This window comes from Parasutterella secunda, assembly GCF_023336895.1.
Classification (GTDB): domain Bacteria; phylum Pseudomonadota; class Gammaproteobacteria; order Burkholderiales; family Burkholderiaceae_F; genus Aphodousia; species Aphodousia faecalis.
In genome coordinates this window covers 115,344-346,029 of sequence record NZ_JAMBLT010000001.1, presented here as the reverse complement: position 1 = coordinate 346,029, position 230,686 = coordinate 115,344, and the positions used below count along the sequence as shown (strand labels likewise).

Genomic DNA, 230,686 nt, shown 5'->3' with positions numbered 1-230,686 from the left:
GAGTGCGATGCCGACGAGAATCAATAATTTTTGTACGAGTCCTCTCGTATAAACAGCGACGGCTCCAACGCACACCATGGTGATGATAGCGATGCAAGCGTTAAACGTACCGGTTCCCACACTCTTGCAGGCTGTTGGAGCAAGATTTAAACCGATGACGGCTACCACAGCGCCAGTGACAACCGGAGGCATCAGTTTTTCAATCCACTTAACTCCGGTTGACATAACAATGAGCCCCACAAGGGCATAAATGAGACCGCAAGCAATAATCCCGCCTAAGGCGACACCAATGTTTGCATTCAATCCCGAACCTGCCGTATAGCCTGTTGCAGCAATGACAACACCGATAAAGGCAAAACTAGAGCCTAAATAACTCGGAACATGGCCGCCGACAATGAAAAAGAAAATAAGTGTGCCGATACCGCTCATTAAAATGGCGACATTTGGGTCAAAACCCATTAGCAAAGGGGCCAAGATGGTTGAGCCGAACATGGCTACTACGTGCTGAGCACCCAACGCGAGCGTTTGTCCGGTGGGTAATCGTTCATCGGGTGCGATAATGCCGTCTTTTTTTAATTTCCATTGCGGGAAATAACTCATTTTTCATGCTCCAGAAATTATTTCGAGCATTTTAACGCCAGATAGTTTGGGCCAGGGAAAATTAATGAAATTAGGTACAATAACCCCCTTAATTGTTGACTTTATTCGTTGAATTGTCGAAAGAATTTTAAAAAATGGCCACTTTAGATACCCAATTGGCAAGGGATGTGAAAAAGCGTCGTACTTTTGCCATTATTGCTCACCCGGATGCGGGTAAAACGACATTGACTGAAAAGTTACTGCTTTTCGGCGGAGCTATTCAAATGGCTGGTGCTGTTAAAGGAAGAAAGGCAGCCCGTCATGCCACCAGTGACTGGATGGAGGTCGAACAGCAGCGTGGTATTTCTGTGACTAGTTCTGTAATGCAGTTTGAGTATGACGGTCATGTCATTAATTTGCTGGATACCCCGGGGCATGAAGACTTTTCGGAAGATACGTATCGGGTGCTGACAGCGGTGGATGCCGCTGTGATGGTTATTGATGCTGCCAAAGGCGTAGAAGCTCAAACAATCAAGTTGCTGGAAGTGTGCCGTCTGCGCAATACCCCGATTATCACCTTCATCAATAAGATGGACCGAGAAGTTAGAGACCCGATTGATCTGCTCAGTGAAATCGAGGAAATTCTCAAACTCGAATGTGTTCCTATTACTTGGCCTATTGGAATGGGAAAGACATTCCGTGGAGTATTCTCTTTAACAAAAGATCACTTGGTTCGTTTTACGCCCGGTGAAGACCGCTTGTCTGGTAACGAGGAACTTATCGAGGGGTTGGATAATCCTAGACTCGATGAGCTCTTCCCAATGGAAATGGGTTATGTGCGTGAAAGCATCGAGTTGATCAAAGGTGTCAGCAACCCGTTTGATATTGAAAAGTTTCTTGCGGGTGAACAAAGCCCCGTCTTTTTCGGTTCCGGTGTGAATAACTTCGGTGTGAAAGATGTTCTGGAAGCCTTGGTTCAGTGGGCTCCGGAGCCTCAACCTCGTGATGGTGGTGTCCGCTTGGTGGAACCTACAGAAAAACCGTTTACGGGGTTTGTTTTCAAGATTCAGGCCAACATGGACCCGAAACATCGAGACCGCATTGCTTTTTTCCGAGTATGTTCAGGCCGCTACACGCCGGGCATGAAAGTTAAGCATTTGCGAGAAGATCGGGAAATGAAGATTCCCAATGCTTTGACCTTTATGGCCAATGACCGCGTAACCATGACAGATGCGGTGGCGGGTGACATTATTGGGATCTATAACCATGGTCAGCTTCATATTGGGGATACGCTGACGGAAGGGGAAAAGTTAGGCTTTACGGGTATCCCGTATTTTGCTCCGGAATTGTTCCGTTCGGCTAGACCGAAGGATCCGTTTAAGGCTAAGCAACTGCATAAAGGCTTGAAAGAGTTGGGCGAAGAGGGAGCTATTCAGGTATTTGAAAACGACTTGGGACACCTTTTCCTTGGCGCGGTTGGATTCTTGCAATTTGAAATTGTTGCACAGCGTTTGGCAACAGAATACAAGGTAGATGCTTTGTATGAAAATACGGACGTCTCGACCGCTCGATGGTTGTCATTTCCCGATGAACTAACGCAAAAACAGTTTATGGATGAACAGGCCTCCAGGCTTGCTCGTGATGCAGACGGTAATTTGGTGTATTTAGCGACATCTATTTACAACCTGCAAACCACTCAGAAGCACTGGCCCCAAGTTCAGTTCCATACGACTCGGGAAAAGAATCAGTCCTTCGCCTAATTTTGATATCGGCCGCATTAGCGGCCGATGTCAAAATAGGAGTATTAAAGTCCCGTTCTAAGCTTCCAATGTTTAGAACTTCCCAAGACATTCAAAGCGACCGTTCGTCCGGTTTTTTGAATGCTTTGCTGCAGGTATAGATTGGTATCGCTAGGCTCTTGTTCAATAAAAGGCTTATTGGCATAGAGCTGGTAATTTTTCCGAACGATTCTAGGCGTAATGTTAGGCATGATGACATTACAGCCGTGTAAGATACCTTTTTCTCGACCGTTTTCTTCTAGAGCGTGCAAAGCCGTAGCGGCTGCGATATTAATATCAGGAATAACAAGCCGTGTAGTAGCGATCATATTAAGAGAAAGTCGCATTAATGCTTTTTCTTCCATCATACCTTCGCCCAACATATCACCGCCTTCGCTAGTGATATAGGGCCCCATTCCGATCATATCCAGGTCTAATTTTTGGAACGTACGTATATCTTGACAGAGGTCTTGCAATGTTTGCCCAGGGATGCCAATCATGACACCTGAGCCAACTTGATAGCCTGCACGGCGCAGATCTGCCAATGCTTGATAGCGTCTCTGAAGCGCTTTTTCGCGTCCCGGAGCGTGATGCAGGTGATCGAATAATTTGGGGTTGGATGTTTCAAATCGCAGTAGATAACGTAAGCCAATAGGATTTCCACTCGCTTGAGCCCATTGCTTGTAAACCTCAAAGCTCTGCTCACCTAAAGAAAGAGTAATTCCGAGACCATTGGGTAATTCAGGGCTAACCGTTTTCTCGTGAATAGTTTTTAAAACATCTGTGACGAAAGCGATAAATTTGGGATCCCGACGCTCGCCCGATTGCAGACAGATTGAACCGTAGTGGTTGGTGGCCGCCCAAAGAGCCGCATTGACAATCGTCTCTTTATCTAGCTCATAACGGGGGACAGCATGATTGGATTTACGTATCCCACAGTAACGGCAGTCCAGCGTACAGATATTGGAAAATTCAATAAGTCCCCGATAGTAAACATTGTTGCCAACCGTATGAGTTGCTCTGTCATAGGCGGCTTGTCGCAAAATTTCCGCTTCCGTTGGGTCAGTTATTGCCAGTAAACGAACAATATCCTCGTCGGAAAATTCAGTTTGTTTAACGATCTCGGTGATGCTTTTCATGAATATGATCCTTAGAGCGTTTTCAATGCTTGGTCGAAGGCAGCTTTAGCATCGGGATGACAAGCCAACACCCGCGGCAACACCCCTTGTAAATAGGAAATCGTGACTCCATAGTTTGTCATGGGAACACCTTGCGCTTTGGCTTGGCGCAAACGAGCTAACATGTGCCGGCGCGTAACAATGCAGCCTCCACACTGAATGATGACTTTGTAAGGCGTCAAATCCGTGGGAAAATCCTTACCAACAGCAATGTCAATATTTAAATCGCCAAAAGTTTTTCTTAACCAATTGGGGATTTTTACCCGACCGATATCATCTTTTAACGGATGATGCGAGCATGTTTCAGCAATTAAAACTTTGTCCCCCGGTTTCAACTTTGTCAGTGCCGCGGCACCAATGGCCATTTCTAAAAGATCACTTTTTGAATAAGCCATTTGGATAGAAAAAGTTGTAACGGGAATAGGTTCGGGAACTTCCTTTACAACACGTAAAACAACTTGGCTGTCTGTGACAACTAGCTGAGGAGGCTGCTTAAGCTCGTTAAGCGTTTCGGTAATTCGATCTTCCTTGATGACAAAGCATTTGGCGCCGGCATCAAGCAACTCGCGAATGGCTTGTACTTGAGGCAGGATTAAACGTCCTTTCGGAGCTCCGGTGTCAATCGGTGTAACCAGTAAAACCGTGTCTCCTGCCTTTGCCAATTCTCCCATTAGGGGGCGGTCCGGTTCGGTTTTTTCCAATACTGTCTGAATGATGGCATCACGCAAATCGGAAATACCTTCACGATTGGCGGCGCTGGTTTCTATGACTTTATAACCTCGAGAGCGAAGAGCCTGTACGTGTTCTTTAGTGGGTTTGCACAGATCGGTCTTATTAAAAACAACAATGGTGGGAGTGCCGTTATTTAAAGTTTTTTTCAGAATATTTTCTTCGTGACTTCCCCAAGTTCCCGCTTCGCAAACAACAATGGCGATATCCATCCATTCCAAAACAGACAGACTTTTCTCCACGCGAGCCAGTCCCAGATCCCCCTCATCATCGATACCGGCCGTGTCCATGAAAACAACTGGCCCAATGGGAGACAATTCAAAGGCTTTTTCAACCGGATCGGTTGTTGTTCCAGCAACGCTGCTCACAATAGAAATATTTTGGTTGGCTAGGGCGTTAATAAGGGAGGATTTCCCGGCATTTCGTTTTCCAAATAAGCCAAAGTGCAGGCGAAGGCCTTTCGGGGTTTCCATGCGGCTGGTTGCCATGATATTGATTCCTAATAAGCAAAAAGGGACTCGCCTAATGATAGCGAATCCCTTTTAATCAGACGTGTATCAAAAAGATACTTTTGTACAAATTATTTTTCGAGATTTGTACGAATAACGTCCTTTTCAAGCCACTTCGGAGAGTGGTGTTCGGCAGCTTCGTAAGAGATCGTGCCTTCGCCCGGACCCCAAATGCCCTTGAAATGTTCCCAAGAGAGCAAAGCCAAGGGGATGTGGGCACACACAACCATCAACGAGCAGATGATGGAACCCCAAACATGGAAGATATACATCCACCAGAAGGCGCCTTTCGGAATCGCAGGAGCGAAGTAGAAAAGCATCCAACCGGTAACGGCGAGGCCATACATCATGAAGAAGAAAATGAGATAGCTCATCTTTTGGCCGCCGTTGTAACGACCTTGCGGCGGAACTTCAACCGGACCGAACGGGATCTTGAAGAAACGACGCGGGTAACCGCCGAAATTGCGGAACCACTTGATCGTATCCATATCCCAAGTCAACAAGGCATTCAACGTCGCAGCGAAACGATGCGGAGCGAACACCAAGTAACCGATCAAGTTAAAGGTATACACAACGGCAATCCAGATGTGCCAAATCATCAAATTGTTAGCGGTTTCATCGGAGAGGTTGCAGAAATAGACAGCCGCGCCGGTGAACAGCAATGCAAACCACGTCACCGCATTAACAGCGTGGAATACTTTGTCAGCGGGGTGGAATCGTAAGATACGTTCAGCCATTAGTGTTTACCTCCCAAAGCCGCTAATTGCGTACGCGGATAGTAGCGGGTATGCAACAGGTGGTGAGCCAATTCACCGGTGGCCGGTTGCGTGTGCATGTCAGCATAAAAACGCAACACAGACTTGTTCTGGTGAGAACAGGTAAGGCCATTTTCTTGGCAAATCTTGTCATCACGGTACAAGCCGGCTTGACGAGCTTTAATAACGTCAGAGCGACGTTGGATGAGGTCAACAACGGCGTAGCCCGTGACACCAATTGCCAAAGCCGTCACACCGACAACTTTCAAAAAGCCGCGGCGACCGAGCATAGCAACGGTTTGTCGTTCGGTATATTCATACTTGCGCATTTATTGTCTCCATCCAATTAAATTTGCACAGGAACGGGCAACGTGGGGTTTAGCCATGTTGCACTGTCAGTGCGAACCGGTTGACCACCGCCATTGACGCAGCCGCCAGGGCAGTTCATCACTTCGATGAAGTGATAACGGTTCTTGTCTTCCTTGATGCGACGCAAAACACCTTCGAGGCCTTGCAAAGCACCATTGACGACGCAAACGCGGACTTCGAACACCTTGCCGCCCAATTTCTTGATGGGCACAGGAATCGTTGCTTCCACAACTGCATCGGTATGACCACGGACGATCTTAATATCCGGATCCTTCAATTCTTCGCCAGCCAACACAAAGTAAGCCGTACGCAAAGCAGCTTCCATCACACCGCCGGAGGCACCGAAGATGGTACCGGCACCGGTGTAGATTTCCATCGTGCTGCGTTCACGAGTCTTCGGCATTTCCAACGGATTGATGCCTTTACGACGGAAAATTTCAGCAATTTCGCGAGCCGTCACAACAGCATCGACGTCTTGGAAAGAGGGGGTGTTAGCCGGGATCTTGCCGGTTTCAACCAAGTGATGCCAGGCGGCATTCATTTCCGGACGGGCAGCTTCAAAGATCTTGGCGGTGCAAGGTGTCACAGCTACGACATAAATGTCGCGGGGATCTTTCTTCCAAACGTATTCAGCAGCCCAGGTCTTAGCAACCGGACCACCCATCTGAATCGGGCTCTTAGCCGTAGACAAGTGGGGCAGCAAGCCCGGGTGGAACGTTTCAACGTTCTTAACCCAAGCAGGGCAGCAGCTCGTGAAATGCGGGAAGGGGTGCTTGGCAGCTTCTTCGAGTTCAGGGCCGCGTTCGCCCAAGACCCAATAACGGATCTTGTTGATGAACTCAAAACCTTCTTCCATGATGGTTTGGTCAGCCGATTGGTTCACGTCATAGGTGGTGAAGCCGGCCTTTTCCAAAGCGTTCACGAATTGTTCGGTGACCAATTCACCGGCCTTAGCGCCGAATTCTTCACCGACGGAAACACGAACGGCAGGAGACGGGTGAGCAACTACGAGCTTGTTGGGGTCATCGAGCATCTTCATGACTTCATCAACAAAGCTCATTTGTTCGATCGCGTTGAAGGGGCAAGCGATCAAGCATTGGCCGCAGGCCAAGCAAGCGTCTTCACGGATGGAGTGGACAACACCCAGACCACCGGAGATGGCGTGCACCGGGCAAACTTTACGGCATGTGTCGCAACCAACGCAGTTGTCCTTGTTGATCTTGATCACACCGCGCAATTCACCGCGACGGAGGTTGCCAACGTATTCAGGTCCGTTTTCTCCGTGCGCATTGGGCGGCGGAGTAAACGTATTGACCATAATCGTTTTGGACATGTTTAAATCTCTCCCAAGATTTACTAAAAATGGAATCTCTGAGTGGCAAGTGCCTTGTGCACAGGTCCTCTTGAAACTCAGGGATTGTACGTACAATTCCTGTCGTCATAGGCACGCCTTGGTCCCGGCATACCATCCGACAACGGTGGAACTATAAAGAATTTTTACAAAAAATAATAAAAAAATAGGTAAAAAATTACTACCCCATAAGAGGTAGAAATCTCTTATTACATGTCGATGCTTGACAGAGGTTTGCGCAATTCAGCGCGTACGTTATCCATACCGGAGTAAAAAGCTTTCATCATTACAAGCCCTAAGAACTTGCCGGCATCGGTCACGATAAGATTGTCCGGATTGCTCGGATTTTCTTTGATGGCGCCTGCCAGTTTAAGCCCCAGCATTTCCTTAAAGAGCGCCTTATCCAAATCAACGCCGTGCACATCACGGAAATATTTGCGGGACAGACGCGCTGCAAAAAGTCCCAGCAACAGGCGATACTGTAAAACAGAGTGCTTATCGAAGCGTTTTCGTCTTTCTACGCCCATTTTGCCTTGGCTGATTCTTTCGTTGTAGCGGCGAAGGCTGAATGTGTTGACGTATAAAGAGTCTCCAAGGAAGCTAAAGGCGCCGGAACCTAAACCCAGATATTCATCATGGTCAACGACATACTCATCGAAACCTTCATCGTGAGAGCGGCCGAAGGTCCAGGATGTCAGCTGATTGTAGTTTTTGCCTAACGTATCCAGGATGATGCGGTACTGTGCAGCAAGATCGGCGCTCGGAGCAGCGATGGTGTTGCGGACGCTGGCTTTGGTTTGCGTGGTAACCATCAAAGGATAGGTCGTAATTTGACGAGGATTTAACTTCATCAGCAAGTCCACATCGCGCTGAAGAATTTCCTCGGTTTGTCCTCTGAACCCGAAAATCATGTCAACATTCATGATCGGGAAGAGTTCCTGAGCGGCCTGAATGCGTTCGAAAATTTGTTCACCGCTGCCAAACTTTTCGTAGCGGTCGATCATTTTAAGGATATTGTCATCAAAACTTTGAACGCCGACCGACATACGGTCCACAAGTCCCTTCAAATGTTTGAAGCTTTCAGTGGCAAGGTGTGCAGGATCTGTTTCGCAGGAAACTTCTTTCATGGACGGAAAGAGCTTGCGCGCCAGTTCAATAGTTTTAATGAGCTCATCCTCGAGAATGGTTGTTGTACCGCCGCCGATATACATAGACGTGAAGTCATACCCCATATCACGGGCCATCTGCATTTCTTTGCGCAGACTTACAAAATACTCACGAGCTTTGTATTCTTTAAAAATAAAGCGGTGAAAAGTGCAATAAGAACACAACGTATGGCAAAACGGAATATGGGCATACATCATGTACTGATGACCTTCCTGCGGAGCAGGATGCCGATCCAATATGGTCGGCTCCACATTGAGTTCTCGGTCAATGTAGTACTTCATGATGCGGTCGGTTAATCCGATCATCCAATCCGGTAATAATTTGTCGTGTTCAGCCATAGTGTTGTTCTTCTAATATCAAGTGCGAAAGGTCGTATTTTAGCGATGACCTGCGTAAAGTGCTTGAATTTGCGGAGCAAATTTTTCCGCTAATACCTTTCGTTTGAGTTTGAGCGTCGGGGTCATAAGGCCGTTTTCAATCGTCCAGGGCTCCAGCGTCATATGAACATTTCGAGGCAAAGCGTACTGCGGGAAATCTTTCACTGCGGTCTTAATGCGTTTGAGCACCGCATTGCGGGTCACAGTAGCCAGGAGACTTTCCGGATCATTCGGGTCTAAATCCAAAGTGGCCGCCAGTTTGCCCCATTCCTCTTTATTCAAGACAACAATAGTTGAAATAAAGGGACGATTTTCACCGATTACGTAAGCTTGGTCAAAAAGAGGATCAATTTCAATCGCCAATTCCAAATCGGCAGGTGGCACTTTTTCGCCAGTGCTTGTAACAATAATTTCCTTGATTCGACCAACGATTCGCAAAAAGCCCTCATGGTCAAATTCTCCGACGTCTCCGGTCTTTAACCAACCGTCATCGGTGAAGGCCTCGCGAGTGGCTTGTGGACGATTCCAGTATCCCTTCATGATAGAAGGTGATTTAACCTGAATTTCGTTTTCTTCACCCAAGCGAACATTCGTTTCGGGTAACGGTTTGCCGACTGTGCTTGGGTGATTGTAGGTAAGAGAATTACCAGCGATGATGGGGCTGGATTCTGTCATTCCGTAGCCCTGAATGATAGGCAGACCTAATCCGCAGAAGGCCTTGGCGACTTTAGCGTTGAGTGCAGCACCACCACTGATGGCGATTCGAAGTTGTCCTCCGAATTGATTCAAAAGTGTCTTTGAAACCAATCGTTCAAGAATCGGCCAAATGATGGGATCAAGTACGGTTATGCCGCCTTTTTGAGCGGGCAGTCCGTATTTCTTACAAAAACGTCTCCATCCGACATCAACTGCCCAATTAAATAAGAATCGAACAAAGCCGGATTCACGAGCTAATTTAGCTTGTACTTTTGCAAAAATACGTTCATAAATTCGGGGAACCGAGATGATGACATTCGGACGAATGATGCGGAAATCTTCCGCTAACTGTTGAATCGACCGTGTAAATACAATCGTGCAACCCATGCCCAACGCAAGGTAGTAGCCAGCCATGCGCTCGAAAGTATGCGAAAGCGGTAAAAAGGATAAAAACACATCTCCGGGTTTGGGAGAAACGGTTTTGAGTGTGTTAATGACGTTGCTGACGACATTTTTGTGTGTCAGCATCACGCCTTTCGGGCGACCGGTTGTGCCAGACGTATAAACAATGGCCGCTAGGTCATCTTCGGTCGGGGGTTCCGGCAATTGCTCAACACCATGCCCGGTCGCAAGCCATGATTCCAAATCCCAGTGTTGCACCCCATCTTGACGAATATCAGGTGCAGACTCTTCAGTGAAAATCACATTGCGCAGATCAGGCATGACCGTATGAGTGAGATAAATGGCATCCCAACGGCTCTGACGATTAGTCACCAAAACGGAGGCTTGACTATCGGCAATGATGAATGCACTGGATCCTGCGGTGTCAATCGCGTGCAAAGGAACAGGGACGTAACCGTTGGCAAGTACCGCCTGGTCGCAGCAAATAGCGTCCACACCATTGGGCAATAATATGGCTACTCGATCACCGTGTTTTAGTCCCATTTTGCTAAAAGCTCGGCGCCACTGTTGAATACGTTCGTCTAAATCTCGATAGGAAATCCGTTCCCACGTATTTGAACGACGGTCAAATTGCCTGAGCGCTTCTGTATGAGGCGCAATTTTTGCTCGCGCCGGAACAAATTGATCAAGTGTCTTGAGTTGACAGAGAGATTTAAATCGAATTTCAGTGGAATCAATAGCCACGATTGACCTCAAAAACAATAAGTTTCTTAACCCGCTTATTGTAAGACGAAAGCCCTTTTTTAGGGGCCTTCGATTTAGAGCAATCAGTTTTTGATTTTGTAGGCTTTTTAAAGCCAAACACTTCCTATGTAACCAGGGATGTTTGGAGATTTTCAATTTTGCAGAGGGTTATTTGAAACACTTCGAGGATAGTTCCGAGATCCATAGCATCAAAAGAAAACGATCACAAAACTTTGAATTCCAGAATACAGAACACGAGGAGGTCGTTTTTTGGAATTTGATCCTTAATCAGACGAAAACGAAGACTATTTTGCTCAACAGAATCTAATGATTAATCTGTAGTACCAGTTGTGACAATCTGTTCGTGATTAGTGGCGGCAATTTCAGAGCACAGATTTTGCCTCTCTTTCAAACAGTGAATGGAGAGCATAAAGGTATGTCCCTTTAAATGCGGCTTCCCAATAAATTGCCAAATGGCTTTCTCAATTGAACATCAATACCAGCAGTAGGCACCTCAAGTACGATAACGGCGCTTTTTGTACAAATGCTTGTGCGCCATGTCACGTCTTTTCATGCCGCCGGAAAATAGGCGGCACGGAGCCTGTCTCTTTTCGCTCAGCTAAAGACTGTTCAATAAATCTTCATTATTTGTCAGAGATAAACTATCAAAAATAAACTTAGATATTTTTTATAAATGAGATAGGTTATTACTTAGTACTTTCGATAAAAGTTCTTTTATTTTCAAGTTCTTCCCAACGTTGGTAGCCCTGATTAATTTGCGCTTCTAAGTTTTGAAGGAGCTCCGTTTGTTCTTTAATCTCTTGGGCGTTATGGTTGGTGTAATAGTCAGGAGCGTTCATTGACGAAATTAACTCGTCTCGCTCGGCTTCCAACTGCATCAGGTGTTCAGGCAAGGTCTCCAATTCCTTATTTTCTTTGTAGCTTAATTTGATTTTGGTCTGTTTAGGCTTTTTCGATACAACTTTGTCAACGGTCTCAGCCTTTTTAACTACTGACTCTATTTTGGGTTTGTAGTGTTGCCAATCCGAGTAGCCGCCAACATATTCTCGCCAAAGACCATTGCCTTCGGGAGCTAAAACTTCCGTTACAACATTGTCCAGAAATCTTCGATCATGACTGACAAGAATCAGAGTGCCGGGATAGTTTTGGAGTGTTTGCTCAAGTAACTCCAAGGAATCGATATCCAGATCGTTAGTCGGTTCGTCTAACACAAGCAAATTGGCTGGCAGAGCGAATAATCGAGCGAGAAGCAGACGGTTGCGTTCGCCTCCGGATAAATTGGAAACCGGAACATTGGCTCTTCTTGGCGGAAAGAGAAAATCGCCAAGGTAGGCCATGATGTGTTTCTTTGAGCCGCCCACTTCAATCCACTCACTACCCGGTGAAATGGTTTCAGCCACGGTTTTATTGGGATCTAATTGGGCTCGCAGTTGGTCAAAATAAGCGATTTGCAGGTTGGTTCCCAGTTTGATTGTTCCGCTGTCAGGCTGACGTTTCCCCAAAATAAGAGAAATCAAAGTACTTTTACCAACGCCGTTGTGACCGACTAAACCTAAACGGTCTCCTCTCAATAACCTGAAATTCAAATCTTTGACAATGACTTTATCGCCAAAAGCCAAGCTGACCTTTTCCAACTCAGCCACAATCTTGCCGCTTTTCATGCCGGCATCAATATTGAGATTGATTTGTCCCAAACGATCTCGTCTGGCGGCACGTTCTTCACGCAAGCGCTCCAGTCGCCTTACCCGACCTTCGTTTCTGGTTCTTCGCGCTTCAATCCCTTTTCGTATCCAGACTTCTTCCTGAGCCCAAAACTTATCAAATTTTCTGCGAGCAATATCTTCAGCTGCCAGTTCCTGTTCTTTTCGGTTTTCATACGCTTCAAAATTTCCAGGGTAACTTCTGAGAACCCCTCGATCCAACTCAATAATGCGGGTGCTGACAGAGTCCAAGAATGCTCTGTCATGGGTGATCACCATTAAAGATTTAGAGCCTCGATATTCTGATTTAATTAATTCTTCCAGAATCAAAATGGCATCAATATCCAAATGATTGGTCGGTTCATCCAAAAGAAGGAGATCTTTGTTTTGGGTAAAAGCGAGTGCTAAAGCGGCGCGTTTTTTCTCTCCTCCGCTGGCTCCCTGCAGGGGTCTGTCACCGTCAAGTTCAAAACGATGTAAGTACTCATCAAGCCGTGCAATTTGTCGCCACTTTATCTGCTCATCATTTTCTTCGTTAAGTTTTCCACGCAAAATGAGAGATTCTCTGAGTGTATTGGCTTCAGGTAAAAAGGGTTCCTGCTCAACATAGGCAATTCCCAGTCCATCCATGACCGTTTTAGAGCCATCATCAAGTTTGTCTGCTCCGGCGATAACGCGCAAAAGAGAGCTTTTTCCCGTGCCATTGCGTCCGATGACACCAATTCTCTCACCGTCCATCACGGTGAGGTTGGCGTGATCCAAAAGAGGCTGATCGCCGAAAGCTAATTCGGCGTCCTGAAGTGTCAACAAGGTAGTCATAAATGATTTATGGGCGTTGTAGAGGTTGGGCAAGTTGCTCAGCAGTTAGCGTTTCAATTTTCCCATTTAAAATCATGGCAGGCTGGGCAATACGTTCAACATTGGCTGTTAGTCCTTGTCTGAACGATAACGTGCCCGTCGTTCCATCCATATGGATGTCCGGTTGCCATTTCATCCAAACGCAAGCTAAACGATAGGCATCAACACCAAAAGCAAAAAGTCTGCGTTCAAGTAAAGAGGCGGGCGGATTAACACCAAAACTAGCCTTGAAATCAGCGTCGTTGTAACGAACAATCAAAGGTGAGTCGACAAAACCGGCGTTTTGAAGGTCATAGGTCAGCGAAGCTGTAACGCTTTGCTCCGGATTGCCGGGATTAATCATGCTTGTGCCCCATACTCGTGTTGTTCGTGGAAGGCGGGGCTTTACGAGAGCCGCTGTTCGAGCGTCCATGACCAAAAAAGCGGCCTGATAAGGGGCTTCTTCAAATTCGACTTTTGCTCTGTATTGTGACATCAAACGTTCATTGCGCAACTTTACGCGTTGATAGCCATAAGGATCTTCAGTCGCATCCGGCAACTTTTCTAGAGTCGGTTTGGGAATAGAGCTGTTTTCGATGCTGTAAAACTTGGATTGAGCCATGAGCTCTTCAGTTAGTGTCTGCCGAGTAAAGGGGATATTGGCTGCCTGTAATTGTTTGGCATACGTATCGGCGATTCGGTGCTCCAGCGGAGAGTCTGCTTCAAAAATAGCGACACTGGGAATGACGCCATCGGTACCGATGGGAAGAGCTTTAATGGCGATGGATGTGATTTGTTTAGCCTCTTCTTCTTGTGAAAGAGAGTAATTCATCATCAATTCCGGTGAAGAGACGCCATTTTGCGGCAAATTTAATGAAACGACCGGAAGCGGCAAAAACGGCAAAAGAGAAATTTCATTGACATCATCGCGACTCACTGGTCCTATCGCTGCTACTGCACCCATCAAAGCGGCATCCTGCAAGTGAGATAAGGCGCTTTGCCCCGCTTTTCTCGGCAACAGGATGATTTCATACGGAGAGGATTGTTGCGAATTCTCGGCCTTGATACCGTTGACAATTGAATTGGCAAAGACGGTTAGAGGATTATCAACTTGCGGCATTAATACGGCAATCTTCAACTTTTGTTCTGAGGTTGTGGGCACAAAGCCTGATTCAGAAACAGCAAAAGAGACAGCTTGTTGAGCTGAGCTCAGCGAACTAAAGCTCGCTACAATAGCCAAACAAAGAAAACGGATAATAGAACGAGTTCTCACGATGCAATCCAAATCTAATCAATGGTCGGAACAATTATTAATGCAAATGGCTGGTCTCGAGTCACAGACCCTTCCTGACTCCACATTGTATGTTGTGGGTCTTCCGATAGGAAATGCCGCCGATATTACTCTCAGGGCACTGTGGGTACTCGCTGGCGCAGATATTATCGCAGCCGAAGATACACGAGAAACCAAAAAACTTTTAGAGCGATTTTCTATTTCTGTTCCGACTGTAAGTGTTCGGGAACACAATGAAATTGCTCAGTCCCATATGATAATTGAACGACTGCAAAAGGGCGAAAAAGTAGCTATGGTGACGGATGCGGGAACACCGGCGGTTTCAGATCCGGGAGCCAGACTCGTTCGAGAAGTGATTAAACATGGGTTCCGCGTCATTCCGATTCCCGGAGCAAGCGCTGTTATTACTGCTTTGTCAGCGGCAGGTTTAGAGCCTGCAGGTTTCCATTTTGTGGGTTTCTTGCCACCACAAACCAAGGCCAGACATGAGGCATTGAGTTCTCTTGTCGGACAATCGGATAGTTTTGTTTTATATGAAGCGCCTCACCGAATTAAAGATGTTCTCAATGATTTAGGAGAACTGGCACAACCTGAAAGGCGTATTGTTGTGGCAAGAGAGTTGACTAAAAAATTTGAAACCTTCTCTGTGATGCCAGCCAAAGAACTTTGTGCATGGTCGCAACATCATGAACCGAGGGGCGAATATGTGATTTTGGTTGATGTCGCGCCTCAGTCCGAAGCCTTTCAACTTAACGAAAAGGATAAAAAATGGATCCGTGCGCTGGCTTCGGCAATGTCAGCATCCAAAGCCGCTGCAACAGCGGCCAAAATCGTCGGCAGCACACGTGATGAAATCTATCGCTGGCTTTTGTCCGAAAAGGAAAATGCCTAGAGTTCCTCAACAGATTTGTCTTTCAAAGCATCCGGGATCAGTGCTTTGAAGTCGTAGATGGATTTATCCATCAAATGAGAAGGGGCTACGCGAGTCATACTCATAAGAATGTTGTAGATTCTGCTGTCGTATTTTTGATCCCATTCACGCATCAGAGCCTTGATTTCTGCCCGTTTTTTATTTTCAATTTTCCGACAAATTTCTTTAGAAATAATCGGGTAGTCACGGTACTTGATCCAACGTTCGATTTCATATTCCCGAACATAGGCTAGCGGTCGAATGATGACATTTTGGCCGTCATCACTTCTTAAAATGGGAGGCATTCCTTTGAGTCTTCCACCGTAAAACATGTTTAGCAGCAATGTGCTGACGATGTCATCCATGTGGTGACCCAGTGCGATTTTTGTAACCCCAAGTTCTTTAGCAACTCGATAAATAATCCCCCGACGAAGGCGTGAACAGACTGAACAGACATTTCTTCCTTCCGGTATGACGCGCTTGACAATTGACCACGTGTCTTGATCTTCGATATGGTAGGGCACACCAATCTTTTCCAGATAGTTGGGAATAACCTCTTTGGGAAAGTTCGGCAGATGTTGATCAACATTTAGGGCGATTAATTCAAAAGGAACAGGAGCCCTTTTTTGAAGTTTCATCAAAACGTCAAGCAACACGTAACTGTCTTTGCCGCCGGACATGCAAACCATGACTTTGTCGCCGCCTTCAATCATGCCAAATTCTGCGATAGCTTTTCCGGCCAAGCGCATGATGCGTTTTTCATTCTTTTTTTCAGCGACAGATTTTTTGGTCTTTTTTTCTTCATCGACAAACGTATTCAAGTCATTTTCAATGACAATGGCATTGTCTTCGATGATGGGGATAATTTTTTTATCAGTCATGTCGAGTCCTGAAGATTTCTACTGCAGCACTTTTTACATCGGGATAGGCTTGGGTTTTCTCACTTCTAACGAGAACGGCCAACACAAGCGGGTTATTTAAAAGTTTATTTGCAATCTTGTCAATTAGAGTTTCTTGTAGACAAATGTGACCGTTTTGCAGAACCGCGTCAATGGTCTGAATCACTTCATCATAGTTGTATGCATTGTCCAACTGATCTTTTTCGTTTTCTGTCTGCACAAACACTTCGACATTGATAATGACGGGTTGTTTGCCATGCATTTCATGTTCATACGCCCCTATCGAGATATTTTTTTGAATATCTTTGATGACGATATGACGACAAGTTTTAAGCAATGGATCTGTGTACCAACACATCTCAGTTGCACTCCTCAATTGCAAGTAATCGTGCTTGATGTATAGCCTCTCCTATCTTGGATTTATCCGAACAGGAGGCCGCAATTTGTGCGTAGTCTATATGCTTGATTCGATCAAAGGCGTTTTGCCAAACATCAATTTTTAAGTCATAGACAATTTGAGCCAAATGCAAAACGTGATTTAATCTTTCCGGTCTTCTCACCGCATCGCACATTTCAATGAGTTTCAAAACACTTTCAGAATCTGTCTTAGCGAAACAACCTTTGAGTTTATTCCAAAGGTTAATCAAATCAATGAGTTCGGCCGGTGGTTTCAATCGAGTGATAAAAGCTTTTATCTGTGCGGGATTGTCTTCGCAATGGGTCAGTAATGCAAATTTTTCCGATTCCGGAATATCAGCGTTTTGATCCAAACGATCCAAAATATTTTGGCTGATAGGTAAATCGAAGAAAAAACGTTTCCATAATCCACAGGAACGTAAAACAGTCACGAATTGAGATGGTGATTTTTCTTTTAATGTTTTTCGCATTTCAAGAAACACTCGTTCTGCAACCAAGCTGTCAGCCTCACCATTGGCTACCATTTCATTGAGCAATTGTTGTGTTTCTGTAGCGATACTGAACTCCGGCAACTTAGCCTTGAAGCGAGCGATCCGCAATATGCGGACGGGATCTTCTTTAAAAGCCTCGGACACATGCCGCAATGTTTTTGTCCGGATGTCGGTAAGGCCACCGTAAGGATCTATCAATGTTTTACCATCAAGCGCCATGGCATTAATCGTCAGATCTCTTCTCTTAAGATCCTCTTCAAGCGTGACGTCCTTGGATGCGTGAAACGTAAAGCCGTGATATCCCGGAGCTACTTTTCTTTCTGTGCGGGCCAGCGCGTATTCTTCGTGTGTCTGGGGATGTAAAAATACTGGGAAATCTTTTCCGACCGGCAGAAAGCCTCTATCCAATAAATCCTGAGCGGTAGCGCCGACAACAACCCAATCTCGATCTCCTTTCGTTTCGGGATAACCGAGTTCCTGAGTCAAATACAAATCGCGGACATAACCGCCAACAAGATAAATATGCATAACTAAATTTTTTCTTCAGTGGTAGTGTCTGCCTTGGGATCTATTTCACCAAGCCATCGTCTAAATGAGGTGATTTTTTGATCTTGTTCATAGGCGTATTCAACCGTATTGGCCAGTACATTTTGCACGTAGTAGCGTGTTTCCGTAAAGGGGATGGTTTCGATAAAGATGGCCCCTTCGGAGACTTGCAGTAAAGATTGTTGCCAGCGGCTGGCTCGATTGGGCCCCGCATTGTATCCGGCTGTAGCAAGAATAAGCTTATTGTCCAAGCGATTTAGCAAAGAACGAAGGTACGAAGTTCCAAAATAGATGTTGGTTTCAATCTCGTAAATTTTTTCAGGCTTGAAGTCCTCGATTTCCAATTGTTTGGCGATCCATTTTGCTGTAGCGGGCATGATTTGCATCAGGCCGTTGGCGCCGACATTGGATTTGGCCGCAGCGATAAAGCGAGATTCTTGACGCATGAGCCCGTATACCCAGTTATCATCAATTTCGGCTTTTTCCGCGAATTCCTCGATTTCATCTTCAAAGGGGCGAGGGTAAAGCAACTCGTGTTCGAGCGGATAATGCTCTGCGACTTTAATGGCGGTATTAATAGCGCGGTGCAAAAGAGAATGCTTTTCAGCCCATTGTGCGGCAGCCAATAGTTCTGGAGCGTTCATTGTACGGATTCCCCATTGCCACTCTCTATTTCCTTCGACAAAAAGTCCTATGTCATAAAAGTATTTTGCTCTCTGCAGGCTGGGATTTTTACCCATGGAATCGATTGCTTCAGGTGTAGCCTCAACCGTTTCGTTGCCTGAGTAGTAAAAGGATTGCCCCAGTGCTTCTGAAGCCAATTTACCGTAAAAGGTTCTCTTGGTAGAAATGCTTTGCCAATATTGTGGAGCCTGTTCCGGGTGACCGATTTCAACTAACGCGCGTCCTCGCCAATAGGCCCAATTTTCTTGTTTGGCCATATTGGCCGGCATGTTTGCAATAAAGTGATTGAGTTTTTTCCAGTCCCTAATTCTCAGTGCCGCTCTGGCTTGCCATTGAATGCAGTCACTGGGCAACGCACTGTATGGACCTGAACAAACGGATTGTCCGCCTTTGGCGTACCACTGAAGTGCGTTCGGGTTGTGATTGATGGCTCCCACGTAGCCTAATCGTCCCCATAAAGCGCTTTTTTCTGCCTTATTGAGCTTACCGTTTAGGGAATTGGCTACGCGAACTGACTGATCGATGTCAACGGATGTTAGACGATAGGCGGCAATCAGCCGAACATGTTTGTTTTGAGTAGCCAATTTGTTACGGTAGGTTCGATACCATTTGGCGGGGCTATTAAACGCTAATCGCGAAGCTCGTGCCGGCAGACGTTTTTTCTGAATAAGTGTGTTTAAAACACTTCTTGCCTCTGAGATTCGGCCTTGCTGGATTAGGATTACGAGACGTGTAAAAGCGGTAGAAGGAACTTTCTTAATTAAGGCACTTGAAACCTTTCGGCAAATATTATTGCCCTTGTATTGGGGAGCGTTGATAATTGAAAGCGCTTCATTAGCCAAATTTTTCGAAATAGTTTTTCTGCTTGAAATGGTGTGATACAGATCCCAACAGACAATATTGGGGTCGGATTTGTTCCATAGCAATTGCTTGCGCTCGGAATTAAATGTTTTCCATTGGTTGTGCTCGTTCCAATAAGAGGCCATGACCAGTAACCAATCGGTTCTAAGCTGCTCGGCAATGTAGTCATTTTTGTGTTTGATGAGGAAATTTTGAATCTCGTTTTGGGTGTTTAGGTCCTTTGGCTGCTGTCGAGCTTGAGACAATAAAAACCATGCCTGAACATAGTCAATAAGGGGAAACTCTTCGTCAAAATACTGTGTTGGATTTTTAAAAAGATGAATTTTTTGTTTTTCAAAAGCTTCACGGAAAAAAAGAAACTTTTCCGAGTCGTTAGCTTCTTGTAAGAACGAAATAAGTTCAACGTTATTTTCCGGTTTTGGTGACTTTAAAATTTTTGCACTGTCAATGGAATCAACCGGTTGGGCAAGAACTGCTGATTGGCACACAAAAAGACTACCCAATAAAAATATTGAGTGTCGGATGACTGTCAGGTAACGGGTCAAAATTGTTTTAAACTGCATAAACGATACTTTAATCAAAAACGAACTGATCAGTCATGTTTGAAAAATCTTTTTTCAGAAAAGAGTGTCTAAGAAAGCGTCGTGACATGGATTTAAGGGATGAAACTGAGAAAATCAGCGTTTATCTTTACTCTTTTTTCAAACAAAACCGTTACGACTGTGTAGGGCTGTATTATCCAATTAAGAATGAAATTGATATCCGGTCGGTTCTGCTTGAGTTGCAAAGTGAAGGCGCGATTAAAACATTGGCGCTCCCCAGGATTTTAAATAATGACATGACCTTTGCATCTTGGCGGTTTGGTCAAAGTTTATCTCCGGATCAATACGGAATCCCTGCCCCTTTAGCCTCTGAGGTTGTTTGTCCTCAGTGTTTGTTAATTCCTTGTGTTGCTGTCGACCTCGATGGGTACAGATTGGGATACGGTGGGGGATGGTACGATCGGATGCTCAGCAGTCAGCATTTTGAATTAACCATAGGGGTTGTGCCGGCTTCCTTTATTTGTAAGACTTTTGTGCACGAAACCCATGACAGAGCGTTATCCGGTTGGGTATGTGAAAACGGCTTCACGTGGGTGGTGAAGCCGTCTTGCAGATAGAGAGCTAGTTAGTAGCGGTATGCATCGCTCTTATAAGGACCTTCCTTCGGAACGCCGATATAGGCGGCTTGTTCATCGGTCAGCTCAGACAATTGAGCGTTGAAGTTTTTAAGTTGCAGACGAGCCACTTTTTCATCCAAAATCTTCGGCAAAACATAAACGCCCACCGGATATTTATCTGTGTTGGTAAAGAGCTCAATTTGAGCCAACGTTTGATTGGCAAAAGAGCTCGACATCACATAACTCGGGTGACCTGTGGCGCAACCTAGGTTCACGAGGCGGCCTTCTGCTAACAAAATAATCTTGTTACCGGAGGGCAGAACAATGTGATCAACTTGTGGTTTGATATTTTCCCACTTGTATTGGCGCATGCTGGCGACATCAATTTCACTGTCGAAGTGTCCGATATTACAAACGATGGCTTCGTTTTTCATTCGGATCATGTGATCGTGCGTGATCACGTTGATATTGCCGGTGGCTGTTACGAAAATATCGGCCTTATCAGCAGCCCAATCCATCGTTACAACACGATAGCCTTCCATGGCCGCTTGAAGTGCACAGATAGGATCAACTTCAACGACCCAAACTTGGGCAGCCAGTGCGCGAAGTGCTTGAGCACAACCCTTGCCCACATCGCCGTAGCCGACAACGACTGCCACTTTGCCGGCGATCATGACGTCTGTTGCACGCTTAATGCCATCAACGAGTGATTCACGGCAACCGTAGAGGTTGTCGAACTTGGATTTCGTAACAGAATCATTGACGTTCATAGCGGGAAAACGCAACGTGCCTTTGGCAGCCATTTGATACAAACGGTGCACGCCGGTGGTCGTTTCTTCGCTCACACCTTTAATGTGGACAATACGTTTGGAATACCAATGCGGATCCTCTTTTAGATGGCGATCGATAGCGGCAAAAAGAGCGGTTTCTTCATCACTCTTCGGATGTTCAATGACAGAATGATCCTCTTCTGCTTGAGCGCCTAAGTGCAAAAGCAATGTGGCATCACCACCATCGTCTAAAATCATATTGGAGTAACCGCCGTCATCCCATTCCATGATCTTATGGGTGTATTCCCAATAATCGTTTACGCTCTCACCTTTAACGGCAAAAACAGGAACGCCATCGGCTGCAATAGCAGCGGCAGCATGATCTTGAGTTGAGAAAATGTTGCAACTGGCCCAACGAACTTGAGCACCCAATGCCACCAGTGTTTCAATTAAAACGGCGGTTTGGATCGTCATGTGAAGGGAACCGGAAATGCGCGCTCCTTTTAAGGGTTGGGCGGCTGCATATTCTTCACGAATAGCCATCAATCCGGGCATTTCCGTTTCAGCGATTTGAATTTCTTTTCTGCCCCAGTCGGCCAAGCCGATGTCGGCAATAATGTAAGGCGTACTCATCAAAAAGTCTCCAACTTTAAAGTATTTACGTTGTGTGAGCGCCGTTAGGATTTGTCTCAAGCCTGGGAGCTATCAGTGTTGATAGTCTCGCAACGCTCCTTGAGAAAAACAACAGGGAAAGCCTTTTAAAGGCCTTCTCCCTTAATTGTTACTGTGCATTCTTTTTTTGTTTTTCTTCTTCAGCGGATCGAATGGCACATAAGGCGGTTTGAATTTCTTCACGGCTCACACCGGGGCAAAGCTGCACGCATTTCACCGTAACGCTTTCACCATCTTTGATAACCGCTATGACAGAAGAGTCATCACAAAGACCCGAGCATTTCAGAGAGGCAACCACGCGACCGCAGTCTTTACCGCTATCGAAAGCGACACTCTGCAAAAGTTCTTTACCCGAGGCACTCGTCAGCTTAAAGTAGAACTTGCCGTCTTTCTCGCGATATTGTTTAAAAACAGGTAAAGAAACTTTTTTCTTTTCGGTGGTTTTACGCTGCATTTCACCAAAATGAGCGAAATTTCTGAGTCCGACGGCTTGCCGAACCTTCTGCATAAAGGGAACCGCAATTTCACGGGCTTTACGAGCACCTTCCTGCAAAATGGCTTCGATTTGTTCCGGATGCTTCATTAGCTCTTCATATTTGGTGCGCATCGGGCCAATTTCGGATTCTATTTTTTCAAAAAGTTCTTGCTTGGCCTCGCCCCACCCGAGACCTTCTTTAAGGCGTGAGCAGAATTCTTCGTATTCTTCAGGTGTGGAGAAGGCTTCATAGATGGCGGTCAAGGATGTTGACGCCGGATCCTTCGGCTCGCCGGGAAGTTTTGAGTCTGTTTTAATTCCTGCAATGGCTTCTTTCAACGCTTTGCTGCCGCCTTCAAAGAGAGGAATAACGTTGTTATAGCTCTTACTCATTTTCCGACCGTCAAGCCCGGGGAGTACTTCGTGCGTTTCATCTACGACAGCTTCCGGCATAACGAAGAAGGGGTGATCTTCTGTGGCGTACAGATAATTAAAGCGCGTTGCAACGTCACGAGCCATTTCCAAGTGTTGGATTTGATCCTTGCCGACGGGAACTTTGTGAGCATTGAACATCAAAATATCGGCTGCCATCAAAATGGGGTAGCTGTAAAGTCCCATAGAAATACCGGCGTCAGGGTCTTCTGCATTTTCTACATTGGCTTCCAATGCAGCTTTGTATGCATGAGCTCGGTTCATTTGACCTTTGGACGTAACACAGGTGAGCATCCAACTCAGTTGCGGGATTTCAGGAATGTCACTTTGGCGATAAAAAATGACGTGTGAAGGATCTAAACCAGCGGCCAACCAAGTCGCGGCAATCTGAAGACGGGAGCGTTCAATTCGATCCGGATCCTGGCACTTGATGAGCGCGTGCAGGTCTGCCATGAAGAAAAAGCTTTGAACGTCCTTATTGTGACTAGCTTGAATGGCCGGACGTATAGCACCGACGTAGTTGCCGATGTGTAACGTGCCGGTCGTATTGATTCCTGTTAATACTCGAGTGGTCATTTTTATCCCAAATACAGAGAAATTTAAAATCTCTAGATTGTATGGCTCTGTTTGGCAAAGGTCAAAAGCCATCAATAAGCAAAAGAAAAAAGAGTTCCCAAAACGTTTAACGAAAGTTAAACTGAAATCAGTACGCTATTGGGAGGACTGAACAATGTCAATGGAAAACAAAATGCTCCAAATCGCTCAGGAGCGCTACACGACAAAACATTACAGTGGAAAACAAATTCCACGGGAACAATTCAATGAATTGTTAGAGATCCTACGCTTAGCTCCTTCATCGGTGAATGCTCAATCCTGGAAATTTATTGTTGCCAGCAGTAAAGAAGCCAAGGATAGGATTATGGAAGGCTTTTTAGACTTTAACCGGGAAAGAATAGCGAAGGCCAGCGACATTATTGTTTTCGCTGTTCCTGAAAAAGTTTCAGAAGAGCACTTGCAAAAGGTACTTAATAAAGAGATTGCCGATGGTCGTTATGCAAAAGAGTCTGTAATTGAGGGCTTGGATGCAGGGCGCCGGCATTTTGTAGGGCTGCACAGTCATTCTGTCTCAGATACTTTAGCTTGGGAAACAGCTCAAGCCTACATTGCCTTGGGATTTATCCTTTTTGCTTCTGCTGGTATGGGAATTGATTCGACAGCTTTGGAAGGGGCTGATTTTGACAAGCTCGATGAGATATTAGGTTTACGCAAACGCGGTCTGAGAAGTGTTGTGGCTGTGAGTCTCGGGTATAGATCTGAAGATGACAGCAATGCCAAACGACCCAAATCACGTTTAAGCAAAGAAGATCTATTTGAAGAGATTTAAAAAATTGCCTCAATCTGTTATTGGATTGAGGCAATTTTCATTAGTGTGTGAAATGATTAGAAGGCTTCAGCCTTTAGTAGTTCGGCTTTGTCGGTACGTTCCCAGGTAAATTCGGGTTCTTCTCGACCGAAGTGACCGTAGGCGGCCGTCTTGGAATAGATAGGACGAAGCAAATCTAACATTTGGATAATGCCGCGCGGGCGTAAGTCAAAGTGACGACGGACTAATTCAGCGATCTTATCATCAGCGATCTTACCGGTACCGAATGTACGAACCGTCACATTGATAGGTTGAGCCACGCCGATTGCATAAGATACTTGTACTTGGCAGCGTGACGCAAGGCCGGCTGCGACAATATTTTTAGCCACGTAACGGCATGCATAAGCGGCAGAGCGGTCCACCTTGGAGGGATCCTTGCCTGAGAAAGCGCCGCCGCCGTGCGGGCAAGCACCGCCGTATGTGTCCACAATAATCTTTCGACCGGTTAAGCCGCAGTCGCCTTGAGGACCGCCTACGACAAAGCGTCCCGTCGGGTTGATTAAAAAGCGAGTGTTTTTAAGCCACTCTTGAGGCAGAACAGGCTTAATAATGTGTTCGATAACGGCTTCGATGAATTCGGGCTTCATTTTGTTGCCGTCGCTCATACGAGGATGATGCTGGGTGGACAAAACGACGGTGTCAATGGCAACAGGTTTGCCGTTTTCATAGCGAAGCGTTACTTGGCTCTTTGCATCCGGGCGCAAGAAGTCAAGTGTGCCGTTGCGGCGGACGATAGATTGTTGTTGAACCAAGCGATGAGCGTAGTAAATAGCTGCAGGCATCAAAGTCGGCGTTTCATCGCAGGCATAACCGAACATTAAGCCTTGGTCTCCGGCGCCTTGTTCAAGGTAATCGTCGCTTGCACGATCAACACCTTGAGCAATGTCGTTGGATTGTTTGTCGTAACCGACTAAAACTGAGCAACCCTTGTGATCAATGCCGTATTCCGAGTTGTCATAGCCAATGCGTTTTAATGTTTCACGAGCAATGTCGATATAGTCCACATTGGCTTGAGTGGTAATTTCACCGGCCAAAACGACCAAGCCGGTGTTGCAAAGTGTCTCAGCAGCCACACGACTATAAGGGTCTTGAGCCAAAATGGCATCAAGAATGGCATCGGAAATTTGGTCTGCAACCTTATCCGGATGGCCTTCAGAGACCGATTCGGAAGTAAATAAATAAGAATCCATGGTGCTACATTCCTTTTGAAGTGAGATCCTGTGGAACGAGCGTCCACCGCGGAGAGATCCGGAATGCGGCTGACGCTTTAGCGGTATTTGTGACACGCCCCGCAAGTTGTCCTTAACTCGGCGTGATCCGATATGCTACTCTCGCTGATGGAAAAATCAAGTCTGTTTCCCGAAAAGTTTGGCAAAATCCTTCTCATGGAATTCTTAATCTATTTAATCTCACGTTTGCCCCTTAACTTTTTACGTTCTGTCGGGCGGTTGGTCGGTACGCTTATTTATCGGTTTGATAGCGCTTACCGAGAGGAAATTCGCCGTAATCTGTCAAGAGCCGGGATTTATTCTCCCGAAATGGCTCGAGTTGTGGCACGTGAACAGGGCGCTCAGGCTGTAGAAGCGCCTTGGGTGTGGGGGAGAAGCCGTCAAGAGGTCCTTGCTAAATGCACAATAGATGATGAATCTATTCCACTTTTAGAGGAAGCACTGGGAAGCGGGCGTCCTATTGTCTTTTTGACTCCTCATATTGGTTGCTACGAAGTAGGACCCATGATGATTGCCGAGCGCTGGCTTAAAGGCACAGATCGTCAGTTCGCAATTCTTTATCGAGTTCCTAGGAAAAGCTACTTGCGCAATATTGTTGGACAGGGGCGCGTCTCGGAAAATATTGTCCCCGCTAGCGCAGATCTCAAGGGTGTTCGTCAAATTCTTAGAATCATGAAATCTGGGGGAATTGCCGGTGTATTGCCCGACCAGGTGCCTTCTCACGGCGAAGGCGTCTGGGTTCCAGTATTTGGTGAAAAGGCTTATACCATGACTTTTCCTTTGAAGTTGGCAAAACAGTTCAAAGCACAAGTGATCATGGCGAGGATGCAAAGAGAGAGCGAAGGTTGGAGTATGCACGTTGAAAATTGGGATTATTCTCTCACCGGAGATGAAAAGCAGGATGCTGCAGCGATGAATTGTTTGATTGAAAAGACGATATTATCTTGTCCAGAACAGTATTTATGGTCATATAAGCGTTATAAATGTCCCCGTGGAGTCCAACGTGAACAATAAGAGAGAAGAATGCAGCCGATTTTGAATTTTTTTACTCACATTTGGTTAGCCGTCGTTGACATGATGGCCAATTGGTCACCTTCTTCCAGAGCAAAGGCAGCAAGGGTTGTGGCTTGGCTTTTTTGGCATGTTGTGCCTAAGCGAAGAAAGGTGGCATTGACCAATCTGAAATTGTGTTTCCCGGATTGGAGTGAAAGTAAACGGGAACAGGTCGCTAAGCAATGTTTTTTCAGATTAGCCAGAGCGGCTTTGGATCATAGCGTTTTGTGGAAAGGAAGTGCCGAGCAGGTTCGGCAATTTGTTCGCTTTGATGATGGTGTCATTGAAAGAATTACGAATACAGAAAATCGTCCTTTAATCGTAATCGCCCCGCATTTTGCCGGACTTGATGCGAGCGGGATTGCTCTTAACCTTTACGTTAGAGGTGTTTCCTTATATCAGCGTCAGACCAATCCTGTTTGGGATAAGGCGGCTTTTGACGGTAGAAAACGTTTCAGTAATCCTATTTTGATTGCCAAGGGAACTCATCACGATTTGCGTCCGATTATTCGCGCGATGCGAGATGGTTTCCCGTTTTACTACTTGCCGGATATGGATCACGGCAAGCGAAATAGCATTTTTGTTCCTTTTTTCGGTATTCCTGCGGCCACGCTTCCGATGGCTTCAAGATTGGCCAAACTCACTAAAGCAAAGGTCATCATGCTTGTGGCCGAAATGACAGAAACAGGCTATCAGGTGCATTCAACAGATCTTTGGGATAATTTTCCGACGGAAGATTATGAAGCCGATACATTGAGAGTGACACAAGTACTGCAAGAGTGGATTAGAAAATATCCGGATCAGTATATGTGGACTCATAGGCGCTTTAAAACTCGCCCGGAGGGGGAAGGTTCTTTATATCAATAACGAGATTGAAATGACAGATTTAATTTTAAAAAAGGGAAAGGAGCGTTCGCTTTTGCGTCGTCATCCGTGGGTTTACGATACCGCGGTTCAAAAGTTGACGGGAAAAGCGGTTAGCGGAGACACGGTTCGAGTCTGTTCTTATGACGGGCGTTTTTTGGCCTGGGCTGCGTACTCTAAGGATTCCACTCTGAGAGCTCGTTGCTGGTCATTTGACGAAAGTGAGCAGATTGATGCTTTGTGGATAGAGAAGAAAATAAAAAAAGCGTTGATCGCAAGACAATCCCTTTTTGCAAGAACAAGCGCGGTGCGGGTGATATTTGGAGAGGCAGATCAATTGCCGGGATTGGTCGTTGACCGTTACGGAGATTGGTTTGTGACGCAATTTCAGGCAGCAGGCGTTGAGGCATTTCGAGATGTTATTGCTGATGTCTTGATGAGTGTTCCGGGAATAAAGGGAATTTTTGATCGCTCTGATGCTGCCACCCGACACAGAGAGGGATTGGCTGAACGAGTAGAACTTCTACGTGGACAAGAACCACCTCAAGAAATTGAAGTGGTTGAAGACGGCGTCCGATATGGTGTTGACGTTCGGAAAGGGCACAAGACAGGTTTTTATATTGATCAACGAGAAAATCGTTTTTTGGCCCAGCGCTTGGCTCGTGAGTTTAAAGCTCGTACGGGGCGAGGCATGAGGGCTTTGAACTGTTTCTGCTACACCGGTGGTTTTTCGCTTGCATTATTGGCTGGAGGAGCCGATGAAGTGATATCAGTGGATTCTTCTGCGGAGGCACTCGCGATGGCTGCTCGTAATGCTGCTCGAAATGGTTTCGATGACAGCAAAGCAAAGTGGGTACAGGCCGATGTATTTGAATATCTGAGAAAGGCTCGCGAGGCTGGTGAAACGTTTGATTTAGTTATTCTTGATCCACCGAAGTTCGCATCAAGTCATAGGCATATTGATCGTGCCGCCAGAGCCTACAAGGACATTAACCTCAATGGACTTCGGTTAGTTACGCCCGGGGGAGACTTGTTGACGTTTTCCTGTTCTGGAGCAATGGACGTGGATTTATTCCAGAAAGTCATTGCTGGAGCGGTTATCGATTCAAAACGCGAAGCCTGGATGATTGCCAGACTGGGGGCAGGAGCGGATCACCCCTTAATGATGACTTGTCCTGAAGGCGAATATTTGAAAGGACTACAATTAACGCTTCGTTAATTAAGCGACCGAAAAGCCGCACTTTGAAAAATGAGTTAGAGGCTGAAAATGGATGTAATGGATATGGTTCCTCAAATTCCGGTGACAATTCTCACGGGTTTTCTTGGGGCGGGTAAAACAACATTGTTGAACCGTATTTTGCGTGAAGATCATGGGCACAAGATTGCTGTGATTGAAAACGAATTCGGTGAGGAAGATGTTGACAGCACGCTGCTAGTGCAAACGGATAAAGAACAAATTGTTCAGATGAGTAACGGTTGTATCTGCTGCACAATCAGAGGCGATTTATCTCGGGTTTTAACAAATCTTCGTCACCGTCGGGATAAAGGGGAAATTGCATTCGACCGTGTGATTATTGAAACAACGGGGGTGGCCAACCCAGGTCCTGTTGCTCAAACATTCTTTATGGATGATGCGGTTGCTGCGTTTTACCGTTTGGACGGGGTTGTTACGGTTGTGGATGCCAAGCACGGTAACGACACCTTGGATAAGGAGTTAGAAGCTCAGGCTCAGGTCGGATTTGCCGATAGGATATTTTTGACAAAGACTGATTTGGTGACTCCCGAAGAGACAAAAGCGATCAGAGCCAGACTTCGTGCGATGAACCCGCGTGCTCCGATTAAAGAGGCTCACATGGGCGAGGTGGCTATCAGTGAAGTTCTGGACATTGAAGGATTTAATCTCAATACGGTGTTGGATATTGATCCTGAATTCTTAACGGACACCGGTCACCATCATCACCATGGTGACGAAATTGGCTCGTTTGTCTTTACTTCATACACTGCTTTTGATCCGTTCCGTCTGGAGCGTTTTTGGGGAACCATTACACAGGTGTATGGTCCTGATCTTTTGCGCTACAAGGGAGTTCTTTATCTAGAGGGGACTGATCACAAAATGATCACTCAAGGGGTTCATATGCTAGTAGCGGCAGACTTGGGTCCCAAATGGGCTGCTGATGAAAAGCCGATGAGCAAAATTGTTTTCATCGGACGAAATCTACCGGAGCAAGCCATTATTACGGGTTTGGAAACGTGTCTAGTTGATGCTCCGTAGGTTTATGAAAAATTTGACAAATTATCAGAATTAAGACACAATTTGCCCTCCTTCTTGGAGGGCGTTTTATTGCCCAGACTTTTGAGTTTTAACAACAAGTTTTGGGTCATAATTTCGTTTATACTCCGAAGAGTTTTTTGATGTAACAAAGACGGTGCTGGGTGAAAGTTCAGTACTGTGATTGAAGATATATGGCCACGAAAAAGAAGTTGTTGACAGAGCAAGAATTGCTCGCGATGTCCGAAGATGATTACATGAATGATCGTCAATTGGCGTTCTTCCGTCATCGTTTGGAGGAAATGGAAAAAGAATTGCGCAGCAATGCCGGTCAGACGACTGAACATTTACGGGAAACGACAGTCGTGCCTGATCCCGCAGATCGAGCAACAATTGAAGAAGAGCATGCTTTGGAATTACGTACACGAGATCGTGAACGCAAGCTCTTAAAGAAAGTCCAAGCAGCTATTCAGCGAATTGATAATGGTGAATACGGTTGGTGTGAAGAAACCGGTGAACCGATCGGTGTAGCCCGTTTGTTGGCTCGTCCGACGGCGACGCTTTCCTTGGAAGCTCAAATGCGTCGAGAAATTCGCCAAAAAATGTACGGCGATTGATATTTAAAGTCGACTTTATCGTCTAAGTCTTTAGCTATTAAAAATCGCGGGCGTTTTGCGCCCGCGTTTTCTATTACTGAAGGGGCTGTAGCAAACTATGCACGAAAATTAGCTGGGAGCGTCCTTCAGCTTTTTGTAGCAAAGAGTGTCCTTGCTTCAGTTCCTTTTGAACGGATTCAGGTACACCAACCAATCCCAAAGGATTGAACCAATCTCCAAAATTTTCACGAATCATTGATCCAAAATCGGGCTTGGAGTCAATTAAATAAACGGCGCCAGCATTAGTATCCATTTTCGCTAATGAGCGCGCTAAGGAAAGAGCATCCCCGAAGTTTCCGATTTGATCCACTAATTGACGAGATTGAGCCTGTGTTCCGGTCCACACTCGTCCTTGTGCAACCGATTGCACGTATTGAGTGGACAATTTTCTTGATTGAGCAACAACGTTGATGAAATTGGAATAAGTTCTTGCCACCGACTGAGTCAAAATACTTTCCATACGAGGATCCATCGGTTGACTTAGCCGTTCAGCATTAGCTAGCCATGTGGTTGTCACCGCTGCTTGGCCGATTTTTGCCAGTTGCAAAGTGCGCTCAAAAGTAGGTGCCAGCCCAAAAACACCGATTGATCCGGTTACCGTGGCCTCAGAGGCCAACACACGAGAGCCTCCCATGCTGATCCAATAGCCACCCGATGCGGCCATATCCCCCATGCTTACGACAACAGGTTTAACAGCTTTGGTTCTTTCCAGAGCGTGTCGAATCAGTTCACTGGCTACAGCGGAACCTCCCGGAGAATTGACTCGCAAGACAAGTGCCTTAATGTTTTTATTCTCTCTGGCCCGATCAATAAGTTTAACCAGTGACTCCGCCCCCATGACGCCGGCTTGTGATTCGCCTTCCTGAATTTCTCCCTCGGCAATGACAACGGCAATTTCACCGCTTTGGGTGTTGAGCCGAGCGGCATAATCGGCGTAACTGACAAGATTAGCTTCCCCTTTTTGCTTCAGTCCCAGTTTATTTTCGATGGTTTTGATCATTTGATCGAAGGTCTGCGTGCCGTCGATGAGATTGGCATTTAATGCCGTCGTCGCTAAATCACCGTTAGCATTTTGCAGTCTTGTCGGTAGTGTTTCAATGTACTGTGTTATTGAACCGGGCATCAGACCCCGAGAATTTTCAATCTCTCTTGCAAGCGTTTTCCAGACATCATCAAGCCAAAAGCGCTCGCTTTCGATCCATTCTTTGGAAGGTTTGTTGGCAATGAAACTTTCAGGGAAACTCTTGTAAGCGCCAGCCTTGAATACGTGAACATTCACTCCCAGCGCTTTTAAAAGATCACCATAGTACAGACGATTGGAGGCGAGGCCTTTTACAAAAACTTCTCCCATCGGGTGCATATAGATTTCATTGGCGTGGGCAACAATAGCGTATTGTGCTTGTGAAAAGTTGGTTCCCCAAGCCCAGATTGGTTTACCGCTTACCTTGTAGCGATCCAAAGCTTTACCAATTTCAATAGTGGAGGCTAATCCCACTTTATCCAGACCATCAAGCTTTAATAACACACCGGAAACTAAAGGATCTTTTGCCGCTTTATCAATCGTGGCCAATAATTCGTGCAGAGACACGGAGGAATTGGCCGGAGCCAGTGCTAGCGGCAACGCAGCTTCATTGGTTGGCGACTCTTTCACTGTTCCTTGCAAATCCAACAGTAAGATTGAATTAGGTTGAATTTGGGGGGTGTGGAAAAAGGAAAAAAGTCCTGCGACAAGAACAACAATGACAATCAGCTCCAAAACATAGAGCAGGGTTTTGTTGAAATATTTCAGGCAAGTAGCAACGAAGTGAAAAGCTTTGCCAATCCAGCGAAAGATAAACAAAATAACCTCGAATAATAGAGTGATGGCTAATTATAGGGATTCAAAAAAATTGGTCGCCTATGTTTTTGCTTTTTAGGTGTTGGTGAAACCAAGATTTTTTTGATATCACGAATATGAGAGATAAAGGCATCAACATAAGGAATAGGTCGAATGACTTCGAGTCCATGATGATGCCAACCTTTGCAAAGAACCGTTTGAATTCCTACGGTTTTCGCGACTTTAAGATTGTTCAGATTATCGTCTACTAGGCAGCACTCATGAGGTTTTACATGGTGGCAAGCCAATACATTTTTGAGCATTTTCGCAGAGGGTTTGGGACGCCAGTGTCCAAAGACTTTCATGTCTTCGGCTCGGTATTGATCGACGAAACAACTACTTAAATTAAGCCGTTCTAACACTTGATCAACAAAAGAGTTAGGGGCGTTGGTAAAGAGGATTCGTTGCCCCTTTAAAGACATAATGGCTTCGCGCATTCTGCCTTGAGTGTGAATGCTTGAGGTATCAACTTTATGTGTTGCAGTCAAAAAATCGTGGGGATCAATTCCATGATGCAGCCAAAGGCCGTAGTAGGTTACTCCGTATTTTCGCCAATAATACTTTCGCAACTCGTTGGCTTGTTCCGATGTTAGTCCGAGTCTTTCAACAATGTAGGCATCCATCAGAACATGGATGTCATGAAACATACCGGCAGAGGCTGAGTAGAGGGTGTCGTCCATGTCCAGAAGCCAAAGTTTCGGCTTTGTGATCTTTCCACCGGAGGGACAAAACTTGAATATGCTCATCGTCGAAAAGAGCGCCTGTTGGCGCTCTGTTAAAGTTAGCGGTCTTCGGCAACCCGGATTGCGGTCACCATTCGTTCGGCGTCTTCATCAGACAGCCAAGGAACCCAGCAGTAGATCGGAGATGGTTCACCAGCCAAAACAGCCAGCATATGACCTAAATCCGTTAACGATTCCGCCCCTTTAATGCCTAATGCATACTCGGACATTTCAGCCGTCGGCAATTTCAGGGAAATACGATTGCCGAAATGATCCCGAACTTCTTTAGGCAAGACACGAGGATCCGGCCACTGGGTCGCCAAAATGAGGTGATAACCCGTGCTCCAACCTTTATTGGAAATCGCGTTCAAGGCTCTCAAAAGTTTTTCTTTGAAGTCATCATCAATCATCCAGACAGCCACTTCATCAATGATGACAAAAGTGCGTAAAAGACGCTTTTTGAGTCCCAATACTTTATTGCACTCTTCCAGAGTTTTGACTCCCAAGGTCTCGAAAAGCCGTTCGTGGGCCTCAATGGATTTGGTAATGCCATCTAGATAGCTTTTCGCCGTTTCAATGTTGGTTTCCACACGCATGCGGTGCAGACCTTTCAGGCTTTCAAAAGCCCAACCACCATTGGGATCGAACACTTTAATGGCGGCCAAGTCAGGAGTGTTGGTAATGGCAATGTCTAAAATCAAGTTTCGCAGGAAAGAGCTTTTACCACTGCCAGTCATCCCTGTCACTAAGGTGTAAGGGGCGTGGGCAGCAAATCCTTCAAAAGCAGATTCAAAGTTGAGGTAAAATGGCTCGTCTTTATCAGCAGTGCGGCCCAATACAAAAGAATAGTTTCCACCATAGGCATTACGATTGACCTGACGTTCACGCCAGACACTCCACATACTGTCACTGCCTTCATTGGCGTGCTTTTCGATTAATGCCTCAATGGCGGCGGAATAACGAAAACTGTTTTTATTAAGCATACATTGATCCTTAAAAAACGGATACCTCTGTACTTATATTAATCACTTTTGAGGCAGAGAAACGTTTCATAAATCAATTTTTCTTTTTTAATGTCACAAGCGTAATTTCACTGGGGATGCCTAAACGGATGGGGAAGCCATACCAAAGTCCAGTTCCGCGGTTGACATAAAGGAGCATATCGCCGATCTGATATTTATCTTTTACAAAACCTTTATTAATAATTTGAGCAAGCCAGTGCATGCCGAAAATTTGTCCGCCATGCGTATGACCGGCCAATTGCAGTGCAATTGGGTATTTGGCGTAATCTCGGCTGTATTTAACTTGATGAGACAGCAAAATGGAGACGGTTCCTTCGGGTATCCCACTCATGGCTTTTTTAATATCCGGATACTCACGGTGATAGCGGGCGGCCATGGGGTCGGTAATACCGACAATGGCAAGTTTGGCTCCATTAACGTCAAGAATTCGGTGACTGTTATGCAGTACAGTCATATTTAATGTGGGATAAGTGGCCATCCAGGCGTCATAATCCACATAGTGTTCATGGTTGCCTTCAACTGCGAAAACACCATATGGGGCGTGAAGTTCTTTAAGCGGTGAAACGTCTTGCAGTCTTGCTTCTGTTTTACCGTCAACAATGTCACCGGTGACAGCAACCATATCCGGTTTCAAAGCATTTGTTCTTTCAACAACCTTAACCAGCCGGCTTCGGTCAAGCAGGGGACTGGCGTGAGTGTCGGATAATTGAGCAATCGTAAAACCGTCCAGCGAATCAGGCAGATTTTTAATCGGAACGTCTAAACGGTAAATCGGCGGTTGAGACAGGGCGCTGTAACTGCCAAATGCGGCGATTAACATGGCTATGCTCAGTAAACTCACCGCCGTTGTTGTTGGGTGGGGAAGTTTAGTTTTGCGGACTAAACGGTAAATGAGTCCCACAAAGTCTTTGGCAAAAGCAGCCAAAACCAGTAGTAACTGGGTCGAAAATAACCAACAATACAAAACGATCCCTAAATGGGGAACTCGGTCATCATAGCCGACAAAAAAAGAACGACAAAACGCGGGATATTGGCAGGAAATAAGAATTAAAAAGAGCAAAACTCCGCGAATTGCCCAATGCAGGCGAGTCTTGTGAAACAAGCTCACGTACATATATAAGGCGAAAAAAATCGGAATGACATGAATGAGTACTTGTTGCATGTTGTTCTTTTTCCTCTTTTATTGCCGGTTACTTTTTAGTTTGTCCCTCCGTTTTTTTTGGATTTTCTTTCGTTACCTCTGGCTTTTTCTCAAAACCGGTAATGTATTTTTCTCCTTTGAGAATCTTGACAGCCTGCTGCAATTGGAAGTCCTTATCATCACCAAAGAAATAGCGTAATTCCGGTTGCTTGGCGTCATCGAGTTGTTTTTCACTTTCTTCTTTCTGTTTTTTCTGGAAAGCTTTTTTCTCTTCTTCACTCTTTAGGTGATGTGCAAGATCAGCTTCTCGAATATTGAAAGTCGCGTAATTGCCTTCGGCGGTATCAGCGATTTCAATATCGGGAGTAATACCCTTAGCTTGAATTGACCGACCGTTAGGGGTGTAGTAACGCGATGTTGTCAGTTTGATGCCCGTTGTGGCTTCGCCTCCATCCAAGGGTCTTAAAGGTAAAACAGTTTGAACGCTACCCTTGCCGAAAGACTGTTGGCCAATAATTTTGGCACGCTTATGATCTTGCAAGGCGCCCGAGACGATTTCGCTGGCACTGGCGCTGGCCGCGTTAATCAGGACCACCATGGGTACGGTCTTGGCTTCCTTGGGGACTTTTGCAACCCAGTCACTAGAGGGGCTTTGATCGAAATTAAGGTAGTCTGACGGTCTGGTGAGGAAGCTTCGGTTTGCTTCGGCTGTGCGTCCTTTTGTGCTAACGACAACTTTATCTTTATCAATAAAAGTTGATACAACACCGACAGCGGCATTAAGTAAGCCACCGGGGTCATTTCTTAGGTCTAAAACCAACCCCTTAAGATGATTCTTTTTATTCAGATCAATAAGGTATTTAGCAAGGTCATCGGCCGTATGTTCTTGGAATTGTGAGATACGGATGTAGGCGATGCCATCCTTTAGTTCCTTCATTTTCACCGACTGGACTTTAATAATGTCACGCGTGATGGTGAAGTTCAGCGGCTTATCCACTCCTTTTCGAGCAATGACGAGTTTAATTTTTGTTTTGGGTTTACCGCGCATGAGTTTGACGTTTTCAGAAAGCGTCATCGCTCGGGTCGCCTGTTCATCAATCTTGACAATAATGTCACCGGCTCGAATTCCTGCCCGGGCGGCAGGTGTGTCATCGATAGGAGCGATGACCAAGACACCAGAAGCATCCATCGTGACTTCAAGGCCAAGTCCGCCGAATTCACCTTCGGTTCCCTCTTTCATTTCCTCAAACGCTTCTTTGTCCAAATAAGCAGAGTGAGGATCAAGCCCTGAGAGCATACCAGCCAATGCATTTTCCAATAACTGGCGGTCACCGGTCTGCTTTTCATCGACATAAAAAGCTTTTACAGCCGCATAGACATCGGTAAATTGACGAATTTCCTGTAAAGGTAAAGGAGCTTTAGCGTTTTGAGCGTTTGTTTCAGCTGCCAAAAGAGCAGGAGTAAAACAAAGCGCCAAAGAAGCTGCAATTACTTTTTTACGTAAGGGAGATGAAAATATTGTCATGTTTTTCTTTTAATCTTTACCAATCCACGGCAGGGGATTGAAGGGTTGTCCGTTTCTGCGAAGTTCAAAATATAGGCCTGGGCGCTCTTCTCCGCCAGTGTTGCCGACGGAGGCAATCGTTTCGCCGCGCGTGACCTTATCGCCAACACTCTTGTAAAGGGATTCGTTATTTGCGTAAATGGAGAGATAACCGTCACCGTGGTCAACAATAATCAAATTGCCGAAACCACGAAGCCAATCAGAGAACACAACCTGACCATTCGCACAAGCCAAAACGTCACTGCCTTGGCGAGCTTGAATCATCAAACCTCTCCACGTTGTGCTCTTACCGGAAACATTCGCTCGAGCTTGTCCATAGCGTCCTGTGATTTTACCCAACGCCGGCATTAACAATTTGCCTTTTTGTTTAGCAAATACGCCGGAAGGAGTCTTTCCTCCAACGGATACTTTTCCGCTGGCCGGTTGTTTCTTGCGAGCCTGCTGAGCCCTGCGTTCTGCTTCTGCTTTGCGTTGGGCCAGCACTTTGTCAATATTGGCAACCAATTGTCCTAATCGTTGCTGATCTCGCTCCAACTTATCAATGGAGGCTCGTTGCTCGGAAATTTGTTTTTTCAGTTTCTCCAAAGTCTGTTTACGAGTTTGTTGTTCTCGCATCAGTTGCTCACGGCCTTTTTTTTCATTGGCTTCAATGTTCGCGAGCTCTTTGCGTTTGCTTTGCGTTTCCTCGGAGACTGAGTGAATACCGGCCTGTTGTTTGGACAGTTGATTGACGGCCTGTTGCTGAGCACGAGCAAAATACTGAAGGGAAGCGGCGTCTCGGGCTACTTCATGGGGATTATTTCCGGCAATTAATGTTTGCCAAGACTGACGCCGGGAATTCAGAAATTGGGCACGGGCAATCGCTCGACTTTGCTTTTCTGCGCTAGTCAATTGTCCGCTCACAGATAGCTCTTGTTCTCGCAATTCTTTTAGCCGTTTTTCAACTCGTGTACGTTCAGTGCTTAATTCACGAAGACGGCGATTGGCTTTTGAAATGGCCTCTTCACTGGCAGCTAAGGCATCACTTGCCTCATTTTGACTGGCTTCAGCTTGGGACAACTGTTTCTTTAAGGAACCGAGTTGCTCTTGCAAAGACTTCTGTTGACTTTGCAGTTCATTGCGGCGTTTTTCACTGACTTCGTCTGTACTTTTGGCAGCCGTTTTTTTAGTGGCTGTTTTTGAGTTGTTTTTTTGAGCAACTGTACGTTTTGTAGTGGTTTTAGCGGAAGAGCGCGTCGTTTTCTTGGCGTTAGTTTTTTTCTGAGTCGTTTGAGCATACACCTCTCCCACCCCGCAGTATTGACTTAGCGGGGAAACGCTCAGACAGAGCAAAGCGCTCGCTAGACCGAGCGCTTTTAAAAATACGCCTAAAGGACGCGCAATCAATCTCACTTCTTCGCTTTACCTTGAGCCGCAACAGCTGCCATTGCGGCTTCAATTTCCGCCTGATTACCGAGATAGTAGTGACGGATAGGTTTCATATTGTCGTCGAACTCGTAGACGATCGGTCGAGCAGTCGGAATATTCAAGTGAACGATATCCTCATCGCTGATATTGTCAATGTACTTGATCAAAGCGCGAAGAGAATTGCCGTGAGCAGCGATCAGTACGCGCTTTCCTGAACGAATCGTCGGTTCAATTTCTTCCTTCCAATACGGAATAACACGGGCAACGGTATCTTTTAGACATTCAGTAGCCGGGATTTCTTCCGGCTTCAAACTTGCGTAACGGGGATCTCTGCCTGCCCAACGTTCATCATCGGGAGAAAGGGGATTGGGCGGAATAGCGTACGCGCGACGCCAGATCAAAACTTGATCATCGCCGTATTTGGCAGCCGTTTCAGCTTTATTTAGGCCTTGAAGTGCACCGTAATGTCTTTCGTTTAAGCGCCATGAGTTTTTAACCGGCAGATACATACGATCCATGGCATCCAAAGCGATCCATAACGTACGGATGGCACGACGTAACACGCTTGTATAGGCGATATCAAAATCATAGCCTTCGGCTTTTAACAATTCTCCGGCTTTGCGGGCCTCTTCGCGTCCTTTTTCTGTCAGGTCAACGTCGGTCCAACCCGTAAAACGGTTTTCCAAATTCCACTGGCTTTCGCCGTGTCGCATCAGTACGAGCTTAAACATAGGATCAATCTCTATAAAAATGAGAAATGGGAAGTTAACCCCACAATTTTAAAAGAAAAGGCCAATTCGGAGAATCGCCAATGCACAAAAAGTTGTAATTTGTTGTACTATCCCAAATCAAGATGCGATTGGGCTTTTTGTGACCGACCGCTTTTTCTTTGACTGATCAGTAGCGAGAACATCGTGTTTGAATTTTTACTTGACAATATTGTGTTGGTGGCCGTGATTTTGGTATCCGGCGCCTTTTTGCTCGAACCCGTTATTCGTAAGCGTAGCATGGGTCCCAGTCTTAGCAACGAAGAGGCTATCGACTACATTAACAAGAAGAACGCCTTCGTGTTGGATGTGCGTGCCACGAAAGATTTTAAGCGTGGAGCCATTGCCAATTCAAAGAGCATCCCTATGGAAGGTTTTGAAGGGCGCATCAATGAAGTTCCGAATGATCGACCGGTCATCGTGGTCGATACCGTGACATCGTCGAGCCAAAAGGCAGCAAAGATTTTGCGTGCCAAGGGCTATAAAGATGTTTTTGTCCTTGAAGGCGGTATTAAAGGTTGGGTAGACGCCAAGTTGCCCTTTACCCGCTAGAGATCAATTTAACTGAAACACCGAAAGGATTTAAAAATGGCTGAAGAAAACAACAGTGTTGCCCAGCAAGATCAACAACAAGACGCTTCTGCTAATGCGTTCCAACTTGAACGCTGCTACATGAAGGATGCTTCTTTGGAAATGCCGCATGCTCCGGAAGTTTTTGTGACTCCTCTTCAACAACAACCGACGGTTGACATGCAGTTTGAAGTTAGTTTAAAGAAGCTTGATGATGCGCATCGTGAAGTAACGGTTCGTGCCACAGTGACGATCAAGGCTGCAGAAAATGTCATGTTGATTGCCGAAGTCAAACAAGCCGGTATTTTCCAAATTCGCGGCTTTACGGATGAACAAATGGCTCACATCGGTAATGTTATTTGCCCGACCATTGTTTACCCGTATTTGCGTGCCAATGTTGCTGACTTGATTACCCGTACGACAATGGCTCCGGTTAACTTGCCGGAAATGAATTTTGAAATGTTGTATCAACAACGTTTGGCTCAAGCAGCAGTCGCTGCCGATCAAGCAAAGGCTGAACAACAAAACTAATTCGGATTCATACAGACCGTTGAAGGGGAGAAGACATCAGCAAAGGTGCTGAGAAGCTTTTCCCCTTTTTTGTTTTATGACAATGAAAAACGTTACAGAAGCTCCGCAACTTTCCAGCCGTCTGTTGAGATTGGCGCTGCTTTGGGTGATTTTGCTCATCGCCTCGGTTGTTTATACGCTTTTTTTGTCTAAACAAATGGAAATCACAACGGAAGTTATGCGCCGAGCAGGTGATATTCGTGCGGAGTTATACCAAGTTGGCTACGACCTGACCACGGTACATTCGAAGAATTTAACTGTCGATATCCAAGGGGTTGTTTGGCGTGTTGACCAGACGCTAAATTTGGCTATTTTGGATGACGGATCTACCTACCGTGTGATGGCTCGTGATGAGCGAATTGACAAAATTTTGAGCAGAATCGACGAAACATGGCGCCAGAGTGTCAAACCTTTACTTTTAAAGTGGAATGAGACTCATAGTGTAGGAACCAGCAGCAGACAGGAAATATTGGCAGGCCTCGATTCTCTAAACAGTGAACTTGATGAGTGGCAAAACTTAACCGATGCAGAAGTCAACCGTAATATCGTCGTATTGCGCTATACACAGGTTGCCTTGGGAGGTTTGTCGATTCTGAGTGTCATCGTTGTGATGTGGTTTTTGTTTGCTTCTGTACTAAGGCCGCTGAATCAACTACAGGCTGGAATCGAGCGCTTGAAAGCGGGTGACTGGAAGACAAGGGTGCATGCGGAAGGAACTCAGGAATTTTCTGAAATTTCTGCAGGTTTTAATGAATTGGCTACCCACTTGGATGATATTTACTTCAATTTGGAAAGTAGAGTTGAAGAAAAAACCGCTTCTTTAGCAGAAAAAAATGCCCACTTAACCGCTCTATATGGTTTAACGGCGTTTTTGGGTGAACAACATTCCGTTGAAGAGATGTTGGAGTCTTTTATTGCCCGTGTTTTAACTTTAACTGGGGCTCCGGCAGCGCAAGTTTGTTTTTGGAACGAAAACCGCAACCAATTGGAAAGCGTCTTGAAAAAGGGCCTTAGTGAGAGCGGAACTAAGGAATGTGAAAAAATCTCTGAACAATTCTGCCAGCAAATATTTGCCAGTCCTTATCCGGTCAGAATTGAAGAGCCTGATCAGTCTGTCAACCTGGACGCCTCCCATAATCGTTTCATATTGAAGGTGGTTTATCACATTCGCTATCGGCAAAAAAATATCGGTATTTTTGCCCTCTTTTATCGTGACAAACTTTCCGAAGACAGAGCACTAGATATGCTTCTTGAAAACTTGGGTCGTCACTTTGGGGCCGCTATTGAAAATATGCGCTTGGCGGCTTTGGACCAACAAATGGCGGTTGCTCAGGAACGCAATATATTGGCGCAGAATTTACACGACTCCATTGCACAGACCTTGTCTTTTGTTAATCTTCAAGTGCAGATGTTGGAAGGGGCATTGAAGGATCAGAACTCCGAGCAAATTGATGATGGCATTAAACAAATTAAAGCCGGCGTTCAAGAGTGCTACGACGATGTAAGGGAGCTGCTTCTTAATTTCCGAACACGTGTTTATAAAGAGGAATTGGGTGAACTTGTTCAAAGTGTGTTGCAACGTTTTGAGCGACAGACGAATGTGAAAACGCATTTAAATATTCAGGATGACGGAATGACATTGTCTTCAACCCAAAAGTTGCAAGTCATCTTTATTTTGCAAGAAGCCCTATCCAATGTTAGAAAGCATGCTCGGGCGCGTACGGTCATGGTTAACATTCGCAATGATGACAGTCGTTTTGAAATGACGGTGATGGATGATGGCATCGGAATTGATCCACAATTGTTGTCCGAACGAAAGCAAAGCCACGTCGGATTGTCTATCATGCGAGAACGTGCTCAGAAAGTAAACGCTCAGATTGAAATTGAATCTGAAATTGACCAAGGCACTACTGTGAAATTGATTTTGCCCAAAGAGGGACGCTGATGAGTATTCGGATTTTATTAGTAGATGACCACACTTTATTTCGGTCTGGTTTGAAGGCACTGTTGAGCAGGCAGGCAGATTTCGAAATTGTGGGTGAGGCTTCAGACGGATTGGAAGGGGTGAAGTTAGCCGAGCAGCTGAAACCGGATCTGGTGCTTTTGGACTTGGATATGCCCGTGATGAACGGGACCGAGGCACTCGCTCAGATGTTGGCCGCTAATCGCGAACTTCCGGTCGTTATGTTGACAGTCAGTGAAGATGCCGAGGATTTGAAAGAAGCATTTGTACTTGGAGCCAGAGGTTATCTAGTCAAAAACATTGATGCAGAGTATTTGGTTAATGGCGTGCGTCAAGTCGTGGCTGGCGAAAGCGTGATGTCTCCGGAGATGACCAGTAAATTTGTCAATGGAATCAGAGCTAAACATCTTTCATTAATGCCCGAGGTTCGTCCGGAAACGGTAAAAAGTCTCACTGAACGTGAACGCCAGATTTTAGGTTGTTTGGCTCAGGGAGCCAGTAACCGAGAGATGGCTAATTTGCTGAACATGTCTGAAAGCACTGTCAAAGCTCATTTACAGCGTATTATGAGACGGTTTGATTTCAGCTCTCGCGTACAGGCTGCTGTTTTCGCAGCAGAGCGGCACATGGACCGCTATTTACTTGAGAGCCTAAATCAGAAAAAGGCGAATAACGGTTAAATTCTTTGAGGGCGGCTATAAGCCGCCTTCGTAGTTATTCTGTCTCCAAGCTTCATATACGGTAATGGCAACGGTGTTGGAGAGATTCAACGACCGATTGTGAGGACGCATCGGCAAGCGAATGCGTTGTTGTTCAGGGAAACTGTTTCGAATGTTATCGGGAAGCCCGTGTCCTTCGCTGCCAAAGACAAACCAATCTCCGGGCAAGAAGTGAGAGTCCGCAAAAGGATGAGAACCCTTTGTGGTCATGGCAAACATGCGGCTGCGATCGGGATGCTCGCTTTCTAAAAACGCATCAAAACTTTTATGCACTTTTACTGTTGCATATTCGTGATAATCCAGCCCAGCTCGGATCATATGTTTGTCTTCTAATGTAAATCCGAGAGGTTCAACGAGGTGTAGTTCACAGCCCGTGTTGGCGGATAAACGGATGATATTACCGGTGTTAGGCGGAATTTCTGGAGCAACGAGAACAATTCTAAACATACTCATCTGACGGCGCAGTTAGCGCTTTCCTCATTTTCGTTAAAGCATTTTTTTCTATTTGTCGAACCCGTTCAGCTGACACTCCCAGCTCTTGAGCAAGTTCCTGCAATGTTTTGGGAGTGTTATTGCCATTTTCATCGACATTGAGCCAGCGAGCCATAATCACATGGCGGCTGCGTTCATCAAGGCTAGCCAGCGCTTGGCGGATGCCTTCTTGCTGCATTCGCTCTTCGTCTTTTTGCTCAAGGATGGTGGTAGGTTCATCGGCTGTTGAAGACAACCATTGGATCGGAGCGCTGCTGTGATCTTCATCATCGGTATCGTCTGCAGGCAAATCAATGGGCGTTTCATTACCATACATCCTTTGCTCCATCTCGAGAACTTCGGATGGCTTAACGTCCAATTCTTGAGCGATTTTGTCTGCCTGTGAATAGGTGAGCGCATTTTCTCCCCGCATGGAGCGGAGATTGAAAAACAATTTCCTTTGTGATTTGGTTGTGGCCAATTTCACTTGACGCCAATTTTTCACAATGTAGTCTTGGATTTCAGAGCGGATCCAATACTCTGCAAATGTCATTAAGCGGGCGCCGTGAGTAGGGTCATAATGCTTAATGGCTTTCAATAAACCGATGTTGCCCTCCTGAATCAGATCAGCGTGTGGAATTCCGTATCCAAGGTAGGAACGAGCAATAGCAATGACCAGTCTCAGGTGGGCCATAACCAAAGCACGGCCGGCATTCATGTCATTATTTTTGTGTAAACGTTCCACCAGATCCCGTTCTTGTTCATACGACAGAATCGGGAAGCGATTAGCTGCCTGAATATAGGCATCTAAGTTCCCTAAACTAGGGATGACACTAGGGACCTTGCTCTGATAAGGAACAAGGGCATTAGCGCCGGAGGAAGCTTTTTTGATATCAGCCATGTAGATGCCTAAAAAGATGAGGAGGACTTGTATCAGTCGAAGCGCTCAATTTTTGCAATTGCGCGTTGGGTAATAATACTCGCGATTAATCCGCCAAGCAGGGCGCAAAAAACGATAAAGCCCGCATTAAATTGCCAAGGTAACGGAGAAATGGCTATTTGAGTGCCATATTGTTCACCAACGGCCAAAAGAGCTTCATTAAGGTAGCCGGTAGCAAAGGACGATAAGGCAATGGCAATCACAGCCGCCAGACCCATCGTCAGAAAACCTCGCCATGCATAAGGTCGAATGGAAAAAGACGGAGTCGCCCCAAAAAGATAAAGCATATTGAGTTCCGTTTTTTGGGTGTCGGCAGCCAGCCTGACACTAGCGGCAATAACACAGACAATCAGCGATAGAGTGATAACAACAAATATCCAGCCTAAGTTACTGATTGCGTGAGAAATTGCATCCAATTTTGTTAACCACGTGCTGTCATAGGCGACAAGGCTGACGCCCTTTAACTTTTCAATATTTTTTGCTGTTCGCTCTATGTCGGCCGCAGGCATTTGTGCATCAAGTGTCACAATAATCAAGTCAGGCAGCGGATTGGCAGCCTTATCTTGAGAAGTTTGCTTGATACCTAAGTTTTCATTAAGAGATTTAAAAGCTTCGTCTTTCGGAATCGTCGTAATTTTCATTACGTGTTCGTGCCTGCCGATTCGCTCCCGCAGATTATCCATTTGCGCTTTGTTGAGGTCTTGATACGTAAAGACCGTAATTTCCGGCGCCACAGGAATTGCCCTGATAGGTTCAGAAAGGCTATAGAGAACACTTGCAACAAAAACGGGGATTGTCAAAGACAAACTGGCGAGCATCAACGCTAGGAAAAAAACACCCTTAGCATTTTTAATGCCTCGAAAAACTTGCTGTAAGGCCCAAACACGAGAAGAAGCAAAACTCATGGCATTCCTCCGTGTTGAGAGGCAAATTTGACTTCCCTGTAGGCAATGTCACGTGGAGCCAAAAGAAGGTGGGAGGCTACAATAACGGTCACCCCAGCGCTGGCAAATTCCCCCAGAAGATTGATAACCGTTTGAGCATTATTGGCATCCAAATGTGCCGCCGGTTCGTCAGCCAAAATCAAAACAGGCTGGTTAACCACGGCTCGCGCAAGACTGACTTGTTGTCTTTGACCGGAAGATAAATCGATCGGATAGTTTTGAGCCCAGTCGGACATGTGGCAGCGAGAAAGGGCTGCTAATGCTTGTTGTCTAGCTTGATCAGTACTGGCATCGGCGGCCAAAGCGGGCAGCATTACGTTTTCCAAAATGGTTCTGTCTTCCAGTAAAGGCGAATTTTGGAGCATCAGTCCGATCGCTCTTCGAAGCCAACGACGTTGAAGGGTAGAAAACTCTTGAACATCTTCCCCGGCCACCCTGACCGCACCACGAGTCGGATTCAACAAGCCGGCGATTAGCCGCAAAACGGTTGACTTCCCACATCCTGTATCTCCGTGCAGGACAACAAACTCCCCTCGGTAGATATCTACCGATACATCGCGAAGTACTTGCAATTGGTCAAATTCCACAAATACATGTGATAACTGAACCAACGGTTCTTCTTGAATTTGGGCAGGTAGGGAAGTGTCAAACATCAATAAAATTATTTCTCAAAGTCAAACTGATATTGTACGGCTTTCCAAGCATCAACTTCTCTTTGTAGGAGAAAATGTGTTAGAGGATGTTTATTGAGCCAACTTGAATCTCTAAATGATAAGCGCCAGTGACGCTTACCTTCTTGAGTCAATGAGAAATCAGGCAGTTCAATATCCTCGCGTTTATGTGCAATGATGCTTGCTAAACGCAGTGCCAGCAGTGATTTCGCCCACGCCTCATTGTCTAGTTGAGACTCAATTTTGTAGAGTCTGCCTCTGTGGCCTAGAACCAACTGCGAAACCCAATGACGATCATTGATGGAAAAGCCCTGCAGATCAAAATGTTCAATCAGGTAGGCACCTAGTCTGTGAAAACGGTTGTGGCTAATGAGATTGCCTGTTTCATGTAATAGTGCAGCCCAATGAAGGCGTTTTTTTGTGTCCTCCGCGGCATCGGGGAAAAGGCGTTGAAGAAGCTTTTGGGCAAGCAGATCGACTCGTTTGGCCTGCGCTTCGGAAACAGCGCTGTAACGTAATAGTTCCCAAGCGCTGGATTCTCTTAAATCGTTACCATTCAGGCGAGAAAGCTGTTCATAAAGCAATCCGACCCGCAAGGCGCCTGCCGAGAATTTTATGCTCTTAATGTTGAGAGCATCGCAGGCGGCATGAAGAACCGCAAGTCCTCCGGTGATCACTTCTTTTCTTGAACGATGCAGATCTGGAAAATCCAGTTTATCAACGTGTCCCTTGGCAATCATTGCGTCACGAATTTCACAAAGTCTTTCCTGAGAAATCGTGTAAGAGTCCATACCAAAAGATTTGGCGAGACTGCAGATTGCTTCCATAGATCCGGACGAACCGTAGGCTTCATCCCATAGGGTTGAATTAAATCGTTCACGACCTTCTTGAAATTCTGCCATTGCGGCTAATTTTGCCGCTTCATAGCCTTCACGCGTAATTATTCCATGCGGGAAATACTGTAGAGATAAATTGACGCAGCCAACGTGAAACGATTCACAACGGTCAGCATGAAGTCCCGATCCCGTAACAAGCTCTGTTGAACCCCCGCCGATATCAATGACCAGACGTTTTTTATCAGAAAGAGGCAAGCGATGGGCACAGCCTTCAAAAACCAGTCGGGCTTCTTCTTGTCCGGGCAATATTTCAATGGGGAAACCCAGTACGTCTTGAGCGCGCAGTAGGAACGCTTTGTTATTTTGGGCAATTCTGATCGTTTGAGTGCCTACGGCTCGCACGTGTTCTGGTCTGAAGTCTTTAATTTTTTCTCGAAAACGAGCTAAGGTATCAAGCGCTTTTTGCTGAATTTCTTCAGTTAGATAACCGTTGCTATCGAGTCCGGCAGCTAACCGAACGCCTTCTTTACTGTAGTGTTCGCAGATAATCTCGTTACCTTCAACCCGACCGATTTCCAAGCGAAAACTGTTGGATCCTAAATCTATGGCTGCCAGACGGATACTCATTCTTGGGCTCCTGAACGCTTGGCTTCCAGTGCTTGCGAAACAATGGGACTGACAAAAGCAGAAACATCGCCGCCTAGACGATGAATTTCTCTGACTAATGAGCCGGAAATAGACTGAGTGCCGTTAATAGGTGGGAAAAATATTGTTTGAACATTACTGTTTAAGGCATGATTGACACAGGCCATGCGCGTCTCGTAATCGAAATCGCTTCCGTTTCGAACACCCCGGATAAGGACAGAAGCACCGGTTGCCTTAACAAATTCGCTCAACAAGCCTTCAAATCCAACAACTCTGACACCTTTGATACCCGCTAAAGATCGGCGGGCTAAATCGACTCTTTCCTCAAAAGAAAAGAAGGTGTTTCTTCCGGTATCAGCAGCGACTGCCACAATGACTTCATCGAAGATTTGACGGGCACGATCAAGTACATCTTCGTGTCCGAGGGTAAAGGGATCAAACGTACCTGCATAAATGGCAATTGTCATTTTTCTTCCTGTGTAGGACTAACCAGTCGAAAGGCCACCGCTCCGGTCTCAGACTCTCTTACAACTGCTAATTTTAAGTCAGCCAAAATTTGGGTATCCCATTCTTTTGGTGACTCGATGTAAATGAAACCGTTCTCTTTAAGAATCGAAAGCGCTAATTTAATGGCCTTTTCGTGTAAATTCAGTGCAAATGGGGGGTCGATAAAAATAATGTCGTATTTTTCATTAAGGGAGCGAACATCGGCCAGAGCGTCTGCGCAACGAATATCCAGAATGTCTTCTGCCCGTAATTTGGTTCGTGAAAGACAGAGCTTTTCATAAACACGACGATTTTTCTCGAGCAAAGTAACGCTGCGCGCTCCTCGGCTGGCTAATTCAAAACCCAGAGCGCCGGATCCGGCAAACATATCCAGACCTTCAATTTCAGAATAATCACCGAGAAGGTAGTTGAGCCAATTAAAAAGTGTTTCCCGAATCCGATCACCTGTCGGACGTAAGCCGTCAAAGTCCGCGACAGCTAAAGGCGTACGACGCCACTTGCCAGAGATAATTCTGACAGTACCTGCTGCGCGCGCTCTTGGTAAACTTACGCTTTGTGATTGATTTTGTTTCTTTAATGGACGCATACGCTAATGATAACGACTGAAAATAAAAAAGCGGGATGGTTAGATCGGTTAAAAAACGGTTTACATCGAACTCGAGTCAATATTATCGGACTTTTTACCGGTGGTAAGGTCGATGAGGATTTTTTAGAGGAACTCGAATTCGCTTTGATTTCTGCCGATATGGGCGTTTCAACGGTATCGGAGTTACTGGGAAAGTTAAGAGATACTATTCAACTGAAAGGGCTGAAAACACAGGAAGAAGTTCGTGAGGCCCTAAGAGAGGAAATTGTTGCTCTTTTAACACCAGCGCAAGGTCGAATTAACCTAGATAGAACCAAGCCACTTGTGATGATGATGGTTGGGGTAAACGGCGCAGGTAAGACAACATCCATTGGGAAAATCAGTAAATGGCTTTCTTCGCAGGGTAAAAGTGTTTTGTTGGCAGCAGGCGATACTTTCCGCGCTGCTGCTCGCGAACAATTGGCTGTTTGGGGAGAAAGAAATCGTGTAGAAGTTATTTCCCAGACAGGCGGTGATCCGGCGGCTGTAGCTTTTGATGCTGTCAGTGCAGGCAAGGCCCGAGGAAGCGATGTTGTCATTGTTGATACGGCAGGTCGCTTGACAACGCAGACTCGACTCATGGAGGAACTCAAGCGAATTGCTCGTTCGCAAAATAAATCATTGGAGGGTGCTCCTCATGAAGTGATTCTGGTCATCGATGGAACGAATGGTCAAAATGCTTTGGCCCAGGTGAAAGCTTTTGATGAGGCGGTTCCGCTAACCGGATTGATCATTACTAAATTAGACGGGACGGCCAAGGGAGGTGTTTTGGTGGCTATCAGCCGCATGCGCGCCGATAACCCCATCCCTATTTATTTTATTGGTGTCGGCGAGTCCATCGAGGATTTGCAACCGTTTGACGCGCAAGAGTTTGCCAAAGCTCTTATTGGTTAAAAGCAGAAGGAGTGGTTTGGCCACTCCTTCTCGTTATTAGAAACGATTTCTGAAGAAATCTTTCAATTTGTCCCAGCCGGACGGTTTCTTTTCTTCCTTCGGTTGCGGTTTGGCAACAAGATTATTCGCCTTGCGGATTTGCTCGGTATCTAACACCGCAATTGGAGATTGCCATTGGCCGGCCAAATTAATAATCAAATCCAGCCCATTGCTTCTGCCCGTTAATTGTCCAGTTAGCGAATGGTTGTTTAAATCAACTTGAGCTTGTCCCCGGGCGCGTGAAGATCCGAAATTAACCCCTAAATTGTCAATAACCGCCCGACCATCGTGTATTGTCACAACACCGCCAAAATGTTCTGTTTCTGTAAAAAGATCATTTTTTTGCTCGGGTTCCTTGTATTGCTTTAAGGCAACTGTCGCGTCTTCGAGATTAAATCCAAAAAGTTTGGCCTGTGACGCAGAAAAACCGATTTGCCCATTTAAAGCTTGCTGCGTAAAGCCTCCGCCATACAAATTGGCCTGGAGGTTCAATATTCCTCCCACCTTACTATTGCCGCTTGCATCATTGAGAAGAGAGGACAGGTTAATGCTTTCGCCTCGATAAACTACATTCCAGTGGCCTTGGGCATTCAACTGAACATCTAATTCGGTCTTACCATCGTATGTTAGAGCTTTGGCTTTGGGGAGTTTTAAAACACCCTTCTGAATCTGCATATTCGATTTCAGCTGCACTAATTTAACCGGTCCAGTCGATAACTCACCAATCACTATCGAACCGTTGAAGTCAAAGTGGTTCAAAAAGTCAAAGGGTAAAGATGAATCAATGTCCGCGGTTTCATGATCGCTAATTTCCGAAGTAGCTACTGAAGAGACTTCATTTGAGCCTTCGTGAGAGTGTTCTTTGGTTACTTCACTCTGATCTCCATCCGCCTGAGAGACACGAGACGTGTCAGTCTCAACCGTTGTTTCAACGGAGGTATCTTCTTGGCTGCCGGAGGAAGAAAGTTTTGACGGTTGCGCTTCAACGTTCGCTTCGTTAGACGCACTTGTTTGAACTTCCGACTGCTGGGGCAGTAACGTTGCTGGTAAAGTTGCTTGAGCTCTTTGTAGTGATCTGAAAACAGATAAATCACTTAATTCCAGTCGGCCAAAGACAAGGTCTCCTTTGATGTCAGGGAAATCAAAGCCAGCACTCTCGCCTCGAAATGTCATAGGCGCTCCGTGAAGTCTGGCAAAGATTTCACTATGAATTTTTTCTTTATTCCAATCAATTTTCACATTGCCGGAGACGGGAATGCTCTCTGCTTGTTCAGGCAAGGAAATTGATCCTTGGATATGATCGGCAGTAGTGAAAGTTGTTGCTGTGTCAAAAATGATGGGTGAACGCAAATCAACTTTCAAAGTCTGATCTCCTGCTCCCTTGTTGTATTGAATATGGAAGTCAGGAGCTTGCCAACTGTCTTGGCTGATGTGTAATTCAGCCACGGACAAAGAGACGTCGCCAAGGGATTGATCACCGGTTATTTGTACTTTTGCGGTTTTTGTGTAAATGGCCTCAGCGGACAATTGGGTCAGAGGTGAATCCAATTGCGCTTGGAAAGATTTGCCTTGTTGGGTTCCGCTGGTTTGAACGGAAAGATTTTCAATAGCGACTTTGCCAGAAGCTAAATTCAGGTCCAAAGAAAAGCCTGCCTGTACATCCAGGAGGAGATTTTCAGGCAATATCTGAATCTGTGTGCTGAGTGCAACCGGCGCATGCATCTGCGGAGCAGGGCCAGAGATAACTGCTCTTAAATTTTGAAGATTGAACAGCCTTCCGTCATGCTTCAGGTGAATGTCGGAGTCGTTGAATTCAATAGATTCAACCGTCAAACCATCAATAAGAGCAGTGTCGGTTGTTGAATTATTTTTCAACCATTCAGGCAATGACGGGCATTCCGTTTCTTGCAACGAAAATCCGTCAACCAAGATCTTCTCAATATGGATTTGGCCGAAAATAAGCCAAACAGGGCTTACGTTAAAGTGAGCAGAACGGTAAATGGCAATCAGTTTGTTTTGGGAGTCAAATAGTTGCGCGCTGGGCAGCTCAACCGATATCGTTGGTAAAACCCTAACGGTCGGAAGTTCGTTTGCGCGCATGACAAAGCCCATCTGATTTAAGGACGATTGCAAACGATCTTGAACGGATGCAGGGGTAACCAGGAAATACAGGGCAACGACGCTGCCAATTGCCAACAGCGCCAATATGCAGATCACCCAGAGAATTTTGCGGATAATACGCATGGGATTTGTCCAGAACACAGAACCACTTTGCCAAACATAGCACGAAATGCGATCCGTTGCAGAGCCAAAAGAGCACTATTTATTGCGCCACTTATTTCGAATGGTTTGACGCAAGTTAGGAGCAAGACGCTCGAGAGCGTCAAGCGTCATGAAAATAGAATCTCTTCCACGGTTGGAGAGTTCTCTGAAACGGGCCAGCAGCTCACTTTCTTCCTCAACGGGATTGTGGCGCTCACTAGTGATAATGAAGAGAATATCGAAACCACAGTCGTTGAGTCGGGGCATCCTGAAAATTCCCGGATCTTCTTGCCCCAACTCATACTTTTGGTACATTTCCAAGGGTACGCCAAGCAGCTGGGCAATTTGCAATTCGGTATAGCCCAAACGTTCCCGTTCGGTTCTTAACCGTTCACCAAATTCTCGACGACGTTTCGCAAGAACAGTTGCCATAATTTAAGGTCTAATAAAAATGTACCTAAATGTCTATCGGTTAGATCGTAACGATCCCTCTTTTTATTTTAAACATTAAAGAGGAAATTCATGACATCGCCGTCTTGAACGATGTAATCCTTTCCTTCAGCTCGCATTTTCCCGGCTTCTTGAGCACCTTTTTCACCATGATGAGAAATGTAATCATCAAATGAAATAGTCTGAGCGCGAATGAATCCACGTTCAAAATCAGTATGAATCACACCGGCGGCTTGAGGAGCAGTGTCTCCCTTATGAATCGTCCAGGCACGAACCTCTTTAGGGCCGGCCGTAAAGTATGTTTGCAGACCAAGCAGGTCATAGCCGGCTCTAATGACGCGATCCAAACCTGCTTCATGCATTCCCATGTCTTCCAAGAAGAGGGCTTTATCCTCTTCGTCTAATTCTGCGATTTCGCTTTCAATTTTTGCGCATAAAGCCACAACGGGAGCATTTTCTTTAGCAGCAAATGCTTTGACGGCATCGAGCAAGGGATTATTGTCAAAGCCGCTGTCATCCACGTTGGCTACGTACATGGTTGGCTTAACAGTCAAAAGGCAAAGAGGCTTAATAATGGCCTTTTCCTCAGGCGTCAACGATACCTGACGAGCCGGCTTGCCTTCGTTGAGCACGGGTTGGATTTTTTCCAAGACCGTAACCAATTTCAAAGCCTCTTTGTCTCCGCCTTGGCGAGCTTGCTTAGAGTATTTATTAAGCATCTTCTCAACCGTTGCCAAGTCCGCCAGAGCTAATTCCGTATTAATAACTTCAATATCTTCCGTGGGGTTGACGTGACCGGCGACATGAACGATGTTGTCGTCATTGAAACAGCGAACGATATGGGCAATGGCATCGCACTCACGAATGTTGGCTAAAAACTGATTGCCTAAGCCTTCACCCTTACTGGCGCCGGCAACAAGACCGGCAATGTCTACAAATTCGACAACAGCAGGAACAATTCGGGCAGGATGTACGATATCGGCTAGCTGTTGGAGTCGGTTATCGGGAACTTCAACAATGCCGACATTGGGTTCAATCGTGCAGAAAGGATAGTTTTCTGCTGCGATGCCCGCTTTAGTTAAAGCGTTAAAGATGGTGGATTTGCCAACATTGGGCAAACCGACGATTCCACATTTCAATCCCATGATTTTATTTCCAAAAAGTTAATGCGTGCATTTTAGCATTGACATGTGATACTACGAGAGAGTCATTGAGGCGAAAATCAAGATTTTTCAATGGCAAGCATTAATTGGTGAATTTGGTTTTCGCTGAAAATTTTTATTCCTGATTGGTAGAGCAATTCAGCTAAAACTCCCCGACCCTCTCTAATTTGTCCGTCAAAATTTCCGGAATGAATAAAACAAACCCCACAGGCCGGACTTTTTTCTTTTAATAGCGCAAAAGAAGCATTAATGCTTTGGGCTGTCTTTAAACAATGCAGAGCTCCTTTGCGGTATTGATCGGAACAATCGCGACCGTTAACACTTAAAACGCGCGACTGTTTATCTAAGACCCCTTTAGCATTACCTGAAAACTCAATTTCACAAGGGCGGCGCGGGATGGGTAAGCCGCCCGCGCATTCAGGACAGATAGGTAAGAGAAGACAGCCTTTATTGATTAAACAACCAAGATCGGCCGGTCGACTTTGTCCATCAAAGCGAACTTTTTGTCCCAAAAGACAGGCACTAACGAGGATGATCGGAGGGCACTTGTCCAATTATTGTTCCTCATTCTTTTCGGGATTTGTTTTTGGCTTAGGAGAACCGTATTTCGCCAATGAACGCTGAACTCGAGCCATATCACCACAGGCAATGTCATTGGTTGTTTTAAGAGCAGCAGCAATACACTCTTGAATCATCTCTTTATGCTCAGAACTTGGAGCATGCAGAACAAAATCAGCGACGGGTTGCGCCATTCCTAAAGATCTCGGGTGGCCGGTACCTAAACGGAGTCTCCAAAAGTTCGGTGTGGAAAGTTTTTCAGTAATATCTTTTAGGCCATTATGACCGGCGTTTCCGCCGCCTTTTTTCAATTTCATGCACCCGGGCATCAAATCAAGCTCGTCATGGACAACAAGAATTTCTTCCGGAAGTATCTTGTAGTAAAGGGCCAGAGCAACGACGGCTTGTCCTGAGCGATTCATGAAAGTTGTGGGCTTTAAAAGCCAAATATCCTGCCCAGCTAAACGAACCCGAGCGACTTCGCCTTGAAATTTTTTCTCTTCATGAAAAAAAACTTTTTCTCTTTGGGCAAGTTGATCCAAGAACCAAAAGCCCGCATTGTGACGGGTGTCGGCGTAGTCAATACCGGGATTTCCCAGACCAACAATTAATCGAATCGCAGGCATATATCAGATATCCATATTAAAGATGGGAGCAATTCTATATTTTTGTATCGAGCTCGGTTATAAAAAAGGGCGCCGAGGCGCCCTTTTTTCGAGTCTAGTCGAAAATTATTTTGCTTCAGAAGCGGCGGGCGCAGCAGCAGGAGCAGCGGCGTCAGCAGCGGCAGCATCAGCAGTCGTATCTTCTTCTTCTTCGACTTGAGCAACGACAGACACAACAACCGGGTCTTCATTGCCGTGAACCACAGCGGAAACACCTTCCGGCAATGCGATGTCAGAGACGCGCATCGTCGTTTGAGCGGTCAAACCAGACAAGTCAACAGAAATGAATTCCGGCAAGTCCTTCGGCAAGCAGCTGACTTCGATAGAGCTGCGAGCGTGGTTGATGAGACCCTTGCTGATCTTAACGGCCGGGCTGTTTTCAGCACCGAAGAAGTGCAACGGCACGCTCATGGTCACCGGTTCATCAGCATTGACACGTTGGAAGTCAATGTGCATGACTTGCGGCTTGTACGGATGCATTTGGAAAGCGCGCAAAACAACGAGCTGATCCTTACCATCCAATTCCATCGTCAAAATCGAGGTGTGGAACTTTTCCTTGCGCAAGGCGTAGAAAATAGGATTGTGTTCGAGCTCGATCGGCGTGGCCGCAACGTTGCCGCCGTAAACAATACCGGGCAACTTGTCGGCGCGGCGCAGACGGCGGCTCGCACCCGTACCTTGCGCTTGACGCGTGGTGGCGATGATTTTCATAAGATTTCTCCAAAATTAAAATTCCCGGGACGCGACCATCCACTAGGAACAAAAAAGATTGCTAAAAAACAATCGAGTGTGCAATTGTACAGATTTTGCACAAAAAGGCGAGTCGTTTTTCCGACTCGCCTTAAATTCACATTAGCAATTTTCGAACAAAGCGCTCACAGAGTCTTCACGAGCAATGCGAGAGATCGTTTCACCGAAAATATTAGCTACAGAGACTTGAGTGATCTTCGGACACTTAAGGGCATCCTCACGTAACGGAATCGTATCCGTGACAACCAACTCATCCAAGTCGGAATTCGTAATGCGTTCAATAGCCGGGCCGGAAAGAACCGGGTGGGTAATGTATGCACAAACTTTGATTGCGCCGCGTTCTTTCAGTGCCTTAGCAGCATTGCAAAGTGTTCCGGCGGTATCGACGATATCGTCGGTAATGATGCAAGTGCGGCCAGCCACTTCACCGATGAGGTTCATCACTTCTGCCACGTTGGGACGTGGACGGCGCTTATCAATGATGACCATGTCCGTGTTGAGGGACTTCGCCATGGCACGAGCGCGAACAACGCCGCCGACATCGGGGGAGACCACGACAGGGTTTTCATAGTTACGGCTTTGAAGTTCACGCAACAAGATAGGCGTTGCGTAAATATTATCAACCGGAACATCGAAGAAGCCTTGAATTTGGTCAGCGTGCAAATCCATCGTCAAAACACGGTCGACACCAACGGATTGGAGCATATTGGCAACCACTTTGGCGGAGATGGCCACTCGAACCGAGCGCGGGCGACGATCTTGACGTGCGTAGCCGTAATAAGGCATCACAGCAGTGATACGGCGTGCAGAAGCTCGACGCAACGCATCAACCATAATCATCAATTCCATCAAATTGTCATTGGTGGGAGAGCAGGTGCTTTGCAAGATGAAGACATCGCGACCGCGGACCTTTTCGTCAATTTCCACCATGACTTCACCGTCAGAGAAATGACTGACAACAGCTTCACCAAGGGGAATATTGAGATGTTCTGCGACTGCATGGGCAAGTTTGGGATTGGCATTGCCCGTAAAAACCATGAGATTGTCCGGAACCATTGGGACCATGATATGACTCGCCGAAAGTTAGGAAGAGAGAACTCTTCGGTTAGTATTTGGCGGCTTAAAAACCGCTTCGTAAAAAAACAAACGGGAGCTAGCACAACAATGCTTGCTCCCGAAAGTTGGCAGGGGAGGAAGGATTCGAACCTTCGAATGCCGGAATCAAAATCCGGTGCCTTAGGCCAGCTTGGCGACTCCCCTACAAATTTTGGTTCAGCATGATAATGCTGACAACGTCGGGTGTATTGTAAGACTTTTTACCGAAAAATGTTTCCATCTGGACGGTAAATTTTCAAACACCCTTTCCGCCTCATCTTTTTGCATCACGGCAAAAACTGCAGAGCCAGAGCCTGTTAGGCGGAATTGAGGTAAATCCGTTAGCAACTTATTTACCTCGGGATTCACAATTTTTACGATCGGTTCTAGATCGTTGTGTCCCAATCTCATCCACTCACCAGATTGCTGAGCGGCGTCGAGGATCGACATTGTGACGTATTTCGTATTTCTTGTCAAGTCCGGATGTGAAAAAATTTCTCCTGTTGCTTGATTGACTCCGGGCCAAATGATGGCAAAAGGAATGGATGGGATGGAAATGGGGATTAATTTTTCGCCAATACCTTCAACCCATGCATTTGTTCCCAAAAGAAAAAATGGAACATCAGCTCCCAATTGAAGCCCTAAACGCATCAGTTCATCTTTTGTTAAATGCAAATTCCATAGATGATTCAATCCCATCAGTGTCGTGGCTGCATCAGAAGAACCACCTCCCATACCTGCACCGGAAGGAATGCGTTTGACAACGTTAATCGTTGCTCCAAAAGAAGAGCCAGTATATTGTTGCAGTAATTTAGCCGCTCGAACACATAAATCTTTTGATGGATCTCCGACAATATCACCAGTACGAACGACTTCAGGGTCATTGCGAGCGGATAAGCTGATGGTGTCACAAAGGTCTACCAAAACAAAAACAGATTGCAACTCGTGGTAACCGTTTTGTCGACGACCAACGATATGCAAAAAAAGATTCAATTTAGCTGGAGCAAGCAAATTAAGAATCATGATCTCGGCTCGAGACAACAAGAAGAACAGAAATGCTAGGGGCAAAAGAGGTTGCTTCTCTCGTCAATCTTATACGTTTGGGTAAGCCCGACTCATCGTAATTTTCATAGGTGATCAACCAACCGCTTTGTTTGACTTGATTATAAGGGGGAGCACTGGGGATGGTGGATGCCGTCTGGTTGGGAATAACTTTACCGTCGATCCAATAATTTAGTCCATCAACTGGTACGCTGAACCCGAGGCTCTTTAGTAAAAGCGACTCGGCGTCGTTGGCGTACACGGTCGGATTGCCTAACGTCTCCAAAGATACTTCTGTGGGAGTTCGCGTGATTCTCGCCAAAGTGTTCCCTAAAGCACTTTTTAAATCCAAAATAGTTAAATCAGTGTTAGCTTGCGTTAATGTAAAACGGCCGCTGTGATTTTCCTGCTGAGAGGCAGAACGTGCAATCAATGAAAATCGACCTTGCCAAGATTGCTCAAGTTCGGGAGTAGACAGGGCGACACACCCTGTCAACAAGATGCTTGCAATGCCGGTGGCGATAAGTTTAAAAGTCATTTTTTACCTAAAAACGCAGATGTAACCGATCCATCAATGAGTTAATCTCCTGATCTTCCGCATTCTCTTTGAGCATGGGTCGAAGGATATCCATCGCTTTGGGTGTTTCCCCTTGAGCTTGGTAAACCTCAGCAAGGTGCAGCAGTATTTCTTTGTCATTAGACAATTTTGCTGCTTTTTCTAAATAATTTTGAGCTTGCTTGAGACTTCCCTGTTTGAAATAAAGCCAACCCATGGAATCTAAGAAGGCGGGGTTCTCAGGTTCTTGTTGAATAGCTTTTTCAATGAGCAGCTTGGCTTGATCCAGCTTGACGCCGTTTTCTACCCAAAGGTAACCCAGCGTATTGTAGAAATTGGCATTATCAGGATAGAGTTCAATCGCGTTTTGTAAATATTTCTCAGCTTCATCAATGCGTTTAATCTCATTGGCAATAACGGCGCACTGGAAAAGTAACGTAGCATTATCTTTGTCAGTGGACAAAGCCTTTTTCATTGCTTCATAAGCTTGCGGCAGTCGATCGGCTTCGTAAAGTATCTGAGCACGTTTATGGAGGAACTCTGTTTTCAGTCGATCATTAACTTTTGTTTTATCCAGAACTTCGATTGCTTCATCAAAATGTTTTTCCGCGGCGAGAGCTTGGGCTAAAAATAAACGAGATTGCGGAAAGAATTCACTGGACTGATCCACTTGACTAAACCAGTCCGCAGCAGCGGAGAAATGACGTTGTTTATAGTCAATCATCCCAAGAGATAAATAGGTTCTGGGAAGTCTTTCAAGAGAAACTTTTTGCTCTTTGGCCAGACGCTCAAAGGTCATTAAATATCGCTTAGTTTCATCCAATAGTCCGACAGTATCGCAAATACTGGCTAGAGTAAAAGCCAAATTAGGCATCTTCTGTGAGAAAGGATCCAAAATTTGGATTTGTTTTTTTACGCCGTTTTTATTCTGTGTACGTGCATAAGCTTTAGCCAAACCCAGTTGAGCATCGTAGTCTTTTGGGTGACGTTTGACGAAATTTTCAAGAGTACTGACCGCTTTAAGCGGTTCTTTTGCGATGAGCGTATCGGCGTATTCCAAAAGTGCAACCGTACTATCGGGAAGTTGTTGCCAAGCAATTTTTGCAAAATGTTCTCCGAGTTCCGCATTGCCTGTTCGGCGATATAGCTTGGCTAGTGTCAATGCTGCCTCTTTCTGGTCTTTGCACAAACTTGCCAAAGGACGCAAAAAGGTCAGTATCTGTTGAGGTTGGGCTGAGCTGAACTGAGCTTGGAGAGCAATCGCTTGAAACCGTTTTAGGCGTTCTTGCTGGTTTTTCGCACTTAAAATGAGATCCTTTGCGCTCTGCTGCCGCTTTTCAGACAAATCGCCCTGGCGGATTTGAGTCAGCGTATTAGCCAATTGAGCATCCTCATTTGACGGAGAGAGTTTCTCCCAAAGTTGTGCCGCTTCTGAAGCCTGTTCAAAGGCGTGAGCACCGTCTGCTATTTCAAAGGCGCGTTTCGCCAAACGAGGGTCTTTTGTTGTTCGGGCGGTTTGCATATAAGTTTGAAATGCCGTGGCAGGGTCATTGCGCTGCAGAGCAAATTCTGAAGCAATGATTTGGAAAAGAAGTCCCCCGGTTAGTTCAACATTCGGAAGCGTCTCTTTAGCCCAGGATGAACTCACCAAGCAAGTCAGACTTAACGCGGTGCAAAGGGCTCGCTTAAAAGTAAATAGATTAAGAGGCATGTCTTTATAATCAGCAAGGATTTCGCTATTGTACTGTTTTCCTAAAAATCCATGATCTCGGAACAATTTTCTCAAACACTTATTGATTGGCAAAAAGTCCATGGTAGGCATCATTTGCCTTGGCAATACGCACACCCTTACGCACGGTGGATTTCCGAAATCATGTTGCAACAAACTCAAGTTTCTACGGTCATTGAATACTATGATCGCTTTATGAAACGTTTCCCGACCGTCCAATCCTTAGCAGAGGCTTCTGAAGATGAAGTCATGCAATATTGGTCGGGATTGGGTTACTACTCACGAGCGAGAAATTTACATAAAAGCGCAAAAATCATTGTCTATGATCACAAGGGTGTCTTTCCCACAACTCGCCTTGAATGGGAGTCCCTTCCAGGAGTTGGCCGCAGTACAGCTGCGGCCATAGTAGCTTTTAGCTTTGGGGCTAAGGAAACTATTTTGGATGGGAATGTCAAAAGGGTTCTGATGCGTTATTTTTGTCTTGACGCCCCTGTTGACAATGGTGAAACAACTAAAAAGCTGTGGGATTTGGCTGAAAATCTGTTACCTCAAAACGATATTGAAGCCTATATACAAGGGCTAATGGATTTAGGCGCCACAGTTTGTACAAGAACCCCTAAGTGTGTCATTTGCCCATTTCGAGAAACTTGTCAAGCTTTACTGAATGGCAAACAAGGGGATATTCCAGCTCCCAGAAAAAAGCTTAATCGTTTGGAAAAAGAGAGGACTTTTTTCCTTCTTTGGCATGAGGACGGTTGTTTGCTGCAAAAACGATCGGCCCGGGGTGTTTGGCGGGGACTTTTTAGTTTGCCTGAACGAGAAGGCGAAATGTCGGAGGAAGACATTTCGGAGGCGCTTTCTGCTCAAGGCTTCATGATTAAAAATATTCGAAGGTTAGAAAGTTTTCATCACGACTTTTCTCACTACCGTCTCGTCTTGCATCCTTGGGCAATTCATATCAAAAACCCTGATACAGTGAAAAACGACGAGCGATGGGCAAAAGTCGCAGAGTTGCCCGACATTGGGCTTCCCGCTCCTATCAGAGGTCTATTAGAGCGTTTTTTCGCTAGAGAGTCTGACTAAGACCTTTTACCGGTTTTTTCGCTTGACCGATGATGCGGTGACGGATGGCGACAGAGGGAAGTTTCTGTGCAAAATATTTAGCTAGAGTTTCCGCGACATAGACAGAACGATGCTGACCGCCCGTACAACCAATAGCCACGGTTAAGTAGTGCCGGTTTGTTGCTTGGTAGCTGGGCAACCACTTTTCGATGAAGAACTCAATGTCTTTAACCATTTCAGTGACCATCGGCTGCTTTTGCATAAATTCAACGATGGCTTCATCTTGTCCCGTCAGTGGCCGCAGTTGAGGATCGTAGTAAGGATTGGGGAGATTACGAACGTCAAAAACTAAATCTGCCGCTGTGGGAATGCCGTGTTTATAACCGAACGATTCAAACGTCAAACTGAGATCGGCATGAGGGGCATCGGCGAAGTCTTTCACCCAAGTGCGCAGAGTGTTGCTTTGCAAGTGAGTTGTATCCAGAACGTGTGCTTGCACACTATAAGGCTCGAGTAACTCGCGTTCTCTCGTGATGACTTCCGAGAGCGTGACCTTTTCATTACCGGCGCTAAAGCGCAACGTTAACGGATGTCGGCGTCGGGTTTCAGAGAAGCGTTGAATCAGTTCCTGAGTGGAGGCAGTCAGAAATAAAACACGCACATCCCAATCTTTTTGTGCGTTAAGTTCCTCAATGAGTTTTTCGGGGGCGTAACCCTCGAAGTCACTTCTTGCATCAACAGCAAAAGCAACATAGTCCTGAGTTTGTTGCAGGGCTTTAGCAACCGGGATAAGAAAAGACAGAGGGAGATTGTCAATGCAGTAGTAGCCGGAATCTTCCAACTGTCGGATGGCGACAGATTTTCCTGAGCCCGAAAGACCGGTGACAATAATAAGCTTCATACAAGTCCCCCCCACACAAAGTCAGACTATTGTAGCGGAAAGCTTAACTATTGTTTTCAACAGCGGCCACGGTCAAGGAGGTAACGCCTTGTTCTTGCTTGAGTTGGGCTTTGACTTCTTCGTTAAGGATATCCCACTCGTTTTCAAGGGCGTCTTCTTTACTTTCTCGGGCTAAAACAGTGGGGGCAACCCAATCCATGATACAAGCACAGACCTCAACGGCGTTTTCTGCTTTACGGATTTTTGCACACAACGTTTTATCTTCCATCATGGCAATGCACTCGCGCAAAAGCGGCAAGTACTCATCGTCATTGTCTGTCTTTGGGACGATGAGGAAAAAGAAGATATCAACCGGTTTGGTGTCATACGGTGTTGGGTCAACGTGAATCGGGCGTTGAAGAAGGACAATGGTGATGATGGGTTGCTTCAGTCCTTCAATTTCACAGTGAGGCAGTGCTACTCCAGCTCCCAAAGCATTATTGCCTAAACGTTCCCGAGCGTAAAGTGCTTCAAAGACCTGTGTGTGTGGAACGCCTGACATTTGAAAAGCCAAGCAAGCCTCTTCGAACACGCGTTTTTTTGTCGCGCGTTGCATTGAATTGAAAAAAATAACGTTTGAAGATGAAAGATATTGATATATCTGATTCATAGTTCGCACTACATACGGAAAGCTTCACCTAAGTAAGCTCTACGTACGTCTTCATTTTGAACGATGTCTTTCGGATGACCGCTAGCCAAGACGCCGCCATCGCAGATGATGTAGGCATGATCACAAATGCCGAGCGTTTCTCGGACGTTGTGGTCGGTAATTAAAACACCGATACCCCTGTTTTTTAAGAAGCGAATAATCCGCTGAATTTCAATAACAGCAATTGGGTCAACACCGGCAAAAGGTTCGTCCAACAAAATAAACTTAGGTTCCGCAGCCAGTGCTCGGGCAATTTCGGTTCGGCGACGTTCACCGCCAGACAAACTCATGGCCGTATTGGTTCTCAACCGTGTTATTTGCAACTCGTCAAGCAAGTCGTCAAGTTTTTTATCAATTTCAGCCTTTGAATAGCTTTTCCCGTTCTCGTCTTGTTGAAGTTCCAAAATGGCGCGGATGTTTTCTTCCACTGTCATACGACGGAAAACGGAAGCCTCTTGCGGTAGATAGGAAACACCAAGACGAGAGCGTTTATAGATAGGCAAGTGGGCGATAGATTGACCATTAAGCTCAATAGAGCCTCCATCGGAGACAACCAAGCCAACGACCATGTTAAAAGTTGTGGTCTTGCCGGCCCCGTTTGGACCTAACAGACCGACGACTTCTCCGCTTTTAACTTCGAGCGACACGTCTTGCACGACCCAACGACTGCCGTATCTTTTTTTCAGACCAATAGCTTTCAGCGTATTGACTGGAGCCTCTACTTCTGTTTTTTCTTGATTATCAGAAGCGACCTCATCTTGCGTCGGCTGGACGGAGCTTAGTTTTTCTTCATTGGTTGGCACTATCGGAATCCTTTTTGGTAAATGTACGACTGAGCATTAGCGAGTACTGCTGCGTGGAGCTATAACGGTACTGGCTCGCCCGCCTTCGCTACCTTGGATAATTGTACGTGAGCGGATTGTATCGTAGACAATTTTATTCCCCCTTGCACGATCCTTAACGACTCCGTTTTCGGATCGTTCAACCAGTGCCTTGCCTGTAAGGGTAATAATGCCGGTACGTTCCTCATAAACGATTTGCTCAGCCTTGCCAGAGACCCATTCCTCAATTCCCTTTGTTTTGGGATCTCGTTTTTGGCGAAAAGTTGCTAATTCTCCGGTGAGTGTTCCTTTTTTGTAGCCTTGAGCGGTTTCCTGAAGCACTAATTTTTGTCCGGTTAAACGCATAGTCCCCTGATCAACTTTAACTGAACCGGTATAAGTGGCGACCTGTTTCAATTCATCGCCAAAAAAGTGATCAGCTTGAATCTCAATGGGTTTTTCTCTATCACGGCTTTCGGCCTGCACGGTCGGAACGACTAAAGCTAAAAGCAGAGCAAAAACAGTTAAAAATTTCATCTCAAATCCTGGGGTGTTTAAGGAAGCAAGTTCTTTGAGCTTCCCTGTGGTTCTATCACCGTAGTAACTCGGCTTTTCAGTTCAACAGTTCGGGACATATTGTCAAAAACCATCCCCGTACCATGAGTTCTGTCGTTGCCGCTGAATATATCGACCTTGTCATCCGTTTCGTAGCGATTAGTGTCTGTGTATACCGTCATGCTTTGGGTTTCAAGGCGAGTAGCGGCAGTTTGACCACTGGCCGCTCTTGAGGCAACGACATCACCCTCAAACACAAAAGTTTCTCCTGCATCACTGCTATGTCCCTTTAAAGCTTGGGCGTGTGTAATCGGTTCATCAGGAGAGACGGTTGTAGCCTGGGGTTTAACCATAGTGATGGAATCATTGGAAAAATGCCGAAATTCTTCAGCCTGTAAGCGATTTTTGGCAACGCCGTTTTCATCAAACGTAACAATAGTTGCTTCAGAAGCGATGAAATCTGGAGATTCTTCACTCGGGATGTATCGCAATTTGCTAAAAGAGGCCTGCATGGCGTACCAGTAGCTGGCCGCAATGAGAAGCAGCAACAAAATAATGGCGATAATGGCAGTCAGTCTTTCTCGCATTCTTTCTCTCAATTAGTAGCGATGCTTGTCGTTAGGATCAGGGTGTAGGAACATTTTTTCCAAAGTACTTTCCCATTTTCCTTGAGTCTTCAAAATGAACTCTGCCAATTCTCTAACAGCACCGGCTCCTCCACTGTATTGGCTCTTAAAATCGGCCAATTGAACAATTTCTTCAACGGCGTTGCTTGGGCAAGCGGCTAAGCCTACCTTTTGGATAACGGCGTAATCAGGCAAATCGTCGCCAATGTAAGCGATTTCTTCGGGCGACAACCCCGTGGCAGTGAGAAGTTCTCCAAGTCCCTTTACCTTGTCGCGCTGTCCCTGAAGGACATTGGTGATGCCCAATTCATGCGTGCGACGTTTGAGAATTTCAGAGCTTCTGGCCGTTAGGATCGCAACATCAATGCCATTAGCCAACAGCATCTTGATGCCGAGGCCATCCTTAACATCGAAAGCCTTGAACAACTCGCCTTCGTTACCGATGTAAATTTTACCGTCAGTTAAAACACCATCGACATCGCAAATCAGTAACTTAATTTTTCTAGCTTTTTCTGTGAGTGTCATAGTACTTTGGCTGTCATAAGATCGTGAATATGCAATGCACCGATGAGGTGGTTTGCTTCATCAACGACCAGCAATTGATTACAAAGAGAACGATCAAGAATGTGGGCAGCCTCAGCGGCCAACGCAGTCTTCGCAATCGTTTTGGGACTGGGAGTCATAACATCGGCGATGCAGACTTGGCGAATGTCGCCCATTCGCTCAATCAGTCGTCTCAAATCGCCTTCGGTAAAGATACCTTGAACACAATTGTCTTTGTCGACGATGGCAGTCATGCCGATGCGCTTGAGCGTAATTTCGCGCACAGCATCCAAAACAGACACCGTATTGAGTACGCTGGGTACCTTTTCGCCGGTTCTCATGACATCGGAAACATGAATCAGTAATCGGCGACCTAAGGCACCACCGGGGTGCGAACGCGCAAAGTCATTCGAGGTGAATCCCTTGGCTTGAAGGCAGGCAACTGCCAAAGCATCTCCCAACGCAAGTGTTGCCGTTGTACTGGTGGTCGGAGCCAGACCAAGAGGACAAGCCTCTTGTCTGACACCGACATCTAAGTGAATATCAGCATATTTAGCCAGTGCACTATCTGGCGCGCTTGTCATGGCAATCAGGGGAGTTCCCTCGCGCTTGATAACCGGAACAATGGTTAAAAGTTCATTAGTCGTCCCAGAGTTGGAAATGGCGATGACGACATCGTCTTTCGTGATCATTCCAAGATCACCGTGGGCAGCCTCACCCGCATGAACGAAAAAGGCAGGTGTCCCAGTAGAGGCTAACGTCGCAGCCAGTTTGCAACCGATATGGCCACTTTTGCCAACGCCGGATACAACAACACGCCCTTTACAATTTAAAAGACATTGCACGGCTTTTAAAAAAGTATCGCCTAAACGATCGGCGAGGTTAGTCAGAGCTTCGGCTTCTCTGCTTAAAACCGTTCTGGCTAGTGCTAAGGTGGAATTATTTGTGTGAGCGTGCTCAATCATTATTAAAAGATCCTTCTACTTTCCCAATCATAACTCAGCGTATTCATTATTTTTTTCTTAGTGATTGAGAATTTTTGATAGAAATTGTACGGCTCTTTCACTCTTAGGTTGAGTGAAGAATTCTTGTGTCGGGGCATTTTCCAGAATCTCACCGCTTTCCATAAATAAGACTCTGTCAGCAACGCGTCTGGCAAATCCCATTTCATGAGTAACAACCATCATTGTCATGCCGTCTTGAGCGAGTTCCACCATGACATCGAGTACCTCGTTAATCATTTCAGGATCAAGTGCAGAGGTTGGCTCATCAAACAACATGCAGACGGGATCCATTGCCAACGCTCGGGCGATGGCGACACGTTGCTGCTGACCGCCTGAGAGTTGACCGGGGAATTTCAAGGCTTGTTGAGATAAATGGACGCGTTCTAGGAGACCTAACCCCCTTTCTGTTGCTTCATCCCTGCTTCTACCTAGCACTTTCATTTGCGCTAAAGTCAGGTTGTCGATGATGGAGAGGTGGGGGAAAAGTTCAAAATGTTGGAAAACCATCCCGATATGTTGTCGCAATTTCGGCAAATTTGTTTTGGGATTGCCGACATCAATGCCATTGACAATGATTCTGCCTTCCTGAAAAGGCTCTAGTCCGTTTACGGTCTTAATCAGCGTTGATTTCCCGGAGCCGGACGGACCGCAGACAACGACCACTTCGCCTTTTTCAACACTGGCGGTGCAATCCTTAAGGACTTGGAAGTTTTCGCCGTACCATTTGCTGACATGTTGAATTTCAATCATTGCCATTATTTATTCTCCTAGTGGGAGCTGACGCTGAAGTCGGGTTTACGGCCTTCTTCAAAGGCTCGACACGCTTCTTTGACTTCATCGCTTTGAAGCCTTTGGGTCAATGCATCGTGCTCTGCATTTAATGCTTCACGAATAGCGATCCCTTGATGTTTTCTCATTAGGGCTTTGGTAGCTCTAAGACTTCCCGGAGGCAGTACGGTTAAACGAGCGGCACGAGCAAGCGTCTCTTTTAATACATCCTCATCCTTAAAGACTGAGGTGACAATTCCCATTTGCAACGCTTCAAAGGCAGAAATTGGTTCACTAAGCAATAATTTTTCCATTGCCTTCTTAAAGCCTGCTTTTTCACAAAGGCTAAATGTCAGTCCGAATTCCGGTGTCAGGCCTAATGCAGTAAAGGGGACTGAAAAAAGGCTTTTTTCTCCGCAGTAAACCATGTCACAGAAGCAAAGAATGGCTACGCCTAGTCCAACAGCAGGGCCTTGGACGGCAGCCAAAATCGGTTTATCAAAGGCGATCATCGATTCAATGAGTGCATCGTAGGCCTGTTGAATCTTTTCATCTCTGTGTAATGATTCTTGAAGATCTGCACCGGCGCAAAAGACAGTCTCCTCGCCGCTTATGATCACACAGCGAACAGCATCATCTTTTTGGGCTTGTGCCAAAACTTTTACCCAACTCAAACATGTTGCCGCATCAATTGTGTTGCGTTTAGCCGGGCGAGAAATCACTAAATGACAAATACCGTTTTGTACACTGACAGTTAAATCAGACATATTTTCTCACTCTAAATTCAGCGTGTAGACAACGAAAGCATCGTCAAGAGTTTCATCCTCATGGCGGACAAATCCGAGCGAATCCATTAATGCGAACATCCCGTCATTGCCGCGTAAAACATAACCGATGAGGACAGTAAGTTTCATAATTTTTGCTTGTTCGATAAGCTCTTTCATGAGTAATGAGGCCAAACCGCGCCGCTGCCATTCATCTTCAACAACTACACCGAACTCTGCAAATGATGTTCCAGGCATACGCTTAAAACGAGCAACGCCATGAATGAGATCAGGCTCTTCGGTGTCACACGCAACAATCGCTACTTCTCTGTTGTAATCAATATTTGTGAGTTCAATCAGTTTTTCTCTAGCCAACTCATTGGAAGAGATGTGCAGTCGCAAGTAAGTTGTTTGAGGCGAAAGTCGCTTCAAGAAGTCACGAAGAGAGTCGTAGTCTTGAGCATGGATACTGCGAAGTGATACTTGTCCGCCCTTGATGTCTCGCCAAGCAGAATCGATAGATGGCTCCGGCGCTAAAGTCAAGTGGGAGGCCAATGCGTCTTTGTCTAAGTTATTGGGAGATATGCCAATATGAGCGTCTAACACAATACAGCCACCTTCATCGACTAAAAGCGGATCAATCGTTAGATCACGGATAAGCGGGAAATCGGTGACGAGCTTGGAAATTCTCATCAAAATTTGAGCCAGAGCTTCTTTATTGGCAGCAGGCATACCTCGGAAATCACCGAGGTAAGTGCTTACGGTCGGCTTCTCGATGAGTGCGGCAGCCAATGGCTTGGTCAGTGGAAGCAGTTCACAGACATCGTCCTTGTAGATGTCTCCCATATGGCCGCCAGCGCCAAAGCTGATAACAGGTCCGAAGCGAGAATCTGTATGAACGGTAATTTTGACTTCCCGTCCATGAGGTTGACGGATGTAACGCTGGATATAAAGTCCCTCTAATTGAGCGTAAGGGGCCCTATTTTTAACGCTTTCCAAAATGCTTTGGCTCGCTTTCAAAACATCCTCTTCAGTTTTGAGGTCCAGCGCGACTCCGCCGACATTACTTTTGTGTATTACGCCCTTGGCAATGGCTTTGATAACAACAGGAAAGCCTAAATTTTTAGCAGCATTAACCGCTTCAATTGGAGATTGCACAAGAATACCGGTGGCAGCTGTTAAGCCCAGACAAGCCAATAGCTTCTTTGTTTGCAACTCATTTAAGCTGTAACACTCGTTACTCTTATTTTCTTCCAGTATGTTTCGGATAGCCCTTTCATCTGCAGGCAATGGGTCGCTTTCAGAGGCGATTGTGGCTGCAAGATAACGTCGTGACTGGGCGTAATGAGCCATCCACGAAAACGCTTTTATTGCACTCTCAGGGCTTTTTAAAACTGTAATAGGATGGTCTTTCAGCCGTTTTTTGGCCGCAATGGTTTGAGACTCTCCAATCCAAGCGGTGATGATGGGTTTATAGCTGGCATCTGTTGCGTAAGCGATGGCATCGCAAACTCGCTCAAGTGGCGCAGCAAATGTCGGAGCCGTCACAATGATGATGGCGTCAACATTCTCATCTTTATTTAAAGCATCGACGGCAAGCTTTATTCGTCTGGGATCCGCGTCAGCCCATAAGTCGACGGGATTAGTCATCGGAAGCGGATTGTCGAAAATCTTGTGTAACTTTTCCGTTGTTGTACGACTCAGAGTGGCAATTTTCACGTCACACTCTGAGGCGGCATCAGCGGCGAGAACACCGAATCCGCTACCGTTACTGATGATGCCTACGCGATTGCTGCGGGGGAGGCGTTTTTGACCAAAAATTTCAATTGCAGAAAGCATTTCTTCGAGACCGTAGACTCGAATGGCGCCGGCTCGTTCCAACAGGGCATTAAAAACCTTGTCGTCGCCGGCGGGCACTCCCATTCTGCTAGCCAGAAGTTGCGAGGCTTGAAGGCTTTTCCCGCCCCGAAGGACAATGACCGGTTTGTGTTTGGCCGCTTCTCGAACAGCCGAGAAGAATTCTCTGGGATTTCGGATACCTTCAATGTGCAAAACGATAACACCGGTTTCTTTATCTTGAGCAAGAAAATCAACGACCTCACTCATTGAAACATCAATTTCATCGCCGGTGTTAATTAGCGTGGAGAAACCAATATCTCGAATTCGTTTAGTTGCCAAAAGGGAAGTGCCGATAACGCCAGATTGAGCGGCAAAACCGACATTTCCGGCTAACGGAAGCTCTGACCAATAACTAGCATTTAAATTCATGCTGGGGCGCATAATGCCCAGACAGTCGGTTCCGATTAAGCGAAGCCCTAAAGCGTGAGCCTTATTGACAATTTTGGCTTGCCAATTCGAATCAGATGTGACGGAAGCATCACTGGGGGCAAGAGCTATCCAATGAGTGCCATGAGAGGCGATATCTTCCAGAACGCTCTCAATGGTTTTTGTGGGAACGGCCAAAATAGCCAGATCAATGTGGTCTTCAATGGCTTTGATACTTGGATAGCAAGGAATATCCCCTAAATAACGGTATTTGGGGTTAACAGGATAAATTCTTCCGCTAAAACCGGCACTGATTAGGTTTTTCCATAGCGGCGCTCCGCGAGAGGCTTCACGATCACTGGCGCCGATAACGGCGATACTCTCAGGAGCCAAAGCTGCACGTAATTGATGGGACGTATCCATTAGAGAATCTTTCGAGCAAAAATTAACCCCTCAATTTTACTCAAAAAAGCTCTAACTCCCTATTTTTCCGTAAGAAAATATTGCATCTATCAGCTACTTTACTCAAAGTGATAAGAGAGGCTTTGCTAAAATTAGAAGATATCCTTCAATTCCCTTGTCTGACAGGGGAAAGAAGCTTTTTTTTCACTAAGAGCTAGTTTCAGGACGTCTTATATGAAAGTCAACGGCATCCCCACCCGTACGATTTGGTCAATTGAACATGGTCAAGCCGTAGGAATTATTGATCAAACTAAGTTGCCCTTCGAGTTTAAGAAGGAAAGACTTGATGATTGGCAACAAGTGCGAGATGCCATCGCGACTATGAAAGTAAGAGGCGCGCCCTTAATCGGTATTGCCGCTGTTTGGGCTCTTGTGTTGGCTATACGCGATAACGCGAGCGATGATTTTATTCATGAAGTCAGAAGTGAGTTGATTGCGACTCGCCCGACCGCGGTTAACCTTCAATGGGCAGTTGATCATGTGGTCAAACGCGTCATTTCACTGCCGCAAAAGGATCGTTTGCCGGCGGTCTATAAACTGGCCAAGGAAATGACTCAAGCCGATGTTCTGACTAATCGAGCCATCGGAACTCACGGTGCGAAGGTCATTGCGGAGATCTACGCCCGTAAGCGTGAACCGGTCAATATTCTTACCCATTGTAATGCCGGTTGGTTAGCAACTGTTGATTACGGAACCGCATTGTCTGCCGTGTACATTGCGTTTGAACAGGGGATTCCGCTTCATGTTTGGGTTGACGAAACCCGTCCTCGCGAACAGGGATTGTTGACCGCTTGGGAATTGGCTGGTGTCGGTATCCCCCACACCGTGATTGCGGATAATGCCGGAGGCCATCTGATGCAGCATCGTGAAGTCGATGCGGTTATTGTTGGGGCTGATCGAATTACGGCTATTGGCGACGTGGCCAACAAAGTTGGAACTTATCTAAAAGCGCTCGCAGCTAAAGATATGGACGTTCCCTTTTATGTGGCGGCTCCGTCGTCAACGATCGATTGGTCTATTCAAGACGGCAAGCACAGCATAAAAATAGAAAATCGAGCGGGAGACGAGCTGCGGATTGTTCGCGGCTTGGATAAAAAAGGCCATGCATGTGACGTCAGGATCATCAGTGAGCAAACCAATGTTGAAAATCCGGCTTTTGATGTAACCCCTGCCAAATTGGTGACAGGAATTATCACGGAAAGAGGCGTATGTGCACCGGAGTTTTTAACAAGACTATTCCCAGAAGGGGCAAGGGCTCACGCTAGGGGGTAATGGTGCATCAGGAAAAAGATTTAAGAGAGCTTGTTATTAAAACCGCTCGTAGCATGAATGCATTGGGCATTAATGTTAATAAAAGCGGGAATGTTTCCGTGCGTGCTCGAGTTGGGGAATTAGAAGGTTTTTGGATAACACCGACAGGCATCGCCTATGAAGATCTTGTTGCTCAGGACATCGTTTTTGTAGCCCTGGATGGTCTGCCGCACGAAGAATTCGCTAAGCAAAGAAAAGCCTCAAGTGAGTGGCTAATGCACGCAGAAGTTTATCGTCACCGTCAAGATGTCAGTGCCATTGTGCACACTCATTCGGTGTATGCCACGGCTCTTGCCTGCCAAGATCTTTGCATCCCGGCGTTTCATTACATGGTGGCTGTTGCCGGAGGCAATAGCATAAAATGCGCGCCCTACGCCTTATTCGGCTCAGAAGAGTTAGCAAAAATCGCGGCAGAGGCTCTTGAAAAAGAAAATGCCTGTCTTTTGTCTCACCATGGGGTGTTGGCCGTAGGCGGTAGTTTGAGCGCTGCGTTAAAGCTTGCTCATGAAGTTGAAAATTTAGCACACATGTATACACTGACTCGTCAACTCGGAGAACCTAAGTTGTTGTCTGAAGCTCAAATGCAAGAAGTAATGGAGCGATTTAAAAAGTATGGACAACAGTAAAAACGCTATTCCCCGTTGGGAAAAGCCGGATGGCAGTCCGGTTTCCTGTACAGAAAAAGTCATGGTTTTGAATGAAAACTATGAAGAGTTGCGCTCAATGATTAAAGATGCATTGGAGGACGCTCTCGTGCTCGGATGCTCCGAAAAGCAGGTGCGAGAGAGTTTTCATGCTCTCATTGATGAAATTCAGTCTGACATCAAAGAATGTCAGCATAATCCTTAGTTTTCTGGTGTTTTACTGATCAATAGCCAAAGAGCAATCAAAGCGCATAATGCGGCGGTAGCGTAAAAGCTTTCAAAGTATTGGCCGAACGTATTGTGAATAACGCCAAAAATGAGTGGCAAAAAAATAGCGCCGGCAAAGGTGAAAAAGAGCGTGCCGCCGGTGGCTACTCCAGCTTTGCCTTCCGGAGCGATTCTGGCGACATGAGCTAAGTAGACTCCATTCCAGCCGATGGCTGAGCCACCCAAGCAAAAACATACAGCTAAGAGCAAAATGGTGGCTGTTTGGGGGCTAAAAAAGCCTACGCTGACAAGCATGGCAGCCATTAAGAAGCCCAACAGCGATAGGGTTAATCTCGGCGAATGAATCCAGTCAGCAAAAATTCCCCAAAAAAGACGTCCGCACATTCCGCCGATGCTGGCGGCACTCAAAGCCATCCCCGCTAAAACAATCGGAATTGAAATATCTTCAACCATGAAAGAGACGAGGTAGCTGAATACACACATTTGTGTGCCGTTATAAACGAAGGAAACGATACACATACGGCGCAATCCGGCCTGGGAAGTGACCAGCCGCAAAGCGTTTAACACAGTGTGAATACTAAAGCGTGATCGTGGATCAAAGTGATCATCTAAACTGCTTCGGTGATACAAAACAAGTAAAGCGACGGAAAGCGCAAAAATAGCCATTACGTGAGGGCCAGCCTGCCAGTTATTAGCCCAAAGCGCAACGCTTGGGACAATAAAACCGGCCAAAGCGCTACCTAGAGGAACGGCAGTTTGTTTGAGGGAGAAAACAAAGCCCATCCGTTCTTTGGGCACTGTATGCGCCAAGATGTCACTCGAAGCCGGGGTGATGGGGCCGTAACTGAGTCCAAGTAAAAGCCCGCCCAAACAAATACACCAGAAATTCGCTACGGCGCTAAGCATAAGCCCAATGGCTGCCAGAATCAGACAACCTTGAGAAACATGGATGCCCCCATAACGGGTGACCATTGTCCCGCCGGCTACAGCGGCAAAGGCTGCACCGATATAAATAAAACAGACGTATGTGCCGATGAAGGAACTGGGCATTCCAATGGCTGCGGCTACCAGTGGAGCAATAGCCGATAGAGTTACTGTACTGGCTGTGGCGATTGACTGAATCGACATCGTCGAGACGAGCGCCAAACGAACAACGGACATATCTGTTTACCTATTAAGCAAGATGTTTGTATTGTAATTCAAGGTCTCCAAATACGGTGAGCAAAAAAGCCTGTCGAGTATCTCTATCTGTTGGTCTGAATAGGCATACAATCAAGACAGAGGACAAGGAGCAATTTTTATGAAAATATTGAAGACAATTAAAATTTGCGCGCTTTCAATGTCTGCGCTGATTTTAGCGGGGTGCGCTCACCCTGATTTGATTGATGTCGGTACGCCGGAAAACGCGGTGTTAACCGAACTGGGAATGCCGGACTCAAAGATGACTCAGCCTGATGGCAGCTTTATTTTGGTGTATTCCATGCAGCCTTTCGGACAGGAAGTCTATTGGATGCGCTTTGATAAAAATGGGAATTACGTAGGCAAAGAGAAAACCATGAACGAGGATCATTTCAAATTAGTGATCCCCGGTAAGCACACCAAAGCGGACGTATACCAGATGTTTGGACATTGTGCTCAGGAGTATGAATTCAAACTCCAAGACCAAACAGCATTCATGTATCGATTCAATGACATCGGCGGTATGGATATGGCTTTTTGGGTGCAGTTTGATTTAAATGGAGTGGTCACAGAGACCGCTGTCACACAAGATCCCTGGGATCATGACGGCGGATGGTTGTTTAGTCTTTAATTTAATTTGAAGAGAAAAATAACGGGAACCCTCAAAAAGAGTGGTTCCCGTTATTGATTATGGGCTAACTATTTCAATTAGTCCTTGGCCGGTTGCGGGTTGCGCAAACGAATGTGCAATTCACGCAATTGTTTTTCATCCACAGGGGCCGGAGCATTCGTCAGCAAGCATTGAGCACGCTGAGTCTTCGGGAATGCAATCACGTCACGAATGGAAGGAGCACCAGCCATAATCGTCACGATACGGTCAAGACCGAAGGCGATACCGCCATGAGGAGGAGCTCCGTATTGCAGGTTATCAAGCAAGAAGCCGAACTTCGCACGGGCTTCTTCCGGGCCAATATTCAAAGCGGCAAAAACTTTGCTTTGAATGTCTGCGCGGTGGATACGGATGGAACCGCCACCGATTTCCCAGCCATTGAGCACCATGTCATAGGCCTGAGCCAAGCACTTGCCGGGATCAGTACTCAACATGTCAACATGGTCGGGGTGAGGCATCGTAAACGGATGGTGGCAAGCAACCCAGCGATGTTCTTCATCATCGTATTCAAACATCGGGAAATCGACCACCCAGAGGGCCTTCCAACCTTCTTCATACAAACCATTCGCTTTACCGAATTCGCTGTGACCGATCTTCAAGCGCAAGGCACCCAAAGAGTCATAGACGATCTTGGCACGGTCGGCACCGAAGAAGATGACGTCGCCGTTTTGAGCGCCCGTTACTTCAAGGATATGAGCAAGAAGTTCATCGGAGAGGTTCTTCACGATCGGGCTTTGCAAGCCTTCACGGCCCTTTTCCTTTTCGTTAACCTTGATGTAAGCCAAGCCCTTTGCGCCGTAGATCTTCACAAATTCCGTGTAGGAGTCGATTTCAGAGCGCGGCATGCTGGCAGCGTGAGGCACGTTCATGGCCACAACCTTGCCGTCGGGCAACTCGGTGGCGGAACGGAACACCTTAAATTCAGACGTCTTTGCCTGTTCGGTGATTTCACGCAATTCAATACCCTTAATACGTAAATCGGGCTTGTCGGAACCAAAGCGAGTCATTGCTTCGTGCCAAGACATCACCGGATACGGATCAGGGAGGTCAACGTTGATCGTTTCTTTGAAAACGTCACGAATCATGTTTTCCATGATGTCGCGAATTTCTTGTTGCGTCAGGAACGATGTTTCAATATCAACCTGCGTAAATTCAGGTTGACGGTCTGCACGAAGGTCTTCATCACGGAAGCACTTCACAATTTGGTAGTAACGGTCAAAGCCGGCCACCATCAACAATTGTTTGAACAATTGCGGCGATTGAGGCAGGGCGTAGAAATGGCCGTCATGGACACGGCTCGGAACCAAGTAGTCGCGAGCGCCTTCCGGAGTGCTGCGTGTCAGCATCGGGGTTTCAATATCAATGAAACCTTGTTTGTCCAAGTGATTGCGAATAGCCAAAGCAACCTTGTAGCGCAATTTTAAATTGCGTTGCATTTGCAAACGACGAAGATCCAAAACGCGGTAAGTCAAGCGAGTCGTTTCGGAAAGATTTTCATCGTCCAAATGGAACGGAGGCGTTTCGGACTTATTGAGGATGGTTAATTCACGGCAAAGTACTTCGACACCGCCGGAAATCAAATCAGGGTTGTGGGTGCCTTCGGGACGGGCACGCACGAGACCAACCACCTTCAAGCAATATTCATTGCGAACGGCTTCTGCCGTTTTGAAAACTTCAGGGGTATCAGGGTCACAAACCACTTGCAAAAGACCTTCGCGGTCACGCAAGTCGATAAAAATGACTCCGCCGTGGTCACGACGACGGTGAGCCCAACCGTAGAGGGTCACCGTTTGACCGATGAATTTTTCATTAATGAGACCGGTATATTCGGTACGCATAAATGCTCCCAATATATGAAGGGAATGATTTCCCAAATAATCAACCGAAGTATTCTAATATGAAAGCTTCGGCTTTTGTGAGCTTAAGGCAAAAACAGTCGGTCGAATGTTTGAGAATTCGACCGACTGCAAAGCTCAGACGTCAGTATTAATCTTCTTCGGCCTTGCGTTGATACTTACTGGCCAATTCAGCTTGAACTGCGGCAGGAACTGGTTCGTATGCCAACAATTCAATCGAATAGGTGCCCGCACCTTGTGTTAAGGCGTTCAGGCGATTAGCGTATCCATCAAGACCGGTGAGCGGCACCCGTCCGGTGATGAGCATCATGCCACCGGTCAGGTTTTCGGTTCCGCTGACTTGTCCGCGGCGGCTTGCCAAGTCGCCGGCGATGTCGCCCATGCAGGAATCCGGTGCTTCAATTTCGATTCTGACAATCGGCTCAAGCAAAGTGGGTTTCGCATTGGCCAAAGCATCCAACATTGCTTTTCTGCCGGCAGCGACGAATGCGACTTCCTTACTGTCTACGGGGTGATACTTACCATCGTAAACCGTGACACGAACGTCATGGATGGGGTAGCCCGCCACGTAGCCGGAATCCAAAACTTCTTGAACACCTTTTTCAACAGCAGGAATGAAGTTGTACGGAATGGCACCGCCCTTAACCTGATCGACAAACTTGAAACCAGCGCCGCGAGGAAGCGGTTCAACACGAAGGAACACTTCACCAAATTGGCCGGCACCGCCCGTTTGTTTCTTATGGCGAGCGTGGCCTTCAGCGGGAGCCGCGATTGTTTCACGATAAGGAACGCGAGGAGTGCGTGTTTGAACTTCAAGCTTGAACTGAGAAGCCATGCGTTTGAGGACAATGCGAAGATGTTGTTCACTCAGACCTCTTAAAACGGTTTCATTCATGACAACGTCATGTTCAACCGCCAAGGTAGGATCTTCGCTAACCATCTTTTCAAGCACTTCCGACATACGGCTTTCGTCACCGCGTTTAGCGGGGCTGACGGCTAAGCCAAACATCGGTTTCGGGAAGTTCAATTTCTTCATGTAAATGCCGCCTTCAATGGAGCTGTCATGAAGAATGCTTCCGTAAACAATATCGTCAACCTTAGCAACGGCACCGATGTAGCCGGGATTCATTTCATCGACTTCGAGGCCTTCTTTACCTTGAAGCATGATCGGACGAGTAATTTTGAAAGCTTTCTTTCCGTCGTCCACAAAGAGTGTGGAGTCTTTCGTGATGCGGCCTTGATGCAGACGGAATAGACCGATCTTGCCAATGTAGGGGTCGTTGACGACCTTGAACACATGGGCCAATACCGGGCGGTTGGCATCCGGGAATGTCATGTATTCTGAGCCGTCGGCCTTGTAAAAGAGTGGAGCATTAGCTTCTGTCGGATTGGGCAAATGACGGACAAAAACCTTAATCAAGTCACGCATACCAATTAAGTTTTTAGCCGAGGTAAAGCAAACCGGGATGATGTGACCCAAACGCAAAGCTTTGGTCAACGGAGCGTGCAAACTCTTGGGATCAACGGCCCCCTCTTCCAGGTAGCGTTCCATCGTCTCGTCGTCCATTTCCACAACACGTTCGACGAAAGCTTGGTGCACACGTTCAACAGAAGCAAAATTGGCTTCACCCTTGTCATTGTCAAAGCAGTCAATAACGTGAGAACAATCTTTGTTCGGCAAGTTAAGCGGCAGCACTTCGTTTCCGAATGCTTCACGAAGGTCAAGAACAAGCTTAGCCAAGTCCACGTCAGGCTGATCAATCTTATTGACAACAATCATGCGGCAGAGGTTGCGTTCTTTGGCCCAGTGCATCATGCGTCTGGTCATCAGTTCAATGCCTTTTGTGGCATCAACAACCACACAGACGGTTTTTACGGCATCCAGTGCACCCAATGCCTGACCTACACAATCGGGGTACCCCGGGGTATCCAACAAGAAAATACGAACAGGCGTGCCATCGTCTTTTTGAGCATTCAGGTGAGCCACAGTTGTACGCAACGAGTGTTTGACTTCTTTTTCCATCGGATCAAAGTCACCAACGGTGTTGCCTTTTTCAACAGTTCCTACTTCTTTAATGACACCGTTGCGATAAAGCAGAGCTTCCATCAAGGTTGTCTTACCGGTGGAGCCGTGGCCCACCAAAGCTACAGTACGGATATTCTCAACTGGATATTGACTCATAATGATCCCCTTTAATGACTAAATGGAAATGTCAATGGTTCTATTTTGCGCCTTTTCTTCTACAGTCGTTAAAAGAATGAGAAAGAATTTGACAAAAATCGCGAAAAAATACTGATTTATCAAAAAAAGTCGCTTTTTAGGGGAAAAGAGCAACAATTAATCTTGCTTGCAGAGACGGTAGCCGACGCCCCTTACACTTTCAATGCAAATGTCGTCGCAGTGTAATTGATGCAGTTTGTGGCGGACACTGGAAATGTGGACATCAATGGCTCTGTCAAATTGTCCGCGAGGACGCCCTAAAACTTTGGGGTAAATTTCATCTTTACTCACCGGGGCATTCAGGTTGTCGGCCAAAAGATCCAAAAGGGTGAATTCCGTGACAGTTAAGGTTAATGGAACGCCGTGAACACTAGCGGTAGCATTTTGTTTGTCAATGCAAAGCGATCCGATGGTGACAGGGGTGAGAGATTTTAATTTTTCATTTTGCCTGGACTCATTGGCGACCTTGATGGCTTCTAAAATAGAAACCAGGGGGGCTGGAAGCGATAAAAGCTGTTCCTGAGGCAAACGAAGTGATTTAATTACATCGTTCGAAACGCCCTCGTGAATTAAGGCGAGAATATCCAATTCGGGTTTAATGGCTAATAAGTATTCAACAAACTGAGCATCCTTTTCTTCTTTGATATCAATAACGGCCATGTCGAAATTGTCGTTTTGGCAGTAGTTGAGCGCATCTTGCTGACTGTATGCCGCCCGGACTTCATAGTTACAAAAAACTAAGAAGTCTGCGATCAGCGCTTCGAATACCTCGTCATGTAACGATAAAAGAAGATTTAAAGGCATTGAGATAGTACAAACACACTTTAATAAATAAGACCGTAATAATAATGATATTCGAGTATTAAGTTTGCCCCAAGTGCGATTTGCCACTAAGACGATTGCCTTACCTGCAGACAGCTTGCAAAAAATTACTCGCTTCGGGAGATTGTTACAACTTTTTATGGCACACTTTGAATTAAGGTAAAAAGGGGAAAGAATGTGAAAAAAATTCTCACTCTTGCATTAACGGTGTCATGTGTTGTCGGACTGGCTGGTTGCGCCGTTCAGCCTGTGCAGTTGACTGAAGAACAAAGTCGTCTATTGGCCTCAATATGGAGTTACGGAGAGGGGACGGCAGAGGCAAAGTCGCTCAGGGTGCCTCCTGCGCAATGGTGGTCATCTTGGAAAGATCCGTCATTAAATATGTTGGTGGAAGCGACGCTTAAAAACAATACTGATATTGCTCAAGCCCAGGCGAACTTACGCTCGGCGATGGCTAGTCTGACGGCAGCGACTTCTCAACTCTTCCCGACAGCAACGTTGGGGGCTGATGGCGCTCGAAACCGTCGAAATAACACCTCTACGGAAAGTTTTGGTGCGGATGCCGCTGCGGCATGGTCTTTTAGTTTTGGCGGTAAGGATGTTTCTTCAAGACGAGCGGCTCAGGCTAGTGCCTTAGCTTCTGAGTTATCCCTGGAAGACACAAAAAGTGCAATGACAAGTGAAGTGGCGCTCACCTATGTCAATTTGCGCCTGGCTCAAAGTCGCTTGGCAATCGCCAGACAAAGTGTCAAATCTTATGAAGAGGCGAAGAATTTAACTCAATGGCGTTATCAGGCCGGACTTGTATCAGCTACGGACTACGAACAGGCGAACGCCCAATTTGAAAATGCCAAGGCCAGTATCGCCACGAATATGCATAACATTTTGCAGTATGAGACCGCCTTATCAAGATTGACCGTTTTGCCGTTGAGCGAAATTCAAAATTTGCCTTCAGCAGATATTCCGACCCCTCCGGGAAAGATTGCGGTTTCTATTCCTGCAGATGTGATTTCGTTAAGACCTGATGTGTTGGCAGCGCGTGAAACGGTGAGAGCTGCGATGGAAAATGTTCGTGTTGCACAAGCCGATTACTTTCCGACTTTGTCACTTTCCGGTTCAATAGGTACCGCAGCGGCAACGGTTGGGGCGTTGGGAGCAAGTGGTACCGGAATCGGTGCCTTGGTTGGAGCTTTGTCGATGCCTTTTTTGAATTGGGGCGATGTTGTGGCCGGTACCGAGACCCAGAAAGCCAATCTTGACCGTGCGCAGGCTCAATACACGCAAACTTTGGTTGCTGCTTTAGAAGAAACGGAAAACGCATTATCCGGTATTCGCTCCAGTGCGGCTAAAAAAATGTCCCTTAAAACGGCAACGGAGAGTTCTCAATTGGCCGCCCAATTGGCTTTGCAGCAATATTCAAGCGGTTTGGAAGATTATCAAACGGTTCTGACAACGCAACGATCTTGGCTAACGGCTCAAGATAATGAGGCTAGTAACCAAGCGGATTGGGCAATTGCTCATATTGATTTATATCGGGCGCTGGGTGGCGGATGGGTTCCGACTGACCCGAACAATGAGGAAAAATGATGAGTAACGACAAAGAAAAGATCAAATCCTTACTAGGCGGCGATGATGCTCAGGGGCGTTCGAAAAGAAAAACTTGGGCACTGGGGGCCGCCTGTGTGGCAGTGGTTGCGGCTTTTTCCTGGTGGATGGGCAGCAAAGACGCGGGACCGCAGTATTTAACTGAAGCGGTTACTCAAGGCGTACTGCAGGTTGAGGTGACGGCTAACGGGACGCTTGAAGCTGAACAAAAAGTGACGATTGGCTCAGAACTGTCCGGGATTGTTGAGAATGTTTTAGTTGATGTAAACGATCCTATTAAGCACGGTCAGGTGCTAATTGAACTTGATACAGCCAAATTAAAGGCTTCGGTTGAAAAAGCAAAAGCGGCCTTGGCCAGTGCACAAGCAGCGCAGAAAGAAGCTGAGGCAACGCTCAATGAGGCGAACGCTAAATACAAAAGACTTCTTAATGTGAGAAAACTTTCGGGCGGAAAAACACCGGCTCAAACCGAATTGGATGAACAGGCAGCCGTTGTCGCTCGCGCACAAGCTTCACTGGATACTGCCGGCGCTCAAATTCAAACAGCTCAGGCTGAATTGGAAACCGCTCAGACGGATTTAACGAAAGCCTACATTTCTTCACCTATTGACGGTGTGGTTTTAGCTCGTTCCGTAGAACCGGGATACGCGGTGGCGGCTTCTTTACAAGCTGTTGAGCTTTTAACATTGGCGAGTGACCTAAGAACATTAGAACTTGAAATTGATGTAGACGAGGCCGATGTCAGTGTTGTGCAGCCAGGTCAGAAAGCAACGTTCACGGTCAGTGCATATCCCAACAAAAATTTCCCGGCAACCTTGACTAAAGTGGCTTATGGTCCCACGGAGTCGGAAACAAATGTGGTGACCTACACCGCTTATTTAAAAGTGAGCAATGAGGAGTTGCTTTTACGCCCGGGGATGACGGCAACAGCAAGAATTGTGACGGAAAAGCGCGATAACGCTCTGCTGGTTCCTAATACAGCATTGCGATTTGCTCCCAGCGTATCGGCTAAGGGTTCAAGCGCGGTCAGCAGCCTCATGATGGGGCCACCCCGTTCATCCAACAAAGTCTCGAAAGAAGTCGGAGGCGTGACCACACAAAGGAAAAACACCGTGTGGGTTTTGCGTGACGGCAGCGCTCAAGAGGTTGACATTATTACCGGTGCATCGGACGGAACGCGCACAGAAGTGGTTTCGGGCGATTTGAAAGCGGGTGACTTGGTCATTACGAGCCAGCTTCGGGCCAACTAGCAAGGAGTGAGCATGTCTGAAAAGATCCCATTGGTTCAGCTCATTGATATTCATAAGCGCTACGGACAAGGCGAAGCTGCCTTTTTCGCCTTGCAGGGGATTGATTTCGTCATTGAAGAAGGTGATTTTGTTGCGGTGATGGGGCCCTCGGGATCGGGGAAGTCAACCTGCATGAATATTGTGGGAGCGCTTGATACGCCAACTTCCGGTCGTTACTTGTTTAAAGGGGCTCCGGTCGAAAAAATGAGTCACGACGAAAGAGCTTTGTTGCGCCGGAAATATTTGGGCTTTATTTTTCAGGGATTTAATCTTTTGGCGCGAACAACCGCACTGGAGAATGTCGAGTTGCCACTTCTGTATCGAGGAGTGCCTCGTGAAGAACGCCATAAATTGGCCAGGCAGGCTTTGGACCGGGTGGGGCTTTTGCGATGGGAACACCACACGCCTGCGGAATTGTCAGGCGGCCAACAACAACGTGTGGCCATTGCTCGGGCAATTGTGAGTAAGCCGTTGCTGCTCTTAGCCGATGAGCCGACAGGTAGTCTGGATACCAAACGAAGTATTGAAATTATGCAATTGCTCAAAGACCTCAATGAGCAAGATGGAATTACGGTTTCGCTTGTAACTCATGAACCGGAGATGGCGACGTTTGCCAAGAGGATTGTTCATTTCAGAGACGGTCGCATAGAAAGTGATCAGGGAGTTTAGGTATGTGGGGGAATGCTTTTATATTGGCTTTACGTCAAATATGGCGCAATCCCATGCGTTCGTTGCTGACGGTCCTCGGTATCGTTATCGGTGTGGCGGCCGTGATCACAATGGTGACGGTCGGAAACGGTGCAACGCAGGCCGTTCGTGAGCAGATTGAAAGCTTGGGTAGTAACCAACTGATGATTCGTCCCGGACAGCGTATGGGGCCTGGCGGTTCTACGGGTGCTCCGTCTTTTAAACTTGAAGATGTCGATGCAATTGCTAATCAAATCGCAGGAGTTAAGGCAGTTGCGCCTCAAAGACAGCAATCCATGACTGTTGTGGCCCAAGGGCGCAACTGGAGTACACAGGTTATCGGCAGTTCCAACCAATATTTCATTTTGGATAATCGGCAAATTAGACAAGGGCGCTATTTTGAGCCGCAGGAAGAGCAGTCAGGGGCTGCTGTGTGTGTAATTGGGACAACGATTGAAAAGGAAATTTTCGGATCGTCTAATGCCGTGGGACAAATGCTGCGTACCGGTCAGTTTTCTTGCCGTGTCGTGGGTGTTTTGGAAAGCAAAGGACAGGCGGCCATCGGTGGTGACCAAGATGACTTGGTGGTCATGCCGATTCAAACCTTTCAACGGAGAGTCTCCGGAAACACAAGAGTTTCAGCTATTTTAGTGTCGGTTGATTCACAGATTGATCGAGCGTTGGTGACAGAAAGTATTCGTCTTTTAATGAGGGAAAGGCGCTCTTTATCCGATGCCGATGATGACAACTTTATGATTTTGGATACAGAAGAAATTGCTCGGAGAGTTTCCAGTACGACAGAAATCATGACGATGCTTTTAGGAGCAGTGGCCGCGGTTAGTTTGGTTGTCGGCGGTATTGGAATTATGAATATCATGCTTGTCAGTGTGACGGAAAGAACGCGAGAAATCGGTGTTCGTTTGGCAATCGGTGCATTGGAAAGAGAAGTTTTGATGCAATTTTTGATTGAAGCGGTCGTATTAGGAGCTATGGGCGGTGTTTTAGGTGTCGCGATTGCTTTTATCGGTTCTTTTGCCTTGGCGGCAACCATGGGAGTGCCCTTCATTTTTGATCCGAGCATCAATATGATTGCGTTCTTATTTGCGGCGCTGACCGGTGTCATTTTCGGTTATTTCCCTGCACGCCGGGCCGCCCAGTTGGATCCGATCGAAGCGGTGAGACACGAATGATGAAGAAATTATTTTCGATATTGTTTTTAGGGCTGTTTTCGTTGGTTGCCCAATGTCAGACATGGCCCCAACAGCTCAATATCACTTACGTAAAGGCTCCGTTTAACATACAAAATATTGTTATGAAAAATCAGGGGCTATTGGAAAAAGAGTTCGCAAAAGAAGGTATCAAAATCAACTGGATACCCATTAAGGCCGGGCTGAATCAGGTTCGGGGAATGGCTGCCGGTGAGATTGACATGGTCGCAGCCATGAATACCAGTACATTGCTGATTGCTAATTCTGCAGGCAATCGTATTGTCATTGTTGATGGTGTGGCACACCCGGATGATACGTTTGCGATTGTGGCAAAGCCTGAGATTAAAAACATTGTTGATCTGAAGGGGCGACAGATAGTCGGTCCGAAAGGCACAGTCTTGCATCATCTTTTAAGCGCAGCATTGAAAAGTTCGGGCATCGAAATGAAGGATGTCAAATGGGTATCAATGAATTTGCCTGCCAGTTTGACAACATTGTTGGGCGGACGGGCCGACGCGGCTTTATTAGCCGCGGGTGGGATTTTGGCTGCGGAAAAGGCAGGTTTTCATGCGCTCGTTAAAGCAAAAGGATTAATTGAAACCAATTTAGTGCTGGCAGCAAGAGGTGATTTTGCAAAAGAATATCCCGACGTTGTCAGACGAGTGGCCAAAGTCAATCGCGAAGCTCTTCAATGGGCATTGACCAATAAGCCGCAAGCGATTGCCCTGGGAGCAAAAGAGTTGCAGCTCAGTGAAGAAGATGCTGCCAAGTTATTTGAGTGGTCACATTTTTACTCCGACCTTACACAGAAAGACATTGATGCATTACAGAACAGTCAACGGTTTTTATTGGAACAGAAAATGATGAATCGTTCCGTTGATATCAATACCTTAATCTTCAAATAAAAAGAGGGAAATCCTCGGATTTCCCTCCCAAAGAACCAATTGAATGGCAAATTAATTTTCGCGTGTGGTGGCAATTAAGCCACGGCGAGCAGCCCATGTCCACGGCGTCTTGAGCCATTCCATGATGGTCGCCTTTTGCTCTTCGTTGATCATGCCCATTTCGACGGCTTTTTCAACAATGCGTTTGAACTCAATCATGCGGAAAACCTTGACGCCAGCTTCCTTAAAGAGTTCAGCGGTTTCAGTCATGTCGAAATTGGTGATGCTTACGCAATCGGTGACGATCGCACCTTCTTCACGCAACGTCTTAATGGCATCCAAGCAAGATAGACCGGTAGAAATATGATCTTCAATGATCAAAACACGTTTGCCCTTTACGCTGCCGCCTTCGATACGGTCCAAATCACCATAAGTTTTGGCGCGTTGGCGAACGTAAATCGTCGGAACGTTCAAACGATAGGCAAGAGCGGCGCTATGCGTAAGACCACCGGCTTCCACGCCGGCGATCACGTCATACTCCAAGCCCCACTTGTCAATCAGCGAAGCCATGGTTTCAATGACATCATGCCAAGCATCCGGATGGGTGATCAGCTTGCGGTTATCAACGTAAATCGGCGTGACCAAGCCAGACTTCAAACGCAGAGGTTCTTCAGTTAAGAAAGCCACAGCGTTCAATGAGAGCAGATTCTCAATCAAAATGTTTTCAGCAAGTTTAGACGGCATTTGTTCTTTCTCCTCTCATTATTTCTTGATGGGCAACGGTTCATACGGTTCGAGACCCAAGGCCATGCGACCGTTGCGAGTAGCAATTTCAACCAAGTCTTCAAAGTTGTCATAGCGGCAGCCGGTGGCCATTAAGGTCAATTCATGCCACATGTCACCGCCGCTCCACGGAACCATAGCATCGGCCACATTATCCACACCGATAGCCACACGAACGCCTGCAGGTACCAATTCATCAACCGGAGTCATGGAATTGTGCATCGGTCCGATTGCTTCCGTACGCGGGGTGTCAATCCAGGCGGTCGGACAAGCAATCATCATGACGCCAGCTTCGCGCATCAGTTGGTAGAGGCGGTCGCGATACTTCTTGGAGTGAGCGGCAATAGAGATGCCGTGCACACCAACCACTCGTCCTTGCAGACCAAATTCCATGGTCTTCATGCACATTTGTTCCGTTTCATATTCAACAGCTTGGTTGAATTGGTCGACGTGGGCATGAACCATCTTGCCTTTTTCTTTGGCGGTGCCCATGATGATGTTCCAGGCCTCATCGGCTTTGCCAAAATCACGTTCGTCACGTTTGGGCAAAGCGCCGATGATGTCAACCAAATCAGCACCGATATCGAACCATTTACGGGCTTCAGGATCAATCACGCCTTTGAGTGTTTGGTTGGCAAATTTAACAGTCAACTGATCTTTGTAGTGTTCACGAGCTTTGATGCCGGCAATGATGGCACGGTCTTCACTTTGCGGATCGATGTCGACAAAGGTGCACAAGGCGGTAACGCCTTGGCTGATCATTAATTCAAACATTGTGCAAAAGCGCGTGTAGAAATCATCTACCGTTGATTCTCTTTTCAGGCGGTCCAGAGCGTCCCATTTTTGCTGCAGAGTGCAGGTGCGGCGCATTTCCATAATTTCAGGACTTAGCGTGAAGGAACGGTCGGCGTGAGCGTGGGTGTTAACCCAACCACCGTTGGCTTTAATCATCGGCTCCAGCATGGCGCGGACAGTATTTGGAATTACGGTCATTGCTCTTCTCTCTTTAGCGGTTCAAACAAACATATCTAAAAAAACGGCAATCCTTAAAAAAGGATTGCCGTTTCGGAAACATTTTCCCCTCGAGCCAGACGTAAGGCTCGGCCGATTCGATTTCGGTAATGCAAGGGGAATAAACTCATTTGTACACTCTACCCGTTAGGGGGTTAAATACACAATTAACCCGCCATCTTACTCCAGAATGAAATAAAAAATCCAGCCAGTCAGTCAGATTTTTTATAACTTCTTTTTAAACAATAAGATAGCTCTAGGAGTATAGCGCTATTCTTAGGCTAAGTTTTGTTGCCTTTGAATCAAGCGGAAATAAAAACGCCCGCTTATGATTCGAGCGGGCGTGTGTCTGATACTGAGTTCAGAAATTAGAACGGAATGTCTTCGTCAAGATTATCCAAACCGTTCACTGGAGCGGGCACGGGTTCCGGTTGGCGCGGCTGTTGATAGGTCGAAGCCGGAGCGTGTTCGGTGTGAACAGGAGCGGGACGGCGGGGAGCAGATTCAAAACCACCTGCGCCAGTGCCTTCACTGCGTTCACGGCTACCCAACATCTGCATCGTTTCAGCGATGATTTCCGTTGAATAACGATCTTGTCCGTCCGGACCTTGCCATTTACGAGTACGCAGACGACCTTCAATATAAACCGGGCGACCTTTGCGGAGATACTCGGCGGCGATTTCGGCTTGACGGCCGAAAAACACAACGCGGTGCCATTCTGTTTCTTCCTGAGGTTGACCGTTGGAATCTTTGTAGCGGCGAGAGGTTGCAACCGTAATTGTCGTAATGGCGGTACCGCCTTCAGCGGTGTAGCGCGTATCCGGATCACGACCCAAGTTACCAATAATGATGACTTTATTTACCGAAGCCATTTTCTTTCACTTCCAAAAAATAACAACACCGTTAAAACGGTATTTGATAAACACACCCAAAGGCTTCAAAGTGAGAAAACTCACCCGTTCGCATTCGAGACGTTTGGTGAGCATATTCAAAAATACGCTAAGCGCTAATTGTGTAGAAAGTTTGAAAAAATGTCCATACCGTCATAAAGGATTTTCTTGGCTTTATATGACAGTAGATCAAAAATATTACCTATCTTTGCGAAATTAATTTCTCGCTTTAAACGTAACGAGAACTAAACACAAGTTAAAATAAACAATTGTTTCAAAAAGACTCTAAAGGACTTCCTATGGCTTCCAAACAATTTACTTTTGCCTATGGTCACGGTACGAAAACGTTTGACTACGAAGAAAACGACATTTTGAAGGTCGTTCGTACCGAAGATTTCCCTCCGATGCAAAACATTGAACAAGGTATTTTGGATGCGATCAATCATCCGATTGGCTCGCCTGCTTTGTCTGAAATTGTTAAGCCGGGTGATACGGTTGCTTTTATTTGCAATGACCCGACACGTGTTGCCAACAGTTACGACTTCATGCCGGTGTTTGTCAATGAAATGAATCGTTTGGGTGTGCCCGATGAAAATATGCGGATCGTTTTTTCTTTGGGAACGCACCGTGTGATGACGCATGAAGAAATGGTTGAGCAGGTTGGAAAAGAAGTCGCCTCCCGCATCAAGATGTATAACAGTGTCGCCACCAATGCGGACGATTTCGAGTACTTTGGCGATACGAGCCGTGGTACGCCGGTTTGGATCAATAAGCTCTTGTGTGATGTTGACCACGTTATTTTGACAGGCACCATTGTCCACCACTACTTCTCAGGTTATGGTGGTGGCAGAAAGGCTATTTTGCCGGGTTGCGCCGCCATGGAAACAGTTCGCAAAAATCACAGCTGGATGTTGGATCCTCATGCGGGTTTAGGCATCATGGAGGGTAATCCTTGCTACGAAGACCAAATGGAAGGCGTGGCGCTTTTTGCTAAAGGTCGTTCATTGTTCCTTTTTAATGCCGTTTTGAACGCAAAGCATGAATTCTTGAAGATGTTTGCAGGCGATTACATTAAGGCTCATAAGGTGGCCTGCAGCTTTGTGGATGAAGTGTATGGTTGCGTGATCCCCAAGGAAGCCGATCTTGTGATTGCCTCCTGCGGCGGCTACCCGAAAGATATCAATGTCTATCAGATGCAAAAAACGATGGACAATGCCATGTGTGCAGTGCGAGAAGGCGGGGTGGTGATTTTACTTGCCGAATGCATTGAAGGTTCAGGCTCTGCTAAGTTGGAAGAAACGTTTAAGCGCTTAAAGACGCCTGAAGCTATTCGTAAAGAGTTGGAAGATAACTTCCAAATTGGTGCAAACAAAGCCTTTGCTATTACTCGTCCTCAGTCCAAAGCGGACTTTGTTTTGGTGACTAAGCTCGATAAGGACCTGGCAAAATCCATGCACTTTGCCGCTACGACAGAGTGTGTTGATGAGGCTATTGCTATTGCCAAACAAAAATTGGGCGACCATCCTGCAACGATTTTGATGCCCGAAGGTTCACTGACGGTGCCGAGAGTGGCCTAATCTTGAATACAGCAGTCCGAAAGCCTGGCTTATTTGCCGGGCTTTTAGGACTTAGGAGTAGGAGTTGAAATTAAACGTTTGAGATTGTCAAAACAAGCGTCTATGTCTCCGCTTTTAATAGCTTCATAAACATTCCAATAAGTTTTTACCCAAACGATCGATTTGTTACCTGCCGGATCATCAATGCGCTTCATAGCGTTCACTAACATATGTTGGCGGATGGGCGCTTTACAAATACTGAAAGCGAGTCGCAACAATTCGTTGTCTGACAGTTCACACAAAATAGAGTGGAAATCCAATCCTATATCAACGGTTTTGCCAAGAGATTCCTTTTTGTCTTCGGAGTTTGTCAGGGTATAGTATCGGGCGACTTCATCTTCAAAATCTTTACAACACTGAGCTAATTTTTTTAAAAGTCTCTCATTGGGACGTTCAAAGGCTAATTTAATCGCCGCAGATTCAATTACCCAACGATACTCTTGCGTATCATGCAAAACCTTATCATTGACGTAAAAGTCTGAGATTTCCTCAATATGCGTGGAAAAGTCGAATGTTTTGACATAGGTGCCATCGCCTACGCGCGTATTCAAAATTCCTAATGCATTGAGTCGCTGAAGAGCGATGCGCACAGTCAGACGGTTGACTCCAAAAGTATCGGCTAATTCACTTTCTGATGGAATTTTTTGATCGGCAACCCATGTTCCGTTTGTTACTAACTCTTTGATTTTTGAGCAAACTAAATCTGCTGCCGAGACTTTTTTGATTTTTAAACTTCTAGCCATGTCTTTATCTCAATGGATCTGAAAAGGTCACCAATAACCCCAGATGATCGTTAAGTGGGAAATTGTACGGTTAACCGTCTGTTTTGAAAAGGAAATCACTATCGGGATAGTCCCAATACACAGTTAAACAGAAAAAGTAGTAGATTACTTAGCGAACAAGTGAACAAATAAACAGGAGGCTCTTATGTCTTGTCCTGAAGTGATGACGCAAACCGGATTGGTTCGTGGATTTGAATGCAATGGTGTGTTCAAGTTCAGAGGCGTCCCCTACTGCAAACCGACAACTGGTGAAGGTCGTTTCAAGCCAGCTCAAGCTGCCGAAGCCTGGGATGGTGTTTTGGATTGCACCAAAGAAACACCGATCGCTCCTCAAGGACCGTCTGATCTGGAAGGTCCGATGGGGCCGCTTAATCGCCGCTACGACGAGGATTGTTTGACTCTGGAAATTTCAACGCCGAACGTCAACGAAAAATTGCCGGTAGCCGTTTGGTTTCACGGCGGCGCCAACGTGAGTGGAGCAGGAAACATTGATTGGTATGACGGCTCGGAATTGGCTCGACAAGGTCATATGGTCGTTGTGGGGGTGAACTTCCGTATTGGGGCATTAGGCTTTTTGGTTCATCCGGCCTTAAACACCGACAACCTGTCCATCATGGATCAAATTGAGGCCTTGCGTTGGGTTCAGAAAAACATTCATGCCTTCGGCGGTGATCCAGACAACGTAACCGTGTTTGGTCAATCCGCCGGTGGCAATGCCATTGTTCATATGATGGGGCTTGAAGAAGCCGATGGTTTGTTCCAGAAAGCTATTTTGGAAAGTCCGTCCATCGGTCGTGGCAATCACACCATGCAGGACGCCATTACCGTTTCAGAATCCATTTTTAAACATTTGGGTTTGAGCGCAACCGATCATCAGTTGGGTGAAAAAATTCGTTCAAAGTCTGTTGATGAAATATTGGCAGCCACGGACGCTTGCTTTAAACAGGACTGCGGAGCGAAGTATGCCGGCATGATTTTCCGTCCTGTCAAAGATGAATGGCACACAACCCAGGCAACGATAGACGCCGCTGTTAAAGGCGCTGCTCGCAAAAAGCTCAAGATTGTGATCGGAACGACTGCCGATGAAGTGCATGCTTTTACATTGGCTCGTGATCCGGAAAGTGAAAAAAAGAGTGCGGCGATGCAGTTAGCTCGTTATGACTGGCCCGCTCAGGAATTTGCAGCCCGTACTCAAGAGGCTGGTTGCCCGACTTGGAAATACCGTTTCATGTGGAAGGCGCCCGATTCGGTGTACGACTCTTGCCATACCATTGAATTGCCGTTTGTTTTCGGAACGCTAAAAGCGTGGGAAAAAGCTGCGATGTTATCCGGGGCCACTCAAGAAGAAATGCTTCGTTTGCAAAAAACGATGCAGACGTTGTGGATCAAATTCTTCAAAGATGGTGAATTTGATGAACAGTGCTGGCCGCAATTTAGCCGCAAGCATCCCGTGCACAAGATCATCGATAACAAAGAAAACGGTGTATCAGAAGTCGTTTTTGAGCAAGCTTAAAAAGGGGCTAGGAAATGACAAAACAAAAAGAAAGTTTCTCTGACAAGGTGTTCAGATTCAGCATCCCGCACGTTTTAGTTTTGATTTTATTGATCATTCTATTTTGCTGCGGTTTGACCTACATCCTGCCTGCTGGCCTTTATGAAATTGATCCGCAAACGGGATTGGTGGTACCAAATTCTTTCCACTGGGTGGAAAATTCACCAATCAGTCCCTGGCGTGCTTTGGTTGAAGTAACCAACGGCGTAGCCTCTCAGGGTGTGATTTTTGCACTGCTCTTCATTATGGGCGGTTTGATTTACGTGGTGATTGAATCCGGTGCTATTAACAACGTGATCAATTACTCGGTCTATAAACTTCAAGACAAAAGCATTACGGTTTTGGTACCGGCAATCGTTGTTTTGATGTCGGCGATCGGGGCCTTGGCCGGTCAGGATTCATTGGTTACATTTGTGCTGGTGGGCTTGCTTTTGGTGAAGAAGCTTCGTTTGGACAAAATCGCTGCTTTGTCTATCTTTTATTTGTCTTATATCACGGGTCAAGCCGCAGGTCCGACGGTTGCCATTATTTTGATGGCTCAAGAGACCGCAGGCCTTGCTCCTATTTCAGGTTTGGGTGCCCGTTTAGTTGTTTGGGCAGCTTTGACGCTTCTTTGTGTGATTTACACGACTCGTTACTGCTTAAAGATCAGCAAAGATCCCTCTCGCAGTATTTTGGGTTGTGTTGAAGAGCCTGATGGCAACGATGAACTCAATAAGAGTGTTCCGGTTTTGGGTACAAAAGACATCGTGACGGCCCTGTGCATGTTGGTGCCGTTTGCTTTCTATGCTTATGGTGCTGCAGCCTACGCATGGGGCTTCCCCAATTTGATCGCTTTTGCCATGGTGGCAGTAATCGTGGTGGGTATTGTCAACAGAACCAATCCGAACGAATTGGCCGTTACTTTCTTAAAAGGCGCTTCGGCCATGGGTGGTATTTGCTTGATGATCGGTTTTGCCAAAGTGGTCGGGATTGTGCTCACGGACGGCAAAATTTTGCACACGATTGCCTACGCTGCTGTTACGGCTATCGGCGGGTTAGGTGATGCGTTTACCGCTTCCGGTATGTTCCTCTTTACTACGGCAATTAATCTGTTAATTCCGTCCGGTCCTGCCAAGGTACCGATGCTTATCCCGCTCTTTGTGCCTGTCGCGGACGTTTTGGGTATTACCCGTCAGGTGATGTGTCTGGCCTTCCAATTGGGTGACGGTTTGACAAACTTTGTGACGCCGGTCTCCGCCGTCTTGGCTGCCGCATTGTCCATGAGTGGAGTGGATTTGCGTCAATGGTGGCGTTATGTTTTACCGTACACAGGCATTACATTCATTATTGCTATTGTGGCTCTCACCATTCTTCAATCGACTGGCTGGAGCTAAAGGCTCTTAACAAATAACAGAATAACTTCAAGCGGTTGCCCTCAATACCTTCCCTAATTACCGGAGGTATTGAGGGTCTTTTTATGCAGCAAAAATAATTTTGTTTGTATTGGGCTTAAGACGCTAAAATCAAAAGTTAACTTTTTGAAGGCGACACAGTATGCACGGCGACATTCACATTCGTGGGGCTCGCACTCACAACCTAAAGAATATTGATCTGGATATTCCGCGTGATCAGTTGGTGGTTATCACGGGTTTGTCGGGGTCGGGGAAAAGTTCTTTGGCTTTCGATACCTTGTATGCAGAGGGCCAGCGTCGCTATGTGGAAAGCTTGTCAGCCTATGCACGTCAATTTCTTGATCTGATGGAAAGACCGGATGTCGATTTGATTGAAGGACTTTCCCCGGCCATTGCCATTGAACAAAAAGCGGTTAACGGTAATCCGCGTTCAACGGTTGGCACCATCACCGAGATCATGGATTATCTTCGCCTATTGTTTGCTCGAGCCGGGACTCCCTACTGCCCAATCCATGGCTTGCCTTTGGAGGTGACGCCTGTATCTTCAATGGTTGACCGTATTTTGCAAGGTCCTGCAGAAAGCAAAATCATGGTTTTGGCGCCGGTCGTACGTCAGAAAAAATTAGACTTTGATCGCTTTTTCCAAGATATGCAGACTCAGGGCTTTATTCGATTTAAAGTCGATGGCGTCCGCTATGAGGTGGAGACATTGCCACAACTTGATCCGAGGGAAAGGCATGACGTAGATGTCATCGTGGATCGATTAAAAATTCGCCCTAATGCTTCGCAGCGCTTAGCAGAAAGCCTGGAGACGGCATTAAGGTTGGCCGATGGCCGTGTGGTCATCGAGGATATGGACACCGGTGAACGACAGCCTTTTTCAAGTCACTACTGCTGTCCAGAATGTGGTTATAGCATCGAAGAACTCGAACCAAGACTTTTTTCATTTAATAACCCTATGGGAGCTTGTCCTGTGTGTAACGGCATGGGCGAGAGCATGGTTTTTACAGAAAAAAGCGTTGTCTGTCATCCGGAGTTGTCTTTAAGTTCAGGTGCTATTCACGGTTGGGATAGGCGAAACCTATACAACTTTGATTTGATAGAAGCCGTAGCCAAAGCGGTTGGTTTTGATGCGGAGACGCCTTGGAATCAGCTCAAACGAAGTGATCAGGAAGCTGTGTTATGGGGTTTAGGTGACAAAACAATTGAGATGCCTTATCGACGGGCCGGAACTGTTACCTATAAAAAAGAGATCTTTGAAGGGGTGATCGCTATTTTGAACCGTCGCTATGCCGAAACTCAAAATGAGGCGGTTCGGGAGGAGTTAAATCGCTATCGAGAACTCAAAGTCTGTGATGCCTGTAAAGGAACGCGGTTAAAAGAGGCGGCCAGACACGTTTTCATCGGACACGGGAACCATAAAAAGGCCATCTATGAAATCACAGCCATGCCTCTTTCTCAAGCTCATGAGTACTTCAGAGGACTCAAGATTGAAGGAAGTAAGGCAGAGGTTGGGAAAAAGTTGGTTGCGGCAATTGAGCAGCGATTGACTTTTTTAACAGATGTCGGATTAGGCTATTTGACTCTTGATCGTCGGGCAGATACTTTGTCGGGCGGAGAGGCCCAGCGAATTCGTCTAGCCAGTCAAATCGGCTCGGGTCTGACCGGGGTGATGTATGTTTTGGATGAACCGTCTATCGGGCTGCATCAACGAGACAACGACCGACTGATAGAAACGTTAAAGCGCCTTCGTGATTTGGGTAATTCCGTCATTGTGGTTGAGCACGATGAGGATACGATTCGGGCGGCGGATTTTGTTGTCGATATGGGCCCGAGAGCCGGGGAAGACGGCGGCAGAGTTGTCGCCTTTGGGACACCTCAACAAATTACCCATAATCCGAATTCCCTGACCGGTCTTTATTTGAGCGGCGAGAAAAATATGCTGCCTTCAGGTAAGCCTAAACGCAGATCCGGAGAGGCTTTAAGACTGATAGGAGCCAAGGGGCATAACCTGAAAAATGTGGATTTGGAAATCCCGGTGGGTTTAATTACGGTTGTAAGCGGAGTCTCGGGGTCTGGTAAATCAACCTTGATCAATGACACGCTTTATCGTGCTTTGGCGCAAAAACTTTATCGAGCCAGTGCGTCGCCTGAACCTTTTGAGCGCATAGAAGGAAGCGAGCTATTCGATAAGGTTATCAGTGTGGACCAAAGCCCGATCGGTCGTTCTCCGCGTTCCAATCCCGCCACCTACACGGGTCTATTTACGCCGATCAGAGATCTTTTTGCTCAAACCCCCACTGCTAGAGAACGTGGTTATGACGCCGGCCGCTTTAGCTTTAACGTGAAGGGGGGAAGGTGTGAGGCTTGCCAGGGTGAAGGCTTTATTAAGGTCGAGATGAACTTTTTGCCGGATATGTATGTGCCATGTGAACATTGCCATGGTCAACGATACAATCGTGAAACGCTGGAGGTGCTCTATAAAGGACTCAATATTGCGGAGGTATTAAACCTAACCGTAGAGGAAGCTAGAAAGATTTTTGCCACGCATCCGATCATATCGCGTAAGTTGGATACTTTGGTGGATGTGGGGTTGGGCTACGTCAAATTAGGTCAAAGCGCTTTGACACTTTCAGGCGGCGAAGCGCAGCGAATGAAGCTTGCTCTGGAATTGTCGAGGAAGGACACTTCCCAAACGCTTTACATTTTGGATGAACCTACAACAGGCCTTCATTTTGAGGATGTCAAAATGCTGGTTGAGGTTGTGAAAAAACTGCGTGATGCCGGCAACACCGTTGTAATCATTGAGCATAATTTGGATGTCATTGCCTCGGCCGATTGGGTTGTGGATATGGGGCCTGACGGAGGACAGGATGGCGGTGAAATCGTGGCCTGCGGAACGCCCGCACAAATTATGAAAAATAAAAAGAGCGTTACGGGGATTTATCTGAAAAAGCATCTGGACGCGATTAAGGGAAAGAAAAATTGAAGGTTGTTTTGTTTGGCGCAGGCGGACAAGTAGGAAGTTCTCTTCTAGAACTTTTTAGAGATGACTTCGACTGGGTTTGTCCGCAGAAACAACAATTCGGTGGTGATTTGCTTTATCCCGAGGCAGTTTATCGATATCTCTTGTGTGAGCAACCCGAGGCTATTATCAATGCAGCGGCTTTTACGGCCGTTGATAAGGCTTCCCGCTATCTTTGTGAGGCTCAGACCGTCAACGCTGAAGCGCCGGCATTGATGGCTCAAGCCGCTTCGGAGTTGGGCGCGTATTTCGTGCATTTAAGTACGGATTATGTCTTTAACGGAAACGGAGAAAAAGCCTGGAAAGAATCCGATCAGAAGAATCCGGTTAACGCGTATGGGAAAACAAAGGCCGAAGGAGAGGATCTGGTTTTAAAACACGATTTCCAAGCGTTAATTCTCAGACTTTCCTGGCTTCACGCTCCTGGTCACCTCAATTTTGTTTCGAGTTTTTGTAAAAGGTTGCAGGAACAATCGGAAGTTTCTGTCGTGACGGATCAATGGGGATCGCCCACTAGCGCAAGAGATGTGGCAGAAGTCATTAACCTTTTACTGAGTAAGGACAAAAACGGCACACCTCTTCACGGCATTTATCATTTCGCCAATCAAGGTTTTTGTTCCCGTTATGAGTGCGCACAATACATTCTTCGTGTTCTCAAGGAAGCTGGCATAAGTTGGGCTTCGAATAAAAATATTGTTCGCGCAAAAACCGCTGATTATTTGTCGTCGGAACCGAGACCTCTTAATTGCCGACTTGATACGCAAAAACTTTGCTCGCAGCTGTCAATAGCACCTCGCCCCTGGCAGGAGGCGTTAGGTGCGACATTAAAGCATTATTGCCAAGAAATTTAGTGACAATTTTTCTGGAAAGCCCAAGAGTGACGGCACATCTCCTCTAGCCCATATTGTGCTTTCCAACCCAGTAATTCCAATGCACGTTTAGGGTTGGCCCAATTGCTGCCGACATCGCCTGCACGACGCTCAACGATCTTATAGGGAATGGGTTTGCCACAGGCTTTTTCGTAGGCATGAATGATATCGAGAACAGAGTAGCCGACACCTGTTCCTAAATTAATGGCGATCCATCCTTTGTGAGTCATGCTGTATTGCGCGGCGTTTACATGTCCCTTGGCCAAGTCTACAACATGGATGTAATCGCGTACGCCCGTGCCGTCCGGCGTATCGTAATCATTGCCAAAAACGCGGACCGCTTCCAGTTGACCGGCGGCTACGCGGGCAACATAAGGTAAGAGATTATTAGGAATGCCTCTTGGATTTTCGCCGATTAAACCGCTTTCATGCGCACCGATCGGGTTGAAGTATCTTAAGCAAACGGCGGACCATTCAGGGTCGCTCACACAGAGATCTGACAGAATTTCTTCGACCTGAAGTTTCGTGCGTCCGTACGGATTGGTGACTGATAACGGATGATTTTCGTCAAGCGGCAAATATTGGGGCGTACCATAAACTGTGGCACTTGATGAGAAAATAATGCGTTTGATGCCGAGATCTTTCATGGCACGTAAAAGCGTAATTGTCCCGGTGATATTGTTGTCGTAGTACTCTAACGGTTTTTCCACGGACTCACCGACCGCTTTCAGACCGGCGAAGTGCACAACCGCTTCAATTTGGTGTTTTTTGAGCACTTCATGCATACGGCTGTAGTCACGGATGTCGCCTTCCTCAAAGGTAACAGGCTTACCCAATATTTCTTCAAGCCGCTCTAAGACGGAGGCGTCGCTATTGCAGAAATTGTCATAAATGACCACCTCATGGCCGCTTTTGGTCATTTCTACTGCCGTGTGTGAACCGATAAATCCGGCTCCGCCCGTGAGCAAAATACGCATTTTTAAAATTCCTACAGTCGTCGAAATACCGAAAATGATACTGCAATAGTGCCGAATTAACATTAAGATGGACTAAAAAGGAATCCGTTCATGTTTCGTCGAGTTTTTCAGTCCTTACTGCTTGCGTTAAGCCTTATGCTTTGCTCGGTCGTCTCAGCCGAAACCGTACAAGCAGACTCTTCAATGCTTACCAGGCCCAAAGTCGCACTGGTTCTTTCAGGGGGCGGCGCGCGGGGCTTTTCACACGTTGGGGTTATCCGTGAATTAGAACGACTTGGTGTAAAAATTGATATTGTGGCCGGTACAAGCATGGGGGCCATGGTGGGCGGCGGTTATGCCTCGGGCTATTCCGTGGAGCAAATGCAAGACATTATTTTGGGAGTGGATTGGAAAGAAATGTTTGCCCTGCGCCCGGATCGTGATGAGATTAACTGGCGTCGCAGGCAAGACGACTTCAAAGGATTGGGCACACAAGAAATAGGGTTATCAAAAAAAGGAGTACTTTTCCCGGACTCTGTTGTTCCGGCTCAACACTTGGAAATCTTTTTACGATCCATAACGCGGCACGTCAGTTCAGTGACAGACCTGTCAAAACTTTCTATCCCCTTTGCGGCGATTGCAACAGACTTGGATACCGGAGAGGCTGTTGTGATGCAAAAGGACGTTACATTGGCTGATGCCATGCGATCTTCAATGTCGGTGCCGGGAGCATTTTCTCCGTTTCCCTATAAAAACCATGTGCTGGTCGACGGTGGATTAGCGCAGAACCTTCCCGTTGAACAGGCCAAGGCTATGGGTGCGGACATCATCATTGCGGTTAACGCCGGCACGCCTTTAGGAAAATCCAAAGACATCCACTCTGTGGCGGGCGTGATGGGACAAATGATTGGCATTTTGACTGAAAGAAATGTGGATCACTCCAAATCCCTTTTGACTGAAAAAGACATTTTGATCACAACGGATTTAACCGGTTTCAATGCAGGGGATTTCCAGAAAGCCGAGGCTATTATTGAAGCCGGCGAGAAAAGCGCCAAAAAATATGAACCTCAGTTAAAGCGGTTGGCGGTTTCACAAAAAACGTTTGAACAGTGGAACTTGGCCCGGCAGTCAGCGGTTCAGCCGCCTGAAGCCAGACAAGTTGACTCAGTACAAGTTCAGGGGTTAGAGGTGGTCAATCCGAAAAGCGTTATAAAAAGCGCTGATTTGGATTTGACAAAACCCATTACGGAGGATCAGATCGCTCAAGCGAGTGCGAAAATTTGGGCAACGGATGATTTCACATTGGTTCCGTACACATTTGAACCGGGACCCAATGGTACTCAAACTTTAGTCTGGAGGCCGCAGGAAAAACCTTGGGGTTACAACACTATTCGGGTTGGGGGAAAGATTTCTACGGACTTCAATCAGGAGCATACATTCGATTTCCTAGTGGCTCATACCATGGGGTGGTTAAATTCCTGGGGAGGAGAGTGGCGTAACGAAGCGCAAATTGGGAAGGATAGCTATTTTTCCACCAGTTTTTATCAGCCGCTGGGCGCTGCCAGTCCGCTTTTTTTCATGCCTGAAATTCGTTATGAAAGTCAACGATATGACTGGTACAACGGCTCCAGTCACGCAGTGGCAACACTAAAAAATAAAACACTGGAAGGCTCTCTGTCTTTAGGTTTAGAACTTGGGAAAGCCTCTGTTTTTAAAGCCGGTGTCGGTTATGTTTCGGCTCAAAGTAAAGTTTCTGTAGGAGAAATCCCCGGGTATAACTCCATGGATGATGAAGCATCGTTTGTCGAAATCAGTTGGCAATACGATACGCTGGATAATGTTAATTTCCCGACGCAAGGTTTTTATTTGGACGCTCGCGCCAGACGCTATGATCAGATGGAAAATTCGGCTGATCCCGAGGTCTCCGACTATTATGTGGAAACTATTTTCCCGTGGGATTGGGGTGATGGTTGGGTGAGTGTGTTGTCCGGCAAGGCCGGTTCTTCAACAATCCCGGGGCGCTATCCTTTGGGAGGACTTTTCAATATGTCCGGTGCCTACTACGGGCGATACAGTGGATCTGATATGGTCTTGGGCCGTCTGCAATTATCAAAGCGTCTGCAACACACTGATGTCTTTGGTTTTCCCATTTACGTCGGAGCCGGATTTGAAATGGGGCGGATTCAGGAAGATGTGCTGCCTACCTATCTGAGTGATAAAGACCTGGGTGTGTGGAAAAAGGCAGTCAGCGCTTACGTGGCAGCCGATTCGATTTTTGGTCCCTTATATTTGGCTGTTGGTCAGACAAGCGATAATGATTCGGCCGTGTACTTTTTCTGGGGACGTCCGTTACAGTAGTTAAATTATGGAATTTTGAAAGTTGAGCTCAAAGAAGAGTCGCTTGATAATTAACATTCCTTTTATTCTCTGTTGAGGTGAATTCGATCTTTCTATTTATGTAAAACCTCAAATGAGAGCCTAGCGGTAATGTATTTAAAAATTGGGAGTGTTAACAAGTCCAGAACGCAGACTTTTATAACACTCCCCAAGTGGAAAAATTTACGCTAGGCAAATATTGTTAAAAGATCTGGAACAAAAATAAAAACTATCAGAAGTAGAACATACGTTCCGATGTAGGGCAGTACCTCTTTAACAACGCTTTCGAAGCTAACATTGGCGATGTTGGCTGCGATAAAGAGATTAAGTCCAACAGGTGGAGTGAATTGACCAACCGCTAAGGCGATGATCGTAAATACACCGAAATAGACATTATCGATATGCAACGCATTGACCACGCCCATCATTGTCGGTACAAAAATAACCAAAGCGGCTACGTTGTCCAGAAACGTTCCCATAACCAACAAAACGAATAAGACGATGAACATCACCACGGTGACATCACTTGTAAAATTCATGATGCCGGCGGCAATTGACTGCGGTAATTGCTCGTAAGTGATGATGAACCCGAATAAATTGGCGGTTCCCATCAAGAACATGATAAGGGCTGAACTTTCCGCAGTGTCACGGAAAATTTTGATGAGTGACTTCCAAGTAAGATTTTTGTAGACAAAGAAGCCGATCAATAGGCCGTAAAGACAGGCAACTGCAGCAGATTCAGTTGGAGTGAAAATACCCGCATAAATACCGCCCAAGATGATAAAGGGCATCATCAAAGCGAGGATACTGCCACGAACAATCTCACCTACTTTTTCTTTGGGAACAGGGGGTTCGGCTTGCAAGCCAGAACGCTTAGCGATGACATAGTTTGTAAAAACTAAAGCCATCGCAATCAAAATACCAGGTACGATTCCACAGAGAAACATCGCACCGATTGACGCTCCAGAGGAAACCCCATAAACCACCATGGTTAAGCTGGGAGGAATAATTAAACCAAGTGCTCCAGAGGCGGCGACAACTGCTGCAGAAAAAGCGCCGTTATAGCCACGCTTGGACATCGAAGGAATCATAATAGAACCGATGGCGGCGGTGGTTGCTGGAGCAGAACCAGAAATTGCACCGAAAAAGGCCGAGGCGCCCGTGCTAACGTGGGCTAAACCTCCAGGATATTTTCCAACCAGCAGTGAGGCAAGACCTACCAGACGGTCTGAGATCTTGGCCTCAGCCATGATAGCGCCGGCCAACATGAACAATGGAATAGCCATGTAGGTGAATGTATTGACTCCGTTAAAAATCTTTTGGGGCAAGAGCAACAGAGGCATATGGCTACAAGTAACTAATGCCAATACGGAGGCAACACCTAGGGCGACCGCGATGGGGACGCTGATGAGCAACATTATGAAGAAAGCAACAAACAAAACAGTGACCATAACGCGCTCCTTTATCTTTGTTTACCGTTACGGTAATTCTGGAATTCTTCAATAATCTGTTTGATGACGTAGATGATCGACAATGCGGCGGCAAAAGGAATGGAGATCACAACGTAACCGACGGGAATGCCAGTCGAAGGTGACATTTGCAACATTGAACGTTGCGTCAGCGTCCAACCGTAATCCAACAATATGTAGAAGAAAATAAGCATGGCGACATAAGATAAAAGTCGCACAAACAGCCTTAAATTAAGGGGAAACTTTTCCACTAAAAAAGTAACGGCGATGTGGGTTTTGTTATATACGGCGCAAGTGCTACCCAACATGACCACGTACACCATTGCGTAGATGGCCAATTCTTGCCCTTCAGGGAAAGGCACGCTTAGGCAATAGCGGCAAACGATACCTACCAGCACGAGTACGGTCATGATCATCGTAATTAATGCTGCGCAAATCCCAACGAAATAATTAATCTTGTCAAGAATCTTCATGACCTGTTTTCCTAAGAGTGATAAGAGGGAGATCTCTCGGCGCGGTTGCGCCGAGAGATAGCTAGATGAAAATTATCCAGCGACACAAGCCTGAACTTCTTCAATAAGTTTGGCGTTGAGTTTTCCCTTCCATTTTTCAATAACCGGTTCAACAGCTTTGCGGAACGGAGCCTTGTCAACATCGGTAATCTTCATACCTAGATCAGCGATTTGTTTCCATTGTTGGACTTCAAGATCGTCAACCATCTTGGTGTGGATCGGCCCCATTTCCCGACCTGCTTGAAGAATGGCGGCCTGATAATCCTTCGGCATACGTTCGAGCAACGCCTTGTTCATCAAAATGGGAGAGGACATATGAATATGACCGGTGCGGCTGACAAACTTTTGCACTTCATAGTATTTTTGAGTAACGATGTGAGCCGGCGGGTTTTCCTGACCATCGACGGTCTTTAGCTGTAAGGCTGAATAAAGTTCGCCGAAGGAAACAACAGTAGGATTCGCTCCCAGGGCTTTAAAGGTATCAACAAAAATTTCGCCTTCAGGTACGCGAATATTCATACCTTTCATGTCATCAGGTGTTTTGATTTCACGGGTGTTGTTACTGACATGGCGCATGCCATTTTCCCACCAACCGATCACGACTGCACCGTGCGGTTCCACTAACTTGGCAAATTTTTCTCCGATAGGCCCATCAAAAACCTTTCGATAATCGTTGTCATCGTTAAAAATGAAGGGCAGGTTGCCAATACCCATTTCAGGAATCCAGTTGGAAAGAATGGTGTCAGACGTTTGGCAGAGATCATGGGTGCCCATCATCACGCCTTCAGTGATTTCCAACTGTTTACCTAATTGGTCAGAAGGGAAAACGGAGACAGTCACTCCTCCTCCAGTCAATTCCGACACTCGCTTTCCAAAAAGTTCCGCGATTGTTTGGTAATGGTGATCCGGAGCGCCTGTATGACCAAATTTCAAATTAAATTCGGCTTTAGCCGCATGGGACATTCCTGTCATACTGAAGACTGTTAGGGCGGAGAGGGCTTTCAAGCAATCACGACGAGATAACATAATGTTCCATCCTATAAAAAAGTTATTGGACAGCGCTAGCCACCTAACATGACTAACGTCAATTGAATTCCCTTTTCTTTACAGTAGTCTTTTTCTTTTTTAAGGGCAAGCGATTTTTTAGGTTTGAGCCGTTATCGATGCTTTAATTACATCAAGAGTAGGTACAACTTATTAGGAGTGGTAGATGCTGAATTGGTTTATAACAATTTTTGTTATTTATGAGAGTGTGATCGTTTTTTCCTAGAAAAAAGATTTGCAAAGAGGGAACTCGGAAAGTCTCCTCGAACAATGAAGAGTATTAATACAGGGAGATTTTTATTTCATGTCCTTCGCACGGGTTATTTGGCGTGATCCACAGGGTTCGTTCAGTTAGGTCCATCATCATTGAGTAGACAGTGCACAGCTGTTTAAACGGAGGGTCGGCGGGATCCTCGTGACTGCAAATAGAATCTGGATAGTTTGCGTGGTCACTTAAAACCGACATCAGGAAAGTTCGATCATACTTTTCCGTGTGCGCTTGGCACAGTCTTCTCATTCGGTTAAGTCGAACAAATGTGTCCGTCAGTTCTACTTTAAAGGTATCCTGATCTTTGAAAAGGGGAGATTGGTAATGGTTTGTGTGGCACAACGGTGAGTTTTCCGCCATTAAGACATCGAAATTGTCGGGAGTATATTCCACACTCATCAAGAAACCTTCACTGGAGCCGAGGTTAAAAGTGCCAGCTCCTGCTCTTTTGGCCTTGGCGATACAATCCAAACCGTTAGATATGGTGGTAGCGTTCAAAATGGTTCTGAACATAATGTGGAGAGGAACGCCGATTTGACCTTTAGACACGCTAGTGCAATTTAGACCGACACCAATGCCATTGCTATTGAGCCCTTTCCCGCCGATAACTCCTGCTTCGACGACCATCAAAATGTCAGGACCGTGATCTTGTTGAATTTTGACAATAGAGATGTGCTCGCCGGATTTACGCAACCAATCCCAAGTTTGTCCAAGATAAACATGTCCATCCGTGCTTTGTTCGGGTAACAGACCGATGCAACTGCAGCCATCGGGTTGAGCAAAAAGAACTTCGCTACGACAGTTCAGTGTCAGAATATCTTCGAAACAAAGATTGGCTCCTTGGGAGATGCCTCTCATTTCATCAAGTGCTTCGGGATAATAATCTTGAATGGCCGGAAGAAATGATGAGCAAATGCTTTTTGCTTTTTCCCAAGAAATTCCAGCCATTCCCTCAAACATACCGGAATAAAAATGTATAGCCTTTAGAATTTTTTCTTGTTCAATTCGTCCATATGTCAGACCTTGTTCAAAGGCGTTCCCAGACAAAGAGATAACAGACAGTGGGGCCATCATTTTTCTCCCAAAGATTGAGAATGATTTTATTGTGCGATCACTGCTGACATCCGTCAATAGGTTTTTATGTTAACCCGAAGGCCATAATTACCGTTTAATTTGACACGGGATATTAATATTTTGCTGATTTAAAAAGAAAAACTTGTTGTGACAACCGTTACTAAAAGAATGTCGCTTGTTGAAAACAAACCTTCTTTTGCTTTTGACAAGGATTGCCTTTATTTCTATTTTGACAAAGGTACGTTAGATGGGGCGAAGCACCATATGTGCCTTTGTCTGCTGAAAAATAAGGGAAGTCAAAAATGACTTCCCCCAATGGCAGAAACTAGCGGTGTTCAACGCTAAGTCCAATGGCTTTTGTTGAAAGTGAGACTTCTTTGACGAAATAAATGGTTGAAACAAGTAGGCAACCGATAGACAAAATAAGTGCCCCGAGTTTTAAAACATCCAAGTCCAACATGAAAAGGCACTCAAGAATGCCCGCCAATACCTGCAAACCACTAAATGTTGCGGAAAGAACAACAGTGAGAATAGACATTCTCAGCAGAGACGCTCTCTCGAAGATCAAATCGATTTCATGATTGAGATCTTGATTTTCTCTCGGAGCAATCGAATTGCGCTCGCGCAGCAGCTGGCGTACACGGTTTGTCGAGTGGTTATAACGGGCGGTCATTGCCAAAAGCAAAAGACCGACACCAGAGATCAATGTCACCGGGGGCAGTGACGTGGTAAGCATCTGATGATATTCAACCATGTTTCTGCTCCTTTAGTGGTGAACGCTCAAGCCCAGCGCTTTCATGGAAGTGCCGACTTCTTTGGCAAAAATAAGAGTGGATACCACAACCATCACGATAGCAATCAAAAGCAAGATGGATTTGAGCACCATGAAATCATCTCCAAGGGCGATTTCAAAAATACTCATTAGCACCAAAAGGGCGCTGAACATACCAGAAAGAACAATGAGCAGGATCGCTTTGCGCAAAAGTCGAACACGCAGAAAAATCAATTCAATCGCGTGATCAAGATCATTGTCTTTTCGGGGTTTGATGGCATCGCTTTCGCGCAACAGCTGGCGCAAACGGTCAGTGGAGTGGTTGTAGCGATTAGTCATCGACACTAAGAGCAAACCGACGCCGGAAATCAAGGTAATCGGCGTGAGGGCAGCTTGAAGAACTGTGCCGTAATCAATCATGGCAATAAAAAAGTCAGCTAAAAAAGAAAGTCGCAAATGATAGACCTTTTTAGCTGACTTGAAAAGGAGTATTAACACCAAAAATCATAATGGCGTCAAATGGTTAAGACGGAGGGTTGTCTTTCAGGAAGTCAATCAGTTCAGGGTGAACAACTCTCTTGTAATCTTCCGTTTTAATAATGATGGAGTGATCCAACAGGCCTGCGTTAAATGCCAATTCATCATAGCGCTCATAAAGGCTCGGATCGGCAACGAGTTTCAAATCCGGGTGAAGGCTTACGGGAGGAACCGCACCGAAGACACAGCCGGTTAATTCTTTAACCTCATCGGGGCTAGCCAGAGATGCCCTGCGTCCGCCAAGAGCTTGGGCGAGCTTTGCCAAATCAGCTTGCTTATCGGCTGGCAAAACGGCTAAAACATAAAGCTTTACCCCGTTTCCTTTAACGTGACAGACCAAAGCCTTAGCACCTTGGCCTAATTCTGTGCCGCGAATTTCAGCAACAGATTGGCTGGATTTGCCGCCTGCGGCATGCTCCAGAACCCGGAATTGAGCCTGACCTGTTTTGAAAAAATCGATTAATTGTTCGAGGACGTTTTCAACCATGATGCATCTCAAAGTAACAGAATTCTCCCATCATAGCGCAGGCGTGACAGATGTGTGAAAATACTCTTTTGTTAGGATGATGGGGAAAGTCAGAATGGCAGAATTTGTTTCCTATAAAGATCATTTTTTGATTGCAGCACCCAATATGAAGGACCCGACATTTGCCGGGACGGTTGTTTACCTTTGCGAGCATACAAAAAGCGGGGCGATGGGGATTGTCATTAACCGTTCCATTCGTCTCAGTGTGGAATCGCTTTTGCAAAGAATCGGGATTGAAAATAAGAATCCGGCGCTAAAAGAAATTTTCCTTCACGACGGTGGGCCTGTTCAGATAGAAAGAGGCTTTGTGCTGCACAGCGCCAATAAGAAATATCACTCAACCATGCAGGTGACTGACCAAATCTATTTGTCGACGTCTCGTGATGTTTTGGAAGCAATCGGAGCTTGTGAAGGTGCTCCGGAAAAATTTTTGCTCTCGCTTGGTTATTCGGGATGGAGCGAGGGGCAGTTGGAAGCCGAATTGTCCGTGAGTGGTTGGCTGATTGCGCCAGCGGATGAAAAAATTATTTTCGACACACCGATTGAAGAGCGTTACGAGAAAGCGCTGAAACTTTTAGGCATTGATTTAACCACACTGGAAGCGTGGGGAGAAGAGGTAGGACACGCATGAACGACGGAGTAATTATTGGCTTTGATTTCGGTGAGAAAAGAATAGGTGTTGCGCTTGGAAATACCCTGACGCGGCAAGCGAGTCCCTACCGGATTATTGATTCCCGGACGGTTCAATCTCGTTGGAATGGAATAAACGCGTTGGTGAGAGAATGGTCGCCGGTGGCTTTTGTTGTAGGAATACCTAGGCATCCTGATGGTCATTCTCACGAAATGACAAATCGATGTGAGCGTTTTGCAAGGCAACTTGAGGGTCGGTTTCATTTGCCGGTTAACAGAATTGATGAACGTTATTCCTCGGCAGTTGTTGATAGTGAAGCAGACTTTATAGACGATGAGGCAGCGTGTATCATCTTGCAGCAGTTTTTTAATGAATCCACTTCTGTTGACGTATGAATAAGATCGTTGGTTCTTTTCGATTTATCTTGGCGCTTTTATTTGCCTTAGCTTGTATTTTATTGGTGTTGTTTTACCTTCAATGGATAAAGCCTGAAGCCAAACGAAAAATTATCAAAACATGGGCCCGAACTTTTATTGACATGATCGGGATGCGCTTTTCTGTTGAAGGGGACGTTTATAAGAGCCACTGCCTGATTGTTGCCAATCATATTTCCTTTGTGGATATTTTCGCGCTTAATGCCATGAAACCCGGTCGCTTTATCGCCAAAAGCGAGATCGCCGGTTGGCCTGTATTCGGTCGTATCGCTAAGGGAGTGGATACGCTTTTTATCCAGAGAAAGAATCGCCGTTCAATCATTTCCGTGAATGAACAAATTAGTGCCGCCCTGATGCAACATCAAACCATTATGCTTTTCCCCGAGGGGAAGACAAGCGAAGGCGTCTCTCTTTTGCCTCTTAAACCGAACTTGATTGAACCGGCCATATTGTCGGGTACTCCGGTGTTGCCGGTTGCCATTTGCTATACGGAAAATGGGGTGAAAACCACCAAGGCATCCTACGCCAACATTTCCATTTTTAAATGCCTTTGGACAATATGCAGCACTCCAGGACTCGCGGTGACTCTAAAGGTACTGCCCACGATTAACGTGGAGGGTAAAACTCGCCACGAGGTCGCATGCGAAGCTTCCGCGCTGATGAGTTCTGCCATGGGAGTGACCGACCCGATGAAGGATTATCCCGACAATGTGCATCACCACTGTGATGCTGTCGGAACTCTCGAGAAAGCCTAATTAAGCAAAAGGATCGCAATATTGGGGCGCTTTGACTTGAATGATTTGTCTTTGAGGCAGCACGACAGCAGTTAGCGCTCCGCCCCATATGCAACCTGTGTCCAGTGCAATGATGTGCTCTTGAATAACAAGTCCCAGTGTTGACCAATGGCCAAACACAATATTGTCGTTTTTTGTTTTTCTGTGAGAGCACTCAAACCAAGGTATTAGATGTTTAGGTGTATTGTTGGGAGAATCTTTGGCCTTATAATCGGGAACGCCTTTTTTGTCCACGAAGCGGATTCGTGTAAAACCATTCAAAATAGCTCGCATGCGAGCGGAACCGGTTAAGTCGTTGTCCCAAAGATCTTTGCCATACATTTCCTGCAAGTAATCTTTCCAATGATCACTTCGTAAATGTTCTTGAACTTCGCAAGCTAGAGCGCGCGCTTTCTTTAAAGACCAGGCCGGATCGATTGCCGCATGAACGAAGGTGTAATCTTTCCAGTCATAAAGTAAATATTGGTGACGAATCCAATCAATCAATTTTTCAGCGTCTGGAGCGGCCAGAATTTCATCAATAGTGTCTCTGCGGTTGGGTTTGCCGGCGCCGGCAGCTGTCGCGAGCAGATGCATTTCATGATTGCCCAAAATTAATGTCGCTCGTTTTCCCATGGAATACACAAGTCGCAACGTTTCCAACGATGCAGGTCCCCGATTAATGAGGTCCCCGATAAAAATCAGTGGAGAGTTTTCTGGAATTTTTTCTAAAAGTTGGGATAAGCTTGGTAGGCAACCGTGAACATCTCCGATGACGGTTACATTTTGTTCGCTTTGCATGGGTATTAATCCTAGGTCTTTAGGCTTAGTTGAAAGAGGATTCGATATACTTAACGGCTGTGTATTTTAATTCTTTGAGTCATAAAAGATGAAAGACGTTCGCAAAGTTGTATTCCCGGTCGCAGGGCTCGGAACTCGTTTTTTACCGGCGACAAAAGCAATGCCTAAGGAAATGCTGCCGGTCGTGGATAAGCCTTTAATCCAGTATGCGGTAGAAGAAGCGTACGCAGCCGGTATTACAGAAATGATTTTTATCACTGGGCGTTATAAACGAGCCATTGAAGATCATTTCGATAAGGCTCCGATGCTGGAAAAAGAATTAATTGAAAAAGGTAAGACAGAATTACTTCAGACAGTTCGTTCTATTGCGCCGATGGGCGTGACTTTCATCTATATTCGTCAGCCAGAACCGTTGGGTCTGGGTCATGCGGTTCTTTGTGCTCAACCCGTGGTTGGTGATGAACCTTTTGCCGTAATGTTGGCCGATGACTTGATTGATGCTCAACAGTCTGCCATCGGTCAGTTAATTGAAGCTCGCAAGCAATTGGGCGGCGGAAATATCTTGGCGGTTCAGGATGTGCCAAAGGCAGATACGAAAAAGTACGGTATTGTTGGAGTCGAAGATGGCCTTGCGACTACGAGCTTGGTACACGAAATGGTTGAAAAACCCGATCCTGACCATGCGCCTTCAACCCTTGCTGTGATCGGCCGTTATGTGTTGGAGCCGGAAATTTTTGAACGCTTAAAGAAAGTTCAAAAGGGCGTGGGCGGAGAAATCCAATTAACTGATGCTATCGCCGGTCAGTTGAATCTGAATACAACATACTCTCACCGTTTTGACGGCATTCGCTATGACTGTGGATCCAAGCAAGGTTTCTTGGATGCGACGGTTCGTTTTGCCCGTAAAGCCGGTTACTCCATTTAATTTATCTAAAAAAGAGCCTCCCGAGATTCTTCGGGAGGCTACCTTAAACAGGTAAAGCAAAGAATGGTTGGTTTTGGGGAGGAAACTGACTATTCGTCAAAAATTTCCTGAAGCGTCTTACGATCGCCTGCTAATTCAGGATTTTCGCTTAACGCAAGAATCAATTTCAGACGAGCCTTGGCTGCGGAGATTTCACCGCCCATGATGGCTCCGCGCTTGCAGCTATCCGTAACGGATCCCGGATAACCATACACATCCAAAACGCGTCCGCCCGGCGTGCGGGTTGAAATAATGACGACCACGCCTTTAGCGCAAGCATCACTGATGCCGTCTTCCATCATCGGGGGAATATTGCCGCGACCGAAGCCTTCAACGATGATGCCTTTGCAACCTTGAGCGACCGCAAAGTCAATATAGGTACGATCAGAACCGGTAACAGCCTTAATCAGATCAACGCGAGCGGTCAGAGCTTTAGGATTGAAAATCCGATGAGCCACAGGAACGCGGCGATAAACGATGCGATCGGCTTCAACGTAACCGATGGGACCCCACCAAGGAGAGGCGAAAGTTGCGCAATTGGCCGAGTGTGTCTTCATGACTTCGCCTGCGGCATGCAAGAGGTTATTGAGGCAAACCATCACGCCCTTGCCACGCGAAGAGCAATCAGCAGCGGCTTGAACGGCGCAGTAAATGTTGGCGGGACCATCGGGGCTGACATCGCCAGCGCCACGCATAGCGGCTGTCAACACAATCGGCTTATCCGATTGGTGGGTAATGTCAAGGAAATAGGATGTTTCTTCAAGTGTGTCTGTTCCGTGCGTGATGACAACACCGGCAACATCGTCCTGAGCAAGGAGTTCTTCAGCACGTTGGTGAAGCTTGAACATAATTTCAGGCGTCATGTTGGGCGAGGCCACATTGCAGATTTGTTCAACTTCAACATGAGCCACTTTGTCTAAACCGGGTACGGCGGCCACCAGGTCTTCGCCTGTACAGGCCGGCACCAAAGCACCGATTTTTTCATCCATTTTCATGGCAATGGTGCCGCCGGTGGCCAGAACCATTACCTTTTTCTTAGAACAGCATGTCATTTGAAACTCCTTTCAGACTGATGCGTGTTTATTAACAATAGCTTGAGCTTCAGGTAACCGATCGGCGAGGATCAGAGCACCTTCTTTCCAAAATTTCAGCGTAGCGATGCGCGTCTTGCATTGACAGCGAAGGCAAAACATCGCGTTGGATACTGGAGCGCGGAACAAAAAGACTCATGCAAGCTGTAAGTCCTGGAATTTGTCCGACGCCACCCATAATTTTGTGAATATTATCCCCCATAAAAGTAATGCCGCCCAACTCTTGGCTGGCAAATTCATTGATGGCTGCAGAAATACGGCATTTTTCAATAGCCGTCGTTGCTTGAGCCAACTCTTTGCCGAATTCTTGGATGCGTTTACCCATTTCTTCGGTTAAGTTTCTCATGGCGTTTTCACTGCGAGCTAGCATTTCTGGGCGGTAAGTGGCCGGGTAGCCTAATCGTTTTGCGGCTTCGATGTAGCATTCCGCGACAACTGGGTTATCGGCATCAGTGTGGGCACGAATCAGGAATGTATTTTCTTGGATTTCATCGGAGACCGGAGACGCGCAAACCTTGCCTTCCAGCAAGAAGGTGGGAAGGTGGTCCAATCCCAATGGTTTCATGACTTCTTCTTTACCGAAAAGACAAACATTGCCCTCAATGTCTTCATTGGGGCCGATGCCGCCATTACCGGGGACTTTTTCATCGGAAAGCAGGAATTGCCCAGGGAAATTTCTTGCGAAACTATCCAAAGCAGCGTTGGCAACAGCGGTTTGAAACGCCACGGGAACTTCCATTGCGCCTTGCCCCAAGATACGGCCAAAAGTATTCATGGCTACTGTTTGCGAGCAGGTGGCGTCTTGTCCGACGGCCCATTGGGCTAAGCGAGCTTCGGCTGCCGTAATCCCACGGCGGGGATGGGCGCGACCGACGCCGCCAGCCTTTGTTCGGACTTCAAAGAAACCATCCATACCGGTAACGGTTTTCACGCTTTCTATTTCAAGCGATAAACCGGTCGCTTCGGTCAACAAAGCCATCACAGCCGTTAGGCCGCCCGAATCATCCTGAATGAAGCCCAAGTGGCTATTACAGTGACCGCATCCTGCGTGGCCGACAATGCCGAGGATTCCTTGCTTTTTAGAACTTAATACAACTTTATGAGAAGCCATTGTTTTTCTCCCTTTTCAAGCTTAACTGCTTGAACAGTTGAGCTTGAAAAGGTGTGACAGATAGTGTCGCACTATCTGTCACAGGTCATCGACGATGGGTTGGAAGTTTTGAAAATTATCCGCTCGCATTCTCCTATTCCCGTGATTATCGTCAGTGCACGTAACGATGTTCGCACCAAAATTGAGGGATTTCGATTAGGAACGGATGACTACATCGTGAAGCCTTTCTCCATCGATGAGTTAATCATGCGAATTAAGGCTATCTTGAGACGCAGCCACAAAGTTGAGGAAACCAGCTGCGCTCAAACAGAAATTAAAAACGGACCGATTCGTTTGATTAAGTCATCCAGAAAGTGTTTTATCCGTGATCAAGAAGTCAGGCTCAATGACAAGGAGTGGCGACTCCTTGAAATTTTGATGAAGGACCCCGGCGCGGTCATTCCGCATGAAAAATTATTAACAGCGGTATGGGGTGTTGAATTCAGTACAGAAGTTCAATATCTTCGGGTCTGTTTTGCCCGGATTCGGAAGAAATTTGAAGACCTCGGCTTTGACGGCAGTGTAATTTCTGCCTATTCAGGTGTCGGCTATATTCTGCGTGATTTGCGAGATGAGGAGGAAGATGGCCTGATTTAAAAAGAAAGCCCGGCTGCGCGGGCTTTCGAGCTTAGTGATAAGAAGATGTTTTCAGGATTTTTTCAGCGTTAATCACCCGTTCTGCAGACGGAGCCGGTGTATCCTTGAGTTCATACTTCAACCCCAACTCTTCCCATTTGTACATCCCGAAAGAATGGTAGGGCAATACTTCCACTTTTCTGACATTGTGGAGAGTGGAAATAAAATCAGAGAGCTTTTGGAGTGCTTCATCTTCGTCGGTGCGCCCAGGAACCAACACATGACGAATCCATACATCTTTATGGATCTCGTCTAAATAATGAGCGCAATCCAAAATGGTTGCATTGGACTGTTTGGTCAATTCCCGGTGTTTGGCATCGTCAATATGCTTAATGTCGAGCATAACCAAATCGGTCAATTGCATCAGCTCTTGAAACTTGGAAAAGAATTGTTCTTTTCGGGTAAAGGGCCAGCCGGCCGTGTCAATGGTGGTATGCACCCCCTCGGCCTTGGCCATTTTGAAAAATTCCAAAAGGAAGTCAATTTGAAGCAACGGCTCGCCACCACTGACCGTAATTCCGCCGTCTTCTCCCCAATATGACTTGTAGCGCAAGGCAAAGTCTAAGATCTCGCGAGCACTTTTTTGTTCGCCGATTCCCATTTTCCACGTGTCAGGGTTGTGACAGTACTGACAACGCATTTTGCAGCCTTGTAAGAAGAGAACAAAACGCACGCCGGGGCCGTCTACAGAGCCGAACGTTTCATAAGAGTGAACATGTGCAAGGGTCATGACAATCACAAAAAAATGCACGCCGCTCAATCCGCGTTGTGCGGACTGATGGCGTGCGGTTTGTCAAATTACATCGCTTTGTGGCAGGTACGAGAAATCACGTCGAGTTGTTGTTCGCGGGTCAAGTCAATGAACTTGACAGCGTAGCCGGACACACGAATCGTGAAGTTCGCATATTCAGGTTTTTCCGGGTGTTCCATTGCATCGATCAACTTTTCCGTACCGAAAATGTTGACATTGAGATGATGGGCACCGCGTTCGAAATAACCGTCCATCACACGCACCAAATTGTTGACGCGTTCTTCAAGCGAATGGCCGAGAGCGTCGGGGCTAATGGTTTGCGTGTTAGAGATGCCGTCCAAAGCGTATTCATAGGGAAGCTTAGCCACAGAATTCAACGAGGCAAGCAAACCGTTTTGTTCCGCGCCGTAGCTGGGGTTAGCACCCGGAGAGAGAGGCTCGCCGGACTTGCGGCCATCCGGAAGATCGCCCGTAGCCTTACCGTACACAACGTTGGACGTAATCGTCAAAATCGAAGTGGTCGGTTCGGAGTTGCGGTACGTGTGGAACTTGCGAAGCTTCTTCATGAAGGTCTTCAAGAGCCACACGGCGATGGAGTCCGCACGATCATCATCGTTGCCGTAGCGCGGGAAGTCGCCTTCGGTTTCGTAACCAATGACCACACCTTGTTCGTTACGCACGGTCTTGACCTTAGCGTACTTAATGGCGCAAAGGGAGTCGACTACATGCGAGAAACCAGCGATACCGGTCGCAAACGTACGACGCACGTCCGTATCAATCAAGGCCAACTCTGCAGCTTCATAGTAGTACTTGTCGTGCATGTAGTGGATCAGGTTGAGGGTGTTCACGTAGAGACCGGCCAACCAATCCATCATCTTGTCAAAGCGTTCCATCACTTCGTCGTAGTCGAGGTATTCGGAAGTGATCGGGCGCAATTCGGGGCCCACTTGCATGAGTGTTTGTTCGTCAACGCCGCCATTAATAGCGTAGAGCATGCACTTTGCCAAATTAGCACGAGCACCGAAAAACTGCATTTCCTTACCGGTTTCCGTAGCGGATACGCAGCAGCAGATGGAGTAATCATCACCCCAGATCGGGCGCATCACATCATCGTTTTCATATTGAACGGAAGACGTATTGATGGAAATCTTCGCGGCGTAGTCACGGAAAGCTTTCGGCAAGTGCTTCGTGTACAGAATCGTCAAATTCGGTTCCGGAGACGGTCCCATGTTTTCAAGGGTATGCAAGAAGCGGAAATCGTTCTTAGTGACCATGGAACGGCCGTCCATTCCAAGGCCTGCCACTTCCAAAGTTGCCCACACCGGATCACCAGAGAACAACTGGTTATAGGACGGAATACGGGCGAATTTCACCATACGGAATTTGAGCACCAAGTGGTCAATCAATTCCTGGGCTTCGGATTCCGTGAGCGTGCCTTCAGCCAAATCACGTTGAATGTAGATATCCAAGAACGTGGAAATACGGCCGACAGACATGGCAGCGCCATTTTGAGTTTTAATAGCGGCTAAGTAACCAAAGTAGAGCCATTGAACAGCTTCGCGAGCGTTCTTGGCCGGAACAGAAATGTCATAACCGTAGTCGGCAGCCATTTCCTTCATCTGCATGAGGGCGCGAATTTGATCGGTGATTTCTTCACGCTGACGAATGATTTCGTCGGTCATCATGCCGCATCCGCAATGGGCCATGTCTTCTTTCTTTTTGGCAATCAAAAAGTCGATACCGTAAAGGGCGACACGACGGTAGTCACCGACAATACGGCCACGGCCATAGGTGTCAGGCAAACCCGTAATGATCTTGTTTTTGCGGGCAAGACGCATTTCAGGCGTATAGGCATCGTACACACCCTGGTTATGAGTCTTATGGTATTCCGTGAAAATCTTGTGGAACTTAGGATTGGGCTTATAGCCGTAGGTTTCACAAGCTTGTTCGGCCATCTTGATGCCGCCAAAAGGCATAAAAGCACGCTTTAAGGGCTTGTCAGTTTGCAAACCGACAACCTTTTCGAGATCCTTAGTGCCTTCGCCCATGTAGGCAGCTTTGTAAGCGGTAATGCCGGAGACAATTTCCGTTTCCATGTCGAGCACGCCGCCTTTAGCACGTTCTTCTTTCTGTAAGCCTTGCAAAAGACCCCAAAGCTTAGAGGTCGCTTCAGTAGGCGGCTCTAAGAACGAATCATCGCCGTCATAGGGAGTGTAGTTGTTTTGAACGAAGTCACGCACATCGACATCGTCGACCCAATGGGTTCCTTTAAAGCCTCTCCATTCGGTTTTCATAATGGGCTCCGAGTTATCAAAAATAAAAGTAATCGTTTCCGGCAATACGGGTATTTAAATAATCGAGACACACAACAACCCGTTGGCTCATTTATGAAAAAGAGCCTGCCTACATATTTAAATTGTCTACGTCCTTATTATTCTTTCCAAAATCGGCAGTGTCAATGCCTTTATGATCCCAAAAAGACGTTACTGTGTAAAAGTAGGTTAATTTCTATCGGAGCGAAAAATTTGTTCTATCGCCTGGCATAAAAAATCGCCGCTTCCATAACGGAAACGGCGATCAAAAGTAGATTCTCACCTATTCAGTAAGACAGTCTACTGGTTATTTTTCGCACTTGATCGTGCAACGGGGTTTGATTTGCTTGAAGAAATCATTGCCCTTGTCGTCCACCAAAATGAAGGCAGGGAAGTCTTGCACTTCAATCTTGTAGACAGCTTCCATACCGAGTTCCGGCCATTCAATGCATTCGATGCTCTTGATGGAGCTTTCAGAAAGCACCGCAGCGATACCGCCGATTGTGCCAAGGTAGAAGCCACCGTGCTTCTTACAAGCATCGGTCACGACTTGCGTACGGTTGCCCTTGGCGATCATGACCATAGAGCCGCCATGGCTTTGGAAGAGATCAACATACGGGTCCATACGGTTAGCCGTTGTCGGACCCATAGAGCCGCACGGATGACCGGCAGGCGTCTTGGCAGGACCTGCGTAGAGAACCGGGTGATCCTTGATGTATTGGGGCAATTCCTTGCCGCTGTCAAGCAATTCCTTCATGCGGGCGTGAGCGATGTCACGAGCCACAATGATTGTGCCGGTTAAGGACACACGGGTAGAAACCGGATACTTGCTCAATTCCTTGCAAACTTCCGTCATCGGTTGGTTCAGGTCGATCTTAATCGTTTCGCCTTCGCCGGCCTTGCGGTATTCTTCAGGGATCAATTCGCCGGGGTTGGAGTCGAGTTTTTCAATCCAGACACCGTCCTTGTTGATCTTGGCCTTGATGTTGCGGTCAGCCGAGCAGCTCACGCCCATACCGACCGGGCAACTGGCGCCGTGGCGCGGCAAGCGAATGACGCGCACGTCGTGAGCCATGTATTTGCCACCGAACTGAGCACCCAAACCGATATTTTGAGCAGCTTCCAAGAGCGTCTTTTCAAGTTCGACGTCGCGGAAAGCGCGGCCCGTTTCGTCACCGGTCGTGGGCAGGTTGTCATAGAAGTGCGTAGAGGCCAACTTCACCGTGAGCATCGTCTTTTCAGCAGATGTTCCGCCGATCACAAAGGCAATGTGATACGGGGGGCAGGCAGCCGTACCCAAGCTCTTCATCTTTTCAATGAGGTAGGGAACAAGTGTCTTCGGGTTCAAAATGGCCTTGGTTTCTTGGTAGAGGTAGCTCTTATTGGCAGAACCGCCACCCTTCACTACGCACAAGAAGTTGTATTCGTTGCCTTCAACAGCTTCAATGTCGATTTGAGCGGGAAGGTTGCACTTGGTGTTCTTTTCTTCGTACATCGACAACGGAGCGTTTTGAGAGTAACGCAGGCTGTCGGTCGTGTAGGTTTGGAAAACGCCCAAGGAGAGAGCTTCTTCATCGCAGAAACCAGTCCAAACGGCTTGGCCTTTTTCGCCGTGAATAATGGCAGTGCCGGTATCTTGGCAGAAGGGCAATTCACCCTTGGCGGCCACTTCAGCGTTGCGCAAGAAGGAAAGAGCGACGTACTTGTCGTTATCCGTGGCTTCCGGATCCTTCAAAATCTTGGCCACTTGTTCATTGTGAGCGCGACGGAGCATAAAGTTCGTGTCGTGGAAAGCTTGTTTGGCCAAAAGGGTCAAAGCTTCCGGTTGAACTTTGAGGATCTTATGACCTTCGAATTCACCTTCAGACACGTAGTCTTTGGTGAGAAGGTAATATTCCGTGTCGTCTTTACCGAGTTGGAACATCGGAGCGTATTTAAATTCAACAGCTTGAGCCATTTCTCGTTATCTCCTTAACGTTGTTATATCGACGCCTTTAACAAAGGGGAGCGTTAAATCGGCGCCATTCTCTAATAATGATACGGTCAAAGAAAAACGGCAAGTAATTGAAGAGTTCAACTACTTGCCGTCAGTCATTCGCTATTTACTCTCGATAGGTTTATCGATTAAACGAAACCATACATCGCAGCGAAGATGTAACCGGCGATAGAGGCCGTGAACACACCGATCAAGCCCGGGAGGATGAAGGAGTGGTTGATCACGAACTTACCGATATGGGTCGTGCCGGAGCGGTCGAATTGAATAGCAGCCAAGTCAGACGGATACGTCGGAAGGATGTAGTAACCGTAGCAGGCGGCAGAGAAAGCGACCACGATTCCCGGAGGCGTACCAACAGCCAAGGCAACCGGAACAATCGTTGCAACGGCAGCAGCTTGAGAGTTCACCAACTTGGAAACCAAGAGCAACACGATAGCGTAGGCCCACGGATAAACCTTAACGTATTCGGTCAAACCGACCTTCAAGTCGTTCAAGTGAGCAGCAAACATCGTATCGGCCATCCAAGCCACACCGTACACAGCCACGATGGCGACGGTACCAGCGCGGAACACGCTGTTCTTAGCCACGTCAGAAGCCTTAACATCGCAGAAGATAACCATCAACGTACCGGCAGCCAACATGAACATTTGAATAGCCAAGGTCATCGAGCAGCCTTTCGGACGCAATTCGGGGAACATACCGAGGATAGCCACGATAACGATCACGCCAATGAACAAGCCCAAAGAGAGCCATTGCTTGCCCGTGAACTTCTTACCGATCAAGGTCGTCGTATCACCGTAGACATACTTCTTCATTTCCGGATCGGAAATCAATTGTTGGAATTCCGGATCCTTGTCGAGGTCCTTACCACGGAACCAAGAGAAGCAGCAGACAGCGAACACACCGAAGAAGCCGCCAGGAATCGTGATGGAGAAGAGGTCAATGAAGCCGAAGTGTTGGCCATTGATCGTGTAACCTTCCATCAAAGCGATCATGGAAACAGCAGCCACAGCAGCCGGCGAGCAGATCACACCCATTTGAGAGGCGATCGTGGAACCAGCCATCGGGCGTTCCGGACGGATGTTGTTCTTAATAGCCACGTCATAGATAATGGGCAACATCGTGTAAACGACGTGACCCGTACCGCACAAGATGGTCAAGAACCAGCAGATGTACGGAGCGAGGAAGCAGACGTAGCGGGGATTTCTACGCAAAATCTTTTCAGCGATTTGGAGCAAGCAATCCAAACCACCAGCGGCTTGCAAAGTAGCAGAACCGCAAACCACGGCCAAAATCGTGAGGATCACGTCGACCGGCGGTTTACCCGGTTTAAGGCCGAAGCCGAAAACCAAAACGATCAAGCCCACGCCACCCAAAAGGCCGAGGGCCATACCACCTTTGCGGGCACCATAGAACAAGCATGCCAACACTAAGATTAGTTGTAGCCAAAAGTCAGTACCAACCATGGTAAGTTTCCTTTATTTTCTCTTTTAAACAATAGAAGAGGCTACGTTTCCGTAACCTTTCTAAGCACTGCGAATTTTCACACATGTAACGCTACTTTTTCTTGTCTCGAGCGTTTTGTTTTTGAGCTAGGGATATATCTTTCTGTTATCTTTACAAAAATGTTAAAAAGTGTTTAGGGTTAACCCTTAAATTTTTACAAAATGGGTAGGGAATTTTCCTTAATTCGATTCAAACTTGCCCTAATAAAAAGAGATTGAGCTGTATCCAATCAATGGCGAATTTGTTAATGATTTGTGTCGATTTGTATCTTTGAGGGAATTATGCGTCATTCTTAAGGGGTAGAAAAAACGGAGGACTCATCAAGAGTCCTCCGTTAACGCAACTGTTTTAACCGTACAGGCTAGAGCATGATTTGTGAGATGAACCAACCGGCAGCCGTGCCGACCACAACAAAGGCCAGACCCGGTCGCATGTAGCTGTGGTTAAACACAAAACTGCCTAACCTCGTAGTACCGGTACGGTCAAAAGCCGTACAACCGATTTGTGCGCCGCCAGGGATAACAAAGTCACCGTAGCAGGAAGCCCAAATACCGACTAAGAGTTGCGGGCTTAAGCCCAAAGCCAAGCCGATCGGCATCAAAATCGTCGTACTGACGGTCGGCGAGAAAATTACCGAGCTAAAGCAGAAGCAGACGATGCAGAAGATAATTGGCGAAGAACTGGCGATATCGGAGAAGTAGTGAACGAACACATCCTTGTGCGTGTCAAAGAACGTACCCGTTAACCAGGAAATACCGAAGACACCAACCACGCCGATCAAACCGGAGCGGAAAACAGAGCCGGAAGCAAATTTGTCGCTCGGTACCTTACAGACAACAATGATCACCAAAGCGGTAGCCAACATGACCATTTGAATCAAAGACGGAATCGGTAATTGGCTGATCTTGCCCGCAATTTCCCAAGACGGACGCAGGGTTTCAGACGAGCCAATGGTGATGGAGGTCAAAATACCGATAGCGAAAATCAACACGCCGATCTTGGCCCCCTTGCTTGGTTCCTTATAAATATGATCGATTGTGGAAACATGCAGTTCCGTGTATTGGCCCGTTTGCACGCGATGGATGAACTCGGGATCTTTTTCGAGTTCACAGCCGCGCCAGTTCACAGACAAGCAAGCCGCCAATAAGGCGATGAAATACGTGGGAACAGAAACCGACAGAATGTCAAGCAACGTGTAGCCGTAGGCGGACATGATACCCACCATGGCAGCCATAGCGGCACTCATGGGGCTGGCCATCACGCCGATACCGGCGCAGATCACCGAGGCTGAAACAGCTCTTTCCGGTCTAATCTTTGCCGAGGCTGCCACTTCAGCTACCACCGGGTATACGGCGAAAGCCACATAGGCGGTACCCACAAAAATCACGAAGATGGAGCAAACCACGGGGCCCACAAAGTTAATGGCGCGAGGCCATTTACGCAGTAACTTTTCAGCTAAACCGACCAAATAATCCAAACCGCCCGAGCCCTGCAAGACACTCGTACAGGCAATCACTGCGGTAATAATCAAAAGGACGGAAACGGGAGGAGAGCCCGGTTGCATACCGAAGCCGAGAACAAGGATGCTCACGCCGAAGCCACCTGCAGCACCTAAACCCACGCCGCCGAAACGACCGCCGACTGCCAAGCAGAATAAGACGACGGCAAGTTGGAGCCAAAATTGGACATCAACCATTTTTTATTCCTTGGAGAAGTGATAAAAAGAGGGGAGCTCAGTAAGCTCCATGTATTTTCGGCTAATCGTAGGCGTCTTTTCGTGGATTTTCAAACGTCGATCTTTTTCAACAAATGCCAACAACTTTGTGAAGAAGAAAAATTAAGAGCGATTTATTTTACATTTTTCAAATGGTTAGGCCGACATATAGGCTTAAATTATCGCATTTTACGTATCGGGAAATCACCAATTTGTCGACAATTATGTTAGATGTTCATCATTAAAAACCCTTAATTTTTGTTGAATAATCAAAGAGTAGTCAAAAATCTCCCTATAATGATCGCTAACAATTTTTCAAAGGTCTCGAACAAAATGCAACAAAATGACAATTTGTTTGAACAAATCCGTGATCATTTGCAGGAACAAGCAAAAAATGGCGAACGCATTGACACGGAAACGGAATTGGCCAAGCGTTTCGGTGTGACCCGCTACCGTATTCGTAAAGAGTTGGACATTTTGACCCAAATGGGAATTCTGGTTCGGACACCAAAGCGCGGCACGACGGTTCGTGAAGTGGGCGCTAACAGTTTGCGCAATCAGATCCAGATGCGTTTCGACGTGGCTAATTTTGACGTGCAGGAATTTATTGAGGCTCGCGCTTTAGTGGAGTGCTCTCTCATGCCGTTAGTCAGCCGTCGCATCACTCCGGCTTTGGCTTCCCGATTGGAAGGCACACTCAATAAGATTGAAGAACACGCCGATGAACCGTTGGTGGCCGATAAATTTGACCGAGAATTCCATTTATTGCTTCTGGAAGGTTGCGGAAATCGAGTTCTTCAGGTTTTCTCAGGCGTGCTGGTGACGTACTTTGAAAAAACCTCACACCGCATTGCCAACATGGACAGACAATTCTTCTTGGATATTGCTCGACAGGAAAGGGAAATTTTGCGGGCGATTCGCATGGGGGATGCTCAAAAAGCTTCTGAACTTTTGCGCGCCCACTTAATGGAACAATCGCAACTGCTGCCGCTGTAGCTTTATATCGGAAGACAAAAAATGGGGAGTTTGAGACTCCCCATTTCATTGCCGGTGATTGTTAATTAGCCGATCAAGTGTTCCACCACATCGACCATCACATCAACTCCCATCGGGAGGTATTGCGGGTCAAAATGCATCGTTGCTGCGTGAAGGCCCGGCGTTGCTCCAACACCTAAACCAAAGTAGGCAGCCTTCATTGTGGGCTTATGCATCTTATAGTAGTGGAAATCTTCGCCACCGCCGCCGCAGTCCTTAGCGACAGCTTCTTGTCCATGTGTGCGAACGATCGAATCGATCACCATTTGCTTGAAGTCTTCGTCATACTCGGCAGCCGGACATGCTCCCAGCTCAGTGATTTCCGCGGTTGCTCCGTATGCGGCAGCCGTGCCTTCAACGAGTTTAGCAAAGCGTTCAGAGAAATCCCTCATCATGGGATTCGTTTGCGCGCGGTTATCGAAGGTGATCGTGGCCGTTTCAGGAATGGAGTTTGTGGCGCCTTGATCTGCGTGCAATTGCGTGGCCTTCATAGACCAAATACCGGCTGGATTAAACCACATGTTTTGCACGCCTTGAACGATGGCGCAGGCTACGTCGAGGGCACTAACACCCAAGTGGGGGCGGGCAGCGTGGGCACTTCGGCCATGAACTGTGACTCTTAATGTTCTGGAAGCCGTATGGTTGACGGCCGGGCAGATTTGACCGGCGGGCACATCTTGAATTGGGCGGATATGGGCGCCGAGCGCATAATCCACATCATCAATGACCCCGGCTTTGATCATGGCAAGAGCGCCGCTGATGGATTCTTCAGCCGGTTGGAAGAGCAATTTGAGTGTACCCTTCTTGACGCGATCCTTCAGGCGACTGGCAGCAGCAAGCAACATGGCTGTATGGGAGTCGTGGCCGCAAGCGTGAATGGCGCATTCTTTCCCGTCAATGGTAAAAGGCAAGGCGTCCATATCAGCGCGCAATAACACTACGGGACCGGGTTCGGCGCCTTTAATGACGCCCATTACGCCAGTAGTGCCGCCGATGCCGGTTTGCACTTCAATGCCTAAATCTTGAAGCGTCTTCGTAACGTAGGCAGAAGTCTTCACTTCCTGCATGGCCAATTCAGGAATCTTATGGAGGTCTTCCCACATTTTGATGGGATCGAGAACTGTGGACATGGGTTTGTTCCTTTCTCAGAAAAGTTAAAAGGTATTTTTAGTTTAACTCTAAAAATCCATTACAGTTTTTTAATACGCTGAAAATCTATGGCGAAATACCGAAATTTCTCGATTTTTAATCAATCCATACTTCCAGAGCGAAAACCCTCTAAATCCAGAGTGACATATTTCCAACCGAGGCTCTTGAGTTCTCTGACAATATCTGCTCGTTTCGAAAGCGCCAAAGAAAGATGTTCTAGGTCTGTTTCTATCCGTGCGATATCACCATGTGAGCGAACGCGGATAACTTTAAAACCAAATGAACGAAGATAATTCTCGGCTTGATCAATCTGCTTAAGGATAGGGACAGAAAGTGTTTGTCCGTAAGGCAGTCGAGTGGCTAAACAGGAACCGGACGGTTTTTTCGCGGCTGAGAGTCCCCAATGTGCCAAAAGTTCTCTCACATCTGATTTATGAAGCTCTAATTCTTTGAGCGGACTGCGAGCTCCTGACTCGGCAATGGCTTTTAATCCCGGACGGTATTTCGTTAAGTCATCTAATTGAGTGCCCTCTAACAGGATTTTTACATTGTGTGTTTGTCCAAAATCCAAAAAAGCTTTAAAAATGGCTTTTTTGCACCGGTAGCACCGATCTTGAGGGTTGTTTTCGATACCGATAGAAGCGGGAGAGTTAATGTTAATAACTTCAAGCTTGACTTGGAGATCTCGGGCGATTTGTTCAGCCTCTGCCAGCGCCACTCTTGGCATCCAAGGCGCATCAGCATACAAAGCATAAACGGGAACGCGGCCACGAGAAGCTTCAAGGGCAAGTTTGAGGACTAAGACACTATCGGCGCCACCTGAGAACGCGACCATTACAGGTTCAGTCACGATAGCATCAAAATGGCTAAGGACTGTTTTTAGATCAGGCATTTTCAGCGGCATTTTGTACCAAACGGTAAAGACCGGGCAGATCAAGATTGTGCTCTTTCGCCAACCGTTTTACGGTTTCATATTCAGGATAAAAGCGAGTGTGAAATACTCCCTCTTGATCAGGCACTTCGCAAACTTTAACTTCCGCATCGCCATAGGGTGTTTGAACCGTCAACTGATGGCGCTTTAAGATACGGCGAAAGACTTCTCGAGAACGAATACCAATGGTTGTCGTGTTGGAAAAAATAATGTTTTCCAATTTTTCTTGCTGATCCGGTTTGCACAACACTGACAGTATGTAGGCCGGACGGCATTTTTTCGTATAAATTGGTGTAAACCAAGCCTCAAGTGCGCCGTGAGCGTAGAGTTTTTCAAGAGTAAAGCCAAGGGTTTCGGCCGTCGAATCATCAATATTGGTCGATAACTCAATGACTTTATCCTGTCCGCATTGATCGCCTGTTGCTTGGATGAGTGAGGCTCTTAGAAGGCTTGGACGGTCGTAATTTCGTTTTCCGGCTCCAAGGCCTGACTTCAAAATTTTGTAGCGTTGCGGAAGTTGTTCGGCCGTTTTGAGGGCGGCAACAATGGCAGCCCCGGTCGGCGTCACAAATTCACCTTTGCAGTCAATGCGAGATAGTGTTAGGCCATGCGCTTCAGCAATATGAGAAACCGCTGGGACCGGGATGGGCAAAATTCCATGTTGACAGCGAATTTCTCCATAACCTTCTCCCAGAGCGGTCACAATAACCTGATCGACATTCAAATCGTCAATCAACACAGCAACTGAGAGAATATCGACGATAGAGTCAAGCGCCCCTACTTCATGGAAATGCACTTCGTCGATAGCGACGCCGTGAGCCTTGGCCTCTGCTTCAGCTACGATCGTGAAAATTTTCTTTGCGATGTTTTTTGCCCGATCGGTTGCGGATGTTTGATCCAATAGCCTGAAGATGTCGTCCAAGTGACGATGATCACGATGATGGTGCTCGTGATCATGAGCTGCTGTTGAGGCTTCAGGGTGTTCATGCCGGCTGGTTTTCGGATGATGAGCTTTTTCGCCGAAAAGATAATTCATATCATGATCAGTATCCGCGGCGCCGTTTGTCAAAGTGACTTTAAAGTCACAAGCGGTTAAAGCGTTTTTCTTGACCCGAGAAACAGCAATCTGAAATTGTTGGTCGGGTAGGGTCGCAAGAACTTGTTGCAGTTTTTCAAAATCAGCCCCTAAGTCAAGCAAGGCGGCTACAGTCATATCGCCGCTGATTCCGGTTTGAGCACCCAACACCAGTGTTGTCATGAAATTATTCCTTTCGAGTCGCGAGACGATTAACTTGGGAAGCTAAAAAGCCCGCTCCAAAACCATTATCAATATTGACGGTAGCTACGCCGTTGGAGCAGCTGTTAATCATGGTCAGAAGTGCAGAAAGCCCATGGAAATTGGCTCCATAACCGACAGAAGTGGGAACCGCAATAACGGGATTGGCTACAAGCCCACCGATAACGGATGCTAAAGCGCCCTCCATACCGGCAACCGCCACCACGCAGTTGGCCTTTTGCAAACGATCTACTTTGGAAAGTAAGCGGTGGATGCCGCTAACACCGATATCGTAGAAACGTTCAACGTTTTGTCCAAAAAATTCCGCAGTTTGCGCGCATTCTTCAGCAACGGCAATATCAGCTGTTCCTGCCGTACAGACGGCAATAAGCCCCACTCTTTTTTGGGGCTTTTCAATTTTGGCAATGCGGCTGATGGGATCGTAGGTGAGTTCGGGCAGACGCTTTTTGAGTAATTGGTATTGTTTTTCCGAGCATCGGGTACCCATCACCTCGCCATTGTCACTAAATAAGCGAGAGAAAATCTCAACGAGAAAGTCATCGGCTTTATTTTCACAGTAGACAACTTCGGCAAAGCCGGTGCGAACGGCTCGGTGGGAATCCAGTTTTGCAAACCCCAATTCCTCATAAGGGGCGCGCGCCAAAAGTTCCTTAGCCTCTTGAATGTCCATTTTGCCGTCTTTGACGGCCTGTAAAAGTGTATCAATCTGCATGGTCTTTTTCGCAAATAATGGCAAAGTCGTGAATCTGATCGCCCGTTTGCCGTAAAACAATAGTGTCAATATTAACGAAACCGATCGAATTGAGAATTTCTTTGTCGTATTCAGGGCGATCGAATCGACTCATTGGAAGTTCTTTTGCGATGGATTCCATGATGTTGATATCAACATCGCCGAGATATTTGTGCGTTTCACGATGCGGGCGGTCATGACGACTTGAATCCGTGAGGTAGCGGTAATGGTTGCCGTCAAAAATAATCAATTTCCCGTTTGGTTTTAGCCAGCGATGCCATTGACGGTAAGCGGACTTAGGATCGGGTAAATTCCATACAACGTTTCGAGAAGCGATAACGTTGAAACTTTCGTGAGGAAAGCGGGCGGCGGCTGCATCAGCCTGTAAAAATTCAACATTTAATCCCTGGGCATTTTCCCGAGCATTGACGAGCATTGGAGCACACGAATCTATCCCTGTGCTTTCAAAGCCCAACTTAGCCAATTCAATAGCTAAAAATCCCGGTCCGCAGCCGATATCCAGTGATTTTTGTCCAAGATGAGAGCCAGGCAGCCAACGTTGCAGAAGATTTCTATACAGATTGTCAGGGTCAGCCAGTTCTTCAACGTTTGAAAGACTGTAGCCCTCGGCTCGGAGTCCCCAATAATGTTGTATGGCTTGATCAATTGTTGGGGTTTTTGCTTCTTTTTCCATGGGAAGTCCTATTTTTATTGTTCGATCATCTTAGCAAAACACAAAGTCAATAACGGGAGGTAGGGATTTTTCAATCAGAAAAGAGTGCAAATAGGCAAAAAATTGCCCCGCGCAAAGAAGGCGGGGCGAGAAAAGTTTTTAGATATCAAACTGGGTGGTTGTGATGGGTTTGGATCCCAATAACTTCACCACCGGATCAAGATTTGGCTGATCTTTAAGATGCAGCAAGAAGTCGGCAATGCCCTCTACTACTTCGGTCGGGAAGACCATGCCGGCGATGTCCCGATACTTGCTCATTAGCGCTTCATCGCTCACCGGATTTTGAGGAGCACCTAATGGGAATTCAACCCGCTCGGTGTAGCTCTTTCCGTCTCGCGTGAAGACCGTCACAATCGGTTCATCCTCGTCTTTTTGCGTCTTATCGATCTCAAATTCGACCAAATCCATGGCTTGGCGAATGCGAGGATCGTGTCGATTGGTACGCGTGTAAGCGGTTAAATTCGCACCGCCGAAAACCAATCGGGCCGCAATACCGTAAGCGATGCTCATTTGCGCCGCAGGCATCGGGTCAAGCTTTCTGCCGCCACACATACCGTGAACAAACGGATTGATCTTGATATGGATCTTTTCAATATCAGCAGGAGTCAAACTGTGTTCGTCCATGATGATATTGACGGCATCAATGGAAGAGTGCGAACTTCTGCAGGAAGCATGCGGCTTAATGGAAACACGACCCAACTTCCAATTTTTGCCTAAATCGCGAAGCCAGGCATCGGGGTCTTGGCTTGTCGGAGCAAAAGTCTTGGAAAAGCCGCCCCATACTTGTTCAAAGGCAAGTTTCGGACCGGTGAAGCCTTCACGGGCCAGCAAACAAGCAAGCAATCCGCCGTGAGCGGCGTTGCCGACATGCAGGCGTTTGTTTTGTGCGCCATCATGAACAAAAGACCATTGACCGGCTGCAAAACTCGTGGCGATACCAAGCGCCGCCTGCATTTTTTCAACGTCCAGTCCTAAGAGACGACCGACCGCCGCCGCGGCACCGAAGACGCCACACGTGCCGGTGGAGTGCCAGCCAGCACCGTTGTGCGGCTCATAGGCGCCGCACGATTCAAGGGCGCGACGGGCCAAGTCATAGCCCAATGTGACGGCAACAATAAATTCTTTACCGTCAATTGGGCGATTACAAAGACTTAATGCGGCAAAAGCAGCCGGAACAACGACAGCACCCGAGTGATCGCAGCCGTTGGTGTCGTCCAATTCGAAAGTATGGGAAGAGACACCGTTACTGAGCGCAGCGTTTCGGGCGCTGACCTTAATACCCTTGCCCCAAAGAGGAACATTTCCGCTCATTTCGCCGCCGATAGCGAAAACTTTATTTAAAAGTTTTGTCTCGGGACTGACAGCGCCGGCAATACCTGCACCCACGGAGTCCAGAATGTGACGTTGAGCTTTGATGATGAGTTCTTCGGGGATATCTTCAAATTTGGTCCAAACAACGAAACGAGCCAATTGTTCGGAAATCAATTGAGTATTTTCGCTTTGCATAACGATTGCTCTGAGAAAAACTTAAAACAGGAGGAGCGGGTAAGGAACCCGCTCCGAACACATCAGCCTATTTTAGAAGAAAATAAAGCTTAAGAAGTAACCGGCTGCAACACCCGTGATGACATGTACGAAACCGGGGATGATGTAGCTGTGGTTAACAACGTATTTACCCAAACGGGTGGTACCGGTACGGTCAAAAGCCGTGCAGCCGATTTGCGCGCCGCCGGGGATGATGAAGTCACCGCACGTGGCAGGAAACAGTGCAACGCAAAGGCCCGCGGGGATGCCGATCGAAACACCCAAAGGCATTAAAGCTGCCGTTGTCGCAGAGGGACTTAAAATCACCGCGGAGAAGCAAAACAGTACAACACCGAAGAGCATCGGAGTTGACTGGGCCATGTCAGTGAATAACCCAACGAACAAGGGCTTATAAGCTTCAAAGAACGTGCCTGTTAACCAAGAAACGCCGAACACGCCTACCACACCGATCAAACCGGAAACGAAGACGGAACCGGAGGCAAACTTACTGCTCGGCACTTTGCAGAACACGATAATGAAAAGACCGAAGGCAAGCATGACCATTTGAATCAATGACGGAATCGGAAGAGTGGAGATCTTACCGGCGGCTTCCCAACTTGGGAGCAATTCCTTAAACGTGCCGAAGATGATCACAGTCACGACGCCTACAAGGAAGATGCCAACAGACAATTTTTGTCCTTTGGTTGCTTCAAAGGGTTTATTGTCATTGGTGACTACCAATTCTTGATATTGACCGGATTGAACGCGGCGAATAAATTCAGGGTCTTTTTCAAGTTCAGTGCCTTTCCAGTACACCGACAAACATGTGCAAAGCGTGGCGATGATAAAGGCCGGGACAGTAACAGCCAAAATTTGAATTAAAGAGACGTCCAAAACGGCAAGGCTTGCGACCAAGGCTGCCATGGCAGCGCTCATAGGACTTGCGACCACGGCGATACCGGCCGAAATCACAGACGCGGCAATGGGACGTTCAGGGCGCACTTTAGCGGAGGCCGCCACTTCGGCTACGACCGGGTAGACGGCGAAGGCCACGTAGGCCGTGCCGCAGAGCACGACAAAAAGCGAGCAGACAAAAGGTCCCACAATCGTGATGGCGCTTGGCCACTTGCGAAGCATTTTTTCAGCTAAGCGGACCAAGAGATCGAGACCGCCCGCACCTTGCAAGATACTGGTGCAGGCAATCACAGCCACAATAATCAATAGGGTGGAAACAGGGGGTGAAGCTGGTTGAAGACCGAAGCCCAAGACCAAAATACTCACACCCAAGCCACCCGCGGCGCCGAGACCGACACCGCCGAAGCGGCCCCCGACGCCAATACAGACGAGCATAACAGCTAGTTGTAACCAGAAATTTAAATCGGTTTCCATTTCCAATTCCTTTTCGAATCGATTGGATTATTGAAGTGTTTGAGCTTCGTGATCGAGTACCGCGCGGGCCACTTCGAGTTGCTTACTTACGGCTTCCGGCGCTGTGCCGCCGTAGGATTTGCGGGCTTTGACACAGGTTTCAAGAGCGATTTCGTGGCGGATGTCTTCTTCGATCTTGTCGTTAAAGCTCTTATATTCATCCATTGTCAGATCATCGAGGCGCTTGCCATGCTTGATGCAGTAGTTGACCATGGAACCCACAACGTGATGTGCTTCACGGAAAGGCACGCCTTTACGAGCCAAGTAGTCGGCCAAGTCTGTGGCGTTGGAGTAACCTAGATCGGCGTTGTGGCGCATTTTTTCGGCGTTAACCGTCATCTTGGCAATCATCGGTGTCATGATGCGGAGGCTGGCCAAAAGTGTATCAATCGAGTCAAACACCTGTTCCTTGTCTTCGGAAAGGTCGGTGTTGTATGCCAAGGGAAGCCCCTTCATGATGGTCAGCATGGCCATGAGATTGCCGTAGACACGGCCGGTCTTGCCGCGAATCTTTTCAGCAATATCCGGATTTTTCTTTTGCGGCATGATGGAGGAGCCTGTGCAGAAGTCGTCTGACAGTTCAATAAACTTAAAGTCCTGCGTGGAGAAGGTGACGAGTTCTTCAGACAGGCGGCTTAAGTGCATGTAGCACATGGCGGCGCAAGCATTGAATTCCACCATATGGTCACGATCGCTCACGGAGTCGATGGAGTTTTCCGTGGGTGCGTCAAAACCTAAAGCTTTAGCGGTGAATTCACGATCAATCGGGAAATCGGTTCCGGCCAGAGCGGCAGCACCTAATGGACAGCGTCCCATGCGGGTAAAGAGGTTGTCAAAGCGAGTGAAGTCGCGCTCAAGCATCCAGAAGTAAGCCATGATCCAATGCGAAAAGAGGATGGGCTGTCCCGTTTGCATATGCGTGTAGCCCGGCATGATGACATCCATGTGCTTTTCTGCGATATCGACAAATTCCTTTTGCAGATCACGGATTGCAGCCTGCACTTCACGAATAGTGGCGCGAAGCATCATCTTTGTGGTGACGGTTGTTTGGTCATTGCGTGAACGAGCGGTGTGAAGGCGGCCACCGGCCGGACCCACGATTTCTGTCATACGCTTTTCAATAGCCATATGAATGTCTTCATCGGCCGTACGGAAGACAAACTTGCCATCGCGAATTTCCTGGGCCACTTGATCCAAGCCCTTGCAGATAGCTTCAGCGTCTTCTTGGCTGATAATGCCTTGACGACCGAGCATAGTGGCGTGCGCTTGAGAGCCCTTGATATCAAAGGGGCAGTTGCGTTGTTCGATCATGATGGTGGCATTAAAATCTTCCACCAACTTATTTGCCGACAAATCAAAGCGACCGCTACGAGATTTACTATCCATTTATAACTCCTTGAAAATTAAATATATATTGAAACTTTTAGAAAATTAAAGGAAACCTAATCCCAATAAAATCAGGTGATTTAACTTTACTCTTATTTGTCGACAAAATATAGTAATAAGTAAACAAATAATAAGGTAATATTAAATTATTGTTGTTATTCAAATAGATAGCAAATATCAGTAAAAACCCTGATCGAGCAATCGAAGATGAAAAAAGGCATCTGAAAATGGAAATGGATGCCTTGAAAAGAAAAATCGGAGGAAATCAGTGTTTATTTTTTAAGGTTCAACGAACTGATTTTTTGTAAAAGAGCGGTGGTTGAGCGTTGGTGTTCAAATTGAACTGTCACCGTTTTGGCTCCCCAAGTGGCAACAAGTTTCGCCTCAGGTAGATCTTCAATTTTATAGTCACCCCCTTTGACATAGATATCCGGATGCGCATTTTCAACTGCTTTAAGGGGGACTTTTTCTTCAAAAATAACGACCAGATCCACGCTTTCAAGCGCCGCGAGCACGGCAGCTCGGTCAGCCTGGGTATTAATGGGCCGTTCGTCACCCTTACCAAGCATTTTGACAGAAGCGTCGGAATTAATCGCAACAACCAAGCTTGCCCCTAAGGCACGTGCTTGCGCGAGGTACGTGACGTGTCCTCGATGCAAAATATCAAAGACCCCATTGGTCATGACAACAGGATGGGGCAACTTTGAAGCGCGCTCCGCAAGGTGCTCCATATCAGTGATTTTTGCCTCGAAACCAGGGGCGGGAAGTCGTGTACTCATAAGAATCCTTATAGAACAATCTGGACCGCTTCCAAAAGATTAACGGCCGTGTGGGTGCACTCGGGTGTGGCTTGAGGCTTTTGTAAACCGTCTTTCCCCACCAGAATACGCGTGCCGATATGAGCGGAGAGCGCTGCTTGCATGTCGCCCGATTTGTCGCCAACCATGAGGCTTGCTGGCATGTCAATGTTCCACTTTTTTTGAGCGGCTAACAGCATACCGGGTTTGGGCTTGCGGCACTCACAGTCACAGCGATAAGCGCCAATCGCTTTTTCAGGGTGATGGGGACAGAAGAAAATATCGGTAATTTGAACACCCTGTTGGGCAAATTCGCCTTTCATCCAATCGCAAAGGCGACCAAAATCTTCTTCACTGTAATAACCTCTTCCGATTCCACTTTGATTGGTGGCAATGATTAAAAGGTATCCCGCACTTTGCAGTTGTCGGCAGGCTTCAAATACACCGGGAATAAAAGTGAACTCTTCGGGCGTATGAACGTAGGCGTGATCAATATTGATCACGCCGTCACGATCTAGGAAAGCGGCTTTCGGTAAGCTCATTATTTGGCTTCAGCGATAGTTGGATCGGAGCTCACGTCCTGGTAGCGCGTTAAAAGATCTGCTACGTAATCGGCTGTTCCCTCTTCAACGCTTCTGAATCGAACATCGCAGCCGGCTGCGCGAAGCTTCGTTAAATCGGCTTGCGTGTAGGCCTGATACTTGCCTTTTAAGGATTCCGGGAAGGGGATATAGCGGATAAAGCCTTCCTTGACGGCTTGCTCAAGCGTTACCTTTTCTTTGCCTTCGTGAGTACGCAAAGCGTTCACCACACCTAAAGAGACATCGTTAAACGGTTGGGCGCGGCCGGTGCCGCAGTTGTAAATGCCGGTGACAGGCTTATCAAAGAAGTGAAGGTTCACGGCAATTACATCATCGACGTAGACAAAGTCACGTTCCTGCTCTCCGTTTCCATAGCCTAAGCATCCTTCAAAAAGGCGCACATGACCTTCTTTTCGGAATTGGAAGAATTGATGGAAAGCAACGCTTGCCATGCGGCCCTTATGCTGTTCGTGCGGACCGTAGACGTTGAAGTAGCGCAGACCGATCACAGGAGCCTTTACTTCGCCTTTAGCCATCTTGGCGCGCAGCACTTGGTCGAAAAGGAACTTGGAGTAGCCGTAGACATTAAGCGGACCTTCAAAGCGCGGATCTTCAACAAATGTTGTGCTTGCTCCATAGGTTGCAGCAGATGATGCGTAAATCATCGGAATACCCAGTTCCTGAGCCCAGTTAAAGAGTTCCAGGGTATAGCGATAGTTGTTATCCATCATGTAGCGGCCGTCTGTTTCCATCGTGTCGGAGCAGGCTCCTTGGTGGAAGATGGCTTCCGGTTTGGCAATTTTGCGAGCGCGAACCAGTTCGATAAAGTCACGCTTATCAAAGTAATCGGAAATTTGGCACTCGACCAAATTCTTAAATTTTTCAGCACGGCTGAGATTGTCCACCGCGATCACGTCTGTGATGCCACGGCGGTTTAAAGCCAAAACATTATTAGCGCCGATAAAACCGGCGGCGCCCGTTACGATAATGCTCACAATGCTTCTCCTGCAAAAAGATCGTCATAGCCGTTAGGGAAGAGTTCTTCAAAACTGACCGTGGCTGTGCCGAGTTTTCCAACCACAATGCCGCCGGCGCGATTGGCAATTCGCATCGCGTCTTCAAGCGGCTTGCCCATTGCCATCATGGTGGCCATGACGGCAATCACGGTGTCTCCGGCACCGGACACGTCGTAGACTTCCAGCGCTTGAGCCGGAATTGTTTTGGCTCCCTTATCGGAAAAAAGCGTCATGCCCTCTTCACTGCGTGTAAGCAACACAGCAGTCAGATTGAGCTTTTCCCGAAGCGCTTGGGCTTTTTCGGTTAATTCTTCTTCACTTTCCCAAGAACCCACAACTTGTGCTAATTCAGAACGATTTGGGGTAATGACAGTAGCGCCGCGATAGCGGTCATAGTTGCTGCCTTTGGGGTCAATTAAAATGGGTTTGCCTTTGGCGCGTGCACAATCAATCATGCGTGCGATATGGTCAAGTCCACCTTTGCCGTAGTCAGACAAAACAACCACTTCGCAATCGTCAATCAATTGCTCAAATTCACAAAGGTGTTTGGCTAGCACCGCGGTGGCCGGGCGATTTTCAAAGTCAGCCCGCAGCATTTGTTGCTGACGGGCCACAATCCGCAATTTAACGGTTGTTTTTAAATCGGGATCACGATGCAGGTGCGGTTCAATTCCTTTTTCTTTAAGGATACGTTCAACGGTAGAGCCCGCTTCATCACAACCGACAACAGACAATAACTTTGCACCGGCTCCTAATGCACTAATATTGAGTGCAACGTTGGCCGCGCCGCCCAAGCGTTCTTCTTCGCGCGCAATGCGAACAACCGGCACCGGAGCTTCGGGCGAAATGCGGTTGGCGTCACCAAACCAATAACGGTCAAGCATGGCGTCGCCCGCCACGAGAATTTTCTTTTGACTGAATGAATTTGCCACGTTGGCATTCCTTACTTTAGCTATTTTTCGACAATTGTAAGCATCAGGATGCGTTTTTGCCTGAAAACTGTATCTATTGGTTAGATTCTGATGCCAACATTGGCAAGCCGTTTTTTGCCAACGTACAATGGCAACTAGATTGTTATAAGCGCCGCCCAGGTGTATCGGCGCTTCGTTTTTTGAGTTTTAGTCATGACCGAATCCATCGCTTTTCTTTCTCAAACGCGTCCGAATTGTGAACTGAGTGCCTGTGGTTTGACGCTAAATATCAGCCGCCAACGCTTAACTTGTGTTCAGTACGAAAATCTTTTACAAAAAGCCAAAGACTGTGGCCTAATCGACAAGCAGCGTCAGATGGTGGACGGCGAAGTTGTCAATGCCAGTGAAAAAAGACAGGCCTTACATACCTCTTTGCGTTCTGAAGATATCAATAGCCCGCACTACGAAGAGGTTAATCAAACCCGGGAGAGAATGTACGCTTTGGCTCGGGCAGTTCGTGAAGGGCAGTGGCTTGGAGCAAGCGGAAAGAAAATTACCGATGTGATCAATATTGGTATTGGTGGTTCAGAAATGGGACCTCACGCGGTCTACCATGCCTTGCGTGATGTAAATCCCTCCATCAGACTTCATTTCCTGTCGGCCGTTGACGGCATTTTGGCCGATCGGATTTTAGGCGTTTTGGATCCCGAGACTACGCTTACTGTTGTTTCAAGTAAAAGTTTTTCAACTCGCGAAACAATGCTCAATGCTGAGCTTGTTAATGAGTGGTATGCGAAGGCAGGCATTGTCGGAAAAGAAAAGCGCGCTAAGCACGTTTTTCTTGTCAGCGCCAAAGAAAATGCCTGTGAATTAATGGATTTGCCCGAGCAAAATCGTTTCCCCATTTGGTCTTGGGTGGGCGGCCGTTTTTCCGTGTGGGGCGCAATCGGCTTGCCGCTTGTGATTGCTTTGGGGCCTGAGGTCTTCTCGGCATTCCTGCACGGTGCCTACGAGATGGATCGCCATATGTTAAGTGCTGAACCCGAACAAAATTTGCCCTTAACATTGGCCCTGCTTTCGTACTGGAACTCAACGGAGCTGCAAATGCAGTCGCATTGTCTTTTGCCTTATGACGAAAGACTGCGTTTGGTTGTGGCTTGGCTGCAGCAGCTGGAAATGGAAAGTTTGGGTAAAAGCGAAAGACCGGATGGTTCCGTTATTACTTCTCGTACGGGTCAAGCCGTTTGGGGCGGATTCGGCAATGAAGCCCAGCACTCCTTTTATCAGTGGTTGAGAGACGGAAGCGGCCGCACCAGCATTGATTTAGTTTGGTGTGAAGAGGCCGGACACCGTCATGCGCACCACCATTTAGTGCTCAATGCCAACGCTCAAGCTCAGGCTCAGGCACTTGTGACGCGACAGACTCCGTCGGCAGAGTTTTTTAATGCTGTTTCCACTATTTGTATTAAGAAACTAACACCAGAGACACTGGGGGCATTTATGGCTTTGTATGAACACAAGACAACCATGCTTGCCACGCTTTATGGACTGAATGCTTTTGATCAACCGGCCGTGGAATACGGTAAGCGTTTGTGCCGTGAATTGGAAGCAAAACTGGCATCCTGAGGAATCTTTAGTCATGACGCGTCGAGCTTTAATTGTCAAAACCACCTCTATGGGTGATGTGATTCACGCACTGCCAGCCGTAGCAGACTTGGCTAAAGCTCAGCCGGATTTGCAGATTGATTGGGTTGTTGAAAAAAGTTTTGCCGACATTCCCCGGTTAAGTCGTTATGTAAATACCGTACATGAGGTGGCGGTCCGACAGTGGCGAAAGCACGTTTTGAGTTCCCAGACATGGAGGGAAGTCGGCCGAGTTCGTGCCGCACTGCAATCGGCGCACTATGAACGGGTGGTGGATCTTCAAGGACTTTTAAAAAGTGCGGTAATCGGTCGTTGGAGTCAATCGTTTTTATTGGGTTACGATAAAAACAGTATTAAGGAGCCCTGGGCCAGCCGTTTCTACGATCAAACCTTCTCTGTCTCCAAGTCGCTTAGTGCCGTTACTCGTTGTCGGCTGCTTATGGGGGCGGCGTTTGATTACGACTTCAAAGCCTATCCATTGGATTTTGGTCTGAAAACAATCGAAGCTTCTGATGACTCATCGCCTTATGCGGTCTTTTTAGTCAATACCAGTCGTGAGACAAAGTTGTGGCCTGAAGATAAGTGGGTCGCTTTGGCAAAAGACTGTCGTCAGGCGGGTTTGTCCATTCGTTTGCTTTGGGGCTCAGAAGCAGAACACGAGCGGGTTCAACGCATTGCTTCCTCAGCAGGGGATTTTTGCCAAGTGCTTCCCCGTATGTCTATAAAAGATTGCGCGGCGGTTTTGCAGAAAGCCTCTTTTGTGGTGGGAGTGGATACGGGGCTTACCCATTTGGCTGCGGCCACGCAGCGTCCTACGGTAGGTCTTTTCTTGGACTATCCGATTGAACTGGTCGGTTTAACCGGTGGGTGTGTAAAAAGTTTGGGCGGTGTTGGAGCGAATCCTGCCGTCTCCGAAGTAAAATCCGCTTTAACACAGTTGGGTTTGGACCTCTTTCAATGAACATTTCCCCTCAAGGTTATCGCTATTTAGTACCGGCGCTTTTGCCGTTGGCAGGACTTTATCTATTGTGGCGGGCAAGAAAGCAGCCCTCGTATCTCAAACATTGGGGAGAGCGCTTTGCGTGGTCTGACTTTCCCTCTCCCAGAGCCGGACATCCTGTGGTCTGGATTCACGCGGTTAGTGTCGGTGAAACCAATGCCACTCGACCGCTTGTCCGGGCCATTTTGAATCAGTGGCCTCAGTGCGACATTTTGCTCACCCACATGACGCCTACGGGACGAGAGGCGGGACAAAAAATTGTTCAGTTAGATCCGCAAAGGATCCGTCAGTGCTTCTTGCCTTACGATGCGGTCTATGCAGTGCGTAAGTTTTTGCGCCAGACTCAACCCACCATAGGCCTTTTAATGGAAACTGAAGTTTGGCCGACTGTTTTAGAGGAAGCCCATGCATTGGGTATCCCTATGGCCTTGGTTAACGCTCGTTTGTCAGAAAAATCGTTTAATCAGGCGATGCGGGTGCCGGAACTAATGAAAAAAGCCATGGGACGGTTTACCAAGGTATGCGCTCAGGCTGAAAGTGATGCTCAACGTTTAAAGGCGATGGGAACGGTGGAACCGGTGATTACCGGCTCGCTTAAATTTGATATTCAGGCGCCAGCGGAAGCCTTGGCAAAAGCTGCGCAGTGGAAGTTGGGCATTTCAAAGCCTATTGTGATGTTTGCCAGTACCCGTGATGGGGAGGAAGCCCTCATTGTTGAGTCGCTTAAAGAGCAAGCAAAACCTGAGATTTGTTATCTTTTGGTGCCCCGTCATCCGCAGCGCTTTGCAGAAGTTGAAGAGCTTTTAAAGTCAGCCGGTCTACGTTATCAAAAACGCAGTCTTTTAAAGAGTCCGGATGATATTCAAAAAGACACCCAAGTGATTTTGGGTGATTCCATGGGCGAAATGTTCTTTTATTGCGCCCTCTCGGATGTCACCCTGATGGGGGGAAGCTTTAAGCCCTTTGGTTGCCAGAATGTCATTGAACCGGCAAGTGTAGGGGTTCCGGTTATTGTGGGTCCCAGTACATTTAATTTTTCAATGGTGGTTGAAAAAGGAATGGAGGCGGGGGCTATTACACAGGTTGAGGATGTGGCAAGGGCAGTGGATTTAGCGCATCAATGGCTGATGAATCCCGAGTGGATGGCTAGTCTCAAAGCCAACGCGTTGACCTTCTCAAAAATGTACGTTGGTGCTACCGAGCGAACCATGTCTGTTTTGGAGACGCTATGGAAAAAACAATAATTCCTAATGTCTTAACGATTGCCGGCGTTGATCCGTCGGGCGGGGCTGGTGTCCTTGCCGATATTAAGGCCATAAGCGCATTAGGTGGTTATGGGTGTGGTGTGATTGCGGCCTTGACTGCCCAAAACACTTGCGCGGTAACGGGAGTTTGCCCGGTTCCGGCCTCTTTTGTCCGCGAGCAGTTAGAGACGCTTTTTGAAGATGTTCGAATTGACGCGGTCAAGATCGGCATGCTTTCCGATGTAGCGGTTATTGAAGAGGTTGCCCGAGCACTTGATCGATATCGTCCGCGTTTTGTGGTGCTCGATCCGGTCATGGTTGCTAAAAGTGGCGATCGTTTGTTGCCGGAAAATTGTGTGCAAGCTCTCAAGACGAAATTGTTGCCGTTGGCCACGGTTTTAACACCGAATTTGCCCGAAGCGGCGGTCTTGGCAGGGGAAGCTGAAATTACTCAAGAAGGGCAGATGCAGGCCCTTGCCGATAAGCTTTTACCTTTAATGGGTAAAGACAGTTGGCTACTGTTAAAAGGCGGTCATCTAACTGGTGCTGAAGTGCCGGATCTGCTAACAAACGGGGAAGTGAACGTTGTTTTTAAAGCCGACCGAATTGAGACAAAAAATACACATGGAACCGGCTGCACCTTGTCATCGGCTCTGGCCACCTTGTTGCCGCAATGTGAGACAGTGCCCGAAGCGGTTGAAAAAGCAAAAAAATACCTTTGGGAGGCCATTTCTCATTCCGGAGAGTTAACTGTTGGTCACGGGCATGGACCGGTTCACCATTTTTATAGGTTTTTAACCCGTTGATATTGTTGAGGAATTAAAAAAGTTTAGAGTTTTTTAATAAAACGGGTTGCTTTTCAACCAGTGTATCTGTATGATTCCACTTCTCTGGCGGGTTAGCTCAGTCGGTTAGAGCAGAGGAATCATAATCCTTGTGTCCGGGGTTCGAGTCCCTGACTCGCCACCAGATTTAAAAGTGGGAGGTCAAATGACCTCCCGTTTTGCATTCTCGTCTCGAAATTTTCTGATAGATCCTTACATTGCTTTTTCAGTTCTATTTTTGCATCGGTACACTGTATATTATTGATTTAATATTTGTATGAGCTGGACAGCTACTGTCTAAAATTGACAGTTATTAGACAGTTCGTTGTTCAGCTTGACAATAACCCAAAAAGAGCCAACTCATGATTGTTAAGCAAGAAGTGATTGATGCAATTCACTTAATGAGACGTATTGGTGCCGATACCCAAAGATGTGAAGTCAAAAAATCGGTTCAAGAGTTGCCGAGAAATCTTCCAGAAACTATTTCTGCTTGAGCCAATTGAACCTAAAAACAGTCCTAAGCAGCGCTATCGATTGGTTCGAAAATAGTTTGGTCTATTCAGAAAATTGGAATACCAATTAGACAGTTAACTGTAAAGAGTAGAGAGTAACTGCAAAACTACTGTATATACTTTACAGTGCGTTGGGTAATTTAAATTTTTTGCAATACCATCATGAATCTGTCGAGGAAAGGTTGATTTGTGAACAAGCGTTTGTTCAAAATGTGATCACGCCCAGATAAGTTGGGAAAATAACAGTGTGGTTTAGCAAATTTTGTATAGTGCCAACTGTCCGGGTCATCAATTTTTTTTTGCATTAAAAAGCCCCCAAGTTTTGAACCTTGGGGGTCTGAATCATGCCGTTGCTGTTAAAACTTAGGCTTCACCGGGAACGATGAAGATCGGCATTCTGCAGGAAGCCACCATGGCACGGGTGGAACTACCAAAGACCAATGAACTAATGCGGCCTTTGCCGTGCGAACCCATTACAACCATGTTGAGATTTTCATCGGCGTAGTGGGTAAGTGTCGTTTGTAGCGAACCGCGTAACTCAACAGGTTTGGCTTTAAGGCCCGCCGCTTTCAATTGAGCCAGAGGTGACTCAACAGCGTTGGTGTACTCTTTCTGTTCGTATTTGGGTAAGAGTTTGTCGAGCTCAAGCACGCCCTTGTCCAGAAGTTCTGACGGAACCGTTTCCTCATCCGCGTGAACATAAATGACTTCAAAGGAAGCATCGGTGCCGAACAAATCTTTATTCTGAACCGCAAATTTTGTGCAAAGATCGCCAAAACCTGAGCCGTCAACCGCGATGCCGATCTTAAGATTTTCATCTTTAGGGGTGTAATGTTCACGGCATACGAGAACAGGGCAGGTAGCCCGGGCGATTGTGCCCAAAGAGACAGAACCTAAATAAAGATTCTTTAAAGCGCTTAAACCTCGAGCGCCCATCACAATAAGGTCTGCGCCGATTTCACGGGCATAGCTTGCGATAACCTTGGCCGGGTGGCCGATCTTACTGGTCTTAATGACATTTTCAGGCAACGTCGCGATATCTTCAGCCATGTCTTCAAATACCGCCTTGATTTTGTCATCGTAGTACCAAGACTGAATATCAAAGTCCCCTTCTTCCATTGGATGCTCAATATAAGGTTTTTGCACGTAGAGCAACTCAATCTGCGGTTTTTGATTTTCAAGCCAGGATTTTCTGCTTGTTACAAAACGAATCGCTTCTCGGCAGTCTGCACCACCGTCAATAGGAATCAATACACGCATAAAACACTCCGTATATGAACAATAAACCCTTTAAACTCAATAAGTTATGTGGAGATATTGAGTCGTTTCTTTCTTAATTTCAGTGTACGCCGATTCCGTGTTTACGAGTAAGGGTAAACGCTAATTATTGATAAAAGGCAAAGAAAAGATAGAGCCCCTTGCGACAAAATCGCTTGGGGCTCGTGAGAAGGCTTTGCTAAATAACAAAACCATTATTGTTTAGACATTGGGCACCACCAAAATCGGCAAATTGGTCGCCGCAATCATGGCACGGGTGGAGCTACCGAACACGAGTGAGCGAAGCGCGCCTTTACCGTGCGTACCCATGACCATCACATCGAGATGTTCGTCAGCGTATTTCGGAAGAACGTCTTCGGGATTGCCGATAAGTTTCACAGCTTTGACCGGAACGCCTGCGATATCGAACTTTTCAACCGGAGACTTCACGGAGGCTTCAAATTCGAGTCCTTGGATTTCTTCCCAGGTCATTTGAGGCGGAATCGGGCCTTCGTTGACAAAGTCCGGCGCGTAAAGCGGATCGTCCGGCACCACATTAATGATTTCAAATGTCGCGTCCTTGCCGAAGAAGTGACGGTGGGCGATCAAATAGTCCGCGCACTTGGGGCCAAAGGGAGAGTCGTCAACGGACAGGCCCACATGCAGACCGGAAGGTTTCACTTCAGTCGTTTGACGGAAAACAAGCACCGGGCACTTGGAAGAGGCAATTGTAGCCAGCGACACAGAACCTAAATAGAGGTTTTGCAGTGCACTTAATCCGCGAGCGCCCATGACGATCAAGTCGGCCTTTTGTTCATTAGCGTATTGCGGAATAACTTGAGCGGGATGCCCCACCAGGGAAGTCTTTTTCACGTCCCCGGGAATTGCATCAATTTCTTCACGCATGCCGGACCACACGGCCTTGGAACGCGCTTCGTAATACGCTCCCATGTCAAACTCGGCTTGCTCCGTGGCCCGTTCCACTATCGGTTTTTGGACATAAACGAGTTCAACTTCCGGTTTTTCTTGTTCAAACCATTCTTTTTTCGAGGCAATGAATCGAATCGCTTCACGGCAGTCTCTACCGCCATCAACAGGAACTATCACACGCATAAATCCATTCTCCATGTTATGTTTGTTTATTTCGGAGGGATTGCAAAAAATTCTTTAAATTCAACAAGTTGATAATTTTGAATTTTTGCCTCTGTCCTTAATTCCAGTGTACTCCGATACGAGGCGTTCAGAGCAACTTTTTTCATGGGCAAAGATTCAGGGAAAAAGCGCTAAAAGTAAGGAAAAAGCCTTGAAAATCAGGGTGAAAAGCGATTTTGTTCGGACTATAATTAAACCTTTCTTTGACTTATAACAAGCGAATAATCATGCAAGATTTGTCCCAGATCATTGCCCAAGCGCAGAGTGCTTTTGCCGAGGCGACGACGCCCGCTGCTCTGGAAGACGCGAAGGCTAAATTTTTAGGGAAAACCGGTTCTATTACGGTTTTAATGAAAGGTCTCTCAAAACTCACGCACGAAGAAAAGCGTGAAATGGGACAAGCGTTGGGAAGCGCAAAGCGCGCCATCGAACAAGCGCTCGAAGCTCGTCGTGAAGAATTGGCCAATGAAAAGTTGGCGGCAAGACTGGCTGCTGAAGCCTTGGACGTAACCTTACCCGGTCGTAAATATCCGCAAGGCGGCGTGCATCCGGTCATCATGACGCAGATGCGTATTGAAGAAATCTTCCGTTCGATTGGTTTTGATGTGGCCGACGGTCCTGAAATCGAAACGGACTGGTATTCATTTACGGCCTTGAATAATCCGCCCAATCATCCGGCTCGCTCCATGCAGGATACGTTCTACGTGGACATGAAGGATGAAACGGGTAAGCTCTTGCCCCTTCGTCCGCACACTTCGCCCATGCAAGTGCGTTATGCCCGCACCCACACGCCCCCGATTAAAGTGTTGGCTCCGGGGCGCACCTACCGTGTTGACAGCGATGCTACCCACTCGCCGATGTTTCATCAGGTCGAAGGTCTTTGGATTGACACCGATGTCAGTTTCTCTGACTTAAAGGGCGTGTACACCGATTTCTTGCGTCAATTCTTTGAAACGGATGAATTGAAGGTTCGTTTCCGCCCGAGCTACTTCCCGTTTACGGAACCGTCCGTGGAAGTGGACATGATGTTTACAAGCGGCCCGAAGAAAGGCCGTTGGTTGGAAATTTCGGGCGCCGGCGAAGTTCACCCGAATGTGGTCCGTAACTACGGTTTGGATCCAGAACGCTACATCGGTTTTGCGTTCGGTTCCGGTCTTGAACGCTTGACCATGTTGCGTTACGGAATTGACGATTTGCGTCTTTTCTTTGAAGGCGATTTGCGCTTTTTGAAGCAATTCAATCGTTAATGGCTCAACAATTTAAAAAGAGAAAACAAGATGTTATTTTCTGAAAGCTGGTTACGTTCCTACATTAATCCGGATCTGACGACGGACGAATTGTGTGAAGCCATGACGATGGCAGGGCTTGAAGTCGAAGAGGTAAGCTCGGTTGCTCCGGCCTTCTCAGGCGTTGTGGTGGCCCGAGTGCTCTCCGTTAAAGATCATGAAAATTCCGATCACTTGCATATTTGCCAAGTCGATGTTGGCGATGGCGGTGAACCCCTGCAGATTGTGTGCGGTGCGCCCAATGTGCGTGAAGGCATCTTGGTGCCGTGTGCCAAGATCGGCGCAGTTTTGCCGGGTAACTTCACGATTAAGAAGGCCAAGATGCGCGGTGAGGTCTCCATGGGGATGCTTTGCTCGGCTCGTGAATTGGGAATCACGGAAGATCACACCGGTTTGTGGATTTTGCCTGATGATCTGACGGTGGGTGAAGATATTCGCACGGCTTGCCATTTGGATGACAAAAAGATTGAAATCAAATTAACGCCGAATCGCGGTGACGCTCTTTCTTTAATCGGTGTGGCAAGAGACTTGCATGCCATTACGGGTGCACCTCTGACGTTGCCTGAAATGCCTGAGGTGCCCGCCAACTCCGACACGAAGATTGATATCAAGATCAAAGCACCGGATTTGTGCGGCCGTTACACAACGCGTCGTATTGATAACCTCAATATCCATGCTCCAACGCCGCAATGGATGAAGGATCGTTTGGAAAGAAGCGGTCAGCGCAGTATTTCTGCCCTGGTGGATATCTCCAACTACGTGATGTTGGAAACTGGTATCCCGACCCACTTTAGCGATGCTCAAAAGATCGCGGGCGGTGCTTATACGGTTCGTTGGGGTAAGCCCGGCGAAAAAATTGAGCTCTTAAACGGTCAGACGGTGGATGTGGATCCTGAATTGGGTGTTATTTGTGACGCCAATGGCCCGAAGGTGCTTGCCGGCATCATGGGTGGTGAAGACACCAAGGTGACCGATGAAACGACTTGTATTTCTATCGAGTCGGCTTTCTGGCATCAAAAGGCAATCCAAGGCCGTTGCCGTCGCCTGAATTTCTCAACGGATGCAGCCTACCGTTATGAACGCGGTGTGGACTTCGGTCAAACAGAGAAGGTTTTAAATTACATCACGCGTTTGGTGACGGAAATTTGCGGAACAGAAACGACGGCCATTGGCCCTGTCATTGATGCCGTGACTGTTTTGCCTGAACGCCATGAGGTGAAGATGCGTGCCGATCGCGCTCGTAAGGTGATCGGTATGGACATCGATACGGCCACGATGGCTGAATGCTTTAAGCGCTTGGGCTTTGAATTTACGCTTGAAGACGATGTCTTTAGCGTTAAGGCTCCGACCTATCGCTTTGATATCGAAATCGAAGAAGATTTGATTGAAGAAGTGGCGCGCTTGGTGGGTTACGAAAAACTGCCCGATCAACCGCCGATGGCTCGTGCCTATATGCACACGCGTCCTGAAGGTATGCGTAGCGTGCATAGTCTTCGAATGAAGTTGGCTGACTTGGGCTATCAAGAACTCATCAATTTCAGCTTTGTGCCTCGTGAATGGGAAAAAGATTTCGCCGGCAACGATCAGCCGATCGAACTCTTAAACCCGATCGCAAGCCAATTGTCGGTTATGCGCACGCAAATGGTGGGCGGCTTGGTTGATATTTTGAAATACAACTTAAACCGCAAGGTAACGAGCGCCAAACTTTTTGAAGTCGGCCGTATTTTCCGTCGTGATGAATCGGTGGTGACAACGGAACATTCCGTCAAGGGTGTTGATCAGCCGGTTCGCATTGCGGGTCTTCTTTACGGTGACGCCATGGGTGAACAGTGGGCCGTGCCTGCACGCTTGGCTGATTTCTTTGATGCCAAGGGTGATGTGGAACGCTTGATTGCCCCGCTTGAAGCTTCGTTTGTGGCAAAGAGCTTCCCGGCTTTGCACCCGGGTCGCAGCGCGGCGATTATGCTCGACGGTAAGGAAATCGGTTTTGTGGGTGAATTGCATCCGAAACTTCAGCAGACCTACGGTTTGCCGCATGCGCCGATTGTCTTTGAATTGGATGTCGCTTCCATTTTGCATAAGTCTGTACCGTGGCACACGCCTGTGAGCAAGTTCCAACCCATCTCGCGAGACGTGAGCGTGGTGGTGCCGCATGGCGTAACCTTCATGGCGCTGCAAAAGGTTGTTGCTCAAGCGGCTCAAACGGATAAGCGTTTGGCAGGCTTTGTCTCGCTTGATCTCTTTGACCTTTACCACAAGGCTGCCGATGCTGATAAGCCCGCTGAAGTGAGCATGGCATTCCGCCTGACAATTCAGCCTGAAGACGAAAACTACTCGGGTGAAGACGCAGAGGCCGCGTTGGCTGCTGTGGTGGAAGCACTCGCCACTCAAGGTGCGGTGTTGCGTCAGTAAAGGCTGTTGCTAGAAGCAACTCCTAACTCCAAGGCCTTTCATTTTTGGGAGGCCTTGGTTAGTTTAAAACAGAAAAAGAGCTGAAAAATCAAAGGAAAATCATTTCTTTGGTACAATGCTCGCATTGAAAAAATCACGATTAAAGAGAGAGCAAGATGGAAACGAAAACCATGACGAAAGCCGACTTGGTGGAGATGCTTTTTAACCGCATGGGAATGAATAAACGCGATGCCAAGGATATGGTGGATGCGTTTTTTGATGAAATCCGCGCGGCGCTTGAAAGCGGTCGCACCGTGAAGCTTTCCGGATTCGGCAATTTCCAATTGCGCGATAAGGCCCAACGCCCCGGTCGAAATCCGAAGACAGGCGAAGAAATCGCGATTACGGCGCGCCGCGTGGTGACCTTTCATGCCAGTCAGAAATTGAAAGAAGCGGTCGCCAAGACCCACCCCTCTTTGCGCGAAACCACTAACCTTTAATGCTTCGGGAGGACCATTATGGCTTCTGAAGAACCGGTACGCATGCTCGAGGGCGACACGAAAGACTTCGAGCTCACCGAATTGGATGGCCCGGAAGAAGAACTTCTGGGTCGCTATCTGCCGATCGGTGATGTGGCCAAATCAATCGGCGTGAATCCGTCCGTGCTGCGTTTCTGGGAGCAAGAGTTCCCGCAGTTGCGCCCGACCAAAAGGGGCAACCGTCGTTACTACTGTTCGGAAGACGTGGCGCTGATTCGCACCATTCAGCATTTGCTCTATGAAGAGCACTACACGATTTTGGGCGCTCGCAATAAGATCCATGAGTTGCAGATTCAAAATAAGGTAAAAGGTATTTTGGATGAGAAGGCCAGCGCTCCTTTGCAGACTAAGCCTGAAAAGCCCGCTTTGGATTTGGCGGCAGCGCTTGCAGAATTAAAAGCCATTCGTGCTATTTTGGATTCGCCCGCCCTGGAGGAGTCCCGTCGCCAGGAGCAACAGGCCAAGGAGAAAGCCGAACGTGACGCGGTAGAAAATTTCGCCTTGGTATCGGAAGATTTAAACGAGCTTCTGGCGAGAGAGGCAGAAGAAGAGGCTAGGAATGCTGAGGCTCAGGAAGAAGTCCAAGAGCAGCAAGAAGAAGTCACGGCGCCTCATTCGTACGACTTGGGAGCCATTGGTGTGGATAGTGAGGATTTCTTGCAGCCTAGTCCCAAGATCGGCGACATGAAGATTACTTCAGAAGAAAAGCCAGAAGAAGTCCAGAAAGCGGAAAAGCCCAAGGTGGATACGTCGCATTTAGTCGTACCGCCTTTGCCCGGAGAGCGTCAGGGTTTTACGGTCGGCATGAAAGTGCCGAAGAACCATGACCAGTCGCTCATTTATACTTCTCCCATGATGTGGAAGAAGAAATAACCGAGCGATTGTGGAGCAGTTTGCCAAAAAGGATGGGATTGTGTAATATTCCCATCCTTACGTCGGGGCGTAGCGCAGCCTGGTAGCGCACTTGCATGGGGTGCAAGGGGTCGCGAGTTCGAATCCCGCCGCCCCGACCATTGGATTCAAAAAGAGAGATCGGTTCGCCGGTCTCTTTTCATTTTTAATTTCCCAAATGCTGTGTACACTGATATCCGATTTCAGGGCAAGTCACTTCTTTCTCACTTACCTCAAAAATTTCCCCACTTAGTGGGAAAGAAAACTAACCTAGAAACTGTGATTAGAGAAAAATTTCCTGTACATCAGACAAGAAGTCCCATCCTTTATCGGTGGTGACGAAACGATTCAACGGCTGTGGCATTAGGCCTAAAGATTGGGCTTTGGCAATGCCAGGTTGGATATCATCTAGACTCAGGGCGGTTCGCTCACTCAATAGATCTAAAGGAGCCCCCTCACGAAGTCTCAGAACATTTAACATAAATTCAAAAGCTTGTTCTTCTTTGGCAACCACTCTTTCATGTGCTACTGCACTGTCTTTTATGGCGTGCTTTATGTAGCTTTCCGGCTGCATAAAACGAGCTTCTCGGACAATGGTGCCATCTTTCAGTGTGACTTTACTGTGCGCGCCGGCGCCGCACGCTAAGTAATCCCCAAATTGCCAGTAATTGAGATTGTGACGGCAACGTTTACCGGGCTTGGCATAACCTGAGACTTCATAGTGTTCGAAACCGGCCGTCTCTAAACTGGATGCGACCAAGTCTTGCATCTGATAAATCACATCAGGATCAGGAATCTTGTCCGGAATGTGTTTGGCGAAAACGGTGTTGGGCTCAAGTGTTAATTGGTAAAAGGATAAATGGGTACTTTGGGCGGCAATAGCTTCGTTAAGCTCAAATTTAAGCTCTTCAAGCGTTTGGCCGGGCAAGGCAAACATCACGTCCAAATTGAAGTTTTCAAACGATTCCTGAGCGATTTTGATGGCTTTGTGGGCATCTTCACTATTGTGGATACGTCCTAACCGTTTTAAAAGCTCATCATTGAAGCTTTGAATTCCCATTGAAAGACGATTAATGCCGATTGATCGGTAGGCTTTAAAGTGCGCCGTATCGACTGTTCCGGGATTGGCTTCCAGGGTAATTTCAACGTCTGACGCGACTTTAAGAAGAGAAAAAACAGTCTCTAGGAAACGTTCCAACTCTTGAGGAGCAATAAGAGAAGGTGTTCCTCCGCCGATGAAGATACTGATGAGTTCACGATTTTGTGCATAGGCGATGGAGTGCTTTAAATCGTGAATTAAGGCATCAATGTACTGATGGGACGGATCGTATGAAGAGGTGAGGGCGTGAGAATTAAAGTCACAATAAGGACACTTTCTCACGCACCACGGCCAGTGCACATAAAGAGAGAGCGGAATATCGGCGCTTCTCATAAAGCCCAGCGCTTTTTCATTTCTTCAATGAGTTTTACCATCGCAATGCCTCGATGGCTCACCGCATTTTTTTCGTCCGCCGTTAATTCTGCGGCGGTTTTCCCCACTTGCGGCAAAAGGAAATAGGGATCATAGCCAAAACCGCCTTCTCCGCGAGGAGAATCAATGACTTCGCCATACCAACGGCCTTCAGCGATGATAGGTTCTGGATCTTCCGCACTGCGTACAGCGACCAATACACAGGTGTAGTGAGCACCGCGATCGGAAACACCTTTTAGTTTTTCAACAAGCAATGCGTTATTGCGCTGATCATCACCCGGCTCTCCTGCAAAACGCGCAGAATGAACGCCGGGGGCGCCGCCTAATGCATTGACACAGATGCCGGAATCGTCCGCAATGGCGGGAAGTCCCGTGAGTTTGGCGGCGTGGCGCGCTTTGGCTAGGCAGTTTTCAAGAAATGTCCCATAAGGTTCTTCTGCCGCCGGAATATTGAATTCGCCCTGAGGGTGTACCTCGACATTTAAGGGTGACAAAAGTCTGTTGAATTCACGAAGTTTGCCCTTGTTGTTGCTGGCCAAAACGATTTTCATGGATTTGTCCTTTTTTAAGCAGTCAAAGCGGCTTTTTGCAGTTCAATAATTTGAGCGATCGCGGATTTAGCTAACGCGGTCATTTGAGCCATTTCGTTTTCAGTGAAGGGTTCGCCTTCGGCAGTGCCTTGAATTTCAACAAAGCGCCCGTCACTAGTCATCACAAAATTCATGTCCGTTTCGCTGTTACTATCTTCCGGGTAATCAAGGTCGATAACCGGAACGCCTTCAAAAATACCGGCACTGATGGCGGCCACATGACCCTTGATCGGATTTTCAGTAATTTGGCCTTTGGTAAGCATTGCTTGAACAGCCAAAGCGAGTGCGAGCCAAGCCCCTGAAATAGAGGCACAGCGCGTGCCTCCGTCGGCTTGAATCACGTCACAGTCCAATTGAATGGTAAAACCAGCCATTTTTGTACGATCCACAACGGCACGCAATGCGCGCCCAATGAGGCGCTGAATTTCTTGGGTTCTGCCGGATTGCTTGCCTTTAGCGGCTTCTCGGTCGCTGCGCGTGTGTGTCGCGCGAGGCAAAAGACCGTATTCAGCCGTAACCCATCCTTCGGGCTTATCTTTTAAAAATTTCGGCGTGCCTTCAATGACGGAGGCCGTGCAAATCACTTTGGTATCACCCACTTCCACTAAAACAGAACCTTCCGCGTGTTTGGTGTAGTGGGTGGTAAAGCGCACAGGGCGCATTTCGTCAGGTTTACGATGAGAGGGACGTTCAAACATGGTTTAAATCCTCACAAAGAAAAATTTAGGAATCTTTTTCGCGCCTTTTGAGTCTGGGCTCAAAAAGCATGGAGCCGCCCATAGCCTCAGTCCATGGCCCTTGAACATTGCTTTGAGGCTGCCAGTGCTGGGCGGCGTCGTTGCTAACAAAAAAACCTTTTTCTGTTTGGGCAAAAAGTTTGTCACCTCGGCCGTCTAATGCTACAAACATGCCGAGGTCTTTGCTGAGGTAGCGGGGATGCCAGAATTTTCCTTCTTGGCTAGCGACATAAATGCCTTTTTCGCAGGCGGCAAAGAGTTTTCCTTGAAAATTAAGCAGTGAAAAGAAGTGCCCGCAAGTGCTCCCGTCATACTTCAAACGCCAGCGAACACCGGAGGAAGCCTGAAAGATTGCATCGTTTGTGCAGGCATAAAGCATATTGTCAAAGCTTTCAATATCAACAAATTCTCCGCCTTTTCGTTGGGGACTGATTTGAACAAATTGGGGAGTATCGGGTTGTGTGCTGTAAATGCCCGTATCGGTGACTAAAAAGAGTTCTCCTCGGTGAAAGGTCAAACCTCGAAAAGTTCCCAGAGGGTGCGTTTCATCTTCATAAAAGATAGACCACGTTTGTCTGAAGTCGTGGCTGATTTCGACACGGTTAAAAAGATAGTTGAGTCGAAAGGAAGCTTCTGGGGCGTCAATTACTAAGGGCATTGTTCTTATTTCCAAATACGTATCGATTGATTGTAAAGCAAAGGCAGAATACAGCAAAAACTATACGAAAGGCACTGCAATTCGTGACTGAAAGGATGAAAGATTGTTTTAATGATAGAAAAAATGACTCTAAAAATTCTTAAAAGGCTATAACTCATAAAAATCAATGAATTAAAAAGATCTGTCAAATTTCATTTCCTCATTTGATCAAAATTTTGTTGTGAAAAAGATACAGAGATTTGAAGTAATCGTCTAGTAAATTTGACAGATCGGGGGGGGGGTGGTAGGAAAATTTCAGACAGCAAAGCGAATGTCTTATTTGCTTTCAAATTCCTATAAAGACATCTTTCTTTGAAGAAGGAAAATCTATCATGAAAAAGACTTTAGCTGCTGTTGCTGTCTTGGGCGCTTTTGCAGGTTCTGCTCTGGCTGCCGATGTTACCCTATACGGTCGCGTGAATCTTGGCGTGCACTATGCTCATAGTGATGTGAGTGGTTCTGCTGATGAAACAGAGAATGTTTCTTCTGATAATTGGGGTCTCCGCTCTGGTGATGCTACGGGTTCCCGTTTTGGTATCAAGGGTGAAGAACAAATTTCCGACGGTTTAACGGTTGGTTTCCAATTGGAACAGGGCTTTAACGCTGATGATGGTGCCGAATCTGATTCTTCTAAGGCATTCTCTCGTGAATCCCGTCTTTATGTTAAAACCGATTACGGTACGTTGCACATGGGCCGTTTTGGTGCTTTAGATTCTGGTACGGGTTCTGTTGACGTCGCCGCTGGTTTCTCTGCTTCTGGAACGGGTTATGGTGACAACATTGTCGACCAAAGCCGTGTCTTGAAGACCTACAGCCGTTTAGATAACTCAATTGCTTACACCTCTCCCGAATTTGCTGGTGTGAAGTTCCACGCTATGGCTTCTTTGGGTCAAAGCGACTATGTGTCCAAGGGTGAATGGGTTGAATACGACGGTGAAGAATCCTCTCATGAAGTAGATCGTTACTACGGTTTAGGTGTGACTGGCCAATGGGGTGCCTTGGGTGCTGGTTTGGTCGTAAGTCGTATGGATTTGGGTAGCGATCAAAGCAAGATGATTGGTAAAGATCTTAATAAGACCTATTATGACGCTGACGACACGTTGAATGTTACCGCTGCTGTGAACTATGACTTCGGTGTCACAAAGGTCTTCTTGGCTGCCAACTACTACGACCAAGGCGAAGCATCTCCCACGTTGGACTACTCTCAATGGGGTGTTAGCTTGAGCGCTGCTACGCCGATCGCTTCCGGTACGTTAGAAACCGCAGTTGGCTATAGCGTTGGTACGAATGACCTCGCTGCTGCTGGTACCGATGATGAAATCAAGGTCTTCAACATTGGTGCTTACTACAAGTACCCGTTGAGCAAACGTACCTATGTTTATGCAGGTGCTGGCTATGATCAAGAAGAAGAATACGGTGTGAAGACCAAGACGACAGAAGTCATGACTGGTTTAGCTCACTACTTCTAATTTAGAAAGTCTTCTAATCTGGATTAGACAGTTTCCTACTACCTCCTGTCTGATTTAGAGTTAGTTGTGGAGCGGATTCAGGAGCTGAAAGGTTTCTGGATCCGCTTTTTGTTGTAAAAAAACAACTATATATTTTTAAATATTTTTTTATAAATACTTAATAAATTCAATTAGATAGTTTTATTCTGGGTTGTGAAGGACATAAGAGACGCTAAATAAGCAAAGACCCAAATTGTTTGACTTAGTTCTTTAATGCGAGCAAAAATGCAATTCAAGCAGAAGGAATTCTGCGTTTTCCTCTAGAGGAAAAACAATTTGTTTTTTCATATAAAAAGGTAGTAATTATGAAAAAGACTTTAGCTGCAGTCGCCGTGCTCGGCGCATTTGCCGGCTCCGCTCTCGCTGCCGACGTTACTCTTTATGGTAAGGTTGACCTCGGTCTCCAATATGTCAATTCCAACTCTGACCAGATTGTTGGTAATGCCGAAGGCGGTTATGACATTGAAAATATCAAATCTGACAAGATGGCTGTCAAGTCCGGAGGCAATTCTGGCTCTCGTTGGGGTATGAAGGGTTCAGAACAAATTTCTGAGGGTTTGACGGTTGGCTTCCAATTGGAAGGCGGCTTTAATGCTGATGACGGTAAACAGGCCCAAAACGGCGGTGTCTTCAGCCGTGAATCTCGTCTCTATGTTCAAACCGATTTCGGCGAACTCGCTTTCGGTCGTATGGGTGGCTTGGAATCTGGTTCTGGTTCTTACGACATCATTTCTAAGGGTTTTGCGATGTCTACGGGCTGGGGTGATTCCATCGGTAAGACCGGCAACATCTTCCTCGGTCAAAGCGATCGTTTTGACAATATGATCACTTATAAGTCTCCGACATTTGCTGGCGTGACCGTCTACGCTCAGGCTTCCTTGCAAAAGACATCTAATACCAAGGAAGTAGAAGGTTCAAGTGACACCGATCGTTACTATGCCTTGGGTGCTACGGGTAACTGGGGTGCTTTGAGCAGTGCGTTGACGTTTAGCACAACGGATTACAGCCGCACTTGGGTCAATGATGTTGAGAATAACGGCGCTGGTACTAAGGCCGAAGGTCGTGAAGACATGTCCAAGGTTGTGACGGGCTATGTGGCTTATGACTTTGGTATGGTGAAGCCGATGTTGTCCGCTCAATACTTCGACGATGTCAAGGGTGTGTCTTGGGATATGAGTGATGGACTTGAGGACACATTAGGTGAGACCTTGGGTAATTACTCTAAGAAGGGTTATGGCGTCATGTTAGGTGCTACGGCTCCGTTGGCTGGTGGTACCGCTTACGCAATGGTTGGTTACAACGATTTTGAAGCGACAGAAGATCTTCAAATGTTCGGCGCTAAAGCCGAATTTGACACAATCAACTTCGGCATCGGTTACCAATATCCGTTGAGCAAGCGTACGTACGTGTACACGGCTGCTGGTTATACCAAGCTTAGCGGTGAATTTAAGGCCGATGGTGAAAAGGATGATTTAGGCACCAAGACGACTGAAGTCGTTGCCGGTATCGTCCACAACTTCTAATCTGATTGCGTAAGTTTTAACTTACTAAATTAGTTAAAAGTTTGGCCCTGATGGTTATTCCATTAGGGCCTTTTAGCATCTATTTTCAGAGAATTTGTTATTAAAAGCAGATAATATTAGACAATCGGTAAAAACGAGTTTTAGCGAAGGAATCAGAATTCACGTTCTCAAAACTATCAGTCCAAGAGCTATTAAATGAGTTATGTACGTATATAGAATCCGCTCAAATCAAAACTAAAGTAGGCAACGTTAATGTCCCATCCGTTATGCAAACCATTTGTGCATTTGCTAACGAGCCTGGACAAGGTGGGGGTTATCTATTATTAGGTGTTTCAGAACAAGATAAACATTTTGTTGTGACAGGAGTGGATGATGTTGATCACCTGTTGCAAGAATTGAGTAACAATTGTCGAACGCAATTTGAAAGACCATTAACGATCGAAGCAAGTGTAGAAACATTACAAGGCAGAAACGTAATTGTTGTTTATGTTCCTGAGTTGCTTCCCGCCTCCAAGCCTTGTGTTTTTGAAGGGAAGTTTCACAAAGCTAATAAAAAGAAAACAGGGATTTGGAGAAGAGGTCCCAACGGCGATTACGAATGTTCTCAAGAAGAATTAGAACCAATTCTGTTGGCTAAAACTGGGAAAAGCTTTGAAGAAGTTATTTTTGATGATGCGGAGTTCGAGGATATTGATCCTCAGTTAATCGATCTTTACCGAAAACTTAGGGCGAAGAAAAACCCACAAGCTTCAGAATTGTCACTCAGTGATTTTGAGCTGTTGCGCATTTTACGACTCGTTCGAAAAAACGATAAAAATCAGTGGCAACCCAATGTTGCTTGTCTTTTGCTTTTTGGGTCTCAGGTGGCTTTGAGACGATTGATGCCAATGGAGCGGGTGGACTTTATTCGTATTGTGGGAACGCGTTGGATTGAAGATCCGAATAGTCGTTTTAGTTCTCTTGATTTCCGAGAATCGCTTTTAACTCTGATTCCCAAGGTCGAAGCAGCGGTTTTAGATACATTATTAAAACAGTTCCAACTGCAAGAAGGTGAATTGCAACGAACCGATGTTCCAGTATTACCGCAAAGGGTTGTGCGTGAAGCGATTGTGAACGCAGTGATGCACCGCGATTATCGAGTACACAGCCCGACTCAAGTAGTTCGCTATAGTGATCGAATCGAAATTTATAATGCCGGCTACTCTTTAAAGCCTGTGGAAGAATTGGGCACAGGAGCTTCAGAACTTCGAAATCCTATCCTAGCATCAATTTTGTATGACTTAAGTTTTGCGGAAACAAAAGGCTCCGGTATTCGAACAATCCGCACCCTTCTTAGAGAAGCTAATTTAGAGGAACCAAGCTTTGTTTCAAACGTTACCGGTAATTCGTTCCGGGCAACCTACTCATTAAATCAGCTTATGAGCAAAGAAGATTTGCTTTGGTTAGGTCAGTTTAAAGGCTATGAGTTAAACGATAACGAAGCAAGAGCGCTTTTGATCGCTAAAAACTTAGGTGCGGTCAATAATGCAACTCTTCGAGAGGATACCAATCTGGATACTTTGCAAGCTAGTCATGTTTTACAACGACTTGGTAATGAATATGATCTGCTAGTTAAGCATGGAGCAGGCACGGCGACTACATACACCCTAAATTGGACTCGACTTCAAGCAATCGGTTTCAAAACTGAAACACCACACCTCAGTGCTGAAACACCGCACCTCGAAATGGAAGATGCCTTGCGTCAGGCTGTTGAAAATTTGGGGTACCGTCCAAGAAAAGATAAAATTTTTAGTGTGATTATCAATTTGTGTTTACTTAAGCCTCAGACCAAGAAGAATTAATGCAAAAACTGGATAAAGGCGAACAGTTAATTCGAAAGTACTTAAAAGAGCTTCGTGAGAAAGGAATAGTCGAATACGTTTATCCTGAGCTGCCCAACCATCCAAATCAGGCTTATAGAGTGACTGAATACGGTAAGAAATGGATCGAGAATTCAAACGAGTGAAGAACAAGTTGCTATACTTAACGCCCATTATTGATTAACAACAATTTGTTTTAAAAGAACAAATTCTCTTTTGTGCAACGGATGTAAACCGTGACCGCGAAAAAAATTTATCTTCGCAGCTTTGGCTGCCAAATGAACGAGTACGACTCTGAAAAAATTGTTGACTTAATGGTTGCCAATGGCTACGAGCGTACAGAAAAAGTCGACGAGGCTGACCTCGTTGTTTTAAACACCTGCTCCATTCGTGAAAAGTCTCAGGAGAAAGTATTCTCTGAATTGGGACGCATTCGCGATGCTAAGAAAGAAGCCCACAAAGACGATATGTTGATCGCTGTGGGCGGTTGCGTCGCAAGCCAAGAAGGCAAAAAGATTTTGTCTCGTGCTCCCTATGTGGATATTGTCTTTGGGCCACAGACTTTGCATCGGTTGCCTGCGATGGTTCAAAAGGTTGAAGAAACGCATCGCCCGCAGGTGGATATTCGATTCCCCGAAATTGAAAAGTTTGACCACCTGGCTGAACCTCAAGCCCGAGGCGCTACAGCATTTGTCTCCATCATGGAAGGCTGCAGTAAGTATTGTTCTTACTGCGTGGTGCCTTATACGCGCGGTGAGGAAATCTCCCGTCCCATGGCAGACGTTTTAATTGAAGTGGCAAAACTTGCCGCGCAAGGCGTCAAAGAAGTGACGCTTTTGGGACAAAACGTTAATGCCTATCGGGGTTTAACACCAGATGGAGATATTGCGGACTTTGCGATGCTCTTGGAATACGTGGCTGAAATTGATGGTATTGAGCGCATTCGCTATACCACCTCCCACCCCAAAGAATTCACGCAGCGCTTAATTGATGCCTACGGCAAGATTGACAAACTGGTTAACCACGTGCATTTGCCTGTACAGTCGGGCTCTGACAAGATTCTTGCCGCCATGAAGCGCGGCTACACAGTCTTGGAATACAAGTCCATCATTAAACGTTTGAAAGCTGTGCGTCCCGATATCTCGATTGCAACGGATATCATTGTTGGCTTCCCCGGAGAGACTGAAGAAGATTTCCAAGCGACCTTAAAACTCATGGACGATGTGGGTTTTGATGCGAGTTTTTCTTTTGTTTATAGCCGTCGTCCCGGTACCCCTGCAGCTTATCTTAAGGACGACACCCCGCAGGAGGTTAAACTCAAGCGCCTTCAGATTTTGCAGGCTAAAAACGATGCCAAGGCAACCGAGATTGCTCAATCCATGTTGGGAACCGTGCAGCGTGTTTTAGTGATCGGCCCGTCTCGGCGTGGTCGCGGCATGATGGCCGCCCGCACGGACAATAACCGTATTGTGAATTTTGTGGGCGATGAGTCATTAACCGATACAATGGTCAATGTCAGGATTACGGAAGTCAATCCCCACACACTTTTGGGTGAAAAGGTATAAGAAATCAAGATGGCTCTTGAAGAAAAGGTATTGTCGCTGAATTTGGATTTGAGCAATACGGCGTTGGCAAGTCTTGTCGGGCCGATGGACGCCAATCTTCGCCAAATTGAGGTGATTTTGGATGTCTCCATTTCACGCCGCAACAATCAGTTCCGAATTGCCGGCGAGCAGGAAAAGGCTCGAGAAGCACTAAATGCTTTAGAGACGCTGGCGCACCGTGCGGAAAATTCGTCCGAAGAACTCACAACCGATGATGTGCAGCTCTTTTTTGTCGGAGAAAACGCTAAAAAAGTAGACGGTGATTCACCCACGTCTCCCGTGTTGCACACGAAGCGTCGCGAGCTTCAAGGCAGAACGCCTCGTCAAAATGACTATATCCAAGCCATTTTGGATAATGACATTGCCTTTGGGATTGGCCCTGCAGGTACGGGTAAAACGTACTTAGCCGTGGCGGCAGCGGTGGACGCTTATGAACGAGACCGTGTGGAACGTATCATTTTGACGCGCCCCGCGGTGGAGGCCGGTGAACGCTTGGGCTTTTTGCCGGGCGACCTTTCTCAAAAGGTTGATCCTTATCTGCGGCCGCTTTACGATGCGCTTTTTGATTTGTTGGGTTTTGATAAAACTCAGCGCTTGCTTGAAAGGCAGACCATTGAAATTGCGCCTTTGGCCTATATGAGAGGTCGCACGCTTAACAACGCTTTTGTCATTTTGGATGAAGCGCAAAATACGACGCCAGAGCAAATGAAGATGTTCTTAACCCGTATTGGGTTTGGCTCTAAAGCGGTGATTACGGGTGACGTCACACAGATTGACCTGCCCAGAGGAACGCGTTCCGGGTTGGTCGAAGCTCAAAATGTATTAAGTGGCGTCAGAGGGATCGCAATGACTTACTTTACGGCTTCTGACGTTGTGCGTCATCCCCTTGTCGCGCGCATTGTAGAGGCGTACGCTAAGGCTGATGAGCGAAGACACTTGGCAAAACTTGCCAAAGAGGAAAACGAATAACATGTCCAAATTGAAACTTAAGCTCAATATTTTTGAGCACGGCGAATTCAAGCTTCCTTCCAAAAAGAAGATGAAAAAATGGGTGAAGGCAGCGATTGAACGGGACACGGAATTAAACGTCATGTTTGTGGGCGAAGAAGAGGGGCGTGAGATGAACGCTCAATATCGCCACAAGGATTACGCAACGAATGTCCTGACCTTTGACTATCAGCATGAGCCGGTTGCTATTGCAGATCTCGCTATTTGTGTGCCTGTTCTTATTAAAGAGGCTAAAAATCAGAATAAGTCCTTTGATGAGCATCTGGCTCACTTGCTTATTCACGGGACGTTGCATGCGCATGGTTACGATCACATGGAATATAACGAAGCCAATGTGATGGAAGACAAAGAAATCGGCGCGCTTTTAAAGCTTGGCTTTGATAACCCATATGAAGACCGGATTTTGCTGACCGGTAAAAAGAAGAAATTTCACTTCAAAAAATAAATTTAGATTTATCTTGGGTGAGTTAACGGTTTAGTTTGGCAGGTCGCTTTCTGAGTGGCCTGTTTTCTTTTTGGCTCAGGTAGAGGTTGGGCAGCACGATCGCTTCAGTCTCGCCCGTTTCTTTGTTGTTCCATGCCACAATAAAATTGATTTCAGCGCGATTAGGGAAATAACCCATTTGACGATATCTCAGGAGTTTTTCTTGGAATGCCTTTGATAGGAAGGCGCATGCACAAATTTGGCCATTGAGCTTGGTCGTAAATAGCTTATTCTTAAGAAATAAAATTTGACCGCTACGAAGCTGACAGAGCTCTTCTTTTTTCCCGGAAACAAATCCTAAGTTAACGTCGGCAAGAGAGAGATTCAAAACAATCTCGGAGGGCTTGTCATAATGCTTTCTGTCCTCAATTCGGTTAAGACTTTCCGTTTTGATAGAACCAAAAAGTGTGCCACTGTGGTGGATGTAAAGTGAATTTTTAGCGCGGGTCATGCCGACATATAACTTGCGTCGCTCTTCATCCGTGTCATCCACCACGTTGTCAAGAAACATATGGACGGTACCAAATTCGTGACCTTTGGCTTTGTGGATGGTTGAGACAAAAATTTTCCCCTGATCATTATCAAACGTATCTTCCAGTTGAGACTCGCGAACAAACTCTTCAAAATCAGAAAAATAAATTTCTCTTGGCGTAACGCTTTCGAAAAGCTGGATTAGGCGCAGACAATTGGGTAAAAGCCGGCTTTGATGGAATCGAGACTGTAGAGCGACCTTAGCAAAATTCCATAATCGACGACTAACAATAGGATCTCCTTGAAGGCGTTTTTGAAGGTAGACCAAGAATGAGCGAATCTCCAGAAGATTGTATAAATGAATGTCTCCCCTGCTTTGAATAAGTTTGGCATTAAGTCCTGCTTTTTGCAGAGCATTAAAAATCAAAGCCGCCTCTTCATTGGTGGAAGTCAAAACGGCACAGTCTTTAGTTTCTTTGCTCTCTGAGAGTTCGTCGATAATCGCTTTTTCAAAGTGGTGCCCATGATGGTGAATCAATGTCACTTGTCCGGAAACGTCACGGTGAGCAACAGCTGGTTTCGTTTTCATTCGTGTGGTGATGCTAGAAGCATAGGCATTGGAAAAGTCCACAATATGACGAGCGCTTCTAAAATTCTCCGTAAGCTCGTATTGCATTGCGTCATATTTGGAGAGGAGTTCTCTCATAAACTTGGAATCTGATCCCCTGAAAGCATAAATATTCTGATCATCATCGCCAACGGCAATCACTCTCATGGTTTCATTTCTTTGCATCAGAGCTTCAACCAGAGCAAAGTCGTCTTCACTCATATCTTGGGCTTCATCAATAACCAGAACACTTTTGGTAATTTTGTCTTGTTCTACGTCTCCTTCTCGAATCATTTCAGCGGCTTTTTTAACGACATTATCAGCTTCATTCAGTGTGCCGGGTCGTCCCAAAAGATCGAAGCAGTATGAATGAAAAGTCTTTACTTCGACATAGAAAGCTGCAGAGTGAGTCAAATCAATCAGACGCTGTTTAAATTCCGTGGCAGCCGCCCGAGAAAAGGTCAACATAAGGAGTTGATCCCGTTTGACATCTTCCATGAGCAATAATGCGGCCAATTTATGAACCAGTACCCGAGTCTTGCCGCTTCCGGGGCCAGCCGCAACCACAATGTGCTGAGATGTGTGATCGTTAATAATTGCAAGTTGCTTTTCCGATAAAGAACCGAAAAGTTTTTGATAAAGCTTTTTCGTAATGGTGCGTGACAGATCCGCTTTATTGTCTTTGAAATATTTATTGATGAAAGCTCGGTAGTCCACGTAAAAGTAATCGTGTACGTACTGCAAGGCGGCGTCGTAGTTTTTCAACATCAAGTTGGCAAATTGCCCGACGATATGAATTTGTTGAATTTTCTGTTCATAGTAATCGTCAAGTTGTTGATAGTCTGATCGCTTATATTTTCTGAGGTTACTCAATTCAAGACGGGTAATGGAGAGGCCGTTATAAAGGACTAAAAATCCGCCTTCAATTCGAAGCGCATCAATTTTGGATAGATAGAGCAGCGCATCTTCGACGGCTTTTTGCGTAGCTTTATTTTCAAAAAGGCCGCTTGTTTGACAATACTTTTTTTGAAGTGAAATGACAGAGAAATTAACGGCCAGTCGATCCTGCTGATCTTTTTCAGACTTTTGTTCAGAGGCACGCTCAAAAAGCTCTTTCAAAATGAAGTCGCAAAGCATTGCACGAGCCAAGCATGCGTCGGCTAATTGTTTTGTTTTCTCATTGGTGGTGAACTTGATGTGGTTATTGCCGCAATTAGTAATCTTTTCAAAAAAGCTTTTGATCTTCCAGTAATAAAAGATTGTTCGAATTTTCTTAATACTGGACGATAAGCCCGCTTCCTGCGCTTTGGCATTTAACTCTTTGAGATTGTGGGTACGCTCATCAGTAAAGGGAGAAAGTTCGGTGATGAGGAATTGTTCCAGAGCCGTGAAATTCCTAAGGACATTAAATGATTTCTTTTCGGTGTCAGACTTAAAGATATAAGCCGACATATCCATATCATCACGCAGTAAGTCACCTTCTTTCAAGAGACTGATGATGCGAATGATTTCGCCTTTTTCAATCCCCAAACGGTCTGCCAGATAATCTACTCGGGATTCTGCTTCATCGTTACCAGCCTGAGCGATTGAGTGACTTGAGATAAGCGAGCCAATAATACGTTTAGCGACTTGTCGGTCTGTGTCATTTGTAAAAAGTGGGCAGGCATCAATTTTGGAGTTGGCTTCTATCACGCTTGCGACTTTTAAGCTTGTCGCGTAAATATGAGGAACATTTTGTCCACGTTTGATGTAGCCCGCAAGCTCCAATGTGGCCAAGGCGGTTTTAATGCCGGTTTCCAACTCATGAGACTCTCGATCCCATCCTGCCCAACGGGCTAATTCCAATGCAGAGCATGTCAGCCTGGGGCCTCGTTTGGTGTGATCTTTGATGGCCTTCCAAACTTGCTGAATTTCACTCATGCTCAGTTTCGTTTGATTCAGAAGAAGGAAGTGTTTATTGAGATCATTTTCATTAAAGAGAATGTGACATTCAGCTGAGAGCGCAGGATCACGTCCAGCTCGTCCCGCTTCTTGTACATAGTTTTCAAGAGACGAGGAGATGTCATAGTGGATGACAAGGCCGACATCTTTTTTATCCACCCCCATGCCGAAGGCATTGGTGGCCACCATAATTCTGACTTGATCGCTTAAAAAAGCCTCTTGGTTCTTTGTTTTGTCTTCAGATGCCATTTTGCCGTTATAAGGCAAAGCACTAAATCCATCTTTATTGAGACGCTGGGCTAATTCTTCGGTTGCATCCACCCTTGAGACGTAAACAATCGTCGGACAGCTTTTCTGTTCGATCAACTCCCTTAACTTGGCATACTTTTTATCATCATCTTCTACATGCCAGACAGAATAGTGCAGATTTTCTCGAGCGGCCTGTGAAACGTAGAGTTTTAAATCAAGGTCAAGCTTCTCTTTGAAGTAGTCTCGGATATCTTGTACGACCTTTTGTTTTGCTGTTGCGGTAAAGCATGACACCGGAATACGTATGCCGCCTTTTTTCTCCTGTAATTCTCGGATGAAGTCTCCGATGTAGAGATAATCCACACGGAAATCGTGCCCCCAGGCAGAAAAACAGTGCGCTTCATCAATGACAAAGCGCTCGATATGGCGGGAAAGAAGTGCTTTTTCCAGAGTACGCGAACGTAATTGTTCGGGCGATACATACAAAAGGCTGGCGTTGCCGTTATAAATTTGGTCAAAGTTTTGCGCTCGTTCAATCGGATCCAATAGTCCGTTGATGGTGACTGCATCAGAAATTCCCGCAGCTACCAAATGGTCCACTTGGTCTTTCATGAGAGACTGAAGTGGGCTTAATACGACGGTTAATCCGTGGCAGGCGTCACCGGCCATTAAGGCGGGCAATTGAAAGGTCAGTGATTTTCCGCCTCCGGTGGGGAAAATAGCCAGCAATGACTCTGCGTGCACGGCAGCATCGGCGGCTTTTTCTTGTAGCGGTTCGCCGTTATAGGTCCTAAACTCATCAAAGCCAAAAAAGCGTTTCAGAGCCTGACGAACGTTAAGGTGCGTGTGGCAATAGGAGCACCCTTGCGCGCATGGTGTGAAACGCAGTTGTTTAAAGATTGCCTCAACAGAGGGGAAGTTTTTTAAGACCCAAGCCGGAAATATTGATGTTTTATCATCGGTATTAATGAGTGACAGACAGAAGGCTAACTCTAAAGGCCTTTCTTTAACCAGAGTTTCAATGTCTGCATGAGAGCAAATTTTTCCTTCAAAGTGGTCCTTAATGAAGGGTGCTAAATTTTGAAAATCCGTGTGATAACCGAGATAGTCAAAAAATCCCTCAAAAGCTTCCTGTTTGTTTAATAGCCCATAGAAAATAACCTGCATAAAAGCGGGGAGTGCACGGAATGTTTCAACACTTTCGAGAAAAAGTGTTTGACATTTCTGAGCGTCATTGACGGGATTACAAAGCTCCTCTGTAATGAGCTTTTCATCTTTAACCAAACGGTGGTATGGCTTTTTAGGAAAAAGCAGTGCAGAAAGGTAAAGAGTGTCAATTTTTAGCGGAGTCTTTTTGTGGCCAAAAGGCTTGACCAGTATTTTTTGAAAAAGACTACTAAGGGAAGAACTAAAAAGCGACTTAAGAAGTTTTAAGTCATGGGCGAGAATATTATGACCGCACAGTATATCGGCCCGCTCAAGAAAGTCCCGAAATTTAGAAACTTCCGCGCCGTGAAAGACTGCCCCATCAGTTGAGATGGCGCCTGCATCGTAGAGTCGCTGGTCAGCCTTGGCAAACTCGCAATCAAAAAATACAACACACTTGTCCATGGTTTGCAAAAAATAGCGAACCGATAATGTTTTATTGTAGAGGATTAGCTGATTGACAGTTGATAGAAAGGAAGAACTCATCTTGAATTCTAAATTTCTACAAAATTTGTAGCTACAAAGTTTTTAGCTACAAAATTTGTATAATTTATGAAAAAGAGTTTAAGAGAGCAGAAAATGAAGTTCTACGGCCGTCAAGAAGAAATGGATTCCTTGCGTTGGCAATTCCAGACCACTCAAGCAACGAAAGTCGCTCGCATGGTAGTGGTGACAGGGCGACGACGCATTGGCAAAACCACTCTTATTCAAAAAGCGTTTCAAGATATTCATGCCCCCTTTTTATATTATTTTGTGACGGGGATGAGTAGTGAAGAGGCAATGACTCGATCATTAGTGGCAATGGCTTCTGAACATTTATCGATTCGGTTTCCGCCTGCGTTATCCAAATTAGCTGATGCTATTGGCTGGTTGTTGGAGTGTTCCAAAACTCAACCCTTGGTTTTGGTTTTAGATGAATGCCAGGCGCTTGAGAAACAGGCAGAGAATTTTTGGTCTGAATTACAACGTGTGTGGGATTTGGGAAAGTCAGGCGCTCAACTTCTTCTTATTATGAGCGGATCCATTCAATCGGCCATGGAAAGAATCTTTGGTAGCCATAGTGAGCCTCTTTTTGGTCGTGCAGACCAGTTGATGACGATCCGTCCGTTTAATACGTCTCTGATGGGGCAAATTTTTGAGGATTATCGCCCACAAGGTACGAAAAAAGATTTATTGCTCTTTTATGCGCTCACAGGAGGCGTGGCTCGTTATGTGGAGCTTTTGGTGGACGCCGGGGCATTGACCGAAAAAGAAATGCTTCAATTTCTTTATTCGGAAAGAGGATCGTGGCTGCGTGCTGAAGGCCAAACAATGTTGGCAAATGAATTTCGCTTTTCGGCCCCCGTTTATCACGAAATTTTAAAAGAGCTTATTTCAGGGCGAAGCAAGCGAACAGAACTTCAAAATGGGATTGACACAGATATTTCTCCGTACCTTAACCGTTTGGAAACTCTTTTTGGTCTGGTTTCTCGAGTCAATCCCTTTCTTGAAGAGAAGAATTCAAGGTTAACCCGCTATCGAATAAAGGATCCTTATATTCGCTTTTGGTTAACTTTTTTGTGTGATGAAGAAAGTCAGGCTCGAATGGAATTACAACAGTGGCCAGCTTTGATCGAATCGACACAAAAGGCGCTACCAACTTATTTAGGTCGAACGCTTGAAGACTGGTTTCGGCAGAGACTGTTGGAAAGCGGAGATTGGAACCCTGTAGGAGGCTGGTGGGATCGTCGTGGCGAAAACGAAATTGATCTGGTAGCGCTGGATCGCTTAAAAAAGCGTGTCTTGTTTGCAGAAGTTAAAACCAACGCAAAAAAATACGATGAACTTCGCCTACGCATGAAATCGGAGACTTTTTTAAACGCTCATAATGAGTTTAAAAACTGGGAAAAAATGTTTTTGGGCTTATCCCCAAAGGATATGCTTAATGACTTTTAGTCAGCAGAATGTCAAAAATCCTCAGTCAACTGAGGATTTTTGTATGGGTATTAAATTCAAATTGTCACGTCAAAGGATTGTTTTCTAAAGCTCAATAAGAAAAAGGCTTGTAAGTTTGTGTATTTGTTGCCGACGGGCAATAGCGTTGGCAGTGCTGTGCAAGAAGGCGAAATCCCTGATAACATTAAATTTCTTGTTGTTTAATTCACTGAAAATACATGAGTACAGAACCACCGCTTAAAGCGGGAGCTTCCAAACACCGCACATTCTTTGAGCGCCTCTCAGGCGTTTTTCATACTCCCACGCGTGAAGACTTTATCGACACGCTTCACGAAGCCAACGAACAAAAGCTCATTGACGATTCCGCTCTGAAGATGATGGAAGGCGTCATGCAGTTTTCCAACCTGAGAGCGTGTGACCTAATGGTGCCCCGCTCTCAGATGCAGATTGTAGATTTAAGTGAAAGTAAGGACGTTTGGTTGCCTCGGATGATCGAAGCTGGTCACTCGCGTTTCCCAGTCATTTTGGATGATGACCGTGACAACGTGATCGGCATTTTGCATGCCAAGACCATTTTGCGCGTCTTGATTGATCCGACCTTTAAAGCCCGTGAGCATCTGCGCCCGGCTAAATTTATTCCGGAGAGCATGCCGTTAAATGATCTTTTGCGCGACTTCAAACTCGAGCGCAATCATATGGCCATTGTGGTCGATGAATTCGGCAGCGTCTCTGGGTTGATCACCATTGAAGATGTGCTCGAGCAAATCGTGGGTGAAATCGATGATGAATTCGACGAAGTCGATGAGGATGCCGATAACATCTTGGAAGACACCAAGCACGGATGCTGGCGTGTGAAGGCGCTCACTGAAATTGAACAATTCAACGAATTCTTCTCCACTGAAATCAATACGGATGAAGATTGTCACTGCGAAACGATTGGCGGATTGATTGCTGACCGCTTGGAACATATGCCCAAGGTCGGCGAGACAATTGTCATTGAGGGCTTCCGCTTTACCGTGTTGCGCGCCGATGAACGTCAAGTCAGACTTTTGAAAGTCGAAAAAGTGCCCGCGCAGGAAGCCGCTACAAAAGAAGAATAAAACGTGATGCTGTTATCCCCTGAGAAAAAATACTATGTTTATCGGCTGGGCTTGAGTTTAGCAAGCGGTGCGTCGCTTGCGAGCGCCTTTGCGCCGGCCAACACCCCCTTATTTGCGTTAGCCGCCCTCATTTTGATTTTCTATATCGTGGGCGTTACGGAAAAAGTCTCGCATGCCGTGCTTTGGGGGATGGCTTTCGGTTTCGGTTGGTTTGTGACCGGCATCAGCTGGGTCTATTACAGCATGTACCACTATGGCTATATGCCACTGGAATGGACCTATGTGACCACCTGCGTCTTTTCTTTAGCCCTGGCGCTTTTTCCAACCGTTGCCTTTGCGTTAGTGGTTAAGTTTGTCTCCAACCCTATTGTTCGTATGGCGCTGGCTCTTCCCGCTGCCTTTACGTTATTGGAGTGGGTGCGCGGATGGTTGCTTACGGGTTTCCCGTGGCTTAATCCCGCCTATGCGATCGTCGATTGGCCGCTTGCTGGTTTAGCTCCTTTTATCGGAAGCTTTGGTGTGCTCCTGGGCCTTGTGTGGATCGCTGGCTTAATTGGAGCTATTTGGGCGCTTAAAGGGAAGTGGATTTATGTGGCAGCCTGCGGCATCACGATTTTCTCTGTATTGCTTTTGTCGATGGCAGGCAAACAAATCGTTTGGAGCGAACCTTCGGGAGAGATGACCGTTCGCTTGGTGCAACCCAATTTAGAGCCGCGCCTTTTGCAGCAGTCAATGAGTGAACGCTTTGACGAAATGTATTTTTACTTGGATAACGTCAAAGTGGAAAAGGCTTCGGTGGACGCGGTGATTCTCCCTGAGTCTGCCTATCCGTTAGCGTGGCAGCAGTTTCCGAATGATCAAAAAGAAAGACTTCTTCAATGGGTGAAGTCAGAGAAAAAGTCCCTGCTTTTTAATGCGTTTTGGCTCTCTGACGGACAATACAGCAACGCGGCGATTGCGCTGGATGAAAAGGGGGATCTGTCCCTTTATCAAAAGCATCATTTAGTTCCGTTTGGTGAGTTCGTTCCATGGGGATTCCGTTGGTTTATTGATGCGATGCGCATCCCGATGACGGATTTGCAACCGGGTAACGAATCACAATTGGCAATGAATTTCGCAGGCCACAGTGTGGCGGTGAACCTTTGCTACGAAAACTTATTTGGCAGCGAATGGATTCGGGCTTGGGATCATGCTTCGCCCGAACTTCTCATTAACCTTTCAAATTTGAAGTGGTTTGGACCAGTAAAGGCCGCCAGTCAGCATTTACAGATTTCTCAGATGCGTGCGCTTGAAACCGCGCGACCGCTTTTGAGCGTGACCAATAGCGGCGAAACCGCTTATGTGGATGCGTATGGCGTTGTTGTGAAGCGCTTGGCGACGGACATTGATGCCACGATGGACGTAACCGTGACAACGATGAAAGGAGAAGCCACTCCCTATGTTAAATGGGGTGACTGGCCGGCTGTCATTCTTGCCTTTTTGATGTTGATTGCCGCTTTTATCTGTACATTCGCCGAAAAACGGCTTCAAAAGGGCTAAAATTAAAAAATTTTCGGGATTGGATAATCCCTTAACCGATTTCTCAATTTTTGGATTGGACCGATGATTACATTTCAGGAAGTCATCCTGCGTTTGCAGCAGTATTGGAATCAACAAGGTTGCGCGCTTTTGCAACCGATTGATATGGAAGTGGGGGCCGGTACTTCGCACACGGCGACCTTTTTAAGGGCTTTGGGACCGGAGCCGTGGCGCGCCGCTTATGTGCAGCCCTCCCGTCGTCCGAAAGATGCTCGTTATGGCGAAAACCCCAACCGCTTGCACCAACACCATCAATTCCAAGTGGTGTTAAAGCCTGCCCCCACGAATATTGTGGATTTGTATTTGGGCAGTCTCCGCGCTTTGGGTGTCGACACTGAAATCAACGATATTCGTTTTGTGGAAGATAACTGGGAAAACCCGACGCTCGGTGCCTGGGGTCTGGGTTGGGAAATCTGGATGAACGGCATGGAAGTGACGCAATTTACGTACTTCCAACAAGTGGGCGGTTTGGAATGTAAGCCCATCACCGGTGAAATCACCTACGGGCTTGAACGCTTGACGATGTATCTGCAAAACTGCGACAACGTCTTTGATTTGGTTTATACCCGTTGGCAAGATGCGGACGGTTCAACCCGCACGCTGACCTACGGTGACGTGTTCCATCAAAACGAAGTGGAACAAAGCCACTACAACTTTGAAGCCAGCGATCCTGAAAAGCTTTTGAAGCAGTTCGATTATTTCGAAGGCGAAGCCAAGCGCATGATGGATTTGAATTTGGCGCTGCCTGCCTATGAAATGGTGCTTAAAGCCGGCCACACCTTTAATCTTTTGGACGCGCGCGGCGCCATCAGCGTGACCGAACGCGCTGCCTACATTGCTCGTATTCGTACGATCAGCCGTGCCGTGGCTCAGAGCTACTATGATGCCCGTGAACGTTTGGGCTTCCCGATGTTGAAAAAGAATTCCTAAGAGGCAAGTGAAAAAATGACCAGTTTGTTAGTGGAATTGCAAACCGAAGAGTTGCCGCCGAAGGCACTCAAGAAACTCTCCGAAGCGTTTGCGCAAAACTTAACGAAGAGCTTAGCCTCTCAACACTTTTTGGAAGAGGGGAGCCAAACAACTGTTTATGGTTCTCCGCGCCGTTTGGCCGCGTTGGTGACAGGGGTTTTAGCCAAGTCGCCCGATGAAGCCTTTAAGCAAAAGCTCGTTCCTGTGAAGGTGGGTTTGGATGCTGACGGCAATCCCACCCCCGCTCTTGAAAAGAAGATGAAGGCGTTGGGAATCGTTGCCGATGTAAAGAGCTTAAAGCGCGTCAATGACGGCAAAAACGAACAACTCTTTTACGAAGGCATCCGTCCCGGTGTGGAATTGGTTCATGGTTTGCAAACGGCACTGGATGCCGCAGCCTTTAATCTTCCGATTCCGAAAGTGATGCACTATCAGTTGGCCGATGGCACGACGACGGTTTCTTTTGTTCGCCCGGCCAAGCACTTGGTTGCTCTTTATGGCGAAGACGTAGTGCCTGTGACGCTTTTGGGCTTAAAGGCGGATCGCTTGACTAGCGGTCACCGCTTCCACACGCATGAGCTCATTTCTTTGCGCTCGGCCGACGGTTACGAAGATCAAATGATGACCGAAGCCAAGGTGATGCCTTCTTTTGCCAAGCGTCGTGAAAAGATTGTCCACGATGTGGTCGAAGGGGCCCGCGCCATCGGCGGCGAAGCGATCATGCCTGAAGATTTGATCGACGAAGTGACGGCGTTGACCGAATGGCCGGTTATCTACCAGTCCAGCTTTGAAGAAGAATTTTTGAAGGTGCCTCAAGAGTGCTTGATTCTTACCATGCAGCAAAATCAAAAGTATTTTGCCGTACAGGATGAAAAGGGCCGCTTGATGAACCGTTTCTTCTTGGTTTCTCAATTGGAAGCCAAGGATGGCGGTGTGGAAATCAGTGCCGGTAATGCCCGCGTGGTGCGTGCCCGCTTGGCCGATGCGAAGTTCTTCTATGATCAAGACCGCTTGCAAACGTTAGAAAGCCGTATTCCGCTTTTAAAGAACGTGGTTTATCACAATAAGTTGGGTACGCAAGCCGAACGTGTTGAACGCGTCAAGGCTATTGCCGCGAAGGTTGCGGATCTGATTGGTGCTAACCGTGAAGAAGCGGTGCGAGCCGCTCAATTGGCCAAAGTTGACCTCTTAACGCAAATGGTGGGTGAATTCCCGGAACTTCAAGGCATTATGGGTGAATACTATGCCTTGCATGACGGAGAATCTAAAGATGTGGCGCTTGCCATTCGTGAACACTATCAGCCGCGCTTTGCTGGCGACGCCCTGCCGTCAACGCCTGTGAGCTTGGCTGTGGCCTTGGCCGATAAATTGGAAACCCTTTCCGGTCTTTTCGGTATCGGTCAAATGCCCACCGGTGACAAGGATCCGTTTGCCCTGCGCCGTCATGCCTTGGGTGTGCTTCGTATGCTCATCGAAAAGCGCTTGAATGTGGCGATTACGGATTTGGTCGACATCGGCTACGAAGCGATGAAGTCGGTTGCTAACATTCAAGACGCAAGAAGCGAGCTCTTAGCCTTCTTTGAAGACCGCATCCGTGTGATGTTTAAAGACAAGGGTTACAGCGCTCAGGAAGTTGATGCCGTGTTGGCCACGCATCCCACGATGGTGTTGGATGTGCCGGCCCGCTTGGAAGCCGTTCGTGCATTTGCTCAATTGCCTGAAGCGGAAGCTTTGGCTGCCGCCAATAAGCGAATCGGCAACATTATTAAAAAGAGCGCTCCGCAAACCGATGTCGTGGATGCTGCGCTATTTGACTCTGAGGCTGAAAAAGCGCTCTATGCCGCGCTTTGCGAAGCTGAACCGCGTGCCAAGGCTGATTATGAAGCTTGCCGCTACACCGAGCTTTTGAAGAGCTTGGCTCCGATGAAGGCGCCGGTTGACCGCTTCTTTGAAGATGTCATGGTCAATGTAGAGGATGCTCAAGTACGAGCCAATCGTTTGGCCCTCTTATTGCGTTTGCATCGTACAATGAACATGGTGGCCGAGCTTTCTCGTTTGGCAAAGTAGTACATTCTGAAATGTATTAAGGCGAAAGGCTCCGTAAGCGGGGCCTTTTGCTGTATTGGGGAAGAAATATGTCAACAATCCGCGGTTGGATTTATTACATTGTTTTGGCGATTACGCTGATTCCTTTGGCAATCGCCTTGATCATTTTGTATCCGGCCTCCGTTTCCCTGCGCTATCAGTTAGCCGTCAGTTGGGCACGGTTTATGCTCAAAATGGGGGAAATAATTTGCGGGATGCGGTATCAATTCAAGGGAACAGAAAACTTCCCCTCAGACGGCACATCTGTCTTGGTTCTCTCCAAGCACCAATCCGCTTGGGATATCTTTGCATTGGCGTCCTTAATTCCCCACCAGGCAAGTTTCGTTTATAAAAAAGAACTGCATTACGTGCCTGTTTTTGGCCAGGCTTTGGCGACCTTACATATGATGGCCATTGACCGTAAAAAGGGTTCTCGAGCCTATGAGCAATTCATGAATCAAGGAAAGGATTTCATGAAGCGGGGCTGGTGGTTGGCGATGTTTCCAGAAGGCACCCGTACAGCGCCCGGTGTCAAGACGCACTATAAGTCAGGAGGCGCTCGCTTTGCCGTGGCCACTTCGACACCGATTATTCCGATTGCTTTGAATTCCGGCGAATGCTGGCCGCGCAATTCTATTTCGAAAAAGCCCGGCTTAATCACGGTCTCTGTGGGCCCTATGATTAAGACCGAAGGGCGTGGCTTTGAAGAGGTGCAGGCCGAGCTTGTCAATTGGATCGAGGGCGAAATGCATGTGATTTCACCCGTGGTTTACGGGAACAAGGCAACCAGTGAGTTTGACGGGAAAACGCAAGCCTGATTGACTGTTGGGACAAACATTGTGAGACAACTGGCATTTGATTTTTTCACGCATGGTGATGAGACGGAAAAAGATACGCATTCGGTTGACACACTTAAATCGCAGCCGAGTATTCCCGATGTTCTTTCTCAAATGCATTCCCAGCCCATCGGTGAGAAAAAGGGTTTCGATCTGACCCCTGTTTTTTCTTACCACTTAGAGCGCGCCAAAAGAAAAACGGTGGGCTTTATTGTGGATGAACGGGGCGTAACGGTTCGGGCGCCAAGATGGGTGTCGGTGGCTGAAATCGAAAGAATACTTCAGGAAAAAGAGGGCTGGATTCAGAAAAAACTCACCGAGTTTGGTAATTGGCAAAAAGAGTTGGGAATGCAAACCGTGCACTTTGTTGATGGAGCCCAATTGCCTTATTTGGGAGAGCCTTTGAGGTTGCGCCTTGAGCCCGCGGCACGAAGTGTATTTTTGTCCGAAGGAAAGACAGAGCGAGAACTGATTGTGAATGCCGCGAAAGACACTGAAGAGGATCGTGTCAAGGATTGGGTTCAGGTGTGGTTTAAAAAGGAAGCAGAGCGTTATTTGGGAGGGCGGATAAAGGTTATCGCCGATCGCGCTTTGGTCAGCTATAGCGGCTGGGGTTTATCGAGCGCCAAAGGACGTTGGGGCTCTTGTAGTTCGGATCGGCGCATCAGACTTAACTGGCGACTGATTCATTTGGCGCCGACTTTAATTGATTATGTGATTGTGCACGAATTGGCTCATCTGGATGAAATGAATCACAGTGCACGCTTTTGGAAGCGAGTGGGAGAAATTTATCCGAACTACGAAAGTGCTCGCCGGGCTTTAAAGGGCGTCTATATGCCGACGCTGCCCTTTTAAGCATTGATGCGAGCTAATCTCACAAAAGCTTCAACATCAAGCGCTTCGGCTCGAAGGGCAGGATCAACGCCTGCCTTTTTAATATCTTCTTCGGTCAGAAGTTTTGCCAAAGCATTGCGAAGTGTTTTTCTGCGCTGATTAAAGGCCGCCGCTACAATGACGGCAAAGCGCTCAAGATCCACCGGCAAGAGTTCGTCTACTTTCCTAGGAACCATGCGCACAATGGAGCTCGTCACCTTAGGGGCTGGGGTGAAGGCGCCGGGTGGCACATCAAACATTTTCTGCATACGGTAGCGGTACTGCAGCATAACAGAGAGTCGTCCGTATACTTTGCTGCCGGGCGTAGCCACCATGCGATCAACCACTTCTTTTTGAAGCATGAAGTGTTGGTCTATCACACGATCGGCCACTGTCATCAGATGAAAAAGCAGGGGGCTGGAAATGTTGTAGGGGAGATTGCCGACAATGCGCAGTGCTTTTCCCGGATGAACTTTATTCCAATCCAATTTCAAAGCATCCGCTTCAATCAATGTCAGCGTTTCGGGGAAAGTTTCTTTTAACCAGGCCGCTAAATCGCGGTCAATTTCAATAGCCGTGGCGTGCCCAGCATCTGCAATCATTTTGCGGGTAAGCGCTGCCTGGCCCGGACCAATTTCGACAACGGTTTCGCCGGGCTTGGCATCAATGGTGCGCGCAATGCGCTCAATCCAATGCTCATCGTGCAGGAAGTTCTGTCCGAAGCGTTTACGAGCACGATGCCCGGCTAATCCGTTTTGCATGTTTCCCAAGTCCTTTAGAGTTCGTCGCGGCGAATTTCAACGTAGGCGCGGTCACGCAATTCACGCTGCCAAGTGGCCGTGGCTTCAGCCAATTTTCTTTGACGAAGAATTTGACGGGCCATGTAGCGCATGCGCTCGGCGTTCATCGCTTCTTCACGGCGATCGAGCACTTGGATAATGTGGTAGCCGTATTGAGTCTTAATCGGTTGACTGATTTCGCCGGGCTGCAAACGATGCATGGCTTCTTCAAAAGGAGGAACCGTATCGCCGGGCTGTACCCAACCTAAGTCACCGCCGCGTGTGGCGGAACCGTCCACGGAATGCAAACGGGCGAGGGTGGCGAAGTCTTCTTTGTTTTGCACCAAACGCTTACGAATGTCGTTTAAGCGGTTTAAAACGGTTGCTTCATCGGTCACCGGGGTCACGGCCATCAGGATGTGGCGAACGTGTGTCTGGGTAACCGGGCCGCCGGCGAGTTTCGTTTGAACACCATCGCGACGGTCATTGACCTTGACGATGTAGTAGCCGTCGGAGCTGACATTCATGGCGATCTTAGACGAATTCTGTCTGGCTTCACGAACAGCGGTGGAAAGGGCTGTCGGCATTTGTGACAGCGTTCTCCAACCAAGGTTGCCGCCATCCAAAGCATCAGGCGCTCTAGAGAAAGAGGCGGCGAGCTGTCCGAAGTCTTCTCCGTCACGGGCACGATCCAAAATGTCTTCGGCTGTATCGCGGGCGTTGTTGAGCTCTTCGGTGCTCATGCCGTCAGAGGTCGGAATCCAGATGTGTGAAATGTTGTACTCAATCGTATCGTTGATGTTGTAGCCCGCTTGATCGGCTAAGAACGCATCGATTTCACTTTCAGGAATCTTAATTTCTTCATCGACTTCGCGTTCACGCAAGCGTTGAGCCACAATCTGGGAGCGAATTTCTTCTCTAAATTGCGGGAATGTCACCCCATCGAGTGACAAGCGGCGGCGCAATTCGGCAACGGTAATTTTGTTTTGTGCGGCGATTTGTTCAATAGTGGCATTGACAACGCCGTCATCAACACGAATACCGGTTTCACGGGCACGCTGGGAGATGGCGCGCTCTAAAATGAGTTGCTCAAGAACCTGAGCGCGCAGCTGAGGCATCGGAGGCAATTGAATCTTCTGACGTCTGAGGTTCAATGCGGCCGAGTGAGCACGCTCGGCGAGTTCCCCCGTGGTGATCACGTCGTTATTTACAACCGCGACCACGGCATTGAGAACCTGCGGCTCAGAGGTGGCCGTCTTGGTGCTAGCGGTTTGAGCCACACATACGCTTGCGGAAAAGGCGGCAAGCAGCGCCAGGTATTTCATCTTATTCATAATAGTCATAAAGTCCGGCTGCACCGGGTTGGTCTGTCGTAGGCCGATAGCCCGGGATGGCACGGCGCAGTTCTTCGATCGGGTCAGAGCCGATAGAGCCCAAGCCCGTCAATTCCAATTGGATGAAGAAGGTCGTATCGTACCTGTCTTCGCTATCGAGTGTGCGTTGACCGACTAGGCGCAAAGCCCAGCAATCGGCGACGTATTCAACACCGGCCAGCATTTCAACAGGCTTACTTTCATCAAGCGCGTAATTGTAGCGTGCAAGACCGTAGAGTGAATTGGTAAGCGGCCACTGAACACCCAAGTCGATTTGTTTGATGCGGTCTTCTTCGATAGTGGTCGGAAGATCGTCATAGCGGTAATAAAGTCCCACCACCGCAGAAGGCTTCGGCTGCCAACGGATGCCGGCATTAATACGCGTGAAGCGATCTTCGCTTGTTGAGTATTGAGCCGTTGTCGAAGCCACAATATTCTTCGTTAAATGAGCCGTGATGTTACCGAGGTAGTCACTGCGGCTCTCTTTGTTGATACCTTCAATACTGCGAGTACCGTTGCGATACTTGTACCAGTCATCAATGGTGTAGCGATTTAAGGCAACCTCTTGATCGGAGAAATAGTAACGCTGGCCGATAGAGGCGCTGAATAACTCTTGACCGGATTTGCGATCCAAGTAACGAGACGTCAAGATAAGCGACACCTGATTGGCTTCAGAGACTCGGTCATGACCCGTGAAGGCATTTTCCATGAAAAAGCTGCCGAAACTTAAATCCATGTAGGAGCTGTCAAACACCGGCATCTTGCTTTGGTCACGATACGGGGTGTAGACGTAAAAGAGTCTGGGCTCAAATGTTTGAGTGGCATCCTGACCGAACCAAGAGGCTTCTCGCTCAAAGATCAAGCCCGTATCCAAACTAAATGTCGGCACCACAAAGTGGGAATTCTTTTCATAACCCACGGTGTTTCGGAAATCGCGATCAAGGTTGTTGAGTCCCGTGAGGTTATAGGAAACACCGGTCAACATGGCCTTGGGCGTGAAGAACCAATAAGAGCCTCTCATCGGATAAGCGATGGAGTGGTTCATGTAGAAGCGATCGCCCTCAGGCTTAAAGTCTTTGTCGCGGTGCTTAAAGCGGGTGGCTTCCAAAGTGCTTGAAATTTCAAAACCGTAGAAGTCTGCGTAGTAGGCGTTCCAGCTAAATTCTGGAACTTTCTCATACGGGCGGTCCACCGGATCGTGATGATCACGTTCGAGGACTTGGTTTTTACGCACACTCAAAGAGGCCGTCCAGAAATCCTTGCTGTACTTGGCGGAAAAGTCCTGCGGCAAGATGGCGTTGTCGCCTTCGCTGAGGTTACTGGAGAAGTCGTTTAAGAAGTCACCGTCGCTTGCGCGGTTGTAATCCACATCAAAGTGGAAATTATTCCATTTGGCCCAGGCGTCTACTCGAGCCCCGTAGCGGCTTCTGTCTTCATGGCGGTCGTCAGGTACCCAATCATAGGTGAGGGTGCCGCCCATGTTTTCCGTTAAGAATCGGAATTCATTGCCGAGCATGATGCCGCGCTTACCCATAATGCGAGGCGTGAATGTGTAGTCGTAGTTCGGCGCGATGTTCCAATAGATAGGTTGCGCATAGTCAAATCCCAAATCGGAACTCATGCCAACGGTGGGAGTCAGAAGACCGCTTTGACGGTCAGTGCCCACAGGGAAGAAAGCATAAGGCGTACCTAAGACGGGAAGCCCCGCCAAGTGAAAACTCACATCATGGGCGGTGGCCATGTTGTTGGTTTCATCAATCGTGAGCGTGTCGGCTTCAATCCACCAGGCTTTGCTGCCGGGTTTGCAGGTTGAAAGCGTGGCTTCGCGCAATTGTGTGGACTGACCGCTTTCAAATCGTGCGTACTTTGTTTTTCCCTGGATGCGGCGAGCGGCGTACTCATAGGTTGCGTCCTGCATTTCACCCGTTTCAGTTTCAATTTGGTAATTGAGTTCGGGGCCAGCAAAACGGGCACCGGCACGAGTGACCACAGCGTTTCCTTTCACATCCACCGTGTCAGTCGACTGCGTGTAGGTAATGTTGTCGCCTCGAATGACCGTCCCGGCGCGACGAACTTCCGCGTCGCCCGAGAGCACAATCTGGTCATCCGTGGTTTCCATTCGGTCAGCCGAAATGAAACTGGCGCTGTTTTCGTTAACAACTTGTGGGGAGTCATCAAGTGAACCTGCCGTTCTCAGGCGAACGCCATCCGTGGTTTGTGCATGGGCGTAAGTTGCGCAGGCAAGCGCACACGCCACACTCAGGATTTTGAGTGCGGGCAGCCCTTTCGAAGGGTTTTTGGAAAAATCCGACATGAAATGAATGAATTAGGTTCGTCAAACAGTACTCGCCCATTATAGCCGAAGCGCTTGGCGCTCTTCGCTCTCCGTGTCATAATTTCGCCCATCAAAGTGAAAGAAAAATGGGGAAAGACATGACGGATCGTCAAAATGAGCGCCGCGAGTGGTTGTCCGGTATCGCTTCCAAGTACGCTTTAAACGTTGAAAGCGAGGCTCCGGCCAGTTCAGACGCAGGCTTTAGAAGCTATTTTCGTGTAGCCGATCAAAACGGTAAAACCTTCATTGTGATGGATGCGCCGCCCGCTCATGAAGATGTTCGTCCCTTTATCCGAGTGACTTCTCTTTTTGAGAAGGCCGCGCTCACCGTACCGCATATCTACGAGCAAAATCCCGAGCAAGGTTTCTTATTATTAAGTGATTTAGGCCACAAGACTTATTTGGATGTTCTCAATGAAGACAATGCACGGGAATTGATGACAGAAGCCATTGACGCGCTTGTGAGATGGCAAAGTATTTCAGAACCGGGTGTTTTACCCGAGTATGACCGGGCAACGCTTACGCGTGAATTGAATTTATTCCCCGAGTGGTACATCGCCAAGCATCGCAACAAGACTTTGGATGAACGTCAAAGCGCTTTGCTCAAAGTGTGCTTTGAACGAATTTTGCAAAACAATCTCTCTCAAGCCAAAGTATTTGTGCACCGCGACTATATGCCCCGCAACTTAATGGTAGTGCCCGAAGGCGGCCCGGGCATCCTTGATTATCAGGATGCGCTCTATGGTCCTGTTTCTTACGACATTGCCTCTCTTTTGCGTGACGCTTTCATCAGCTGGGGTGAAACTTTTGTCATTGACATGACTATTCGCTATTGGGAAAAAGCTCGTCAGGCCTGCATTCCCGTGCCGCAGGATTTCGGTGTTTTCTGGAAGGATGTCGAGTGGATGGGATTGCAGCGCCATTTGAAGATTTTGGGCATTTTTGCGCGCTTAAATTATCGCGACAATAAGTCCAAATACTTGGCCGATACTCCGCGTTTCATCAATTACGTTCGTCAGACAGCACACCGTTATGATGAATTAAAGGCGCTTCTTTTCTTGGTTGACCAGATTGAAGACAGTGTGCCTCAGTATGGCTACACCTTCTAGGAGTCGGTTGTGCGAGCGATGATTTTGGCTGCAGGCCGCGGCAAGCGCATGCGGCCCCTAACCGATCAATTGCCAAAGCCATTACTAAAGGCTGGTGACAGGCGTCTTATCGATTGGTCCGTTGACGGTTTGGTTCGAGCCGGTGTTAATCAAATAGTGATCAATACAGCTCATTTGTCAGAAACATTTTTGCCGGCTCTGGGGACACATTATCGGGGGGCTGATATTCACTATTCCGTTGAGGGTCAAACATACGATGAGTCGCTCGAGACGCTCGGAGGCATCGCCAAAGCTCTTCCTCTTTTAAGTGAAGGGGACGAGCCTTTTATTGTGGTGGCGGGTGACATTGCAACGGACTTTGATTTTTCCGCTCTATTAGATAAACCCGCTCAACGAATCCGCGAAGGACAGTTGGATGCTCATTTGATTTTGGTGCCCAATCCGGATTTTCATCCTGAAGGCGACATGGGGTTGGTCAATGGCCTTGTGACGAGAAACGCTCGGACGTATACCTACTCAAGCATTGGTCTTTTTTCGCCCCGAATTTTCCGCGACGTCCCGATTGTTTTTGCCAAACTTTTCCCCTGGTTGGATCAATTCATTGAAGCCGGCCGCGTGAGCGGGGAGGTCTATACTGGTTTTTGGGAAAATGTCGGAACACCTCAGGCGCTCGAAGCTTTGGGACAGAAATTCTCAAAATAGAGACTCTTTATTTTTAAAGCACAATATATTGAATTTGGATGACTATTTTTCTACGGATAGTTTGTTTTGAATCAGAAAAATCGGAAATGTTGCTCAAAAAATGAGCAACATTATTAAAATAACACCATTGCTGGCTACCCATACGGTGGCGTTTTTGTGGGCGAAATTTCCTGATGGGTTTTAATTTAGGACAGTACCGTATTGACGGTGTGCTTTTTCTAGCACCCATGGCCGGAGTGACGGACGCGCCTTTTAGGCGTTTGTGCCGCCAATTCGGTGCCGATTATGCGGTAGGTGAAATGCTCGCCAGTGCCCCTCAATTGCGAAATAGCCGCAAAACCTTAGCCAGGTTGAAATTTTTTGATAAGGAGTGCCCTCGGGTAGTGCAACTCTTGGGGGCTGATCCGGTTGCACTTAGCGAAGCGTTTCATTGGGCAGTTGAGGCGGGCGCTGAGGTCATTGATTTCAACATGGGGTGTCCGGCCAAAAAGGTCTGTAATGTAGCCTGTGGCTCTGCCCTGATGCGTGAAGAAACACAAGCCCGGAAAATTTTAGAAGCGTTGGGCGAGGTATCTCAGAAATGCGCAGTTCCTGTGACCTTAAAATGCCGAACCGGATGGGATGAGGCGCATAAAAATGCGCTTCAAGTGGGGCATTGGGCCGAGGAAGCCGGTTTTGCGATGCTTACCGTCCACGGCAGAACAAGGGCCGGGGCGTTTGAAAGTCAGGTCGAGTACGACACCATTGCCCAAGTAGCCTCTGAGCTGACAATCCCGGTGGTGGCCAACGGCGATATTGCCGATGCTAATCGAGCTGCGGCCGTTTTGCGCTACACCGGTGCTCAGGCTGTGATGGTTGGCCGCGCGGCGCTGGGTCGACCTTGGCTTTTTAAAGAGATAAAAGAAACGCTTCGAAGCGGTGTACCTTTTGAACTTTCCCGTAAGGAGAAAGTAGAGGCGATACTGACGCACAGGCAGTGGCACTTTGAGTGTTACCCTGAGCCGGTCGCGGTGATGACTTTTAGAAAGCACCTTTTATGGTATCTGATGGGATGGCCCGGATTTGAAGAAGTCCGCTCGTATCTTTGTCAGGCACCGGATGCTCTCATGCAGGGCAGATGCCTGCTTGATTATTTCAAGCGGCAAGGTTGGTTATAAATAACGATTTTTTCTCTCTTTTGTGTTCATTGATATGGTTTCCGATACAATCAAAAAACAAGAAGTGATGGCCGAAAACCCGTTGATGATGAAGCCTGCGACAATCGAACAAGATGAGTCGCTTGAGGCGGCTGTTCTTCGTAATTTGCAAAGTTACTTCAAAACGCTCAACGGGATGCGTCCGCAGCACGAACTCTATCCTATGGTTATTCAAGCGGTGGAAAAGCCCTTGCTTGAATTTGTGATGAAACGCACGGGACACAATAAATGTGCGGCGGCGCAGCTTCTCGGCATAAACAGAAACACGTTGCACAAGAAGCTACAGTTTTACAAGCTCATCTAATGGCTGAGGATGGGCCGGAAGGTTTTGTTTTTTCGTTTTTTAATTTTTAAGGACAGCAATTATGCGTAAACAAGCTTTGTTGAGTGTGTCTGATAAGACCGGAGTTGTGGAGTTCGCTCGCGAACTCGCCGCTTTGGGTTATCACCTGCTCTCCACGGGCGGTACCGCCAAACTGATCGCACAAGCAGGAATCGAAGTTCAGGAAGTGGCCGACTACACGGGTTTCCCTGAAATGCTTGACGGTCGTGTCAAAACACTCAATCCGAAGATCCACGCGGGTATTTTGGCTCGCCGCCCCGATCCGGAACATATGAAAGCCTTGGCTGACCACAACATTGATCCGATCGATATCATTGTTGTGAACCTCTATCCGTTTGAGGCAACGATCGCTAAACCCGATTGCACATTTGAAGAAGCCATTGAAAATATCGATATCGGTGGTCCGACCATGATCCGCGCTGCGGCCAAAAACCATGAAAGCGTGGCAGTCGTTGTGGATCCGGCCGATTACTCCTCAGTGTTGGAAGAATTAAAGCAAAAGGGCGAAGTGACGGCCGAAACCCGTTTGCGTTTAGCAAAGAAAGTGTTCTGCCACACCGCCCGCTATGATGCCATGATTTCCAACTACCTCACGGCTTTGGACGAAGACAAGCAAAAGAAGGATTTCCCGGAAAGCTTCACTCGTCAATTTGTGAAGGTTCAGGACATGCGTTACGGTGAAAATCCCCACCAAAAGGCGGCTTTCTACCGTGAAGTGCATGTGGGTAAGGGCCTTTTGGCAAGCTACAAGCAATTGCACGGCAAGGCTTTGTCCTACAACAATATTGCCGATAGCGATGCGGCTTGGGAAGCTGTTCGCCAATTTGCAGAACCCGCTTGCGTCATCATCAAGCACGCCAATCCTTGCGGTGTAGCTGTGGGTGCTGACAGCGCCGAAGCCTATGCCAAGGCTTTTAAGACAGACTCGAAGAGCGCTTTCGGCGGCATTTTGGCTTTCAATACGCCGGTAACGGCCGCTTGTGCTGAAATGATTTCCAAGCAATTTGCCGAAGTGATCATGGCGCCTGCTTTTGAAGCCGACGCTTTGGCTATTCTCGAGAAGAAACCCAATTTGCGTCTTTTGACGATCGAAATGGGTGACGATCACAACGACTTTGACTTCAAGCGCGTGGGCGGCGGCCTTCTCGTGCAAACGCCGGACTTGCAAGTGGTCTCAGAAGAGGCTTTGCGCGTGGTAACGAAGAAGCAGCCCACGGCTCAACAGCTCAAGGACATGCTCTTTGCCTGGCGTGTGGCCAAGTTTGTGAAGTCCAACACGATTGTCTTTGCCAAAGACGGCATGACGATGGGTGTGGGTGCCGGTCAGATGAGCCGTGTGGACTCTGCCCGAATCGCTTCCATTAAGGCCGAAGAAGCCGGATTAAGTTTGAAGGATACGGCAGTCGCGAGCGATGCCTTCTTCCCGTTTAGAGACGGTTTGGATGTCGTGGTGGATGCCGGTGCAAGCTGTGTGATTCAACCGGGCGGTTCGATCCGCGACCAAGAAGTCATTGACGCTGCCGACGAACGCGGCATCGTTATGGTCTTTACCGGTGAACGTCACTTCCGCCACTAATTCGGCTGTTTGGTTACGTCAATCGTAACCAATCGAAAAAAAGGGCGCCAATCGCTCAGACTGGCGCCTCTTTTGCTTTAAAATCAAAGCACTTTAGTTGACTTTTTGTGATATCCGTTTTAAGGGATTGATCATGCAGATTAACCGTCGAACGTTGCTTGCCGCTGGTGCCGGTTTGGTGTCCGGGGCAAGTTTGCCCGCTTGGGCTCAGCTTCGCATTGAAATTACGGGGGTGGGTGCCAATCAAATGCCGATTGCCATCCCCCAATTTCAGGGAACCAATAACGCACCGTTGGACTTGTCAACGGTTGTCACCGCGGACCTCGAAAGAAGCGGATCCTTTCGCGCACTCAAAGTAATGGGTGAGTTGCCGGCCGAGGATATCGAAAAGCCTCGTGCTAAATTCTGGCGCACAATGGGAGCGACCGCACTGGTTATGGGCACTATCGAAAAGCTGCCCGATACTCGCTATCGCGTCAATTACAGGCTGTTTGGTACGGTTGAGGACAAAGTGATTGACGAAAAGCAGTTCGTGGTCAGTAGCGGCGATCTGCGTTTGACGGCTCACCGTATTGCGGACGCTGTTTATGAGCGGCTCACAGGCGAGTCAGGCATTTTCGCTTCGCGCTTGGCCTACGTTTTGCAAAGGGGCCCCGCGTCATACGAATTGGTTGTCAGCGACAGTGACGGCGCCAATCCACAGACTGCGCTCAAGAGTAATCAGTCCATTATTTCTCCGATGTGGTCTCCCAACGGACTGCTGCTCACCTATGTGTCCTTTGAAGCCAATAAGCCCGTTATTTATTTGCATGATGTTCGATCTGGAGAGCGCCGCTTAATCGCCAGTTTCAAGGGCAATAATTCGGCTCCGGCTTTTAGCCCTGACGGCAAGACAATGGCTGTGGCCTTGTCTATGGGCGGCGGCACGCACATCTACCTTATGAGTACAAACGGTACGAATGTCAGACGTTTCACCAATAGTCAGGGCATTGATACCGAACCGGTTTTCAGTCCCGACGGTCAATACGTCTATTTCACATCCGACCGCGGCGGCTCGCCTCAAATCTATCGTCAAGCTGTGGCGGGCGGCGCTGCTGAACGAATCACCTATAGTGCCGAGTACGCCATTAGTCCGGCCATCAGTCCCAAGGGAGATAAACTCGCCTTCATCTCTCGCTTCAATGGGGCTTTCCGTGTGACGTTGCTCGATTTATTGACAGGAACACAGTTGGTTTTGACCGATACGATGCGTGATGAGTCACCCACCTTCGCTCCGAATGGCAAGATTTTGGTTTATGCCACCGAAGAAGGCGGACGCGGTGTGTTGGCAACGGTAAGCCTTGACGGTCGCGTCAGGACGCGCCTTACCGGTCCCAACGGTGATATCCGAGAACCCTCTTGGGGACCGCTTTTACAGTAAAACTTAATTTTTAGTTATTGGATGGAGTTTTAAATGCAATTGAAAAGCAAAATTTTGTTGGTCAGTTTAGGTCTGGCCGGAGCTCTTTTAACCGGTTGCTCGTCCGTAGATTTAAACCCCAATGGTCCTGATGCTCAGTACGCCGGCGACCCGTTTTCTAACCCCAATTCGCCTTTGAGCCAACAGAGCATCTATTTTGCCTTTGACAGCTACACCGTGCCGGCTGAATCACAAGCAATGATTGAAGCTCACGCTCAGTATCTTGCTACACACCCGAGCGCAACGGTCGTTTTGGAAGGCAACACGGACGAACGAGGCGGTCGTGAATACAACTTGGCCCTTGGTCAAAAAAGAAGCGACAGCGTTGAAAATCGCCTGCAGCTTTTAGGCGTTCCTTCGGATCGCATGGAAAGCGTGAGTTTCGGTAAAGAACGTCCGCGTGCCATGGGTCACGATGAAGAGTCTTATCAACAAAATCGTCGTGTCGATATTATCTATCGCACCAAATAAGAATTTGTTTGAGACAGGCGCCCGTTGATCGGGCGCGCTCTGTTTTCGGTCCGATTAGAAATTAAGGATAGTATGCGTCAAACTTTATTGGCAGTCATGATGTTGGCCGTGGCCGCTCAAACGGGAACGGCTTGGGCCTTCGCCGATGATGAAGCGAGAACGGCCATTTTGGAATTGCGTGAACAATTAAAGGCCAGTCAGCGCGCGCAGGTTGATTTGATGGGACAGGTTGAAGCCCTTCGTGCGGAAAACCAGCGCATGATTGGTCAAATGCAGGAGCTCACCCGTCAGGTTGAAACGATGGACAAGCGATTGGTGGAGGTGGAGCCGGCCCGTGTTGAACTAAACGGTCGGGTCATTAGCGTTAAGCCTGCTGAACGTCGTGACTTTGAAAAAGCGGTGGAGCTTTTCAGAAATCGTGATTTTTCCAATTGCCTGAAAGCGTTGAATACCTTTAAAAAGACTTGGCCCAAGTCCGCCTACATGGCCGATGTAGATTACTGGCGCGCAAGTTCCTACTACGCGCTCAACAATTTCAAGAGCACGATCACGGTAACCAATAATTTGTACCGGGTTTATCCGAGCTCGCCCAAAGCTCCCGAAGCTTTATTGCTGAAAGCTTCCGCGGAATTAAGTGACGGTGCGATTGATGAGGCTAAAAAGACTCTCAATACCCTGATCAAACGTTATCCGAAATCGGACTCTGCCAAAACCGCTAAGAGCCGTTTGGCACAAATTGAAAAACTTGGTTGACAAGAAAAGTCTAAAATTAAGCTTTGTATTTTCCTGAGGAGTAATCCTCGTTTTTTCTTTTGAGATACTTGAAAATGACTTGCTCTCGCTGCGGACAGGATATCCTGCGTAATCCGCTTCAAAATCGCGGTTCGGCTTTCACCGAAGAAGAAAGAGACCAAATGGGTATTCGGGGCCTCTTGCCCTCCCGAGTGGAAACGCTTGAAGAACAGGCTCGCCGTTCGGTGGCCTTCATGCGCACCTTCCCCTTGCCCATCCAACGTTATTTCTACCTCGATGCTCTGCACAATACCAATGAAACGCTTTTCTTCAAAGTGGTGTGCGATAACATCGAAGAGGTGATGCCGATTATCTACACGCCGACGGTTGGTGAAGCGTGCCAGAAATTCAGCCACAATTTCCTGCAAGCCAGAGGGCTTTTCATTTCCATCAAAGACAAGGGCCAAATTCTTAAGATTTTGGATAACGTCAAGCAAGATGATGTCGAAGTCATCGTTGTGACCGATGGCCAGCGCATTTTGGGCTTGGGTGACCAAGGCGTCAACGGCATGGGCATTCCGGTCGGCAAGCTTGCGCTTTACACGGCTTGTGCCGGTGTTGCTCCGGAAAAAACATTGCCGGTGATGATTGATGTTGGCACCAACAACCCCGCCTATCTAGCCGATCCCCTTTATATGGGCTTACGTCAGGAACGTGTGGCCGGTGCCTGCTATGACGAATTGATTGATGAATTTATGATGGCCGCACGCAAGCGTTGGCCCAATGTGCTCATTCAATTTGAAGACTTCGGCAACGCTAACGCCTTCCGTTTGCTCGAGCGCTGGAAGGATAAGAGCCTGTGCTTTAACGACGACATCCAAGGTACGGCCTGTGTGGCTTTGACTGGTTTTTATTCCGCTTTGCGTGTAACGGGCGGTAAGTTAGCCGATCAACGAGTGCTTTTCTTAGGAGCGGGCGAAGCCGCAACCGGTATTGCCAATCTGATTGCTGAAGCTATTGCTGATGAAGAAGGCATTTCTATCGAAGAAGCTCGCACGCGTTGCTTCCTCTTTGACTCCAAGGGGTTGGTCGTTGCGCAAAGAACCGACTTGTCTGCTCACAAGCGTCAATTCGCTCACGATGCTCAACCCGCAGAAAGTTTCCTGCAAGCCATTCAGCAGTTGCGTCCGACCGCCATCGTTGGTGTGGCCGCTCAGCAAAATGCCTTTAACTCCATGGTGATTGGTGAAATGAGTGCTATTAACGAACGTCCGATCGTCTTCGCACTCTCTAATCCGACCTCTAAGGCTGAATGCACGGCCGAGATGGCTTACCAATTCTCTGATGGTCGAGCTCTCTTCGCTTCGGGCTCTCCCTTTGACACAGTGAACTACAACGGTCAAACCTTTGTGCCGCGTCAAGGTAATAATTCCTACGTGTTCCCGGCTTTGGGGCGCGCTGCCACGTTTGTGAAGGCAAAGACGATGCCTACGGGCATGTTCTTGGCCGCTGCTCGTAAGTTGGCAGAACTTGTCAGCGAAGACGATCTCAAGCGCGGCAGTCTCTATCCGTCACTCAATGACATTCGCCCGATTTCTGAGGCAATTGCTGTTGCGGTGGCTGAATACGCGTTTGAAAAGGGGCTTGCCGGCATCGAAAAACCGCAAGATTTACATGCTGCGATTAAAGCGAGCATGTACACGCCCGGCTACTAAGCTGCTTTTAGGTTGTTGATATCGGGGCGGGGAATCAATCCCCGCCTCCTATTTTCAATAGAATCGCTGTGAATCCGAACGCTCTGATTGACGTTGCCCCCGAATTGATCCCTGATACAACTCCGGCCATTGAGGACGTGGTGGCGGTTGCTCGCCTAAAAGGTGAGCCGTTACTGCATTTTCCGGATGATTTGTACATTCCGCCTGAAGCTTTGCGGCTTTTTTTGGAGTCATTTGAGGGACCGTTTGACTTACTGCTGTATCTGATCCGCAAACAACGCTTGGACTTAAATGAAATTTCAGTGGCTGCGGTGACAGATCAATACATGGAGTATGTTGAGCAAATCCGCGCTCAGAATATGGAATTGGCAAGCGATTACCTTGTTATGGCGGCCGATCTCATGATGATTAAAAGCAGGCTTCTTTTGCCGGTGCCGGTGAGTGACGATGATGAAGAAGAGGAGGATCCAACTGCTCGCATTTTAAGAGAAGTCGCTGAATACGAAAAAATCCAAGTCGCCGCTCAATTACTCAACGCTTTGCCAACCATGGGTGATGGTTTCTGGCGTGGTTACGTGGCTATCGAAGAGGATGAGGCGCCCGAACCGGAGGTTTTACCGCAAGAATTGGCAAGAGTCTGGTTAAGCGTTGTTAAGAATGCCAATTTAAAGATCAATCACACCGTGTCGAGACAGGAGCTCTCGATTCACGAATTCATGTCGGCGATTATTAAACGTGTTGAGCAAGAGCGATTTGTCAGCTTTGATGAATTGGTGCAAGATCACAGCACAATGCAGGAAAGAGTGGTGAGTTTCTTGGCTATTCTTGAACTCTCCCGTGAGGGTTTGATTTCTATCACCCAGGCCGCGCCCTATGCGCCGATTTATTGTGCGAAGAAATTTTTGACTTTGTCTTCGCAAGAAGGTGAAAACGAGGCTTAATTCAATATTTTTTTTAAAATTTCATTTTCCGTTCATACAAATTCATTAAACTGTAAAAAATCAATTTTTTTTATAAGGAAACAAGACGTTATGGAATGGTTGACCGAGCTGATTACAACGATGCACTGGGGTGCCGTGGCTCAGATCATCATGATTGATATTTTGTTGGGGGGTGACAACGCGGTGGTCATTGCCTTGGCCTGCCGTAATTTAGATCCGCATCAACGTCGACAGGGGATTTTCTGGGGTGTATTTGGCGCGATCGCCTTGCGTGTCGTCCTGATTACCTGTGCCGTTTATCTCCTGCAGCTGCCGCTTTTGAAAGTGGTAGCCGGTCTCCTTTTGATTTGGATCGGTGTGAAATTGCTGATTCCTCACGATGAGGAAGATAAGCACATCGAAGCCAGCACAAAAGTGCTCTCAGCCATTAAGACCATCATTGTGGCCGATCTTGTGATGAGTATCGATAACGTGATCGGCATTGCCGGTGCCGCCCAAGCGGCTCATGAACATCATCAAACGTTATTGATTATTTTCGGTTTGATTGTCAGTGTGCCTTTTATTGTGTTCGGCAGCCAGATTATCTTGAAGGTGTTTGACCGTTTTCCGATCATCATTACCTTGGGCGGTGCACTCTTGGGTTGGATCGGCGGCGGTTTGATCGTGAGTGATATCTTCATGGTTGAACACATTCCGCAAACGAATGCTGTTCATTATGGGGCTTGTATTATCGGAGCCGCGCTAGTAGTACTTCTGGCCAGAATGTGGGTGAAGCGGCAAAAAGCTAAAAAGGCAGCTGGTTAAAAACTTCACCACCTAAAATAAAAGCGATCTATCGGTGCACGGCTGATAGATCGCTTTGCTTTAAGGACTAAAAAACAGGGATCTGAGAAAGATCCCAGAAGTCTGAATTAGACGATATCTTTTAATTCTCGGCGCAGAATTTTACCGACAGCCGTCTTGGGCAAAGAGTCCACAAAGATGATTTGTTTAGGAATCTTGTAGCCGGTTAACTGTGTACGGCAATATTTCACGACATCTTCTTTGGTGATAGACGGGTCTTTCAAAACGATAACGGCCTTCACGGTTTCACCGGATCGTTCATGAGGCACACCCACCACACCGCACTCTAAAACACCGGGCATTGAGGCGATAACGCTTTCCACTTCATTGGGATAGACGTTAAAGCCTGAGACCAAAATCATGTCTTTCTTGCGGTCTGTAATGGTGATCTTGCCGTCAGCGGCCATAAAGCCCACATCACCCGTACGAAGCCAGCCGTCTCTGAAGACGCCGGCCGTTTCCTCGGGTCTGTTCCAGTAGCCCTTCATGATTTGCGGGCCCTTCACACAAATTTCGCCGGTGTGAGAGTCAATTTCTTCAGGATTGTCACACAATCCTAAATCCTTAAAGCCATCGCCGCGAATGCTCACTTCAGTATTAGGAAGGGGATAACCCACAGAACCGTCCCAGGGAGCATCGGGTAAATTGCCGCAGACACCAGGGGAAGCTTCCGTTAGGCCGTAGGCTTCCAAAATACCGATGCCGGTGGTTTGTTTCCAGCGTTCGGCGACTACTTTTTGAATCTGCGTGCCGCCCGCAACCGCCATCTTCAATCGAGAGAAATCGACGGAAGCGAACTCGGGATTGTTCAAGAGGGCGTTATAGAGGGTGTTGACACCCGTATAAACGGAAAACTTCCAGTGTTTGCATTCATTAACCAATCCTTTGATATCGCGGGGATTGGTGATCAGAACACTGCGTGCCGTCCAATTGAGGAAAGCCAGTGTCGCCGTGAAGGCAAAGATGTGATAAAGCGGCAGAGCGCACATGGCCACTTCTTCACATTCCTTAAAGGAAACACTGATCCAGCTGCCGGTTTGTTCAACGTTGGCCAGAACATTTCGGTGCGTGAGCATGGCGCCTTTGGATACGCCGGTTGTGCCGCCCGTGTACTGTAAAAGCGCAACATCTTCATTGGAGAGTTCAACCGGCGTGAAGCCCTTGCCGTGTCCAATTGACAATGCGTCACGGAAACTGACGGCACCGGGAAGGTTCCACTCAGGGACCATCTTTTTAACGTACTTCACTGCAGCGTTGACGATGGTGCGCTTCATGAAGGGGAATAAGTCACCAACCTGTGTGGTGATGATGTGCTTGACCGGCGTACGAGACAGAACTCTTTCAAGAGTCTTTGCAAAGTTTTCAATGATAATGATCGCTTTGGCGCCGGAGTCTTTCAATTGATGTTCGAGTTCTCGCGCTGTGTACAGCGGATTGACATTCACAACAATGAAGCCTGCCCTCAAAATGGCAAATAGGGCTACTGGGTACTGCAAAAGGTTAGGCATCATCACGGCAACTCGATCGCCTTTTTGCATATCGGGCAGCGATTGGAGGTAGCCGGCCAGATCAAAAGATAGCGCTTGAGCTTCTTTGGTCGTGAGGGTGACGCCCATATTGGTGAACGCAGGGGCATTGGGATGCTTTTCGGCAATACCGTCGAGCAGGGCAGGAATATTGGCGACGCGATCCGGATTAATTTGTGCGGGAACGCCTTTAGGATATTTCGCGAGCCATGGGAAATCGGTCATTGTTGTAAATCCTGTTTTCTTATACACAAACCATTATTGTAAACAAAAGAAGTCGCCCTCAGAGGGGCGACTTTTGATGATTTTGCGTCTTGTGACAAGAAAGTGACTATGCAAGCGTCAAGCAATGACGGGCATAGCTCTTAACATCTTCCCAATCCGTGTAGTCAATCACTGCATCCATGGAGGTCGGTCCCTTTGTCATCTTCATGATGAGCTGAATCATCTTGGCATCAAGCCAACCCCAGTTCGGATAGTCCACCTTACCGGCGATGCATTTGACATCGCGGGGTTTCCAGGGAGAGTTTTGCAGGAACTTTTGCATGTAGCGGTTGCCTTCGGGCGTCGCTTTAATCGGGGTGCGAGCGACCACAGAGACGTTAAAGAAGCTGTGGGGCTTGGCATCAAGTTCATTTTTGTGTTTGGCAAGGAAGCTGTAGAACACTTTGGGGTAGGTACCGTACAACACGGGGCAGCCCACAATAAAGAGATCGTACTTGTCCCATTGCACGCCTTCACGGTCGGCTTCCATAACACTCATCATGTCGGCTTGGTTACCTTCGGCGATAACCGTTTCCCAAATACGGCGGGCGACACGAGCCGTATGTCCGCTTCGGCTGTGATAGAGCACGAGCACAGATTTCATTTTTTTCTCCTATTCTCCCGTCCGAGTTCTTTTTAGGCGGGAAAAACACAAATACAAAGCTTAAAGAGAGAAGCGATAAATTAAGAGCGAAGATTTTATCGTTTTCCCTGTTTCTTTAGTCTTTACCCTTAATTCTTTCGGGTACGTCGGCCATTGTAGTGCAGAAATATTGTTTCAATCTTAAAGCCGTTATTTAGCCCGTAAGACTTTCAGCCAACCGATGAGCTCTTGCGGGTGATGTGCGATAAGGTGGGTATGCCACTCATTAATTGGGAAATCTTGTCTGAGGTAACCCCAAGTAGCCGCAGCAAAAGGCATTCCCAGGGTTTGAGCAGCTTTGGAGTCGCGGATGTCATCGCCAACGTAGGGCGTTTCTTGCGGTAAGGCGCGCATTTTATTTAAGGCGACCAACATGTTGTCGGGATGGGGTTTGAGTTTTCCGGTTTCATCCCCACTAATAATGACGCAGGCTCGATCGTATAAGCCCAGCTTTTTCATGATGGGAATGGTGAAATTGCTGAATTTATTGGTGACGACACCCCATTGCCAACCGGCTTGTTCTATTTCTTCGAGTGTTTGTTCGATGCCATCAAAGCAGCAAACTTTTTCTGCACAGTGATTTTGGTAGTCCGACAAAAATCGTTCTTTGAGTTCAGGAAAGCGAGGATCTTGGTCAGTAATGTCAAAGCCAATCTTAAGAAGCCCTCTTGCTCCAGAGCCCGCGTATTCTCTGAGTACGTTGTAAGGAAGGGGAGCCAGATTTTCCGATCGACGGATACGGTTTAAGGAGGCGCAAAGATCAGGGGCACTATCAACAAGTGTGCCGTCCAAGTCAAACAAAACCAGAGGCATTATTTATCCCATTTCAAGACGTTCACTAAAAAAGGCGCTCCAAAGCGGAGCGCCTTTTAATTCAAATCAATGAGACTGTCTCATTAATTATTGAGCGCGAGTGCCGACCACTTCAACGACAGCGCGGCGGTTCGGAGCCAAGCAGGCAACCAAATCAGCCTTAGAGCCGGTGTCTTCGCAGGTCACGACAGGATCAGCGGAGGCCTTACCTTCGGTTTGGATCTTGTCAGCCGGAACGCCTTGGGCGACCATGTAGGACTTAACGGCAGCAGCGCGGCGTTCGCTCAACGTTTGGTTGAAGGAAGCCGGGCCCGTCACGTCGGTGTAACCGGTAGCCATCACGACGTCAACGTTCAAGCCGGACATACGAGCGACCAATTCGTTGAGCATCTTGACGCCTTCGGGCTTAACCTTGGCGGAGTTCAAGTCAAAGAGCGTGTCAGCAGCCAAAACGATCTTGCCGCTGTTGGCGATGTCAGCGTCGCATTCGATGCCTTCGGCAAGAGCAGGCGTCCAGAAGCCGGTACGCCAGCAGAGGTCGTAGTTGCTCATCACGGTTTGACCGGTCGTGGACTTAACATACGGGAAAACGTCGGCGGCGCTGGCCATGCCACTCGTAGCGAGCAAAGCGGCCAAGGCGGCGCTCAAAGCTAATGTTTTTTTCATAATTATTTTCTCCAATTGGATTTACTGCGGTAAACAACAGACGACCGCACACGTCCGGCTCATATCCCACCGCCCTCGCGAGTGGCCTTTTGGGGACACTTACCTAAACTAAATTCTATTCTGCCACGTTTTTGTTATTTTCTGTGCATTTTCTCGACTCAAAGGTCGGAGACCTTCCTGTTGTTGCTTTTTGACAACAATTTTGCCATTAACCCAAACGTGACTGATATCTTCGCGTCCCGCGCTATATAAAAGCTGCGAGGCGGGATCGAAAACGGGCAGCGCATCAATGTTGCCGAGGTCAACGGCTATTAAATCAGCGTCTTTGCCTTTTTCGAGCGAACCGATCCGGTCATCCCAGCCCAAAGCTTTAGCGCCTCCCATGGTAGCCGCATAAAGCATATCGGCCACTTTCATTTGAGTGGTGTCTTGGCATACGGCTTTGCCCAACATAGCCGCCAGACGTGTTTCGCCTAAAAGGTCCACCTTGTCATTGCTGGCAACTCCGTCAGTGCCCATCGAAACATTGATGCCGAGAGCCATCATTTTGGCAACAGGAGAAAAGCCGCTTGCTAATTTCAAATTTGAACACGGGCAGTGCACGACGCTTGCTCGGGCGCGGGCAAGAAGTTCTAATTCAGCATCATCGGCACAAACCGTATGCACGGAAATAAATCGTTCATCCAATAGTCCCAAATTTTGAAGGCGCTGCAACGGGCGGACGCCATATTGCTTGAGTGAACCTTCAATTTCGGTCTGTGTTTCGTCCACATGCATGTGGATTCGTGCGTTGTGTTTGTGAGCTAAATCACGCACTTTAATGAGCGCATCATCATCGACCGTGTAGGGTGCGTGAGGACCAACGGTTACTCTGACATTGGGATCGTTGGCAAAACGCTCGAAAAGCGCTTCGGCACACTGGATGTATTCATCCGTGTTTTTCGCCATGGCCGAAGGAAAGCCGATCACAATTCCGGAGACGGAACACTTAATTCCGGCTTCAGTAAGACCGCGGGCAACATCCTCACTGAAAAAATAGTGATCGCTAGCGCACGTGATACCGGATTCAACCATTTCGGCCCCGGCAATAAGAGAGCCTTCATAGCAAAATTCAGGACTCATGAGTTTGCCTTCGGCTGGCCAAATTTTTGTTTGAAGCCAATCCATTAAGGGAAGATCCGCGCCCATTCCTCGCAATAAGTGCATGGGAGCGTGTGTATGGGCGTTTACAAAACCAGGTAAAACAATGTGATCCGGCAAGCGGACGATTTCTTTGGCTTCGATCCCTTGAGTTTCTTCGGTAGGAACAACCGCCACAATTTTTCCTTCGTCAATCAGAACACTGTGACGGGTCAAGAGTGCGCCTTTGGGGGCCATGGGCATTACCCAGCCCGCTTCGATGATGGTGTGAACGTGCATAAACAGCCTTTTCTAACCTATAGATGTCGTACGACGAATTGTATGTCAGACTGACAAAATCTGTCCTTTTTGCCGTTTTTCGTTATTTTGAACATTTTGATGTTGCCTAACCCATTGAAAATAAAAAGAAAAATAACTCTTTCGATACAGGCATTTTTGAGAAAATCCTGATAAAATCAACAGGTTAAAAATTTCAAACGATGGATAGTTAATCGATGTCTGATAACGAAGATATTAAGAATAACGAAGAGAACGTAACTGCCGAAGAATCGAACGATTCCAACATTCCGGGCTCCATGCTCAATATTGCACAAGAGTTATTGCCGGTTTCTTTGGAAACCGAGATGAAGCGTGCTTATTTGGATTACGCAATGAGCGTGATTGTGGGCCGCGCTTTGCCGGACGTTCGGGACGGTTTGAAACCCGTTCATCGTCGCGTGCTTTACGCGATGGAGCAAATGGGTAACACATATTCTCGTCCCACAAAGAAATCCGCCCGTGTGGTTGGTGATGTGATCGGTAAATATCACCCTCATGGTGATACAGCCGCCTACGATACGATTGTTCGTCTGGCTCAACCGTTCTCGCTTCGCTATCCGCTGGTTTACGGTCAGGGTAACTTCGGTAGTCTTGACGGTGACTCGGCCGCAGCCATGCGTTACACTGAAGTCAAGCTTCAAAAGCTTGCCGGCGAAATGCTCGCCGACATTCGCAAAGACACGGTTGACTTTATTCCTAACTACGACAATACCGAAAAAGAACCGACGGTTTTGCCGACCCGCTTGCCGCACTTACTCATTAATGGCAGCGCGGGTATTGCTGTTGGTATGGCCACCAATATTCCACCGCACAATTTGCGTGAATCGATTGACGCCTGCGTGCATTTACTCAATCACCCGGATGCCACGGTTGACGATCTGATTAAATTTGTGCCGGCACCGGACTTTCCCACCGGGGGCATCATCTTCGGTCTCAAGGGAGTGATTGAAGGCTATCGTACGGGGCGTGGTCGTGTTCTTATGCGTGCAAAAACGCACTATGAAGAATTTGATCATGGACGTCGCACACGCATTGTGGTCGATGAAATCCCGTATCAGGTCAATAAGCGAGTCTTAGTTGAAAGCATCGCTCACCTCATCAACGATAAGAGAATCGAAGGTATCTCCGATTTACGCGATGAAACCGACAAGGACGGCGTGCGTGTAGTGATCGATCTGAAGGCGGGGGTTGTGGCCGATGTGGTTTTAAATAACCTCTATAAGCTCACTCAGCTTCAAGATTCCTTTGGCATCAACATGGTGGCCTTGGTAGATGGTCAGCCGCAGTTGCTCAATCTTAAGCAAATTATTGAAGCCTTCCTTATGCATCGCCGCGAAGTGGTGACTCGTCGTTGTCTGTTCGATTTGCGTGAAAATCGCGCACGCGGTCACGTTTTGGAAGGTTTGGCGGTCGCTTTAGCCAATATTGATGAATTTTTAGCCATTATTCGTGCAGCTCCAACGCCGGACGTCGCCAAAGCCGGCTTAATGGGCCGCGGTTGGAACTCTGCCTTGGTCGGTGAGTTGCTTGACCGGGCCGGCGAACACAAAAATGATTATCGACCCGAAGGGCTTGATCCGCTCTACGGACGTCGTCCCGATGGTTTGTACTATTTAAGTGAAACTCAGGCCGATAATATTTTGCAGATGCGTCTGCAGCGCTTAACGGGTTTGGAACAAGACAAGATCATTCAAGAATATAAGAGCGTTGTGGATATCATCGCTGATCTTCTGGATATTCTTGATAAACCGGATCGTGTTCGTCAGATCATTGAAGACGACTTAATCGAAATTAAGAATGAATATGGTGATGACCGCCGTTCAGAAATCGATCCGACTGGTGACCCCAATTTCAACCCGCGTGATTTAATTCCGCGCCGTGAAATGGTGGTGACCATGACACGTGACGGCTACATTAAGAGCCAACAGCTCTCTGACTACCAGGCTCAGCGCCGCGGCGGTCAAGGTAAGAAGGCGGCGACGATGAAAGAAGGCGATATGATTGATCAGCTCTTTATCGCCAATTCGCATGACCGAATTCTTTGCTTCTCCGACTTCGGTCGTATGTATTGCTTGGATGTGTATGCGTTGCCTGAAGGCTCAAGAACCTCCAAAGGACGGCCGATCATTAACTCGGTTCCGTTGTCTGAAGGTGAGCGCATCACGGTTGTGCTGCCCATTGAAGATTTTGATGACAAACATTACGTCTTTATGGCCACGGCCAACGGTGTGGTCAAAAAGACACGTTTGAAGGATTTTGCCAATGTGCGTCGCTCCGGCATTAATGCCGCGGGGCTTGATGATGGTGATCACCTGATCGGTGTGGCTATCACCGATGGTGAGCACGATGTCATGCTCTTTTCAGATGCGGGTAAGGCAGTTCGTTTCAGCGAAGCCGATGTTCGTCCGATGGGGCGTGGTGCCCGAGGAGTCAAGGGCATGGCGCTTGAAGACGGGCAGAAAGTGATTGCCATGCTCGTGGCCGACAGCGAAGAGCAGACGGTTTTGACGGCTACGGAAAATGGTTTCGGCAAGCGCACGTTGGTGAGCGAATACACTCGTCATGGCCGCGGCACCAAGGGCATGATTGCTATTCAAACCAGTGACCGAAACGGCAAAGTGGTGGCAGCGACGCTTGTTAATGACGCCGATGAAGTCATGCTCTTGACTCAAAAAGGCAAGATTGTTCGCACTCCCGTTTCGGATATCTCTGTTTTGAAACGGGCTACACAAGGTGTGACACTGATCGGTTTGAAAGATGACAGCTTGGTTGCTGTTCAGCGTATTGCAGAAGAAGATGTCGAGGAAGAAAAGTCCGAAGAGACTCAAGAGACCGCAAAGGCCCCTGTTTCTTCCGAAGCAGATCCTGTCCAATCCCTTTAATAAATGATTGATGGGCCCGACCGAAAGGCGGGCCCTTTTATGCAAAATGATTCCTGTAATTACGATTGATGGGCCGACGGCTTCCGGTAAAGGAACCGTGGCGGCCAGGGTGGCTCGAGCTCTGGGTTTCCATTATCTCGATAGCGGCGCTCTTTACAGACTTTGCGCCTATAAAGCCTTAAAGGAAAAAATTGATTTGACCGATGAGTCGGCCTTGGCACAGACGGCGGCCCATTTGGCCCCCTTGTTTGAAGACGGAAAGATCTATTTAGATGGTGAAGACGTAACCGATAAGATTCGAGCCGAAGAAGTTGGAGTGGCCGCTAGCAAGGTTGCCTCATTGCCAGCTGTGCGCCAAGCGCTTTTGGATGTGCAAAAGCGGGCTCGTCGCCTACCTGGTTTAGTCGCCGATGGGCGCGACATGGGTAGTGTGATTTTCCCGGATGCACCGCTTAAAGTTTTTTTAACGGCAAGTGCCCAAGCACGTGCGCAAAGACGCTTTAATCAGTTGAAAGAAAAAGGAATTGTTGCTAATATCGACACCCTTACCCGGGATCTAGAGGAGCGGGATCGGCGCGATATGCAACGTGCTGTGAGTCCTCTTGCGCCCGCAAAAGATGCCAAAATCCTCGATTCGTCAGAATTGACGATTGAAGCAACGGTGGGACAGGTGCTGCAGTGGTACCGGTCTCTTACCAAATAGGTTGGTTCTTGCAGCCAACCGCCCGGCAAACCGGCAATGGGGCCGGCCCGGTTTTTTAACCCGGTGCATTTTCCACTTACTGGAAGAGCACTGTATTTTTAAATTAACTCATGTCTGAAAATATTAACCAACCCGAGTCTTTTGCTCAGCTTTTTGAAGAAAGCTTAGCTCGTCAAGAAATGCGCCAAGGCGAAGTCATCACGGCTGAAGTAGTGCGCGTGGACTACAACTTTGTGGTCGTGAACGCCGGTTTGAAGTCCGAAGCCTATGTGCCTATCGAAGAATTCAAGGACGATCGCGGTGAAGTCACCGTGAAGCCGGGTGATTTCGTGGCTGTGGCGATTGAACAAGTCGAAAACGGCTACGGTGATACGATTTTGTCTCGCGACAAGGCCAAGCGTCTTGCCGCTTGGATGAACCTTGAAAAAGCCCTCGAATCCGGCGAACTCGTTACCGGTACGATCACGGGCAAGGTCAAGGGCGGTCTCACGGTTATGACCAACGGTATCCGTGCCTTCTTGCCGGGCTCCTTGGTTGACACCCGTCCTGTTAAGGACACCACGCCCTACGAAGGCAAGACCATGGAATTCAAGGTCATCAAGCTCGACCGCAAGCGCAACAACGTTGTTGTTTCCCGCCGTGCCGTGGTTGAAGCCAGTATGGGCGAAGAACGCGCCAAGCTCATGGATACGCTCAAGGAAGGCGCCATTGTTAAGGGTATCGTTAAGAACATTACCGACTACGGTGCCTTTGTTGATTTGGGCGGCATTGACGGCTTGTTGCACATCACCGATCTCGCCTGGCGTCGTGTTCGCCATCCGAGCGAAGTGGTTCAAGTCGGTCAAGAACTCGAAGCCAAGGTTCTCAAGTTCGATCAAGAAAAGAACCGTGTGTCTTTGGGCTTGAAGCAATTGGGTGAAGATCCTTGGATTGGTATCGCTCGCCGCTATCCGAAGGGAACGCGTTTATTCGGCAAGATCACCAACATCACCGACTACGGTGCCTTCGTTGAAATCGAAGCCGGTATTGAAGGCTTGGTGCACGTCTCCGAAATGGATTGGACCAACAAGAACGTTGATCCGAAGAAGGTTGTCCAATTGGGCGATGACGTTGAAGTGATGGTTCTCGAAATCGACGAAGAACGTCGTCGTATCTCCTTGGGTATGAAGCAATGCAAACCCAATCCTTGGGAAGAATTTGCTCAAAGCCACAAGAAGGGTGACAAGGTTACCGGCCAAATCAAGTCCATCACCGATTTCGGTGTGTTCATTGGTTTGACGGGCGGCATCGACGGTTTGGTGCACTTGTCTGACCTCTCTTGGACCGAACAAGGCGAAGAAGCCGTGCGTAAGTACAAGAAGGGTGACGAAGTTCAAGCCGTTGTGCTCGGTATTGATACCGAACGTGAACGTATCAGCTTGGGCGTAAAGCAATTGAGCGGTGACCCGTTCAGCAACTTCACGAGCACGCATGAAAAGGGTTCCGTTGTTACCGGTACGGTCAAGAGCGTTGACGCCAAGGGCGCCGTGATTGACTTGGGCGATGAAACTGAAGGTTATCTGCGCGCCTCCGAAATCTCTTCCGAACGCGTTGAAGACGCTACGACGCAATTGAAGGAAGGTGATACGGTGACGGCTCAAATCATCAGCATCGACCGTAAGAACCGTAGCATCCAATTGTCTATTAAGGCTAAGGATGCCAGCGAAGCTCGCCAAGCCTTGGATCGCATGAACCAAGATGCTCAAGGCGCTTCCGGTACGACCAACTTGGGTGCCTTGTTGAAGGCTAAGCTCGAACAAAAGTAATCGGAGAAGCATGGTGGATGCCATGACGAAATCCGAGCTGATTGAACGGCTCGCAAATAAAAACGCGCGGTTGACAGCGCGTGATGTTGACGAATCCGTTAAGGCGGTCCTTGATGCGATGACTTTGGCTATGGCCACGGGCAGCCGCATTGAGATCCGCGGTTTCGGCAGTTTTTGCCTGAACTATCGCCCTGAACGTTTGGGACGCAATCCCAAGAGCGGAGAGAGCGTGGTGGTGCCGGCAAAATACGTGCCGCACTTTAAAGCGGGCAAAGAGATGCGTTTGCGAGTGGACGGCGCTGTGCAAGAAGCTTAAACGTTTCTCTACGTCAACCTAAGTTCAGATAGAGGATTCCGGAGTTTTTCGGAATCCTCTTTCCATATGCATTGGCAATTCTTTTTTTCCTCCATTCAGATTTTTTCCTAAGTGATCATGCTTAGGAAACCTTCATAACTAGGTTAATTCCACTAGAAAGCCCGTCAATAAAGGCAAAGGCGCTTACATATAATGAAACGAAGGTGTCGTTTCATGACAGATGCCTCATCTATTGGTTGACTATTGAAAGAGTCTCTTATGTATAACTTTTTAGCTGCATTCTGTATTTGTGGTTTCATCGTGATCATCGGTGAACTTGTTTCCACTTGGACCAAAGCGTGGATTCCATCGGTATTCGTTTCAGCCTGCTTGTTGTTGGTGGGCTATTGGACCGTCATTCCCCATGATTTGGTTAAAGATTCATTCCTGACGCCCTTTGGCGCCACGTTGGGTATTTACTTGTTGATTGTTCACATGGGCACGGTCATCAGCCTGAAAACCTTGATGGAACAATGGAAAACAGTGGTGATGTGTCTTGTGGGCTTGGCGGGTATGTGTATTTTTGCCTTGCTTTTGTGCCCGCTCTTTATGGATTGGGCTTACATTGTGGCCGGTCTTCCGCCGCTCACCGGTGGTATTGTCGCCGCAACGATTATGCAGCAAGCGGCCACTGAACACGGTTTAACGTCTGCGGCTGTGTTTGCCATTACGATGTACTGTGTTCAGGGTTTTGCCGGTTATCCTTTGACCGCTATTTTCATGAAGGCTGAAGGCGCCAAGCTCTTACAAGAGTATCGTTCGGGTGAACGCGTTACCAAAGACGAGCTTTCTGCCGCAAAGAATGTGACCTCTTTGCCTTCAAGCGAACGTCGTGGTCCTTTGGCATTGCCTGATTCATTAAATAGCCCGATTGTGATGCTCACCAAGATTGGCATGGTGGCATGGTTATCCATGATGGTGGGTGGCTTCACCGGTATTAGCGGCGCTGTGTGGGCTTTGATCTTTGGTGTGGTTTTCTGCTCTTTAGGCTTTTTGGAAACCGATATTTTGCACCGTTGCAATTCCTTTAACATTTTGATGTTCGCCTTGACAATGTTCGTCTTCGAAGGACTTAAGGATTGCACGCCTGAAATGTTGACCTCTATTATTTTGCCGATGGTTGGTTTGATTGTGGTTGGCGTCTTCGGGATGGCTGTTTTCGCTTGGGTTGCTGCCAAAGTTATGAAGCTCTCCTTCCCGTTGAGTTTCTGCAATTGTTTGACCGCGCTCTATGGCTTCCCGTTTAATGCCATCATTACGGAATCGACCTGTAAGGCGATGGCTAAGACGCCTGAAGAACATGAGTTCTTGATGAGCAAGATGTTCCCCTCGATGATCATTGGCGGTTTTGTCACTGTGACCATTACTTCCGTGATCTTGGCCGGCTTCTTTGTGAATCTGTTCTAATTTACTTGTCACCAAGGCGCTTGCTGGCGCCTTGGTTCATTTTGAAAGGATGAAAAAATGGATATTCAAGCACTTGGTAAGAAATACCACGATTATCTCATTGAACAACGTCGTTGGTTTCACGCTTATCCTGAAGTAAGCGGACAGGAGTTCGGTACCGCCAAGCATATTCGTGAAGAGTTGGATAAGCATGGTATTCAATGGCGTGAATGTGGCATGAAGACGGGAACGCTTGCCACGATTAAGGGGGCTAAACCCGGTAAGACCATTTTGCTTCGTGGTGACATTGACGCATTAACCGTCAATGAAGAAACCGGCTATGAATTTGCCAGTAAAAATCCCGGTGTGATGCACGCCTGCGGTCACGACTGCCATATCTCCATGCTGCTTACAGCTGCTTTGATGCTCAATGACATCAAAGATGAATTGGCAGGCACCGTAGTTTGTGCTTTCCAACCTGCCGAAGAAATCGGTAAAGGCGCCTGCTCAATGATTGAAGAAGGTGCGCTCGATGGCGTGGACGCAGCGTTTGGTATGCACGTCTGGTCTGATCTTCCGAGTGGAAAAATTTCCGTTCGTGAAGGCGCCACGATGGCTTCGGGTGATCGCTTTGAAGTCAACATTGAAGGCAAGGGCGGTCACGGTGCAACACCGCATTTGTGCGCAGATGCCATTGTGATGAGCGCAGCCATTGTTCAAAACCTGCAAACGGTTGTAAGCCGTGAAATTTCTCCGGTTGAAACGGCGGTTTTGACTGTGGGTACGATTGAAGGCGGTACCCGTTGGAATGTTGTTTCCGGTTCAGCGAAATTAACCGGAACCACACGTTGCTTCAGCAACGAAGTGCGCGCTCAATTCCCCGAAGCCATGAAGCGAGTTGTGGAAGAAACGGCAAAGGCCATGCGCGGTAAAGCAACGTTGACATATGAGGAATTGGTGCCACCCACGATCAACGATGTCAAATTGGCTCAGTCCGTTCGAGCTAGCGCCAAGAAAATTTTGGGTGACGATTTCTTCTGCGACTATCCGATTACGATGGGCGGAGAAGACTTCGCCTACTATCAGCAAAAAGTGCCGGGTGTGATGGCTTTGTTTGGTGTCGGCAATCCCGCTTGTGATGCTGTTCATTCTCAACACTCTGGCTGCTACAAAGTGGACGAAGATGCTCTAATTAACGGAGCGATGACTCACGTGCAAGTGGCCTATGACTTTCTTAATAACTAAGAAAACGTTGACAAACTGATTAGACTCGAAAGCCTCGGCCTGATGGTCGGGGCTTTTGTGTCTGCGGCACGTATAATAAAAATTTCCATTGATCTAAATAAAGCAAAAGATGTTAGTTGAACGCAAAGATTTGAAAGACGCCAAACGCATCGTGGTGAAAGTGGGCAGTAGCACCATTACACACGCCAACGGTAAATGTGATTTTGCCCGCATTGATAAATTGGCTCGTGAATTGGCTGACTGGCAAAATCAAGGTAAGGAAATGATTTTGGTCACGTCAGGCGCGGTGGCCGTTGGTGTTGATCGTTTGGGGTTGCCGGAAAAGCCGAAAACGATTCCGGGTAAGCAGGCAGCGGCCGCTGTGGGTCAAGGCATTTTGATGCACACCTATGAAAAAATCTTTGCTGAATACGGACAAGTGGTCGCTCAGGTGCTTTTGACCCGCATGGAGACAATTGACCGCCACCGTTATACCAATGCCCGAAATACATTTATGGAGTTGCTAAAACGCCGCGTCATTCCAATCGTCAATGAAAATGACGTCGTCGCACTGGATGAATTAAAAATCGGTGATAACGACAATATGAGCGCTTTGGTAGCAAGTATTGTTGATGCGGATTTGGTCATCATTTTGTCCGATGTGGATGGCCTTTATACAGCCAATCCGCAGACGCATCCCGACGCCCGATTGGTCTCTCGGGTTGAAGAGATTACGCCGGAGATTGAAGCGAGCGCCGGAGGCGCCGGCACCTGCGTTGGCACCGGTGGCATGTTTACAAAAATTCAGGCTGCAAAAAATGCCACGACATCAGGCATTAATTTGATCATTGCTTCCGGTTCACAAAAAGATGCCATCAGCCGCATACTCGAAGGCGAAGAGGTTGGTACGCTTTTTGTTTCCCGGGAAAATCGCTTGCAGTTCCGTAAACGCTGGCTGGCGTTCGGAGCCCGCATTATGGGAAGCGTGACGGTGGATGAAGGCTGTGAAAAAGCCATTAAAAAAGCGGGAGGCTGCAGCATCCTGCCCGTTGGTATTGTGGCCGCAGAAGGCAACTTTGAAGCCGGTAATACCGTGAGCGTTAAAAATAAAGAAGGACGTGAAATCGCCCGCGGTTTGTGTCACTATTCTTCTGAAGAACTTCAAAAAATTATTGGCTGCCAAAGTGCAGAAATTGAAAGTTTAGTGGGACACAAAGCTTTTGATGAAGTGATTCATCGAGATGATTTGGTCATTTTGAATTAGGAGACCTATCTATGAGCACGACAGAAGTATTGGTTCGTCAAAAAGCTCAGGCGGCTCACGATGCGGCTGTCAGGATGGGAACGCTTCGCAGCGGACAGAAAAATAAAGCCCTGCTTGCCATGGCTGCCGCGCTTTTGAGTCATTGCGACGAGATTCTTGAAGCTAATGAAAAGGATATGCTCAACGCAAAGACCAACGGTATGCGGGAATCCATGCAGGATCGTCTTCGCTTGACGCCCGCACGCATTGAGTCAATGGCTGAAGGTTTACGGCAGGTTGCTCAGCTCAAAGATCCGATCGGAGAGGTGATTGGAGGTTCCACGCTAGCCAACGGGTTAAGTTTGACCAAAGTGCGCGTGCCTATTGGGGTTGTCGGCATTATTTACGAAGCGAGACCGAATGTTACGTCTGATGCCATTGGCTTGTGCCTGAAATCGGGTAACACGGTTGTGCTCAAGGGAGGAAGCGAAGCGCTTCATTCTAATCAGGCCATCGCCTCTATTCTTTCAGAGGCCGCTCAAAAAGAGGGGGTGCCGCAAGGCGCTATTCAGTTTATTGACGTGACAGATCGTCAGGCGGTAACCGATTTAATCCGCATGAACGGTTTAGTTGATGTCGTCATACCCAGAGGTAGCGCCCGTCTGATTCAAGCCGTTGTTCAAAACGCGACAGTGCCCGTTATTGAGACCGGTGCTGGGGTGTGCCACACTTTCGTTGATGAGTCTGCCGATTGCGATATGGCCCGCCGGATTGCTTTTAATGCAAAAGTACAAAGACCATCGGTTTGCAATGCCATGGAAACACTGCTTGTGCACGAAAAAGTAGCTGATGCGTTTTTACCCCAAATGTTGAAGGATTATTTCAGTGCGGGCGTGACGATTTTCGGTTGCGAGCAGACTCAAAAGTTTGACTCCCGAATTCAAGCCGCCACAGAAGAGGATTGGGCAACAGAGTACGGTGATTTGCGCTTATCTGTAAAAATCGTCCGTGACTTGGATGAGGCTTTGGCTCATATTGCCCGATACAGTACCCGTCACTCGGAATGTATCGTCACGCGCAATATGGAAAATGCCCGACGCTTTCAAGCGGAAGTGGATGCGGCCGTTGTTTATGTTAATGCTTCAACTCGTTTCACCGATGGCTTTGAGTTCGGCTTTGGCGCGGAAATCGGCATCAGCACCCAAAAGCTTCACGCCAGAGGTCCGATGGCTTTGCCTGAATTAACGTCCTATAAGTACTTGGTGACAGGTAACGGACAAATCAGGGGTTAAACGCCGGTTGCTTTCATTCAAACAAACGGGGAAGTGCTCAAAAGCATTTCCCCGTTTTCAAATAAGGCTAAACGTTAGAGATCAATGTCGACGAGCTCATAGTTAGCCTTACCCATGCCGAGTTCGTGCATGTAAGACAACTGACGCAAACCGTGGCGTGATTCAATGCGTTCGACAAGATCGTGGTTTTTATCTTTGCCTAACGAATAAACCAAGTCCACACACGCCTGGTCGATCGCCAAAATATCCGTGGAGGCAACCATGCCAATATCAGGAATGGTAGGTTCTGCGGCACTGAGTCCCGCGCAGTCGCAATCCACAGACATGCGGCGCATAACATTGATAAAAACAATGTGTTTGCCAAAATGGTCACACACCGCTTTGGCCGATTCAGCCATTGTTTCCATTAGGTGTTCCTTAGCAGGCCATTCATCCCAAGGAGCATTGATATCTTTTACGGCGTGAACTTGGGCTTTACCGATTTTGCCGTCAGCACATCCGATGGCGATGTTTTTCATGGAGCCGCCGAAGCCGCCCATGGCGTGACCCTTAAAGTGGGTAAGAACGACCATAGAGTCGTAATTGACGATATTTTTACCCATGGAGACTTCTTTAAAGTGCTTGCCGCCTTTCACAGGAAGCATGACGGTGCCGTCTTCATCCATGATGTCAACCGGGCAGAAAGTCCAGCCATTGACTTCCAAGGTTTTACGATGCTTCTCCGTGGTGTCCCGATCGCCGATGTAAAGCGTGTTGGTTTCTACAATGTTGCTGTTGGGAATACTTTGTTGGAACGCCTTCACCATATCACGGGGCAAAATATTCGGACCGTTGCGTTCGCCGGTGTGTAATTTGATAGCGACCTTGCCTTTTACTTCGTCGTTGATCAAGGCGTACAGTTTTTTAAGATGGTCGGCATCGATGTGGCGAGTAAAGAACACTTTGGCCTTTTCGCCTTTAAAGTCAGAAGTAACTTTTTTACTTCCGACAACCGGTGCTTGCGTTTGCATAGTTGCGGCATTGGCAAGCGAACTTAAAACAGCGCTCGTCATAACGCCCCCCATTGTTTTTAAAAAGGCACTGCGGGAACATTTAAATTCAGACATAACAACCCCTCATCAGTCAAGGATTCATTGGAAAAATTTTATCAATTCACATTCACGGTCCTTTGCCTAAAATCGTTTATAAATTTGCCTGCTTCTACTGTTTGTGTTGACTCCATCTTTTTAATTTTTCTGAAAAATAGTTGTAACCACCTAAACGAATTAACTTATATTGCTCTAAAGAATTAGCTTTTCTAATCTATCTCACTTATGAGCAAATGATTCTTCATCCATAAAATAAAAAATATTTTTATAAAAAGAGAAAAAATATGGATAAGAAAGTCGCTACAAGGTACATCCCGATCGGTTTGATGCTGTTTGCCCTTTTCTTTGGTGCCGGTAACTTGATTTTTCCGGCTTCCATGGGTCAGAACGCCGGCGTTAATGTTTGGTACGCCTTAATCGGTTTTTGTATTACCGGTGTGGGAATGCCGCTTTTGAGCGTGATGGCTATGGGTTATTCCGGTTGCAATGATTTGCAGGAAGCAGCCGGGCGCGCTCATCCGCTCTATGGGCTGTTTTTCACGATTGTGGCGTATTTAGCGATTGGTCCTTGCTTTGCTATTCCGCGTACTGGAACGGTCGCTTTCGAGATCGCCGTCAGTCCCTTCTTGGATAAAGAAAGCATCGAGTTAGGTTTGCCTATTTTCTTGGCGGTGTTTTTCTTGATTTCTTTCTGGTTGTCGGCCACGCCTCAAAAGTTGGTTGACCGCATCGGTAAACTTTTGACCCCTGCATTAGTGCTGACGATCGTTTTGTTGATTGTGCAGTCATTTGTTTCTCCTTTAGGAGAACCGCAAGCTCCGACGAAGGCCTATGCAACGCCTGTGATTGCTGCTGTTCAGGGTGTTTTGGATGGCTACAACACGTTAGATGCGATCGCCGCTTTTGTTTTCGCAACTCTTGTGATTAACGTTGTTCGCGAGGACTGCGGTTTGACCGATCGTGCAGAGATCACCAAGCAGGTTTATAAGTCCGGTATTGTGGCTGTTGCTCTGTTGGCTTTCATTTATATTTTTATCGCCAAGATTGGAGCAGAAAGTGTTCCGGCAATCGGCATGCAAACGACCGGTGCTCCGGTGTTGGCTGAGTCTGCCAAAATCCTTTTTGGTAACGCAGGTGCCATTATTTTGGCTGTCATTGTGCTTTTGGCTTGTTGGTCAACGGCCATCGGGTTGATTACTTGCTGCGCAGCCTATTTCTTGAAGTTAACGGGTCGCTTTACTTACCTCTATTGGGTGACCATTTTCTCAATCGTGTCGTTTTTGGTTGGGATGTTCGGTCTTGAAACCATCATTACCTCAACGGTTCCGGTGCTGATGTTTATTTACCCGTTGGCTGTTGTGTTGATTGTGCTTTTGTTTACTGACAAGTTCTTTAACGGCAGACAATGTGTTTATGCTTTCACCGTTGGCTTTACATTCATTATGGCTTTGATCAACGGTATGGAAACCGCCAACATCAAGTTTGAAGCATTGGAAAATGTTTTAACCACTTACTTGCCGATGCATACATTGGGATTGAGTTGGATTTGGTTCGCATTGGTCGGATACATTTTGGGTCTGTTGTGGATGAAATTTGTGCCGGCTAACAATAGCTAAACAAATACCTCCGTAAGTCTTATTGTCTTGGCCTGAAAACCATGTTTGATAGGCAAAGAGCCTATCAAACATGTGTGGCCTGGCCCTAATTCCAAAGAAATATTGCCGATTTGCGTCATAAATTTTCTCCGTGCGCAGATTCGCTTAAACCCGATCAACCTCAGCGAGGTCTCCGCGGGCTAACATGCGCAGCTCGTGCGTTTTCATAGTCGCATTTCATGAATTTAATTTTCGATTGTCTTGGTTGATTCTCTTTAGACTTTTAACCAAGCAAACGTATTTGAAAAGATCTAGACTCATGAAGAACGTTTATTGAAATGGGTTTGAATTAGAACCTCTATAATCCCTCTATTTACTATTTTCTCGAGGTTTCACATGTCGATTTTGATGCCGGAACCTAAAAATACTCTGCTAGGTAAGGATACAGTCTATAGTGATCAATATAACCCTGGCTTGTTGCAGCCGATTTCTCGCGCTCTAGGGCGTGATGCAATCGGAGACCATCATTTCAAAGGGGTAGATATCTGGCGTTTATATGAACTGTCATGGTTAAACAGCCAAGGCGTGCCGCAAACGGCGGTGGCTGAGTTGTTTGTGCCGGCCTCGACTCATTCAATTGTTGAATCGAAATCGTTAAAACTGTATGCCGGCTCATTCGCTATGACGCAGATGGGTAGCCAAGAGGAAGTGGCAAACCGCATGTCTGATGATCTGTCGCTTCGCTTAGGAGGCACGGTTAAGGTAAAGCTTTTCAGCATTCAGAATTATCCGGGACAGGTGAAAACGATGCCCGGGCTATCCCTTGACCATTTAACGCTTCCTGCGGGCGGTGAAATTTCAACCTATGAAACAGAACCGGGACTTCTTGAGTTTGATCCGCACTCAAGTGAAATAATTCAAAAAACTTTCTCGACAACCGTTTTTCGTTCTTTGTGTCCGGTGACCGGTCAGCCGGATTTGGCCAGTGTCATGATTAACTATAAGGGACGCGCTATTAGCCCAGAGGGTCTTTTAAAGTATCTCGTGTCGTATCGATGCCATAAGGGGTTTCACGAGCAGTGTGTTGAGCAGATTTATCACGATATGCGCACAGTTTTTCAGCCAGAATTACTCGAAGTGTACGCATGCTTTACCCGACGCGGAGGGATAGATATCAATCCGTTTCGTTCATCGGTTCGAGAGCAGCCGGACGAGGTTATTCGCGAAATGCGTCAATGAGGGTTTAAGGTGTGGAGCGCCTGCAACTTGATTGATTTCTTGCTGTCAGTCAAGAAGTTACTTGTCGGTTTTATCAGAAAGAACGTGATCTCCGTCGAAGTGCGGAATAAATTTGGCACTATCCGTGCGCCCCACTTGTATAAAACCCTTGGTGATACCAATGTTTCTCGCATGACGCACAACTTTTTGATATTCCAGTGTTGTCAGCGGACGGTTGATTTCCGGATGTCTGCAGGCTTTAAAGAGCGGCATGTATTGATTCATAATCGAAACATACACTTGGTCGCTAAAAGTTTCATGAATCCAGTCTAAACAACGGCAACTGTCGCGCCATTGCCAAGGCAAGACAAGATGCCGAATGATAAGCCCACGTCGAAGTTGTCCGGAACCGTCAAGCTCTGCCGGTCCCGTCATTTCGAACATTGCACGGATTGCCTCAGAGGCATAGTCAAAGTATTTTGAAACTCCCGAATATTTCTCACCGAGGCGATTGTCAAAATATTTAAGATCCGGAAGAAAGATGTCAATGAGTCCCGAGAGCATTCGTAGAGTCTCGGGCAGTTCATAGGCGTTGGAGTTGTAAACAATAGGCAGTGTTAAACCGCGCTCTTTTGCCGATAGTAAAGCTTCTCGGATTTGCCGCGTATAGTGACCTGGTGTGACGAGTTCAATACAGGATGCCCCGCGCTCGGCTTCTTCAAGGAAGATGTCTGCTAGACGTTGGGTCGAAATTTTGATTCCATTGCCTTTTGCACTAATTTCGTAGTTTTGACAAAAGCAGCAACGCAGATTGCAGTGTGAAAAAAAGATTGTTCCAGCGCCTTTTTTGGCTTCAAGAATCGGCTCTTCCCATGCATGCAAACTGACGAGGGCAACTTCAATATCGTCGCTTGCTCGACAAATACTACGCTTTAAGCCTTCGGGTGTGGAGCGATCTGTGTTGCAGTGACGCGGACAAAGGTTGCAGATCATATTGGTAGAAAGCCGGAAGACGGATGTCGTTGAAATATTTAACTGTTAAGGCAGGAGCACATGGTGGAGGCGGCGGGAATTGAACCCGCGTCCAGAAATCGTCCACAGCTGGATCTACATGTTTAGCTAAAACATTTAAAAAATCTTATTTCGCTTCGCGCCCTTTAGCCGGCTCTGACGAAACCAGACACTTTAAAATCTCAACACCCCCACAGTGTCCTCAGGGATGTCCAGCCTGTATGATATGAAACCACTGCCGGCGAACCGGCCCGGTCTAGAGGCAAACCGGTGTGGTCCTCGCCTTAATTAGGCGGCGAGAGCGAAACGCTTATTGTTGGCGTTTATTTTGTTTCCAGCGGATTTACAAGGTGACTGGACCTTGACATGCACCAAGCCACTTCGTGACCCCTGTCGAAACCAGGTCGCCCCCATGTGAACTTGTCGGACTGCTAATTATGGATGATTTTTAGAAAAAATGCTGAATCTACGCTGAACCATTTGTTTTTTCTGAAAAAATACTCATCAAATTACTGCGATCATCTCATTTTTGCATTACAATGCGCTTCACTTTTGTTTGATAACAAAGTGTTTCAAACGATTTATCGTTTTTATTTTTAATAAATCGTGCCGACTTAAACGGCGCAAGGAATTATGGCAAAAGAAGATCTAATTGAAATGAGCGGTGTGGTGCTTGAAGTTTTGCCCGACGCTCGCTACCGCGTAAAGCTTGATAATGGCCATGAACTGGTTGCTTACACGAACGGAAAAATGCGTAAGCACCACATTCGTATTTTGGCCGGTGATAAAGTCTCTTTGGAACTGTCCCCTTATGATTTAACAAAGGGACGCATCACGTTCCGTCACATTGAAGGTCGCCCGGCTGCAGCGCCTGCCGCTGGCGCTAATAATCGCCGCCGTTAATACTCCAACAGTTTGTTGTATTGCTAAGGACGCCTGAGGGATTCGGGCGTCCTTTGTTTGCGTGTACAATCATCGCAATACAACTTCTTTACCTGATCGCACATTATGGAATTCGAGCTTTGGTATCTGATCGTTGTGCCCGTCTTGTTTGTTGCGGGTTGGTGGTTTAGGGGTCTAGACCAACGACAACGCGAGAAAGAACATGAACCCGCAACCTATTACAAAGGAATCAATCTGCTGTTGAACGATCAGCCCGATAAGGCCATTGATGCGTTCATTGAAGTGGTCCGATTAGATCCTGAAACCATTGAATTGCATCATGCATTAGGCAATTTATTTAGCCGCCGAGGCGAGTTCGATCGTGCTGTCCGTATCCATAATCACTTGCTCAATCGGGAAGATTTGCCGGAACACGAACGTTCATTAGCTTTATTTGAGTTAGGCAATGATTATCTTAAAGCGGGGATTTACGATCGTGCCGAAGACAGTTTCCAACGTCTTTTAAAAGAACCCGAATACCATTTGGATGCGTTGCGTGCACTTTTGAAGATTTATTGCACCGAAAAAGAGTGGGAAAAGGCAATTGATGTTGCCAATACGTTGGAAAAGCAAGCCGGTGAAAACCATCAAGTGGAGATGGGGCATTTCCATTGTGAGCTTGCTGCGCTAGCTATGCGCGCCAAGCAGTACGATCAGGCCCGTGAAGCGTTACAAAAGGCTCTGCAAGTTGATCGCCATAGTGTTCGTGCTCTCATCATGCTGGGTAACTTGGCCATGTTAAACAATGATCCTCAAACGGCGCTTTTACACTGGTCAAAGGTGGAAACGGTTTCGCCCGATTATTTACCCTTGGTCATGGTGCCGATGGCTCAAGCCTATGAAGCGTCTGGCCAACACGAGCAGGCTATGAATTTGGTCCATCGCGCTCTGGAAGATCACTCCAGCGTGGAAACTCTTTCGATTGCCTTGGACTTAATTGTTAAAAGTGAAGGGGAGCAGGCGGCTCAAAAGTTCCTCAAAGAGGAGCTTGTTCGTCACCCGACATTGTGGACGTATGAGAAGCTTGCAGAGCTTCGCTTAAAAGATCATCCGCAAGACTCGGAGCTTCAATTATTAATCTCATTGTTAAAGCCTTACGTGAGCAGACCCGGACGCTATCGCTGCTCTCATTGCGGCTTTAAGGCTAAAGGTTTCCAATGGCTTTGCCCGGGTTGTTCTTCTTGGGGCAGCTACTCTCCCAAGCGGGAAGAAGAAAGTTAAGAAAAAGAAGTCCGAAGGTACAAAATCAAATCTTCGGACTTTTTTGTAATTATTTACATTTTTAAAGGCTTCTCGTCACACTCTTTCGGGCAACATTGCGTACACTTCACTTTCATGTAATGCCTTTATTTCTAGGGAAATTCAATGTTTAAACGAATCGGTTTGTTCATCTTGACCAACTTGGCTATTTTGGTGATGTTGTCCATCATCCTGAACCTGGTGAGCTGGTTCTTTGGTGTGGACTTCTCACAAATTGCGGGTGCCGGTCAGAATTATGTTTCACTTTTGATTTTTGCTGCAATTATCGGTTTTTCGGGCTCAATCATCAGTTTGTTGATGAGTAAGACGATTGCCAAAAATTCGATGGGAGTCCAGCTGATTGATGTTGATCATCCTCGCAATGAAGTAGAACGCTGGTTGGTTGAAACGGTCGCTAAGCTTGCCAAAATTAAGGGCGTGGCGATGCCCGAGGTCGGCCTTTATCACGGAGAACCCAATGCATTTGCAACCGGTCCTTCGAAGAATAATTCCCTGGTTGCCGTGTCCGACGGATTGTTGGCCAGTATGAACAAAGAAGAGGTCGAAGCTGTTTTAGGACACGAAATGAGCCACGTGGCCAATGGTGACATGGTTACGATGACCTTGATGCAAGGCGTCATTAACACGTTTGTTGTGTTCCTTTCTCGAGTAATTGGCAACATTGTTGATCGTGGCATTTTGCGCAATGAAAGTGATGCGCCGGGCGCAGGCTACTACATTACAAGCCTTGTGTTGGATATGGTTTTGGGACTTTTGGGCTCGATGTTGGTGGCCGCTTTCTCGCGCTACCGCGAATACAGGGCCGATGCCGGTGCCGCTCAAGCGCTAGGCTCTCCCGCTCCTATGATTAACGCTTTGGCTCGTTTAGGCGGAATGCAAACCTCTGAGTTGCCGGGCAATGTGAAGGGTTTTGGTATCAGCGGAGGAATGGGTTCTTTGTTTGCAACGCACCCGCCGATTGAAGCACGCATCAAAGCGCTTCGTGAACTTCAAAACTGATTTAAGTATAAGAAAGCCCAAGGCCTGCCAAAACGGTGGGCCTTTTGTTTTTTAAGCTTGGGAATTAAAAAAGGGGAAGAAGTTGATGGGGTGGGAAATGGGACTCGAACCCACGACAACCGGAATCACAATCCGGGACTCTACCAACTGAGCTATTCCCACCATCAAACTTTTGGCCCGCCCGACAGGATTCGAACCTGTGACCCTCGGCTTAGAAGGCCGATGCTCTATCCAGCTGAGCTACGGGCGGCTCGACAACTGTCGAAACGTGGTCGGGGCGAAGGGATTCGAACCCCCGACATCCTGCTCCCAAAGCAGGCGCGCTACCGGACTGCGCTACGCCCCGCCTCAAGTGCGAATCAGCATTATGCAGGAAAAAATAATGAAACGCAATAGTAAAGAGCATTTTTGAATCAAGAAAATCCAAATTGCTACAATCCACGAACCAAAATTGGATTCAGTCAGAAGGAGCAGATGTTGTGAAATGGTTATGCGCAGGGCATGAATTAGATACAAAAGTTCCCCTAATTATGGGAATTGTCAATGTAACGCCTGATTCATTTTCCGATGGCGGAAACTACGCTACGGAAAAACAGGCGGTGGCTCACGGGTTGGCGCTCTTACGTGAAGGGGCTGATATCCTTGATATCGGCGGTGAATCGACAAGGCCTGGTGCGGCCCCTGTTAGTGAGGCAGAGGAACTGGATCGGGTTATGCCTGTTGTGCAAGAACTGGCAAAAAGCGGAGCCATTATTTCTGTGGATACCAGTAAAGCCGTGGTGATGAAGGAGGCAATCAAGGCAGGGGCACACATCATTAATGATATTCGTGCACTGCAGGAGCCCGGAGCTTTGGAGGCGGTGGCAGAGACTGATGCAGGTGTCTGTTTGATGCATATGCAAGGGGCACCGGCGACTATGCAAAATAACCCTAACTATCGTCATTTGATTGAAGAGGTCGAGCAATTTCTAATTCAACAGGCTCTACGGGCAGAAAAGGCCGGAATTGCTCGGGAAAGAATTTGTTTGGACTACGGTTTCGGCTTTGGGAAAACAGTAGAGCAAAATTTTGAGTTATTGGCTCATACGAATTATTTTGCTCGTCTTCCTTACCCCATTTTGGTCGGCCTATCCCGAAAATCCAGCATAGGCGCTGTGACCGGGCGAGGTGTGCATGACCGATTGGTAGGATCGGTAACCGGCGCTTTATTGGCTGCGCAGCGCGGTGCTTCCATCGTTAGGGTTCACGATGTGGCAGCAACGCGTGATGCGTTTAAAATTTGGCTTATGACAGAAAATCAAAGCCATAAGGATTGATGTTATGACTCGTAAGTATTTTGGTACCGACGGTGTGAGAGGTCGTGTCGGTGAAACGCCTATCACGCCGGATTTTGTGATGAAGTTAGGACAGGCGGCCGGTCGCGTTCTGAGACGTCGTATTGATGGTCGTCGTCATGTTCGCGTTGTGATCGGCAAAGATACGCGTGTTTCTGGGTACATGTTGGAAGCCGCGCTTCAAGCCGGGTTCTCAAGTGCAGGCGTTGACGTGGTGTTGTGCGGTCCGATTCCGACCCCTGCGATTGCCTATTTGACCCGTGCTCAAAGGGCTGATGCCGGGGTGGTGATCAGCGCCAGCCACAACCCTTACCATGACAACGGTATTAAATTCTTTTCTGAGTCGGGGACAAAACTTCCTGATGAAGTGGAATTGGAAATCGAAGAAGAGTTGGACAAGGGCTTTTCCTGTGTGGACAGCCGAGAACTGGGTAAGGCTTGGCGGCTTGAAGATGCTTCGGGTCGATACATCGAATTTTGTAAATCCACGATTGACAGCACAGTCAATTTAAAAGGGTTGCGCATTTTAGTGGATTGCGCAAACGGTGCCGCCTACCATGTGGCGCCTGCGGTTTACCATGAGTTGGGGGCAGATGTCTTTACGGTGGGTGATAGCCCGGATGGCTTTAATATCAACGATGGCGTTGGCGCAACGCACACGGAATCCCTATCAAAGAAAGTATTCGAACGTGGCTGTGATGTCGGTATCGCTTTGGATGGTGATGCGGATCGTTTAATCATGGCCGATGCCAACGGTCATGTATACAACGGAGACGAACTGCTTTATGTGATGGTTCGTGACCGCATGATGCATGAAAAAGTGTTGGGTGTTGTTGGCACGTTAATGACAAACTACGCACTCGAGAAGCGTTTCGCAGAGTTGGGAGTTGATTTTGTTCGTGCAAAGGTCGGTGACCGTTACGTTCTGGAACAGTTGAAAGCGCGAGATGGTTGGCTTTTCGGCGGAGAAACATCCGGTCATCTGTTGGTCTTGGATTGTCAGACAACAGGTGATGGGATTGTCAGCAGCCTGCAGATTTTGGCGGCCATGAAACGTCAAGGAAAGACTCTTGCAGAGTTGACAGAAGATCTGAAGCTTTTGCCGCAGGTATTGATCAATAAACGAATCGAAAAGGGGTTTGATTGGAAATCCCATCAACCCATGAAAGAGGCGGTAGCTAAGGCCGAAGAAAAACTCAGTGGTCGCGGACGTGTTTTGATTCGGCCGTCGGGAACAGAGCCGCTTTTGCGAGTGATGGTCGAAGCCGATGATAAGGCGTTAGCTCAAACACTGGCACAATCCATCGCTGATACGCTTTGATTGAAATTGCAAGTTTCCTTACTATGAAAGGGCCGCGTTTTGCGGCCCTTTGTCAGAGGATCAGTTCATCAACCAATTCAAAAGAGGCGGAGCGATCATAGGGGCTGCAAAAGCAGTGATGATGCCTGCCAATCCCATCGCTAGCCCAGAGAATGCGCCTGCCTTGTCGCTGATCTGAAAGGCTCTGGAAGTGCCCATTCCGTGAGCGGATACGCCCAATGAGAAGCCTTTTACGTAATCTTTTTTAATACGAAAGAGCTTAAAAAGAGGTGAGGCTAATAATGAGCCGACAATACCTGTTAACACCACGATGCCGGCAGTAAATTCAGCGATGCCTCCCATTTTTTCGGAAATCCCCATAGCAATCGGCGTGGTCACGCTCTTAGGAGCCATGGACATAATGCTCTCAAAAGAAGCGTCAAAAAGAACTCCCAGCAAAACAGTTGACACAACACCGGTAATGCAGCCAACAACTACCCCGATTAAAAGTGGAGCCCAAAGCTTGGCAAGTCGGCGGCGTTGATCAAACAGTGGAACGGCAAGCGCAACAGTAGCCGGTCCCAAAAGGAAATGAACAAATTGGGCGCCGGCAAAGAATGTTTCGTAGTGGGTATCGGTGGAAAATAAAATCCCCAACAAAATAGCTACTGCGATTACAAAAGGTGAAAGCAGCGTGATGTAACCGCTTTTTTGGTAGACCCAAATGCCAATCTGATAAGCCACCAGTGTTAGACAGAGCCAGAGGACGGGGTTTTGGGCGAGATGTTGCCAAAGTAAGTCAATCGTCATCATCAACTCCCAGCAATTTGGCGCTCCATTGAATGGCAAGAGCGGTTACAACCATGGTGATGGCAGTACCGATGACCAAAATGGCTGCAATGGCAACCCATTCAGAGGAAATTCGATCCCAGTGTCTGACAATTCCTACTCCGGCGGGCACAAACAAAAGAGCCAAATGCGCCAGGAGTACAGAGGCGGTCAAACGAACCCGCTCAATCAAATCATCTTTGATTAGAAAACCAATGAGCAGAAAAATCATGCCGAGTACAGGTCCAGGTATGGGCCAGCCGAATCCATAGGATAGAGCTTCGCCGATTAACTGCAACATTAGGAATAAGGCGATAGAAATTAACATAAAAACAGACCAGAAAATGGGAGGTCGAATTTTGTCACTATCAAAGAAAAAAATCTATGAAAAGTTGCTTACAAATGCTTAAAAATAGTCTGGTTTATCCTGATTCCAATACGGAAAGGAGAGGACGAGAATAATTTTGATCGGTTTGATCAAAGTCTATTGCCGAATGGAGGTTGTCTATGCGAAAAACTCGTTGTGCATTTGCCGTCGGACTTGCATTGGCTGCTGGTGTTGCGTACGCCGTGGTGCCACAGGTGAGCTCCGATGTGAAAAACGCTACTGAAACGATTTATAAAGATCCGGTGATGCAAAAGATGCTTACGGAACTCACGAGTGACGAAAACGCGCAGTTCCGCTTCAATACGCATATGGAAGTGGCCCGTATTGCTTCACCATCGCGTTCTGAAATGCGTCGTGCAGAAGAGTTGGCTCGCCGAATGGTTGAAGAGTGGGGATTTGATAAAAAAGACATCATGACAACGCCCGAAGGCATCATTAAGGGCGCAGGTATTCAAAAAGTAGACGGATTGCCGGTCTACAACGTCTGTGTGCGAATCCCGGGTACTTATTCTCAAGAAAAAGGAGCTCAAAGCTATAAGGGCCAATTCCCGAAGGTGTTGCTTGAAGGCCATACGGATACCGTGAATCCGGCCAAGTTGCCTCCGAAGAGCAATCCGTATATGCCGGTGAAATTGCAAAAGGCTTCAGAAGCAATTGTTTCTACGCCTGAAGCATTAGCGGCGATTAAAGATGAATTGCATTTCGATAAGAACGGCAAGATTATTCAGGACGAAAATTACAAGAAGGCCTACAAACGTTATGCCAGCCTAGAAGATGCTCAAAAGAAGGGCGGCTATCGTATTTATGTTCCGGGTTTTGCCGATGCCATGGGTAACACGACCGGTGTGATGACCGCCGCCATCATGATGAAAAAGTACAACATCAAGCCCGTCTACGATATTTGGGTTTGCGGTACAACCGGTGAAGAAGGCAAGGGCAATCTTTGCGGTATGAAGCAACTCTACGGTTATAACCAAGATACAGGCAAGGGCAATAACGCCTTGAACTTTGTGGCCAATTTCGGTGCCGACTCGACACGTCCGGGTTCCGGCACGCTCAACTACTTAGGCAGTTATCGTTTCGAAGTGAAATACACGGAACCGGCAGGCTATAAGCAAGGCGGCGCCGAAGCTCCGAGCGCTTTGATGGCGATGACTCGGTCAATTGCCAAGATTGCCGACGTGAAGTCACCTTGGGATTTGGATAAAAAGGCTGAAAGAACAACCTATACGGTGGGTCTTGCAAGCTGTGATGCCGCCGCTGCCGGTGAGCGCTCTCGTTCCTGCACGTTGATGGTGGATATGCGTTCGCCGACGCAAGGACCGTTAAGTGCTATTCGTGCTCAGATTGAACCGACATTTAAGGCTGCCTTGGATGAAGAAAATGCCAAATACGGTCTCAAGAGCGGAGACAAGAAGGCTGTGAAGATGGAATTGGTGTGGTTTGGCGACCGTCCGGCTCACCAACGCAAGAATTTCAACGACATCGCTACTCAGATTTATTGGCAAACCGCTCAAACCGTTGGTATTGACAAGATTAAGGAACTCAAGACCAATGCTTCGAGCTTAAACGATAACGTTCCGGCAGCAGTTGGCGTGCCGACGGTGAACTTTAATGTTCATACGGTTGCAGCAAGCGGCGGCGGACATACGTTTAATGAATGGGGTATTCCGGGTAATGCTCAGGATGAAGGCAAGCGCATCTTCCGTATGATTTTGATGGGTTTGACGGCTGCCGGTTATCACACAAGTACGGGTGATGTGGTTAAACCTACGGCCGATCCGATCGGTGCTCGTACGACTGAAGAGATGTATTAATGAGGGAACATCGGGAGAACATTATGAAAGGAAAATTAATTGTTGCTTTGCTGGGTTCTTTTGCCGCTTCGGTGGCAATGGCCGATGTTTCGAGTGTGCTGACGGTGGATATTCAAGGCCCCGGTGGTCACAGTAATGGCGCATACGGCAATACGAATGCCGTGCATGCGGGTGCTCGTGCCATCATGGAAATTGAAAAAGCAATTCCGTCTCAAAAACAGTGCGTGGTGTCCGGTTTTTCCGGTGGCGTCTCTGTTAACGCCATTGCCGCTGACGGTCATTTCAAAGTTTCTCTGAATGCTAAGGATGAGAAGGAAATGGCTCAACTTAAGCAAAAAGTGGAAGCGGCCGTGAAGAAAGGCGTGGATGCGGAAAATGCTTTCCGTTCTGTCAAACCCGGTCAATTGACCGGTGGCGTTCCGGCAGAAGTTCGCTACACCATTAAGTAATTATCTTTGAAGTCTTTGCCGCCCTTTGGTGGGCGGCATTTTTATACTTAAAAAGAATCAAAAAATGAGCTACTAATTAATATAGATCAATAAATTTAAATAATGTTAATTGATTAATATATTTAAATAATAAATAACATTCGTATCAAAAAATGATACGGAGATAAAAATGAAAAAATATTTATGGTTGGCGGATTTGATGGCGCAAACAGTTTTTTCAGTTTGTTTTACGCTTTTGAGTATTGGTGGAGTTCTGACACTGTTGGGAACGATTTGATTGGCGGCGAGGAAAAACAAAAGCCGGCGAGAACGCCGGCTTTTGTTTGGACCAAAGAAGTCTTTAGGACTTGAACGTTTTTCGTTAAGGAGACACAAATAAACGCTCATTGAGCTGGGAGAGATTCTTCCAAACTTGAGTTACCACCCCTTTTTGGCCCTCGTTGTTCAGAAGATCGCTCAAAACTTCTTACTTGAGTCGAACTTTATCGCAGAAATCTTGCGTGAAGCTTACGATTCAGTAAAAAGGTTTGTAATGTGTATATTAATGATAATGATTCTCAATTGCAAGTGTTTTTGAAGAATTTTCCTTATTTTCTAATGTCTCTGTTCGAGGACTTTTGAGAAAGGAAAACAAAGTGCGAAAAATTCGGTAAGATACGAGTTCTTTTAATTTTTTTGGCCGGTAAAGCCATGTCTGAACACGAATTATTACTATCTGATTTTGATTTCGATCTCCCTCAAGATCGCATTGCTCAATTCCCTTTGAAAGATCGTTCTGCTAGCCGTCTTTTGCACGTTATGCCCGATCGTTTGGAAGATTGGCATTTCAGGGACATCGTTAATTTACTTCGACCGGATGACTTGTTGGTGATGAATAACACCAAAGTCATTAAGGCCCGCTTGCTTGGGAAGAAAGAAACGGGTGGCGCCGTTGAGGTTCTTATCGAGAGAATCACCGGAGAAAACACCGCTATCGCGATGGCCCGCGCAAGCAAAAGCCCCAAAGCCGGTACCTATTTGGTATTTGAAGCAGAAGGCAAAGAAGAACGAGTTGAGGTAACGGGGCGAGAAGGTGAGTTTTTTGCGCTTCGTTTTGAGCGTCCTGTTTTGGAGGTGTTGGACTTTTTTGGAAAAGTCCCTCTTCCTCCCTACATTGAGCACGCCGCCGATAAAAGCGATGAGCAGCGTTATCAAACGGTTTATGCGAAAACGCCTGGGGCTGTCGCCGCTCCTACTGCCGGTCTTCACTTTACCGAAGAGGTTATCGAGGCGCTTAAGAAAAAAGGGATTCAAATTGTTTTTGTGACTCTGCATGTCGGGGCAGGAACCTTTCAACCCGTTCGCGTTGAAAAGCTCTCAGAGCACGTAATGCACTCGGAGTGGTACACCATTAGCGAGGAGACAGCAAAAGCCGTCAATCAGGCTAAAAAGGAAGGCAGGCGGGTTGTTTCGGTGGGAACAACCAGTTTAAGAGCACTTGAAAGCGCCGCGGTGCAAAAAGGTGTTCTTCAAGCCGGCGCTCGGGATACCCGACTTTTTATTAAGCCTGGGTATGAGTTCAAAATCATTGACGCGCTGATTACCAATTTCCATTTACCGAAATCAACTTTGTTGATGCTTGTTTCTGCATTGGCCGGTAAGGATCGAATTGACTCTGCATACCAATATGCAATCAAAGAACATTACCGATTCTTCAGTTACGGTGACGCAATGTTGTTGGAGAAGAAACCGGAGTAAATCGTGAGTCTTGAATTTACATTAAAGAAAACCAGCGGAAAAGCACGACGTGGAGAAATGAAACTGAACCACGGAGTTGTGCAAACCCCGATTTTCATGCCAGTGGGAACATACGGCACCGTAAAGGCCATGGCTCCCAATGAACTTGAGGAAATTGGTTCTCAAATTATTTTAGGCAATACTTTTCACCTCTGGCTTCGTCCGGGGTTGGATGTCATCGAAAAGCATGGCGGTTTGCACCAGTTTATGGGTTGGGATAAACCCATTTTGACCGATTCGGGCGGCTTTCAGGTGTTCTCACTCAAAGGTCTTCGTAAGATCACCGAAGAAGGTGTGAAATTTGCTTCGCCGATTAATGGGGATAAATTGTTTCTCACCCCTGAGGTGTCCATGCAAATTCAGCGTGTGCTCAATAGCGATATCGTGATGGTATTTGACGAATGCACGCCCTATAAGATCAATGACCGTCCGGCAACCGAAGAAGAAGCGGCTAAATCCATGCGTATGTCACTGCGTTGGGCCCGTCGCAGCAAAGACGAATTTGTTCGATTGGGTAACCCGAATGCTTTATTCGGCATTGTTCAGGGTGGCATGTATGAACACCTCCGTGAAGAGTCCTTAGAAGGGCTCAAGGAAATCGGCTTTCATGGTTATGCGGTCGGTGGTCTGTCGGTCGGGGAGCCGAAGGAAGAGATGCACCGGATTATGGAAAAAATTGTCTGGCAGCTTCCCGAGGACAAACCTCGCTATTTAATGGGGGTAGGTACGCCCGAGGATTTGGTGGAAGGTGTAAGCCAAGGCATTGACATGTTTGACTGTGTAATGCCTACTCGAAACGCAAGAAACGGCTGGCTCTTTACACGCTACGGCGACATTAAGATCCGCAACAGCAAATACAAAGATGACCTGCGTCCGCTGGATCCGACGTGTGACTGCTACGCCTGCAAGCATTTCTCAAGAGCTTATCTGCATCATCTGCAGAAAGTAAACGAGATCTTAGGTGCCCGACTCAACACCATTCACAATCTGCATTATTACCTGCACCTGATGCAAGAAATTCGGGATGCGCTTGATGCGGATCGTTTTGAGGAATGGAAAGCGGAATTTTACGAAAACCGTGCCCGTGGAGTGGACTAAAAAATCGGGGAAATAGGCAAAAAAAATCAGTCAATTCCCCCGTATAATTAGAGGACTATTTTGTCCGAGTGGATATCGGACGTTTTTTATGGAGTAACTCATGTTTTTTATTTCTGACGCATTCGCCCAAACCGCCGCTGGCGGAGATACAGCCGGTTTGATTACGAGCTTGTTGCCGATGATTTTGATCTTCGTCGCTTTCTGGTTTTTCTTGATTCGTCCGCAGCAAAAGCGCCAAAAGGAACATGCCAAGATGGTTGACGCTCTCACCAAGGGTGATGAAGTGTTAACTGCCGGCGGCATTGCCGGTCGTGTGGTTGAAGTCCGCGATGATTACATGGTTGTGCAAATCGCTACGGTTAAGGAAGAACCCGTCACCTTAACGATGCAGCGCGTTGCTGTGCAAACCGTTTTGCCCAAGGGCACGATTAAGACCTTTTAATTTTTAGAAAAACCCCAAGATCAGTTCATCTTGGGGTTTTCATCGAACCGCCACAGAATCTTTGAATTGTGGTTGGTTCCGTAGCAGAGAGAGCGAGCCCAGCCTGTCGTTCTCTTTTTCAGTTTATTCTGGGGAATAAGACGTGAACCGTTATCCATTGTGGAAATACATCGTCATTGTTGTCGCATTGGTCATCGGTCTGATTTACACGACGCCGAACTTCTTCGGTGAATCGCCTGCAGTTCAGATTTCAAGCCAAAAGGCAACGGTGAAGGTTGATGAACAAATATACGAGCGGGTTCAAAAAGCCTTATCCGGTGCAAACATCACGCCGGACGGCATCTTCTTTGAACAAGGCGCTCAACAATCAACGATTCGAGTTCGCTTCGAGCCGACACAGGCAGAAATGCAGTTGCAGGCCAAAGAAGTGATTGAGCGTGAACTCAATCCCGATCAAGCGGATCCCTCGTTTGTGGTTGCTTTAAATTTGGTGCCTAACACACCGCAGTGGCTCTTGAGCTTACATGCTCTGCCAATGTATCTGGGTCTTGACTTGCGTGGCGGTGTTCACTTCCTGTTGGAAGTGGATATGGATGCTGCCATTGATAAGCGTGCAGATGCCGTTGCTAGCGACTTGCGCTCTCAATTCCGCGAAGAGCGTATTCGTCACGCCGGTATTACGCGCAACGGCACTTCGTTGGAAATCGCTTTCCGCAGTCAAGAAGAACGAGACAAAGCTCGTGACCTTTTACGCAATACGCACAACGATTTGTCCTTGGACGATCGTGATGACGGTCAGATGTACCGTTTAGTTGCAACCATGACGGATGCCTCTTTGCGGGAAGTCCGCGATTATGCGTTAAAGCAGAACATTTCCACTTTACATAATCGTATTAATGAATTGGGTGTGGCAGAACCTGTTATCGCTCAACAGGGAGCCAACCGTATCGTGGTTCAATTGCCTGGTGTGCAAGATACGGCCAAAGCTAAGGAAATTCTAGGTCGTACGGCGACCTTGGAAATTCGCATGGTGGATGACTCTCCCGAAGCTTACGCGCAATTGGCTGCCGGGACCGTCCCGTTTGGCGATGAACGTTATCTTGATCGCGCCGGTGTGCCGATTTTGGTGAAGCGTCAAGTTGTTCTCACGGGTGATAACCTCAACGACGCTCAGCCTGGATTCGATCAACAAACGCAAGAACCGACGGTGAACTTGACTTTGGATAGCCGCGGTGCACGTATCTTCCAGGATGTAACGCGTGACAATGTTGGTAAACGCATGGCTATTATCCTTTTTGAAAAGGGTAAAGGCGAAGTGGTTACGGCACCGGTTATTCGTCAAGAAATTGGCGGAGGACGCGTTCAGATTTCTGGTCGCATGACGGCAACGGAAGCAACGGATACGGCTTTGCTGCTTCGCGCCGGGTCGCTGGCAGCACCGATGGAAATCATTGAGGAACGATTGGTCGGTCCGAGCTTGGGTGCGGCTAACATTGAAGCCGGTTTCCGCTCAACGCTATATGGTTTTGCCGTTGTGTCAATCTTCATGATCCTGTACTACCAGGTTTTCGGCGCGGTGTCAGTATTTGCCTTGAGCTGCAACGTGATGCTTTTGGTGGCATTGCTCTCCATGCTTCAGGCAACTTTGACTTTGCCGGGTATTGCCGCTATCGCATTGACGCTCGGTATGGCTGTTGACGCCAACGTGCTGATTAACGAACGTGTTCGTGAAGAATTGCGCGAAGGACGATCGCCTCAGCAGGCAATTAGCGAAGGCTTTGAAAGAGCTTTTGCAACCATTTTGGACTCAAACGTCACAAGTTTGATTGCCGGTATTGCCCTTTTGATTTTTGGCTCCGGTCCTGTGAGAGGGTTTGCCGTTGTGCACTGCTTAGGTATTTTGACCTCTATTTTCACTTCTGTGGTTGTAAGCCGTTCTGTCATTAATTTGATCTACGGTCGTCAGAAGAAGCTCAAGAAGCTGCATGTTGGTCAAATTTGGAGACCTGAGGACTAGGAAGGAGTGAAGTATGGAGTTTTTTAGAATTCGGCGCACGATTCACTTCATGCGCTTTGACAAGATCTTCAATACGATCTCGTTCATTTCGTTCTTGATCGCGGTTTTCTTGTTGTGTACGCGCGGTTTGGCTTTCTCGATTGAATTCACCGGTGGTACCGTGATGGAGGTGACCTATCCTCAAGCGGCGCCCACGGAACAAATTCGTGAGCAAATCAAAACCTCATTAGGTGTTGAAGCGGCCGTTCAAAATTTCGGAACGGCGCGTGACGTCATGATTCGCTTGCCAATTGTTGAAGGTGAAAGTTCCGGTGAACAAGCCAAAGAAGTGATGGCTGTTTTGAATACAACTGAGCCAGAAGCCAAGATGACTCGTGTTGAATTTGTCGGTCCTCAAGTCGGTGAAGAGCTGGCGACAGACGGTTTAACTGCTTTGATCTTGGTGATTATCGGTATTGTCACTTATTTAGCTTTCCGTTTTGAATGGAAGTTCTCAGTTGCAGCCATTATCGCTAACTTGCACGACGTCATTTTGGTATTGGGTGTGTTCTCATTTTTCCAATGGGAATTCTCGCTGCCGGTGTTGGCGGCACTGTTAGCCGTGTTGGGCTACTCGGTGAACGAATCCGTGATTATTTTCGACCGTGTACGTGAGCACTTTAAGAAGATGCGCCGCATGAGTACGGTTGAGGTGATCGATTCGGCTATTACCGCGACGATGTCTCGTACGGTGATTACCCACTCATCAACCTTGGCGATGACGTTGGCCATGTTCTTCTTCGGAGGTCCGGCTTTACACTACTTCGCCTTGGCTCTTACGATCGGTATTTGTTTGGGTGTTTACTCCTCAGTGTTCGTGGCGGCAGCTATCGCCATGTACTTAGGTGTCAAGCGTGAGGACTTGGTCAAACCGGTCAAAAAAGATCAAGTTCAAGAGATGGTTCCCTAGTTTCAAACCGCTCTAATCCCATTAAAAACGGCGCGTAATGCGCCGTTTTTAATGCAGAGAAAAGGTCGGTGCTATACGCCGTACTTTTCATCTAAGGCTTTTAATTCACCCCGGAGATCCATCAAGTTCCACAGATAGTTCATCACACGTGTGTAGTCTGGATCGTCAGTCGGCATCCAAAAGCCCATGTAGTTCACTGGAGTAAGCGGTTTATCCAAGAACTGAGCGTGCAGTTGCGGATATTTCTTGGCGTAGAGCTTGGCTTCTGCGTTTTCGGTGATCATGACATCACCCTTACCTTCGGCAATTAACTGCGGGATCTCGTAATTTTTTTCGTGCGTCAGGATCTTAGCTTTGGTTAAATTTTGCAAGACAAACTGTTCATTGGTGCCGCCCGGATTTTTAATAACCGTTACGTTCGGGTTATTGAGTTTTTCCAAAGAAGTCAGTTTGTTTTTATTTTTCTTATTAATCAAAGCCACTTTGCCAAAGGGTGCGTAGGCGGGCAAGAAATCACCGGTCACTACGCGAGCCGGAGAGCGTGTAATACCGCCTACAGCCACGTCAAACTTATTGGCGGCCATATCTTTGGCCAAATTCGACCAGCTGGAGTGCACAAATTCAACTTTCCAGCCGTACACATCGGCCATTTTTTGAACAAGTTCAATATCGTGTCCGACAAACTTCCCGTCCTCTTTCATCGAAAACGGACGGTAATCACCGGGCGTGCCGACGCGAAGGACTTTCTTTTCCATAATGTTGTCCAAACGCTCGCCGGCATAAGAAGGAGAAACGGCGCCGAGAGCCAAAGCGCTCAAAAGGGACATAGTCAGGAGAGAACGGGAAAGATTTTTCATAGTTTTCCTTTTTTTGATGTTGGAATAGTTTTTATTTTATGAGCTGGCTTTTCACAAATAGGCCTCTTTTTTTATATCTATAAGGGGCCAGGCTTAAGGGATTTCCCGTGTTGATAGGCATAAATCAGTAATAAAAAAGGCTTGCCGCGGCAAGCCTGATTAAAAGAGAAAAACCATTAAGGCGCTTTTTTATACAAGTCGTAAAGCACTCCTCGGATGACTGTATCCGTGGTTTGCTTACTCAACGATTCAATTGCATCGGGATCGGTCAATGGAGTTGTGTCGTATTCTTTCGGCAGTTTTTTCATTTCTGAAATAACGACATCTTTCCAGAAAGCCGGTGCTTCACTTTCTTCCCAGTATCCGCGTCCACGGCCAAAATGAGCAACGGCTAAGTAAAGCAAAACAGCTTCCAACAAAAAGTTTTGCAAGGCGATTTTGCTCCACGATACTCGAGTTCCATGAACGCCCTTGACTTGGTTATAGGCTAGTGCGGCGCCGGCACCGCCAATGGCACCGATAACCGTACCGAGAAGCGTGCCAAGGCCCGCGCTTAATCCGCCTGTTCCGATATCAGCGGCCAAACCGGTTGCTGCTCCCGCACCGACGGCTCCGACAATAGCAGCCCCCTTAGGATTGGCCGCCGTGTTAATGGTCCAGTCTGTTTTCAGACGACGAAGGATTTCACGTTTAACGCCCGATCCTTCCAGTTGATGAGCATCAATTAGACGCTGAGTCAACGCACAAAGGCAATCGGCCGCTCGCGCTGCCAAAGCGTTTTTAGCATCTTCAATCGGCCCGCTTTGCAGTTTCACGACCCCTAAACGTCGACCCCAATCTTTAACTTGTTCGGTAAGCGAGTAGTTGGACAACTCCTCATGATCAACGGCGAGCTGAGTCATGTAATCGGCAATCGCTTCGATGGATGTTGAGTAAACGGCTCGTCTTTGTCTGCTCCAGGCCTCACGCAACGCTTCAAATGTCACTTTTTGTTCATCAGATAAGACCTCTGCGATGGCATCAAAAAGAGCAAATTCCTGAACCCAACAACGAGCAAAAGCATCCATTGGCAATACATTTTTTACGAGCGGATACTGTCCCATGTAATCCTGCCAACGCTTGAGTTCGGCCTCTTCAATATCTTGTTCGCGGGGCTTACCCATTTGGTTTAGCAACACGATGACCGGCTTGCCAATCCAAGAGAGAATTTGCATTTCAGCCGCGATGTAGGAACAAGCTTGCGGGGATTCGCTGGCGTTGACCAAATAAAGAACCACACTGCTCGTATCTCTGACATGTTTTAATGCCCGTTGATTGAGCCAAAGTGCTTTGTTAGACATACGGTCCCAGACTTCGGACATGAACCAACCAATCGGATTGGCTCTGCCTTCTAACCGTTTGGCTAAACGGACACTGTCGCCGAACCCCGGCGTATCCCACAAGACCAATTCCGAGCATCCGTCACTGGCTCTGATCAGAACGTAATCATCGTTGGTTTCGGTCACGTGTGGGCGATCGGCCACTTCGCCGATGTCTCTTCCCAGTAGAGTTCGCGCAAGAGTCGTTTTACCGATATTGGTGTGAGATACCAGGCTCAAATTGATACGCATGAGTTGTTGATCAGACATAGTTCAGTCCTAGTGGGCTTGCTGGGTTGCAAGTTTTAATTCGTCACAAGTTTGTTGATCGGGGCGGATTCCGCAGTGGTAAAAAACTACAGGCAGCCCAAGGCTTTCAGAGAAATTCTTCCACAATTCCTTGCGTGTATCGATCCGATCAGAAAAATCACCGAAACGCGCCATGTACGAGGACATGTCAACGAGAATAACCAATGGAGTGCTTCCCAATTTGGCTTTGATTTGTTCAAGTGCAACACCCTGGACTTCGTTTTCCGGTGTTGTCGTCGCGTTCATCAGAACCCAAACTTGCTGAGATTGACCTTGGGCTTCAAGCGTCAAGGGCATTTCGTCGGTGTCCGGATTCCAGTGATGAGTTTTTACCTCAGACAGATTAAAGCCAAGTTCCTCGGCGAAACGGTAGATACTTTCGATATTTTGAGGATTATCACTTCGGTCAGAAACTAATAAATCCAATGTCATCGCTTCGGAACGCCACGTTCGCAGGATATCAGCATAGTAACGCTCAGAAAGATCCAACGGGAAGTTCTTTTTCAGTGCATTAATTTGCAGCGTGTGTTTGAGAGCTAAAAGTAAGCGTGGAACCGCCACAAAAACCGCTAGCATAAAAATCATTCGCATCAGCCACAGACCGGCCGAAACATCCACGGCGTTGACCGATAGGCGATCAAAACGCATATTGGCAACATCAAGAATATTAGGCATGGGGCCTAAAAAATTCGTGAAGATGCCATAAGTCAGGGCAATGATTTGATAAACAATATCCGGACTATTGGCAAACCACGTGCTTTCCCAACCGACCGTGTAGGCAGTGCCGACACCTCGAAGCAAAACGCTACAGATCATTCCGAGAACAAAAAAGAGCGCGGCCAAGTGAAAAGCCCGTGCTGCGTAATGCATGACAAAAGGCTGCAGCAATGTCGTAATCGATTTTGTCAAACGGACTTGCTTAATTGTCAGAGCTTTTTCCAAAATACCCAGAGCTGATCTTAAGCCAAGAAAATCCCTTGAAGTCTTATGACGAATGCCGGATATTAGGAGCATGACATAGACGAGAATGTTCCAGAGCAACACACCGAAAAAGGGCAGCGAAAGAAGGTTGATTCTGGAACTTTCAGAAGCAAACTGGTCGGTTAACAGCCCTAAGATAAACGCAATACCTACGAGAGCGGCATTAATCCAGACCGGTGGTGTAAATCGTAATGCGGTGGGTTTGACGGTCGGATTTTTGGCCACAATCATTTTTTCAACGACACGGGCTCTGGCAACGAGAAAAGAAGCTGCGCTCGCGTCTTCTCCAACGGCAAGTGCAGCTTGTCGTGTGGCTCGATTGGCGTCACTGCTTTCCCAATTTAGAGTTGGTGTTTGCTCAAGCAATTTTGCTTCAGTAATGACTTCAGCATCCCTGAGGGAAAAACGCCCTTGTTCAATGTTTTTATATGCCTCACTCATGAATATTTATCCGCGGGGTTAACCCTCTGTATTTTAATGGTTCGAGTCAGATAAAACGCACAGTAAATCAACTAATTTAGTTTAACTGTGAAAATGTTTCCATAATTCAGAAAGTTCACGAGCGCTACCAAGAGGATCATTTTGACCGCAAATGGCAGAGACAACGGCGATTCCTTGAACACCGGTTGTGGCAATTTCAGCAATATGATGGTTTTTAATGCCTCCGATAGCAACAGCGGGAACCGGACACGATTTCATTAATTTTGCTAAACCGTCAATCCCAATGGCCGCTTCGGCGTCCGGTTTGGTTGTCGTTGAGAATACAGGCCCAACACCGACATAATCCACAACATTGGGATCAACAGCCAACATTTGTTGCTCATTGTTGATGGAAAGACCGACAATTTTGTCCGGACCTAGAAATTTCCGAACGATATGAACAGGTAAATCTTTTTGGCCAACGTGAACACCATCGGCGTTGCAAGCTAAGGCAATGTCAAGATCGTCGTCAATAATGAGCGGCACATGATAGGCATGAAGGACATCCTTTAGAGCTAAAGCACATTCGTAGCGACGGCGTTTTTTCCATTGAGGTGCTCGAAGCTGAACAATAGTGGCTCCGCCTTCAATAGCCAGTTCAGCTGTTTTTACCATTCCCATTTTTTCCGTCAGCACAGGATCAAGAACCAGGTAGACGGAGTAATTACAGTTTTTCTTTAACATGAGAGCCGTCTTAAAAGTGTTTTCGCGCGATTGAATAAAGGGCGTCAAGATAGGCGGGATGGAAACTGCCTGGTCCCTGACATTGGGCGGCCGCGGTTTCTGAGGCTCGTTTAGCCATGGTGAGTGCAGCGGCAGCTGCCATTAGGTAATTGTCGCTTTTGGCACAAAATGCCGCCACCAGAGCCGACAGTGAGCATCCGGTGCCGACCACAAGAGTGGTCATGATATCGCCGCCGGCGATGCTGAAAACTTTTTGTCCGTCAGTGACAAAATCAGTTTCTCCCGTGACCGCAACAATTGTTTTGTATTTCAAGGCGAGCTCTTTGGCGCCTTCTACGGCTTGACGGCTGTCGTCTTTGCTATCGACGCCGTGTCCTCCGGCTCCTAGACCGGCCAAATTTAGAATTTCACTGGCGTTGCCCCGTACAACGGTTGGTCCGAGACTTAAAAAGTGAGCAATTTTTTCATCTCGCCATGGTAAAAGGCCGGAAGCAACAGGGTCGAGCACCCAAGGCTTGCCACAGCTCTTGGCTGCTTTAATGGCTAGTGTCATGGCAAGATTGCGGCAATCCGTCAACGTTCCTACATTAATGAGCAAGCAGTCGGCGATGGCAGCAAAATCAGCACTTTCATGTTCATCGATAATCATGGCGGGCGAGGCGCCGGCAGCTAGCAATACATCGGCTGTGATTTCCTGAACAACGTCATTAGTCATGCAGTGCACTAGCGGGTGAGTGTGTACCAAGTGCGAGCAGTATTGGTCAAAAAAACTTTTCTCAAACGGTTCAATCGTAGACATGATAAAACTCGAAAATTTAAACGCCTTGACGATACCACAACAGTATCGGGTCGGTACAATGCAAGCGAAAGAAATTTGAAACAAAAAACACTTATGCTCGTTCATCCTCAATTTGATCCCATCGCTTTTTCTGTCGGTCCCGTCTCGGTCCACTGGTACGGCTTAATGTATTTAGTCGGCTTTGCTCTTTTTTGGTGGCTTGGAACCTATCGAGCAAAAAAAGACTCGTGGCGTCAAATGGATGCTGAAAAAGTTGAAGATTTATTATTTTTTGGAGTTTTAGGTGTAATTATCGGTGGTCGATTGGGTTATTGCCTGTTTTATCAACCGGATTTTTATTTGACGTACCCGTCTCAAATTATTCGAATTTGGGACGGCGGCATGAGTGCACATGGCGGAATACTTGGCGTAGTCATTGCCATGCTTTATTTTGCAAAAACAAGATCAATTAACTTTTTCACCCTGGCTGATTTTGTAGTGCCGCTTGTGCCGTTAGGCTTACTCTTTGGAAGAATAGGCAACTTTATTAATGGTGAATTGTGGGGGCGCGT

Annotated in this window: 204 protein-coding genes, 6 tRNA genes, 1 other RNA gene and 1 riboswitch (2 of these 212 only partly in view); of the genes, 95 read left to right on the top strand and 116 right to left on the bottom strand. The window is 47.2% G+C overall.

The window, feature by feature from the left end:
• Positions 1-600: the 5' portion of a solute carrier family 23 protein gene (locus tag M3080_RS01605; protein ID WP_249091620.1), read on the bottom strand. Its footprint begins 705 nt before the window's first position; only the first 600 of its 1,305 coding nucleotides appear in the window; the start codon lies at positions 598-600; its stop codon lies beyond the left edge, outside the window.
• A 134-nt stretch (positions 601-734) separates the two neighbouring features.
• On the opposite strand from M3080_RS01605, the gene M3080_RS01600 reads away from it, so the two are divergent.
• Positions 735-2,339, top strand: coding sequence for a peptide chain release factor 3 (locus M3080_RS01600; RefSeq protein ID WP_022473465.1), 1,605 nt, complete (start codon positions 735-737; stop codon positions 2,337-2,339).
• A 44-nt stretch (positions 2,340-2,383) separates the two neighbouring features.
• Here the strand turns inward: M3080_RS01600 and hydE are convergent, their stop codons facing one another.
• The 9 genes from hydE to M3080_RS01555 all read right to left on the bottom strand — a co-directional run bounded on the left by hydE (position 2,384) and on the right by M3080_RS01555 (position 14,465).
• The gene (gene hydE / locus M3080_RS01595) at positions 2,384-3,496 is read right to left on the bottom strand and encodes a [FeFe] hydrogenase H-cluster radical SAM maturase HydE (RefSeq protein WP_249091619.1); all 1,113 of its coding nucleotides are present in this window, start codon (positions 3,494-3,496) and stop codon (positions 2,384-2,386) included.
• 11 nt (positions 3,497-3,507) lie between these two features.
• Positions 3,508-4,752, bottom strand: coding sequence for a [FeFe] hydrogenase H-cluster maturation GTPase HydF (gene hydF / locus M3080_RS01590; protein WP_249091618.1), 1,245 nt, complete (start codon positions 4,750-4,752; stop codon positions 3,508-3,510).
• A gap of 92 nt (positions 4,753-4,844) precedes the next feature.
• Complete coding sequence (locus tag M3080_RS01585; RefSeq protein ID WP_022473468.1) at positions 4,845-5,510, bottom strand: cytochrome b/b6 domain-containing protein; 666 nt, start codon at positions 5,508-5,510, stop codon at positions 4,845-4,847.
• Positions 5,510-5,857, bottom strand: a complete 348-nt coding sequence (locus M3080_RS01580; protein ID WP_022473469.1) for an iron hydrogenase small subunit — start codon at positions 5,855-5,857, stop codon at positions 5,510-5,512. Before M3080_RS01580 ends, M3080_RS01585 begins: the two co-directional genes overlap by 1 nt.
• Before the next feature lie 17 nt (positions 5,858-5,874).
• Positions 5,875-7,230, bottom strand: a complete 1,356-nt coding sequence (locus tag M3080_RS01575; RefSeq protein WP_022473470.1) for a [Fe-Fe] hydrogenase large subunit C-terminal domain-containing protein — start codon at positions 7,228-7,230, stop codon at positions 5,875-5,877.
• 227 nt (positions 7,231-7,457) lie between these two features.
• On the bottom strand, positions 7,458-8,753 hold the full coding sequence (locus tag M3080_RS01570; protein ID WP_249091617.1) for a coproporphyrinogen III oxidase family protein: 1,296 nt from the start codon (positions 8,751-8,753) through the stop codon (positions 7,458-7,460).
• Positions 8,754-8,792: 39 nt separating this feature from the next.
• Entirely contained in the window at positions 8,793-10,634 is a 1,842-nt protein-coding gene (locus M3080_RS01565; protein WP_249091616.1) for an AMP-dependent synthetase/ligase, read from the bottom strand.
• A gap of 707 nt (positions 10,635-11,341) precedes the next feature.
• Complete coding sequence (locus M3080_RS01560) at positions 11,342-13,174, bottom strand: ATP-binding cassette domain-containing protein (RefSeq protein ID WP_249091615.1); 1,833 nt, start codon at positions 13,172-13,174, stop codon at positions 11,342-11,344.
• A gap of 7 nt (positions 13,175-13,181) precedes the next feature.
• A complete protein-coding gene (locus tag M3080_RS01555) occupies positions 13,182-14,465 on the bottom strand; it encodes a penicillin-binding protein activator (protein WP_249091614.1) in 1,284 nt (427 codons plus the stop codon).
• 1 nt (position 14,466) lies between these two features.
• Between M3080_RS01555 and rsmI the strand changes: the two genes are divergently transcribed.
• Positions 14,467-15,375, top strand: a complete 909-nt coding sequence (rsmI, locus tag M3080_RS01550) for a 16S rRNA (cytidine(1402)-2'-O)-methyltransferase (RefSeq protein ID WP_249091613.1) — start codon at positions 14,467-14,469, stop codon at positions 15,373-15,375.
• On the opposite strand, the gene ttcA is transcribed toward rsmI, so the two are convergent.
• The 4 genes from ttcA to M3080_RS01530 are packed head-to-tail and all read right to left on the bottom strand — an operon-like array spanning position 15,372 to position 19,854.
• Positions 15,372-16,274, bottom strand: a complete 903-nt coding sequence (ttcA, locus tag M3080_RS01545) for a tRNA 2-thiocytidine(32) synthetase TtcA (protein WP_249091612.1) — start codon at positions 16,272-16,274, stop codon at positions 15,372-15,374. The genes rsmI and ttcA overlap by 4 nt on opposite strands.
• Positions 16,267-16,650, bottom strand: a complete 384-nt coding sequence (locus M3080_RS01540) for a dihydroneopterin aldolase (protein ID WP_249091611.1) — start codon at positions 16,648-16,650, stop codon at positions 16,267-16,269. The genes ttcA and M3080_RS01540 overlap by 8 nt, the downstream gene beginning before the upstream one ends.
• Before the next feature lies 1 nt (position 16,651).
• Positions 16,652-17,728: a tRNA nucleotidyltransferase/poly(A) polymerase-related protein gene (locus tag M3080_RS09260; protein WP_283162498.1), complete on the bottom strand. Its 1,077-nt coding sequence runs from the start codon at positions 17,726-17,728 to the stop codon at positions 16,652-16,654.
• 2 nt (positions 17,729-17,730) lie between these two features.
• A complete protein-coding gene (locus M3080_RS01530) occupies positions 17,731-19,854 on the bottom strand; it encodes a lytic transglycosylase domain-containing protein (RefSeq protein WP_249091610.1) in 2,124 nt (707 codons plus the stop codon).
• Between the two features lie 35 nt (positions 19,855-19,889).
• Here M3080_RS01530 and M3080_RS01525 point away from each other — a divergent pair, with 35 nt between their 5' ends.
• Positions 19,890-20,450 carry a 5-formyltetrahydrofolate cyclo-ligase gene (locus M3080_RS01525; protein WP_249091607.1) on the top strand — a complete coding sequence of 187 codons (561 nt, stop codon included), beginning with the start codon at positions 19,890-19,892 and terminating at the stop codon, positions 20,448-20,450.
• An 8-nt stretch (positions 20,451-20,458) separates the two neighbouring features.
• On the opposite strand, the gene ahcY is transcribed toward M3080_RS01525, so the two are convergent.
• Positions 20,459-21,853: an adenosylhomocysteinase gene (gene ahcY / locus M3080_RS01520; RefSeq protein ID WP_249091605.1), complete on the bottom strand. Its 1,395-nt coding sequence runs from the start codon at positions 21,851-21,853 to the stop codon at positions 20,459-20,461.
• Positions 21,854-21,882: 29 nt separating this feature from the next.
• A riboswitch (S-adenosyl-L-homocysteine riboswitch) is annotated at positions 21,883-21,960 on the bottom strand.
• Positions 21,961-22,001: 41 nt separating this feature from the next.
• The gene (locus M3080_RS01515; protein ID WP_249091603.1) at positions 22,002-23,375 is read right to left on the bottom strand and encodes a tryptophan--tRNA ligase; all 1,374 of its coding nucleotides are present in this window, start codon (positions 23,373-23,375) and stop codon (positions 22,002-22,004) included.
• A gap of 160 nt (positions 23,376-23,535) precedes the next feature.
• Here M3080_RS01515 and M3080_RS01510 point away from each other — a divergent pair, with 160 nt between their 5' ends.
• Complete coding sequence (locus M3080_RS01510; protein ID WP_249091601.1) at positions 23,536-24,183, top strand: nitroreductase family protein; 648 nt, start codon at positions 23,536-23,538, stop codon at positions 24,181-24,183.
• 56 nt (positions 24,184-24,239) lie between these two features.
• Here M3080_RS01510 and metK read toward each other — a convergent pair whose 3' ends face one another.
• Entirely contained in the window at positions 24,240-25,412 is a 1,173-nt protein-coding gene (metK, locus tag M3080_RS01505) for a methionine adenosyltransferase (RefSeq protein ID WP_249091600.1), read from the bottom strand.
• Between the two features lie 132 nt (positions 25,413-25,544).
• On the opposite strand from metK, the gene M3080_RS01500 reads away from it, so the two are divergent.
• The 5 genes from M3080_RS01500 (at position 25,545) to dksA (ending at position 30,254) form a co-directional block, all read left to right on the top strand.
• Entirely contained in the window at positions 25,545-26,465 is a 921-nt protein-coding gene (locus M3080_RS01500; protein ID WP_346429218.1) for a lysophospholipid acyltransferase family protein, read from the top strand.
• Positions 26,466-26,474: 9 nt separating this feature from the next.
• Positions 26,475-27,371: a lysophospholipid acyltransferase family protein gene (locus M3080_RS01495; protein WP_249091598.1), complete on the top strand. Its 897-nt coding sequence runs from the start codon at positions 26,475-26,477 to the stop codon at positions 27,369-27,371.
• 10 nt (positions 27,372-27,381) lie between these two features.
• On the top strand, positions 27,382-28,587 hold the full coding sequence (locus tag M3080_RS01490) for a class I SAM-dependent rRNA methyltransferase (RefSeq protein ID WP_249091597.1): 1,206 nt from the start codon (positions 27,382-27,384) through the stop codon (positions 28,585-28,587).
• 48 nt (positions 28,588-28,635) lie between these two features.
• Positions 28,636-29,640, top strand: a complete 1,005-nt coding sequence (locus M3080_RS01485) for a CobW family GTP-binding protein (RefSeq protein ID WP_249091596.1) — start codon at positions 28,636-28,638, stop codon at positions 29,638-29,640.
• A 191-nt stretch (positions 29,641-29,831) separates the two neighbouring features.
• The gene (gene dksA, locus M3080_RS01480) at positions 29,832-30,254 is read left to right on the top strand and encodes an RNA polymerase-binding protein DksA (RefSeq protein ID WP_022473499.1); all 423 of its coding nucleotides are present in this window, start codon (positions 29,832-29,834) and stop codon (positions 30,252-30,254) included.
• 73 nt (positions 30,255-30,327) lie between these two features.
• Here dksA and sppA read toward each other — a convergent pair whose 3' ends face one another.
• The 7 genes from sppA to gpmA all read right to left on the bottom strand — a co-directional run bounded on the left by sppA (position 30,328) and on the right by gpmA (position 38,756).
• On the bottom strand, positions 30,328-32,133 hold the full coding sequence (sppA, locus tag M3080_RS01475) for a signal peptide peptidase SppA (RefSeq protein ID WP_249091595.1): 1,806 nt from the start codon (positions 32,131-32,133) through the stop codon (positions 30,328-30,330).
• A 26-nt stretch (positions 32,134-32,159) separates the two neighbouring features.
• A complete protein-coding gene (locus M3080_RS01470) occupies positions 32,160-32,915 on the bottom strand; it encodes a pyrimidine 5'-nucleotidase (protein WP_258333757.1) in 756 nt (251 codons plus the stop codon).
• Between the two features lie 35 nt (positions 32,916-32,950).
• Positions 32,951-33,874, bottom strand: a complete 924-nt coding sequence (locus M3080_RS01465; protein WP_022473502.1) for an FtsK/SpoIIIE domain-containing protein — start codon at positions 33,872-33,874, stop codon at positions 32,951-32,953.
• 73 nt (positions 33,875-33,947) lie between these two features.
• Positions 33,948-35,075 (bottom strand): metallophosphoesterase, encoded by a 1,128-nt coding sequence (locus tag M3080_RS01460; protein WP_249091594.1) that lies wholly within the window; start codon positions 35,073-35,075, stop codon positions 33,948-33,950.
• Between the two features lie 28 nt (positions 35,076-35,103).
• The gene (locus M3080_RS01455) at positions 35,104-36,579 is read right to left on the bottom strand and encodes a S41 family peptidase (protein ID WP_249091593.1); all 1,476 of its coding nucleotides are present in this window, start codon (positions 36,577-36,579) and stop codon (positions 35,104-35,106) included.
• A gap of 9 nt (positions 36,580-36,588) precedes the next feature.
• Positions 36,589-38,010 carry a murein hydrolase activator EnvC family protein gene (locus M3080_RS01450; RefSeq protein ID WP_022473505.1) on the bottom strand — a complete coding sequence of 474 codons (1,422 nt, stop codon included), beginning with the start codon at positions 38,008-38,010 and terminating at the stop codon, positions 36,589-36,591.
• A complete protein-coding gene (gene gpmA, locus M3080_RS01445) occupies positions 38,007-38,756 on the bottom strand; it encodes a 2,3-diphosphoglycerate-dependent phosphoglycerate mutase (RefSeq protein ID WP_249091592.1) in 750 nt (249 codons plus the stop codon). The genes M3080_RS01450 and gpmA overlap by 4 nt, the downstream gene beginning before the upstream one ends.
• Before the next feature lie 183 nt (positions 38,757-38,939).
• On the opposite strand from gpmA, the gene M3080_RS01440 reads away from it, so the two are divergent.
• The 4 genes from M3080_RS01440 to M3080_RS01425 all read left to right on the top strand — a co-directional run bounded on the left by M3080_RS01440 (position 38,940) and on the right by M3080_RS01425 (position 42,575).
• Complete coding sequence (locus tag M3080_RS01440) at positions 38,940-39,344, top strand: rhodanese-like domain-containing protein (protein ID WP_022473507.1); 405 nt, start codon at positions 38,940-38,942, stop codon at positions 39,342-39,344.
• Between the two features lie 36 nt (positions 39,345-39,380).
• Entirely contained in the window at positions 39,381-39,893 is a 513-nt protein-coding gene (secB, locus tag M3080_RS01435) for a protein-export chaperone SecB (RefSeq protein ID WP_022473508.1), read from the top strand.
• Positions 39,894-39,975: 82 nt separating this feature from the next.
• The gene (locus M3080_RS01430; protein WP_022473509.1) at positions 39,976-41,877 is read left to right on the top strand and encodes an ATP-binding protein; all 1,902 of its coding nucleotides are present in this window, start codon (positions 39,976-39,978) and stop codon (positions 41,875-41,877) included.
• Positions 41,877-42,575 (top strand): response regulator, encoded by a 699-nt coding sequence (locus tag M3080_RS01425; RefSeq protein WP_249091591.1) that lies wholly within the window; start codon positions 41,877-41,879, stop codon positions 42,573-42,575. Before M3080_RS01430 ends, M3080_RS01425 begins: the two co-directional genes overlap by 1 nt.
• Before the next feature lie 15 nt (positions 42,576-42,590).
• On the opposite strand, the gene trmL is transcribed toward M3080_RS01425, so the two are convergent.
• The 7 genes from trmL to rsmD are packed head-to-tail and all read right to left on the bottom strand — an operon-like array spanning position 42,591 to position 48,214.
• Positions 42,591-43,061, bottom strand: coding sequence for a tRNA (uridine(34)/cytosine(34)/5-carboxymethylaminomethyluridine(34)-2'-O)-methyltransferase TrmL (gene trmL, locus M3080_RS01420; protein WP_249091589.1), 471 nt, complete (start codon positions 43,059-43,061; stop codon positions 42,591-42,593).
• A complete protein-coding gene (rpoH, locus tag M3080_RS01415) occupies positions 43,054-43,986 on the bottom strand; it encodes an RNA polymerase sigma factor RpoH (RefSeq protein WP_249091587.1) in 933 nt (310 codons plus the stop codon). The genes trmL and rpoH overlap by 8 nt, the downstream gene beginning before the upstream one ends.
• 32 nt (positions 43,987-44,018) lie before the next feature.
• The gene (locus tag M3080_RS01410; RefSeq protein WP_022473513.1) at positions 44,019-44,930 is read right to left on the bottom strand and encodes a cell division protein FtsX; all 912 of its coding nucleotides are present in this window, start codon (positions 44,928-44,930) and stop codon (positions 44,019-44,021) included.
• Positions 44,927-45,622, bottom strand: coding sequence for a cell division ATP-binding protein FtsE (locus tag M3080_RS01405; protein WP_022473514.1), 696 nt, complete (start codon positions 45,620-45,622; stop codon positions 44,927-44,929). The genes M3080_RS01410 and M3080_RS01405 overlap by 4 nt, the downstream gene beginning before the upstream one ends.
• A gap of 8 nt (positions 45,623-45,630) precedes the next feature.
• The gene (locus M3080_RS01400; protein WP_249091585.1) at positions 45,631-47,103 is read right to left on the bottom strand and encodes a Ppx/GppA phosphatase family protein; all 1,473 of its coding nucleotides are present in this window, start codon (positions 47,101-47,103) and stop codon (positions 45,631-45,633) included.
• Complete coding sequence (gene coaD / locus M3080_RS01395; RefSeq protein WP_022472307.1) at positions 47,100-47,588, bottom strand: pantetheine-phosphate adenylyltransferase; 489 nt, start codon at positions 47,586-47,588, stop codon at positions 47,100-47,102. Before coaD ends, M3080_RS01400 begins: the two co-directional genes overlap by 4 nt.
• Positions 47,585-48,214: a 16S rRNA (guanine(966)-N(2))-methyltransferase RsmD gene (gene rsmD, locus M3080_RS01390; protein ID WP_249091584.1), complete on the bottom strand. Its 630-nt coding sequence runs from the start codon at positions 48,212-48,214 to the stop codon at positions 47,585-47,587. Before rsmD ends, coaD begins: the two co-directional genes overlap by 4 nt.
• 6 nt (positions 48,215-48,220) lie before the next feature.
• On the opposite strand from rsmD, the gene ftsY reads away from it, so the two are divergent.
• The gene (gene ftsY, locus M3080_RS01385; RefSeq protein WP_249091583.1) at positions 48,221-49,147 is read left to right on the top strand and encodes a signal recognition particle-docking protein FtsY; all 927 of its coding nucleotides are present in this window, start codon (positions 48,221-48,223) and stop codon (positions 49,145-49,147) included.
• Between the two features lie 36 nt (positions 49,148-49,183).
• Here the strand turns inward: ftsY and M3080_RS01380 are convergent, their stop codons facing one another.
• The 11 genes from M3080_RS01380 to M3080_RS01330 form a co-directional block, all read right to left on the bottom strand.
• The gene (locus M3080_RS01380) at positions 49,184-51,430 is read right to left on the bottom strand and encodes an AsmA family protein (protein WP_249091582.1); all 2,247 of its coding nucleotides are present in this window, start codon (positions 51,428-51,430) and stop codon (positions 49,184-49,186) included.
• Between the two features lie 75 nt (positions 51,431-51,505).
• A complete protein-coding gene (locus M3080_RS01375; protein WP_022472581.1) occupies positions 51,506-51,880 on the bottom strand; it encodes a helix-turn-helix domain-containing protein in 375 nt (124 codons plus the stop codon).
• A 68-nt stretch (positions 51,881-51,948) separates the two neighbouring features.
• Positions 51,949-53,043 (bottom strand): redox-regulated ATPase YchF, encoded by a 1,095-nt coding sequence (gene ychF, locus M3080_RS01370; RefSeq protein WP_022472582.1) that lies wholly within the window; start codon positions 53,041-53,043, stop codon positions 51,949-51,951.
• A 77-nt stretch (positions 53,044-53,120) separates the two neighbouring features.
• Complete coding sequence (locus M3080_RS01365) at positions 53,121-53,615, bottom strand: 2-thiouracil desulfurase family protein (RefSeq protein ID WP_249091581.1); 495 nt, start codon at positions 53,613-53,615, stop codon at positions 53,121-53,123.
• Positions 53,616-54,245 (bottom strand): aminoacyl-tRNA hydrolase, encoded by a 630-nt coding sequence (gene pth / locus M3080_RS01360; RefSeq protein WP_022472584.1) that lies wholly within the window; start codon positions 54,243-54,245, stop codon positions 53,616-53,618. It abuts the gene before it with no gap.
• 105 nt (positions 54,246-54,350) lie between these two features.
• Positions 54,351-54,995, bottom strand: coding sequence for a 50S ribosomal protein L25/general stress protein Ctc (locus tag M3080_RS01355; protein WP_249091580.1), 645 nt, complete (start codon positions 54,993-54,995; stop codon positions 54,351-54,353).
• Positions 54,996-55,136: 141 nt separating this feature from the next.
• Positions 55,137-56,090, bottom strand: coding sequence for a ribose-phosphate pyrophosphokinase (locus M3080_RS01350; RefSeq protein WP_249091777.1), 954 nt, complete (start codon positions 56,088-56,090; stop codon positions 55,137-55,139).
• Between the two features lie 126 nt (positions 56,091-56,216).
• Positions 56,217-56,294 (bottom strand) — tRNA-Gln (locus M3080_RS01345).
• A gap of 12 nt (positions 56,295-56,306) precedes the next feature.
• Positions 56,307-57,152 (bottom strand): 4-(cytidine 5'-diphospho)-2-C-methyl-D-erythritol kinase, encoded by an 846-nt coding sequence (ispE, locus tag M3080_RS01340; protein ID WP_249091579.1) that lies wholly within the window; start codon positions 57,150-57,152, stop codon positions 56,307-56,309.
• Positions 57,142-57,708, bottom strand: a complete 567-nt coding sequence (locus M3080_RS01335; protein ID WP_249091578.1) for an outer membrane lipoprotein LolB — start codon at positions 57,706-57,708, stop codon at positions 57,142-57,144. Before M3080_RS01335 ends, ispE begins: the two co-directional genes overlap by 11 nt.
• 7 nt (positions 57,709-57,715) lie before the next feature.
• Entirely contained in the window at positions 57,716-59,437 is a 1,722-nt protein-coding gene (locus tag M3080_RS01330; protein ID WP_249091577.1) for a tetratricopeptide repeat protein, read from the bottom strand.
• Between the two features lie 51 nt (positions 59,438-59,488).
• Between M3080_RS01330 and mutY the strand changes: the two genes are divergently transcribed.
• Entirely contained in the window at positions 59,489-60,538 is a 1,050-nt protein-coding gene (gene mutY, locus M3080_RS01325; RefSeq protein ID WP_249091575.1) for an A/G-specific adenine glycosylase, read from the top strand.
• On the opposite strand, the gene rapZ is transcribed toward mutY, so the two are convergent.
• The 10 genes from rapZ to M3080_RS01275 all read right to left on the bottom strand — a co-directional run bounded on the left by rapZ (position 60,522) and on the right by M3080_RS01275 (position 69,875).
• On the bottom strand, positions 60,522-61,418 hold the full coding sequence (gene rapZ, locus M3080_RS01320) for an RNase adapter RapZ (protein WP_022472591.1): 897 nt from the start codon (positions 61,416-61,418) through the stop codon (positions 60,522-60,524). The two genes, mutY and rapZ, sit on opposite strands and share 17 nt — an antisense overlap.
• A gap of 43 nt (positions 61,419-61,461) precedes the next feature.
• Positions 61,462-62,067 carry a PTS sugar transporter subunit IIA gene (locus tag M3080_RS01315; protein ID WP_258333775.1) on the bottom strand — a complete coding sequence of 202 codons (606 nt, stop codon included), beginning with the start codon at positions 62,065-62,067 and terminating at the stop codon, positions 61,462-61,464.
• A gap of 8 nt (positions 62,068-62,075) precedes the next feature.
• Positions 62,076-62,807, bottom strand: coding sequence for an LPS export ABC transporter ATP-binding protein (gene lptB, locus M3080_RS01310; protein ID WP_249091776.1), 732 nt, complete (start codon positions 62,805-62,807; stop codon positions 62,076-62,078).
• A gap of 138 nt (positions 62,808-62,945) precedes the next feature.
• Positions 62,946-63,464 (bottom strand): lipopolysaccharide transport periplasmic protein LptA, encoded by a 519-nt coding sequence (gene lptA / locus M3080_RS01305; protein ID WP_249091573.1) that lies wholly within the window; start codon positions 63,462-63,464, stop codon positions 62,946-62,948.
• Positions 63,465-63,481: 17 nt separating this feature from the next.
• The gene (gene lptC / locus M3080_RS01300) at positions 63,482-64,069 is read right to left on the bottom strand and encodes an LPS export ABC transporter periplasmic protein LptC (protein ID WP_022472595.1); all 588 of its coding nucleotides are present in this window, start codon (positions 64,067-64,069) and stop codon (positions 63,482-63,484) included.
• A 12-nt stretch (positions 64,070-64,081) separates the two neighbouring features.
• The gene (locus M3080_RS01295; protein WP_249091571.1) at positions 64,082-64,633 is read right to left on the bottom strand and encodes a KdsC family phosphatase; all 552 of its coding nucleotides are present in this window, start codon (positions 64,631-64,633) and stop codon (positions 64,082-64,084) included.
• Positions 64,630-65,616, bottom strand: coding sequence for a KpsF/GutQ family sugar-phosphate isomerase (locus M3080_RS01290; RefSeq protein ID WP_249091570.1), 987 nt, complete (start codon positions 65,614-65,616; stop codon positions 64,630-64,632). Before M3080_RS01290 ends, M3080_RS01295 begins: the two co-directional genes overlap by 4 nt.
• A gap of 57 nt (positions 65,617-65,673) precedes the next feature.
• Positions 65,674-66,405 carry an amino acid ABC transporter ATP-binding protein gene (locus M3080_RS01285; protein ID WP_249091775.1) on the bottom strand — a complete coding sequence of 244 codons (732 nt, stop codon included), beginning with the start codon at positions 66,403-66,405 and terminating at the stop codon, positions 65,674-65,676.
• Positions 66,406-66,422: 17 nt separating this feature from the next.
• Positions 66,423-67,190 (bottom strand): enoyl-CoA hydratase-related protein, encoded by a 768-nt coding sequence (locus M3080_RS01280; RefSeq protein WP_249091569.1) that lies wholly within the window; start codon positions 67,188-67,190, stop codon positions 66,423-66,425.
• A 6-nt stretch (positions 67,191-67,196) separates the two neighbouring features.
• Entirely contained in the window at positions 67,197-69,875 is a 2,679-nt protein-coding gene (locus tag M3080_RS01275) for a bifunctional acetate--CoA ligase family protein/GNAT family N-acetyltransferase (protein ID WP_022472600.1), read from the bottom strand.
• Between the two features lie 213 nt (positions 69,876-70,088).
• Between M3080_RS01275 and mtnA the strand changes: the two genes are divergently transcribed.
• The 3 genes from mtnA to M3080_RS01260 are packed head-to-tail and all read left to right on the top strand — an operon-like array spanning position 70,089 to position 72,074.
• Entirely contained in the window at positions 70,089-71,186 is a 1,098-nt protein-coding gene (mtnA, locus tag M3080_RS01270; RefSeq protein ID WP_249091568.1) for an S-methyl-5-thioribose-1-phosphate isomerase, read from the top strand.
• On the top strand, positions 71,186-71,851 hold the full coding sequence (locus M3080_RS01265; RefSeq protein ID WP_022472602.1) for a class II aldolase/adducin family protein: 666 nt from the start codon (positions 71,186-71,188) through the stop codon (positions 71,849-71,851). The genes mtnA and M3080_RS01265 overlap by 1 nt, the downstream gene beginning before the upstream one ends.
• On the top strand, positions 71,838-72,074 hold the full coding sequence (locus M3080_RS01260) for a hypothetical protein (protein ID WP_022472603.1): 237 nt from the start codon (positions 71,838-71,840) through the stop codon (positions 72,072-72,074). Before M3080_RS01265 ends, M3080_RS01260 begins: the two co-directional genes overlap by 14 nt.
• Here the strand turns inward: M3080_RS01260 and M3080_RS01255 are convergent.
• The gene (locus M3080_RS01255) at positions 72,071-73,258 is read right to left on the bottom strand and encodes an MFS transporter (protein WP_249091567.1); all 1,188 of its coding nucleotides are present in this window, start codon (positions 73,256-73,258) and stop codon (positions 72,071-72,073) included. The genes M3080_RS01260 and M3080_RS01255 overlap by 4 nt on opposite strands.
• Before the next feature lie 139 nt (positions 73,259-73,397).
• On the opposite strand from M3080_RS01255, the gene M3080_RS01250 reads away from it, so the two are divergent.
• The gene (locus M3080_RS01250) at positions 73,398-73,907 is read left to right on the top strand and encodes a hypothetical protein (protein ID WP_022472560.1); all 510 of its coding nucleotides are present in this window, start codon (positions 73,398-73,400) and stop codon (positions 73,905-73,907) included.
• Between the two features lie 77 nt (positions 73,908-73,984).
• On the opposite strand, the gene aspS is transcribed toward M3080_RS01250, so the two are convergent.
• The 3 genes from aspS to M3080_RS01235 form a co-directional block, all read right to left on the bottom strand.
• Positions 73,985-75,784 carry an aspartate--tRNA ligase gene (gene aspS / locus M3080_RS01245; protein ID WP_022472559.1) on the bottom strand — a complete coding sequence of 600 codons (1,800 nt, stop codon included), beginning with the start codon at positions 75,782-75,784 and terminating at the stop codon, positions 73,985-73,987.
• Positions 75,785-75,932: 148 nt separating this feature from the next.
• Positions 75,933-77,984, bottom strand: a complete 2,052-nt coding sequence (fusA, locus tag M3080_RS01240; protein WP_249091566.1) for an elongation factor G — start codon at positions 77,982-77,984, stop codon at positions 75,933-75,935.
• 156 nt (positions 77,985-78,140) lie between these two features.
• On the bottom strand, positions 78,141-78,827 hold the full coding sequence (locus M3080_RS01235; RefSeq protein ID WP_249091565.1) for a winged helix-turn-helix domain-containing protein: 687 nt from the start codon (positions 78,825-78,827) through the stop codon (positions 78,141-78,143).
• Between the two features lie 195 nt (positions 78,828-79,022).
• Between M3080_RS01235 and M3080_RS01230 the strand changes: the two genes are divergently transcribed.
• The 5 genes from M3080_RS01230 to M3080_RS01210 are packed head-to-tail and all read left to right on the top strand — an operon-like array spanning position 79,023 to position 84,539.
• On the top strand, positions 79,023-80,432 hold the full coding sequence (locus M3080_RS01230; RefSeq protein ID WP_249091564.1) for an efflux transporter outer membrane subunit: 1,410 nt from the start codon (positions 79,023-79,025) through the stop codon (positions 80,430-80,432).
• Positions 80,429-81,700: an efflux RND transporter periplasmic adaptor subunit gene (locus M3080_RS01225; RefSeq protein WP_249091562.1), complete on the top strand. Its 1,272-nt coding sequence runs from the start codon at positions 80,429-80,431 to the stop codon at positions 81,698-81,700. The genes M3080_RS01230 and M3080_RS01225 overlap by 4 nt, the downstream gene beginning before the upstream one ends.
• Positions 81,701-81,712: 12 nt before the next feature.
• Positions 81,713-82,408 carry an ABC transporter ATP-binding protein gene (locus M3080_RS01220; RefSeq protein ID WP_022472554.1) on the top strand — a complete coding sequence of 232 codons (696 nt, stop codon included), beginning with the start codon at positions 81,713-81,715 and terminating at the stop codon, positions 82,406-82,408.
• Between the two features lie 2 nt (positions 82,409-82,410).
• Positions 82,411-83,616, top strand: a complete 1,206-nt coding sequence (locus M3080_RS01215) for an ABC transporter permease (protein WP_249091561.1) — start codon at positions 82,411-82,413, stop codon at positions 83,614-83,616.
• Positions 83,613-84,539, top strand: a complete 927-nt coding sequence (locus tag M3080_RS01210) for an ABC transporter substrate-binding protein (RefSeq protein ID WP_022472552.1) — start codon at positions 83,613-83,615, stop codon at positions 84,537-84,539. The genes M3080_RS01215 and M3080_RS01210 overlap by 4 nt, the downstream gene beginning before the upstream one ends.
• 51 nt (positions 84,540-84,590) lie before the next feature.
• Here the strand turns inward: M3080_RS01210 and M3080_RS01205 are convergent, their stop codons facing one another.
• The 3 genes from M3080_RS01205 to ssb all read right to left on the bottom strand — a co-directional run bounded on the left by M3080_RS01205 (position 84,591) and on the right by ssb (position 87,184).
• Positions 84,591-85,262: an orotate phosphoribosyltransferase gene (locus M3080_RS01205; protein ID WP_022472551.1), complete on the bottom strand. Its 672-nt coding sequence runs from the start codon at positions 85,260-85,262 to the stop codon at positions 84,591-84,593.
• 18 nt (positions 85,263-85,280) lie between these two features.
• Positions 85,281-86,294, bottom strand: a complete 1,014-nt coding sequence (locus M3080_RS01200; RefSeq protein ID WP_022472550.1) for an amidohydrolase family protein — start codon at positions 86,292-86,294, stop codon at positions 85,281-85,283.
• A gap of 386 nt (positions 86,295-86,680) precedes the next feature.
• Positions 86,681-87,184, bottom strand: a complete 504-nt coding sequence (ssb, locus tag M3080_RS01195; RefSeq protein WP_022472549.1) for a single-stranded DNA-binding protein — start codon at positions 87,182-87,184, stop codon at positions 86,681-86,683.
• Positions 87,185-87,501: 317 nt separating this feature from the next.
• Here ssb and M3080_RS01190 point away from each other — a divergent pair, with 317 nt between their 5' ends.
• Entirely contained in the window at positions 87,502-88,779 is a 1,278-nt protein-coding gene (locus tag M3080_RS01190; RefSeq protein WP_022472548.1) for a nickel-dependent lactate racemase family protein, read from the top strand.
• Between the two features lie 44 nt (positions 88,780-88,823).
• Here M3080_RS01190 and M3080_RS01185 read toward each other — a convergent pair whose 3' ends face one another.
• Entirely contained in the window at positions 88,824-89,561 is a 738-nt protein-coding gene (locus tag M3080_RS01185) for a FadR/GntR family transcriptional regulator (RefSeq protein WP_022472547.1), read from the bottom strand.
• A gap of 184 nt (positions 89,562-89,745) precedes the next feature.
• On the opposite strand from M3080_RS01185, the gene M3080_RS01180 reads away from it, so the two are divergent.
• The 4 genes from M3080_RS01180 to rfbD all read left to right on the top strand — a co-directional run bounded on the left by M3080_RS01180 (position 89,746) and on the right by rfbD (position 96,422).
• Entirely contained in the window at positions 89,746-91,113 is a 1,368-nt protein-coding gene (locus M3080_RS01180) for a carboxylesterase/lipase family protein (RefSeq protein ID WP_249091560.1), read from the top strand.
• Between the two features lie 14 nt (positions 91,114-91,127).
• Positions 91,128-92,528: an AbgT family transporter gene (locus M3080_RS01175; protein ID WP_022472545.1), complete on the top strand. Its 1,401-nt coding sequence runs from the start codon at positions 91,128-91,130 to the stop codon at positions 92,526-92,528.
• Positions 92,529-92,688: 160 nt separating this feature from the next.
• Positions 92,689-95,535, top strand: a complete 2,847-nt coding sequence (gene uvrA / locus M3080_RS01170) for an excinuclease ABC subunit UvrA (RefSeq protein WP_022472544.1) — start codon at positions 92,689-92,691, stop codon at positions 95,533-95,535.
• Positions 95,532-96,422: a dTDP-4-dehydrorhamnose reductase gene (gene rfbD / locus M3080_RS01165; protein WP_249091559.1), complete on the top strand. Its 891-nt coding sequence runs from the start codon at positions 95,532-95,534 to the stop codon at positions 96,420-96,422. The genes uvrA and rfbD overlap by 4 nt, the downstream gene beginning before the upstream one ends.
• Here the strand turns inward: rfbD and galE are convergent.
• Positions 96,419-97,417, bottom strand: a complete 999-nt coding sequence (gene galE, locus M3080_RS01160; protein WP_249091558.1) for a UDP-glucose 4-epimerase GalE — start codon at positions 97,415-97,417, stop codon at positions 96,419-96,421. The genes rfbD and galE overlap by 4 nt on opposite strands.
• A 90-nt stretch (positions 97,418-97,507) precedes the next feature.
• Between galE and M3080_RS01155 the strand changes: the two genes are divergently transcribed.
• Positions 97,508-99,754: a patatin-like phospholipase family protein gene (locus M3080_RS01155; RefSeq protein ID WP_249091557.1), complete on the top strand. Its 2,247-nt coding sequence runs from the start codon at positions 97,508-97,510 to the stop codon at positions 99,752-99,754.
• A gap of 206 nt (positions 99,755-99,960) precedes the next feature.
• On the opposite strand, the gene M3080_RS01150 is transcribed toward M3080_RS01155, so the two are convergent.
• The 7 genes from M3080_RS01150 to M3080_RS01120 all read right to left on the bottom strand — a co-directional run bounded on the left by M3080_RS01150 (position 99,961) and on the right by M3080_RS01120 (position 105,935).
• On the bottom strand, positions 99,961-101,223 hold the full coding sequence (locus tag M3080_RS01150) for a TRAP transporter large permease (RefSeq protein WP_249091556.1): 1,263 nt from the start codon (positions 101,221-101,223) through the stop codon (positions 99,961-99,963).
• Between the two features lie 11 nt (positions 101,224-101,234).
• On the bottom strand, positions 101,235-101,714 hold the full coding sequence (locus M3080_RS01145; protein WP_249091555.1) for a TRAP transporter small permease: 480 nt from the start codon (positions 101,712-101,714) through the stop codon (positions 101,235-101,237).
• A 72-nt stretch (positions 101,715-101,786) separates the two neighbouring features.
• The gene (locus tag M3080_RS01140; protein WP_249091554.1) at positions 101,787-102,779 is read right to left on the bottom strand and encodes a TRAP transporter substrate-binding protein; all 993 of its coding nucleotides are present in this window, start codon (positions 102,777-102,779) and stop codon (positions 101,787-101,789) included.
• 298 nt (positions 102,780-103,077) lie between these two features.
• Positions 103,078-104,139, bottom strand: a complete 1,062-nt coding sequence (locus M3080_RS01135; protein WP_249091553.1) for a C45 family autoproteolytic acyltransferase/hydrolase — start codon at positions 104,137-104,139, stop codon at positions 103,078-103,080.
• A gap of 325 nt (positions 104,140-104,464) precedes the next feature.
• The gene (locus tag M3080_RS01130) at positions 104,465-104,893 is read right to left on the bottom strand and encodes a DUF2721 domain-containing protein (RefSeq protein ID WP_249091552.1); all 429 of its coding nucleotides are present in this window, start codon (positions 104,891-104,893) and stop codon (positions 104,465-104,467) included.
• Positions 104,894-104,905: 12 nt separating this feature from the next.
• Entirely contained in the window at positions 104,906-105,367 is a 462-nt protein-coding gene (locus tag M3080_RS01125) for a DUF2721 domain-containing protein (RefSeq protein ID WP_249091551.1), read from the bottom strand.
• Between the two features lie 67 nt (positions 105,368-105,434).
• Positions 105,435-105,935 carry a YbaK/prolyl-tRNA synthetase associated domain-containing protein gene (locus tag M3080_RS01120; protein ID WP_249091550.1) on the bottom strand — a complete coding sequence of 167 codons (501 nt, stop codon included), beginning with the start codon at positions 105,933-105,935 and terminating at the stop codon, positions 105,435-105,437.
• Between the two features lie 79 nt (positions 105,936-106,014).
• Here M3080_RS01120 and M3080_RS01115 point away from each other — a divergent pair, with 79 nt between their 5' ends.
• The 3 genes from M3080_RS01115 to M3080_RS01105 are packed head-to-tail and all read left to right on the top strand — an operon-like array spanning position 106,015 to position 107,794.
• The gene (locus tag M3080_RS01115; RefSeq protein ID WP_249091549.1) at positions 106,015-106,605 is read left to right on the top strand and encodes a YqgE/AlgH family protein; all 591 of its coding nucleotides are present in this window, start codon (positions 106,015-106,017) and stop codon (positions 106,603-106,605) included.
• Complete coding sequence (ruvX, locus tag M3080_RS01110) at positions 106,602-107,000, top strand: Holliday junction resolvase RuvX (RefSeq protein ID WP_249091548.1); 399 nt, start codon at positions 106,602-106,604, stop codon at positions 106,998-107,000. The genes M3080_RS01115 and ruvX overlap by 4 nt, the downstream gene beginning before the upstream one ends.
• A complete protein-coding gene (locus M3080_RS01105) occupies positions 106,997-107,794 on the top strand; it encodes a lysophospholipid acyltransferase family protein (protein ID WP_249091547.1) in 798 nt (265 codons plus the stop codon). Before ruvX ends, M3080_RS01105 begins: the two co-directional genes overlap by 4 nt.
• Here M3080_RS01105 and M3080_RS01100 read toward each other — a convergent pair whose 3' ends face one another.
• Positions 107,795-108,613 carry a symmetrical bis(5'-nucleosyl)-tetraphosphatase gene (locus tag M3080_RS01100; RefSeq protein WP_249091546.1) on the bottom strand — a complete coding sequence of 273 codons (819 nt, stop codon included), beginning with the start codon at positions 108,611-108,613 and terminating at the stop codon, positions 107,795-107,797.
• An 88-nt stretch (positions 108,614-108,701) separates the two neighbouring features.
• On the opposite strand from M3080_RS01100, the gene galU reads away from it, so the two are divergent.
• The gene (gene galU / locus M3080_RS01095; protein ID WP_022472533.1) at positions 108,702-109,538 is read left to right on the top strand and encodes a UTP--glucose-1-phosphate uridylyltransferase GalU; all 837 of its coding nucleotides are present in this window, start codon (positions 108,702-108,704) and stop codon (positions 109,536-109,538) included.
• 89 nt (positions 109,539-109,627) lie between these two features.
• Here galU and M3080_RS01090 read toward each other — a convergent pair whose 3' ends face one another.
• Positions 109,628-110,629: an asparaginase gene (locus M3080_RS01090; protein WP_249091545.1), complete on the bottom strand. Its 1,002-nt coding sequence runs from the start codon at positions 110,627-110,629 to the stop codon at positions 109,628-109,630.
• A 49-nt stretch (positions 110,630-110,678) separates the two neighbouring features.
• Positions 110,679-111,779 (bottom strand): hypothetical protein, encoded by a 1,101-nt coding sequence (locus tag M3080_RS01085; protein WP_249091543.1) that lies wholly within the window; start codon positions 111,777-111,779, stop codon positions 110,679-110,681.
• Between the two features lie 63 nt (positions 111,780-111,842).
• Here M3080_RS01085 and M3080_RS01080 point away from each other — a divergent pair, with 63 nt between their 5' ends.
• The gene (locus M3080_RS01080) at positions 111,843-112,415 is read left to right on the top strand and encodes a response regulator transcription factor (protein WP_249091541.1); all 573 of its coding nucleotides are present in this window, start codon (positions 111,843-111,845) and stop codon (positions 112,413-112,415) included.
• 31 nt (positions 112,416-112,446) lie between these two features.
• Here M3080_RS01080 and pflA read toward each other — a convergent pair whose 3' ends face one another.
• The 5 genes from pflA to M3080_RS01055 all read right to left on the bottom strand — a co-directional run bounded on the left by pflA (position 112,447) and on the right by M3080_RS01055 (position 120,715).
• Positions 112,447-113,184: a pyruvate formate-lyase-activating protein gene (pflA, locus tag M3080_RS01075; RefSeq protein WP_249091539.1), complete on the bottom strand. Its 738-nt coding sequence runs from the start codon at positions 113,182-113,184 to the stop codon at positions 112,447-112,449.
• A gap of 68 nt (positions 113,185-113,252) precedes the next feature.
• Complete coding sequence (gene pflB, locus M3080_RS01070; protein WP_249091538.1) at positions 113,253-115,499, bottom strand: formate C-acetyltransferase; 2,247 nt, start codon at positions 115,497-115,499, stop codon at positions 113,253-113,255.
• Positions 115,500-115,824: 325 nt separating this feature from the next.
• A complete protein-coding gene (locus M3080_RS01065) occupies positions 115,825-117,474 on the bottom strand; it encodes a fumarate hydratase (protein ID WP_249091536.1) in 1,650 nt (549 codons plus the stop codon).
• Positions 117,475-117,641: 167 nt separating this feature from the next.
• Positions 117,642-118,979, bottom strand: a complete 1,338-nt coding sequence (locus tag M3080_RS01060) for an anaerobic C4-dicarboxylate transporter (RefSeq protein WP_022472524.1) — start codon at positions 118,977-118,979, stop codon at positions 117,642-117,644.
• A gap of 401 nt (positions 118,980-119,380) precedes the next feature.
• Entirely contained in the window at positions 119,381-120,715 is a 1,335-nt protein-coding gene (locus M3080_RS01055) for an anaerobic C4-dicarboxylate transporter family protein (RefSeq protein ID WP_249091533.1), read from the bottom strand.
• 351 nt (positions 120,716-121,066) lie between these two features.
• Here M3080_RS01055 and M3080_RS01050 point away from each other — a divergent pair, with 351 nt between their 5' ends.
• Positions 121,067-121,729 (top strand): FadR/GntR family transcriptional regulator, encoded by a 663-nt coding sequence (locus M3080_RS01050; RefSeq protein WP_022472522.1) that lies wholly within the window; start codon positions 121,067-121,069, stop codon positions 121,727-121,729.
• A 65-nt stretch (positions 121,730-121,794) separates the two neighbouring features.
• Here M3080_RS01050 and M3080_RS01045 read toward each other — a convergent pair whose 3' ends face one another.
• From M3080_RS01045 to rfaE1, 12 genes are all read right to left on the bottom strand, one after another.
• Entirely contained in the window at positions 121,795-122,898 is a 1,104-nt protein-coding gene (locus tag M3080_RS01045; protein WP_249091531.1) for an amidohydrolase, read from the bottom strand.
• Between the two features lie 119 nt (positions 122,899-123,017).
• Positions 123,018-123,809, bottom strand: coding sequence for an ATP-dependent sacrificial sulfur transferase LarE (larE, locus tag M3080_RS01040; RefSeq protein WP_249091530.1), 792 nt, complete (start codon positions 123,807-123,809; stop codon positions 123,018-123,020).
• Positions 123,802-125,106 (bottom strand): nickel pincer cofactor biosynthesis protein LarC, encoded by a 1,305-nt coding sequence (gene larC / locus M3080_RS01035; RefSeq protein ID WP_249091529.1) that lies wholly within the window; start codon positions 125,104-125,106, stop codon positions 123,802-123,804. The genes larE and larC overlap by 8 nt, the downstream gene beginning before the upstream one ends.
• 4 nt (positions 125,107-125,110) lie before the next feature.
• The gene (gene larB, locus M3080_RS01030; protein WP_249091528.1) at positions 125,111-125,857 is read right to left on the bottom strand and encodes a nickel pincer cofactor biosynthesis protein LarB; all 747 of its coding nucleotides are present in this window, start codon (positions 125,855-125,857) and stop codon (positions 125,111-125,113) included.
• Positions 125,847-126,569, bottom strand: a complete 723-nt coding sequence (locus M3080_RS01025) for a class I SAM-dependent methyltransferase (RefSeq protein WP_249091527.1) — start codon at positions 126,567-126,569, stop codon at positions 125,847-125,849. The genes larB and M3080_RS01025 overlap by 11 nt, the downstream gene beginning before the upstream one ends.
• A gap of 138 nt (positions 126,570-126,707) precedes the next feature.
• Positions 126,708-128,114: an MmgE/PrpD family protein gene (locus tag M3080_RS01020; protein WP_249091526.1), complete on the bottom strand. Its 1,407-nt coding sequence runs from the start codon at positions 128,112-128,114 to the stop codon at positions 126,708-126,710.
• Between the two features lie 72 nt (positions 128,115-128,186).
• Complete coding sequence (locus tag M3080_RS01015) at positions 128,187-129,521, bottom strand: anaerobic C4-dicarboxylate transporter family protein (protein ID WP_022472515.1); 1,335 nt, start codon at positions 129,519-129,521, stop codon at positions 128,187-128,189.
• A 27-nt stretch (positions 129,522-129,548) separates the two neighbouring features.
• Complete coding sequence (gene argH / locus M3080_RS01010; protein ID WP_249091525.1) at positions 129,549-130,946, bottom strand: argininosuccinate lyase; 1,398 nt, start codon at positions 130,944-130,946, stop codon at positions 129,549-129,551.
• Between the two features lie 272 nt (positions 130,947-131,218).
• Positions 131,219-131,725 carry a D-glycero-beta-D-manno-heptose 1-phosphate adenylyltransferase gene (rfaE2, locus tag M3080_RS01005; RefSeq protein ID WP_249091524.1) on the bottom strand — a complete coding sequence of 169 codons (507 nt, stop codon included), beginning with the start codon at positions 131,723-131,725 and terminating at the stop codon, positions 131,219-131,221.
• 8 nt (positions 131,726-131,733) lie between these two features.
• Positions 131,734-132,285, bottom strand: a complete 552-nt coding sequence (gene gmhB / locus M3080_RS01000; protein ID WP_022472512.1) for a D-glycero-beta-D-manno-heptose 1,7-bisphosphate 7-phosphatase — start codon at positions 132,283-132,285, stop codon at positions 131,734-131,736.
• Entirely contained in the window at positions 132,285-133,319 is a 1,035-nt protein-coding gene (rfaD, locus tag M3080_RS00995) for an ADP-glyceromanno-heptose 6-epimerase (protein ID WP_249091522.1), read from the bottom strand. Before rfaD ends, gmhB begins: the two co-directional genes overlap by 1 nt.
• The gene (gene rfaE1, locus M3080_RS00990) at positions 133,316-134,272 is read right to left on the bottom strand and encodes a D-glycero-beta-D-manno-heptose-7-phosphate kinase (protein WP_022472510.1); all 957 of its coding nucleotides are present in this window, start codon (positions 134,270-134,272) and stop codon (positions 133,316-133,318) included. The genes rfaD and rfaE1 overlap by 4 nt, the downstream gene beginning before the upstream one ends.
• 192 nt (positions 134,273-134,464) lie before the next feature.
• Here rfaE1 and M3080_RS00985 point away from each other — a divergent pair, with 192 nt between their 5' ends.
• From M3080_RS00985 to M3080_RS09255, 6 genes are all read left to right on the top strand, one after another.
• Positions 134,465-135,877, top strand: a complete 1,413-nt coding sequence (locus M3080_RS00985; protein WP_249091520.1) for a glucose-6-phosphate isomerase — start codon at positions 134,465-134,467, stop codon at positions 135,875-135,877.
• Positions 135,878-135,890: 13 nt separating this feature from the next.
• A complete protein-coding gene (gene waaC, locus M3080_RS00980; RefSeq protein ID WP_249091518.1) occupies positions 135,891-136,856 on the top strand; it encodes a lipopolysaccharide heptosyltransferase I in 966 nt (321 codons plus the stop codon).
• Positions 136,853-138,139 carry a 3-deoxy-D-manno-octulosonic acid transferase gene (locus M3080_RS00975; RefSeq protein ID WP_249091515.1) on the top strand — a complete coding sequence of 429 codons (1,287 nt, stop codon included), beginning with the start codon at positions 136,853-136,855 and terminating at the stop codon, positions 138,137-138,139. The genes waaC and M3080_RS00975 overlap by 4 nt, the downstream gene beginning before the upstream one ends.
• On the top strand, positions 138,124-138,945 hold the full coding sequence (gene thiD, locus M3080_RS00970) for a bifunctional hydroxymethylpyrimidine kinase/phosphomethylpyrimidine kinase (RefSeq protein ID WP_249091513.1): 822 nt from the start codon (positions 138,124-138,126) through the stop codon (positions 138,943-138,945). Before M3080_RS00975 ends, thiD begins: the two co-directional genes overlap by 16 nt.
• Positions 138,946-139,031: 86 nt before the next feature.
• Positions 139,032-139,108 (top strand) — tRNA-Met (locus tag M3080_RS00965).
• Between the two features lie 217 nt (positions 139,109-139,325).
• A complete protein-coding gene (locus M3080_RS09255; protein ID WP_258333938.1) occupies positions 139,326-139,457 on the top strand; it encodes a hypothetical protein in 132 nt (43 codons plus the stop codon).
• A gap of 381 nt (positions 139,458-139,838) precedes the next feature.
• Here the strand turns inward: M3080_RS09255 and M3080_RS00960 are convergent, their stop codons facing one another.
• Together M3080_RS00960 and M3080_RS00955 are read right to left on the bottom strand one after the other, a co-directional pair.
• Positions 139,839-140,735 carry a universal stress protein gene (locus tag M3080_RS00960; RefSeq protein ID WP_249091511.1) on the bottom strand — a complete coding sequence of 299 codons (897 nt, stop codon included), beginning with the start codon at positions 140,733-140,735 and terminating at the stop codon, positions 139,839-139,841.
• Between the two features lie 219 nt (positions 140,736-140,954).
• Positions 140,955-141,845, bottom strand: a complete 891-nt coding sequence (locus tag M3080_RS00955) for a universal stress protein (protein WP_249091510.1) — start codon at positions 141,843-141,845, stop codon at positions 140,955-140,957.
• 266 nt (positions 141,846-142,111) lie between these two features.
• Here M3080_RS00955 and pheS point away from each other — a divergent pair, with 266 nt between their 5' ends.
• The 5 genes from pheS (at position 142,112) to M3080_RS00930 (ending at position 147,113) form a co-directional block, all read left to right on the top strand.
• Positions 142,112-143,131, top strand: coding sequence for a phenylalanine--tRNA ligase subunit alpha (pheS, locus tag M3080_RS00950; protein ID WP_022472503.1), 1,020 nt, complete (start codon positions 142,112-142,114; stop codon positions 143,129-143,131).
• A gap of 30 nt (positions 143,132-143,161) precedes the next feature.
• Positions 143,162-145,582 (top strand): phenylalanine--tRNA ligase subunit beta, encoded by a 2,421-nt coding sequence (gene pheT, locus M3080_RS00945; RefSeq protein ID WP_249091509.1) that lies wholly within the window; start codon positions 143,162-143,164, stop codon positions 145,580-145,582.
• 155 nt (positions 145,583-145,737) lie between these two features.
• Entirely contained in the window at positions 145,738-146,061 is a 324-nt protein-coding gene (locus M3080_RS00940; protein WP_022472501.1) for an integration host factor subunit alpha, read from the top strand.
• An 18-nt stretch (positions 146,062-146,079) separates the two neighbouring features.
• Positions 146,080-146,973 carry a MerR family transcriptional regulator gene (locus M3080_RS09350; protein WP_346429217.1) on the top strand — a complete coding sequence of 298 codons (894 nt, stop codon included), beginning with the start codon at positions 146,080-146,082 and terminating at the stop codon, positions 146,971-146,973.
• A 63-nt stretch (positions 146,974-147,036) separates the two neighbouring features.
• Positions 147,037-147,113, top strand: a tRNA-Pro gene (locus M3080_RS00930).
• 161 nt (positions 147,114-147,274) lie between these two features.
• Here the strand turns inward: M3080_RS00930 and hemW are convergent.
• The 4 genes from hemW to M3080_RS00910 are packed head-to-tail and all read right to left on the bottom strand — an operon-like array spanning position 147,275 to position 150,447.
• Complete coding sequence (gene hemW, locus M3080_RS00925; RefSeq protein WP_249091507.1) at positions 147,275-148,423, bottom strand: radical SAM family heme chaperone HemW; 1,149 nt, start codon at positions 148,421-148,423, stop codon at positions 147,275-147,277.
• Positions 148,420-149,013 (bottom strand): RdgB/HAM1 family non-canonical purine NTP pyrophosphatase, encoded by a 594-nt coding sequence (gene rdgB / locus M3080_RS00920; RefSeq protein ID WP_249091506.1) that lies wholly within the window; start codon positions 149,011-149,013, stop codon positions 148,420-148,422. The genes hemW and rdgB overlap by 4 nt, the downstream gene beginning before the upstream one ends.
• A gap of 14 nt (positions 149,014-149,027) precedes the next feature.
• A complete protein-coding gene (gene rph, locus M3080_RS00915) occupies positions 149,028-149,750 on the bottom strand; it encodes a ribonuclease PH (protein WP_249091505.1) in 723 nt (240 codons plus the stop codon).
• Between the two features lie 25 nt (positions 149,751-149,775).
• On the bottom strand, positions 149,776-150,447 hold the full coding sequence (locus tag M3080_RS00910) for a hypothetical protein (protein WP_249091504.1): 672 nt from the start codon (positions 150,445-150,447) through the stop codon (positions 149,776-149,778).
• 371 nt (positions 150,448-150,818) lie between these two features.
• Between M3080_RS00910 and M3080_RS00905 the strand changes: the two genes are divergently transcribed.
• The 7 genes from M3080_RS00905 to ybeY all read left to right on the top strand — a co-directional run bounded on the left by M3080_RS00905 (position 150,819) and on the right by ybeY (position 158,433).
• Positions 150,819-151,955 carry a porin gene (locus M3080_RS00905; RefSeq protein ID WP_249091503.1) on the top strand — a complete coding sequence of 379 codons (1,137 nt, stop codon included), beginning with the start codon at positions 150,819-150,821 and terminating at the stop codon, positions 151,953-151,955.
• A 344-nt stretch (positions 151,956-152,299) separates the two neighbouring features.
• A complete protein-coding gene (locus tag M3080_RS00900) occupies positions 152,300-153,517 on the top strand; it encodes a porin (protein ID WP_249091502.1) in 1,218 nt (405 codons plus the stop codon).
• 212 nt (positions 153,518-153,729) lie between these two features.
• Positions 153,730-155,358 (top strand): ATP-binding protein, encoded by a 1,629-nt coding sequence (locus M3080_RS09345; RefSeq protein WP_346429221.1) that lies wholly within the window; start codon positions 153,730-153,732, stop codon positions 155,356-155,358.
• Positions 155,358-155,522 (top strand): Fic family protein, encoded by a 165-nt coding sequence (locus M3080_RS00890; protein ID WP_249091500.1) that lies wholly within the window; start codon positions 155,358-155,360, stop codon positions 155,520-155,522. Before M3080_RS09345 ends, M3080_RS00890 begins: the two co-directional genes overlap by 1 nt.
• A 90-nt stretch (positions 155,523-155,612) precedes the next feature.
• Positions 155,613-156,941 (top strand): tRNA (N6-isopentenyl adenosine(37)-C2)-methylthiotransferase MiaB, encoded by a 1,329-nt coding sequence (gene miaB, locus M3080_RS00885; protein ID WP_346429216.1) that lies wholly within the window; start codon positions 155,613-155,615, stop codon positions 156,939-156,941.
• A 9-nt stretch (positions 156,942-156,950) separates the two neighbouring features.
• Entirely contained in the window at positions 156,951-157,949 is a 999-nt protein-coding gene (locus M3080_RS00880) for a PhoH family protein (RefSeq protein ID WP_249091499.1), read from the top strand.
• Between the two features lies 1 nt (position 157,950).
• A complete protein-coding gene (gene ybeY, locus M3080_RS00875; protein WP_249091498.1) occupies positions 157,951-158,433 on the top strand; it encodes an rRNA maturation RNase YbeY in 483 nt (160 codons plus the stop codon).
• A gap of 22 nt (positions 158,434-158,455) precedes the next feature.
• On the opposite strand, the gene M3080_RS00870 is transcribed toward ybeY, so the two are convergent.
• Positions 158,456-163,432 (bottom strand): RecQ family ATP-dependent DNA helicase, encoded by a 4,977-nt coding sequence (locus tag M3080_RS00870; protein WP_249091497.1) that lies wholly within the window; start codon positions 163,430-163,432, stop codon positions 158,456-158,458.
• A gap of 66 nt (positions 163,433-163,498) precedes the next feature.
• Here M3080_RS00870 and M3080_RS00865 point away from each other — a divergent pair, with 66 nt between their 5' ends.
• The 7 genes from M3080_RS00865 to M3080_RS00835 all read left to right on the top strand — a co-directional run bounded on the left by M3080_RS00865 (position 163,499) and on the right by M3080_RS00835 (position 172,304).
• Entirely contained in the window at positions 163,499-164,881 is a 1,383-nt protein-coding gene (locus M3080_RS00865) for an ATP-binding protein (RefSeq protein WP_249091496.1), read from the top strand.
• 218 nt (positions 164,882-165,099) lie between these two features.
• The gene (locus M3080_RS00860; RefSeq protein WP_022472259.1) at positions 165,100-165,981 is read left to right on the top strand and encodes a CorC family transporter; all 882 of its coding nucleotides are present in this window, start codon (positions 165,100-165,102) and stop codon (positions 165,979-165,981) included.
• A 6-nt stretch (positions 165,982-165,987) separates the two neighbouring features.
• Entirely contained in the window at positions 165,988-167,520 is a 1,533-nt protein-coding gene (gene lnt, locus M3080_RS00855) for an apolipoprotein N-acyltransferase (protein WP_249091495.1), read from the top strand.
• Positions 167,521-167,583: 63 nt separating this feature from the next.
• Positions 167,584-168,489, top strand: coding sequence for a glycine--tRNA ligase subunit alpha (glyQ, locus tag M3080_RS00850; protein WP_249091494.1), 906 nt, complete (start codon positions 167,584-167,586; stop codon positions 168,487-168,489).
• A gap of 15 nt (positions 168,490-168,504) precedes the next feature.
• Positions 168,505-170,595, top strand: a complete 2,091-nt coding sequence (gene glyS, locus M3080_RS00845; protein ID WP_249091493.1) for a glycine--tRNA ligase subunit beta — start codon at positions 168,505-168,507, stop codon at positions 170,593-170,595.
• Positions 170,596-170,663: 68 nt separating this feature from the next.
• Positions 170,664-171,431: a lysophospholipid acyltransferase family protein gene (locus tag M3080_RS00840; protein ID WP_249091492.1), complete on the top strand. Its 768-nt coding sequence runs from the start codon at positions 170,664-170,666 to the stop codon at positions 171,429-171,431.
• Between the two features lie 21 nt (positions 171,432-171,452).
• On the top strand, positions 171,453-172,304 hold the full coding sequence (locus tag M3080_RS00835; RefSeq protein ID WP_249091491.1) for a M48 family metallopeptidase: 852 nt from the start codon (positions 171,453-171,455) through the stop codon (positions 172,302-172,304).
• On the opposite strand, the gene rsmA is transcribed toward M3080_RS00835, so the two are convergent.
• Genes rsmA through M3080_RS00820 form a run of 3 tightly spaced genes read right to left on the bottom strand, consistent with a single transcriptional unit; the run spans position 172,301 to position 176,788 of the window.
• Positions 172,301-173,083 carry a 16S rRNA (adenine(1518)-N(6)/adenine(1519)-N(6))-dimethyltransferase RsmA gene (gene rsmA, locus M3080_RS00830; RefSeq protein ID WP_249091490.1) on the bottom strand — a complete coding sequence of 261 codons (783 nt, stop codon included), beginning with the start codon at positions 173,081-173,083 and terminating at the stop codon, positions 172,301-172,303. The two genes, M3080_RS00835 and rsmA, sit on opposite strands and share 4 nt — an antisense overlap.
• Positions 173,084-173,097: 14 nt before the next feature.
• Positions 173,098-174,435 (bottom strand): peptidylprolyl isomerase, encoded by a 1,338-nt coding sequence (locus tag M3080_RS00825; protein WP_249091488.1) that lies wholly within the window; start codon positions 174,433-174,435, stop codon positions 173,098-173,100.
• Positions 174,428-176,788: an LPS-assembly protein LptD gene (locus M3080_RS00820; RefSeq protein WP_249091487.1), complete on the bottom strand. Its 2,361-nt coding sequence runs from the start codon at positions 176,786-176,788 to the stop codon at positions 174,428-174,430. Before M3080_RS00820 ends, M3080_RS00825 begins: the two co-directional genes overlap by 8 nt.
• Before the next feature lie 119 nt (positions 176,789-176,907).
• Here M3080_RS00820 and M3080_RS00815 point away from each other — a divergent pair, with 119 nt between their 5' ends.
• From M3080_RS00815 to M3080_RS00765, 11 genes are all read left to right on the top strand, one after another.
• Positions 176,908-177,918: an aminoglycoside phosphotransferase family protein gene (locus M3080_RS00815; RefSeq protein WP_249091486.1), complete on the top strand. Its 1,011-nt coding sequence runs from the start codon at positions 176,908-176,910 to the stop codon at positions 177,916-177,918.
• An 18-nt stretch (positions 177,919-177,936) separates the two neighbouring features.
• Positions 177,937-178,620 (top strand): nucleotidyltransferase family protein, encoded by a 684-nt coding sequence (locus tag M3080_RS00810; RefSeq protein WP_283162509.1) that lies wholly within the window; start codon positions 177,937-177,939, stop codon positions 178,618-178,620.
• Between the two features lie 173 nt (positions 178,621-178,793).
• Complete coding sequence (gene dusB / locus M3080_RS00805) at positions 178,794-179,777, top strand: tRNA dihydrouridine synthase DusB (protein ID WP_249091484.1); 984 nt, start codon at positions 178,794-178,796, stop codon at positions 179,775-179,777.
• Between the two features lie 34 nt (positions 179,778-179,811).
• Entirely contained in the window at positions 179,812-180,120 is a 309-nt protein-coding gene (locus M3080_RS00800) for a helix-turn-helix domain-containing protein (RefSeq protein WP_022472247.1), read from the top strand.
• Between the two features lie 61 nt (positions 180,121-180,181).
• The gene (gene purH / locus M3080_RS00795; RefSeq protein ID WP_249091483.1) at positions 180,182-181,735 is read left to right on the top strand and encodes a bifunctional phosphoribosylaminoimidazolecarboxamide formyltransferase/IMP cyclohydrolase; all 1,554 of its coding nucleotides are present in this window, start codon (positions 180,182-180,184) and stop codon (positions 181,733-181,735) included.
• 133 nt (positions 181,736-181,868) lie between these two features.
• Positions 181,869-183,155, top strand: coding sequence for a Tol-Pal system beta propeller repeat protein TolB (gene tolB / locus M3080_RS00790; RefSeq protein ID WP_022472245.1), 1,287 nt, complete (start codon positions 181,869-181,871; stop codon positions 183,153-183,155).
• A gap of 33 nt (positions 183,156-183,188) precedes the next feature.
• Positions 183,189-183,665, top strand: a complete 477-nt coding sequence (pal, locus tag M3080_RS00785; RefSeq protein WP_022472244.1) for a peptidoglycan-associated lipoprotein Pal — start codon at positions 183,189-183,191, stop codon at positions 183,663-183,665.
• A 72-nt stretch (positions 183,666-183,737) separates the two neighbouring features.
• On the top strand, positions 183,738-184,418 hold the full coding sequence (ybgF, locus tag M3080_RS00780) for a tol-pal system protein YbgF (protein ID WP_022472243.1): 681 nt from the start codon (positions 183,738-183,740) through the stop codon (positions 184,416-184,418).
• Between the two features lie 74 nt (positions 184,419-184,492).
• Complete coding sequence (locus M3080_RS00775; protein WP_249091481.1) at positions 184,493-186,112, top strand: NAD-dependent malic enzyme; 1,620 nt, start codon at positions 184,493-184,495, stop codon at positions 186,110-186,112.
• 68 nt (positions 186,113-186,180) lie between these two features.
• Positions 186,181-187,053, top strand: a complete 873-nt coding sequence (locus tag M3080_RS00770) for a segregation and condensation protein A (RefSeq protein ID WP_249091480.1) — start codon at positions 186,181-186,183, stop codon at positions 187,051-187,053.
• A gap of 99 nt (positions 187,054-187,152) precedes the next feature.
• Positions 187,153-187,857: a TerC family protein gene (locus M3080_RS00765; RefSeq protein WP_428982288.1), complete on the top strand. Its 705-nt coding sequence runs from the start codon at positions 187,153-187,155 to the stop codon at positions 187,855-187,857.
• Between the two features lie 107 nt (positions 187,858-187,964).
• On the opposite strand, the gene M3080_RS00760 is transcribed toward M3080_RS00765, so the two are convergent.
• The 5 genes from M3080_RS00760 to M3080_RS00740 form a co-directional block, all read right to left on the bottom strand.
• Entirely contained in the window at positions 187,965-189,647 is a 1,683-nt protein-coding gene (locus M3080_RS00760) for an AMP-binding protein (RefSeq protein ID WP_249091478.1), read from the bottom strand.
• A 106-nt stretch (positions 189,648-189,753) separates the two neighbouring features.
• The gene (gene hemG, locus M3080_RS00755; protein WP_249091477.1) at positions 189,754-190,290 is read right to left on the bottom strand and encodes a menaquinone-dependent protoporphyrinogen IX dehydrogenase; all 537 of its coding nucleotides are present in this window, start codon (positions 190,288-190,290) and stop codon (positions 189,754-189,756) included.
• Between the two features lie 189 nt (positions 190,291-190,479).
• Positions 190,480-191,142: an HAD family hydrolase gene (locus tag M3080_RS00750; protein ID WP_249091476.1), complete on the bottom strand. Its 663-nt coding sequence runs from the start codon at positions 191,140-191,142 to the stop codon at positions 190,480-190,482.
• An 87-nt stretch (positions 191,143-191,229) separates the two neighbouring features.
• On the bottom strand, positions 191,230-191,808 hold the full coding sequence (locus M3080_RS00745) for an OmpA family protein (RefSeq protein ID WP_022472839.1): 579 nt from the start codon (positions 191,806-191,808) through the stop codon (positions 191,230-191,232).
• 108 nt (positions 191,809-191,916) lie between these two features.
• Positions 191,917-193,227, bottom strand: a complete 1,311-nt coding sequence (locus M3080_RS00740) for a TRZ/ATZ family hydrolase (RefSeq protein WP_249091475.1) — start codon at positions 193,225-193,227, stop codon at positions 191,917-191,919.
• A 296-nt stretch (positions 193,228-193,523) separates the two neighbouring features.
• Here M3080_RS00740 and gyrA point away from each other — a divergent pair, with 296 nt between their 5' ends.
• The 8 genes from gyrA to M3080_RS00700 all read left to right on the top strand — a co-directional run bounded on the left by gyrA (position 193,524) and on the right by M3080_RS00700 (position 204,156).
• Positions 193,524-196,148 (top strand): DNA gyrase subunit A, encoded by a 2,625-nt coding sequence (gyrA, locus tag M3080_RS00735; protein WP_249091770.1) that lies wholly within the window; start codon positions 193,524-193,526, stop codon positions 196,146-196,148.
• Positions 196,149-196,194: 46 nt separating this feature from the next.
• Positions 196,195-196,851 (top strand): (d)CMP kinase, encoded by a 657-nt coding sequence (gene cmk, locus M3080_RS00730; RefSeq protein ID WP_249091474.1) that lies wholly within the window; start codon positions 196,195-196,197, stop codon positions 196,849-196,851.
• Between the two features lie 110 nt (positions 196,852-196,961).
• Entirely contained in the window at positions 196,962-198,656 is a 1,695-nt protein-coding gene (rpsA, locus tag M3080_RS00725) for a 30S ribosomal protein S1 (protein ID WP_022472801.1), read from the top strand.
• 22 nt (positions 198,657-198,678) lie between these two features.
• On the top strand, positions 198,679-198,972 hold the full coding sequence (locus tag M3080_RS00720) for an integration host factor subunit beta (RefSeq protein ID WP_249091769.1): 294 nt from the start codon (positions 198,679-198,681) through the stop codon (positions 198,970-198,972).
• Between the two features lie 258 nt (positions 198,973-199,230).
• Positions 199,231-200,418, top strand: coding sequence for a hypothetical protein (locus tag M3080_RS00715; RefSeq protein ID WP_249091473.1), 1,188 nt, complete (start codon positions 199,231-199,233; stop codon positions 200,416-200,418).
• 57 nt (positions 200,419-200,475) lie between these two features.
• A complete protein-coding gene (locus M3080_RS00710) occupies positions 200,476-201,642 on the top strand; it encodes an amidohydrolase (RefSeq protein WP_022472798.1) in 1,167 nt (388 codons plus the stop codon).
• Between the two features lie 109 nt (positions 201,643-201,751).
• Positions 201,752-202,885 (top strand): glutamate 5-kinase, encoded by a 1,134-nt coding sequence (gene proB, locus M3080_RS00705; RefSeq protein WP_249091471.1) that lies wholly within the window; start codon positions 201,752-201,754, stop codon positions 202,883-202,885.
• Between the two features lie 11 nt (positions 202,886-202,896).
• Positions 202,897-204,156, top strand: a complete 1,260-nt coding sequence (locus tag M3080_RS00700) for a glutamate-5-semialdehyde dehydrogenase (protein ID WP_249091469.1) — start codon at positions 202,897-202,899, stop codon at positions 204,154-204,156.
• Between the two features lie 74 nt (positions 204,157-204,230).
• Here M3080_RS00700 and M3080_RS00695 read toward each other — a convergent pair whose 3' ends face one another.
• A complete protein-coding gene (locus M3080_RS00695) occupies positions 204,231-205,262 on the bottom strand; it encodes a DUF362 domain-containing protein (RefSeq protein ID WP_022472795.1) in 1,032 nt (343 codons plus the stop codon).
• Positions 205,263-205,528: 266 nt separating this feature from the next.
• Between M3080_RS00695 and brnQ the strand changes: the two genes are divergently transcribed.
• Both brnQ and queF read left to right on the top strand, forming a co-directional pair.
• The gene (gene brnQ, locus M3080_RS00690; RefSeq protein WP_249091468.1) at positions 205,529-206,860 is read left to right on the top strand and encodes a branched-chain amino acid transport system II carrier protein; all 1,332 of its coding nucleotides are present in this window, start codon (positions 205,529-205,531) and stop codon (positions 206,858-206,860) included.
• A 375-nt stretch (positions 206,861-207,235) separates the two neighbouring features.
• Positions 207,236-208,078 carry an NADPH-dependent 7-cyano-7-deazaguanine reductase QueF gene (queF, locus tag M3080_RS00685; protein WP_249091467.1) on the top strand — a complete coding sequence of 281 codons (843 nt, stop codon included), beginning with the start codon at positions 207,236-207,238 and terminating at the stop codon, positions 208,076-208,078.
• Between the two features lie 57 nt (positions 208,079-208,135).
• On the opposite strand, the gene M3080_RS00680 is transcribed toward queF, so the two are convergent.
• A complete protein-coding gene (locus M3080_RS00680; protein ID WP_249091466.1) occupies positions 208,136-209,050 on the bottom strand; it encodes a radical SAM protein in 915 nt (304 codons plus the stop codon).
• A 61-nt stretch (positions 209,051-209,111) separates the two neighbouring features.
• Positions 209,112-209,480: a transfer-messenger RNA gene (gene ssrA, locus M3080_RS00675) on the bottom strand.
• Between the two features lie 221 nt (positions 209,481-209,701).
• On the opposite strand from ssrA, the gene infA reads away from it, so the two are divergent.
• The 3 genes from infA to htpX all read left to right on the top strand — a co-directional run bounded on the left by infA (position 209,702) and on the right by htpX (position 212,269).
• The gene (gene infA / locus M3080_RS00670; RefSeq protein WP_022472791.1) at positions 209,702-209,971 is read left to right on the top strand and encodes a translation initiation factor IF-1; all 270 of its coding nucleotides are present in this window, start codon (positions 209,702-209,704) and stop codon (positions 209,969-209,971) included.
• Positions 209,972-210,076: 105 nt separating this feature from the next.
• Complete coding sequence (gene lapB / locus M3080_RS00665; RefSeq protein WP_022472790.1) at positions 210,077-211,231, top strand: lipopolysaccharide assembly protein LapB; 1,155 nt, start codon at positions 210,077-210,079, stop codon at positions 211,229-211,231.
• Between the two features lie 144 nt (positions 211,232-211,375).
• Positions 211,376-212,269 (top strand): protease HtpX, encoded by an 894-nt coding sequence (gene htpX / locus M3080_RS00660; RefSeq protein ID WP_022472789.1) that lies wholly within the window; start codon positions 211,376-211,378, stop codon positions 212,267-212,269.
• Between the two features lie 86 nt (positions 212,270-212,355).
• On the opposite strand, the gene M3080_RS00655 is transcribed toward htpX, so the two are convergent.
• The 3 genes from M3080_RS00655 to M3080_RS00645 all read right to left on the bottom strand — a co-directional run bounded on the left by M3080_RS00655 (position 212,356) and on the right by M3080_RS00645 (position 212,615).
• Positions 212,356-212,431, bottom strand: a tRNA-His gene (locus M3080_RS00655).
• An 11-nt stretch (positions 212,432-212,442) separates the two neighbouring features.
• Positions 212,443-212,519, bottom strand: a tRNA-Arg gene (locus M3080_RS00650).
• A gap of 19 nt (positions 212,520-212,538) precedes the next feature.
• Positions 212,539-212,615, bottom strand: a tRNA-Pro gene (locus M3080_RS00645).
• A gap of 184 nt (positions 212,616-212,799) precedes the next feature.
• Between M3080_RS00645 and folP the strand changes: the two genes are divergently transcribed.
• Positions 212,800-213,585 carry a dihydropteroate synthase gene (gene folP / locus M3080_RS00640; RefSeq protein WP_249091768.1) on the top strand — a complete coding sequence of 262 codons (786 nt, stop codon included), beginning with the start codon at positions 212,800-212,802 and terminating at the stop codon, positions 213,583-213,585.
• A 4-nt stretch (positions 213,586-213,589) separates the two neighbouring features.
• Positions 213,590-214,924, top strand: a complete 1,335-nt coding sequence (gene glmM, locus M3080_RS00635) for a phosphoglucosamine mutase (RefSeq protein WP_022472787.1) — start codon at positions 213,590-213,592, stop codon at positions 214,922-214,924.
• Between the two features lie 60 nt (positions 214,925-214,984).
• On the opposite strand, the gene M3080_RS00630 is transcribed toward glmM, so the two are convergent.
• Positions 214,985-215,713, bottom strand: coding sequence for an LrgB family protein (locus M3080_RS00630; protein WP_309148118.1), 729 nt, complete (start codon positions 215,711-215,713; stop codon positions 214,985-214,987).
• Positions 215,703-216,059: a CidA/LrgA family protein gene (locus tag M3080_RS00625; RefSeq protein WP_022472785.1), complete on the bottom strand. Its 357-nt coding sequence runs from the start codon at positions 216,057-216,059 to the stop codon at positions 215,703-215,705. The genes M3080_RS00630 and M3080_RS00625 overlap by 11 nt, the downstream gene beginning before the upstream one ends.
• Before the next feature lie 179 nt (positions 216,060-216,238).
• On the opposite strand from M3080_RS00625, the gene M3080_RS00620 reads away from it, so the two are divergent.
• From M3080_RS00620 to secF, 7 genes are all read left to right on the top strand, one after another.
• A complete protein-coding gene (locus M3080_RS00620) occupies positions 216,239-217,936 on the top strand; it encodes a zinc-binding metallopeptidase family protein (RefSeq protein WP_249091464.1) in 1,698 nt (565 codons plus the stop codon).
• 23 nt (positions 217,937-217,959) lie between these two features.
• Positions 217,960-218,385 carry a peptidase dimerization domain-containing protein gene (locus M3080_RS00615; protein ID WP_022472783.1) on the top strand — a complete coding sequence of 142 codons (426 nt, stop codon included), beginning with the start codon at positions 217,960-217,962 and terminating at the stop codon, positions 218,383-218,385.
• A gap of 690 nt (positions 218,386-219,075) precedes the next feature.
• A complete protein-coding gene (gene queA, locus M3080_RS00610) occupies positions 219,076-220,122 on the top strand; it encodes a tRNA preQ1(34) S-adenosylmethionine ribosyltransferase-isomerase QueA (RefSeq protein ID WP_249091463.1) in 1,047 nt (348 codons plus the stop codon).
• Between the two features lie 3 nt (positions 220,123-220,125).
• Positions 220,126-221,259 (top strand): tRNA guanosine(34) transglycosylase Tgt, encoded by a 1,134-nt coding sequence (gene tgt / locus M3080_RS00605; RefSeq protein WP_022472780.1) that lies wholly within the window; start codon positions 220,126-220,128, stop codon positions 221,257-221,259.
• A gap of 100 nt (positions 221,260-221,359) precedes the next feature.
• The gene (gene yajC, locus M3080_RS00600; RefSeq protein ID WP_022472779.1) at positions 221,360-221,701 is read left to right on the top strand and encodes a preprotein translocase subunit YajC; all 342 of its coding nucleotides are present in this window, start codon (positions 221,360-221,362) and stop codon (positions 221,699-221,701) included.
• A 142-nt stretch (positions 221,702-221,843) separates the two neighbouring features.
• On the top strand, positions 221,844-223,718 hold the full coding sequence (gene secD, locus M3080_RS00595; protein WP_249091462.1) for a protein translocase subunit SecD: 1,875 nt from the start codon (positions 221,844-221,846) through the stop codon (positions 223,716-223,718).
• Between the two features lie 13 nt (positions 223,719-223,731).
• Complete coding sequence (secF, locus tag M3080_RS00590; RefSeq protein WP_249091460.1) at positions 223,732-224,667, top strand: protein translocase subunit SecF; 936 nt, start codon at positions 223,732-223,734, stop codon at positions 224,665-224,667.
• A gap of 71 nt (positions 224,668-224,738) precedes the next feature.
• Here the strand turns inward: secF and M3080_RS00585 are convergent, their stop codons facing one another.
• The 5 genes from M3080_RS00585 to thiM form a co-directional block, all read right to left on the bottom strand.
• On the bottom strand, positions 224,739-225,524 hold the full coding sequence (locus M3080_RS00585; protein ID WP_249091458.1) for a transporter substrate-binding domain-containing protein: 786 nt from the start codon (positions 225,522-225,524) through the stop codon (positions 224,739-224,741).
• 176 nt (positions 225,525-225,700) lie between these two features.
• Positions 225,701-227,152 carry a GTPase domain-containing protein gene (locus tag M3080_RS00580; RefSeq protein ID WP_249091457.1) on the bottom strand — a complete coding sequence of 484 codons (1,452 nt, stop codon included), beginning with the start codon at positions 227,150-227,152 and terminating at the stop codon, positions 225,701-225,703.
• 9 nt (positions 227,153-227,161) lie between these two features.
• A complete protein-coding gene (locus tag M3080_RS00575) occupies positions 227,162-228,613 on the bottom strand; it encodes a DUF2868 domain-containing protein (RefSeq protein WP_249091456.1) in 1,452 nt (483 codons plus the stop codon).
• Between the two features lie 81 nt (positions 228,614-228,694).
• Positions 228,695-229,336: a thiamine phosphate synthase gene (thiE, locus tag M3080_RS00570; protein WP_022472773.1), complete on the bottom strand. Its 642-nt coding sequence runs from the start codon at positions 229,334-229,336 to the stop codon at positions 228,695-228,697.
• 10 nt (positions 229,337-229,346) lie between these two features.
• Positions 229,347-230,135, bottom strand: coding sequence for a hydroxyethylthiazole kinase (gene thiM / locus M3080_RS00565; RefSeq protein ID WP_249091455.1), 789 nt, complete (start codon positions 230,133-230,135; stop codon positions 229,347-229,349).
• Between the two features lie 93 nt (positions 230,136-230,228).
• Between thiM and lgt the strand changes: the two genes are divergently transcribed.
• On the top strand, positions 230,229-230,686 hold the 5' portion of the coding sequence (gene lgt / locus M3080_RS00560) for a prolipoprotein diacylglyceryl transferase (RefSeq protein WP_249091454.1). The gene runs 337 nt beyond the window's last position; 458 of the gene's 795 nt are visible here — the first part of the coding sequence; the start codon lies at positions 230,229-230,231; its stop codon lies off the right edge, out of view.

What these genes read in the sequence shown, in the direction of transcription:
- M3080_RS01235 (WP_249091565.1), bottom strand. Translation starts at nt 78,827, where the DNA reads ATGCCTTTAAATCTTCTTTTATCGTTACATGACGAGGTATTCGAAGCG.
- M3080_RS01065 (WP_249091536.1), bottom strand. Translation starts at nt 117,474, where the DNA reads ATGGCTCAAGCTGTTGAATTTAAATACGCTCCGATGTTCCAACTCGGT.
- M3080_RS01175 (WP_022472545.1), top strand. Translation starts at nt 91,128, where the DNA reads ATGACAAAACAAAAAGAAAGTTTCTCTGACAAGGTGTTCAGATTCAGC.
- rpsA (WP_022472801.1), top strand. Translation starts at nt 196,962, where the DNA reads ATGTCTGAAAATATTAACCAACCCGAGTCTTTTGCTCAGCTTTTTGAA.
- M3080_RS01225 (WP_249091562.1), top strand. Translation starts at nt 80,429, where the DNA reads ATGATGAGTAACGACAAAGAAAAGATCAAATCCTTACTAGGCGGCGAT.
- M3080_RS01575 (WP_022473470.1), bottom strand. Translation starts at nt 7,230, where the DNA reads ATGTCCAAAACGATTATGGTCAATACGTTTACTCCGCCGCCCAATGCG.
- rsmI (WP_249091613.1), top strand. Translation starts at nt 14,467, where the DNA reads ATGCAATCCAAATCTAATCAATGGTCGGAACAATTATTAATGCAAATG.
- pheS (WP_022472503.1), top strand. Translation starts at nt 142,112, where the DNA reads ATGCAAGATTTGTCCCAGATCATTGCCCAAGCGCAGAGTGCTTTTGCC.
- M3080_RS00760 (WP_249091478.1), bottom strand. Translation starts at nt 189,647, where the DNA reads ATGACCGATTTCCCATGGCTCGCGAAATATCCTAAAGGCGTTCCCGCA.
- rfaE2 (WP_249091524.1), bottom strand. Translation starts at nt 131,725, where the DNA reads ATGAGTACACGACTTCCCGCCCCTGGTTTCGAGGCAAAAATCACTGAT.
- glyQ (WP_249091494.1), top strand. Translation starts at nt 167,584, where the DNA reads ATGATTACATTTCAGGAAGTCATCCTGCGTTTGCAGCAGTATTGGAAT.
- M3080_RS00960 (WP_249091511.1), bottom strand. Translation starts at nt 140,735, where the DNA reads ATGCGTGTATTGATTCCTATTGACGGTGGTGCAGACTGCCGAGAAGCG.
- M3080_RS00630 (WP_309148118.1), bottom strand. Translation starts at nt 215,713, where the DNA reads ATGACGATTGACTTACTTTGGCAACATCTCGCCCAAAACCCCGTCCTC.
- uvrA (WP_022472544.1), top strand. Translation starts at nt 92,689, where the DNA reads ATGCACGGCGACATTCACATTCGTGGGGCTCGCACTCACAACCTAAAG.
- M3080_RS01580 (WP_022473469.1), bottom strand. Translation starts at nt 5,857, where the DNA reads ATGCGCAAGTATGAATATACCGAACGACAAACCGTTGCTATGCTCGGT.
- M3080_RS01130 (WP_249091552.1), bottom strand. Translation starts at nt 104,893, where the DNA reads ATGGTTGAATATCATCAGATGCTTACCACGTCACTGCCCCCGGTGACA.
- M3080_RS01025 (WP_249091527.1), bottom strand. Translation starts at nt 126,569, where the DNA reads ATGGAAAAAGAAGCAAAAACCCCAACAATTGATCAAGCCATACAACAT.
- rph (WP_249091505.1), bottom strand. Translation starts at nt 149,750, where the DNA reads ATGTTTGAACGTCCCTCTCATCGTAAACCTGACGAAATGCGCCCTGTG.
- M3080_RS01585 (WP_022473468.1), bottom strand. Translation starts at nt 5,510, where the DNA reads ATGGCTGAACGTATCTTACGATTCCACCCCGCTGACAAAGTATTCCAC.
- M3080_RS01515 (WP_249091603.1), bottom strand. Translation starts at nt 23,375, where the DNA reads ATGACCACTCGAGTATTAACAGGAATCAATACGACCGGCACGTTACAC.
- M3080_RS01020 (WP_249091526.1), bottom strand. Translation starts at nt 128,114, where the DNA reads ATGCAAAGCGAAAATACTCAATTGATTTCCGAACAATTGGCTCGTTTC.
- lptA (WP_249091573.1), bottom strand. Translation starts at nt 63,464, where the DNA reads ATGAAATTTTTAACTGTTTTTGCTCTGCTTTTAGCTTTAGTCGTTCCG.
- M3080_RS01280 (WP_249091569.1), bottom strand. Translation starts at nt 67,190, where the DNA reads ATGTCTGATTTAACTGTCAGTGTACAAAACGGTATTTGTCATTTAGTG.
- M3080_RS01050 (WP_022472522.1), top strand. Translation starts at nt 121,067, where the DNA reads ATGCAACAAAATGACAATTTGTTTGAACAAATCCGTGATCATTTGCAG.
- purH (WP_249091483.1), top strand. Translation starts at nt 180,182, where the DNA reads ATGCGTAAACAAGCTTTGTTGAGTGTGTCTGATAAGACCGGAGTTGTG.
- M3080_RS01560 (WP_249091615.1), bottom strand. Translation starts at nt 13,174, where the DNA reads ATGACTACCTTGTTGACACTTCAGGACGCCGAATTAGCTTTCGGCGAT.
- htpX (WP_022472789.1), top strand. Translation starts at nt 211,376, where the DNA reads ATGTTTAAACGAATCGGTTTGTTCATCTTGACCAACTTGGCTATTTTG.
- ychF (WP_022472582.1), bottom strand. Translation starts at nt 53,043, where the DNA reads ATGGGATTGAAATGTGGAATCGTCGGTTTGCCCAATGTTGGCAAATCC.
- M3080_RS00905 (WP_249091503.1), top strand. Translation starts at nt 150,819, where the DNA reads ATGAAAAAGACTTTAGCTGCTGTTGCTGTCTTGGGCGCTTTTGCAGGT.
- M3080_RS01485 (WP_249091596.1), top strand. Translation starts at nt 28,636, where the DNA reads ATGGATGTAATGGATATGGTTCCTCAAATTCCGGTGACAATTCTCACG.
- M3080_RS01275 (WP_022472600.1), bottom strand. Translation starts at nt 69,875, where the DNA reads ATGGATACGTCCCATCAATTACGTGCAGCTTTGGCTCCTGAGAGTATC.
- dksA (WP_022473499.1), top strand. Translation starts at nt 29,832, where the DNA reads ATGGCCACGAAAAAGAAGTTGTTGACAGAGCAAGAATTGCTCGCGATG.
- M3080_RS01045 (WP_249091531.1), bottom strand. Translation starts at nt 122,898, where the DNA reads ATGTCCACAGTTCTCGATCCCATCAAAATGTGGGAAGACCTCCATAAG.
- aspS (WP_022472559.1), bottom strand. Translation starts at nt 75,784, where the DNA reads ATGCGTACCGAATATACCGGTCTCATTAATGAAAAATTCATCGGTCAA.
- M3080_RS00985 (WP_249091520.1), top strand. Translation starts at nt 134,465, where the DNA reads ATGACCGAATCCATCGCTTTTCTTTCTCAAACGCGTCCGAATTGTGAA.
- M3080_RS01210 (WP_022472552.1), top strand. Translation starts at nt 83,613, where the DNA reads ATGATGAAGAAATTATTTTCGATATTGTTTTTAGGGCTGTTTTCGTTG.
- M3080_RS01250 (WP_022472560.1), top strand. Translation starts at nt 73,398, where the DNA reads ATGAAAATATTGAAGACAATTAAAATTTGCGCGCTTTCAATGTCTGCG.
- fusA (WP_249091566.1), bottom strand. Translation starts at nt 77,984, where the DNA reads ATGAGTCAATATCCAGTTGAGAATATCCGTACTGTAGCTTTGGTGGGC.
- rpoH (WP_249091587.1), bottom strand. Translation starts at nt 43,986, where the DNA reads ATGGCTGATATCAAAAAAGCTTCCTCCGGCGCTAATGCCCTTGTTCCT.
- M3080_RS01330 (WP_249091577.1), bottom strand. Translation starts at nt 59,437, where the DNA reads ATGCCTCTTAATCTATTTACTTTTAAGCGAGCCCTTTGCACCGCGTTA.
- larE (WP_249091530.1), bottom strand. Translation starts at nt 123,809, where the DNA reads ATGCCTGATCTAAAAACAGTCCTTAGCCATTTTGATGCTATCGTGACT.
- thiE (WP_022472773.1), bottom strand. Translation starts at nt 229,336, where the DNA reads ATGTTAAAGAAAAACTGTAATTACTCCGTCTACCTGGTTCTTGATCCT.
- M3080_RS00580 (WP_249091457.1), bottom strand. Translation starts at nt 227,152, where the DNA reads ATGTCTGATCAACAACTCATGCGTATCAATTTGAGCCTGGTATCTCAC.
- M3080_RS01425 (WP_249091591.1), top strand. Translation starts at nt 41,877, where the DNA reads ATGAGTATTCGGATTTTATTAGTAGATGACCACACTTTATTTCGGTCT.
- M3080_RS00860 (WP_022472259.1), top strand. Translation starts at nt 165,100, where the DNA reads ATGAGTACAGAACCACCGCTTAAAGCGGGAGCTTCCAAACACCGCACA.
- M3080_RS01085 (WP_249091543.1), bottom strand. Translation starts at nt 111,779, where the DNA reads ATGGCTTCTCATAAAGTTGTATTAAGTTCTAAAAAGCAAGGAATCCTC.
- M3080_RS01400 (WP_249091585.1), bottom strand. Translation starts at nt 47,103, where the DNA reads ATGAGTATCCGTCTGGCAGCCATAGATTTAGGATCCAACAGTTTTCGC.
- M3080_RS09260 (WP_283162498.1), bottom strand. Translation starts at nt 17,728, where the DNA reads ATGCATATTTATCTTGTTGGCGGTTATGTCCGCGATTTGTATTTGACT.
- M3080_RS01295 (WP_249091571.1), bottom strand. Translation starts at nt 64,633, where the DNA reads ATGACACTCACAGAAAAAGCTAGAAAAATTAAGTTACTGATTTGCGAT.
- waaC (WP_249091518.1), top strand. Translation starts at nt 135,891, where the DNA reads ATGACGCGTCGAGCTTTAATTGTCAAAACCACCTCTATGGGTGATGTG.
- M3080_RS01315 (WP_258333775.1), bottom strand. Translation starts at nt 62,067, where the DNA reads ATGAATCAGATATATCAATATCTTTCATCTTCAAACGTTATTTTTTTC.
- M3080_RS00910 (WP_249091504.1), bottom strand. Translation starts at nt 150,447, where the DNA reads ATGCCCTTAGTAATTGACGCCCCAGAAGCTTCCTTTCGACTCAACTAT.
- secF (WP_249091460.1), top strand. Translation starts at nt 223,732, where the DNA reads ATGGAGTTTTTTAGAATTCGGCGCACGATTCACTTCATGCGCTTTGAC.
- M3080_RS00775 (WP_249091481.1), top strand. Translation starts at nt 184,493, where the DNA reads ATGACTTGCTCTCGCTGCGGACAGGATATCCTGCGTAATCCGCTTCAA.
- M3080_RS01185 (WP_022472547.1), bottom strand. Translation starts at nt 89,561, where the DNA reads ATGGCTAGAAGTTTAAAAATCAAAAAAGTCTCGGCAGCAGATTTAGTT.
- cmk (WP_249091474.1), top strand. Translation starts at nt 196,195, where the DNA reads ATGATTCCTGTAATTACGATTGATGGGCCGACGGCTTCCGGTAAAGGA.
- pheT (WP_249091509.1), top strand. Translation starts at nt 143,162, where the DNA reads ATGTTATTTTCTGAAAGCTGGTTACGTTCCTACATTAATCCGGATCTG.
- rsmD (WP_249091584.1), bottom strand. Translation starts at nt 48,214, where the DNA reads ATGCGTCCATTAAAGAAACAAAATCAATCACAAAGCGTAAGTTTACCA.
- M3080_RS01525 (WP_249091607.1), top strand. Translation starts at nt 19,890, where the DNA reads ATGTTTGAAAAATCTTTTTTCAGAAAAGAGTGTCTAAGAAAGCGTCGT.
- galE (WP_249091558.1), bottom strand. Translation starts at nt 97,417, where the DNA reads ATGCGTATTTTGCTCACGGGCGGAGCCGGATTTATCGGTTCACACACG.
- metK (WP_249091600.1), bottom strand. Translation starts at nt 25,412, where the DNA reads ATGGATTCTTATTTATTTACTTCCGAATCGGTCTCTGAAGGCCATCCG.
- M3080_RS01285 (WP_249091775.1), bottom strand. Translation starts at nt 66,405, where the DNA reads ATGATTGAAATTCAACATGTCAGCAAATGGTACGGCGAAAACTTCCAA.
- larB (WP_249091528.1), bottom strand. Translation starts at nt 125,857, where the DNA reads ATGCAGATTGATACACTTTTACAGGCCGTCAAAGACGGCAAAATGGAC.
- hemW (WP_249091507.1), bottom strand. Translation starts at nt 148,423, where the DNA reads ATGAGAAGCGCCGATATTCCGCTCTCTCTTTATGTGCACTGGCCGTGG.
- hydF (WP_249091618.1), bottom strand. Translation starts at nt 4,752, where the DNA reads ATGGCAACCAGCCGCATGGAAACCCCGAAAGGCCTTCGCCTGCACTTT.
- queA (WP_249091463.1), top strand. Translation starts at nt 219,076, where the DNA reads ATGTCTGAACACGAATTATTACTATCTGATTTTGATTTCGATCTCCCT.
- ahcY (WP_249091605.1), bottom strand. Translation starts at nt 21,853, where the DNA reads ATGAGTACGCCTTACATTATTGCCGACATCGGCTTGGCCGACTGGGGC.
- M3080_RS00700 (WP_249091469.1), top strand. Translation starts at nt 202,897, where the DNA reads ATGAGCACGACAGAAGTATTGGTTCGTCAAAAAGCTCAGGCGGCTCAC.
- M3080_RS01155 (WP_249091557.1), top strand. Translation starts at nt 97,508, where the DNA reads ATGTTTCGTCGAGTTTTTCAGTCCTTACTGCTTGCGTTAAGCCTTATG.
- M3080_RS00680 (WP_249091466.1), bottom strand. Translation starts at nt 209,050, where the DNA reads ATGATCTGCAACCTTTGTCCGCGTCACTGCAACACAGATCGCTCCACA.
- M3080_RS00740 (WP_249091475.1), bottom strand. Translation starts at nt 193,227, where the DNA reads ATGCACGTTCACACCATCATCGAAGCGGGCTGGGTAATGCCCATGGCC.
- M3080_RS00825 (WP_249091488.1), bottom strand. Translation starts at nt 174,435, where the DNA reads ATGAATAAGATGAAATACCTGGCGCTGCTTGCCGCCTTTTCCGCAAGC.
- argH (WP_249091525.1), bottom strand. Translation starts at nt 130,946, where the DNA reads ATGGATAGTAAATCTCGTAGCGGTCGCTTTGATTTGTCGGCAAATAAG.
- tolB (WP_022472245.1), top strand. Translation starts at nt 181,869, where the DNA reads ATGCAGATTAACCGTCGAACGTTGCTTGCCGCTGGTGCCGGTTTGGTG.
- M3080_RS01355 (WP_249091580.1), bottom strand. Translation starts at nt 54,995, where the DNA reads ATGAAAATCATCGCCACCACGCGTCAAGCGCAAGGTACGGGTGCGAGC.
- M3080_RS01570 (WP_249091617.1), bottom strand. Translation starts at nt 8,753, where the DNA reads ATGGCTGAACACGACAAATTATTACCGGATTGGATGATCGGATTAACC.
- ispE (WP_249091579.1), bottom strand. Translation starts at nt 57,152, where the DNA reads ATGATTCTTAATTTGCTTGCTCCAGCTAAATTGAATCTTTTTTTGCAT.
- infA (WP_022472791.1), top strand. Translation starts at nt 209,702, where the DNA reads ATGGCAAAAGAAGATCTAATTGAAATGAGCGGTGTGGTGCTTGAAGTT.
- ssb (WP_022472549.1), bottom strand. Translation starts at nt 87,184, where the DNA reads ATGGCTTCGGTAAATAAAGTCATCATTATTGGTAACTTGGGTCGTGAT.
- M3080_RS01260 (WP_022472603.1), top strand. Translation starts at nt 71,838, where the DNA reads ATGGACAACAGTAAAAACGCTATTCCCCGTTGGGAAAAGCCGGATGGC.
- M3080_RS01410 (WP_022473513.1), bottom strand. Translation starts at nt 44,930, where the DNA reads ATGAGTTTTGCTTCTTCTCGTGTTTGGGCCTTACAGCAAGTTTTTCGA.
- M3080_RS01015 (WP_022472515.1), bottom strand. Translation starts at nt 129,521, where the DNA reads ATGGAAACCGATTTAAATTTCTGGTTACAACTAGCTGTTATGCTCGTC.
- M3080_RS01375 (WP_022472581.1), bottom strand. Translation starts at nt 51,880, where the DNA reads ATGGCAACTGTTCTTGCGAAACGTCGTCGAGAATTTGGTGAACGGTTA.
- lnt (WP_249091495.1), top strand. Translation starts at nt 165,988, where the DNA reads ATGCTGTTATCCCCTGAGAAAAAATACTATGTTTATCGGCTGGGCTTG.
- M3080_RS00810 (WP_283162509.1), top strand. Translation starts at nt 177,937, where the DNA reads ATGATTTTGGCTGCAGGCCGCGGCAAGCGCATGCGGCCCCTAACCGAT.
- M3080_RS01290 (WP_249091570.1), bottom strand. Translation starts at nt 65,616, where the DNA reads ATGATTGAGCACGCTCACACAAATAATTCCACCTTAGCACTAGCCAGA.
- M3080_RS00695 (WP_022472795.1), bottom strand. Translation starts at nt 205,262, where the DNA reads ATGTCTGAATTTAAATGTTCCCGCAGTGCCTTTTTAAAAACAATGGGG.
- M3080_RS01115 (WP_249091549.1), top strand. Translation starts at nt 106,015, where the DNA reads ATGGGGAAAGTCAGAATGGCAGAATTTGTTTCCTATAAAGATCATTTT.
- mutY (WP_249091575.1), top strand. Translation starts at nt 59,489, where the DNA reads ATGATCTCGGAACAATTTTCTCAAACACTTATTGATTGGCAAAAAGTC.
- dusB (WP_249091484.1), top strand. Translation starts at nt 178,794, where the DNA reads ATGGGTTTTAATTTAGGACAGTACCGTATTGACGGTGTGCTTTTTCTA.
- M3080_RS00820 (WP_249091487.1), bottom strand. Translation starts at nt 176,788, where the DNA reads ATGTCGGATTTTTCCAAAAACCCTTCGAAAGGGCTGCCCGCACTCAAA.
- thiD (WP_249091513.1), top strand. Translation starts at nt 138,124, where the DNA reads ATGGAAAAAACAATAATTCCTAATGTCTTAACGATTGCCGGCGTTGAT.
- gmhB (WP_022472512.1), bottom strand. Translation starts at nt 132,285, where the DNA reads ATGAGCTTACCGAAAGCCGCTTTCCTAGATCGTGACGGCGTGATCAAT.
- M3080_RS01120 (WP_249091550.1), bottom strand. Translation starts at nt 105,935, where the DNA reads ATGGTTGAAAACGTCCTCGAACAATTAATCGATTTTTTCAAAACAGGT.
- rdgB (WP_249091506.1), bottom strand. Translation starts at nt 149,013, where the DNA reads ATGAAAATCGTTTTGGCCAGCAACAACAAGGGCAAACTTCGTGAATTC.
- M3080_RS00955 (WP_249091510.1), bottom strand. Translation starts at nt 141,845, where the DNA reads ATGCGTGTGATAGTTCCTGTTGATGGCGGTAGAGACTGCCGTGAAGCG.
- M3080_RS01145 (WP_249091555.1), bottom strand. Translation starts at nt 101,714, where the DNA reads ATGAAGATTCTTGACAAGATTAATTATTTCGTTGGGATTTGCGCAGCA.
- M3080_RS00750 (WP_249091476.1), bottom strand. Translation starts at nt 191,142, where the DNA reads ATGCCTCTGGTTTTGTTTGACTTGGACGGCACACTTGTTGATAGTGCC.
- M3080_RS01455 (WP_249091593.1), bottom strand. Translation starts at nt 36,579, where the DNA reads ATGACAATATTTTCATCTCCCTTACGTAAAAAAGTAATTGCAGCTTCT.
- secB (WP_022473508.1), top strand. Translation starts at nt 39,381, where the DNA reads ATGGCTGAAGAAAACAACAGTGTTGCCCAGCAAGATCAACAACAAGAC.
- M3080_RS01100 (WP_249091546.1), bottom strand. Translation starts at nt 108,613, where the DNA reads ATGCAAAGCGAACAAAATGTAACCGTCATCGGAGATGTTCACGGTTGC.
- M3080_RS01135 (WP_249091553.1), bottom strand. Translation starts at nt 104,139, where the DNA reads ATGATGGCCCCACTGTCTGTTATCTCTTTGTCTGGGAACGCCTTTGAA.
- coaD (WP_022472307.1), bottom strand. Translation starts at nt 47,588, where the DNA reads ATGACAATTGCCATTTATGCAGGTACGTTTGATCCCTTTACCCTCGGA.
- M3080_RS00940 (WP_022472501.1), top strand. Translation starts at nt 145,738, where the DNA reads ATGGAAACGAAAACCATGACGAAAGCCGACTTGGTGGAGATGCTTTTT.
- pth (WP_022472584.1), bottom strand. Translation starts at nt 54,245, where the DNA reads ATGCCTGCGATTCGATTAATTGTTGGTCTGGGAAATCCCGGTATTGAC.
- pflB (WP_249091538.1), bottom strand. Translation starts at nt 115,499, where the DNA reads ATGAAAACCGAATGGAGAGGCTTTAAAGGAACCCATTGGGTCGACGAT.
- M3080_RS01105 (WP_249091547.1), top strand. Translation starts at nt 106,997, where the DNA reads ATGAATAAGATCGTTGGTTCTTTTCGATTTATCTTGGCGCTTTTATTT.
- thiM (WP_249091455.1), bottom strand. Translation starts at nt 230,135, where the DNA reads ATGTCTACGATTGAACCGTTTGAGAAAAGTTTTTTTGACCAATACTGC.
- M3080_RS01465 (WP_022473502.1), bottom strand. Translation starts at nt 33,874, where the DNA reads ATGCTTAATAAAAACAGTTTTCGTTATTCCGCCGCCATTGAGGCATTA.
- M3080_RS01150 (WP_249091556.1), bottom strand. Translation starts at nt 101,223, where the DNA reads ATGGTCACTGTTTTGTTTGTTGCTTTCTTCATAATGTTGCTCATCAGC.
- lapB (WP_022472790.1), top strand. Translation starts at nt 210,077, where the DNA reads ATGGAATTCGAGCTTTGGTATCTGATCGTTGTGCCCGTCTTGTTTGTT.
- M3080_RS00840 (WP_249091492.1), top strand. Translation starts at nt 170,664, where the DNA reads ATGTCAACAATCCGCGGTTGGATTTATTACATTGTTTTGGCGATTACG.
- M3080_RS01500 (WP_346429218.1), top strand. Translation starts at nt 25,545, where the DNA reads ATGCTACTCTCGCTGATGGAAAAATCAAGTCTGTTTCCCGAAAAGTTT.
- M3080_RS00745 (WP_022472839.1), bottom strand. Translation starts at nt 191,808, where the DNA reads ATGAAAAAAACATTAGCTTTGAGCGCCGCCTTGGCCGCTTTGCTCGCT.
- proB (WP_249091471.1), top strand. Translation starts at nt 201,752, where the DNA reads ATGTTAGTTGAACGCAAAGATTTGAAAGACGCCAAACGCATCGTGGTG.
- M3080_RS09255 (WP_258333938.1), top strand. Translation starts at nt 139,326, where the DNA reads ATGATTGTTAAGCAAGAAGTGATTGATGCAATTCACTTAATGAGACGT.
- M3080_RS01060 (WP_022472524.1), bottom strand. Translation starts at nt 118,979, where the DNA reads ATGGTTGGTACTGACTTTTGGCTACAACTAATCTTAGTGTTGGCATGC.
- pal (WP_022472244.1), top strand. Translation starts at nt 183,189, where the DNA reads ATGCAATTGAAAAGCAAAATTTTGTTGGTCAGTTTAGGTCTGGCCGGA.
- M3080_RS01205 (WP_022472551.1), bottom strand. Translation starts at nt 85,262, where the DNA reads ATGCCGTCTAAACTTGCTGAAAACATTTTGATTGAGAATCTGCTCTCA.
- hydE (WP_249091619.1), bottom strand. Translation starts at nt 3,496, where the DNA reads ATGAAAAGCATCACCGAGATCGTTAAACAAACTGAATTTTCCGACGAG.
- M3080_RS01460 (WP_249091594.1), bottom strand. Translation starts at nt 35,075, where the DNA reads ATGCAACAAGTACTCATTCATGTCATTCCGATTTTTTTCGCCTTATAT.
- M3080_RS01200 (WP_022472550.1), bottom strand. Translation starts at nt 86,294, where the DNA reads ATGACCGTAATTCCAAATACTGTCCGCGCCATGCTGGAGCCGATGATT.
- M3080_RS01350 (WP_249091777.1), bottom strand. Translation starts at nt 56,090, where the DNA reads ATGGTTCCGGACAATCTCATGGTTTTTACGGGCAATGCCAATCCCAAA.
- M3080_RS01190 (WP_022472548.1), top strand. Translation starts at nt 87,502, where the DNA reads ATGGCTTCCAAACAATTTACTTTTGCCTATGGTCACGGTACGAAAACG.
- M3080_RS00715 (WP_249091473.1), top strand. Translation starts at nt 199,231, where the DNA reads ATGTATAACTTTTTAGCTGCATTCTGTATTTGTGGTTTCATCGTGATC.
- M3080_RS01090 (WP_249091545.1), bottom strand. Translation starts at nt 110,629, where the DNA reads ATGACATGCTGTTCTAAGAAAAAGGTAATGGTTCTGGCCACCGGCGGC.
- M3080_RS01405 (WP_022473514.1), bottom strand. Translation starts at nt 45,622, where the DNA reads ATGTTTGACACTTCCCTACCTGCCCAAATTCAAGAAGAACCGTTGGTT.
- M3080_RS00625 (WP_022472785.1), bottom strand. Translation starts at nt 216,059, where the DNA reads ATGTTAATTTCTATCGCCTTATTCCTAATGTTGCAGTTAATCGGCGAA.
- M3080_RS00815 (WP_249091486.1), top strand. Translation starts at nt 176,908, where the DNA reads ATGACGGATCGTCAAAATGAGCGCCGCGAGTGGTTGTCCGGTATCGCT.
- mtnA (WP_249091568.1), top strand. Translation starts at nt 70,089, where the DNA reads ATGAAAGTCAACGGCATCCCCACCCGTACGATTTGGTCAATTGAACAT.
- M3080_RS01055 (WP_249091533.1), bottom strand. Translation starts at nt 120,715, where the DNA reads ATGGTTGATGTCCAATTTTGGCTCCAACTTGCCGTCGTCTTATTCTGC.
- M3080_RS01600 (WP_022473465.1), top strand. Translation starts at nt 735, where the DNA reads ATGGCCACTTTAGATACCCAATTGGCAAGGGATGTGAAAAAGCGTCGT.
- queF (WP_249091467.1), top strand. Translation starts at nt 207,236, where the DNA reads ATGTCGATTTTGATGCCGGAACCTAAAAATACTCTGCTAGGTAAGGAT.
- M3080_RS00890 (WP_249091500.1), top strand. Translation starts at nt 155,358, where the DNA reads ATGCAAAAACTGGATAAAGGCGAACAGTTAATTCGAAAGTACTTAAAA.
- ruvX (WP_249091548.1), top strand. Translation starts at nt 106,602, where the DNA reads ATGAACGACGGAGTAATTATTGGCTTTGATTTCGGTGAGAAAAGAATA.
- M3080_RS01215 (WP_249091561.1), top strand. Translation starts at nt 82,411, where the DNA reads ATGTGGGGGAATGCTTTTATATTGGCTTTACGTCAAATATGGCGCAAT.
- folP (WP_249091768.1), top strand. Translation starts at nt 212,800, where the DNA reads ATGGGAATTGTCAATGTAACGCCTGATTCATTTTCCGATGGCGGAAAC.
- M3080_RS01470 (WP_258333757.1), bottom strand. Translation starts at nt 32,915, where the DNA reads ATGAGCATATTCAAGTTTTGTCCCTCCGGTGGAAAGATCACAAAGCCG.
- M3080_RS01430 (WP_022473509.1), top strand. Translation starts at nt 39,976, where the DNA reads ATGAAAAACGTTACAGAAGCTCCGCAACTTTCCAGCCGTCTGTTGAGA.
- rapZ (WP_022472591.1), bottom strand. Translation starts at nt 61,418, where the DNA reads ATGAAGCTTATTATTGTCACCGGTCTTTCGGGCTCAGGAAAATCTGTC.
- M3080_RS00575 (WP_249091456.1), bottom strand. Translation starts at nt 228,613, where the DNA reads ATGAGTGAGGCATATAAAAACATTGAACAAGGGCGTTTTTCCCTCAGG.
- M3080_RS00720 (WP_249091769.1), top strand. Translation starts at nt 198,679, where the DNA reads ATGACGAAATCCGAGCTGATTGAACGGCTCGCAAATAAAAACGCGCGG.
- galU (WP_022472533.1), top strand. Translation starts at nt 108,702, where the DNA reads ATGAAAGACGTTCGCAAAGTTGTATTCCCGGTCGCAGGGCTCGGAACT.
- rsmA (WP_249091490.1), bottom strand. Translation starts at nt 173,083, where the DNA reads ATGCAAAACGGATTAGCCGGGCATCGTGCTCGTAAACGCTTCGGACAG.
- gpmA (WP_249091592.1), bottom strand. Translation starts at nt 38,756, where the DNA reads ATGTTTAAGCTCGTACTGATGCGACACGGCGAAAGCCAGTGGAATTTG.
- ybgF (WP_022472243.1), top strand. Translation starts at nt 183,738, where the DNA reads ATGCGTCAAACTTTATTGGCAGTCATGATGTTGGCCGTGGCCGCTCAA.
- gyrA (WP_249091770.1), top strand. Translation starts at nt 193,524, where the DNA reads ATGCTCAATATTGCACAAGAGTTATTGCCGGTTTCTTTGGAAACCGAG.
- yajC (WP_022472779.1), top strand. Translation starts at nt 221,360, where the DNA reads ATGTTTTTTATTTCTGACGCATTCGCCCAAACCGCCGCTGGCGGAGAT.
- glyS (WP_249091493.1), top strand. Translation starts at nt 168,505, where the DNA reads ATGACCAGTTTGTTAGTGGAATTGCAAACCGAAGAGTTGCCGCCGAAG.
- M3080_RS01530 (WP_249091610.1), bottom strand. Translation starts at nt 19,854, where the DNA reads ATGCAGTTTAAAACAATTTTGACCCGTTACCTGACAGTCATCCGACAC.
- ttcA (WP_249091612.1), bottom strand. Translation starts at nt 16,274, where the DNA reads ATGACTGATAAAAAAATTATCCCCATCATCGAAGACAATGCCATTGTC.
- pflA (WP_249091539.1), bottom strand. Translation starts at nt 113,184, where the DNA reads ATGACCCTTGCACATGTTCACTCTTATGAAACGTTCGGCTCTGTAGAC.
- M3080_RS01510 (WP_249091601.1), top strand. Translation starts at nt 23,536, where the DNA reads ATGGAAAACAAAATGCTCCAAATCGCTCAGGAGCGCTACACGACAAAA.
- hemG (WP_249091477.1), bottom strand. Translation starts at nt 190,290, where the DNA reads ATGAAATCTGTGCTCGTGCTCTATCACAGCCGAAGCGGACATACGGCT.
- M3080_RS00800 (WP_022472247.1), top strand. Translation starts at nt 179,812, where the DNA reads ATGGTTTCCGATACAATCAAAAAACAAGAAGTGATGGCCGAAAACCCG.
- M3080_RS01380 (WP_249091582.1), bottom strand. Translation starts at nt 51,430, where the DNA reads ATGCGTATTATCCGCAAAATTCTCTGGGTGATCTGCATATTGGCGCTG.
- M3080_RS01540 (WP_249091611.1), bottom strand. Translation starts at nt 16,650, where the DNA reads ATGTGTTGGTACACAGATCCATTGCTTAAAACTTGTCGTCATATCGTC.
- ybeY (WP_249091498.1), top strand. Translation starts at nt 157,951, where the DNA reads ATGTCCAAATTGAAACTTAAGCTCAATATTTTTGAGCACGGCGAATTC.
- M3080_RS00900 (WP_249091502.1), top strand. Translation starts at nt 152,300, where the DNA reads ATGAAAAAGACTTTAGCTGCAGTCGCCGTGCTCGGCGCATTTGCCGGC.
- larC (WP_249091529.1), bottom strand. Translation starts at nt 125,106, where the DNA reads ATGACAACACTGGTGTTGGGTGCTCAAACCGGAATCAGCGGCGATATG.
- glmM (WP_022472787.1), top strand. Translation starts at nt 213,590, where the DNA reads ATGACTCGTAAGTATTTTGGTACCGACGGTGTGAGAGGTCGTGTCGGT.
- lptC (WP_022472595.1), bottom strand. Translation starts at nt 64,069, where the DNA reads ATGCGAGAAAGACTGACTGCCATTATCGCCATTATTTTGTTGCTGCTT.
- M3080_RS00870 (WP_249091497.1), bottom strand. Translation starts at nt 163,432, where the DNA reads ATGAGTTCTTCCTTTCTATCAACTGTCAATCAGCTAATCCTCTACAAT.
- M3080_RS01180 (WP_249091560.1), top strand. Translation starts at nt 89,746, where the DNA reads ATGTCTTGTCCTGAAGTGATGACGCAAACCGGATTGGTTCGTGGATTT.
- brnQ (WP_249091468.1), top strand. Translation starts at nt 205,529, where the DNA reads ATGGATAAGAAAGTCGCTACAAGGTACATCCCGATCGGTTTGATGCTG.
- M3080_RS00865 (WP_249091496.1), top strand. Translation starts at nt 163,499, where the DNA reads ATGAAAAAGAGTTTAAGAGAGCAGAAAATGAAGTTCTACGGCCGTCAA.
- M3080_RS01255 (WP_249091567.1), bottom strand. Translation starts at nt 73,258, where the DNA reads ATGTCCGTTGTTCGTTTGGCGCTCGTCTCGACGATGTCGATTCAGTCA.
- M3080_RS01335 (WP_249091578.1), bottom strand. Translation starts at nt 57,708, where the DNA reads ATGACTTTTAAACTTATCGCCACCGGCATTGCAAGCATCTTGTTGACA.
- M3080_RS00710 (WP_022472798.1), top strand. Translation starts at nt 200,476, where the DNA reads ATGGATATTCAAGCACTTGGTAAGAAATACCACGATTATCTCATTGAA.
- M3080_RS01490 (WP_249091597.1), top strand. Translation starts at nt 27,382, where the DNA reads ATGACAGATTTAATTTTAAAAAAGGGAAAGGAGCGTTCGCTTTTGCGT.
- M3080_RS09350 (WP_346429217.1), top strand. Translation starts at nt 146,080, where the DNA reads ATGGCTTCTGAAGAACCGGTACGCATGCTCGAGGGCGACACGAAAGAC.
- M3080_RS01265 (WP_022472602.1), top strand. Translation starts at nt 71,186, where the DNA reads ATGGTGCATCAGGAAAAAGATTTAAGAGAGCTTGTTATTAAAACCGCT.
- M3080_RS01220 (WP_022472554.1), top strand. Translation starts at nt 81,713, where the DNA reads ATGTCTGAAAAGATCCCATTGGTTCAGCTCATTGATATTCATAAGCGC.
- M3080_RS00975 (WP_249091515.1), top strand. Translation starts at nt 136,853, where the DNA reads ATGAACATTTCCCCTCAAGGTTATCGCTATTTAGTACCGGCGCTTTTG.
- M3080_RS00615 (WP_022472783.1), top strand. Translation starts at nt 217,960, where the DNA reads ATGAAAGGAAAATTAATTGTTGCTTTGCTGGGTTCTTTTGCCGCTTCG.
- M3080_RS00585 (WP_249091458.1), bottom strand. Translation starts at nt 225,524, where the DNA reads ATGAAAAATCTTTCCCGTTCTCTCCTGACTATGTCCCTTTTGAGCGCT.
- trmL (WP_249091589.1), bottom strand. Translation starts at nt 43,061, where the DNA reads ATGTTTAGAATTGTTCTCGTTGCTCCAGAAATTCCGCCTAACACCGGT.
- M3080_RS01495 (WP_249091598.1), top strand. Translation starts at nt 26,475, where the DNA reads ATGCAGCCGATTTTGAATTTTTTTACTCACATTTGGTTAGCCGTCGTT.
- M3080_RS00620 (WP_249091464.1), top strand. Translation starts at nt 216,239, where the DNA reads ATGCGAAAAACTCGTTGTGCATTTGCCGTCGGACTTGCATTGGCTGCT.
- M3080_RS01140 (WP_249091554.1), bottom strand. Translation starts at nt 102,779, where the DNA reads ATGTTATCTCGTCGTGATTGCTTGAAAGCCCTCTCCGCCCTAACAGTC.
- ftsY (WP_249091583.1), top strand. Translation starts at nt 48,221, where the DNA reads ATGATAACGACTGAAAATAAAAAAGCGGGATGGTTAGATCGGTTAAAA.
- M3080_RS00880 (WP_249091499.1), top strand. Translation starts at nt 156,951, where the DNA reads ATGGCTCTTGAAGAAAAGGTATTGTCGCTGAATTTGGATTTGAGCAAT.